Origin of the sequence: Akkermansia sp. NBRC 115031 (assembly GCF_030268505.1) — a bacterium.
In the GTDB taxonomy this organism is placed as follows: Bacteria; Verrucomicrobiota; Verrucomicrobiia; order Verrucomicrobiales; family Akkermansiaceae; genus Akkermansia; species Akkermansia massiliensis.
This window is the reverse complement of record NZ_BSQU01000001.1, coordinates 230,685-461,370: the sequence shown is the minus strand read 5'-3', so window position 1 is coordinate 461,370 and position 230,686 is coordinate 230,685. Positions and strand designations below refer to the sequence as shown.

At 58.1% G+C, this 230,686-nt stretch carries 184 protein-coding genes, 6 tRNA genes, 1 other RNA gene, 1 pseudogene and 2 CRISPR repeat arrays (1 of these 194 running past the window's edge); of the genes and pseudogenes, 93 read left to right on the top strand and 99 right to left on the bottom strand.

Features of this window, described 5'->3' with window-relative positions; all coding sequences use genetic code 11:
- Positions 1-104: 104 nt before the first annotated feature.
- The 6 genes from alr to thiM all read left to right on the top strand — a co-directional run bounded on the left by alr (position 105) and on the right by thiM (position 5,644).
- A complete protein-coding gene (alr, locus tag QSJ36_RS01830) occupies positions 105-1,211 on the top strand; it encodes an alanine racemase (protein ID WP_285466462.1) in 1,107 nt (368 codons plus the stop codon).
- A gap of 103 nt (positions 1,212-1,314) precedes the next feature.
- On the top strand, positions 1,315-1,755 hold the full coding sequence (locus QSJ36_RS01825; RefSeq protein ID WP_102722359.1) for an RrF2 family transcriptional regulator: 441 nt from the start codon (positions 1,315-1,317) through the stop codon (positions 1,753-1,755).
- A 136-nt stretch (positions 1,756-1,891) separates the two neighbouring features.
- Positions 1,892-3,178, top strand: coding sequence for an O-acetylhomoserine aminocarboxypropyltransferase/cysteine synthase family protein (locus QSJ36_RS01820; RefSeq protein WP_285466459.1), 1,287 nt, complete (start codon positions 1,892-1,894; stop codon positions 3,176-3,178).
- A gap of 36 nt (positions 3,179-3,214) precedes the next feature.
- Entirely contained in the window at positions 3,215-4,144 is a 930-nt protein-coding gene (cysK, locus tag QSJ36_RS01815) for a cysteine synthase A (RefSeq protein WP_285466458.1), read from the top strand.
- Between the two features lie 19 nt (positions 4,145-4,163).
- Complete coding sequence (thiE, locus tag QSJ36_RS01810; RefSeq protein ID WP_285466457.1) at positions 4,164-4,778, top strand: thiamine phosphate synthase; 615 nt, start codon at positions 4,164-4,166, stop codon at positions 4,776-4,778.
- A 50-nt stretch (positions 4,779-4,828) separates the two neighbouring features.
- Entirely contained in the window at positions 4,829-5,644 is an 816-nt protein-coding gene (gene thiM, locus QSJ36_RS01805) for a hydroxyethylthiazole kinase (RefSeq protein ID WP_285466456.1), read from the top strand.
- Positions 5,645-5,730: 86 nt separating this feature from the next.
- Here thiM and QSJ36_RS01800 read toward each other — a convergent pair whose 3' ends face one another.
- Positions 5,731-10,308 carry a S6 family peptidase gene (locus QSJ36_RS01800; RefSeq protein ID WP_285466455.1) on the bottom strand — a complete coding sequence of 1,526 codons (4,578 nt, stop codon included), beginning with the start codon at positions 10,306-10,308 and terminating at the stop codon, positions 5,731-5,733.
- Between the two features lie 383 nt (positions 10,309-10,691).
- On the opposite strand from QSJ36_RS01800, the gene QSJ36_RS01795 reads away from it, so the two are divergent.
- Both QSJ36_RS01795 and QSJ36_RS01790 read left to right on the top strand, forming a co-directional pair.
- Complete coding sequence (locus QSJ36_RS01795) at positions 10,692-11,156, top strand: type II toxin-antitoxin system antitoxin SocA domain-containing protein (RefSeq protein ID WP_022397185.1); 465 nt, start codon at positions 10,692-10,694, stop codon at positions 11,154-11,156.
- Positions 11,157-11,296: 140 nt separating this feature from the next.
- Positions 11,297-11,371, top strand: a tRNA-Gln gene (locus tag QSJ36_RS01790).
- A 120-nt stretch (positions 11,372-11,491) separates the two neighbouring features.
- Here QSJ36_RS01790 and QSJ36_RS01785 read toward each other — a convergent pair.
- Positions 11,492-12,907, bottom strand: coding sequence for a hypothetical protein (locus QSJ36_RS01785; RefSeq protein ID WP_285466449.1), 1,416 nt, complete (start codon positions 12,905-12,907; stop codon positions 11,492-11,494).
- A 245-nt stretch (positions 12,908-13,152) separates the two neighbouring features.
- Here QSJ36_RS01785 and QSJ36_RS01780 point away from each other — a divergent pair, with 245 nt between their 5' ends.
- From QSJ36_RS01780 to meaB, 3 genes are read left to right on the top strand one after another with little or no spacing between them, the layout of a single operon-like run.
- The gene (locus tag QSJ36_RS01780) at positions 13,153-14,634 is read left to right on the top strand and encodes a beta-N-acetylhexosaminidase (RefSeq protein WP_285466447.1); all 1,482 of its coding nucleotides are present in this window, start codon (positions 13,153-13,155) and stop codon (positions 14,632-14,634) included.
- Positions 14,635-14,668: 34 nt separating this feature from the next.
- Positions 14,669-16,183, top strand: coding sequence for a beta-N-acetylhexosaminidase (locus tag QSJ36_RS01775; protein ID WP_022397959.1), 1,515 nt, complete (start codon positions 14,669-14,671; stop codon positions 16,181-16,183).
- A gap of 16 nt (positions 16,184-16,199) precedes the next feature.
- Positions 16,200-17,219: a methylmalonyl Co-A mutase-associated GTPase MeaB gene (meaB, locus tag QSJ36_RS01770; RefSeq protein WP_022397960.1), complete on the top strand. Its 1,020-nt coding sequence runs from the start codon at positions 16,200-16,202 to the stop codon at positions 17,217-17,219.
- Here the strand turns inward: meaB and QSJ36_RS01765 are convergent.
- Both QSJ36_RS01765 and QSJ36_RS01760 read right to left on the bottom strand, forming a co-directional pair.
- Positions 17,194-17,670 (bottom strand): NUDIX domain-containing protein, encoded by a 477-nt coding sequence (locus QSJ36_RS01765; RefSeq protein ID WP_285466446.1) that lies wholly within the window; start codon positions 17,668-17,670, stop codon positions 17,194-17,196. The two genes, meaB and QSJ36_RS01765, sit on opposite strands and share 26 nt — an antisense overlap.
- Positions 17,671-17,985: 315 nt before the next feature.
- Positions 17,986-18,159 carry a hypothetical protein gene (locus tag QSJ36_RS01760; RefSeq protein ID WP_215837058.1) on the bottom strand — a complete coding sequence of 58 codons (174 nt, stop codon included), beginning with the start codon at positions 18,157-18,159 and terminating at the stop codon, positions 17,986-17,988.
- A 51-nt stretch (positions 18,160-18,210) separates the two neighbouring features.
- On the opposite strand from QSJ36_RS01760, the gene QSJ36_RS01755 reads away from it, so the two are divergent.
- Positions 18,211-20,007, top strand: a complete 1,797-nt coding sequence (locus QSJ36_RS01755; protein ID WP_285466445.1) for an alkyl sulfatase dimerization domain-containing protein — start codon at positions 18,211-18,213, stop codon at positions 20,005-20,007.
- A gap of 533 nt (positions 20,008-20,540) precedes the next feature.
- Here QSJ36_RS01755 and QSJ36_RS01750 read toward each other — a convergent pair.
- Positions 20,541-21,305, bottom strand: a complete 765-nt coding sequence (locus QSJ36_RS01750; protein WP_285466444.1) for a hypothetical protein — start codon at positions 21,303-21,305, stop codon at positions 20,541-20,543.
- Positions 21,306-21,397: 92 nt separating this feature from the next.
- Between QSJ36_RS01750 and QSJ36_RS01745 the strand changes: the two genes are divergently transcribed.
- The gene (locus QSJ36_RS01745; protein WP_285466443.1) at positions 21,398-21,919 is read left to right on the top strand and encodes a hypothetical protein; all 522 of its coding nucleotides are present in this window, start codon (positions 21,398-21,400) and stop codon (positions 21,917-21,919) included.
- 103 nt (positions 21,920-22,022) lie between these two features.
- Here the strand turns inward: QSJ36_RS01745 and ruvC are convergent, their stop codons facing one another.
- The 5 genes from ruvC to QSJ36_RS01720 all read right to left on the bottom strand — a co-directional run bounded on the left by ruvC (position 22,023) and on the right by QSJ36_RS01720 (position 25,911).
- On the bottom strand, positions 22,023-22,526 hold the full coding sequence (gene ruvC, locus QSJ36_RS01740; RefSeq protein ID WP_022397966.1) for a crossover junction endodeoxyribonuclease RuvC: 504 nt from the start codon (positions 22,524-22,526) through the stop codon (positions 22,023-22,025).
- A gap of 44 nt (positions 22,527-22,570) precedes the next feature.
- Positions 22,571-23,773: a DEAD/DEAH box helicase gene (locus QSJ36_RS01735; protein ID WP_022397967.1), complete on the bottom strand. Its 1,203-nt coding sequence runs from the start codon at positions 23,771-23,773 to the stop codon at positions 22,571-22,573.
- A 61-nt stretch (positions 23,774-23,834) separates the two neighbouring features.
- Positions 23,835-24,464 (bottom strand): MBL fold metallo-hydrolase, encoded by a 630-nt coding sequence (locus QSJ36_RS01730; protein WP_022397968.1) that lies wholly within the window; start codon positions 24,462-24,464, stop codon positions 23,835-23,837.
- A gap of 91 nt (positions 24,465-24,555) precedes the next feature.
- A complete protein-coding gene (pyrC, locus tag QSJ36_RS01725) occupies positions 24,556-25,557 on the bottom strand; it encodes a dihydroorotase (protein ID WP_102730377.1) in 1,002 nt (333 codons plus the stop codon).
- Between the two features lie 276 nt (positions 25,558-25,833).
- A tRNA-Asp gene (locus QSJ36_RS01720) sits at positions 25,834-25,911 on the bottom strand.
- Between the two features lie 235 nt (positions 25,912-26,146).
- Between QSJ36_RS01720 and QSJ36_RS01715 the strand changes: the two genes are divergently transcribed.
- From QSJ36_RS01715 to QSJ36_RS01705, 3 genes are read left to right on the top strand one after another with little or no spacing between them, the layout of a single operon-like run.
- On the top strand, positions 26,147-26,617 hold the full coding sequence (locus QSJ36_RS01715; RefSeq protein WP_022397970.1) for a MarR family transcriptional regulator: 471 nt from the start codon (positions 26,147-26,149) through the stop codon (positions 26,615-26,617).
- 6 nt (positions 26,618-26,623) lie between these two features.
- Positions 26,624-27,757 carry an efflux RND transporter periplasmic adaptor subunit gene (locus tag QSJ36_RS01710; protein ID WP_022397971.1) on the top strand — a complete coding sequence of 378 codons (1,134 nt, stop codon included), beginning with the start codon at positions 26,624-26,626 and terminating at the stop codon, positions 27,755-27,757.
- A gap of 7 nt (positions 27,758-27,764) precedes the next feature.
- Positions 27,765-30,872: an efflux RND transporter permease subunit gene (locus QSJ36_RS01705; RefSeq protein WP_102722339.1), complete on the top strand. Its 3,108-nt coding sequence runs from the start codon at positions 27,765-27,767 to the stop codon at positions 30,870-30,872.
- A 107-nt stretch (positions 30,873-30,979) separates the two neighbouring features.
- Here QSJ36_RS01705 and QSJ36_RS01700 read toward each other — a convergent pair whose 3' ends face one another.
- On the bottom strand, positions 30,980-31,450 hold the full coding sequence (locus tag QSJ36_RS01700; RefSeq protein WP_285466437.1) for a dihydrofolate reductase: 471 nt from the start codon (positions 31,448-31,450) through the stop codon (positions 30,980-30,982).
- 21 nt (positions 31,451-31,471) lie between these two features.
- On the bottom strand, positions 31,472-32,287 hold the full coding sequence (locus tag QSJ36_RS01695; protein WP_285466435.1) for a thymidylate synthase: 816 nt from the start codon (positions 32,285-32,287) through the stop codon (positions 31,472-31,474).
- 143 nt (positions 32,288-32,430) lie between these two features.
- On the opposite strand from QSJ36_RS01695, the gene cls reads away from it, so the two are divergent.
- The gene (gene cls / locus QSJ36_RS01690; RefSeq protein ID WP_102736489.1) at positions 32,431-33,885 is read left to right on the top strand and encodes a cardiolipin synthase; all 1,455 of its coding nucleotides are present in this window, start codon (positions 32,431-32,433) and stop codon (positions 33,883-33,885) included.
- 106 nt (positions 33,886-33,991) lie between these two features.
- Positions 33,992-35,515 carry a pyruvate carboxylase subunit B gene (locus QSJ36_RS01685; RefSeq protein WP_102733239.1) on the top strand — a complete coding sequence of 508 codons (1,524 nt, stop codon included), beginning with the start codon at positions 33,992-33,994 and terminating at the stop codon, positions 35,513-35,515.
- A 110-nt stretch (positions 35,516-35,625) separates the two neighbouring features.
- Here QSJ36_RS01685 and QSJ36_RS01680 read toward each other — a convergent pair whose 3' ends face one another.
- From QSJ36_RS01680 to QSJ36_RS01655, 7 genes and pseudogenes are all read right to left on the bottom strand, one after another.
- On the bottom strand, positions 35,626-36,330 hold the full coding sequence (locus tag QSJ36_RS01680) for a hypothetical protein (RefSeq protein WP_343160584.1): 705 nt from the start codon (positions 36,328-36,330) through the stop codon (positions 35,626-35,628).
- Positions 36,331-36,480: 150 nt separating this feature from the next.
- The gene (locus QSJ36_RS01675) at positions 36,481-37,761 is read right to left on the bottom strand and encodes an MFS transporter (protein WP_285466432.1); all 1,281 of its coding nucleotides are present in this window, start codon (positions 37,759-37,761) and stop codon (positions 36,481-36,483) included.
- 20 nt (positions 37,762-37,781) lie between these two features.
- A complete protein-coding gene (gene eda / locus QSJ36_RS01670; protein WP_285466431.1) occupies positions 37,782-38,426 on the bottom strand; it encodes a bifunctional 4-hydroxy-2-oxoglutarate aldolase/2-dehydro-3-deoxy-phosphogluconate aldolase in 645 nt (214 codons plus the stop codon).
- Positions 38,427-38,429: 3 nt separating this feature from the next.
- Positions 38,430-39,827, bottom strand: a complete 1,398-nt coding sequence (uxaC, locus tag QSJ36_RS01665) for a glucuronate isomerase (RefSeq protein WP_285466430.1) — start codon at positions 39,825-39,827, stop codon at positions 38,430-38,432.
- A gap of 18 nt (positions 39,828-39,845) precedes the next feature.
- Positions 39,846-40,688, bottom strand: a complete 843-nt coding sequence (locus QSJ36_RS12790; protein ID WP_345783921.1) for an SDR family oxidoreductase — start codon at positions 40,686-40,688, stop codon at positions 39,846-39,848.
- A pseudogene (gene uxuA / locus QSJ36_RS12785) lies at positions 40,677-41,846 on the bottom strand (mannonate dehydratase); the annotation flags it as partial. The gene QSJ36_RS12790 and the pseudogene uxuA, both read right to left, overlap by 12 nt.
- 19 nt (positions 41,847-41,865) lie before the next feature.
- A complete protein-coding gene (locus QSJ36_RS01655) occupies positions 41,866-42,960 on the bottom strand; it encodes a sugar kinase (protein WP_285466427.1) in 1,095 nt (364 codons plus the stop codon).
- 337 nt (positions 42,961-43,297) lie between these two features.
- Between QSJ36_RS01655 and QSJ36_RS01650 the strand changes: the two genes are divergently transcribed.
- On the top strand, positions 43,298-43,861 hold the full coding sequence (locus QSJ36_RS01650; protein ID WP_285466425.1) for a hypothetical protein: 564 nt from the start codon (positions 43,298-43,300) through the stop codon (positions 43,859-43,861).
- Positions 43,862-43,887: 26 nt separating this feature from the next.
- Here QSJ36_RS01650 and QSJ36_RS01645 read toward each other — a convergent pair whose 3' ends face one another.
- From QSJ36_RS01645 to QSJ36_RS01635, 3 genes are all read right to left on the bottom strand, one after another.
- Positions 43,888-45,264, bottom strand: a complete 1,377-nt coding sequence (locus QSJ36_RS01645) for an MATE family efflux transporter (RefSeq protein WP_180971123.1) — start codon at positions 45,262-45,264, stop codon at positions 43,888-43,890.
- A 141-nt stretch (positions 45,265-45,405) separates the two neighbouring features.
- Positions 45,406-46,482, bottom strand: coding sequence for a P-loop NTPase (locus QSJ36_RS01640; protein WP_102722351.1), 1,077 nt, complete (start codon positions 46,480-46,482; stop codon positions 45,406-45,408).
- Positions 46,483-46,728: 246 nt separating this feature from the next.
- Positions 46,729-46,941, bottom strand: coding sequence for a DNA/RNA-binding protein (locus QSJ36_RS01635; RefSeq protein WP_012421062.1), 213 nt, complete (start codon positions 46,939-46,941; stop codon positions 46,729-46,731).
- A 647-nt stretch (positions 46,942-47,588) separates the two neighbouring features.
- On the opposite strand from QSJ36_RS01635, the gene QSJ36_RS01630 reads away from it, so the two are divergent.
- The gene (locus QSJ36_RS01630; RefSeq protein ID WP_285466412.1) at positions 47,589-48,530 is read left to right on the top strand and encodes a hypothetical protein; all 942 of its coding nucleotides are present in this window, start codon (positions 47,589-47,591) and stop codon (positions 48,528-48,530) included.
- Between the two features lie 103 nt (positions 48,531-48,633).
- Entirely contained in the window at positions 48,634-49,566 is a 933-nt protein-coding gene (locus tag QSJ36_RS01625; protein WP_285466410.1) for a hypothetical protein, read from the top strand.
- 132 nt (positions 49,567-49,698) lie between these two features.
- Here QSJ36_RS01625 and cimA read toward each other — a convergent pair whose 3' ends face one another.
- Positions 49,699-51,333, bottom strand: a complete 1,635-nt coding sequence (gene cimA / locus QSJ36_RS01620; RefSeq protein WP_102736659.1) for a citramalate synthase — start codon at positions 51,331-51,333, stop codon at positions 49,699-49,701.
- A gap of 121 nt (positions 51,334-51,454) precedes the next feature.
- Between cimA and QSJ36_RS01615 the strand changes: the two genes are divergently transcribed.
- The 6 genes from QSJ36_RS01615 to QSJ36_RS01590 all read left to right on the top strand — a co-directional run bounded on the left by QSJ36_RS01615 (position 51,455) and on the right by QSJ36_RS01590 (position 64,417).
- On the top strand, positions 51,455-53,599 hold the full coding sequence (locus QSJ36_RS01615) for a M3 family metallopeptidase (RefSeq protein ID WP_285466408.1): 2,145 nt from the start codon (positions 51,455-51,457) through the stop codon (positions 53,597-53,599).
- Between the two features lie 224 nt (positions 53,600-53,823).
- On the top strand, positions 53,824-55,083 hold the full coding sequence (locus tag QSJ36_RS01610) for an efflux RND transporter periplasmic adaptor subunit (protein WP_102736657.1): 1,260 nt from the start codon (positions 53,824-53,826) through the stop codon (positions 55,081-55,083).
- Positions 55,084-55,150: 67 nt separating this feature from the next.
- The gene (locus QSJ36_RS01605; protein ID WP_285466405.1) at positions 55,151-58,366 is read left to right on the top strand and encodes an efflux RND transporter permease subunit; all 3,216 of its coding nucleotides are present in this window, start codon (positions 55,151-55,153) and stop codon (positions 58,364-58,366) included.
- 42 nt (positions 58,367-58,408) lie between these two features.
- Entirely contained in the window at positions 58,409-59,848 is a 1,440-nt protein-coding gene (locus QSJ36_RS01600; protein WP_102722256.1) for an efflux transporter outer membrane subunit, read from the top strand.
- Between the two features lie 701 nt (positions 59,849-60,549).
- Positions 60,550-61,320, top strand: coding sequence for a PEP-CTERM sorting domain-containing protein (locus QSJ36_RS01595; protein ID WP_102722255.1), 771 nt, complete (start codon positions 60,550-60,552; stop codon positions 61,318-61,320).
- Between the two features lie 91 nt (positions 61,321-61,411).
- Positions 61,412-64,417 carry a GDSL-type esterase/lipase family protein gene (locus tag QSJ36_RS01590; RefSeq protein ID WP_285466660.1) on the top strand — a complete coding sequence of 1,002 codons (3,006 nt, stop codon included), beginning with the start codon at positions 61,412-61,414 and terminating at the stop codon, positions 64,415-64,417.
- 137 nt (positions 64,418-64,554) lie between these two features.
- Here the strand turns inward: QSJ36_RS01590 and QSJ36_RS01585 are convergent, their stop codons facing one another.
- A complete protein-coding gene (locus QSJ36_RS01585; RefSeq protein ID WP_022397996.1) occupies positions 64,555-65,175 on the bottom strand; it encodes a hypothetical protein in 621 nt (206 codons plus the stop codon).
- A 98-nt stretch (positions 65,176-65,273) separates the two neighbouring features.
- Positions 65,274-65,813 (bottom strand): YcxB family protein, encoded by a 540-nt coding sequence (locus QSJ36_RS01580; protein ID WP_022397997.1) that lies wholly within the window; start codon positions 65,811-65,813, stop codon positions 65,274-65,276.
- Between the two features lie 217 nt (positions 65,814-66,030).
- On the opposite strand from QSJ36_RS01580, the gene QSJ36_RS01575 reads away from it, so the two are divergent.
- The 3 genes from QSJ36_RS01575 to QSJ36_RS01565 all read left to right on the top strand — a co-directional run bounded on the left by QSJ36_RS01575 (position 66,031) and on the right by QSJ36_RS01565 (position 69,760).
- Positions 66,031-66,474, top strand: a complete 444-nt coding sequence (locus QSJ36_RS01575; protein WP_180971054.1) for a PTS sugar transporter subunit IIA — start codon at positions 66,031-66,033, stop codon at positions 66,472-66,474.
- The gene (locus QSJ36_RS01570; protein ID WP_285466400.1) at positions 66,471-68,261 is read left to right on the top strand and encodes a chloride channel protein; all 1,791 of its coding nucleotides are present in this window, start codon (positions 66,471-66,473) and stop codon (positions 68,259-68,261) included. Before QSJ36_RS01575 ends, QSJ36_RS01570 begins: the two co-directional genes overlap by 4 nt.
- A gap of 488 nt (positions 68,262-68,749) precedes the next feature.
- Positions 68,750-69,760, top strand: coding sequence for a transposase (locus QSJ36_RS01565; protein ID WP_285466398.1), 1,011 nt, complete (start codon positions 68,750-68,752; stop codon positions 69,758-69,760).
- A 131-nt stretch (positions 69,761-69,891) separates the two neighbouring features.
- Here QSJ36_RS01565 and QSJ36_RS01560 read toward each other — a convergent pair whose 3' ends face one another.
- Entirely contained in the window at positions 69,892-70,617 is a 726-nt protein-coding gene (locus QSJ36_RS01560) for a PEP-CTERM sorting domain-containing protein (RefSeq protein WP_102722249.1), read from the bottom strand.
- A 459-nt stretch (positions 70,618-71,076) separates the two neighbouring features.
- Here QSJ36_RS01560 and gdhA point away from each other — a divergent pair, with 459 nt between their 5' ends.
- Positions 71,077-72,432, top strand: coding sequence for an NADP-specific glutamate dehydrogenase (gdhA, locus tag QSJ36_RS01555; protein ID WP_022398002.1), 1,356 nt, complete (start codon positions 71,077-71,079; stop codon positions 72,430-72,432).
- A 385-nt stretch (positions 72,433-72,817) separates the two neighbouring features.
- Here the strand turns inward: gdhA and lpxB are convergent, their stop codons facing one another.
- Positions 72,818-73,924: a lipid-A-disaccharide synthase gene (lpxB, locus tag QSJ36_RS01550; RefSeq protein ID WP_285466391.1), complete on the bottom strand. Its 1,107-nt coding sequence runs from the start codon at positions 73,922-73,924 to the stop codon at positions 72,818-72,820.
- A 122-nt stretch (positions 73,925-74,046) separates the two neighbouring features.
- On the opposite strand from lpxB, the gene QSJ36_RS01545 reads away from it, so the two are divergent.
- Positions 74,047-74,721: a DedA family protein gene (locus tag QSJ36_RS01545; protein ID WP_240454312.1), complete on the top strand. Its 675-nt coding sequence runs from the start codon at positions 74,047-74,049 to the stop codon at positions 74,719-74,721.
- Between the two features lie 17 nt (positions 74,722-74,738).
- Positions 74,739-75,215 (top strand): C-GCAxxG-C-C family protein, encoded by a 477-nt coding sequence (locus tag QSJ36_RS01540; RefSeq protein WP_102722245.1) that lies wholly within the window; start codon positions 74,739-74,741, stop codon positions 75,213-75,215.
- A 56-nt stretch (positions 75,216-75,271) separates the two neighbouring features.
- Here the strand turns inward: QSJ36_RS01540 and QSJ36_RS01535 are convergent, their stop codons facing one another.
- From QSJ36_RS01535 to QSJ36_RS01525, 3 genes are all read right to left on the bottom strand, one after another.
- On the bottom strand, positions 75,272-75,616 hold the full coding sequence (locus QSJ36_RS01535) for a ferritin family protein (RefSeq protein ID WP_102722244.1): 345 nt from the start codon (positions 75,614-75,616) through the stop codon (positions 75,272-75,274).
- A gap of 296 nt (positions 75,617-75,912) precedes the next feature.
- Positions 75,913-76,257 carry a ferritin family protein gene (locus QSJ36_RS01530; RefSeq protein WP_022398007.1) on the bottom strand — a complete coding sequence of 115 codons (345 nt, stop codon included), beginning with the start codon at positions 76,255-76,257 and terminating at the stop codon, positions 75,913-75,915.
- Between the two features lie 191 nt (positions 76,258-76,448).
- Entirely contained in the window at positions 76,449-76,952 is a 504-nt protein-coding gene (locus QSJ36_RS01525) for a thioredoxin family protein (RefSeq protein ID WP_022398008.1), read from the bottom strand.
- A gap of 172 nt (positions 76,953-77,124) precedes the next feature.
- Between QSJ36_RS01525 and QSJ36_RS01520 the strand changes: the two genes are divergently transcribed.
- Positions 77,125-77,199 (top strand) — tRNA-Val (locus tag QSJ36_RS01520).
- Between the two features lie 415 nt (positions 77,200-77,614).
- Here QSJ36_RS01520 and QSJ36_RS01515 read toward each other — a convergent pair.
- From QSJ36_RS01515 to QSJ36_RS01500, 4 genes are read right to left on the bottom strand one after another with little or no spacing between them, the layout of a single operon-like run.
- Positions 77,615-78,496 (bottom strand): hypothetical protein, encoded by an 882-nt coding sequence (locus QSJ36_RS01515; protein WP_285466383.1) that lies wholly within the window; start codon positions 78,494-78,496, stop codon positions 77,615-77,617.
- On the bottom strand, positions 78,489-78,770 hold the full coding sequence (locus tag QSJ36_RS01510) for a hypothetical protein (protein ID WP_102722242.1): 282 nt from the start codon (positions 78,768-78,770) through the stop codon (positions 78,489-78,491). Before QSJ36_RS01510 ends, QSJ36_RS01515 begins: the two co-directional genes overlap by 8 nt.
- Complete coding sequence (locus QSJ36_RS01505) at positions 78,767-80,401, bottom strand: portal protein (RefSeq protein ID WP_285466377.1); 1,635 nt, start codon at positions 80,399-80,401, stop codon at positions 78,767-78,769. The genes QSJ36_RS01510 and QSJ36_RS01505 overlap by 4 nt, the downstream gene beginning before the upstream one ends.
- Before the next feature lie 8 nt (positions 80,402-80,409).
- Positions 80,410-80,616 carry a hypothetical protein gene (locus QSJ36_RS01500; RefSeq protein ID WP_102728419.1) on the bottom strand — a complete coding sequence of 69 codons (207 nt, stop codon included), beginning with the start codon at positions 80,614-80,616 and terminating at the stop codon, positions 80,410-80,412.
- A 289-nt stretch (positions 80,617-80,905) separates the two neighbouring features.
- Here QSJ36_RS01500 and QSJ36_RS01495 point away from each other — a divergent pair, with 289 nt between their 5' ends.
- Genes QSJ36_RS01495 through QSJ36_RS01485 form a run of 3 tightly spaced genes read left to right on the top strand, consistent with a single transcriptional unit; the run spans position 80,906 to position 82,130 of the window.
- Positions 80,906-81,526 (top strand): hypothetical protein, encoded by a 621-nt coding sequence (locus QSJ36_RS01495; RefSeq protein ID WP_022398013.1) that lies wholly within the window; start codon positions 80,906-80,908, stop codon positions 81,524-81,526.
- Positions 81,527-81,576: 50 nt separating this feature from the next.
- Positions 81,577-81,870 carry a BlaI/MecI/CopY family transcriptional regulator gene (locus tag QSJ36_RS01490; RefSeq protein ID WP_022398014.1) on the top strand — a complete coding sequence of 98 codons (294 nt, stop codon included), beginning with the start codon at positions 81,577-81,579 and terminating at the stop codon, positions 81,868-81,870.
- Positions 81,867-82,130 carry a hypothetical protein gene (locus QSJ36_RS01485; protein ID WP_022398015.1) on the top strand — a complete coding sequence of 88 codons (264 nt, stop codon included), beginning with the start codon at positions 81,867-81,869 and terminating at the stop codon, positions 82,128-82,130. The genes QSJ36_RS01490 and QSJ36_RS01485 overlap by 4 nt, the downstream gene beginning before the upstream one ends.
- A 102-nt stretch (positions 82,131-82,232) precedes the next feature.
- Positions 82,233-82,935: direct repeats of the CRISPR family, unit length 33 nt; unit sequence GTTTCAATCCACGCACTCCTTGCGGAGTGCGAC.
- A 202-nt stretch (positions 82,936-83,137) separates the two neighbouring features.
- Here the strand turns inward: QSJ36_RS01485 and cas2 are convergent.
- From cas2 to cas4, 3 genes are read right to left on the bottom strand one after another with little or no spacing between them, the layout of a single operon-like run.
- Positions 83,138-83,428 (bottom strand): CRISPR-associated endonuclease Cas2, encoded by a 291-nt coding sequence (cas2, locus tag QSJ36_RS01480; RefSeq protein WP_285466370.1) that lies wholly within the window; start codon positions 83,426-83,428, stop codon positions 83,138-83,140.
- Between the two features lie 14 nt (positions 83,429-83,442).
- Positions 83,443-84,462: a type I-C CRISPR-associated endonuclease Cas1c gene (gene cas1c, locus QSJ36_RS01475; RefSeq protein ID WP_102722926.1), complete on the bottom strand. Its 1,020-nt coding sequence runs from the start codon at positions 84,460-84,462 to the stop codon at positions 83,443-83,445.
- Positions 84,459-85,127 carry a CRISPR-associated protein Cas4 gene (cas4, locus tag QSJ36_RS01470; protein ID WP_285466365.1) on the bottom strand — a complete coding sequence of 223 codons (669 nt, stop codon included), beginning with the start codon at positions 85,125-85,127 and terminating at the stop codon, positions 84,459-84,461. The genes cas1c and cas4 overlap by 4 nt, the downstream gene beginning before the upstream one ends.
- Positions 85,128-85,283: 156 nt before the next feature.
- Between cas4 and cas3 the strand changes: the two genes are divergently transcribed.
- Genes cas3 through cas7c form a run of 4 tightly spaced genes read left to right on the top strand, consistent with a single transcriptional unit; the run spans position 85,284 to position 91,288 of the window.
- On the top strand, positions 85,284-87,695 hold the full coding sequence (gene cas3, locus QSJ36_RS01465; protein ID WP_285466364.1) for a CRISPR-associated helicase Cas3': 2,412 nt from the start codon (positions 85,284-85,286) through the stop codon (positions 87,693-87,695).
- A gap of 22 nt (positions 87,696-87,717) precedes the next feature.
- Complete coding sequence (gene cas5c, locus QSJ36_RS01460; RefSeq protein WP_285466362.1) at positions 87,718-88,413, top strand: type I-C CRISPR-associated protein Cas5c; 696 nt, start codon at positions 87,718-87,720, stop codon at positions 88,411-88,413.
- Positions 88,414-88,429: 16 nt separating this feature from the next.
- Entirely contained in the window at positions 88,430-90,421 is a 1,992-nt protein-coding gene (gene cas8c, locus QSJ36_RS01455) for a type I-C CRISPR-associated protein Cas8c/Csd1 (RefSeq protein WP_285466360.1), read from the top strand.
- A gap of 42 nt (positions 90,422-90,463) precedes the next feature.
- Positions 90,464-91,288, top strand: coding sequence for a type I-C CRISPR-associated protein Cas7/Csd2 (cas7c, locus tag QSJ36_RS01450; RefSeq protein WP_102728414.1), 825 nt, complete (start codon positions 90,464-90,466; stop codon positions 91,286-91,288).
- Between the two features lie 119 nt (positions 91,289-91,407).
- A CRISPR array of direct repeats spans positions 91,408-92,865; the repeat unit is 31 nt; unit sequence GTTTCAATCCACGCACCCGTAAGGGTGCGAC.
- Positions 92,866-93,244: 379 nt separating this feature from the next.
- Here cas7c and QSJ36_RS01445 read toward each other — a convergent pair.
- From QSJ36_RS01445 to QSJ36_RS01425, 5 genes are all read right to left on the bottom strand, one after another.
- A complete protein-coding gene (locus QSJ36_RS01445) occupies positions 93,245-94,822 on the bottom strand; it encodes a glycine--tRNA ligase (protein WP_022398052.1) in 1,578 nt (525 codons plus the stop codon).
- 83 nt (positions 94,823-94,905) lie between these two features.
- A complete protein-coding gene (locus QSJ36_RS01440; protein WP_102730348.1) occupies positions 94,906-95,568 on the bottom strand; it encodes a YdcF family protein in 663 nt (220 codons plus the stop codon).
- Between the two features lie 43 nt (positions 95,569-95,611).
- A complete protein-coding gene (locus QSJ36_RS01435; RefSeq protein ID WP_285466352.1) occupies positions 95,612-96,391 on the bottom strand; it encodes a CPBP family glutamic-type intramembrane protease in 780 nt (259 codons plus the stop codon).
- 13 nt (positions 96,392-96,404) lie between these two features.
- Complete coding sequence (locus QSJ36_RS01430; protein ID WP_102727515.1) at positions 96,405-97,574, bottom strand: aminotransferase class I/II-fold pyridoxal phosphate-dependent enzyme; 1,170 nt, start codon at positions 97,572-97,574, stop codon at positions 96,405-96,407.
- 27 nt (positions 97,575-97,601) lie between these two features.
- Positions 97,602-98,087 carry an Lrp/AsnC family transcriptional regulator gene (locus QSJ36_RS01425; protein ID WP_022398056.1) on the bottom strand — a complete coding sequence of 162 codons (486 nt, stop codon included), beginning with the start codon at positions 98,085-98,087 and terminating at the stop codon, positions 97,602-97,604.
- A gap of 303 nt (positions 98,088-98,390) precedes the next feature.
- Between QSJ36_RS01425 and QSJ36_RS01420 the strand changes: the two genes are divergently transcribed.
- Entirely contained in the window at positions 98,391-101,906 is a 3,516-nt protein-coding gene (locus tag QSJ36_RS01420) for a DEAD/DEAH box helicase (protein WP_022398057.1), read from the top strand.
- A gap of 147 nt (positions 101,907-102,053) precedes the next feature.
- On the opposite strand, the gene QSJ36_RS01415 is transcribed toward QSJ36_RS01420, so the two are convergent.
- A complete protein-coding gene (locus QSJ36_RS01415) occupies positions 102,054-102,431 on the bottom strand; it encodes an ApaG domain (RefSeq protein ID WP_102727514.1) in 378 nt (125 codons plus the stop codon).
- 18 nt (positions 102,432-102,449) lie between these two features.
- Positions 102,450-103,346 (bottom strand): hypothetical protein, encoded by an 897-nt coding sequence (locus QSJ36_RS01410; protein ID WP_102749305.1) that lies wholly within the window; start codon positions 103,344-103,346, stop codon positions 102,450-102,452.
- A gap of 135 nt (positions 103,347-103,481) precedes the next feature.
- On the opposite strand from QSJ36_RS01410, the gene QSJ36_RS01405 reads away from it, so the two are divergent.
- The 5 genes from QSJ36_RS01405 (at position 103,482) to QSJ36_RS01385 (ending at position 108,997) form a co-directional block, all read left to right on the top strand.
- The gene (locus QSJ36_RS01405) at positions 103,482-104,999 is read left to right on the top strand and encodes a cellulose synthase family protein (protein WP_022398060.1); all 1,518 of its coding nucleotides are present in this window, start codon (positions 103,482-103,484) and stop codon (positions 104,997-104,999) included.
- A gap of 10 nt (positions 105,000-105,009) precedes the next feature.
- Positions 105,010-105,867 carry a L,D-transpeptidase gene (locus QSJ36_RS01400; RefSeq protein WP_102727512.1) on the top strand — a complete coding sequence of 286 codons (858 nt, stop codon included), beginning with the start codon at positions 105,010-105,012 and terminating at the stop codon, positions 105,865-105,867.
- 112 nt (positions 105,868-105,979) lie between these two features.
- The gene (locus tag QSJ36_RS01395; RefSeq protein ID WP_180971053.1) at positions 105,980-106,537 is read left to right on the top strand and encodes a YqgE/AlgH family protein; all 558 of its coding nucleotides are present in this window, start codon (positions 105,980-105,982) and stop codon (positions 106,535-106,537) included.
- A 10-nt stretch (positions 106,538-106,547) separates the two neighbouring features.
- Positions 106,548-107,243 (top strand): YggS family pyridoxal phosphate-dependent enzyme, encoded by a 696-nt coding sequence (locus QSJ36_RS01390; protein ID WP_285466341.1) that lies wholly within the window; start codon positions 106,548-106,550, stop codon positions 107,241-107,243.
- A gap of 86 nt (positions 107,244-107,329) precedes the next feature.
- Positions 107,330-108,997 carry a GTPase domain-containing protein gene (locus QSJ36_RS01385; protein ID WP_285466339.1) on the top strand — a complete coding sequence of 556 codons (1,668 nt, stop codon included), beginning with the start codon at positions 107,330-107,332 and terminating at the stop codon, positions 108,995-108,997.
- Between the two features lie 73 nt (positions 108,998-109,070).
- Here QSJ36_RS01385 and QSJ36_RS01380 read toward each other — a convergent pair whose 3' ends face one another.
- Genes QSJ36_RS01380 through QSJ36_RS01370 form a run of 3 tightly spaced genes read right to left on the bottom strand, consistent with a single transcriptional unit; the run spans position 109,071 to position 111,857 of the window.
- Positions 109,071-109,631, bottom strand: a complete 561-nt coding sequence (locus QSJ36_RS01380; protein ID WP_285466337.1) for a 5-formyltetrahydrofolate cyclo-ligase — start codon at positions 109,629-109,631, stop codon at positions 109,071-109,073.
- On the bottom strand, positions 109,628-110,506 hold the full coding sequence (locus QSJ36_RS01375) for an ABC transporter ATP-binding protein (RefSeq protein WP_102721722.1): 879 nt from the start codon (positions 110,504-110,506) through the stop codon (positions 109,628-109,630). The genes QSJ36_RS01380 and QSJ36_RS01375 overlap by 4 nt, the downstream gene beginning before the upstream one ends.
- A 10-nt stretch (positions 110,507-110,516) precedes the next feature.
- Positions 110,517-111,857 (bottom strand): dipeptidase, encoded by a 1,341-nt coding sequence (locus QSJ36_RS01370; RefSeq protein ID WP_022398067.1) that lies wholly within the window; start codon positions 111,855-111,857, stop codon positions 110,517-110,519.
- A gap of 156 nt (positions 111,858-112,013) precedes the next feature.
- Between QSJ36_RS01370 and hprK the strand changes: the two genes are divergently transcribed.
- The 7 genes from hprK to QSJ36_RS01335 all read left to right on the top strand — a co-directional run bounded on the left by hprK (position 112,014) and on the right by QSJ36_RS01335 (position 118,842).
- The gene (gene hprK / locus QSJ36_RS01365) at positions 112,014-112,982 is read left to right on the top strand and encodes an HPr(Ser) kinase/phosphatase (RefSeq protein WP_022398068.1); all 969 of its coding nucleotides are present in this window, start codon (positions 112,014-112,016) and stop codon (positions 112,980-112,982) included.
- 78 nt (positions 112,983-113,060) lie between these two features.
- On the top strand, positions 113,061-113,327 hold the full coding sequence (locus QSJ36_RS01360; RefSeq protein WP_022197994.1) for an HPr family phosphocarrier protein: 267 nt from the start codon (positions 113,061-113,063) through the stop codon (positions 113,325-113,327).
- Between the two features lie 46 nt (positions 113,328-113,373).
- Positions 113,374-115,152: a phosphoenolpyruvate--protein phosphotransferase gene (gene ptsP / locus QSJ36_RS01355; RefSeq protein WP_022398069.1), complete on the top strand. Its 1,779-nt coding sequence runs from the start codon at positions 113,374-113,376 to the stop codon at positions 115,150-115,152.
- Between the two features lie 127 nt (positions 115,153-115,279).
- The gene (locus QSJ36_RS01350) at positions 115,280-116,968 is read left to right on the top strand and encodes a sulfatase (RefSeq protein WP_285466282.1); all 1,689 of its coding nucleotides are present in this window, start codon (positions 115,280-115,282) and stop codon (positions 116,966-116,968) included.
- 115 nt (positions 116,969-117,083) lie between these two features.
- Entirely contained in the window at positions 117,084-118,001 is a 918-nt protein-coding gene (gene argF, locus QSJ36_RS01345) for an ornithine carbamoyltransferase (protein ID WP_102728409.1), read from the top strand.
- Positions 118,002-118,028: 27 nt separating this feature from the next.
- On the top strand, positions 118,029-118,448 hold the full coding sequence (locus tag QSJ36_RS01340; RefSeq protein ID WP_022398072.1) for a SufE family protein: 420 nt from the start codon (positions 118,029-118,031) through the stop codon (positions 118,446-118,448).
- Between the two features lie 10 nt (positions 118,449-118,458).
- Complete coding sequence (locus QSJ36_RS01335) at positions 118,459-118,842, top strand: PEGA domain-containing protein (protein WP_102727506.1); 384 nt, start codon at positions 118,459-118,461, stop codon at positions 118,840-118,842.
- Positions 118,843-118,971: 129 nt separating this feature from the next.
- Here QSJ36_RS01335 and QSJ36_RS01330 read toward each other — a convergent pair whose 3' ends face one another.
- Entirely contained in the window at positions 118,972-121,011 is a 2,040-nt protein-coding gene (locus QSJ36_RS01330) for an alpha amylase C-terminal domain-containing protein (protein WP_102721725.1), read from the bottom strand.
- 159 nt (positions 121,012-121,170) lie between these two features.
- Entirely contained in the window at positions 121,171-122,142 is a 972-nt protein-coding gene (locus tag QSJ36_RS01325) for a LicD family protein (RefSeq protein ID WP_275539874.1), read from the bottom strand.
- A 492-nt stretch (positions 122,143-122,634) separates the two neighbouring features.
- Here QSJ36_RS01325 and QSJ36_RS01320 point away from each other — a divergent pair, with 492 nt between their 5' ends.
- Together QSJ36_RS01320 and QSJ36_RS01315 are read left to right on the top strand one after the other, a co-directional pair.
- The gene (locus tag QSJ36_RS01320; protein ID WP_285466273.1) at positions 122,635-124,449 is read left to right on the top strand and encodes an aminotransferase class I/II-fold pyridoxal phosphate-dependent enzyme; all 1,815 of its coding nucleotides are present in this window, start codon (positions 122,635-122,637) and stop codon (positions 124,447-124,449) included.
- Between the two features lie 49 nt (positions 124,450-124,498).
- A complete protein-coding gene (locus QSJ36_RS01315; RefSeq protein ID WP_102727504.1) occupies positions 124,499-125,458 on the top strand; it encodes an ornithine cyclodeaminase in 960 nt (319 codons plus the stop codon).
- Here QSJ36_RS01315 and QSJ36_RS01310 read toward each other — a convergent pair whose 3' ends face one another.
- The 4 genes from QSJ36_RS01310 to QSJ36_RS01295 all read right to left on the bottom strand — a co-directional run bounded on the left by QSJ36_RS01310 (position 125,459) and on the right by QSJ36_RS01295 (position 129,701).
- Positions 125,459-126,814, bottom strand: coding sequence for a Gfo/Idh/MocA family oxidoreductase (locus tag QSJ36_RS01310; RefSeq protein ID WP_102721727.1), 1,356 nt, complete (start codon positions 126,812-126,814; stop codon positions 125,459-125,461).
- Complete coding sequence (locus QSJ36_RS01305; protein WP_180971802.1) at positions 126,811-127,692, bottom strand: LicD family protein; 882 nt, start codon at positions 127,690-127,692, stop codon at positions 126,811-126,813. The genes QSJ36_RS01310 and QSJ36_RS01305 overlap by 4 nt, the downstream gene beginning before the upstream one ends.
- 467 nt (positions 127,693-128,159) lie before the next feature.
- Positions 128,160-128,750, bottom strand: coding sequence for a tetratricopeptide repeat protein (locus tag QSJ36_RS01300; protein WP_102721729.1), 591 nt, complete (start codon positions 128,748-128,750; stop codon positions 128,160-128,162).
- Between the two features lie 102 nt (positions 128,751-128,852).
- A complete protein-coding gene (locus QSJ36_RS01295; RefSeq protein WP_285466269.1) occupies positions 128,853-129,701 on the bottom strand; it encodes a hypothetical protein in 849 nt (282 codons plus the stop codon).
- Positions 129,702-129,857: 156 nt separating this feature from the next.
- On the opposite strand from QSJ36_RS01295, the gene QSJ36_RS01290 reads away from it, so the two are divergent.
- The 4 genes from QSJ36_RS01290 (at position 129,858) to QSJ36_RS01275 (ending at position 132,971) form a co-directional block, all read left to right on the top strand.
- Positions 129,858-130,601, top strand: coding sequence for a methyltransferase domain-containing protein (locus QSJ36_RS01290; protein WP_285466659.1), 744 nt, complete (start codon positions 129,858-129,860; stop codon positions 130,599-130,601).
- 94 nt (positions 130,602-130,695) lie between these two features.
- A complete protein-coding gene (locus QSJ36_RS01285) occupies positions 130,696-132,081 on the top strand; it encodes a UTP--glucose-1-phosphate uridylyltransferase (protein WP_285466267.1) in 1,386 nt (461 codons plus the stop codon).
- Positions 132,068-132,622 carry a hypothetical protein gene (locus QSJ36_RS01280; RefSeq protein ID WP_102727498.1) on the top strand — a complete coding sequence of 185 codons (555 nt, stop codon included), beginning with the start codon at positions 132,068-132,070 and terminating at the stop codon, positions 132,620-132,622. The genes QSJ36_RS01285 and QSJ36_RS01280 overlap by 14 nt, the downstream gene beginning before the upstream one ends.
- On the top strand, positions 132,609-132,971 hold the full coding sequence (locus tag QSJ36_RS01275; RefSeq protein WP_102721734.1) for a peptide chain release factor-like protein: 363 nt from the start codon (positions 132,609-132,611) through the stop codon (positions 132,969-132,971). The genes QSJ36_RS01280 and QSJ36_RS01275 overlap by 14 nt, the downstream gene beginning before the upstream one ends.
- 15 nt (positions 132,972-132,986) lie before the next feature.
- On the opposite strand, the gene coaD is transcribed toward QSJ36_RS01275, so the two are convergent.
- Positions 132,987-133,496: a pantetheine-phosphate adenylyltransferase gene (gene coaD, locus QSJ36_RS01270; RefSeq protein ID WP_102721836.1), complete on the bottom strand. Its 510-nt coding sequence runs from the start codon at positions 133,494-133,496 to the stop codon at positions 132,987-132,989.
- A gap of 193 nt (positions 133,497-133,689) precedes the next feature.
- Between coaD and QSJ36_RS01265 the strand changes: the two genes are divergently transcribed.
- The 3 genes from QSJ36_RS01265 to QSJ36_RS01255 all read left to right on the top strand — a co-directional run bounded on the left by QSJ36_RS01265 (position 133,690) and on the right by QSJ36_RS01255 (position 137,786).
- Complete coding sequence (locus QSJ36_RS01265) at positions 133,690-135,294, top strand: DUF4153 domain-containing protein (protein WP_022398088.1); 1,605 nt, start codon at positions 133,690-133,692, stop codon at positions 135,292-135,294.
- An 88-nt stretch (positions 135,295-135,382) separates the two neighbouring features.
- Complete coding sequence (locus QSJ36_RS01260) at positions 135,383-136,558, top strand: 1-deoxy-D-xylulose-5-phosphate reductoisomerase (protein ID WP_102727497.1); 1,176 nt, start codon at positions 135,383-135,385, stop codon at positions 136,556-136,558.
- 4 nt (positions 136,559-136,562) lie between these two features.
- Entirely contained in the window at positions 136,563-137,786 is a 1,224-nt protein-coding gene (locus tag QSJ36_RS01255; protein ID WP_285466260.1) for a DUF418 domain-containing protein, read from the top strand.
- Between the two features lie 31 nt (positions 137,787-137,817).
- On the opposite strand, the gene QSJ36_RS01250 is transcribed toward QSJ36_RS01255, so the two are convergent.
- From QSJ36_RS01250 to QSJ36_RS01235, 4 genes are all read right to left on the bottom strand, one after another.
- A complete protein-coding gene (locus tag QSJ36_RS01250; protein WP_251827947.1) occupies positions 137,818-138,237 on the bottom strand; it encodes a GNAT family N-acetyltransferase in 420 nt (139 codons plus the stop codon).
- A 76-nt stretch (positions 138,238-138,313) separates the two neighbouring features.
- Positions 138,314-138,886, bottom strand: coding sequence for a translation initiation factor IF-3 (gene infC, locus QSJ36_RS01245; protein WP_240454308.1), 573 nt, complete (start codon positions 138,884-138,886; stop codon positions 138,314-138,316).
- A 105-nt stretch (positions 138,887-138,991) separates the two neighbouring features.
- A complete protein-coding gene (thrS, locus tag QSJ36_RS01240) occupies positions 138,992-140,884 on the bottom strand; it encodes a threonine--tRNA ligase (protein WP_102721739.1) in 1,893 nt (630 codons plus the stop codon).
- 127 nt (positions 140,885-141,011) lie between these two features.
- On the bottom strand, positions 141,012-141,365 hold the full coding sequence (locus QSJ36_RS01235) for a hypothetical protein (protein ID WP_102749234.1): 354 nt from the start codon (positions 141,363-141,365) through the stop codon (positions 141,012-141,014).
- Positions 141,366-141,489: 124 nt separating this feature from the next.
- Here QSJ36_RS01235 and QSJ36_RS01230 point away from each other — a divergent pair, with 124 nt between their 5' ends.
- From QSJ36_RS01230 to QSJ36_RS01200, 7 genes are all read left to right on the top strand, one after another.
- A complete protein-coding gene (locus QSJ36_RS01230; RefSeq protein WP_285466245.1) occupies positions 141,490-143,112 on the top strand; it encodes a hypothetical protein in 1,623 nt (540 codons plus the stop codon).
- Between the two features lie 59 nt (positions 143,113-143,171).
- A complete protein-coding gene (hemB, locus tag QSJ36_RS01225) occupies positions 143,172-144,164 on the top strand; it encodes a porphobilinogen synthase (protein ID WP_180971058.1) in 993 nt (330 codons plus the stop codon).
- Between the two features lie 56 nt (positions 144,165-144,220).
- A complete protein-coding gene (locus QSJ36_RS01220; RefSeq protein WP_022398096.1) occupies positions 144,221-144,592 on the top strand; it encodes a hypothetical protein in 372 nt (123 codons plus the stop codon).
- 123 nt (positions 144,593-144,715) lie between these two features.
- Positions 144,716-145,420 carry a response regulator transcription factor gene (locus tag QSJ36_RS01215; protein WP_285466239.1) on the top strand — a complete coding sequence of 235 codons (705 nt, stop codon included), beginning with the start codon at positions 144,716-144,718 and terminating at the stop codon, positions 145,418-145,420.
- Between the two features lie 3 nt (positions 145,421-145,423).
- Positions 145,424-147,061, top strand: a complete 1,638-nt coding sequence (locus QSJ36_RS01210; RefSeq protein ID WP_102728396.1) for a HAMP domain-containing sensor histidine kinase — start codon at positions 145,424-145,426, stop codon at positions 147,059-147,061.
- Positions 147,062-147,333: 272 nt separating this feature from the next.
- Complete coding sequence (locus QSJ36_RS01205) at positions 147,334-148,266, top strand: UDP-glucuronic acid decarboxylase family protein (RefSeq protein WP_102721743.1); 933 nt, start codon at positions 147,334-147,336, stop codon at positions 148,264-148,266.
- Between the two features lie 241 nt (positions 148,267-148,507).
- Positions 148,508-149,257: an acyl-ACP thioesterase domain-containing protein gene (locus QSJ36_RS01200; protein WP_102728395.1), complete on the top strand. Its 750-nt coding sequence runs from the start codon at positions 148,508-148,510 to the stop codon at positions 149,255-149,257.
- A gap of 333 nt (positions 149,258-149,590) precedes the next feature.
- On the opposite strand, the gene QSJ36_RS01195 is transcribed toward QSJ36_RS01200, so the two are convergent.
- On the bottom strand, positions 149,591-154,729 hold the full coding sequence (locus tag QSJ36_RS01195; RefSeq protein WP_285466233.1) for an autotransporter domain-containing protein: 5,139 nt from the start codon (positions 154,727-154,729) through the stop codon (positions 149,591-149,593).
- 1,250 nt (positions 154,730-155,979) lie between these two features.
- Positions 155,980-165,501: an autotransporter-associated beta strand repeat-containing protein gene (locus QSJ36_RS01190; RefSeq protein ID WP_285466231.1), complete on the bottom strand. Its 9,522-nt coding sequence runs from the start codon at positions 165,499-165,501 to the stop codon at positions 155,980-155,982.
- A 617-nt stretch (positions 165,502-166,118) separates the two neighbouring features.
- Here QSJ36_RS01190 and QSJ36_RS01185 point away from each other — a divergent pair.
- Entirely contained in the window at positions 166,119-168,281 is a 2,163-nt protein-coding gene (locus QSJ36_RS01185) for an AMP-binding protein (protein WP_285466229.1), read from the top strand.
- Positions 168,282-168,284: 3 nt separating this feature from the next.
- Positions 168,285-169,649 carry an exodeoxyribonuclease VII large subunit gene (xseA, locus tag QSJ36_RS01180; RefSeq protein ID WP_102728363.1) on the top strand — a complete coding sequence of 455 codons (1,365 nt, stop codon included), beginning with the start codon at positions 168,285-168,287 and terminating at the stop codon, positions 169,647-169,649.
- Positions 169,650-169,874: 225 nt separating this feature from the next.
- On the opposite strand, the gene QSJ36_RS01175 is transcribed toward xseA, so the two are convergent.
- The 6 genes from QSJ36_RS01175 to hisD all read right to left on the bottom strand — a co-directional run bounded on the left by QSJ36_RS01175 (position 169,875) and on the right by hisD (position 176,932).
- On the bottom strand, positions 169,875-170,165 hold the full coding sequence (locus QSJ36_RS01175) for a hypothetical protein (RefSeq protein ID WP_146018110.1): 291 nt from the start codon (positions 170,163-170,165) through the stop codon (positions 169,875-169,877).
- A gap of 316 nt (positions 170,166-170,481) precedes the next feature.
- Positions 170,482-172,074: a hypothetical protein gene (locus tag QSJ36_RS01170; protein WP_022395993.1), complete on the bottom strand. Its 1,593-nt coding sequence runs from the start codon at positions 172,072-172,074 to the stop codon at positions 170,482-170,484.
- 78 nt (positions 172,075-172,152) lie between these two features.
- Positions 172,153-173,820, bottom strand: a complete 1,668-nt coding sequence (locus QSJ36_RS01165) for a tetratricopeptide repeat protein (protein WP_022395992.1) — start codon at positions 173,818-173,820, stop codon at positions 172,153-172,155.
- 226 nt (positions 173,821-174,046) lie between these two features.
- Positions 174,047-174,943, bottom strand: coding sequence for a hypothetical protein (locus QSJ36_RS01160; protein WP_102727485.1), 897 nt, complete (start codon positions 174,941-174,943; stop codon positions 174,047-174,049).
- Positions 174,944-174,966: 23 nt separating this feature from the next.
- Complete coding sequence (locus QSJ36_RS01155; protein ID WP_102727484.1) at positions 174,967-175,611, bottom strand: TetR/AcrR family transcriptional regulator; 645 nt, start codon at positions 175,609-175,611, stop codon at positions 174,967-174,969.
- Between the two features lie 22 nt (positions 175,612-175,633).
- The gene (gene hisD, locus QSJ36_RS01150; protein WP_285466221.1) at positions 175,634-176,932 is read right to left on the bottom strand and encodes a histidinol dehydrogenase; all 1,299 of its coding nucleotides are present in this window, start codon (positions 176,930-176,932) and stop codon (positions 175,634-175,636) included.
- Positions 176,933-177,134: 202 nt separating this feature from the next.
- Here hisD and sucC point away from each other — a divergent pair, with 202 nt between their 5' ends.
- Together sucC and sucD are read left to right on the top strand one after the other, a co-directional pair.
- Positions 177,135-178,316: an ADP-forming succinate--CoA ligase subunit beta gene (gene sucC / locus QSJ36_RS01145; RefSeq protein ID WP_022397861.1), complete on the top strand. Its 1,182-nt coding sequence runs from the start codon at positions 177,135-177,137 to the stop codon at positions 178,314-178,316.
- A 21-nt stretch (positions 178,317-178,337) separates the two neighbouring features.
- On the top strand, positions 178,338-179,225 hold the full coding sequence (gene sucD, locus QSJ36_RS01140) for a succinate--CoA ligase subunit alpha (protein ID WP_022397860.1): 888 nt from the start codon (positions 178,338-178,340) through the stop codon (positions 179,223-179,225).
- 281 nt (positions 179,226-179,506) lie between these two features.
- On the opposite strand, the gene QSJ36_RS01135 is transcribed toward sucD, so the two are convergent.
- Positions 179,507-179,599, bottom strand: a tRNA-Ser gene (locus QSJ36_RS01135).
- 247 nt (positions 179,600-179,846) lie between these two features.
- Positions 179,847-181,997, bottom strand: a complete 2,151-nt coding sequence (locus QSJ36_RS01130; RefSeq protein WP_285466217.1) for an ATP-dependent DNA helicase RecQ — start codon at positions 181,995-181,997, stop codon at positions 179,847-179,849.
- A gap of 214 nt (positions 181,998-182,211) precedes the next feature.
- On the opposite strand from QSJ36_RS01130, the gene QSJ36_RS01125 reads away from it, so the two are divergent.
- Positions 182,212-182,288, top strand: a tRNA-Arg gene (locus QSJ36_RS01125).
- Between the two features lie 81 nt (positions 182,289-182,369).
- Positions 182,370-182,729: a transfer-messenger RNA gene (ssrA, locus tag QSJ36_RS01120) on the top strand.
- A 593-nt stretch (positions 182,730-183,322) separates the two neighbouring features.
- Here the strand turns inward: ssrA and QSJ36_RS01115 are convergent.
- The 4 genes from QSJ36_RS01115 to QSJ36_RS01100 all read right to left on the bottom strand — a co-directional run bounded on the left by QSJ36_RS01115 (position 183,323) and on the right by QSJ36_RS01100 (position 185,612).
- On the bottom strand, positions 183,323-183,478 hold the full coding sequence (locus QSJ36_RS01115) for a hypothetical protein (RefSeq protein ID WP_285466215.1): 156 nt from the start codon (positions 183,476-183,478) through the stop codon (positions 183,323-183,325).
- A 196-nt stretch (positions 183,479-183,674) separates the two neighbouring features.
- Complete coding sequence (locus tag QSJ36_RS01110; RefSeq protein WP_285466214.1) at positions 183,675-183,914, bottom strand: hypothetical protein; 240 nt, start codon at positions 183,912-183,914, stop codon at positions 183,675-183,677.
- Between the two features lie 62 nt (positions 183,915-183,976).
- Positions 183,977-184,375 (bottom strand): hypothetical protein, encoded by a 399-nt coding sequence (locus QSJ36_RS01105; protein ID WP_285466213.1) that lies wholly within the window; start codon positions 184,373-184,375, stop codon positions 183,977-183,979.
- Between the two features lies 1 nt (position 184,376).
- Entirely contained in the window at positions 184,377-185,612 is a 1,236-nt protein-coding gene (locus QSJ36_RS01100) for a hypothetical protein (RefSeq protein WP_285466211.1), read from the bottom strand.
- A gap of 2 nt (positions 185,613-185,614) precedes the next feature.
- Here QSJ36_RS01100 and QSJ36_RS01095 point away from each other — a divergent pair, with 2 nt between their 5' ends.
- Complete coding sequence (locus QSJ36_RS01095) at positions 185,615-186,067, top strand: hypothetical protein (protein WP_285466209.1); 453 nt, start codon at positions 185,615-185,617, stop codon at positions 186,065-186,067.
- Positions 186,068-186,131: 64 nt separating this feature from the next.
- On the opposite strand, the gene QSJ36_RS01090 is transcribed toward QSJ36_RS01095, so the two are convergent.
- The 22 genes from QSJ36_RS01090 to QSJ36_RS00985 form a co-directional block, all read right to left on the bottom strand.
- Positions 186,132-187,262, bottom strand: coding sequence for an acyltransferase (locus QSJ36_RS01090; RefSeq protein WP_285466207.1), 1,131 nt, complete (start codon positions 187,260-187,262; stop codon positions 186,132-186,134).
- 25 nt (positions 187,263-187,287) lie between these two features.
- Complete coding sequence (locus QSJ36_RS01085; RefSeq protein ID WP_285466205.1) at positions 187,288-188,379, bottom strand: adenylyltransferase/cytidyltransferase family protein; 1,092 nt, start codon at positions 188,377-188,379, stop codon at positions 187,288-187,290.
- A gap of 50 nt (positions 188,380-188,429) precedes the next feature.
- Positions 188,430-189,581 (bottom strand): WecB/TagA/CpsF family glycosyltransferase, encoded by a 1,152-nt coding sequence (locus QSJ36_RS01080; protein WP_285466203.1) that lies wholly within the window; start codon positions 189,579-189,581, stop codon positions 188,430-188,432.
- A gap of 2 nt (positions 189,582-189,583) precedes the next feature.
- Positions 189,584-190,822 carry a glycosyltransferase family 4 protein gene (locus QSJ36_RS01075; RefSeq protein ID WP_285466200.1) on the bottom strand — a complete coding sequence of 413 codons (1,239 nt, stop codon included), beginning with the start codon at positions 190,820-190,822 and terminating at the stop codon, positions 189,584-189,586.
- Between the two features lie 7 nt (positions 190,823-190,829).
- Positions 190,830-191,399, bottom strand: a complete 570-nt coding sequence (locus tag QSJ36_RS01070) for a CatB-related O-acetyltransferase (RefSeq protein WP_215443076.1) — start codon at positions 191,397-191,399, stop codon at positions 190,830-190,832.
- The gene (locus QSJ36_RS01065; RefSeq protein ID WP_285466196.1) at positions 191,396-192,505 is read right to left on the bottom strand and encodes a glycosyltransferase family 4 protein; all 1,110 of its coding nucleotides are present in this window, start codon (positions 192,503-192,505) and stop codon (positions 191,396-191,398) included. Before QSJ36_RS01065 ends, QSJ36_RS01070 begins: the two co-directional genes overlap by 4 nt.
- A 3-nt stretch (positions 192,506-192,508) precedes the next feature.
- Positions 192,509-193,369, bottom strand: coding sequence for a hypothetical protein (locus QSJ36_RS01060; protein ID WP_102728347.1), 861 nt, complete (start codon positions 193,367-193,369; stop codon positions 192,509-192,511).
- On the bottom strand, positions 193,351-194,199 hold the full coding sequence (locus tag QSJ36_RS01055) for a glycosyltransferase family 2 protein (protein ID WP_285466192.1): 849 nt from the start codon (positions 194,197-194,199) through the stop codon (positions 193,351-193,353). The genes QSJ36_RS01060 and QSJ36_RS01055 overlap by 19 nt, the downstream gene beginning before the upstream one ends.
- Positions 194,196-195,524 (bottom strand): hypothetical protein, encoded by a 1,329-nt coding sequence (locus tag QSJ36_RS01050; RefSeq protein ID WP_285466191.1) that lies wholly within the window; start codon positions 195,522-195,524, stop codon positions 194,196-194,198. Before QSJ36_RS01050 ends, QSJ36_RS01055 begins: the two co-directional genes overlap by 4 nt.
- A complete protein-coding gene (locus tag QSJ36_RS01045; RefSeq protein WP_285466189.1) occupies positions 195,517-196,191 on the bottom strand; it encodes an acyltransferase in 675 nt (224 codons plus the stop codon). The genes QSJ36_RS01050 and QSJ36_RS01045 overlap by 8 nt, the downstream gene beginning before the upstream one ends.
- Positions 196,179-197,510 (bottom strand): glycosyltransferase, encoded by a 1,332-nt coding sequence (locus tag QSJ36_RS01040; RefSeq protein WP_285466187.1) that lies wholly within the window; start codon positions 197,508-197,510, stop codon positions 196,179-196,181. The genes QSJ36_RS01045 and QSJ36_RS01040 overlap by 13 nt, the downstream gene beginning before the upstream one ends.
- Before the next feature lie 5 nt (positions 197,511-197,515).
- The gene (locus QSJ36_RS01035) at positions 197,516-198,502 is read right to left on the bottom strand and encodes a hypothetical protein (protein ID WP_285466186.1); all 987 of its coding nucleotides are present in this window, start codon (positions 198,500-198,502) and stop codon (positions 197,516-197,518) included.
- Positions 198,503-198,515: 13 nt separating this feature from the next.
- Positions 198,516-199,376, bottom strand: a complete 861-nt coding sequence (locus tag QSJ36_RS01030; protein ID WP_102714004.1) for a hypothetical protein — start codon at positions 199,374-199,376, stop codon at positions 198,516-198,518.
- Positions 199,377-199,380: 4 nt separating this feature from the next.
- Positions 199,381-200,922 carry a hypothetical protein gene (locus QSJ36_RS01025; RefSeq protein ID WP_285466180.1) on the bottom strand — a complete coding sequence of 514 codons (1,542 nt, stop codon included), beginning with the start codon at positions 200,920-200,922 and terminating at the stop codon, positions 199,381-199,383.
- Positions 200,923-200,982: 60 nt separating this feature from the next.
- Positions 200,983-203,319, bottom strand: coding sequence for a polysaccharide biosynthesis tyrosine autokinase (locus QSJ36_RS01020; RefSeq protein WP_285466178.1), 2,337 nt, complete (start codon positions 203,317-203,319; stop codon positions 200,983-200,985).
- 24 nt (positions 203,320-203,343) lie between these two features.
- A complete protein-coding gene (locus QSJ36_RS01015; RefSeq protein ID WP_102727461.1) occupies positions 203,344-204,141 on the bottom strand; it encodes a polysaccharide biosynthesis/export family protein in 798 nt (265 codons plus the stop codon).
- Positions 204,142-204,177: 36 nt separating this feature from the next.
- Positions 204,178-204,840, bottom strand: coding sequence for a sugar transferase (locus QSJ36_RS01010; protein ID WP_102727460.1), 663 nt, complete (start codon positions 204,838-204,840; stop codon positions 204,178-204,180).
- A gap of 717 nt (positions 204,841-205,557) precedes the next feature.
- Entirely contained in the window at positions 205,558-206,208 is a 651-nt protein-coding gene (locus QSJ36_RS01005; protein WP_250715294.1) for an NUDIX hydrolase, read from the bottom strand.
- Positions 206,209-206,448: 240 nt separating this feature from the next.
- Positions 206,449-207,090, bottom strand: coding sequence for an ElyC/SanA/YdcF family protein (locus tag QSJ36_RS01000; RefSeq protein ID WP_180972979.1), 642 nt, complete (start codon positions 207,088-207,090; stop codon positions 206,449-206,451).
- A gap of 88 nt (positions 207,091-207,178) precedes the next feature.
- Positions 207,179-208,093, bottom strand: a complete 915-nt coding sequence (locus tag QSJ36_RS00995; protein WP_285466171.1) for an ankyrin repeat domain-containing protein — start codon at positions 208,091-208,093, stop codon at positions 207,179-207,181.
- A gap of 442 nt (positions 208,094-208,535) precedes the next feature.
- Positions 208,536-208,618, bottom strand: a tRNA-Leu gene (locus QSJ36_RS00990).
- Positions 208,619-208,689: 71 nt separating this feature from the next.
- Entirely contained in the window at positions 208,690-209,151 is a 462-nt protein-coding gene (locus QSJ36_RS00985; protein WP_102721838.1) for a RidA family protein, read from the bottom strand.
- Between the two features lie 154 nt (positions 209,152-209,305).
- Between QSJ36_RS00985 and QSJ36_RS00980 the strand changes: the two genes are divergently transcribed.
- The 15 genes from QSJ36_RS00980 to QSJ36_RS00910 all read left to right on the top strand — a co-directional run bounded on the left by QSJ36_RS00980 (position 209,306) and on the right by QSJ36_RS00910 (position 225,394).
- Positions 209,306-210,970 (top strand): hypothetical protein, encoded by a 1,665-nt coding sequence (locus tag QSJ36_RS00980; RefSeq protein WP_285466170.1) that lies wholly within the window; start codon positions 209,306-209,308, stop codon positions 210,968-210,970.
- A 98-nt stretch (positions 210,971-211,068) separates the two neighbouring features.
- Entirely contained in the window at positions 211,069-211,578 is a 510-nt protein-coding gene (locus QSJ36_RS00975) for a ferritin (protein WP_180970932.1), read from the top strand.
- 99 nt (positions 211,579-211,677) lie between these two features.
- Positions 211,678-212,145, top strand: a complete 468-nt coding sequence (locus QSJ36_RS00970; protein ID WP_285466165.1) for a GNAT family N-acetyltransferase — start codon at positions 211,678-211,680, stop codon at positions 212,143-212,145.
- Between the two features lie 27 nt (positions 212,146-212,172).
- Entirely contained in the window at positions 212,173-212,676 is a 504-nt protein-coding gene (locus QSJ36_RS00965) for a hypothetical protein (RefSeq protein ID WP_253231479.1), read from the top strand.
- A 134-nt stretch (positions 212,677-212,810) separates the two neighbouring features.
- Positions 212,811-212,966 (top strand): hypothetical protein, encoded by a 156-nt coding sequence (locus QSJ36_RS00960; RefSeq protein ID WP_180971497.1) that lies wholly within the window; start codon positions 212,811-212,813, stop codon positions 212,964-212,966.
- Positions 212,967-213,345: 379 nt separating this feature from the next.
- Positions 213,346-213,780 carry a MarR family transcriptional regulator gene (locus QSJ36_RS00955; RefSeq protein ID WP_102721794.1) on the top strand — a complete coding sequence of 145 codons (435 nt, stop codon included), beginning with the start codon at positions 213,346-213,348 and terminating at the stop codon, positions 213,778-213,780.
- Positions 213,781-214,149: 369 nt separating this feature from the next.
- On the top strand, positions 214,150-215,373 hold the full coding sequence (gene trpB / locus QSJ36_RS00950; protein WP_022396763.1) for a tryptophan synthase subunit beta: 1,224 nt from the start codon (positions 214,150-214,152) through the stop codon (positions 215,371-215,373).
- A 90-nt stretch (positions 215,374-215,463) separates the two neighbouring features.
- A complete protein-coding gene (locus tag QSJ36_RS00945) occupies positions 215,464-216,402 on the top strand; it encodes a phosphotransferase (RefSeq protein WP_285466162.1) in 939 nt (312 codons plus the stop codon).
- Between the two features lie 18 nt (positions 216,403-216,420).
- A complete protein-coding gene (locus QSJ36_RS00940) occupies positions 216,421-217,890 on the top strand; it encodes a hypothetical protein (RefSeq protein ID WP_285466161.1) in 1,470 nt (489 codons plus the stop codon).
- The gene (locus QSJ36_RS00935; RefSeq protein WP_102729371.1) at positions 217,887-218,342 is read left to right on the top strand and encodes a low molecular weight protein arginine phosphatase; all 456 of its coding nucleotides are present in this window, start codon (positions 217,887-217,889) and stop codon (positions 218,340-218,342) included. Before QSJ36_RS00940 ends, QSJ36_RS00935 begins: the two co-directional genes overlap by 4 nt.
- A 15-nt stretch (positions 218,343-218,357) precedes the next feature.
- Positions 218,358-218,828 carry a L,D-transpeptidase gene (locus QSJ36_RS00930; RefSeq protein WP_102729372.1) on the top strand — a complete coding sequence of 157 codons (471 nt, stop codon included), beginning with the start codon at positions 218,358-218,360 and terminating at the stop codon, positions 218,826-218,828.
- Positions 218,829-218,980: 152 nt separating this feature from the next.
- A complete protein-coding gene (locus tag QSJ36_RS00925) occupies positions 218,981-220,360 on the top strand; it encodes a cytochrome ubiquinol oxidase subunit I (RefSeq protein ID WP_022396758.1) in 1,380 nt (459 codons plus the stop codon).
- 21 nt (positions 220,361-220,381) lie between these two features.
- On the top strand, positions 220,382-221,419 hold the full coding sequence (gene cydB, locus QSJ36_RS00920; protein ID WP_102721798.1) for a cytochrome d ubiquinol oxidase subunit II: 1,038 nt from the start codon (positions 220,382-220,384) through the stop codon (positions 221,417-221,419).
- A 66-nt stretch (positions 221,420-221,485) separates the two neighbouring features.
- A complete protein-coding gene (locus QSJ36_RS00915; protein WP_253231474.1) occupies positions 221,486-224,251 on the top strand; it encodes a 2-oxoglutarate dehydrogenase E1 component in 2,766 nt (921 codons plus the stop codon).
- Between the two features lie 15 nt (positions 224,252-224,266).
- Entirely contained in the window at positions 224,267-225,394 is a 1,128-nt protein-coding gene (locus QSJ36_RS00910) for a 2-oxo acid dehydrogenase subunit E2 (RefSeq protein ID WP_285466156.1), read from the top strand.
- An 87-nt stretch (positions 225,395-225,481) separates the two neighbouring features.
- Here QSJ36_RS00910 and QSJ36_RS00905 read toward each other — a convergent pair whose 3' ends face one another.
- From QSJ36_RS00905 to QSJ36_RS00890, 4 genes are all read right to left on the bottom strand, one after another.
- Positions 225,482-225,832 (bottom strand): nucleotidyltransferase domain-containing protein, encoded by a 351-nt coding sequence (locus QSJ36_RS00905; RefSeq protein WP_285466154.1) that lies wholly within the window; start codon positions 225,830-225,832, stop codon positions 225,482-225,484.
- A complete protein-coding gene (locus QSJ36_RS00900; protein ID WP_285466153.1) occupies positions 225,790-226,197 on the bottom strand; it encodes a nucleotidyltransferase substrate binding protein in 408 nt (135 codons plus the stop codon). Before QSJ36_RS00900 ends, QSJ36_RS00905 begins: the two co-directional genes overlap by 43 nt.
- A 53-nt stretch (positions 226,198-226,250) precedes the next feature.
- Positions 226,251-227,639, bottom strand: a complete 1,389-nt coding sequence (lpdA, locus tag QSJ36_RS00895) for a dihydrolipoyl dehydrogenase (RefSeq protein ID WP_285466152.1) — start codon at positions 227,637-227,639, stop codon at positions 226,251-226,253.
- A 160-nt stretch (positions 227,640-227,799) separates the two neighbouring features.
- Positions 227,800-229,122 carry an amidohydrolase gene (locus QSJ36_RS00890; protein ID WP_285466151.1) on the bottom strand — a complete coding sequence of 441 codons (1,323 nt, stop codon included), beginning with the start codon at positions 229,120-229,122 and terminating at the stop codon, positions 227,800-227,802.
- Positions 229,123-229,269: 147 nt separating this feature from the next.
- On the opposite strand from QSJ36_RS00890, the gene QSJ36_RS00885 reads away from it, so the two are divergent.
- The gene (locus QSJ36_RS00885) at positions 229,270-229,872 is read left to right on the top strand and encodes a porin family protein (RefSeq protein WP_285466149.1); all 603 of its coding nucleotides are present in this window, start codon (positions 229,270-229,272) and stop codon (positions 229,870-229,872) included.
- Positions 229,873-230,105: 233 nt separating this feature from the next.
- Here QSJ36_RS00885 and QSJ36_RS00880 read toward each other — a convergent pair whose 3' ends face one another.
- Positions 230,106-230,686: the 3' portion of a beta-galactosidase gene (locus tag QSJ36_RS00880; protein ID WP_253231469.1), read on the bottom strand. Its footprint extends 1,762 nt past the window's final position; only the last 581 of its 2,343 coding nucleotides appear in the window; its start codon lies beyond the right edge, outside the window; its stop codon occupies positions 230,106-230,108.

Sequence of the window (230,686 nt, the reverse complement as noted above, 5' to 3'; positions counted from 1 at the left end):
ACAAAAATCCGTCTGGCATTGCACGGGCAAAGGCGGACAATCCCTCTGTGCCGGGGCTCCCTGCCGACCCTCTCCTTTTTCCAACCTCTCCGCCTTTCTCCATCATGCCAGTTACCAGCCCCCCCCGCGCCTGGGCCGAAATCGACCTCGGGGCCATCCGCCATAACCTGAACGTCGTCAAGCAGGCGGCCAAGGGTGAATATTACATGCCCGTGGTAAAGGCGGCAGCCTACGGTCACGGGCTGGAACAGGTCTGCCGCACCCTGGATTCGGAAGGCATCGCCTTCTTCGGAGTCGCCAACGTGGGGGAAGCGCGGCGCATCAGCCAGGCGGGATGCCGCACCCGGCCCTATATCCTGGGTCCCGCCTTTCCGGAGGAACGGGAGGAAATCGTGCTGAACGGCTGGCGGTCCTTCATCTCCACCATGGAGGAAGCCGTGCACTACAATTCCCTGGCGCGGCTGTACGGGAAGACGCTTCCCATCCATATCTCCGTGGATACGGGCATGGGCCGCGGCGGATTCCTGCCGGACCAGCTTGAAGAATTGCTCTCCCGCCTGGGGGAACTGGACAGCCTGTACATGGAAGGGCTGGGCGCGCACCTGCCCTGCGCGGACGAGGACCGGGAAATCACCCTCCGGCAAATTGCCCGCTTTGAACAGATGGCCGCCCGCATCCGGGAAAAACTGCCCCTGAAGTACTGCCATCTGGCCAACAGCGCCGCTTCCCTGGATTATGAGATTCCCTCCAACAACATGTGCCGCCCCGGGCTGGTGCTGTACGGCTTTTCCCCCATTCCCTCTCCCTGGGCCGCGCAGTTGAAGCCGGCCATGGCCCTTTTCTCCCGCCTGACGGTGGCGCGCACGCTGCCGGAGGGGCACGGCATTTCCTACGGAGGCACCTTTGTAACGGACCATCCCACCAGGGTGGCTACCGTGGGAATAGGCTATGCGGACGGCTACGTGCGCTCCCTGGCCCACAAGGGCGCCCGCGTGATGGTGGACGGCATCTCCTGCCCGCTGCTGGGGCGCGTGACGATGGACCAGATCATGGTGGACGTCAGCCGGGTGCCGCACCCGGAACCGGGCATGACCGTGGAGATCATGGGGCCGAACATTCCCGTGACGGAACTGGCGGAAAAGGCCGGTACCATTTCCTGGGAAATTTTTACCGGAATAGGTCCCCGGGTGCCGCGCCACTACATCCACTGAACCCTCTGCCGGAGAAGCGGTCCGCCCGTGTTCCCTTATTCCGCGCGGTGCCTTCATTCCCGATTGACGGGCAGCCTGAAATATCGTTTATTGATCCGGTATGATGAAGGTTTCCACCAGAGGACGCTATGCACTGCGCCTGATGATTGATCTTGCCCAGCACAATGACGACGGCTACATCTCCCTGAAGGAGATTTCAGCCAGGCAGGACATCACCGTACGGTATCTGGAACAAATTATCGCCATCCTGCTGAAAGCGGGCTTCGTTCAGAGTTTCCGGGGGAAGTCCGGCGGCTACCGCCTGTCCCGGCATCCCCGGGAATACACCACGGAAGACATCCTGAAACTGACGGAAGGCTCCCTGCTGCCCCTTTCCTGCACGGCTTCCCAGAACAGCCCGTGCCCGCGGGCGTCAAGCTGCGCCACGCTGCCTTTCTGGCGGGGGCTGCAAAAGGTCATTGAGGATTACCTGGGCCGCGTCACGCTGGAGGACCTGTCCGAGCAGCAGAAGGAAATCGGCTGCGACTACGGAGCAGGCATTTAACCGGAGCACCCGGCCTGAACATTTTTTCGCCCCTTTTTTGTTTTGGCCTTATGTCCCACTTTTTTTACCCGGCACTTGACATCCCGTCCCGCTTTAACTATCTATTCCCTACTTTCCCGATAGGAATATAAAAAATATGAATAAGAACCATCGTTTTGAAACGCGCCAGATCCACGTGGGCCAGGAAAATCCGGACCCGGCCACGGATGCCCGCGCCGTGCCGATTTACGCCACCACTTCCTATGTCTTCAAGGACTCCGAACAGGCGGCCGCCCGTTTTGCCCTGGCGGAGCCGGGCAACATCTACAACCGCCTGATGAACCCCACGGCAGACGTTTTCGAAAAGCGCATCGCCGCCCTGGAAGGGGGAGCGGGCGCCCTGGCGGTAGCCACCGGAGCGGCGGCCATCGCCTATGCCGTCCAGAATATTGCGCGCGCCGGGGACCACATCGTTTCCGCCGCCAACGTGTACGGCGGCACTTACAACCTGTTTGCCCATACATTTGCCGAATCCGGCATTGAAACCACCTTCGTGGACGGCAGCGATCCGGACAATTTCGCCAAGGCCATCCGGGAAAATACGAAGGCCCTGTACGTGGAAAGCCTGGACAACCCGAACTGCAACGTTGCGGACATAGACGCGCTGGCAGAGGTGGCGCACGCCCACGGAATTCCGCTCATTGTGGACAATACCTTCGCCTCCCCCTTTCTGTTCCGCCCTCTGGAGCACGGCGCGGACGTGGTGGTGCATTCCGCCACCAAATTCATCGGCGGCCACGGAACGGCGATGGGCGGCGTGATTGTGGACGGCGGCAAGTTCGACTGGACGCAGAATGATAAATTCCCCGGCATCAGCCAGCCCAACCCGAACTGCCACGGCGCCGTGCTGGCGGAAATCTGCGGCCCTCTGGCCTACATCATGAAGATCCGGACCACCCTGCTGCGGGATACGGGAGCCACCATCAGCCCGTTCAATTCCTTCCTGCTGCTCCAGGGGCTGGAAACCCTTTCCCTGCGGGTGGAGCGCCATGTGCAGAACGCCCTGTGCGTGGTGGATTACCTGGCGGCTCATCCCCAGGTGCAGAAGGTGAACCATCCCTCCCTGCCGGACCATCCGGACCACGAACTTTACCGGAAATATTATCCGAACGGCGGCGGCTCCATCTTCACCTTTGAAATCAAGGGTGGCGCGGAAAAGGCTCGCAAGTTCTGCGAAAGCCTGGAACTATTTTCCCTGCTCGCGAACGTGGCCGACGTCAAGTCCCTGGTGATTCATCCGGCCTCCACCACCCACTCCCAGATGACGGAGGAGGAACTGAAAGCGGCAGGCATATCGCCCTCCACGGTGCGGCTTTCCATAGGCACGGAACATATCGACGACATTCTCGAAGACCTGGAACAGGGCTTCCGCGGCATTCTCTAACGATTTAACGGCTACAATGCTCTTTTCCTACAAGCCATGAGAATTTACAGAAACATTACAGAACTGATCGGCGGCACTCCTTTGCTGGAGCTGACCAATTACGAACGCAAAAACGGCCTGAACGCCGCCATCCTGGCCAAGCTGGAATACCTCAACCCCGCCGGCAGCGTGAAGGACCGCATCGCCCGGGCCATGATTGACGCCGCGGAAGCCTCCGGAGAGCTGAAGCCGGATTCCATCATCATTGAACCCACCAGCGGGAACACGGGCATCGGCCTGGCGGCGGTGGCCGCCTCCCGCGGGTACAGGATCATCCTGACCATGCCTGAAACGATGAGCGTGGAACGCCGCAACCTGCTGAAGGCCTACGGCGCGGAACTGGTGCTGACGGACGGCGCGCTGGGCATGAAGGGAGCCATTGCCAAGGCGGAGGAACTGGCCGCAGGACTCCCCAACAGCTTCATTCCCGGCCAGTTCGTCAACCCGGCCAACCCGGAAGTCCATTTCCGGACCACCGGACCGGAAATCTGGAACGACACGGACGGCAAGGTGGACATCTTCGTAGCAGGCATCGGCACCGGAGGCACGATTACGGGCGTAGGCAAGTACCTCAAATCACGCAATCCGGAAATACGGATCGTGGCCGTGGAGCCGTCCGCTTCCCCCGTGCTGACCCAGGGGACCGCCGGCCCCCACAAGATTCAGGGCATTGGCGCGGGTTTCGTGCCGGAAACGCTGGATACCTCCGTGTATGACGAAGTCATCACCGTCACCAATGAAGACGCCTTCGCCACCGGCAAGGAGCTGGCGCGCACGGACGGCGTGCTGACGGGCATTTCCTCCGGCGCAGCGCTCTGGGCCGCCACGCAGGTGGCACAGCGCCCGGAAAACGCAGGCAAGACCATCGTGGTCCTGCTGCCGGACACGGGGGACCGCTACCTCTCCACCCCCCTGTTCACGGACTAATCCTTCCCATCCTCCAGCCATGAAAGAATTCAGCCTCCATCTCTACCTGGTCACTGATGAAGCGGCCAAATGCCGCCACAGCCTTCTGGAAACCGTCCAGAGGGCGGTGGACGGCGGCGTCACCATCGTTCAGTACCGCTCCACCAATCCGGACGCGGGCACCTGCTACCGGGAAGCGCTGCCCATCCGGGACTTCCTGGCGTCCCGCGGCGTTCCCTTCATCGTCAACAACCGCATTGACCTGGCCCTGGCGCTGGACGCGGACGGCGTCCACATCGGCCAGCGTGACCTGCCGGTTCCTGCCGTCAGGGCCATGATCGGCCCGGACAGGATTCTGGGGCTTTCCGTTTCCAACGCGGACCAGCTCCGCGCCGTAGACGCCGCCCTGGCAGACTACCTTGGGATGGGGCCTGTCTTTCCCACCATCTCCAAGCTGAACGCCCCGCCCGTGCTGGGCGTGGACGGCTTCGCCGCCCTGGCCTCACAATCTCCCCTGCCCGTCGTCGCCATCGGCGGGCTGGACGTGGAGCGCGCCCGGCTGGTGCGCGCTACGGGAGCGGCCAGCGGCATTGCCGTCGTCTCCGCCATTTGCGGAGCGGAGGATCCGGAAGCCGCCGCACGGGCGCTGGCCTGACCGGCTGAATTCCGGAAACAAGCGGGCAGCAAAACATTCTTTCAAACGCCATGCCTTCACCAACTGACCTCGTCCATGCCGTCTCCACCGATCTGGAAAAAATCCGGGAGACGGCTCCGTTGGTTCTCTCTCTGACCAACTCCGTCGTCCAGCCCCTGACGGCCAACCTGCTGCTGGCCGCAGGAGCCGTTCCCGCCATGCTTAACGATGCGGAGGAAGCCGTGGAAATGCTCCGCGGCGGAACAGGCGCCCTGCTGGTCAACCTGGGCACCGTGACGCGCGAACAGGGCGCCGTCATGCAGACGGCGGTGCAGGAAGCCAACCGGCTGGACATCCCCTGGGTTCTGGACCCGGTAGCCGTTGGAGCTCTCTCCCTGCGTACGCGGCTGGCGGAACAGTTGAAGGAACGGAAGCCCCGCATCATCCGCGGGAACGCCTCTGAAATCATGGCTCTGGCCGGGTACTCCTCCGTCACGAAGGGACCGGAAAGCACCAGCTCCAGCGCAGACGCCCTGCAGGCGGCCAGGGAACTGGCCCTGCATACGGGGGCGGCTGTCCTCGTCACGGGCCGCACGGACTATTCCACGGACGGCCGCCAGGTGATTTCCACGGAAAACGGACATGCCATGATGTCCCGCGTCACGGGCGTGGGCTGTTCCATGGGCGCGCTGGCCGCCGCCTGCGCCGCCGTCTCCTCCTCCCCCTTGCAAGCGGCCGTCTCCACGGCCGTATTAATGGGCATCGCGGGGGAAATGGCCTTTGAACAGAGTCCCGCTCCGGGTTCCTTTGCCGTCTCCCTGCTGGACAGCCTGTACTCCCTTTCTCCGGAAGAAGTAGCGCGGAGAGCGCGCATTCTTCCCTTTTAAACCGTTACTCCTCCTTCCCGTAACCGCGGAAAAGCAGCGCGCCGCACTCCCTCCGGAATGCGGCGCGTTGAATTTACAGGCCTTTTTTATTCGTTCTGCGGAACGGAACGGCGCAGGAACACCGCTCCCAGCGCAGCCATCAGCAGCATGCATGAGGACGGTTCAGGAACAGGAGCAGGCGCCGTAGCCGTAAACGCCGATGCCATGGCTGAAGAAGCTTCCGGAGCCGCATTCGGCGTCCACACCATGCTCACTTCCTTGGAATCTTCGTTCTTCTGGAGGCTCCACTGGCCGTACGCCGCGTAATCTCCGGCGGAAGACGCATCCAGCGTGAAATTACCCGTCAGGGTCGCGTTCGCTCCCCCCTCAATGAAGTTCAGGATGTGGGAGGTTCCCCAGAAGTCGGTGGAATAGTCGAGGCTCAACGCCGCCAGCTTCAGCTTGGCCCCCGCGTCAATCTGGAAGACGCCGGACTGAAGCATCAGGCTGTTGTACGCCAGTTCATTCCCGGCGGAACCGCCCATGGACAAGGTCAGTTCAAAGACGGAACCGGACTGGAGCGTCGTATTCCCGGACAGGGTGGCGGAACCGGACAGAATGCCGCCATTCTTCACCAGGATGTCATTCCCTAGGGCAACGGAAGAAATATCCGTTCCAAGGCCGCCCAGCGCCAGACGCGCGCCGGAATTGACGGAGGCCGCTCCGGTTCCAAGAGCCTGGCTGGAGGCCGCCACCAGCGTCCCCCAATTGACCGTAGTACCACCGGAATAGGTATTCTTTCCGGAAAGCACCATGATCCCGGCGCCTTTCTTGATGAAGGAACCCTTAACTCCGGAAGAGTTCACGATGTTCGCGGATATTTTCAAATCCACGTCTGCGGTTCCACGGTCCACCATGAATACCGTAGGATTGGCATCCCTGAGCTGCACGTTGACGCGCTTGATTTCAGATGCCCTGTTTGCGGATTTCACATTAACGACGGCATTCGTCCAGATATCCATGCGACCGCCCGTTATGCCGTCCACAACGCCTCCGGTCAGGTTGAACACCGTATTCTGGAACGTCTGGTTCTTGTTGTCTCCAAAATACAGGGTTCCTCCATTGATGTTCACGTTCTTGACGGAGGCGTTCCCTCCGGAATAACCGAAGCTGTCACCGCCCTTCAATGTCACCTGCGCTCCCTCCCGGATGGCCAGGTTCCCGCGAATCATGCCGTTGGCGCCTCCGTAGCCCACCACAAGGACACCCTTATTCACGGTGGTTCCTCCGGTATAGGAAAGCATCTTCTGGATGGTGAGCGTGCCGGAACCGTTCTTCACGAGCGAGCCTGTTCCGGACACATTCGTGTTCAGGGCAACCGAATCAGACCTGTTGAAGGCGAGCACGCCGTTGTTGACGACTGCACCGGCGCCCAGGGAACCGCTTGTACCGCCATTCCCTATGGTGAGCGTTCCCGCCGCAATGGTGGTGGTTCCGCTGTAGGAATTGTTCCCCGTCAGCGCCAGCTCACCACTCCCTTTCTGGATCAGGCTGCCCGTACCGGAAATGGCATTCGCCGCCGTCACGCTGTCCGTCCTGTTGAACGCCAGGGTTCCTTCATTGGCAACGGCTCCCGTTCCCAGGCTGCCGGAGGTTCCTCCGTTCCCTACCATCAGGGAGGCTCCGGAGAGGATGCGCGTTTCACCGGAATACGTATTGCCAGCCGCCAGAATAACTCCTCCGCCAGTGCCCATGCTCTGGGTATCCAACGTCAGGGAATGATCACCGCCAAGCGAACTGGCTACGGTCAGCATCCCGTTTCCGCCGAACAAATATCCCTGCGTTCCGGCTGTCACGGCCCCGGACAAAACAGCCTGTCCGTCAGCCCCGATGCACACGGAATTCAGTCCCATGCCGCCCAGATTCAAATCCGCCGTACGGGTTCCCGACAGGAGCAGAACGCCTTCGGAAGCATTGGAAACATGCGCCAGGGCGGCATCCGCTTCCGCCCCAAGGGCAAAGGATGTTCCGTACTTGACGAGCACATTCTTGTTCTGCACCCCGAGGGAGCGCACGTCCGCGTAGGTGAGGTTCACTCCCCCATTCAGTTCAATAACCCCGGAGAAAGCAGCTCCACCCTCCGAATCACTGTTGTGCGCGTTGGCAAGCACTACGGTTCCGGTATTGGAACCGTTGCCGATGGACAGGGTGCCGGAGCCGCTGAGCTTCAAGTTCACCGTCAGCGTTCCGCCGCCTCCGCCCAGGGTCCAGCCCCCATCCGCGGTCCAGCCGGAAAGCAGGCCGGTCGTTCCCCGTGTTCCCAAATTCACCTCTCCCAATGCGCCGACGGACAAGTTTCTGAAGCCGTTCAGGCCGGAAATCGCCGCCTGGTCTTCCAGCAGCACGAACGTTCCGGAAGACGCCTGGTCCAGCTTTCCGGCAATAGCGGAAAAACCAGCGCCTTCCACAGCCAGGGCTCCGGCGGCATCCAGCGACCAGACAGCCTGCCCGAGAGCCCCGGCGGAAGAGGCGCGCACCAGGCCTTCTTCAACCGTGGCAGTTCCGGAAAAACTGTTGTTCCCGTTTTTCAGAAGCAGGGTTCCTTCCCCGGTTTTCACGAGGGAACCGGCTCCGGAAATCACGCCGGACTCCGTCGCGGACCCGGAATCCACCTCCGCACGGAACATGGATGCGGTTCCGGACAACACAATGTTTCCGCTGTGATTTCCCCCGGCCAGCACGCCATACGTGCCTCCGTCATCCACCTGTACGGCAGACACCACCAGGGAATGGCCGCCGGTGGTAAACCGGGCGCCGCTGTTCACCTGCACTGTTCCGGTGGAAAAGGAGGCCATCTGCCAGTCGTTCTCATCCACATAGCCGCCCGCGTGCAGGGTGTGCACTCCGGCCACCTTCACCTCTCCTCCCTGCACCGTCCACGTTCCGGTATTGAGAATATGGGCGGCCAGATTCCAGACGGCCCCTTCCGCCGTGCCGGGTGCGTACACCACATTCATCAGTCCACGGGAAGCGGCCTCCCCGTCCCGCAAAGACCCTAGGAACGTCTGTTCCCCGGAGCCCGTGAACGTAAGCGTTACGGTGGAATTGCCAAGGTAATTGGCAAAAACGGCTCCGGAATCCAGGTGAGTGATGGAGTTCAGCGTCAAATTGTGCCCATACATGTCCACCACGCCCCCGCGGTGGCCGAAGATGAACTCCCCGGATACTTGGTTTTCCCCCGCCAGGCGCACCATTACTCCGCCGCCGTTCAGCTTCACGTTGTGTGCCGCGTAGCCGTCCCGGTCCAGAATCAGCATCCCGCTTCCTCCCACGTTGATGTCCGCCGCATTGTTCCCGTGGCCGCTGACGATCAAATCACCTTCCCCGATCTTCCGCCACTCGTCTCCGGAGGTTCCGGTCAGCAGCGTCGTCACGGTTGCCCCCTTGTTCACAACGAAACCCGCCGTATTCAGACGGTAGGAGGCATTTCCTCCGTCGCTCAATACGTAATCCCGGTTGAACGTGAGGGAACCCGCCCCCGTATCCACCGAGCCCTGGAGAACAATGGTGCCGCCGGAGCCGTCAAAAATAAGATTGCTGCACACGCCTATCTGCGTGTCCGAGGCCCGCGTTCCCTGTGTGGAGGTATCTCCTCGCAGGCCGGAGGCCAGCCCGGTGTAATCCGTGCTGATATCTCCCTGAACGAAGGTTCCGTTTCCGTCGCCATCCGTCACATTCCACAGAAGATCCCCACCCCCTTCCGACACGCTGACAGTGCGGTTGAAACTGTCCACGTAATCGCTGGCCCACTGGTTGCCAGAGCGCATCTGGCTGAACTCGCCGTAGCCGCTACCGCCCTGGGATTGACCGGCCCCCACCCATTCCCATCTGCCGGACTTCTCATTAAATACATAGCTGGGACTTCCGCTGTCCCCTGCCAATATGCCTGAAGGCAGGGGATTGGATTCCGAAGGCTTCTTGAAATTGTACCAGAAACGGTAGGCCGGGTAAGTCTTGGCATTCTCAGGGTCCGGCTCTCCTGTTCCCGGAACGCTGGCCTGTCCCTCAAAAACCAGGGTTCCCCCGGTCAAATAGGAATAACCTCCGCTGACCGTGTCCTGTTTACCGTTCCCCGTGGCAATAGCCTGGGTTCCGGACCCGGCACGCAGAACCAGCCGTCCCTTCATGTTGTCCAGGTATTCCGGATCCGTCAGGTAGGGGGCGTATTCCGCTTCCGTCACGATCTTGCTCAACCGCTGCACGCGGTAGTCATACGTGTAATTCGTCTGGTCGCCCCAGGCATTCTTGATTACCACGCTCCGGTAGGCGTCATAAAACGGCGTTCCTTCCGTGGCTCCAAAACGCTTGGTAAACGTAATGGTCTGGTTATTGTAATCATGGGACACGGTGGCGATGAAGCCCGGGCCGCCTACCAAAGCGGCTTCCCCGGCATGGGCGTCCGCCAATCCGTCAAAATTCATCATTTTGGGGATGGAGCCCACGTAATTGCCTTCCTTGTCGTAAATGGCGACGTCTTTGGCATTGATTCCAAAGATGCCCCGGTTTTCCGCAAAATCACGGTAAGTCTGAACGTCGAAGGAATCAGACATCAATCCCCCATAAACGGGAGAGAGGAGACAGGCCGCCCCCAGCAAGCCGGAATGATAGAAATAATGTAAATTCATGGCAGAACGAGCTTTAGGTTAAAATAATTCAAATCATAAAAAGTACTGCTATTCAAAATGTTTTTTAAAGGACGCTCCAGGAATCGGGAACTTTATTTTATTCCCAATAATTTTAATTATTCTTCATTTTGTTAGAGTTTGAAAACACCATTTGTTTTCAACAAACGACTTTACATTCCCCCCACAACAAGAACTGGCGCGAATACCAAGCTTTGCATGACACAAATTATTTCTTCTTTTTCCTTGCTTCAAATAAATTTACCTGAAAGTTCGCCTTTTCCGGCACTCCGCCTCATCTCTTCTCCATACCGCGCAAGAATGAAACCTGTTTAGTATTGTGAAATATCCCCTGCCTTTTATAATGAAGGGCAACCCATTTCAGCATGGCAAACCACACTACCACGCAAAAGCTCTGCAACTGGTTCATTCAGCAGGCGAATGCAAAAAACCTTCCTCTCACGCCCGTTAAACTGAACCACCTGGTCATTCTGGCGGACTGGTGGCACCTGCACCATCACGGCGATTTCCTGATCAACGAACGGGCGGAAGCATGGACCTGCGGGCCGGTGCTCCCCTCCATTCATCACGAATACAAGGACCAGCCGCCCTGCTCCATCATTGAACACCCCAGCCGCCGCCAGCCCCCTCTGGAAGAGGAAACGGACATCATCCCTTTTCTGGAACACATCTGGAACGTCTATGGCAAATACACGGCCCAGCAGCTTGGCCGCATCAACACAGCGCCGGCCTCCCCCTGGCAGCAGGCGCAGGGCAGGCACGGAGAAGCGGAACACCAGCAAATTGCCCGGGAACACGTGAAAGCCTACTTCCAAACCCTGGCTGAATGACCCCGGGAGAAAAGCCGGACCGCCCTTTTTTCTCCGCATTCATTTTTTCTATTCAAAACACACATTTGAGTGAAAAAAAACTTGCAAAGAACAGCCGGTTCCGCTTTAATTCGCCCGCACCGCAAAGGTGCCCGTTACATAGCCCTATAGTGTAATCGGTAACACAGCGGATTCTGGTTCCGTATTTTGGGGTTCGAGTCCTCATAGGGCTACCATTTTAATAAAAATCCCTGCTTCTTCACGAAGCAGGGATTTTTGTTTTCAGTTACGTCTTCCCAACAGAAACGGCATTATTTACCGGATCAAAAGAAAACGACTTCCAGAAAAGCCCTCTTTTAATTCTGCTGATTGATCATGATGGTATAGGTGATACCATTATAGAGCTGAACATTGACAAGTCCGTTCCTGGAAATTCCCGTTTCATTAGGAGCTGCCACAAGCTGCCATTGTTCCGAATCACCCGCTCCATCCTCCCATGTAATCCAATCAGGACAGCTGATGCAGATATGAGTCTTATTATCGCACGTCAATTCAATATCCACAACTCCTCCCTCAGCCGGAACGTCAAAGAGACTTTGACGGATAGGCCACGGGCAATCGTCCATGGGTCGCTGGCCACCTGTCCAGGACTCCTTGATTTTTGAGAGAAGACCAAACGGATCACCCCTTTCTGCCCACCATCCGGCAACACCGGAAACACCATGTCTGGACATACTCAGAACATGATAACTAAAAGAATAACTGGATTTCACCGCCCCGATCAGCTTAATGGCACCAGCCCTGTCTTGGGAAAAAAGGTAAAGGCGTTTCCTGCCGTTCATATGAGAATGTTCCTCACGGAACACAATCAATCTTGCTGTCTGATGACTATCGTAAACAGCATATAGATAATGACTATTACTGCGTACATAACCCGCTCTCTGGGAACTCTGGAAACCGCACCTCGGCAAAAAATCGCTGCCAGTATTGCCGGGCCAGACCGAGGCCACGGGATGATCCCTTCCATTTTCCGCTTCCGAATAAATCAGGGGATCAACATAATCGTTTTGACGGTAGGGCCACTCCGCAGGTGGCCACGGAAGCCACGAAACAGAAAACCAGGGACGCAAGCAAGGTCCGAAATTCGCCCTGACTCCGAACTTGGAATTATCCGAATTCGCGACATCAACTCCGCCGGGATTAACCAACGTATTAAGTTCCAACACAAACGTGGAATGATACCAAGCATATATATTATCATCTCCCGGGCCAATCATCCGGTGTTCCGACATGATGAACGGAAAATCTTCAGACGTGCAGACAGTAACACCACCAGCTGTAAAAGCGCTTCCAAGTTTGTGGTAAAATCCCACTCCGTTTTCCTGCTGGGAAGGGAGCATGGGAAACAACGGACTGATCAAATCAACCTTGCGTACTGCGCCGACATCGGACACGGGAGGAATGGGGATAATAATGCCTCCATCAGCATGAACCGCGTCGGAGAACGTACCGCCCTGAGCAGTCAGACTACCAGGGAGAGACAAATTGTCGTCTGCATCAACCTCCAAAGACCTGTTCCATTTTTCCCTTTCCTCCTTTGTGACGTGGACCACCGTATTTATTTCATGGGCAGCGAACGAAGTTCGATCCGCCTTGTCATTCCATGCAGTCCTTTCTTCCTGTGTCACATGGACAGCAGCATTTTCAAAATGCTCATTAACATCATTTTGATTCGCCAGAAAAATCCCATTAATCGTAGTAATTTTATTCATGATTCTTGACCGTTTGAGAAAGATAGAGAATATTTCTACCAATCGCTTCCCTATTCATTCCGTAATAATAAAGATTCAACTATTGCGGATCTGGCGCATCCATTCTGAAACGTCATCAGGACTGGAGCTATTTGTTCATCAACTCCATTTCTTCGGAATATGCCCGGGCTACAACAAACGGACCATATAAGAATGATAGTGAGTTTTTTGACAGATTTTACCCTCCCTTCGCTTATATTAGAAACATGAAAAGACTTTTTCCACTCCTGGCCGGCATACTGCCATTCGCAGTATTTCAGACTGAAGCGGCACCCTCCTACAGCATCATCCCTGAACCGGCCCGGACGGAACTAAAGCAGAATACCACCAAAACGCTCAAGCTCCTTTCCGATAAAGCTTCCCCCTCCCTGGGCATAGACGCCTACCAGCTCACCGTCACCCCGCAGGGCGTTCACCTTGCCTCCGGCGGCAGGGAGGGCAGGATGTACGGCCTAGTCACCCTCCAGCAGCTCCAGGACCAGCTGGCGGCACAGCCGGAGGGCATCCCCTGCGGCGTCATCACGGACAAGCCCCGCTACCCCTGGCGCGGCATGATGGTGGACCCCGCGCGCCACTTCATCCCCATCAAGGACCTGAAGAAATTCGTGGACCTGATGGCCTACTACAAATTCAACAAGCTCCACGTGCACCTGACGGACAACCAGGGCTGGCGGCTGCCCGTGCCGGGCTATCCCAGACTGCAAAGCGTCGCCTCCAAGCGGGATGAAAGCTTCGGAGACGGCATCCCCCACGAAGGCATGTACACCAGGCAGGAGCTGAAAGACCTGGTGGCCTACTGTGCGGCGCGCGGCATTGAAGTCATCCCGGAGATAGACGTGCCGGGCCACAACCAGGCCCTGCATGCCGCCTACCCCGAATTCTTCTGCTTCCCCAAACCGGACATGAAGGTACGGACAGTGGCCGGCAACAGCAAGGAACTGGTATGCCCCCAGAAGCCGGAGGTCTGGAAATTCTACGCCGCCGTCTTCAAGGAACTCAAGGACATCTTCCCGTCCAATACCGTTCACCTGGGCGGCGACGAAGCCCCCACGGAACTCTGGAAAAAATGCCCCCTGTGCCGGGAAGCCCGGACCAAGGCAGGCATGAAAGACGAACAGGAACAAATGAGGGCTTTCTTCGCCAAAATGACAGCCCTGCTCGACAAAAACGGGCAAACGCCGCAATTCTGGTATGAAGGGAACGCCGGCATCTACCACCCGGGCGAAACAGTTTACGCGTGGCGACAGGACCAGGCGCGCCAGGCCATTGAGAAAACAAAAAAGGCCGGGCTGAACCTGATTATGGCGTCCAATGAATATTGTTATCTGGATTTCCCTCAATTCCCGGGACAATACAACTGGGGATGGATGCAAACCACGACCTTGCAGAAATGTTATGAACTGGATCCGGCCTTCGGCAAATCCACCGCGGAAGCAGGCCACATCCGGGGCGTGCACGCTCCCGTGTGGGCGGAACACCTTCCGGACCTGAACCACCTGCTTTACCGCGTCTATCCCCGCGCCATGGCCCTGGCGGAAGCGGGATGGTCTCCCATGGAGGTGCGTTCCTGGGAAAACTTCCAGAGGAAAGTGGCCGACCACCGCCCCTTTGTCCTCAAGCGCTTTAATTACGACTTGAAACGCACGAAGGATAATGAGCCGCCCTTCCGGTGGGAAAACAAAAAGTAATTCCGCCGTTTTTCCTTATCACTCCTGATTCTCCATGATAGAATCTCTTCTGAAAAAGCCCTCCGTCATGTTTAAACTGATCTACCTCCTGGCCTGCACAGCTTTCTCTGCATCCATGGCGTGTGCCGCACCAGCAGAAAAATACAGTATTATTCCGGAGCCGGAGAAAACGGAGCTGAAGCGGAACGCCACCAGGACCTTGAAGCTTCTCTCCGACAAAACTTCTCCTTCCCTGGGCAAGGACGCCTACCAGCTCACCGTCACCCCGCAGGGAGTGCACCTCTCTTCCGGCGGGAAAGAGGGCCGTATCTACGGACTGGTCACCCTCCAGCAGCTCCAGGACCAGCTGGCGGCGCATCCGGAAGGCATTCCCTGCGGAGTCATCAAGGACAAGCCGCGCTACCCGTGGCGCGGCATGATGGTGGACCCCGCCCGCCACTTCATCCCCATCAAGGACCTGAAGAAATTCGTGGACCTGATGGCCTACTATAAATTCAACAAGCTCCAGCTCCACCTGACGGACGACCAGGGCTGGCGCCTGCCTGTGCCGGGCTATCCCAAACTGAAAAGCATCTCTTCCAAACGGGCGGAAAGCTTCGGCAACGGCACTCCCCACGAAGGAATGTACACCAGGCAGGAACTGAAAGACCTGGTGGCGTACTGCGCCGCGCGCGGCATTGAGGTCATCCCGGAAATAGACATGCCGGGCCACAACCAGGCGTTGGCCGCCGCCTATCCGGAATTCTTCTGCTTTCCAGACCACAACACGAAAGTCAGCACGACCGGCGGTGTGGGCTTGTACCTGGTATGCCCCCACAAGCCGGAAATATGGAAATTCTATGCCGCCGTCTTTGACGAGCTCAGGGACATCTTTCCGTCCACCATGGTTCACCTGGGCGGCGACGAAGCCCCGCTGGAAAAAACCTGGGAAAAATGCCCTCTCAGCGTCAAATACCGCCAGCAGAAGGGAATGAAGGACGTCCACGAGGAACTGAAGGAATTTGAAGCGAAAATGGCCTCCATGCTCGCCGCGCGCGGCAAAAAGCCCATCTTCTGGTATGAAAAGCCGTGGGCCCAGGCCAGCGTTTACCGCAAGGGAGACACCGTCTTCACCTGGCGCATGGGCTTGACGCCCTCCACCATCACGGAAACGAAAAAGCAGGGCCTTCCCCTCATCATCGCCGCCGGGGAACACTGCTATCTGGACTATCCCCAGATTCCCGGCCAGGACAACCGGGGCTGGATGCCCACCACTACGCTGGAGCAAAGCTACAAGCTGAACCCCGCCTACGGCAGGCCGGAGCAGGAAACAGACCATATCATCGGCGTTCAGGCTACCATGTGGGCGGAACAGCTCCCCACCCTGAACCACCTGCTTTACCGCACCTACCCCCGGGCCTGCGCCATTGCGGAAGCGGGCTGGTCACCAATGAACGTGCGTTCCTGGGAAAACTTCCAGCGCAAGCTGGCCGATCAGCGCCAATTTGTCCTCAAGCGTTTCAACTACGATATGGAGCGCACCAAGGAAAACGAACCCCCTTTCAAATAATCCGCATTCTCTATCCATGAGCAGCACTAAATTTGCACGTCCGCACCGCCCCTCCGTAGAAGAACTGGCCCAGGGAGTCCTGGCCGGGAACCGCGCCCTGCTGGGAAGGGCCATCACCCTGGTAGAAAGCAACGCCGCTAAAGACCAGGAAGCCTCACGGGCGCTCATCTCCAAGCTCCTGCCCCATTCGGGCAATGCCGTCCGCATCGGCATCACGGGCGTTCCCGGCGCGGGCAAATCCTCCTTCATTGAAGCCTTCGGCACCTACCTGTGCAAAAAAGGCTTCAAGGTGGCCGTGCTGGCCATTGACCCGTCCTCTTCCGTTTCCCGCGGTTCCATCATGGGGGACAAAACCCGCATGGAAGAACTCTCCGGGGAGGAAAACGCCTTCATCCGCCCTTCCCCCTCCGGCGGCTCCCTGGGCGGCGTAGCCAGAAAAACGCGTGAAACCATGATCGCGTGCGAAGCCGCGGGCTTTGACATCATCCTCATTGAAACCGTCGGCGTCGGCCAGTCGGAAACCACCGTCCGTTCCATGGTGGACATCTTCATGCTCCTGCTCATCACCGGCGCCGGAGACGACCTCCAGGGCATCAAGCGCGGCATCATGGAGCTGGCGGACATCCTGGTAGTCACCAAGGACGACGGCGACAACCGCCAGCGGGCGGCGGCCCACTGCCAGGAACTGAAAATGGTGCTCCACTACCTGCAAAGCCCCACCCCCGGCTGGACGCCCTCCGTCCTCACCTGCTCCTCCCTGGAAGGGCGCGGACTGGACACCATTGAAGAAACGCTCTTCCGCTTCCGGGACAGCATGAAGGAATCCGGCTTCTGGTACAACCGCCGCCGGAACCAGTCCCTCTCATGGGTTCAGGCCCTGGTGCATGAAGCCCTGCTCACCGCCTTTGAACAGCATCCCGCCGTGGCGTCCCGCATGCCCGTCCTGGAAAACATGGTGGCCGGGGACAAGATGGACCCCGTCTCCGCCGCGCACGACCTGCTGAGCCACTTCACTTATCCCGTGCCCGGACATTGAAGAAATCCGCCAGCACCCTGGCGTACACCTCCTTCTTGAACTCCGGCAGCCACTCCAGCCTGAACCGGGCCGGGGCTATCCACCTGTAGGCGCAGAACTCCCGGTGGTCCAGGCTGGGCTCCGGAGCGTCCGCACGCAGCCGGCACAGGAAATACTCCTGCTCCTGCCCCACAAAAGGCTGCTGCCGCTTTTCGCGGACATACTCCAGCACCTCCGGCGGATAATCGTAACGATAGCCGCCCCGGGATTCCACAACATCATACTGGGACGGCAGGAACCCCACTTCCTCCCGGATTTCCCGCTTCACTGCCTCCGTGGCAGTTTCCCCCGGATCAATCCCCCCCTGAGGGAACTGCCAGGCCCCTTTCTGCCTGGAACGTTCGCAAACCAGCAGCTTTCCGTCCTCCCGGACCAACAGCCCCGCCACATTGGGACGATACAATCTTTCCATGCCTTCTTACCTAGCACAACATTCCCTGCATTTCCAGCCATGTTCTTCCACAAATTTGCTACAGGCATGTAAAAATGACTCGGATACAGACACTTTATTCTCCCCGCCAAACAACTCCGGATATAAATCACAACCCATCAGCAGGATAAGTAATATAAAAAAACAAAAGACACCCTCCCTGGTTGTGGAATTTCCTGTTAAATATCCAGAAAACTCTGGTAGTCAAACATTAACATACTGCCATTTTCCGAACATTGTTCTTTAACGGCAAGTCTATTTTCCTGCAAGGTGAAAACTGGCTGACTGGCCGCTCTTTTACTTTTCACGTCCCGTTAATAAAAACTGATCATGAAAATAAAAATCAATTATTTCGCTGCCATGTTGCTGGCAATGTTCGCAGGAGGAGGCATAGGCGCCCAGGGCGCAGAGCAGCCTAAAAAGGCGACAAGCCATACTATTGAATACAACCAAAAATTTCTCGGCGCTCATGGCCTGGACGAGAACGACAAACAAGACTTTCAGGATGCTGAAAAGGGATTCATGGCAACCCTCAAGGACCCGAACATTAAAAACAAGGAGGGGAGGACGGTCTTTGACATCTCTGCCTTTGACTTTACCAAGGACAAACCGGCCCCTGATACGGTGAACCCGAGTTTATGGCGCGTTTCCCAGCTCAATGCCAAAAGCGGGCTGTTCAAGGTCATGGACGGCATCTACCAGATTCGCGGGTTTGATCTTTCTAACATGACCATCATCGAAGGAAAGGAAGGCCTCATCATCATTGACCCCCTCATCTCGGAAGAAACCGCAAAAGCGGGGCTTGACCTCTACTATCGGGAAGTGGAACAGCCGGAGACTGGGAAACGTCCGGTCAAGGCAGTTGTATACACGCACTCCCATGTCGACCACTTTGGAGGGGTCAAGGGAGTAGCATCGGAGCAAGACGTCAAATCCGGTAAAACGCAGATACTGGCGCCGGAGGGATTCCTGAAAGAAGCCGTTTCCGAAAACGTCTATGCCGGCAACGCCATGGGGAGACGCTCCACGTACATGTATGCGGCGCCCTTTAACAAGGGGCCGGAGGGTACCGTAGGCTCCGGCCTGGGAACCGCCAGCTCCAGCGGAACCATTACAGTCATTCCGCCTACCGATACAATCACCAAAACGGGTGAAACAAGAACGATAGACGGAGTGGAAATGGAATTCATGATGGCTCCCGGAACGGAAGCCCCTTCTGAAATGCTGATGTATTTCCCCCAATTCAAGGCGCTTTGCAGTGCGGAGGACGCGACCCATACCATGCATAACCTTTATACCCTGAGAGGAGCCAAGGTTCGGGACGCAAGCAATTGGTGGAAAGCGCTTGATGAAGCCATCCAGCGTTATGGAGACAAAACGGAAGTCTTATTCGCACAGCACCACTGGCCGAGATGGGGGAAAGAACGCATCAGCCAATTCCTGGCCAAGGAACGCAACGGCTACAAATACATGCACGACCAGACGCTGAACCTGATTAACAAAGGGTATACGCCTGTAGAAATTGCGGAAATGATCAAGCTGCCGCCGGAAATAGACAAGCAATGGTACTTCCGGGGCTATTACGGCACGCTGAACCACAACGCCAAAGCCATCTATCAACGGTACATGGGCTGGTATGACGGCAACCCGGCCAACCTGTATGCCCTGCCGCCTGTGGAAGCGGCCAAGCGCTATGTGGAACTGGCGGGAGGTGCCGATAAAATGATAGACAATGCCCAAAAGGCCTTTGACCAAGGAGACTACCGCTGGACGGCCGAGGTATTAAAACACGTGGTTTTTGCCGATCCCCAAAACAGCAAGGCAAGAAATCTGGCGGCGGACGCTCTGGAACAACTCGGCTACCAGGCTGAATCGGGGCCCTGGCGCAACGAATTTCTCGTCGGAGCCTACGAACTGAGAAACGGTCTGCTTAAAAACCCCCTGGACCTTGTATCAACGGATATTCTGTCCAACCTCACGCCGGAAATGCTGTTTGACTACATGGGCATCAGTCTCAATGCCGAGAAATCCAAAGGGAAAAAGCTCGCTTTCAACTGGATAGACCAAAACGGAAAGCCATACGGCTTCTGGGTTGAGGATGAAGTACTGATGTACCGAGAAGGAAAACCGGTCGATCATCCTGATGCAGTAATTACCGGAGACAAGCTCAACTTCACCCTTATTGCCATGCAGGCTGTACCCTTGAAGGAAGCCCTGGACAAGAGCATGATCAAGATCGAAGGCAATACGGACAAATTCAAGGAACTGATCGGATGCATGGACAAGTTCAATGGGAACTTCAACATCATAGAACCCTGATTTTTCATTGTCCTTTAAAAAAACCGCTTTTCCTAGAATTAGGGAAAAGCGGTTTTTTACATATGAGCCAACGCAGCAAGAAACACCATCTTTTCTTCTCCCAGCGTTTAACTCAGATCATTGAAAAAATCCCTGTCAATATCCCCGTATTCACTTCTTTCTTGAACTCTCTTGGATTTATCCACCTATAGGTGCAAAACTCTCGGTGTGGTCCAGTCAGAATCCTGGAATATCAAATCCAGCCAACTCCTGCACCTCATCAATAAAATCCTCACCGACGTATTCCAGTACCTTCAAAGCATAAATTTACAACGACATTTTGCCCCAGAACTTTACAACATCATTCTAGCATGATAGCAAACCCATCTCTTCCCATAATTGCAACTTCACCATCATCGTATTCTGTCAACAATATAATGATGGTATAATAAGTAAATATACAAGTAATCGGTAATATTATAGCACCCAACAAATATGGATTTACATTGCATTGTAAAAAATTAACATATCCCTTGAAATATACATTTAGTAATTTACAAAATAAAAAAATAAACCAATATATAAAAGATTGATGTTAGAAAAAATGTCAAAATACTAGATGCAATCATATAATTATCATGTAAAAATCTCCGAAAAACATTTTTAATAAACCATTTACATCGATAAAAAACATTCCTTAATATAATTTTAGTGTGTACATCAATCGGTTTTAAAATCCATCGTTTTAATACTTCATTCCATTCCGCCTGATATTCCATTACAGTACGCCATGGATGTTTTTTTATTATCTCAATTATTTGAGAAAATTCCAACCAAATATTTTCGAAATGATCCTCACTTGGATTTGGTATCTCTATCAATATTTTTTTATTATGATAGGAGAATATTATACATCCATCACCTTTTTTATTCTTTTTAAAAACAGGTTTAAGATATTCTTTGCTCCATTCATATAAATCTTTTCCTAATTCGTTTAGGTAGGCTTTTGCAGTTGTTGCAATGCAAAAACCTACACCAGTCAATATAATCTCTAAAAACCAGCTTCCGGGTCCGCTATGAGAAGATCTAAATTCTTTTTCACATTTATAATAATACTTATCTTGTATCTTCCCATCTGGATCCATTAGATCTATATCCTTCCCTGAAAATGCAGCACTATTTACATTTAAAGTGATTGATGTCTCCATATTATTCATAATATTTTCTAAATAAGCATACCATGTGCAAATCAAATTACAATAATCAATCAATATAAATTCTAACCTATTTTTTATTTTTACAACAATGATTAGCAACATATTCCTCCCTCGTCAGCATTACCGCGCCAGAAAGTATTCTTACTTCGAGAATTTTCCTTCACACGAGCTAACGATTGATATTATATAGAGATATGAAACGCTTTTTTCTTTCTACCTTGGCGGTCTGCGTGTGTGCAGTAGCTCCTCTTTCCGCCCAGTCCAAAACGGGGGCTCCTGCCCAGTCTACGGATGATTACAACCAGAGCCAGTTCTGGATAGGTAATTTTCCGGAGGGGCAGTATGTGGTGCATCTCAGCCGGATTGTAGCGGTGGCCCAGCACAAATATATTCTGGATAATGCGTGCATGGTGTATGAAGTGACATTGGTCACCATGGGGAATACGCCCACCAAGTTTTATTATCTGGAGACGCTGGGGCAGAATTCCGGCATCAATGCCATCAAGAATGTGACCGACCGGGCGAAGGAACTCGGTTCCGGCGCCGTCAACCGGACGACGGGAGGAAGCATCGATCCGGATACTACCGTCGCCAAGGCTTACCCGAATACAAATACCGTCGAGTTTCGCGTAGCCACTCTGGAACAACTCAACAAGATGTACGCCTCCCTGCTCAAGGCATGGCAGGACGGGAAAGGGAGGACCTTCAAGCCTTGAAGGTAGTGATGCGAGTTTAGAGAGTAGTGATTAGATTTTAAATTCGCGGACTGCAAGTCCGGATTTTTTACACTAAACTCTCATCCCTAATCTCTAATCACTGTTAAATGTATTTCCTCTCCATCATGTGGGCCTTCAAGGGGTCCGCGGCGAAGAGGTGCGTGAGGCCGATCGCCAGGGCGTCCGCGGCATCGGATTCCGGCGTTTCCCGGAGTTCCAGCAGGGCTCGCACCATGAAGGCAACCTGCGCTTTTTGAGCGGCCCCCCGCCCCACGACGGAGAGTTTCACGCTTTTAGGAGAGTATTCCATGATCCGCAGTCCGGCTTCCGCCGCGGCAATGACCACGGCCGCCTTGGCCGCTCCCATGGTGATGGCGGTCTGGTGGGATTGGACGTAGATGATGCGTTCCACCGCCATTTCATCCGGCTCCCATTTGTCAATGAGGTTGCCCAGATGCTGCTTGATGGCAAGCAGGCAACCGGACTGGGACACGCTGCGCGGAATGGAGAGCGTGCCGTAGTCCAGCGCGCACGCCCGGCGGTGGTCGCCCTCCACCACGGCATAGCCCGTGTTGCGAATGGCCGGGTCTATGGCAAGGATGCGCATGGGATGATATTCATTCCCGCAGAGAGAACCTTGTCAGCTCCCCTTTAGCGTCTGCGGCGCTTGGGGCCGGCGGGTTTGACCTTGCGGACGGACTTGACGGGCTTGTCTTCCAGCAGGGCGGTGTACGTGTAGTCGAAGCCGTCCAGCTTTTTGCGTTCAATGGGCTTTCCGATGAAGTTTTCCACAGCCGTGGCAAAGTCCACTTCATCCGCCGTCATGATCGTGAAGGCGTCTCCGGAGGCTTCGGCACGGCCGGTACGGCCGATGCGGTGCACGTAGTCTTCCGCATTTTCCGGCACCCGGTAGTTGATGACGTGGGTCACGCCGCTGATGTCAATGCCGCGCGCCGCCACGTCCGTAGCCACCAGAATATCATATTTGCCGCTTTTGAAGCCCTTGAGCGCTTCCATGCGTTCCTTCTGGGGAATGTCGGAGTGCATGACGGCCACTTCCCCGCGGTAGCCATGCTGCTTGAGCATGCCGCACACGGCGTCCGCCTCCTTGCGGGTACGGGTGAAGATCATGACGGAATGGAAGTCCGTCCCCTTGAGCAAGGCCAGCAGCAGTTCGTCCCGCTGGTCCAGCGCCACCGGGTAAAAGGCATGGCTGATGGTGGCGGCCACTTCGCGCCGGGCGATGGTGACTTCCGCCGGGTCCGTCAGGCACCATTTGGCAAATCCGGCGATGACCGGGGGCATGGTGGCGGAGAAGAAGAGGGTCTGCCTGCCTTCCCACGGGCAGAGGTTGACGATTTTACGGACGATGGGGAGAAAGCCCATGTCCAGCATGCGGTCCACCTCATCCAGCACCAGGGCCTTGACTTCTCCGAAGCGCATGGTGCCGCGGTAGAAGTGGTCCACCAGGCGGCCGGGCGTTGCCACCACGATGTCCGCTCCGTTTTTCAGGTCTTCCGTCTGCTTCCCGTAGCCCACGCCGCCGTACAGCAGGGCCACTTTCAGCCCGGTGAATTCGCCGTATTCGGCAAAGGCTTCCGCCACCTGGTCCGCCAGTTCGCGGGTGGGTTCCAGCACCAGTATCTGGGGCTTGCCGATGGGCTGAAGCTTTGTCAGCAGGGGGAGGGCAAAAGCGGCGGTTTTTCCCGTTCCCGTCTGGGAAGCCCCAATGAGGTCCCGGCCCTCCAGAATGATGGGAATGGCCTGCTCCTGAATGGGGGTGGGATGTTCATAACCGCATTTTTCCACCGCCTTCAAGACGGGTTCCGATAAACCTAATTCTGAAAATAACATTGATCTTGTATGCTTGCTAGAGAGTAGAGCACGTCCCCGCGCAGCGGCGCGGGAAGCGTGGTCAGGAGATGAACGGATTGGTCAGCAGTTCATTCTTCACGGTGGTGTACGGTCCGTGCCCCGGGAAAATCATGGTCGTGGCGGGCTGGTTGAGCACTTTCTTTTCTATGCCCTGTTTCAGCAGGCGCAGGTTCCCTCCCGGAAGGTCCGTCCGTCCGATGGAACCGGCAAAGATAACGTCTCCCGTGAACATGATTCCCTCGTCCGGCAGGTCGTAAACGATGCTGTCCGGAGAGTGTCCCGGCACCTGGTGCAGATGCCACAGCAGGCCGCCCCAGTTTGCCGTGTGGATGTCCGGCGTGAGTATTTCATCCACCACAAACGGCTGTACGTTGAGGGGAAGCCCCCAGGCGTCGCGCGCCATTTTTTCCAGCGTCAAGTCTTCAGTGTAAGGCTGTCCGGCATGAATGCGGCAGCCGAAGATCTGGCGCATGCGGCAGGCGTCCTCCACGTGGTCAAAGTGCTGGTGCGTGATGAGAAGGTCCGTGATGATGATATCGGGCTTTTTGGAGTATATCCAGTCCGCGAAGCCGGACGGAGCGTCCACCGCCACGTAAGAGTTATCCTTCGTCTTGAAGAGATAACCATTACAGGAAGCTACTCCACCCGTATAAACGCGAATCCGATCCATGAGCAGGGATTGTAGTGAGATCGTCCGGAATATCCAGTATAAAGACGGTTTCCTTCAATTGCTTTCTGTCATCTTCCCGCGGGGGTGGCCGTCACACCAAGCTCCAGGGAATGACGCTTCCGGCCTCCATCGGCACCACTTTCTGTCCATGCCCCTCGTAGGCGTCCGGCACCAGCATTTCCCGCCGCTGCAGGCGCACCGTCCTGGCAGGAGGCTTCAGTCCGTACAGGGAACAGGCATGGCCGGAAACGAAGCCCTGCAACCGGTCCAGGGCGCCGTGTCCGTCAAACAGGGCCGCCAGGCGCGGCAGGGCGATGGGAGCGGTGAATACGCCGGCGGCGCAACCGCACGCTTCCTTGGCGTGGACGGGATGGGGGGCGGAGTCACTGCCGAACATGAGACGCGGATGTCCGGATAGGGCAGCTTTCAACAGCGCTTCCCGGTCTTCCGGCCTTTTGGCGATCGGCTTGCAGAAGAGGTGGGGGCGCAGCATGCCCCCGGCCACGTCGTCCAGCGTGATAAGAAGGTGCTGGAGGGTTACGGTAGCCGCCAGGTTTTCAAATTCATCCAGCAGCCGTACGGCGGAGGCCGTGGTGATGTGTTCCATGCAGATGGTCAGCCGGGGGAAGCGGGTGGCCAGATCACGGTAAACGTCCAGGAATTCGGCTTCCCGGTCCATCACGAATCCGTGGCTTTCACCGTGCACCAGCAGCGGAATGCCCATTTCCTGCATGAGGGACATGGTGCCCTCCGCATCCTTCATGGCCCTTACGCCTCCTTCGCTGTTCGTGGTTGCTCCCGCCGGGTACAGCTTGATGCCGAATACCAGTTCCTTGAGCGTAGCCAGTTCCTTTTCGGAATAGGAGCGGAAGAACGCCGTCATGTACGGCTGGAAGACGTCTCCCCCGCAAGCGTCCAGCACCCGCTGCCGGTAGGCCTGCACCGCCTCCGCATCCGCCACAGGGGGCACCAGGTTGGGCATGATGACCGCCCCGGCAAAGGAGGCGGAACTCAGGGGTGCGACCAGTTTCAGCATGTCGCCGTCCCTCAGGTGAAGATGCATGTCCAGCGGGGAGTGCAGTTCCAGAATCATGCGGGTATCATGGGGGAAGATTGTGGCGAAATCAAGCATGGTCCCCTGCTCCGCGGAAAGGAGGGGTTTGGCGGAGAGAAGGAGAAGGGGGAATAAGAGCCTCCGCTCCCGGTTGGATGCCTTTCATTCAAACCGTGGGGATTTATGCAAAGGCTCCACTCCCTGCCGGGATGCGTCTTGGGAAAAAACAGGCAAACGAACAGGTGCCGGAGAACCGGACAATCCCAGGGCACAAAAAAGCCGCCCGGAGGCGGCCGTTTCTTCTTTGAAACAAGGTGGCGAAGCGGACGGGGCTCGAACCCGCGACCTCCAGCGTGACAGGCTGGCGCTCTAACCGAACTGAGCTACCGCTCCATGACCTTGAATGTTGTTCCTGCCTTGCGGCGAGGACGTGGAGGCTTATACACGCCTTTATACCCCAGTGACAAGAAAAAAAGACTTTTTTTGAAACTTCCGCAACCTCCGGCGGTTTGTATGGTGAAGGAGCCGTGATTTTTCATTTTTCCGATTTATTTCGACACGGCAACAAATTCTCAACTTTATTTGTTTTAGTTTGACAACAATTAACCGGTTTTGACATAACAGCCCCATGCTTCAACCTGCCGTGGATATCACTACCTCCGTTCACAAGTTCGAGACCATCCTTTACCAGTTTAAAAGAGATAACTTGAATGAAGTGGACCAGAGCCACTATCAGAAGATCATGGGGCTCTCCGTCCGGCAGATGAATGCCCTGGGCGCCCTGAACCGGTTGATGACCAACCGCCATGAAGGCATTCCCCTGAAGACGCTCGCCCACCATCTCCGCATGAGCATTCCCTCCACGTCCCTGCTGGTGGACAGCATGGTGAAGAAGGGCCTGTTTGACCGCAAGGAGAACCCGCGCGACAGGCGTTCCCTGTGCATCCGCCTTTCCGAGGAAGGGGAGTCCAGGTTCCAGCTGCTTTACAACGGCATGAAGCAACGGCTGGACACCCTGTTCAGCACCCTGGCGGAGGAGGACAAGGAGAATTTCTGCCGCATTGTGGATACCCTTTACAACCACGTTTACAGTAAATAATACCATATGAAAAAACATACGCACCAACGGAAGGTTCCCCTCCGCCTGCTGGCCGGATCCGGACTGCTTTTCTCTCTGCTTGTTCCGGGTTATTCCCAGGGAGCGCCGGGAGGGGCCGCCAAGCCCAGTACCGTACTCGTCGAGAAAGCGACCGCCATCGACAGCGCGGTGAACAAGAAATACATCGGCCAGGTGGAAGCCATTGACCGGGTAACCGTACAGCCCCGCGTTTCCGGCAACATCGTGGCCACCCGCTTCCGGGAAGGCAAGGTGGTGAAGAAGGGAGACCTCCTTTTCGAGATAGAAGACACGCGCTACAAGGCGGCCGTGGAGGAAGCGGTGGCCAAGAAGGCCCAGCTTGAAGCCAAGCTGCTTTACGCGAAGAACAGCTTTGAACGCTATAACAGGCTGCTGGCCTCCAAGTCCGTCTCCATGGATACGGTGGAAAACGCCAAGAGCACCATGCACGCCCTGGAAGCGGAGATCCAGTCCGCAGACGCCGCCATCACGGTAGCGAAGGATGACCTCAATTACACCAAACTGACGGCCCCCATCACGGGACGCACGGGACGCGTCACTTTTTCCACGGGCAATTACATCACGCCCACCTCCGGTTCCCTGGTGACCATCACGGGCATTGACGAGGTGTACGTGAAGTTCCCCATCAGCGAACGCGATTTCCTTTCCCTGTTCGGCACCCAGGAGAAGATGAAGAAGGATGCCCTGGTGTCCGTCAACCTCGCCAACGGCAAGGCATACGACCAGCCGGGCAAAATTTTCATGACGGACAATACCGTCCAGCCGACTACGGACACCCTGAACGTCTGGGCCAGGTTCCCCAATCCGGAAGACGTGCTGACGCCCGGCGGCGTGGTGACGGTGAATCTTTCCAAGAAGAACGTGGACCGCTTCCCGGCTGCCAACATTTCCTCCGTGATGCACGACGCCTACAAGAGCTACGTTTACGTGGTGAATGACCAGGGCGTGGTGGAGCGCCGCGACGTCACGCTGGGCAACACGGTCAATAATGAACAGTGCTTCAGCTCCGGCGTGAAGGAAGGGGAAGTCATCATCATCGACGGCATGCACAAGGTGCGTCCCGGCGCCAAGGTGAATCCGGTGTATTCCGCTCAAAACTGATCCTCCCATGATTGCGGACCTGTTTATCAAACGCCCCAAATTCGCCATCGTCATCGCCATCCTGATGATTCTGGCGGGCGGCATCTGCCTGAAGCAGCTGCCCATTGCGGAGTATCCGGAAATCGCCCCCACCAGCATCAACGTGCAGGCCACTTACACGGGCGCGAGCGCCCAGGTGGTGATGGAGACGCTGGCCTCCCCCATTGAGGAGGAATTGAACGGGCTGGAAAACCTGCTTTATTTCTCCTCCAAGTCTGACAACACCGGCGGTTATTCCCTTTCCCTGACGTTCAAGAGCGGCACGGATTCGGACATCAACATGGTGAACGTCCAGAACGCCTTGAAGCGCGTGGAGTACAAGCTGCCCAAGGAAGTGACGGACCAGGGCATCAAGATACGTAAGCGCTCCTCGGACATCCTGGGGTTCTTCGCCTTCCGGTCCACCAGCATGAGTTCCCTGGAGCTGAACAACTTCGTCAAGTCCAGGGTGAAGGATGAGATCGCCCGCGTGCCGGGCATCTCCGCCGTCAACCTGATGCCGGAAAAGAATTACAGCATGCGCATTTGGCTGGACGCCCTGCGCATGTCCGCCCTGAATATCACTCCGGATGACGTTTCCAACGCCATCAAGGCGCAGAACGTGCAGGCCGCCGCCGGGTCCATCGGTTCGGAAGGGGAAAACAATTTCATCCAGTACAAGGTGAACGTCACCGGGCGGCTTCAAACCGTGGAGGAGTTCAGCAAGATTATCGTCCGCACCGGACAGGACGGCCACGTCACCCGTCTGGACGACATCGCCCGCATTGAGCTGGGCGCGGAAACCTACACGGGCAGCAGCCGCAACAACGGGGAGGATTCCGTGAACATGGCCGTGTACCGCCTGGACGACGCCAATGCCCTGGAAGCCATGAACGGCGTGAAGGATACGCTGGTCAAATTGCAGGAACGCTTTCCGGACGGCGTAAGCTATGTCGTCAGTTACGACCCCACGCAATATATTTCCGCCACCATGGCGGAAATCGTGGAAACGCTGATCATCGCCCTGATTCTGGTGGTGGGCATCACGTACGTGTTCCTTCAGGACTGGCGCGCCACCCTCATTCCGGCGCTGGCCATTCCCGTTTCCCTGATCGGCACCTTCGCCATCCTGCTGCCGCTGGGCTTTTCCATCAACGTGCTGACCATGTTCGGCCTGATTCTGGTGATCGGCTCCCTGGTGGACGACGGCATCATCGTGGTGGAGAATACCATGCGCATTCTGGAAACGGAAGACCTGACCCCGGAAGAAGCCACCAAGAAGAGCATGCACCAGATTACGGGGGCCATCATCGCCACCACGCTGGTGACGGTGGCCATTTACGTGCCCATCGCCTTTTTCGGCGGCATGGTGGGGAACATTTACATGCAGTTCTCCGTGACCATGTGCGTGGCCCTCTGCCTTTCCGCCATCAATTCCTTGACGCTCAGCCCCGCCCTGTGCGTGCTGCTGCTGAAGAAGAAGAAAAGGAAGCAGAGCAGGTTCAGCCCCTTCCGCCCCTTCAACGCCACGCTGGAATGGGCGCGCAAGAGCTATATCAAGTGCGCCGGCATCATGGTGCGCCGCGCCTGGCTCACGCTGATTCTGCTGGCCGCCGTGCTGCTCGGCAACTGGAAGCTGTTTGAAACCGTTCCCAAGTCCTTCCTTCCCCCGGAAGACAAGGGCACCGTCTTCTGCGACATCCAGCTGGCTCCGGGCGCTACGCTGGGCCGTACGGAACAGGCCATGCGCAGCGCGGAGCAGAAGCTCATGAGCATTCCCGGCGTGCGCCAGGTTTCCTCCACCTCCGGGTTCAGCTTCATGGGCGGCAACGGGGAAAACCTGGGCATGTGCATCGCCCAGCTTGACTCCTGGGACAAGCGCAAGACTCCGGAGCTTTCCCTGGATTCCATCATGCAGAAGGCTTCCATCCTGTGCGACGAGATTCCGGCGGCCAAGGCCACCGTGTTCAGCCCACCCGCCATCATGGGCCTGGGCCTGACGGGCGGCGTCTCCTTCATGCTCCAGGCCAGTGGCGAGGAAACTCCCAAGGACCTGGAACGCGTGACGAACGAACTGCTGGACAAGATCAACAAGCTGCCGGGGGCCATGTACGCCCGCAGCGCGTATGAGGCGAACACGCCCCAGCTTTTCCTGAACATCGACCGTGAAAAGGCGCAGAGCATGCACGTGCCCGTAAACCGCATTTTCACGACGCTCCAGAGCAAGCTGGCCTCCATGTACATCAATGATTTCAACCTGATCGGCTACACGTTCAAGGTGAAGATGCAGTCCGCGGCGGAAGACCGCACCAGCATCAACGACATCATGAACACCTACATCCAGAACGACCAGGGCCAGATGGTGCCGCTCAGCTCCGTAGCCACTCTGTCCTACATGGTCGGACCGCGGCAGATATCCCGCTTCAACCAGCTCATGTCCGCGGAAGTGACCGCCCAGGCCAAGCCAGGCGTCAGCAGCGGAGAGCTGATGAACCAGATTGAGGCCCTGCCGCTGCCGGAAAATTATTCCATCACCTGGACGGACATGAGCTACCAGGAACGGCAGAATGACGGCAAGATCGTGCTGCTGATGGGCATGGCCCTGCTCTTCGGCTACCTGTTCCTGGTGGCGCAGTATGAGAGCTGGACGGTGCCTATTTCCGTCATCGTCTCCGTCTCCGTGGCCCTGCTGGGCGCCCTGCTGGGCCTGATCATCTGCAACACTCCCCTGAGCATTTACGCCCAGCTCGGGCTGGTGATGCTGGTGGGCCTGGCCGGGAAGAACGCCATTCTGATGGTGGAGTTCTCCAAGATGGAGCGGGAACGCGGCGTGCCTATCCAGGAGGCGGCTCTGGAAGGAGCCCGGCAGCGTTTCCGCGCCGTGATGATGACGGCCATTTCCTTCATCATCGGGGTGTTCCCCATGGTGATCGCCTCCGGCGCAGGCGCGGCAAGCCGCAAGGCCATCGGCATCTCCACCTTCTACGGCATGATTCTTGCCACCGTGGTGGGCATCCTGTTCATTCCGGCGCTGTACGCCATGTTCCAGCGCTACCGTGAATGGGTGAAGGCCCTGTTCACCGGAAAGGCGCAATAACGGGAGAAAAAATCCCTATTTGGAAGACGGGGCGGCTTTGCCGCTCCGTCTTTTTTGCGCTTCATCCCATATCCGGGGAGAATGCGGAAAAGAAGCCGTCCCTTCCCCTACTCGTACAAGTACAGGTCAAAGCCTTCAAACCGTTCCTTCAGGGATGCATGGCCAAGCTTGTCCTCAAACGGCGGGAGGAAAGTATCCGCCGGATATTCCCCCTTTACTTTGGAGACCCACATGCGGGACATGAACGGCATCATGAGTGAAAAAATTTCCGCCCCGCCGATGACCATGACTTCCGGGTTCATCAGCTCCAGCCGTTCCAGTTCCTCCACGGAATGGATCACCTGAACCCCTTTCGCCGTCCAGGCCGGATCACGGGTCAGCACGATGTTCTGCCTGCCGGGGAGCGGCCTGCCGATGCTCTCATATGTCTTACGGCCCATCAGCACGGGATGTCCCGTCGTAATGCGCTTGAAGGTCTTGAGGTCGTCCGGCAGTCGCCAGGGCAAGGTTCCCCGGTAGCCTATGCCGCGGCCGGAGGCCATGGCGACTACTCCTGTATAAGTAACGGGCTGTGACATGATGGATCAAGGGGTGGAATTCTAGACGGAAATGGGCGCCTTGATGTGCGGCAGGGGATCGTACCCCACGAGTTCAAAATCTTCATACCGGAACCCGTCAATGGTTTTCACCTCCGGGTTGAGCTTCATGACCGGCAGAGGGCGCGGCGTGCGGGAGAGCTGTTCCCTCGCCTGGTCCAGATGATTCCGGTACAGGTGCAGGTCTCCGAAGGTGTGGATGAATTCCCGCGCCTCATACCCGCATACCTGCGCCACCATGAGCAAAAGCAAAGCGTAGGAGGCTATGTTGAAGGGAACTCCCAGGAACAGGTCCGCGCTGCGTTGGTAAAGCTGGAGGGAAAGCCCGTGCTTCTCCTCTCCCGGCTGGGCCGGAATCACGCAGAACTGGAACAGGGAATGACACGGAGGAAGCGCCATGTCATCCACCAGGGCCACGTTCCACGCGCTGACGATGTGCCGGCGGGACCACGGATTGTTTTTAAGGCCGTCAATCAGTCTGGCAATCTGGTCAATGGGCTTCCCGTCGTTCCCCGGCCAGCAGCGCCACTGCGCGCCGTACACGGGCCCCAGCTCCCCATTCTCGTCAGCCCATTCATCCCAGATACTGACTCCATTGTCTTTCAGGAACTTGACATTAGTTTCCCCTTTCAGGAACCAGAGCAGTTCGTAAATGATGGAGCGCAGATGGAGCTTTTTGGTGGTCAGGCACGGAAAACCGTCGCGCAGGTCATACCTGCTCTGCCGCCCGAACACGCCGATGGTGCCCGTTCCGGTACGGTCTTCCCTCCCCTCCCCGTTGGTCAGGACATCCTCCAAAAGTGCCAAATACTGTTTCATTCCCTTAATTTACGCTTTTCTAATCCCTAGACCCGTGATAATACGAGCATGCGCCACTTTAGTACCATCTCCAGCCTCAAAAGCCAGCCTTTTCACCGCTTCCCGCCGTTTTCCCCCTCAGCATCTTTTCCGGTTTCCGTTCCATGATCATCCCTGAAGAGCCATATTTGGGATTTGCCGCCCTCTGCCACATAGCAGGCGCATTCTGCCTGATTCCGGCCCTGCTCCACACGCGCACGCCGCAGGGAACCATCGCGTGGCTCATCTCCCTGCTGGCCTTTCCGTACATTGCGGTGCCTTTTTACCTGATTCTGGGGCGGCGCAGGTTCAGCGGATATGTGGAAACGCGCCGCCGCCAGACGGATCCGGAATCCTCCTGGGGGGAACTGACGGATAAAATCACGAACTGCATGGCCCCGTATGCCGTCCAGTCCTCCGATACGGTGGGAAAGATCATGCACACGCTTTCCAACATCGTGCGCCTGCCCGTCTGCCGCGGCAATTCCTGCCGCCTGCTCATTGACGCGGACCACGCCTTCCCGCGCATTTACGACGCCATCAAGAACGCGGAGCACTATATTCTGATTGAATTCTTCATCATTAAGAACGATTCCGTGGGGCAGAACCTGAAAGACCTGCTGATTGAACGCGCCAGGGCCGGCATCCGCATCTACATGCTGTATGATGAAATCGGCTCCCACAAGCTTCCCCCCGGCTACATCTCCGCCCTGCGGAAGGAGGGCGTGAACATTGAGCCTTTCAACGGAAAACGCCACTTCCTGAGCAACATCCTGCGGCTGAACTTCCGCAACCACCGGAAACTGGTGGTTGTGGACGGGGCCACTGCCTTCATCGGCGGCATGAACATCGGGCGGGAGTACCTGGGCAAGGGAGCCCTGGGCTACTGGCGGGACACGTTTGTGCAGCTGGAAGGCCCCTCCGTCCAGCAGACGCAAATCAGCTTCCTGGAAGACTGGAACTGGGCCATGCTGAAATCCGGTCCCTCCTCCCTGCCCTGCCTGTGCTGGGAAATTACGCCCCAGCGGGAGGATGAAACCGTGCTGATGCTTCCTTCCGGCCCGGCGGACGTCATCCCCGCCTGGAAAACCGCGATCATTGCCCTGGCGAACAGAGCCCGGGAAAGGCTCTGGATAGCCACCCCCTACTTCGTCCCGGACGAAGGGGTGATGGCCGCCCTCCAGGCCGCGGCCCTGCGGAACGTGGATGTGCGCATCCTGCGTCCGGAACGGGCGGACCACATTCTGGTGAAGCTGTCCTCCTTCACCTTCCTCCGTGACCTGGACACGTACGGCATCCAGGTCTGGGCCTATCAGAAAGGGTTCCTGCACCAGAAGGTGATCCTGATGGACGACGACATCGCCACCGTGGGCACCGCCAACCTGGACAACCGTTCCCTGGCCCTGAATTTTGAAATCACCGCCGTCATCCACTCACCCGCCGTCTGCGCGGAGGTGAAAGCCATGCTGGAGAAGGATTTTGCTTCCTCCAAAAAGGAATCCCTGGAGGATTACAACAACAAATCCCTGGGGTTCAAGATGCTCTGCAACCTGGCGCGGCTGATGGCTCCCGTGCAGTAGTTCTTACGGTGAATCCGCTGTTGTACGCTTGACCTGAAAGAGAGGCTGTGAGAAAATCATCCTCAAGAAGCCACCTCTTCAATTTTTAACAATAGTTAACTAAATAATGAATCCTGTTACATTCAATTGTACCGTTTTGCGCGACGGGCACCAGTCCCTGGCAGCTACCCGCATGAAGACGGAAGACATGCTGCCCATCGCCCCCATTCTGGACTCCATGGGCTTCAGCGCCCTGGAAACCTGGGGCGGCGCCACCATCGACGCCGGACTGCGCTTTTTGAAGGAGTGGCCCTTTGACCGCCTGGACGCCCTGAAGAAGGCCGCCCCCAAGACGCCGCACATGATGCTCCTGCGCGGCCAGAACATCGTGGGCTACACCAACTACGCGGACGACGTGGTGGAAGCCTTCGTCGCCATGAGCGCCAAGCACGGCATGAACATTTTCCGCATTTTCGACTGCGTGAACGATCCGCGCAACATGGAGACCTCCATTCGCGCCGCCAAGAAGGCCGGAGCCCAGGCCCACGGCACCATCTGCTACACCACTTCCCCCGTGCACACCACGCAGAGCTTCGTGGACATGGGCCGAGAGCTGGCGGACATGGGGGCGGACGCCATCGTCATCAAGGACATGGCCGGCCTCATCCCCCCTTATGTGACCCATGAACTGGTCAGCGCCCTGAAGAAGGACCTGAATATCCCCGTCTGGATCCACACGCATGACACCGCGGGCCTCGGCGCCTCCACCTACCTCAGCGCCATTGACGCCGGGGTGGACGCGTGCGACGTCTCCATCTCCCCCTTCGCCAACGGTACGGGCCAGCCGGACTGCCTGCGCATGCTCGCCCTGCTGAACGGCAATCCCCGCAAGCCGGATTACGATGCGGACAAACTCATTGAGGTCTCCGAAATGCTCAAGCCCGTTTATGAAAGCCTGGGCAAGTTCACCTCCCACCGCAACGAAGTGGTGGACTCCGACACGCTCCGCTACCAGGTGCCCGGCGGCATGCTCTCCAACTTCCGCACCCAGCTCAAGGAACAGGGCATGGAAGACAAGTTTGAAGAAGTGTTCGCGGAAATCCCCGTGGTCCGCAAGGCCCTGGGCTGGATTCCGCTGGTGACCCCCACCTCCCAGATTGTGGGCGTGCAGTCCATGCTGAACGTGAAGTTCGGCCGCTGGAAGAACATTACTCCCCAGGCGGCGGACATCGCCCTGGGCTACTACGGCCGCACCCCGGCCCCCGTGGACCCGGAAGTGCAGAAGCTCTGCGCAGAAAAGATGGGCAAGGAACCGATCACCTGCCGTCCGGCAGACCTGATCAAGCCCGGCATGGAAGACCTGCGCAAGAAGCTTGCGGAAAAGGGACTCCCCACAGACGACGAACACTGTGTGATTTACGCCATGTTCCCGCAGCAGGTGGAAGACTTCTACAAGAAGCCGGAACCGAAGGAAGAAGCTCCCGTGCAGGTGAACACCGCTCCTGCCGCAGCTCCCGCGGCTGCTGCGCCGTCCATGACCGTCATCGACAACGGCATCACCGCCCAGGTGAGCGGCCCCTCCGGTTCCCGTGACCTGACCATCGTCATCAACGGGCAGTCCCACTCCGTGAAGGTGGAACGCGTCGGCTAAAAATCTCCGGCATACCGGATAAAACCACTTGCGGGCGGTCCCCTCCATGAAAGGGACCGCCCGCTTTGCCATTTACGGATTCCTGAAAATCCATCCTCCGCGGCGCTAACCTACTTGGTAAAAACCAGCATCTTTCCAGCCAATTTCTGGCTGAGGGCAGTTGCCGGAATTTTTTTGACGGAACCGGGCTTGAGCTGATGGGTTGCCCCCAGGGAATCAACCGCCGTCGTGCTCTGTTCCGAGTCACAGGAATAATACTCCAGGGCAGTACTGTCCTTGTCTTTACCCCACCAGGATTCCAGCACGTCCTGAATGGCGTTATTGCTAGTCCGTAAAACATCCAGGTCAAATAGGAATTTTGCGCCCCAATGGTAGGTGTCCGCCAATTTCCTGGACGCATGGGCCACATTCTTCTGCACAACGCACCAATGAGCGCGAATTCCTGAATTATCGGGTTTGCCAGAGGCGTCCACGCAGAAAGGAACCATGCAGAGGCCTCCGCCATTCAGCGTTTCAATGATGGCAGTGACGTCACAGGCAACAGACTGACACTTGATTTTGGTGGACTCCAGACCCTTGATATAATCGGCCATGGAGGGAGTAGCGTCATATAATTCTCCAATAACGGTTTTCCCGTCCTTTTTGAATTTGTTCCTCAGGGATTCCCTGGTTTTGTCCCCGTCTGCCGTGGCGGGGATTTTAATATCATAAAGATATTCCAAGACAAAGGAGAGGGCATAAAGACCACAGGTCGGTCCCCTCTGAGACTTGAATTCAACGTTCCGGCCTTCCGGATTGGTAACTGTAATAGACATAATTCAATAATGATGGCGTGGGGGATTCATTTCCCTCACGCCGCCATCACATCACCGGAACGCGTCTGGTGCACGCTCCGCCATGCCTCTGGGCATCTTTACTTTCCGGAATGCCGTATCAATCCCGTGGAAAGGAAATGCTCTGGAAGATCACCTTTCCCGGGGAGCCACCATGTTGATGTTGGGAATGATCAGGCTGAAGATGACGAATGCCGCCAGATAGGCGCTTCCGCAGACCATGAAGATGATGTCGTACCCATGGGAGGCATTTCCCTGGGCGGCGAACCAGGACAGGGTAAAGCCCACTGCCGTCTGGAACAGCACGCTGCCGATCTGCCCCGCCATGCCGGAAAGGCCGGTGATGGATGCCACGTCCGACTTCGGGAACATGTCGGAACCCAGCGTGTACACGCTGGCGGACCACGCCTGGTGCGCGCCTCCCGCCAGCCCCAGCACCGCCACGATGGTCCACATGTCAAAGTACTGGACGAAGATCATCGGAACCACGCAGCAGGCAAAGACGAGCATGGAGATTTTCCTGACCTTGTTTAGGCTCCATCCACGGTTTGCCAGGAATTTGGTCAGGGTGCCCCCCAAAATGCTCAGTACGGTCACCAGGGCGTAAATGACGATCAGCGGCAGGGCGGATTCCTTGATGTTATAGCCAAAGTGCTTGCTGAAGAAATCCGGCAGCCAGAAGAGGAAGAACCACCAGATGGGGTCCGTCAGGAAGCGCACGAGGATGAGGCTCCAGGACTGCCTGTAAGCCAGCAATTTCCTCCACGGAATAGAAGCCCTGGCTTCCTCCTTTTCCGCCTGCGCCAGGGCGGCGGATTCCTCCGCCAGCTTCATGCGCGGGTTCTTCGGCATCCGGAGCCAGAATATCACCCAGATAAAGCCGAGAACGCCGGCTGCAATGAAGGCGGACTGCCAGCCCCACGCGGCGGCAATGAACGGGATGGTGGCCGGAGCCACCAGCGCCCCCACGTTCGCGCCGGAATTGAACAGGGTGGTGGCGAACACGCGTTCCCCGGAGGAGAACCAGTTGGTCACCGTCTTGATGCTCGCCGGGAAGTTGCCGCCTTCCCCCAGGCCCAGGATAACGCGGCTGAGGCCCATGGATTTGGCGCCTACGGCAAAAGCATGGGAAAGCGCGCCCACGCTCCACCAGATGATGGAAATGGCAAAGCCCATCCGCGCGCCGTATTTGTCGATAATCCACCCGAACATGGTCAGGCCCACCGCGTAGGAAGCCTGGAAGATGGACATGATCATGCCGTACTGGGCGTCCGTCCAGCCCAGTTCTTGGTCCAGAATGGGTTTCAGGATGGAGAGAATCTGGCGGTCAAGGTAGTTGATCGTCGTCGCCGCAAAGAGCATGAAGAGAATCATCCACCGGAAGGAGTCCTGCCTTGGTTGTTCCTGGAGCATGGGTAAAATGCAGTTGGTTGTTAAAGGGCGTCTGCCTTCAAGGCTTTCAGGGCTTCCCGCGTGCGCCTGCCTATTTCCTCCCAGTCTCCGGCCTCAATGAGAGGAGATTCGCAAATCCAGGAACCGCCGCAGGCGGCCACTTCCGGGATTTTCAGCCAGGAGCCGATGTTGCCCGCATTGATGCCGCCCGTGGGCATGATGCGCACGCCCGTATGGCGGAACGCGGCCAGCAGGGATTTAAGCATCCTGACGCCGCCCGCGGCCTCCGCCGGGAAAAACTTCTGGAACAGGCAGCCCAGGGAAAGGGCCTGGCTCATTTCCGAGGCGGTGGAGACGCCCGGCACAAACAGGAAATCCATCCCCGCGGCGGCTTTCACCACCTGCGGGTCAAAGCCGGGAGCCACGCCGAAAGAGGCTCCCGCCCGGCAGGCGGCCTGCGCCTGTTCCGGCGTCAGGAGGGTTCCCGCGCCCACCAGCATTCCGGGGACTTCCCGGGAAATGCGGGCAATGGCTTCCGCGGCGGCAGACGTTCTGAACGTGATTTCCATGCAGGCGCAGCCGTTGTCCAGCAGCGCTTTGGCAAGGGGTACGGCCTTGTCCGCGTCATGGATGACGACGACGGGGACAAGCCTGATGGCGGATAATTTTTCCAGCAGCGTCTTCATGGTTTAAAAGTTGAAATATTGTTTGGCGTTCCTGTAGGAGATGTCCGCCGCCATGGAGCCTACCATCTCCATGTCGTCCGGAACCAGGCCCTGCGCCATGTCACGCCCCAGGACGCGGCACAGGATGCGGCGGAAGTATTCATGCCGCGTGTAGCTCAGCAGGCTGCGGCTGTCCGTCAGCATGCCCACGAAGCGGGAGAGCATGCCGAGCTGGCTGAGGGTTTCCAGATGGCGGGTCATGCCGTCCATCTGGTCCAGGAACCACCAGGCGGCCCCGTACTGCATTTTTCCGGCCGTGACGCCGTCCTGGAAACTGCCGCAGAGCACGGCCAGGGCGGCGTTGTCCCGCGGATTGAGGTTGTACAGGATGGTGCGCGGCAATGTTCCCTGTTGAGCGGAACGGTCCAGCAGACGGCCCAGCGGGGCCATGTACGTGAAATCCGCTATGGCGTCAAAGCCCGTATCCGGCCCCAGGTCCCGCAGGGCGGCTCCGTTCGGGTTCCTGAGCGCGCCCACATGAAGCTGGCGCACCCAGTTTTTCGCGGAATCCAGCTCCGCGAAGTAGTCCATCAGGTAGTTGGAGAAACGGACCGCATCCCCGGAGGCGATGTCACCGCCCCGGAGAGCGGAGGCGAACAGGGCGGCGGCTTCCTCTCCGGACAGGCTTTCCCCGTCAAACGCTTCAAGTGAGTGGTCCGAGAGCTTGCAGCCGTGAAGGGCAAAAAAGTCATGCCGGGAGGCGAGCGCTTCCCTGAAAGCGGCCAAATCACGGATTTCCATGCCGGATGCCTGTTCCAGGCGCGCCACCCACTCCCGCCACGCTCTGCCCTGATGGACGGCGCGCGCCTTGTCCGGACGGAAGGTGGGGAGCAGTTTGACGGAATCCCCGGAAGAGGCGTGCCTCCGGTGGGCGGACAGGTCATCGCAGGGGTCATCCGTGGTGCAGACGGTCTCCACGTTCATCCTTTTCAGGATATCCAGCGCGCCCATTCCTCCGGACTGAAGCATGGAGAAGGTTTTTTCCCAGACCTCGTCCGCCGTTTCCGGACTGAACAGAATGCCGGAAATGCCGAAGGGGCGGCGCAGTTCCAGATGCGTCCAGTGGTACAGCGGATTGCGCAGCAGGCGCGGCACCGTAGCCGCCCAGGCGTCATACTTTTCCCGGTCCGGAGCGTCTCCGGAACAGAGGCGTTCCGGAATGCCGTTCGTCCTCATGGCGCGCCATTTGTAATGGTCCCCGTCCAGCCAGAGCTGGGCGATGTTGGAGAACTGGCGGTTGTCCGCAATGGCGGCGGGGTCCAAGTGGGAATGGTAGTCGATGATCGGCTGTCCTTCCGCGTACTTATGGAAAAGAGTCTTCGCCTGGGGAGTGTCCAGCAGGAAATCGTCGTTGATAAACATGGCGGCAAACGTTGGCGGTTATACTCCGGAATAGGCCAGAAAGCCCCCGTCCACGGGAATGATGACGCCCGTGACGAAGGAGGCGGAGGGAGAGACCAGGAAGCGGAGCGCCCCGCAGAGGTCCTCCGGCTCACCGAAACGGTGCATGGGAGTCTTGGCAAGCACTTTGCGGCCGCGCGGCGTGGGGGTTGCCCCGTCCTTTTCCATCATCAGGAAGCGGTTCTGCTCCGTGATGAAGAACCCGGGGGCTATCGCGTTCACGCGGACGCCCAGCGGGGCCAGATGCGTGGCGAGCCACTTGGTAAAATTGTCCACCGCGGCCTTGGCGGCTCCGTACGCGCCCACCTTGGTCAGGGGCTGGAAGGCCGCCATGGAGGAGATGTTGACGATGCACCCGCCGGAGGCGGCCAGCAGCTTCCCGAACACCTGGGAAGGCAGGATGGTGCCGATCATGTTGAGGCGGTTCACGTACTCAAAGCCCTCCATGTCCATGCCGAAGAAGCCTTGATCCGCCGGAGTGTCCGGCATGCATTGCTCCGCCGGGCTGGTTCCGCGCGGGTCATTGCCGCCCGCGCCGTTCACCAGGATGTCCAGCCTTCCCCATTCTTCTTTCACGCGGGAACAGGCCTGTTCCAGAGCGGCCTTGTCCAGCACGTCCGCAGCCAGCACCAGCGTCCGGCCCAGACCTTCCTCCGCCAGCTTCCGCTGGAGGTCTTCCAGCTTGGAGCGGGTACGGCCCAGGAGGGCCACACTGGCCCCGGCCTTCAGCAGGTCACGGGCCATCACGGAACAGAGCACGCCCGCGGCCCCGGTCACGACAGCGGTTTTTCCCGCCAGCGGACGGAAGGACTGGAGCCCCATCGCCAGGCCGCGCAGTTCCGCCAGGCCGATCACGCGGCCGCCGTAGGAATACCCGGCATAGCAGTGTTTCTCCAGGTCAATGTCCATCAGCTTCCCGTGGTCCGGGCGCACCGGAATGCGCCAGTCCGGCCATCCCGCGGCCTTGCGGCGGGCTTCCTCGTCCAGCAGGCACTGCATGGCATAGGCCATGTCCGTATGGCCGCAAAGGTGGGAACTGGATTCCCGGAAGCTTTCATGGTCCGCGTCAAACACCGTATTGCGGAAGTGGGCGAAATACACCCTGTCAGCAAACTCCTCCATCAGCAGGTGCGGCGCATTGGAATAAAGGCCGCCCAGGGAGCCGGTGCAGAGCGTGAAGCCGGAATGCATGGAGGGAACCTCCCGCACCAGCCGGCGCATGTCCTCTTCATCACTCATGATGCGGGGAAGGCCGAAGATGGGGCGCGGCGGGTCATCCGGATGAATGGCCATGCGGATGCCCGTTTCCTCGCACACGGGCATGATTTCATTCAGAAAGTCATACAGGTTCCGGCGCAATTGCGCATCGTCAATGCCCTCGTAGCGTTTGAGCATCTCCCTGAACTGCTCCGGCGTCAGGTCATCCACCGTGCCGGGCAGGCCCAGCAGGATGGAATCCGCCAGCGCCTTGCGGGCGTCTCCGTCCATGGACTGGAAAAGTTCACGGGCGCGCGCAACCGTTTCCGGCGCGTAATCATCCGCAGCCCCCGCCCTCTCCAGAATAAACAGGTCAAACGCGGCCACGCGGACGGCGTCATACTTTAAAACGCTGCTGCCGTCCTCCAGCGGAAAAGCCAGGTCGGAACGCGTCCAGTCCAGCACCGGCATGAAATTGTAGCACACCACTTTCACGCCTCCTGCGGCCAGGTTGCGGAGGCTCTGCTTGTAAACCTCCAGATAATGCTTCCAGTTCCCCGAACGCGTCTTGATGTCTTCATGGACGGCAATGCTTTCCGCCACCACCCATTTCATCCCGGCTTCTTCAACCATCCGCGCGCGTTCGGCCACGGCCTCCCGCGTCCAGAGTTCCCCGCACTTCACTTCATGCAGGGCCGTCACAATGCCCGCGGCTCCGGCCTGGCGGATGTCCCTCAACGTCACAGGATCACTTGGACCGTACCATCTCCAGCTTTCAATCATGTCAGGAAGAATTAAAGGGTTAACGGTCCACGCGGGCGGTTCCGCCTTTCATCACTTTTTCCACTTCCGCCAGCGTGGCCGTGGAGGTATCCCCCGGAGTGGTCATGGCCAGCGCGCCGTGGGCACAGCCGCAGTTCACGGCGTACTGAGGCCCCTTGCCGGACAGCAGGCCGTAAATCAGGCCGGAGGCAAAGGAATCCCCGCCGCCCACGCGGTCCAGGATTTCCAGGTTCGGGAAGGAAATGGAATCATAAAATTCGCCATCGTAATACAGCATGGCCGCCCAGTTGTTCAGCGTGGCCGTTCGGGCCACGCGCAGCGTGGTGGCCGCGGCCTTGAAGCCGAACTCCTTGACAGCACGGCGGATCATCCGGCGGTAGGAGTCATGGTCAATGCGGGAAAAATCTTCCGTGCTCCCTTCAATGGAAAGTCCCAGGGACGCCTGGAAATCCTCTTCATTGCCGATCATCACGTCCACAAAGGGGGCGATAGCCCGGTTCACCTCCTGCGCACGGGCCTGCCCCCCGATGCTCTTCCAGAGGGAGGGGCGGTAATTCAAGTCATAGGAAACGATGCTCCCGTGCCTGCGGGCGGCCTGCACGGCTTCCTGCACCACGGCGCTGGTCGTTTCCGAAAGGCCCGCGTAAATGCCGCCTGTATGGAACCAGCGTACGCCGTCCCTGCCGAACAGGGCATCCCAGTCCACCTCCCCGGGTTTCATCTGGCAGGCGGCGCTCAGGCCGCGGTCTGAGCAGCCCACGGCGGCGCGCACACCATAGCCGCGCTCCGTAAAGTTCAACCCCACGCGGCAATCGCGGCCAATGCCGTCAAACGGCTTCCACGCCACGTAATCCATGTCCAGGCCGCCCTGGAGCATGCAGTCTTCCAGCAAACGCCCTACCGGGTTGTCGCAAATGGCGGTAACGATAACGCCGCGCATCCTGAAGCAGCGCCTTAGCCCGCGGGCTACGTTGTATTCCCCTCCGCCCTCGCACACGCGGAAAGAACGGGTGGTATGGATGCGCCCTTCTCCGGGGTCCAGCCTCAGCATCACTTCACCCAGGGAGGCAATGTCCCAGCGGCATTCCTGTTCTGATTTAATAGTTAACGACATATAAAAGCATCAAATGGTACGGTTCTGCTTAGTATAAAAGAACTGTTTTTCTCCACAAGGGAAAACGGCAGAAAAAGACCAGACATGCGGCAGAATATTGCTATTGAAAATGTTCCACCCTGCGGAAAATGTCTTTGCCGAATACCTTGGAGAATATTCTTCATCCCGTCCAACGCCTGGCAACCTTCTACGATCTCCACGTTTCCAAGCCTTCAACCTTTAAAAAATGGGAATCATTTTTTCTCTTCCATCCTCCGGCAATTCCTTCCACCCATGAATCAATGCCTTAATTAACAGTCCGTTTGACGGTTTATCTTCTTTCCTATACCATCCTGCCGTGAGCCGCCATCCCCGCCCCATCCGTTCCCCGGAAAAAATTCTGTCCGCAAAGCTTCAGGCGGGAGAGGAAATCTTGTGGACGGCACATCTGGAAGAACGCCTCTGGACCTGGACCGTCGTAAAACGGCTGCTGCAAGGGTGCATGCTGCTGGCCGTGCTCATGACGGGAACAAGATGGGTATGGTCACACTCAGGCCTGGCGTTCCTGCTTCTGCTCCTGGCCTCACTTCCCGTTTCCTATATTCTCCTGATTTTCTTAATTAACTTTCTGGCGGCCCCGTGGCTGGAACGCCCGCGCAGACGGAACAGCCTTTATGCCGTGACGAACCGGAGGCTGATCACCATCATCAAGCCCAACACGCTGTTCATCACGGAGACAGTCCGGACCTATCCTATCCGTAAATTGAAATACGTGCACCAGAAATTGCACAAAAACGGCACGGGCCATCTCATTCTGGGATACGGCAGGCGCAGGCAATTCATTATTGAGGACGTACCGCAATCCGAAGAGGTTGCGGACCTGCTGAAAAACAGAATCAGGAAGGGAAATCCTCCCTCCTGATTGAACACTGTTTTTTCCTCCCCTGCCTATTCTCCTTCCTGCCTCATCAGGGCGAACTCCCGCCTGGTGGTCCGCCTTACCCGCCAGAGCAGGAGCACGGCCGCCACGGACAAGCCGATGATAAACCCTATCCAGATGCCGCGCGCGCCCATGGCCGGAACAATCCAGTTGGTACGGGCCAAGATGTAGCACACCGGGAACCCGACGATCCAGTAGGAAAAGAAGGTGATGACGGTGATGGAAGCGGTGTCCCGGAAGCCTCTCAGCACCCCGACGGAGAGCACCTGCAGGCAGTCCGGAAGCTGGTAGGCCGCCGCCAGAATCAGCAGGACGGAAGCCGTGCTGACAATCATCTCCGAGTCATTGTACAAGTGCACGATCTGCTCCCGGAACAGGGTGATGCCGCCAAAGGTGCACAGGCAGATGGTGAGCACCAGCACATAGGAGGACAGGACGGCGGACTTGGTGCCCGCCAGGTCCTTCCTGCCGTGGTGGTACGCCACGCGGATGGAGGCCGCCAGACCTACGGAGAGCGGAAGCATGAAGACCAGGCCGCCCACGTTCCCGGCAATCTGGTGGCTGGCCACCTGCGTTTCTCCCAGCGGGGCCAGCACCAGCGCGGCCGCGCAGAAGAGCATCACCTCGCACAACTGGGAAACGCCGATCGGCACGCCGAGCCGCATGAGGTGAGTGATGACGGAAGGCGTGGGACGCCGCCAGGAAACGATGTGCCTGCGGTACGGCCTGTGCTTGGGATTGAGGTAGACCAGCAAGAACATCAGCAGGAATTCAATGTAGAAAATGACCGCCGTGGCCGCGCCGCACCCCGCTCCGCCCATGCGGGGAAAACCGTACAGGCCGAAGACGAAGATGTAGTTCAGCGGGATGTTGAGCAGCAGGCCGCACAGCCCCACGTACATGGCGGGCCGGGTCATGTTGGACCCCTCGTTCAGGCTCTTGAGGGCCACGAATCCCAGGTTGGCGGGCAGTCCCCACATGATGGCGAACATGTAGGCGGAAGCCATCTGGCACATGGCGACGTCATCGGAAATCCAGCCGAATACGTTTCTCAGCACATAAATGACCGGCATGGAAACCAGGCTGAGCATCAGCGCCAGCCACAGGCCGTGGTTGGTCATGTAACCCACGCGGCTTTCATGGCTTTTCCCCCGCATGTTGGCAATCACGGGGCCGATGATCATCAGCACGCCGCAGGCGAACAGCGCTACAGGCAGATACACGGAAGACCCCAGCGCCACGGCGGCCATGTCCGTCACTCCGGCGCGCCCGGCCACAATGGCGTCCACCGCTCCCATGCCCACAATGGAGAGGTTGACCACCAGCACCGGGAGGGCCAGCGGTATCAGTTTTTTCATCTCCTTCAAATTCCACGTCTTATTCATTTCTTTCTTTCCTTCCATGCATTCCTCCTTCAGGGAGCCGGAACATGCCGGCAAACAAGCCGGACCGGAGCGGCAAGCTCCAACCCGGCTTCAAGGTTAAGGGTATCAACCGGACCGGGGCCTCCTGCCCCGTCCGGACATTCAGCGGTCAAGCACCACACGGGCGCATTGTTCAGCCACCTGGCGGAACGCGGCGGAAACCGGGTTCTGCTCAGGGTCTTCCAGAGCTACAGGACGGCCTTCGTCCCCGCCGGAGCGGGTGGCGATGTCCAGCGGAATCTTGCCGAGGAGGGGCACGCCCAGCTTGGCAGCTTCCCGCTCGCCGCCGCCTTCGCCAAAGATGTGGTAAATCTTGCCGTCGGAAGGGCATTGGAAATAACTCATGTTTTCAATCACGCCCAGAATGGGGGTTTCCACCCGTTCAAAGAGGCCGATTGCCTTGCGGGCGTCAATCAACGCAACCTCCTGCGGGGTGGTGACCACCACTACGCCATCCAGTTCAGCCGTCTGCACAATGGTCAGCTGAATGTCCCCCGTGCCGGGAGGCAGGTCCAGAATCAGGAAATCCACGTCCCCCCACGCCACGTTGCGCAGGAACTGCTGCACGTAGCGCGTCGCCAGGGGGCCGCGCACCGCCACAGGATCGGATTCGTTAATCAGCAGCCCCATGGAAAGGAGCTTCACGCCATGGGCCGTTACCGGAAGAAATTCGTCATTCTCATTGGCGCCGGGACGTTCCTTGGTGCCGAACATCAGGGACATGGAGGGGCCGTAAATGTCCAGGTCCACCAGACCCACGGAATAGCCCAGCTTGCTCAAAGCCACTGCCAGGTTGGCGGAAACGGTGGATTTGCCCACCCCGCCCTTGCCGGAGGCCACGGCAATCACATGCTTGGCGCCGGGAACGGAAGATTTCCAGGTGGAGGGGTCATCGTTGATTCCCTTCTTGGCTTCCGGGGCCTTGTGCTCAATGTTGACGTCGCAATGCTTCACGCCGGGCAAATGCTTCATCACGCCGTGGACGCCTTCAAAAATGTAACGGGGAATATCCGCATTCTTGCTCTCGATCACCAAATCAATCGTAACGTTGTTTTCAGCGTCAATGTCGATCTTCTTCACCAGCCCGAAGGATACGATGTCGCGGCTGAAACCCGGGAATTTAACCGTGGTCAGCGCGGCCCGTATCAGCTCCGGAGTCAATTCCTGTTGTGTCGTCATATATCTGAAATACTAATGGTTGCATAAACATTCCGCCCCTTTGCCTCCGGAGCGCAGCATGCGCCGGAATACAGAGATAGGGGACGGCAAAACCGGGAAGCAAAAATACTCCCTTTTTTATTTTTGACAACGCCTAATTCAGACAAAACGACTTTTTGCCGGCCGGATATTCACCTATCCGGATACCTGAAAATGCGGGACAGCCACAGCCCCGCTATCGTTAAAAAGAAGAAAAAACAGGGGGATTTATTCCCCCTGCTGCTTCAGTGTTTCCCGGATATCCTGGAGAGCGGCGATGAAATCATCCAGAATTTCTGCGGGAACCATGATCCGGTCCCGATTGGAACTCACCTTTTCCGTAATACGCACCACTTTGCCGCGCGCATTCTGTTTGAGATCAAGAAAGAACGTCTTGCGTTCCGCAATGATTTTTTCTGTGCAAATAATATCGTCCTCCACGGCTGTAATCTTCCTCCGGTTGAATGAGGCTTTCAGGATAGAGTTTCCCTCCCGGTGGGTCAATGTTTTATTTGCAGAAGTACCGCTTAGAAACCCTCCCCACAAAAATGGGAAAAGTAATATCCCCTTCCCGTCCGCCCCTTCTCTTCTAATCCCGTAAAAATTCTAAAGAAAATTGAATGATTTTTATTCCAAAACACCATAGAGCTGCTCCTGCAACGGTTCGGACTGGGAACGAAACATCTATACATTATTTAAAGCCACAAGAAATCTCATCATTGACAAAAACTTCATTATTGTCTGAAGTAAAGGATAACATGAATAGTTTTCAGCTTCAAAGATGGTCCGGTCTTCCGTTAAGCACGAAATATTTGCAGAATATTTTCTAAACGAACACCCCCGAATAGCAGCCGAAGGAAACAATCATACCTTTTTCTAGATGCTCTCATTTTGAAATCATCAATATTCTGAAACAATTTGAAATTTCATATTGACATTATTAGTACTTTTAAATATTTCAAAAAATATCAACACCCATATCATTTATGAATAGAAAATCATCTATAGTTACTTTATATTGCATTACTCTCATACATTGGTCTGTTTTTCCGCTTGTTGCAGATGATCCTGAACCGTCGGAGAAGATCATGGAAATTATCTCAAAAACAAAAAACTATTCAGCCAAAATTGCTCGTAATAAAAATGCGACAGAAACAGAGAAAGAAAAAGATCTGACACGTAAAAAGATCGGTATAGGAGAACAAGTGACCATTACTCTTACGAGCAAAAAACCTGCACTTTTAGAGCCGAAAGATCAAATTGAATGGAAAGTAACAAAAGGCGAAGAACTGCTTTTAGGAGGGTTAACTAGTAATAAGGATAAACCTGAATCAGCATCTTTCTGGGTAAGTCCATTTGCGAGTAAAGAACAAATTGAGGGGAGTGGAGGTCTTGTCATCGAAGTTAGTACTCAGCAAGAAACTGCTCTTCCCGAACCAATTAGATTCGAAGTTATTTTCCCAGAACAGCTTACTGCGGAACATGATAAAACTTGGAGTGAAGGTGGTGTCGCAATGCCAGAATATCCGGAGGATGAAAGTGACATCCCGGGAGTTTCTGCTATGCTTCATGTATCCGTTCATCCTCTTGATGTATGTTATGCAGGAATTCGTATTATAGAAAAAGATGAAGGATACGAAGGTCCGGCAGGAAGTCTTGCTGGCCCGCACGAAGCAGATAGTATATGGAATATCGACACAGAAAACCGTTTTGGAGCTTATGATAATATTGGCGCTTCTTTTTCAAGAAGAAAATTAAATGAAACGCAAGGTGTCGATGAAAAGGGAAATCCTATTTATAAACATCAATATCCGAATGAATGGACATGGGATTGCCTTTTTAGAACTTGTAATTATTCTGATACGGAAGGAATCTCAGATATCACTCATGTTTACCAACGTTTTCATATTAATCGAGAACCACAGGATCAATTCTATATGAGAATAAAAAAATTCCTCGTTGAGCCAACAAAAATTGATGAGTGTTCTGTTGAACGAACAACAGGCGGAAAACACATTTTCAAACCCTAATCCACCATTATCATATATGCATACTATGACACATTCTATTTCTATTATTGGGATAACGATCTTGGGGACCGTATTAAGCATCCAGGCAAATGCGACGCCAATCATGAAGAACATCCCGGACAGTGAACAATCCCGCAAATTTCATAATGACCCTTTTCTGCAAAAGCTCAGAATACTTTTAGAACAAGGAGAATTAGAAAAATTCTATGAGACAGTGAAGCCTATTATTGATAAGCGCGAGCTGCCAACGTCTGCTGGAACATTAAGTGGAGATGAACTGGATAAACAATTATTGATTGATCGATATATTATCTCAGCTCCTCTTTTTGAACTGAAGGCAAATACCGCTATTCATAAGGATTATTTCTTGGGAAGCGATATTAAACTCAAAGAAAAAGTGATGGATGATTTATATGTCATTTCAAAAACAAATCTCGAACAAAACAGGCCGCCATCCCAAAAAAAGGAAACGGCACGATTATGCTCCATTTATGCAGCAACCGTGGTACGTATGCTGCGCGATTATTATCGTCCCAACATAGAAGAAGAAAATCGCAATTATCAAAAAAACAGGGAAGCCGCTTGGCAAACAGCCTTCACGGATAAATGGGGGAAATTCATTAAAGAAGATGAATTGTACGAGAAGAATTGGAAACAACCTGAAAGTGAAGAAGAAAAAGCCAGAGACCGTGAAATGGAGGAAAAGAGAAAAGCCTATGAAAAAGCTGTACGAGAAAAATGCGATCAACAAAGAGAGATGGCCAATAAAATGGTAATCTCAGAAAACAGAAATTCTTCAATCGAATGGTATTTTAAACGCCGGGAAGGAACCCTAGTCAATATACTTCTCCTCAATTACCCCGGCAAGTCCACAGAAGTATTCAATCATCTCAAGATGGCGGGTTACGAAGAAAAAGAAATGATGCCGCTGGTTGACCGGACAATCGGTAGAAACAAAAAAACCGAGTTTCTGTATCAAAGCAATTTAGGACGGAAATTTCTCAAAGAACAAGAGAAGGAATCCCATCAAAATTAGTAGGGATCCGCAATCCTGCTTTTACAGTTGAGCCAACTACGCCTGGTTCACCATAAAAACGGCTTAACCAAGCGGATGTTGTTGTTACCCCTCCGGGAGGATTTCCTCCCGGGAGGAAGCGGTTCTGCCGCATCAGCATTCCGCGCGCCATCTGGCCTGCTCCGTCTTGTAGAGCTTATACGTGACGGCGTCCGCCAAGGCTTCCAGGCTGGCCTCAATGATGTTGTAGGAGACGCCCACTGTGGTCCAGGTGGCGACGCCGTCCGAGGATTCAATAAGCACGCGCACATTGGAGCCGGTGCCGTTTTCCTCCGCCGCGTCCGGAATGTTCGTCCGGGTGGGGGAGAGCACGCGCACCTTGTAGTCAATCAGGTGCATTTGTTCCAGTTCCGGGTACCAGCGCGTCAGGGCGCGGCGCAGGGCGCGGTCCAGCGCATGCACGGGGCCGAAGCCTCCGGCGGCGGTGTGCTCCACGTTGCCGTGGACGTCCAGCTTGAGAGAGGCTTCCACCATCATGTCCGGATCCATTTCATGGCGGGAGGTAAGCACCACGGTGCGCAGGATGTTGAAGTACGGCTTCAGCGCGCTGTCCGGCATGTGCCGCAGGAAGAGCAGTTCCGCGCTGGCCGGGGCGGCCACGTAGTCATACCCCAGCGCAGCGTTTTTTTTCACGGCGGCGGAGAGCACGTCCAGAAGCGGGTCCCCTTTCTCCAGTTCAAAGCCCAGGGTACGGGACAGGGAAAGGATGTTGCTTTTGCCTCCCTGCTCCGTCATCAGCACGCGCTGGGCGTTCCCCACCAGGGAGGGGTCAATGTGCTCGTACAGGGCGGAGTCCTTCATGATGGCGCTCACATGCACGCCCCCCTTGTGGGCGAAGGCGGCGTTCCCCACAAAGGGCTGCCGCCGGAAGGGGGCCAGGTTGGACACTTCCGAAACGAAGGCGGCGGTGGATTTGAGGCGCGTCAGGGAGGCGTCACTGAGGCAGGAAAAGCCCTCCATCTTCAACTGAAGGTTGGGAATGACGGAGCACAAGTTGGCGTTTCCGCAGCGTTCCCCAATGCCGTTCACGGTGCCCTGCACCTGGACGGCCCCGCTGTTCACGGCGGCCAGGCTGTTGGCGACGGCCAGCTCGCAGTCATTGTGGGCGTGGATGCCCAGGGCGGCATGCGGAAGGCGTTCCCTGACCGTCCGGATAATGGAACCGATTTCCTCCGGCATGGTGCCTCCGTTGGTATCGCACAGGACCAGGCAGTCCGCGCCGTGCTCATGGGCGGCGCGGAGCACGGCCAGGGCGTATTCCGGGTCCCGCTTGAAGCCGTCAAAAAAGTGTTCCGCGTCAAAAAAAGCTTCTTCCAAATTCTTTTTAAGGAAGGAGATGGAGTTGCCGATGATTTCCAGATTGCGTTCCCGGGAGATGCCCAGCGCCACTTCCACATGGCGGGGGCAGGATTTCCCGAAGATGGCGGCCACCCGCGCGCCGCTGGAAACCAGGGCGTTCAGCGTGGGGTCCGTCTCCGGCGTGCTGGACGGATGGTGCGTGCTGCCGAAGGCGGCCAGCTTCGCATTCCTGAGCTCCACGTCCTTCATGGCCTTGAAAAATTCCGTCTCCACCGGGTTGGCGCCGGGCCAGCCGCCCTCAATGTAGTCCATGCCCAGATAATCCAGCTGCCGGGCGATGCGGACCTTGTCCGTCGCGCTCAAGTTGACGTCTTCACTCTGCGCTCCATCGCGCAGCGTGGTATCATAGAGGAAAATTTTGGTGGACATCGCCTTTGTTCATACATGCAAACGCGGTTCCGTTCAAGACCGGGGCCCGGTTTTTCCCCGGATGCAGACACGAAAAGCACAAGGCTTGAAGGGGGAGAGGGCTTCCGGTAGGATAGCCGCCATGCGGTTACCCAGGCAGTTTTTCCATCTCCTTCTCCTTTTTCTTTCCGCGGCCCTTCCCTCTCCGGCGGATTCTTCCACCCACCCTTTTCTGGACAAGAGCCGCCCCATTTGCTGGAACCGCCTGACCCCGGACAGGCTGGAACCGGACATCCGGGAAGCGATGCGCCTCACCCGGTCCGCCGTGGAAGAGATCAGCCGTCTCCAACCGGAGGAAATGACGTATGAAAACACGTTCGGCGCCCTGGAATGCAGCAATGACCTCCTCATGGAAGGCATGCGCAAGGCCTATGTCCTGAAAAGCCTGTGCGACAGCGCGGAACTGCGCAAGGCCATGGATTCGGTTGCGCCCCGCGTGTCCGCCTTCCTTTCCTCCGTCACGAAGGACCAGGCCCTGTGGAACGTCCTGAAAATCGCTGAGGAACGCCTGCGGCAGACCAATCCGGGCCCGGAACAGAAACGGTACATGGAGCTGACCATGCAGAGCTTCCGGGACAACGGGGCGGACCTGCCGCCGGACAAGCGCGCGCGGCTTGAGGTAATTGACAGGGAATTGACTCTCGCCTCACAGCGTTTCAACAATTTGTACATGGACGCGCGGAAGTCCTGGACCTGGACGGTGCGGGACGCCGCCTTTCTGGAAGGGATAGACAACAACGCTCTTCAACAGGCGCGGGAGGAGTTCCAGTCACGCAGCCCAGGCCATTCCGGCCCGGGCTGGACGTTTACGCTGGATTCCGCGGCTTCCGCCCGGGTGATGGAGAAGGCGCACCGCGAAGAATGCCGGAAGGATTTATGGGAACATCTCCAGACCGTCGCCACGGGAGCATGCGATACGGAACCCGTCATCCGGGAGATTCTTTCCCTGCGCCGTGAAAAGGCGCATTTGTGCGGGTATGGAACGTATCCGGATTACGCCCTGCGGGAGAGCATGGCGGGAAACGGGGAAAACGCCATGAAGTTCGTGAATGAGCTGCTGGACAAGGTAAAAGCCCCCTTTTTCCGTGAAATGGAAGCGCTGCGCCGACTCAAGGCCCGTCTCACGAGACAGGAAAACGCCCGTCTGAATCCCTGGGACGTGGCGTATTACACCAGCCTCCAGGCAAAGGAACAGTTCCGGCTGGACCAGGAGGAACTGCGCCGTTACTTCCCCCTTCCCCGCGTGCTGGACGGCCTGTTTTCCCTGGCGGAGCAGTTATACGGCATCCGCGTGGCGGAGGTTCCGGCAGGGGAAGGCGCAGGAGCCGTGGGGACCTGGCATCCGGACGTGCGCTTTTTCACCATTGAGGACGTCAGGGGCAACCGCCTGGGATCCTTTTACCTGGACCTCTTTTCCCGCAAAAGCAAAAGGGCCGGAGCATGGATGAACGCGCTGGACACGGGGAGCCCGGCCACGCGGGAAAACCCGGGCAAGCCCCGCCTGGGCATGGTCTGCCTGAACCTTCATCCCTCCGCAGAAGGAGCCGCGGTGCTTCTTTCACATCAGGAGACCAGGATTCTGTTCCATGAATTCGGCCATTTGCTGCACCTGATGTTTACCCGAGTTTCCATCCCCTCCCTGGCGGGGACCAGCGTGCCGCGGGATTTTGTGGAGGTTCCCTCCCAGTTCATGGAAAACTGGTGCTGGCATCCGGACGTGCTGAAAAGCTTCGCGCGCCATGAAAAAACGGGGCTCCCCATTCCGGAGGAAATGCTGCGCTCCCTGGACGCTTCCCGCGACAATACGCCCGCCCTCGCCCTGGCCGGGCAGCTCCTGTACGCAAAAATGGACCTGGCCGTGCACACGGACCCGGAACGGTTCGCCGCCGGCCCCCTGGACGAGGTGGACGCCGCCGTAGCCGGAGACATGGATTATTTCAAGGATTTCAAACGAACCGGCAAGCTGCGCACGGCGCGCCATTTGTTTTCCTCCCCGGCGGGTTATGCCTCCTTTTACTTCGCCTACCGCTGGGCGGAAGTTCTGGACAAGGACATTTTCGAAGCTTTTGAACGGGCCGGAGGACCGAACAGGGAAACCGCCCGGAAATTCCGTAAGGCCATTCTGGAAAAGGGATATACAGTCCCGCCCATGCAGCAGTTCATGGATTTCATGGGCAGAAAACCACGCATGGACGCCATGCTCCGCAAGAGGCGGCTGGCCTCCTGAACGAAGGCGCGGAGAGGATCGCCGTTCCGCCTCTGCAGAGGAGCATGGAGGAGTCAACATATTATACATTTGTTTAATTAAATTATCCCTTCAATATGCAAAGGTTACGGATATTTCACAAGAATCAGAACACATCTTTGCGTTGACTTTATGAGAAAAAGAAGCAAAATTTGCTCGCTCTGCCGCATCTTCCGGCACCAGCTTGCAACCAACCGCATCCATTTATGTACAACAAGCCTTTGACGATTGCCGCCACAACTCTGCTCCTGTGCTCTCCGGTGATGATTTTAACTTCCTGTGAAGGGAAAAAGGATTCAGCAGGCCAGATGCCGGCGCTCGTTCCCGAAGTGCAGGTGACCAAGCTGGTAACCAGGGACGTTCCCATCAGGCAGGAGTGGGTGGGCACCCTGCGCGGTACGGAAGATGCTGAAATCCGCTCCCAGGTGACGGGATACCTTCTTTCCAAGGATTACAAGGACGGCGCCTACGTCAAGAAAGGCCAGGTGCTTTTCCAGATTGACCCCCGCCCGTTCCAGGCAACGCTGGACCAGGCCCAGGGGCGCCTGGAACAGTATGAAGCCACGCTGAAGAAGTACAAGCTGGACGTGGAACGCTACACGCCGCTGGTAAAGACCGGCTCCGTCAGCCGCAAGCAGCTGGATGACGCCCTGCAGCAGGTCCAGGAAACGGAAGCCGCCATCGCCACGGCAAAGGCCCAGGTGGATGAAGCGAAAATCAATCTTAAATTCACCACCATCACGGCCCCCATTTCCGGTCTGGCGGGCCTGGCAACTCCTTCCATCGGCAACCTGCTGACGCCCTCCAGCCCCAATCCGCTGACCACCATTTCCGCCATTGACCCCATCCGCGTGGACTTCTCCGTGAGTGAACAGGACTTCCTGAACTCCATGGACAGCAACCTGACCAAGGAGAAGCATCTCAAGTTTGACGTGATCCTGGCCAACGGCACGGAATTCCCCATGCAGGGCGAGCCCGTAGCCATTGACAGAAACGTGGACGCCCAGACCGGCACGATCAACATCGTGGGCCACATCCCCAACCCGAACCTGACGTTGCGGCCCGGCATGTTCGTCCGCGTCCGCGCCACGGTGAAGACTTTGGAAAACGCCACGCTGGTTCCCCCGCGCGCCATCCTCTCCGCCCAGAGCGCCAAATTCATCATTTATCTGGATGACAAGAACGTTCCCCACATGCAGGTGGTGAACCTCGGGCCCGTGGTGGACGGCATGCAGGTGATCAACATCGTTCCCATGCCGCACTCCTCCTTCACGAAGGACAGCCCCATCGTAGTGGAAGGAATCATGCAGGCGGCCAAGCTCCAGGGACAGTCCCCTGTGAAGCCCCTGCCCTACAAGCCTGTCGTTTCCCAGCCCGTCATGCCTTCCGTAGGAGCGCAGTCCTTTGAAAAGGCCAAGACGCCCGAAGGCATGAAGCACGACGAAGCCCAGCCCGCCGCCAAATAATCCCCCCTCTCCTGGGAAGCCCCTCTCCCCTCCCCGCCTTTCCCGCGCACTCTCATGATTTAACGCCATGTCCAGCTTTTTCATCAAACACCCGACCATCGCCATCGTCATCTCGATCGTGATGATCCTGCTCGGCGGCCTGTCCCTGATGGGGCTCCCCATTGAGCAGTACCCGAACATCGTCCCGCCCACCATCAAGATGCAGGCGACCTATCCGGGCGCCAATGCGGAGACGGTTGCCAACTCCGTGGCCTCCCCCATTGAGCAATCCATTTCCGGCGTCGTGGGGATGGACTACATGACTTCCACCAACGCCAACAACGGCATCTGCTCCCTGAGCATCGTCTTTGAAGTGGGCACGGACCCCAACATGGACCAGACGCTGGCCTACATGCGCTACGGGCAGGCCACCGCCCAGATCCCTGCGGAAGTCTCCCAGATGGGCATCACCATCACCCAGTCCACGGGCAGCCCGCTGGCCGTAATCAACCTGTATTCCCCGGATGACAGCCTGAACGCCATCTTCCTGAGCAACTACGCGTACGTGAGCCTGGTGGACCCCGTGAAGCGCGTTCCCGGCGTGGGCGACGTGCAGGTGTTCGGCGCAGGACGCTATGCCATGCGCATCTGGCTGGACACCACCAAGATGGCCGCCCAGAACATCTCCGTGGGAGAAGTCCAGTCCGCCATCCGGGCGCAGAACACCGTGATTCCCGGCGGCCAGATCGGCGCGGAACCGGCCCCTCCCGGAACGGAATTCACGTACAGCATCCAGACCAAGGGACGCCTCCAGACTGCTGAGGAATTCGGCAACATCATCATCCGTGCGGATGGGAACAAGCTCCTTTACCTGAAAGACATCGCCAAGGTGGAACTGGGCTCCCAGACCTACAACGTATCCAGTAAATACAACGGCAGGGATTCCGGCGCCATCGCCGTGTATGCCGCCCCCGGCTCCAACGCCATCAATACGGTGGACGCCCTGGTCAAGCTTTTTGAAGACCGCGCCCGCAGCTTCCCCGCCGGGATGGAATACAACCTGACGCTGGATACCACGCTGGCCGTGCGCGCCTCCATTGAGGAAATTGAGCACACGCTGGTGGAAGCCCTCCTGCTGGTGGTGCTGGTGGTGTTCGTCTTCCTCCAGGGCTGGCGCGCCACGCTGATTCCGGCCATTGCCGTGCCGGTCTCCATCATCGCCACCTTCGCGCTGTTCCCGCTCCTGGGCTTCACCCTGAACACCATCTGCCTCATGGGCATGGTGCTGGCCATCGGCCTGGTGGTGGACGACGCCATCGTGGTGGTGGAAGCCGTGGAATCCCACATGGAGCGCGGCCTCACGCCACGCCAGGCGGCCTTCGCCGCCATGGAGGAAGTGTCCGGCCCGGTAATCGCCATCGCCCTGGTGCTGGCGGCGGTGTTCCTGCCCTCCCTGCTGCTGCCGGGCATTACGGGCACGCTGTTCCAGCAGTTCGCCGTGACCATCGCCATTTCCATGCTCATCTCCGCGTTCAATGCGCTCACGCTGTCCCCGGCCCTCTCCGCCATCCTGCTCAAGCCCAAGGACCCGAACAAGGGCGGTCCGCTGAAATTCTTCTACCGCGTTTTCAACCGCGGTTATGACGCCACGGCCAGCGGCTACACCAAGGTGTGCCACTTCCTGACCCGCAAGCTCATCATCTCCATTCCGCTGCTGGCCCTGATCGCCTACGCCATCTTCCCCGTAGCCAAACAAATCCCCAACGGCTTCCTGCCGGACGAAGACCAGGGCTACCTGTTCTCCGCCCTGATCATGCCGGAAGCCCGCTCCCTCCAGTTGACGACGGCCGCCGCGGACAAGGTTTCAGACCTCATCCGCCAGAACCCGAACGTGAAGGACGTGATCGCCATCTCCGGCTTCAGCCTGCTGACCGGGGTGCAGAGCACGAACAACGCCTTCTTCTTCGTCATGCTGAAGCCCTGGGAGGAACGCCCCAATCCGGACCAGAGCGCCAAGGCGGTCACCGCCCAGCTCAACGCCCTGCTGAGCACCAAGGTTCCGGAAGGCATCCCCATGTGCTTCCAGCCCCCGGCCATTGCAGGGGTGGGCTCCGCCAACGGCGTCACCTTCATGCTGGAAGACCGCGACGGCAAGGGCACGGAATACCTGGCGGAACAAACGGACATCTTTGTCAAGGAAGCCAGCAAGCTCCCGATATTCGACCCGCAGAAGAACGGCGGCGTGCGCAGCGTGATGTCCTTTGCCGTGGAACAGAAGGACGTGCGGCTGGATGAAGAAAAATGCGCCACGCTGGGCGTCAGCATCAGTGAGGCCAACAGCCTGCTCCAGGCCTACATGGGCTCCCTGTTCATCAACTACATCACCCTGTACGGCCAGCAATGGCAGGTGTACATCCAGGCGCAGGGCAGCGACCGCACCGGAACGGACATGCTCAAGAACTTCTATGTGAAGAATGACTCGGGCAGTTCCGTCCCCCTCTCTACCCTGGTGAAGATTACGGACATCAAGGGACCGGAATTCCTGCTGCGCCAGAACCTGTACAATTCCTCCAAACTCATGGTCACGCCCGCCCAGGGCTACTCCAACTCCCAGGCCATGGAGGCGCTGGAACAGACCTTTGAGGCCAGCATGCCCACGGACATGGGCTATAGCTATGCGGACATGAGCTATCAGGAACAAAAGATCCAGAACGGCATCGGCATCGTGCAGATCTTCCTGCTCTCCTCCGTCTTCGTCTTCCTGATCCTGGCGGCCCTGTATGAACGGTGGTCCCTGCCGCTCAGCATCTTCATGACGGTGCCCATCGCGGCCCTGGGCGCTTTCCTGGGCCTGTACTGGTTCGGGTATGAACTGAACCTGTACGCGCAGATCGGCCTGGTGATGCTCATCGGCCTGGCGGCCAAGAACGCCATCCTGATCGTGGAATTCGCCGTCATTGAAATGGAACGCGGCAAGACGCTGATGGAAGCCACGCTCTCCGCGGCCAGAATCCGCCTGCGCCCCATCCTGATGACCTCCTTCGCCTTCATCCTGGGCTGCGTTCCGCTGGCCCTGGCCTCCGGTTCCGGCGCCTACTCCCGCAACATCATCGGTATTGTGGTGATTGCCGGGATGACGATGGCGACGGTAGTGGGCGTCTTCCTGATCCCGTGCTCCTTCTACTTCATCATGAAGCTTTTCCGCGTCCGCATCGCCCGGAAGACGGTGGAAACGGAGGATCCGGATGAAATCATCGCCCGGAAGCACCTCTTCCATGAAGCCCATGAATCACTGAAAGGGTAAAAACCGCCCTTGAAACCATTTAAAAACAGACAAAACGCCATTATGCGACCGAACCAATACATCACACGCGCCATCCTGCTGGGCACGGCCATCACGGCTTCCTCCTGCATGATGGGTCCCGACTTCAAGCCGGTGGACATGCCCATGCCCACGGCGTTCAGAGGAGCCTCCGCGGCCACGGAGTCCATTGCGGACCTGCCCTGGTGGAAAGTTTTCAAGAACAAGGATCTCCAGGACCTCCTGACGGATACCTACCAAAACAACCGTGACCTGAAGGCCACCATGGCGCGCGTGGAAAAGGCCCGCCAGTACATCACCATCACGGAAGCCCCGCTCTTCCCGTGGGCGGATTATTCCGGCTCCCTCAGCAAAGGCTCCAACTACACCAGCGGCAACGTGGTCCAAACCTCCGCCGTTGGCAATACCTTGACGCCCGGATCCATTGACGCCGGCATCTCCTGGGAGCTGGACATCTGGGGCAAGACGCGCCGGATGACGGAAGCGGCCCGCGCAGACTACCTCGCTTCCGAAGAAGGCCAGCGCGCGCTCATGCTCTCCCTGCTCCGCCAGGTGGCTGACTCCTACCTCCAGCTCCTCCAGCTGGACGAACAGCTTGCCATTGTGCAGAAATCCGTGGAATCCTATTCCGAAAGCCTCCGCCTGTTCGACGAACAGCTTGAAGGCCAGGTGGGCGACAGGCTCCAGGTAGCCTCCGCCAAGGCCGCCCTGGCTTCCTCCCAGGCACAGATTCCCGCCATCCAGGTGCAGATCGCCAATCTGGAAAACGCGGTCTCCGTCCTGGCCGGACGCGCTCCCGGCCGCATCCGCCGTTCCGGCAGCACCCGTGACATCGCCTACAACGTGAAGGTTCCCGCCGGCATTCCGGCCTACATCCTTTCCAGAAGGCCCGACGTCCGCCAGAGCGAATACCAGTTGCGCGCGGCCAACGCGGAAGTGGGCGTAGCCATTGCCAACTATTTCCCGACCATCTCCCTGACGGCGGCCGGCGGCCTGGCCTCCGCGGACCTGCGCCACGTGCAGGGCCGCCGCGGCGGCTGGGGCTTTGGAACCAACCTGACCGGCCCCCTCTTCCAGGCGGGCAAGCTGACGGCTTCCGAAAAGGCTGCCAAGGCCGAATTCCTGGCAGCCAGCAACGACTATGAACAGACGGTGCTGAACGCCCTGGCGGAAGTCTCCAGCACGCTCATCCAGCGGGCCAAGCTGCGCAATATCACCTCCATCCAGTCAGAGGCCGTGGAAGCCTACCAAACAGCGGTGAAGCTCTCCTTTGAGCGCTACCGCACGGGCCTTTCCAACTACATTGAAGTGCTGTACGCCCAGCAGAACCTGTACCCTGCGCAGATTCAGCTTTCCCAGTACTACTATCAGCACGCCAGCACGCTGGTTTCCCTGTACACGGCCCTGGGCGGCGGCTGGAACATGAGCCACAAGGCTATCATGGATGGCCCGCCCAAGCGATAAAAAACGCTCCTCCCTTAAAATCGGGAGTTTCCTTGACTGTTTTTTTCATTCCCCGGCAAGTACAAGCTTGCCGGGGAATTTGCTCTCCGGAGGAGCGGAAAACAGGCGCGCCGCCTTCCCAGTCCCTGGCAGGCCGGGCATCCGCGGTCTTCCCGCTTCCGGCAGAAGGGATTGATGAGTCCGGAGCGGGACGGTCAATGGATTATCCACTGTTTGCGCCGCTTCACGGATTGCCGGGCATCGCATCTCCTGCCCACCTCCTTTTTCCCTTTCCCCGGCTCGGGTTCCGCGGGGGACGGAAGCAGTTTTGGAATTGATTTGGAACCAATTCATTTACAATCAAGATAGCGTAAAAGAATTGCATCGTGTTTTTCAGGAATTAATTATCCACGATTTTTCTATTCCATAATTACGGGCAACTCCATACTGCTCCTGCTCTTACAGCTGATTTCAAGCGCCTGGGCGGATTCCTAATCCGCTTGTGGACCCATCCAATGCAAGCATGGATAAAGGCTAGAGAATCATGGGAAAAGGAATTGTCCTGAAAAGACCAGATCTTTTAAATTATGATGAATATCAATATTTTATGATAAACAATACATTTACCGTTAATATTTTTAATTGTTGACGGATTAGGAATTCGATAAAAAACGGACGTTCTCTTGCGCGGGAACATTTCTCCAATCCGTACAGCAATCAATATGAAGACCACATACCTGACCCTCCTGGCCGCCGTTCTGGGAGGCAGTCTATCCTTCGCCGCTTCCATCAATGGAATGGATTCCTCTTATTCAAAGGGTTACACCATTTATGACGGAAGCAACGGAGACACCCTGAATGTTTCCTCTCCCTCCGTGCCCGTGCATACCGGCTCCGGAGCCACTCCATGGACCATGGCCCTGACCATTTCCGACCTGGGCACCACCTCGGGGACGGATGTAGGCCTGCTGTTTACCTATAATACCACCTCCAATTACAAGAACCTGGAGGGGATGGGCTACCGGCTGACGGAGTCGGGAGACCTCACTCTATGCGCAGGCGGCTTTAACTACAACGGAGGCACGGCAGGCACCTCCCCCTGGAAAACGCAAACGCTTTCCGGCTATTCCGCAGGACAGGCCCTTACCCTGTTTTACACATACAATGACGGGAATGTCACTATTTCCGCCATGCTGGGGGACGATACGTCCACCCTGACCACTCTGGCCTCCCTGAACGGCTCCGGGGTCAAATTCGGCAGCGTCACCATGAACCAGCTCAATTTTTCCGCCAAGGACGGTTCCGGAAACACCTGGACTCCTCCGGACGGCGTCACCGGGGAATATACCCTGAACAATTTTGACCTGTACCTGGGAGCACTGACAGAAGACCAGATGAAGGAATACGCCTTGAGCGCCGTTCCGGAGCCGGCCGCGGCCTCCCTCGGCCTGCTGGGCCTGGGCATGCTGCTGGTACGCCGCCGGAGAGCCTAGCCTTTTCCAGCCACGGCCATCCCTGTCCATTCAGGGATGGCCGTTTTATTCACTTTTTTCAAACATCCGTTTCATTCCCCTGCTCCCCTTGATGAAAACCAAGCTCCCTCTCTCCCTCCTGGCCGCCCTGCTGGCGGTTTTCCCCTCCGCCATCGCCGCCCCTGCGGGCACGGACCTGGGCAACGTCATGTACGTAGGCGATTCCATCACCCACGGCATGAACAGCGGCACTTACCGCTGGGCCCTCCATAAAATATTTGCGGACAACGGCATTTCCTACCATGCGGAAGGCGTGAAAACCGGCAACTATTCCGGAGGCGTCACCGCGGGAACCTCCTACGGCGGCCAGGTTTTCAACAACGAACATTCCTCCCAGGCAAGCGCAAGGGCCTGGGAAATATCCGGCAGGAAAACCGGAAGCAGGTTTGACGGCTCCAACATCTCCAACTGGCTGGGGCTTTCCGATGCCAAAGCAAACGGAGCAGCCTACCAGGGCCCGACCTTCACGGGAACGGACACGCCGGATACCTTTTTCGTGATGATCGGCACCAACGACCTTCTCTCCGACGGCGACAATTCCACCCTGGACAGCCGTCTTGATTCAGTCACCCGGGATCTTCTGGCGGACATGGACGCCATCGTAGACACCATGCACGCCGCCAACGGCAGCGCGAACGTCATCGTTCTCACCATTCCCTGCTGGACCCAGCATTCCAACGGCAATTCGGACGCCACCCACCAGGCGGTGGAAACCTATAACGCCTCCCTGAATTCCTGGGGGCAGTCCAGGCAGGGCGTCACGGTCATCGACGTCAACAGAGGGATCATTGACGTGGCTTCCTCCAAGCCGTTTTACGGGGTGCGGTCCATGTTCAACAATCCCGCGGCGGACGGACTCCACCCCAACACCCAGGGAGACCTGCTCATGGCTGGCAACATCGCCAAAGCCATGGGCTATGCGGGCCGCTCTGCCGGACAACTGCGCCGGGACGCCGGGGAAATGGCCGTCAACTTCCACCAGGGCGCAGGAGCGCCCGCATGGACCGGAGTGCAGAACCTGGCGGATGCGGGCTTTTCCGTATCCAACATTGGCGTGAACGCGGAAGGAATCAGCCTGGGACAGGCGGGGACAAGTTCCATTTCCCGGACATGGACGGAGGGAACGGCCCTGAAAAACGGCTTTACCTTTGATTTCAACCTGGTCCTGGGAGACGGGGCGGCAAACGGCTGGAATCTCTCGGACCAGTTCAGCGTCAGCCTTGGGAACGGCTCTTTTTACGGCACGCTCAACATTAACGAGGCCTATATCAAATGGGGGGATACCATCCTGTATTCCCTGGACATGTCCGCCAATACGGAAAACCTGCGCATGGCCTACGTCACGGGCAATGAGCAGGAAGGGCTGAAAGGCGGCTATTACGTCTGGCTGGGGGACATGCTGATCGGGGAAGCGCTTTCCGTCACCTCCGGTTCCGGCTGCAACGGCGTCATCATCCAGTATGACGGCAGCGGAAACGCCATCCTGAAAGACCTGTCCATGGACGGCACAGGATCGTATGCCCCACCCACTTCCGGGCTGGTCAATGAAGGGGACTCCTTTATTTCCGCCGGAGCGGACTCCGGGGGCTCGTCAGGCACTCCGGAGGGCAACATCGCGTGGCCGGAAACTGGCTTCACGCATTCCGCCGCCAACCAGAATTGCTCCGGCGTCTTCGATGCCCGCGCCCAGGCGGACGCCTCCTCCGGGAGGCTGGGAAACTCCGTGAACGTCACCATCACTTCCGGAAACGCCACGCATGTGTATGCCAGCACCGGCAATTATACGGGGGACGTCTGGCTGACCATCGCCAAGGAAGGGCAGGCCTCCGCCTGGTACGGGGCCCATGGAAATTCCGGAACGCTGAACGGGAATGCCGCCCTGCGCTTTACGGACGCCGCCACGGGCGGAAGCACCGTCTTCGGCGCCGTGAACGCCTCCGGCGTGACCGGAAACGTTTATCTGGAATTCTCCGCGGAAAACGCCTCCTTCGGCACCTTCACCAGCAATAGCGCCTCCTCCGTGGTCGGATCCTATGCTACGGATATCAAGGGGAACGTGAACATCGTGATTAACTCCGGCTCCTTCTCCAGCCAAATCATGGGCGGCATTTACGCGAATGCCAACAACGGCACAACCACCATCGGGGGAGCCACGCACGTTTACGTCAACGGAGGCTCCATTAACGGAGACGTGATGGGGGGAGGCCTGACAGGCTGCATTTCCGGCGGTTCCAACGCCACCGTCACGGGCGGAGTCATCGCCGGCTCCGTTTACGGCGCAGGCAAGGGAGGCTCCATCCGGGAGGGAAGCGCGGTACGCGTTACAGGGGGCACCATCAAGGGGGATGTGTATGCGGGAGGCTCCGGCGGCACCGTTCAGGGAAATACGTCCGTCACCGTGGCCGGAAACTCCGCCACGCTTCACAACGGGAAGTCCTGGAGCAGTATCTCCGGGGGCGGTTCCGGCGGCGCCGTCAACGGCAGCTCCATCGTGCGCATCCAGGATCTTTCCTCCGGGACGGCGGCCTACGGTTTTGACAAGTATGCCGGAACCATCAGCGGCGGCACGAATGTGAGCGGCGGCAGAAGCCTGGTGCTGGACCATGTGACCGTGGAGCATTTCCAGGCTTCCCTGAGCGACTTCACCCATGTTTCCGCCGTCAACCAGACCCGCACCACGCTGGATTCCCTGGGAGGAGCGCTCACCGTGACCATTGAAGCCGGAAGCGGACTCGTCCTGAACGGAGTTTCAGACATGACCACGCTCATTCTTGGGGAACACGCCTCCCTGACTCTTCAGGGACTTACCGCGGACAAGGTCATCGTGGACATTACGGGCACCAGCCACTACACGCTTTCCCTGACGGAGATTCCCGCCAGTCTGGACAACATCAAATTCCTGAACAACGGCGTCCTGTACGATGCGGCCATGTCCACGGACCCCCAGGCCAATTCCGCCATGGTCTTCGCCCAGGCGCCGGAGCCGGGGAGCGCTTCCCTGGGTCTGGCCGGACTGGCCGCCCTGCTGTGGCGCAGGCGCAGAAAAATCTTCCATTAACGGCCCTTTGTTTTCTTCAGGCCCTGATGGACGAAAGAAGCCCCCGCAGGCGTATGCCGCGGGGGCTTCCCATGGAAGGAAACGAAAGAGGAGGCGCATTGCTACGCCCGCCGGGCGCTTCATGGAAGCGCAAGGCTTCAGGCTCCCCTGTTTTTAAACAGCTCCAGCGCAAGCTGGGACCAGGTTTCCAGCTTCTCAAACATCTCCCCGGACAGTTCCTCCGGGGCCACGAAACGGAGATTGGCCAGCGCGGCTTCATTCGCGCGCACCCGGTCCGTATCCAGCTCAAACAGATGGACGATGCCCAGATGCACGGCTCCCACGTCATTGGAATCGTCATTGATCACGCCTAGCACCCGCTGGGTGCAGCTCCCGTCAATAACCAGTTCCTCGCGGATTTCACGCTCCACCCCGGCCAGATAGGTGGAAACATCGTCATGGCCGGACTGGCGGTCCACCGGATTGATATGGCCGCCGATGCCGATGGAGCCCTTGTCATGCAGCCGGGCCTCACCGCCGGAGCCGCCGCGCGTGTAATGCAGGATGCGGCCCTGGTGGCAGAAAATGGCATAGGCGATGATCTGCTTGTGGGAGGGGTCGTTTTCCGCCGCCTCCCGGTCCATGAAGGAGGAGACCCCCGGCTTCATGAACGCATTCAGATAATGATCCCCGCCTTCCCGGTGTCCCTGGAAATAACCCGCTTCTTCAAACGTGGCGCGGGGAACCACCAGAACCTGTTCTCCATTGTAACGTGACATGGAGACACCCTACCCGTTTTGACCCCGCGCTCAACAAAAAAGGCGCGGAAACGGCAAATTTGAGCCCCTTCCGGAACGGCCCCGAACGGCTTTCCGCCTCAGGAAATATCCCGGACTTCCACGCCGTGGTTCCGGAACCGGCGCATGATGCTTTCCAATTGATCCGTGCTCATGAGCTTGAGCGGCAGCCACAGCACCAGCTTCTTGCCGAACAGGAACAGCAGGGCGTGGCGCGTCTTGCACAGGGTAGTGAAGCGGTCGTAGGGGATATTCATGGGCTCGACGTCCTTGCTGGAGAAAGTCATGTAATCCTCATGGAAGACGTAATCCTTTTCCTGATGGTACATGGGCACCTTCTTGTTCGCGGCCAGGGCGGCCTTCGCCAGAAAGGGAACGTAGAACCAGGACAGGATGATCGCCATCAGCGCCCCGGCCAGGGACAGCCACGCGAATATGGGCAGCGGGCGCAGGGAGAAGGAGTACAGCGTCATCAGCACAAAAAAGGCGGTGATGGCCAGATCCAGCGGTTTCTTCCACTTGGGGCGCACCGTATTGTACCACATCACCAGCACCTGGGTCGCCAGGCGGTCGGAAGGCACGGGCTTGACGAGTTTGATGACCTCTGAATCCTGCATCATGGCGGCAGGGTAGCTTCATTCCCGCGGAAGAGAAAGCCTAAAAACAGGCCGTTCCGCCGCGTTTGTGTCAAAAAAGCCGCGCCGGAAAGGCGCGGGGGTCCTTTTTGTCCGCCCCAATTCACAGGGAAAGCCTCCTTCCCCGTACGCAGGCCAGAATTTCCTTGATAATCATGGTTCCCTTCATAGAATTAAAAGCCAAAAGCCTTTAGCAGACCCGGTGGCAGACAATCTTCAAATTCACGTACGCACGTTCCAGCCCGCAACCACTCAGGAACAGGCTCTGGAAACCTTGACGGATTCCATGGCGGAAGTCCTTGACGAACGTCAGCTAAGGCACATCAAGAATGCGGTCCTTCTGCGCGAGGAAACGCAAACCACCTATCTGGACCACGGCCTGGCCGTCCCCCACGGGCGCACCAGCGCGCTGGACTCCATGCAAGTCACCGTAGGCATCAGTCCGGAAGGCGTCCTCTGGCCGGATGACGCACGCAATGCCCACCTCATCGTGATGCTGGGCGTTCCCACCGCCATGGTGACCGGCTACCTGACCACCATGCAGAAGCTGCTGCGGTGGCATAAAAACGCTCCCCTGGGCCCCAACGGGGAATGGACGGGAGACGAAGCCAGCCTGCTGGCGTCCCTTCAACACGCCCTGCAATGACGGACAAGAAGAACCAGCCTGCGGCGAAGACGCGCATTTCATGGTCATGGCTGCGCATGGCGCTGAGCCTGCGTGAAAAGGTCAAGCTGGGTGACAAGCAAGTCATCTTCATCTGGGCAGTCGTCGTCGGCGCGCTGGGCGCCCTGACGGCCCTTGTTTTTGAAATGGGGGTGGAACTGGTGCAGGACGTCCTGACGGGACGCACCAGCTACAAGCAAATCCAGGTCTTTCAGGAAATGGCCAGCCAGGACTGGACCTGGTGCATCTTCGTTCCGGCGGCGGGCGGCCTGCTGGCCGGCCTCACCCTTCTCTTCACCCACCGCTTTGTCCCGGCCAAGGCCACGGAATACATGGAAGCCGTGGCGCTGGGCAACGGCTATGTGCCGCCCAAGCCCAGCCTGCTGCGCTCCCTGTCCGCCGTTTTCTCCGTAGGTTCCGGCGCCTCCATCGGCCGTGAAGGCCCGCTGGTGCAGGCCGCCGCCGTGGTGGGGTCCGCCCTGGGCCGCTTCTTCCATCTCTCCGCCCCGCGCCTGCGCCTGGTGGTTGCCTGCGCCGCCGCCTCCGGCATGTCCTCCGCCTTCCATACGCCCCTGGCCGGCGGCCTGTTCGTGAGTGAAATCGTGCTGGGCGCGCTGACCATTGACTTTCTCGCCCCCCTGCTGGTGGCGAGCTGCGCCGGATACTTCACCATGGGCCTGTTCCATGAACCGGCCCCCATCTACCAGCTCCAGCAGGAAGTGTCCCTGACGGGCAACCAGCATGTGCTCTGGTGCGTTCTGCTGGGCGCGCTGGCCTCCCTGGTCGCCAGCTTCTGGCTCCTGATCCTCAAAAAATCGCGCCAGTACCTGAACGGGAAGCGCCAGTGGCTTCCCGTGCGCCTGATGGCCGCAGGGATGCTGGTGGGCGTCATCGCCATCTTTTACCCGGAAATCGTGGGGAACGGCAAAAACATCATCACTTCCCTCATTCATTATGAATTTGACGCCACGAGGGCCGGCATCCTGCTATTCCTGAAAATCTTCACCGTCGCCATCGTCTTCGGCGTGGGTACGGTGGGGGGGGCCCTGACGCCCAGCCTGACCATCGGGAGCGTCTGCGGCTTCCTGTTCAGCGCGGCGCTCACCCAGCTCGGAGTTCCGGGGGACCATGCCATCGCCTATTCCCTGGTGGGCATGGCCGCCTTCTTCACCACGGCGGCCAACGCCCCCATCACCTCCCTGGTGCTGGTAGTGGAATTCACCATGGCCGGGCACATGATGTTCCCCCTGATCATCGGCGTTCTGGTCTCCTACGGCATGGCGAGGCTCACCAAGGCCCAGTCCATGTACCATGATTCCCTGGCCTTCGGACCCAGAAGCACCTTTGACAAGCCCCTGGCCCAGGTGCAGCTCCAGGACGTGGCGCGCAAGGACCCGCCCGTGGTCCACCCGCTGGATAAATTCGGCACGATTGCCTCCATGCTCATCAAGAACCCGGCGCAGCCCATCTTCGTCACCTCCCCGGCGGGCAAATACCTGGGCAGCGTGGTAGCGGAAGATGTGGCGGCCTTCGCCCGCAACAAGGAACTGGCCCAGGCCGTCCTGGCCATGGACGTGCTGCGCAGCGACATGCCCACGCTTCCCGCGGACATGCACCTTCCGGAAGCTCTGGGCATCTTCTCGCGCCCCCACTGCTCGGAATCCCTGGCGCTGGTGAACCCGAACAACGATCTGCTGCTGGGAGTGGTCAACAAGACGGACCTTTACCTGGTGCTCTCCGAAATCATGCGGCGGGAAAAGCTGCAATAGGAGAGGCGTTTTCCGGGCCGCGCCCTGGTTCCGGGAAGACCCGCGGGAAGCGCACCAGGCCCCAGGGGCTCTTAAAAAATACACGGACAAAGGCAACCCTCTCCGTTAATTCAAAGGAAGCCTTCTCTTTTCTCTTCGTCCGCTGGCTCCCTTTTTCTTTTCCGTCGCCGCATTGGCATGCGGCGCTCCCGACGGAATTCAGGGAATAAAACACCGCGGCCTTCTCCGGCGCCTCATTCCTCCGCAAACCTTTCATGAAAAAAGACGGGGAAACGCCGGCATGGCTGCGCCGCTGCCATCCGGGCAAAGGGCTTCCCGGTCTTTCCCGGCAGCATCCTGTCCGGCGTTCACCGGAGGCGGGCTCCCCCTTTCCGGAAACACGGACCCGCTTAAAAACGCATTTTTTCCACCCTCTTTTTTCGCAATAGGGGTCAGGTTAAAAATAACAACAAACTTGCATTTTTGACCTCATCCGGTACGCTTCCGGCATGAGCCGTACCCTGAGAATAGAATACCCTGGAGCGGTCTATCACGTGCAGAGCGAGGGCAACCGCGGAGACGCCATTTACCTGGACGACGAAGACAGGGAGACCTTTCTGCGCACTTTCCAGGAGGCGGCCCGCAGAAGCGGCTGGACCGTGTACGCCTATGCCCTGATGGCCAACCACTACCACATTCTCTTCCAGACCGCGCGCGCGAACCTGGTGGACGGCATGAAATGGCTCCAGACTGCCTACACCCAGCGTTTCAACGCGCGCCACCGCATGCGGGGCCACCTGTTTGCGGGCAGGTACCACGCCATGGTGGTGGAAGCGGAAAACGCCCACTATTTTTCCACCATCATCGACTATATCCATCTGAATCCGGCGCGGTCCGGCCTGGCACGCCGCCACACGTTCCTTTCCGGCTGCAAATGGACCAGCCTGCCCGCATGGCTGGACGCGCCCGCCAAAAGGCCCAAGTGGATTCATCCGGAGCGCGGCCTCGTCTGCTTTGGCTGCGACGACACGGACGACGGCCGCCAGAAGTACCTTAACCACCTGATGGGCCGCTTTGAAGCGGAACGCATGGACGAACGCTCCCTGCTCCCCGCCGACCATGTGGGCCCCGGCACCGTCCAGCGGGGCTGGTGCTACGGCTCCAGCGCCTTTCGCGCCAGGCTGGTGGGCGAACTTCCCCGGCTGGCGCGCAGAAAGCCCGTCACGACGGGCATGCGCGCCTCGGAAATAGGGGAATACCAGGCGGAGATCATTGTGAAAAACGGCCTGAAAGCGTTCGGGCTCTCGGAGGAGGACTTGCTCGTCACGCCCTACAGCCATCCGTCCAAGCTCATCATTGCCCTGGCCGTCCGGCAAAGCACGCTGGTTCCGTACGCCTGGATCAGCAACCGCCTGCACATGGGCATTCCCAAATCCATGGGCACCCTGCTCCACCGGGCCAAGAAGATGGCGGAAACGGACTTGAAGACGCGGGCATGGATCGAACGCCTGACCGCCTGATTTTTCCCTGCGGGAGCGTCCAAAAGAAGCTTCTCCCGGCCCGTCACATGGAAAAATCCGGAGGGAGGGAACCATGCCGTCCCTCCGGACATCACCCCGTGACAGGATAAAGAACGCCGGAGCGAACGATGTTATGCCCTGCGCCGGCGCACCAGCATAGCGGCCAGCCCAAGCAATCCCATGGATGCCGAAGCCGGTTCCGGAACAACTGAAAACGCCATGGCCGCAACCCCGGCTTTCTGCCCTCCGATACGGAAATCAAGAGTATCCGCCGTCGCCTCCCCTGTCCATTTGACCAGGGTCAGCTTGCCGTTGGCGAAGGAAGGCGTGGACGAAAAACCGGTCCCGTCCGTTGCCGCGTATTCAAAGGTGCCGGTTCCCCCGGTCACGGTAGTGGCCCCCGGAGCGGCCACGATACTGGAAATGAACATGTAAAATGTCACCGTGTCTCCCACCGTCAGCCCCCCCAATTGAATGGAGGATGTGGTGGAGCCTCCGGCGCCGGGAGCCATGTAGGAGGACAGCGCACCGTAATCAAAAGAACCGAGGGTATTGACCAGATCCGTCATCGCCGCCTTGTTCTGGTAATAGGCGTAATAGGCAGGGTCACCCTCCCCGGGAGTTACGGCGGAAAGCTCCGTGTTAAAGAAATTCCCGGCGCTTTTAACGATTTTAAGCGTGTAGGGAGTATCGCTTCCGGAAGCGTCCGCCAAGGGGAGAACAGCCGCAGCATTGGAAGTGTACTGGTTCATGCCGTCTCTGCCTGGGCCATCCCTGTACACGTCCACAAAAACGGAAGCCGCCTGGGCGATGGAAAAAGCCCCTCCGGAAATAAGCAGGAATAATGTTTTCTTCATGGTTTTTGACTATTCTGACAATGGAGGCCAGTTTAAGGATTTTGAATCCGGACAATCACGCAAGACGCAGAAAACCGCCTGTTTATAAAAAATGTCCCGTCCATTCATCACAGGCGAATTCCGTCTGTGGCACAGCGGCGTTTCCTGATAACTTTTTCTTTTTCATTCATTCCTTATTGACACCGGATTCAAAATCCGCCTCCGGGGAAAAAGAAGCCGGATTACCAGGTATGTCCTCCGGTTTCCACCCCCCGGAATATGCCGTATGAACGAATATCCATCGTCCATAGGGGTCAGTTTACAAATTACAACATGAAAAGATATTTTCTATTTTCCTGCTGACCCTTTACACTTTCCGGGGAAAAAAATGATTGCCAGTCCGCGCCGCGGAATGATAAACGAAAAGCGCGTGCGAAAAACCGCGCGTGAAGCGTCAACCCAAATACAACAACAGAGAAGATGGCACAGACATATTCCCAGCGCGTGCTCGACTTGGTGAAAACCAGGAACAGCCACGAAAAAGAATTCATCCAGGCCGTTCAGGAAGTGCTCAACACGATTGAGCCGGTTCTGGCCGCGAATTCCAAGTATGAAGACCACGCGATTCTGGAACGGATCGTGGAACCGGAAAGAACCATCCTGTTCCGCGTGCCGTGGATCGACGACCGGGGCAAGGTTCAGGTGAACCGCGGGTACCGTGTGGAATTCAACAGCGCCATCGGGCCGTACAAGGGCGGCCTCCGCTTCCACCCCAGCGTGAACCTCGGCATTCTGAAGTTCCTGGGCTTTGAACAGGTTTTCAAGAACTCCCTCACCACCCTGCCCATGGGCGGCGGCAAGGGAGGCTCCGACTTCGACCCCAAGGGCAAGAGCGATAATGAAGTGATGCGCTTCTGCCAGAGCTTCATGACGGAACTCCAGCGCCACATCGGCGCGGATACGGACGTTCCCGCCGGGGACATCGGCGTGGGCGGCCGCGAGATCGGCTACCTCTTCGGCCAGTACAAGAGAATCCGCAATGAATTCACCGGCGTTCTCACCGGCAAGAGCCTGAACTGGGGCGGTTCCCTCATCCGTCCGGAAGCCACCGGCTACGGCTGCGTGTACTTCGCCCAGAACATGCTCGCCACCCGCAACGACGATTTGCAGGGCAAGGTTTGCCTGGTGTCCGGCTCCGGCAACGTGGCCCAGTACACGGTGGAAAAACTCAACGAACTGGGCGCGAAGCCCGTCACGATGTCCGATTCCAACGGCTACATTTACGATCCGGACGGCATTTCCCCGGAAAAACTGGCCTGGGTCATGGAACTCAAGAACAATCGCCGCGGCCGCATTGCGGAATACGTGAAGCAGTTCCCGAAGGCGCAGTACTTTGAAGGCCAGCGTCCCTGGAGCGTCCCGTGCGACTGCGCCTTCCCCTCCGCCACGCAGAACGAAATCAACGGAGAAGACGCCCGCACCCTCATCAAGAACGGCTGTACCCTGGTGGCGGAAGGCGCCAACATGCCCACGGACCTGGAAGGCATTGAAACCTACCTGGCCGCCAAAATCCTGTACGGCCCGGCCAAGGCCGCCAACGCCGGCGGCGTGGCCACCTCCGGTCTGGAAATGTCCCAGAACAGCCAGCGCCTCTCCTGGACGCGGGAGGAAGTGGACCACAAGCTGAAGAGCATCATGGCCAACATCCACGCGAACGCCCTGGCCCACGCCCAGGAATACTCTTCCGACAAATCCTTCACCAACTACGTCACCGGCGCCAACATTGCCGGCTTCGTGAAGGTGGCGGATTCCATGATCGACCAGGGAGTGGTTTGAGTCCCGGTTGTGACACACTTGCTGCCAACGTAAAACACAACAGAAGCGCCGGGTTCGCCCGGCGCTTTTCTTTTATTCCTTTCAAGGGGCCTCTCCGGCCCGGAAATAGCTTTAAATGCTGCGCCCGGCAGAACGAGCAGGAACATTCCACAGAAGGATTTTTCCGCCTGAAAAACTACTCCCGATTCCAAAAGGAACGTTCACCGGGAATTCACGGCAACAAATCCCCTGGTCCGGACCGGGAGACAGAATGGAAAAACGGAACCGGCATTTCACCGGACAACGGCCACGGATGTATTTTCCCCATTCCGGTTGCGAACCCGTTTCCATCAATAAAACGGCCGGCGCAATTCTTCCCGGTTCAAATCGTCAAAAAACCGGAGCATTACTCCTTCAGCAGACGGCAGACGGCCTGGGCCGCGTGTTCCGCCGCTCCGCCCTGCCCCAGCTTGTCGGAGGCCTGCTTCATGTCCGCCAGCAGGGCATCCCTGTTTTCCGGAACCAGCAGGCGTTCTATTTCCTCAATCACCTTGTCCGGCGTAAAATCAAACTGGATCAGCTCCTTGACTACGGATTTCTGCGCCAGAATGTTCACCATGCCGATGAAGCGTATTTTAATAAGCATGCGCGCCATCCAGTACGTGAGCAGGGGAACCTTGTACACCAGCATGTACGGAAGCCGGTGCAAGGCGGCCTCCATCGTGGCGGTGCCGGAAGCCACCACCCCCACGGCGGCGCGGTCCATCAGTTCATGATATCCCCCCACCGTAATGTGGAACAGCTCCGGCGGCATGCCGGCCTTCTGCGCCATGCCGCGCATTCTTTCTGCAAGCGCCTCCGTGGAAGCTGCGGTTTCAAAAGACAGCTCCGGCCGTTCCCCGGAAAGGCGGCGGACCACCTCTATCAACACCGGGAAATGCCTGTCAATCTCACGGTTCCGGCTGCCGGGAAAGAGACCGACCAGGGACGCCTCCCGGACGTCATCCTTCCGGATGGAAGCAATCTCGTCCACCAGGGGGTGCCCTACGAACTCCGTTTTCAGCCCGGCTTCCTGGAACAAGGGAGCCTCAAAGGGGAAGATGCACATCATCAGGTCCAGCATGCGCACCATCTTGGGAATGCGGCCGCGGTGCCATGCCCATACCTGCGGGGAAATAAAATAAATGATTTTGGTATGCGGGCAGCACTTGCGCACCTTTTCCGCCAGACGCAGGTTGAATCCCGGGTAGTCGATCAGAATGAGGCAGTCCGGCTGGTCCTGCCGTATCCGCTCCAGAATGGAGAGAAAACGCTTCCGGAACCACCCGTATTTCTTGAGCACCTCCACCACGCCGATGACGGCGGCTTCATCCGCCCAATCCTCCACGCCGGGGCATAACGCATGCATGCCGTGGCCGCCCAGTCCCCTGACCTCCATGCCGGGCATCAGGCGCAGCAGATTCTTCAACAGCAGGGCTCCGTGAATGTCCCCGCTCTTCTCGCCTGCTATCATGTAAAGCTTCATCACTCTCTGCAACGGCGCGCGCCGTATGCCTTCCAACCTTACCAGCCTCTTTTCCAAGGTGCAATAAAAGACTTTTCTTTCAAGGATTTTAATGCAAGATACGCGCCGTTATGCATGAGTTGATCTCACTTTGGATGTCCTGGGTGCAGGACTGGGGATATGCGGGCGTCATCGTCCTGATGGCCATGGAAAGCTCCATTTTCCCCGTCCCCAGTGAGGTAGTCATCCCGCCTGCGGCCATTCTGTCCGCCCAGGATGGAGCATCCATGAGCTTCTGGGGGGTGGTGGTTGCCGGAACGTTCGGCTCCTGGCTGGGATCCGCCATTACCTACGCCGTAGCCCGTATTGTGGGGCGCCCGGTCATCATGCGCTGGGGCAAATTCTTTTTCATGCCGCCCAACAAGGTGGAGAAGGCGGAAGTCTTCCTCCAGCGGTATGAGGTGTCAGGCGTTTTCTTCGCCCGCCTTCTGCCCGTCATCCGGCACCTGATCTCCATTCCCGCAGGCATTGTCCGCATGGGCTTCGGCGTCTTTTCCCTGGTCACCGTGCTCGGCGCGTTTGTCTGGTGCACGGTGCTCGCCTGGTACGGCCACCGCATCGGGGAACGGCATCCGGAACTGCTCAAGTCCCCGGAGGAGCTGATTTCCACCGTCAAGAGCGAAAGCCTTCCCCTTATTCTGGCCGTGCTGGTGCTGGCCGTCTGCTACATCCTCATGCTGCGCCTGACGGACCGCAAAAAACCGGAAGACGCCGCAGCGGACGCTCCCGCTGAAAAGGAGCAGTAAAAGAAAACCTTTTTCCCATGAACGGTTCCAAGGAAGACCGGGCAGTCCGGGCGCTGGATTACTTCCACCAGGGATACAACTGTTCCCAGTCCGTCTTTGCGGCTTTTGCAGACGTCTGCGGCCTGACGGAGGAAACGGCCCTGAAGCTCTCCTCCCCCCTGGGAGCGGGCATCGGACGCATGCGGGAGGTATGCGGCGCTTTTTGCGGACTGAGCATGCTGGCGGGGAGCCTGTATGGAAACAGCTCTCCGGAAACCGGAGAAAAGGAAAAAATCTTTTCCCTGGTCCAATCACTGGCCGCCTCCTTCAAGCAGGAATTCGGCACGCTTTACTGCAGGGAACTGCTGGGATTGTCTCCGGAACGCCTGGCTGCGGAGACGGCGCGCCCCGGAGAAAGAACCGCCGCCTACTACGCCTCCCGCCCCTGTGAACGCTGCATTGCCTTCTGCGCCCGCCACGGGGCCGAGCTGGAAGCAAAAGCCCGGCATCATTAAAATGCCCGGTCACCCATGGAGGGAAACCGGGCATTTTAATCAGACGGAAGATTCCGTCAATGAGCGGCCTGGGAACTGCATTTGCCGTCCGGGCAGGACGCCTTCAATTTGTCAATTTTTTCATTGGTTTCACCCATCCCTTCATCGTAGAAGCCCTGTTCATCCGGGGCCAGCACTTGAAGGAGGCGGAGGAATTCGCCCGCGTGTTCCTTTTCTTCATTGGAAATGTCCAAAAGGACTTCCTGCGCAAGCTTGTTATCGATGGATTCCGCAAGCTGGGTATAAAGCTGGATGGCCTCATATTCCGCAGCAATCATGAACCGGATGGCCCTTACCAATTCGTCATGGGTAAGCATCCGGTCTTCTTTTTGTCCACTAAATGCATTTGTAAATTCAGGCATGCAGGTATGACTCAAATCACCACTAATGTATTCAAAATGTTTTTGTCATATATTTTTCGCGACATTCTTTGAACTTTTTCCATTGAAAACGGTCTAAGGAATCCAGCATCGCATTCCGGCTTTTTTCCATATGAGGAAACGGCAGTTTTTCCCTCCTCAATTTTCCCGCTGCGGGACTTTCCCCACTGTCGGCATGAAATGAAAGAGGCGAGCCGGGACACATGCGCGGCATGAGAAAACGCCCGGATTTTTCGCGGAGAAAACCGGGCGTCTTGCAGTGGCGGCTGGAAAGCCCTTTAATGGGCGGCTTGGGAACTGCATTTGCCGTCCGGGCAGGACGCCTTCAATTTGTCGATCTTTTCATTGGTTTCCCCCATCCCTTCATCGTAGAAGCCCTGTTCGTCCGGGGCCAGCACTTGAAGAAGGCGGAGGAATTCGCCCGCGTGTTCCTTTTCTTCATTGGAAATATCCCAAAGAACTTCCTGGGCCAATTTGTGATCAATGGATGCGGCAAGCTGGGTATAAATCTGAATAGATTCATATTCCGCAGCAATCATGAACCGGATAGCCCTTACCAATTCATCATGGGTAAGCATCCGGCCTTCCTTCAATCCGCTAAATGCGTTTGTAAATTCAGGCATGCAGGTAGGACCGGATGGGCAAATCCTTCATTCAATATGCGTTTGTCATAATATCATGGAGCTTCTTTTGAACTTGCGCCATCAAAAACAGTGTAGGGGAAATTTCTCATCTTTCTTCCCAAAACACGGCAGGAGCGACGGTTGTTCTGCCGCCGCTCCTGCTGAAAACGTTCCGATCCGGAACAAATACGTTACTTGGCCTCCGCAGTCTTGGGCGCGTACTTCTTGAAAAATTCAACGTACTGGACAGGAGTCTGGCCGGGAATATAACCCGTGCGGCCCAGTTCCTTGCCCTCCGCGTCCACCACGACCATGGCCGGAACACCGGTGATTCTATACGTCTTGGCTTCCTTGGACTTGCTGAAATCAGAACTGCCGAACTCGAACTTGACGCCGATAGCCACGCCGTCCATGCCCTGTTTGAATTCCTTCTTGGAAAGGATTTCCTTCTCCAGCTTAATGCAGTAGCCGCACCAGGACGTTCCCGTGAAAAGAAGGACGATGGGAAGGCCGGTTTCCTCCGCCTGCTTCTGGGCGCTCTTCAGGCTCTTGCCCCAGCGGAATTTCACCTTCGCCGCCTTGGCGGCCTTGGCGGCGGCTTCCTTGTCCGCGGGAGTGCTCTGGGCCATGGAAACGCCGGAAACGCTGAATCCCAAGACGGCGCACAACGCAAAAATAAAATGTCTGTTCATCATACTTGTGAAATGTTCTTCCCAAATTAGCAAAAATACACCGCATAGGAAGAAAAATCAGCGTCTTCCTCCCGGCAGGAATGCTTCCTCCCCCTTTCACAAAATGGACCGCTTTCAAAAAAAGTATTGCTCTTTCCGCCTTAATCGGGTAATAATCTGCCCGCACTTCCAAAACGCGCGGTTAGCTCAGTGGTAGAGCAACACCTTGACATGGTGGAGGTCGTAGGTTCAAATCCTATACCGCGTACCATCTTCCTAAAATCCCGTCCCTTTCCGGACGGGATTTTTTATTGCCCCTCCCTGATGAATGGGATGATGCGGTCTGGCTCCTGTTGAAAAATGCCAGCATCAACGGACGGTTTGTGTAAAAATTGATGGAAGCTGCCTGAATAAGAATAAGTGTGGAAATACTATCCATACCTACTTACGGTAAAAGGTATAAGTCATATCTTCCTCCCTCCTCCATCCATACGGAAAAAAATATTTTTCCAACTTTTTTTGAACGCAAGCCCTGTTTCGGGACGCTAAAGGTATGAAGGCAGATGAAGGCCCCAGCCCTTGACCCTCCTTCCCTGATGAAATAATGACCATTAAAAGCCCGGCGGAAGAATTCTCCCGCCGGGCTTGCTTTTCAACCAATTCCGTTGCTGAAACGGCCCGGACGGCTACCGGGAAGTCAAACGGTCGTATAACTCATTGGCGTATCTGTGATTGGGATGGTTCACATTCATATACGCCTCATAAAGCGGATGGGAGGGATCCGACTCCATGCGCATGGCTTCCTCTGCCGGGGAGGGCGTTGCGGCCCCCGAATGATGAAGAGGAGCTTCATCAAGCAGGCGTGAGGCCTGGTACAGCAGGCGGATGACGTCCGGATTGGACCCTAGCCCCGGATTGTCAAGCAGGGCATCCGCATCCACTCCCGTCTCGGACGCAAGCCGCTGGAGTGCGGCGGTAGCCCTGCCCATGTTGCGCTCATAATTGGCGCCCCATTCCTGCTGCAGGGACTGTTCCGCCTGCGTTTCCATCTCCATCCGGGAATCCGCCATCTGTTCCCGGGCCTCCTCATATGCCTGGGCCATCGTTTCCTGGAGAGCGTTCATGGCTTCCGGCGGTACGCCGTAACGGTAGGCCGTGCGGGCCATGCGTTCTGCGAGCCCTGCATTCCACTCGCTTTCCGGCGTGGACTCCGGACGTTCCAGGCGGTAATCTTCCTCCGATTCCGGCAGGCCGGCCATCCGGCGGAACCGAGCCATCTGCTCCTCATTCTCCACGCCGGGATAATGCCGCAGGCGCTCCAGCTCCGCATAACTCTTCGCCAGCGCTTCCGGCGTCTTGAACTTGGAAAGGGACTTCTCCATCCCCTTCAACTCATCAAACCGGGCATACCAATCCGGAACAAAACCGCCGTCCTCCCCCAGAAGGGAAGGAAGAGGCACGGCTTGAGCCGCGGCTTCTGTCAACGCTTCCGCCTCCGGGGAAACTGCCCCGGAAAAATCCGCCTCCCCGGAGGGAGGGGCCATACTATTATCAATGGAATCAATCATTCTTTTCTTCTGCTGTGGATTCTTTAATGGCTAACTGAACTTGACGGCGGATGTACAGGAAAACCTCCCTGTAGGCATCGCGCCTCATGGCGTCCAGGGGGTCATAACTCCCCGGGCTGCCTTGAAAAACGGGCAAATCAGTCTGGAAGCGGGCTTCCAGAAAGGTCAGCGCCTCCCGCCCGTCCGGAGTGTCAAACACCCGGAAAAGCTGGCGCCTTCTGAGACGGGCCTCCCGGACGGAGGCCTCCTGCTGCAATGTCGTATCCTGGTTCATTCCTGAATCGTGGTTAACTGGTCAAGCAAGGGATTGAGGGAAGCGTACGGATCCTCTTCCGCCGGAGCCTGTGCGGCCCCCTGCTGGCGGTCCGCCCGTTCCTTCCGCATGGCCTGGACATCGGCCCAGGGCCTCAGCATGCTCTCCGGAGCGCCGTCCACACGGGTGGACAGGCGGAAGCAATGGTCCCAGTCCACATGATCCGCCAAATCCGGAGCGGCCTGCATCATCATATTCAGGCGCTGAAGGCTGCGGTCCATCCCCTCGCTCTGCAAGCGCCTGAGCACCAGCGCAATCTTTGACTGGTACACCACCCTGGGCTCTCCGACGGCAATGGAGCCGTCCCTCCCCTCCCGCAGAACGGCGCGGGGAGGCCTGGGAAACTTGCCCATGCGGAACAGCAGGGAGAAAATGCGCGTCATGGTGGAATACAGATCACTCACAAACAGCGTGAAGGACGGGGAAAACATCAGCACGCGCTCGTTCTCCCGGGCCATCACCTCCGTGGCGGTCATGCTGCCGCGGTGGCCGCTCCAAAGCTCCAGCATGGGCAGGTAATAGGCGCGCCGGATGGCGTCCTGCTTCTGCGCCAGACGGTCCATCCCGACGTCATACCTGCCCTGCGTGGCCCACTCCCGCGGAAGGTGGAGGGAGGCGGCCTCCGGGGTAATGACGGTTCTGCCGCCGGCACGCAGGTCCACCTCCCCAATCTGGTTGGCGAGCTCCAGAATGCGTGGGAAGGCGGCCACCTCCCCCAGCGTGTCCAGAATGCGGTTCAGGAACTGAACCTGCTGGATGGCGGGAAACACCAGCCTGCCGGGCGCGAGGCCGTACGGACCGCTGCCCCACTTCAAAAACCGGGTTACCAGGTAGGGAAACTCCATATATCCCCCCTCCTCCACGATCACTTGGTCGTCCAGGGACAGATACACGCTTTCAAACGGCATGTGGGCGGCCTGCTCCCTGCGGCGGCTCCGGCGGGTGCGCGGACGCACCACGTGCAGAAACCTCAGGGACGTGGCGTACGGATTGCCGCCGCGTTCCAGCACCTCCCGCGCCCTGGGCCCCAGGGCCTTCATGCCGAACATGGAACGCGCCTGGTGGGCGGTATAGGTAAACTCCCTGACGTAGGTATCCACCCGGCCTTCCGCATTCTCCGCACAGGCGAACTGACCGCACGGAATATTGGTGAACAGCAGCCTTCCGTCCGAGGAAGTTCCCGTAAACAAACTGCCGGTCCCCAAAGCCACGCGGTCCAGAAAACACTCATGGATCTCCGTATAGAAATTGGAAACGGACAGCTCCTTCAGGGCAATCTCCGAACACTGATTGTACCAGGCCTCCGCCTCGTCCCCTCCCCGGTCGTCCGGAGCCGACCACTTGAACCACACGTCATGGCTGGGCGTAATGTAGGACATATGGCCGCTGGCCAGCTTCTGGCACGCCTCCACGGCAGTGGTATCCGTCATGCGGTCCATGGCGTCCCTGTTGGGGAGGGAAACCTCCCCTTCCCGGTTCAGGCGGCGGGGCAGCACGTAATCCCTCAGGCAGTCCCACCACGTCTCCCACGGCGCGCGCTGGGCGGCCAGGGACTTGTACACGGAATTCAGCTCCGCAACTCTCTCTTCCATGGCGGTGCCTATCCCAGGGTTTTCCTAAGCAGGGTCCGGGGATTGACCTCCCCCTGCCCGACGGAAGAATTGCGGCGCGCCAGAATGGTGGAAATCATCCCCTGCCTCTGCCGCTCCCGGGCCTGATAATCTTCTCCCACTTCCTCTCCCACGCTCTCCGCCTTAACCGGGATGGCCTGCTCCGGAGCTGGAGTGGAAGGAGTGGACGGTTTCATGAATCCCATAATCTCTTTTACTTTCTATGCATGGTTTATACTGATGGCCCCTTCCGCCTGCCGCACGGACGATCCATGCGGCGGGAACGTTCGCTCCCCGCGGAGGAAAAGGGCGGTCTCCTCACCTGCCCGGAATTGCCCGGGAAGGTGCATGCATTTATCAAATAGATGAATTGGAGGAAAATGCATCCGGGGAAAAACCGGGCGCATACGTGCCACCGGTGGCATCAAAGAGGGTGTTCCCAAACGTGATGCATTCCGCATCCGTTTCCGCCAAACATGTGGCGTTATGATCAATGAATCCTTACTTCAGCCGGACACTCCCTCCGCGCTGGACATCTGCAACGCGGCGCTCTCCAAAATAGGGGAGGCTCCGCTGGACGCGCTGATTGCCAATGAATCCACGGCATCCCGTCTCTGCGTTCTTCATTACCACCCGGCACGGAGGGAAACCCTCTGCATGGCGCGCTGGACCTTCGCCACCACGCAAACCACGCTGGACTCCGTCTCCGCTCAGGCGCCCAACTCCCTGACACCCTATCAATTCACCCTGCCTGCGGACTGCCTGCGCGTGCTGGATGTGGAATGCACGGAATGGAAAATGCAGGGAAGGCGCATCCACGCCTCCCGCGCGCCGCTGCCCATGAGCTACATAGCCGACATTGAAGACGCCGAACAATTCGATCCCCTCTTCATGGACGCGCTGGCTACCCGCCTGGCAGAAAAGCTGGCCATGCCCCTGACGGGCAACCAAAGCCTTCGCCAGAATCTTCACCAGGAATTCCATAAAATCATTCTCCCGCAGGCGGCAACCGTCAATGCGGTGCAGAGCTTCTCCAACGACTCCCACCCCCTGCTGGACCTGCTGAGGAAAATCAAGTCGCCCGCCTGCCCGGAGGAATGTGAATAACAGGAGAATAACAAGGCAGCAACATAATAACAACTTGTGAATACAAGCTCATGAAAGCCCTGGACTTCATACAGATATTCGCCTCCAACGTCCGCAGGCTGGACTTCCGCCTCAGCAGCGCCCAGGTCATCCTGGCCGTCATTGCCGGATACAGGCGCCACAGTACCATTACGGAAGCCACGCGCTTGCATCCCAATACCGTTACCAACATCCTGCAGGACCTCATTGCACAGGGATACATCAACCGCTTCGGGGACAGCCGCCCTTACGTCTACCGCCCCACCGCGGATGGGGAACAGCTTGCAGGAAACCTGCTGGATAAAAACACCCTACCCAGCCCATGAAAGAGCCCCTGCTCAGCACGGAAGAAAAACGCCGCTGGCTGGCCCGCGTCTTCCGGGATACGGATGGAGAATACTCCCAGGCGGACAAATTCAAGGCGCTGGTGGAAGATACCAAACTGGCGGCCCTCCAGCAGGAAGAGGAGGAATTCAAACGCCAGCGGGAAGCGGGCGCCGCACCGCAGGACCCCATTCTGACCCTGCTCCAGTCCCTCCCTCCCGCAGAACTCGATCTGAACCGGCAGCCCCCGGCTGAAAAATAAACAACGAAACCCGAAAAAAAGCTCTCCAGACCAAACAAGCCTGGAGAGCTTTTCATTTTTAGGAAGAGTTATGCAAATCCGGACATAGCAAGCCTTTCCGATGTTTCAATCCACGCACTCCTTGCGGAGTGCGACCCAGCATGGAAAGCCACCCTTGCGTGCCAGCCCAGTTTCAATCCACGCACTCCTTGCGGAGTGCGACCCGGTATTCCGGCTGCTTGTGCCAGGGAAAAAAGGTTTCAATCCACGCACTCCTTGCGGAGTGCGACCAGCCATGGATCACCTCCCGGCCGGCCAGTTGCTCGTTTCAATCCACGCACTCCTTGCGGAGTGCGACGCTGCCAGGCCACATGCGTGAACCCTCTACTGGCGTTTCAATCCACGCACTCCTTGCGGAGTGCGACATTGCTCTATGGAGCGCGTGCAGCGCAGTCGGATGTTTCAATCCACGCACTCCTTGCGGAGTGCGACGGGAAGGTAATGCAGGGGCCTATGATAGACCCTGTTTCAATCCACGCACTCCTTGCGGAGTGCGACGCCGTCTTGGCAGCCAATATTCGGACATCCGTCGTTTCAATCCACGCACTCCTTGCGGAGTGCGACCCGCGCTACGGTATGAGGCTATATAGTCTCCATCTGTTTCAATCCACGCACTCCTTGCGGAGTGCGACTTTCACAGGTACAGGGATGAACGTTTCCCCTTCCGTTTCAATCCACGCACTCCTTGCGGAGTGCGACCTAACTTTGTTGCTCATTATAAGCTTGCTTTATTGTTTCAATCCACGCACTCCTTGCGGAGTGCGACTGCGCCTGACCATATACATTGTTATTCAACAGCGCAAACGATACTTTGCGCCAACCTCCCGAAGAAGGCCATCATCACCTAGCCTTCTCTTCTAAGTATTCATCTGTCAATCTTCCATTCCCAATGTATTACGCCAATCGCCGATCTCCCGGGAAATTGGTGTGAGCTTGGGGTTGGCGCAAAGGCCGTGCTCAGACAGCTTTTAAATGATCAAAGGGCCGGAAATGTCGAAACTCTTCTCCTTGCCCAATTGCTCTATTTTATGATGCCAATTGGACCCCATGTGATAAATTCTCAGGCTGTCGCTCTCGTTATCAATAATCTTAAGCAGCTTGTTCCTGATGTCAACCAATTGGGCCGGAGCCAGCTCACATTCAAACACGGAATTCTGCACTCTCTGACCGATATTTTCACAGGCGCGGACAACTTGACGCAACCGCCGCTGCCCGGCCTTGTCATCCGTAGCTACATCATAAGTAATGAGAATATACATGGCTAAGGAGCGTTTTACTTGCCAATAAACGGAGGATAGCAGTCCAGGTCTCCGCGCAAATGACGTGCTAGCAAAAGGGCCTGGATGTGAATCAGCAATCCCTGTGTCGTCTTTTCCTGAAGGAAGGGGTGCACCAAAACGGTCTTCTTGCGCTCCTGCCAGGCATTCAATACTTTCTTACGGGAATCTTCCTTCAAAAAGACGGCGCCGGATTCCTCCTTGTCGAAATCATCTGCGGAAATTTGCTTGCGGTTGATTAGCGTAAGAGCCAGGCGATCAGCCAGCGGCGCCCGGAATTCTTCCATCAGGTCCAAGGCCATTCCGGGACGCCCCGGACGGTCGCGATGCAGAAAACCGGCGGCCGCATCAATGCCGGCGCTTTCAAGAGCGGACCTGGCATCATGGCACAACAGACTATATAGAAAAGATAGAAGGGCGTTAAAACAATCCTTGGGAGGACGCCTGTTGCGGCCTTCAAACACTAACTCCGGCTCTTCCGTCCTCTGGCAATGGGACACGCAGGAAAAATATGTTTCCGCAGCGGAACCTTCAATGCCCCGCAGCATATCGCCGGAACTGCACCCGCGGGCCATGCGGCAAAAAGCAGCCAGACGGTCCACCGCTTCCGACAAATCTTTCCCGTAAGTTCTCTGCGCTCTTAAAAGCAAACTGCGGCAATTGGCAATTTTGGCTCCTATCATTTCCCGGGCAACGCCAACCCATCTTGCCTCATCATCAGCCCAGCGGTATTGCTCCCGGCGCAGCAGGATATTTCCCTTCATGAAGCCCTGGACGCCAGCCAGGAATTTACCGTAAGGATTGCAGAAGGAAAGCGTGATGCCGCGCTCCGCACAGGCCCCCATCAAATAAGGGGAAACTCCTATGTCCCATCCCAGCGTCACAATACCCTCCAAATTATGGAGGGGAACCCGCAGCAAACATGTTCCTTCCGAATTGACTTTCACGGTATCGCCATCCTTGGACAGCCAGCATCCCTCCAGCGTCACAAACAAGGTATTTAAATGTTTCTTCATAAATCATCAGCTTCACTTGCACCCAGACTATCTTCAAACACACTATCCACCCGGGCTTTCATGGTCTGCCTGTGCTCTCGGCAAACGTCAGGAAGACAATCATTGACCAGGGAACAGGACTTGCAGGCTTTGGAATACATGGGCAACGGCGTCACTCCCCCGGTTAACACCTCCCTGGCATTCCTGATAACCCCGGCTGTCAGAGTACGCAGCTCTTCATCAAATACCACCTCCATCCTTTTCTGGGTCTTTCCATAAAATAGAAAACCGGAAGGAATGTCCACCCCGAACATTTCTTCCAGGCACAAGGCCTGGGCGCACACCTGCACTTCATCCGCACGGTGCGGTTTGGGCTTGCCCACCTTGTACTCCACGGGCGTCATGGATACGGGAATGCCGCCTTTCTCTGCATAAACAGCCTCCACGACATCCGCAATGCCATGAATTCCCCATTGGAGGGAGGAAATATGAAGAGAACGCAGAATCCTCTTTCGCCCGCGGTTTTCCGTCATGCCGGAATCCGCCCGTTCATGAAATACATTCCCCTCCGCCGTAAATTGGTTCTCTTCCCATATACACTCCAGATAAATCAGCGCGCATTGCCTGGGACAATACAGGTAATGCTGTAATGCCGCCAGGGGCACTGAAAAAAAGGAAGAAGGCATCTTGGAAATTCTGTTCAGGGTGAAACACTAAATAAAATACTAAATTAATCAATTCATATATTGCAAATGATCATATGGAACCTATGATAGTTTCTCATGTATCAGGCTCGCCCCCATCAGTCTCTTTCCACTCACGAACAAGAATGTGCCCGTACGATGTCCACCCTGCTTGCTCCCTTAGGACTATCACAATTTGGGGCCTTGATCGGCGGCATGCACGACTTCGGCAAAATGAGTGCAGACTTTCAGCAATACATGGATGCTCTCTCTCAAAATATCAGTCCTCCAATTCCAAAAGGCGGCATAGACCATTCCACTGCAGGAGCCCAGTTTGTCTGGAATTATTTTCCCATCCCGGCGGACTCTGAAGAATTTTTTATCTTCCGGCAAATCATTGCTTTATGTATTGCCTCCCATCACAACTCTGCTCTCATTGACTGCTTCCGTGGCACGATGTCCGGAGATGACGTATTCTCCAAGCGCATGGAAAAATCCGGAGAGAAAACCCATCTTGATGAAATCCTGTCCAAATTGACGTTTCAGGAGAAAGATCATTACTACTCTCTCCTGAAAAAAACGGAACTGTCCACGGAATTCAAGAATGTTTACACCCTCCTTACCACCCTGTTTGGCCACTCTCCAAAAAAACAAGCATTCCATGCCGGACTAATCGCACGGTTCTGTTTGAGCAGCCTTATCGAAGCGGATTACACCAGTGCTTCCGGAAGAGGAAGCTACGAAAGCATTCCGGAACCGGATTGGGAAGGAATGTTAAAAAACTTGAATGAACATCTCGAACAATTCAAGGCTGATACACCCATCAATCAAAGCCGGGCAGCTATGTCACAGGAGTGCCTTCAAGCTGCGCCAGGACAAGTTGGCAAGTGGAACCTTACCCTTCCCACCGGTGCAGGCAAAACCCTCTCAAGCCTCAGATTTGCCCTGGAACATGCACGGCGGCACCATTTGTCACGCATCATCTACATCATTCCCTATACCTCCATTCTTGACCAAACGGCCAATGCCATCCGGAAAGTGCTCGGAGATGAATATAAAGGCTGCATCCTGGAGCATCATTCCAATCTGGTGAAGGAAACCCTTAACAAGGAGGGAAAAATGGAACCATGGTCACCGGAAAGAAAAACCTGGTACATGGAAGCCACTCAAACATGGAACGTTCCCATTGTACTCACTACATCCGTCCAATACTTGAATGCCTTATATGCATCCGGCAAACAGCATGTGCGGCGCATGCACTCCCTGGCAAATGCCGTTGTTATTTTTGACGAAGTGCAAGCTATTCCCCCAACCTCACTACGGCTTTTTGAACATTCGCTGGATTTTCTCTCCGGCATCTGCCACAGCAGCGCCATCCGCTGTACGGCTACTCCTGCGGAAACTGCCACGGAAGACGGAACGCATGCTCATCTCATCGAAACACCTATTATTCCGGACAGCCAAGCTTACTTCGATCAATTTAGCCAATTCCGTCAATGCGAGGTTGTCTGTGAACGGAAACCCTCCAATTACTGGACTGTAGAAAAAATGAGGGACTCCATCATGGAGCAAGCTTCCTCCAACGGTCCCACCCTCGTCATCGTAAACACCAAAAACCTGGCCTCCAAACTGGCCTGCGCCTGCCGGGACCTGAATACAGAGACGGACATTTTCCACCTCAGCACCAACATGTGCCCTGCCCACAGGAAAGAAATCATCACGAACCGTATTGACAAAGCATCTCTGGAAAAGGCCAGAAGGACGGGAAAAGCCGTTGTGTGCATCAGTACCGGCCTCATTGAGGCCGGAGTGGACGTAGATTTTGACGTCATCATACGGAGCGTGGCCGGCCTGGATTCCTGCACTCAGGCAGCAGGCCGATGCAACAGGGACGCCAACCGCCCCGGAGGAAGAGTTATCCTGATTAATCCTGCAGGCAATCTGGAAAAACTGGATTTTCTACCGGAACTTGAAATCGGAAGAGAAATTGCGATGGGAATGCTCTGTGATCCTGAAGAAGGAGGAATTCTGGGAAACAAATCTGTTTCGCTTTATTTTAAGGAATTCTATGGCAAACTCACCCGCTCGCATAATCATGACCATCTGTCCTACCCGTTTACATGCTCCGGCGTCGCCACCAACATGGAGGATGCGCTATCTCAAAATTTCAAACTGCTGACAGTTTCCCGTCAGCAGCCCAAATATGCTCCCCTCCGTCTTTTCCAGGCCTTTGACTCGGCAGCACGCCACTATCATCCGATCCAGGTTGATACAATAGCTGTTATCACCCCTTATGGAAGAGGAGAAGAATGCAGGGAAAAGCTCTGGAACATGAATCCTCATACGGATGAAGAATGGAAACAATGGAATGAATGGCTCCAAAAAGCCAGAGCCTATTCCGTCGCGATTTCCAACCGACTTCTTGGAAAATACTTGAATGCGGGAGACATCATGCGTATACAGGAAGGAGTGGATATTTATACAACAGTCACTAATAAATATGATCCATTTCTGGGCTTTCTCACAGACCCCGGAGAGACTTCCGGTGCGCTGACTATTTCCCGGATTTAAAAATTTCAACAGCTTCATATTCATGCTTAATCAAATCGAATTTAAGGTCTACGGGAAATATGCGCTTTTCTCCGACCCTCTCACCCGGATAGGCGGAGAAAAATGTTCTTATCAAATCCCCACTTATGAAGCCCTGAAAGGAATTGTAAAGGCGGTCTACTGGAAACCCACCCTGATCTGGTTAATTGACGAGGTGAGAATAATGCGCCCTATCCGTCTGGTTCCCAAAAATATGAAACTGATCAAATATCATGAAGCCGGGGCGGATTTATCCGTATATACCTACCTTCAAGACGTGGAATATCAAGTCAAGGCTCATTTTGAATGGAACATGTACCGTCCGGATATGTCCAAGGACCGGATCGACGGCAAGCATTATGAAATTGCCCGTCGCATGATTGACCGCGGAGGACGTAGGGACATCGCGTTGGGAACCAGGGAATGCCAGGGATACGTAGAACCATGCCGGTTTGGAGAAGAAAAGGGATTCTATGACCAATATGGAAACACGTCCTTCGGACTCATGTTCCATGGTTTCAATTATCCAGATGAAACGGGAAAAGAGGAGCTTTCCATACGCTTTTGGCGTCCGGTCATGGAAAATGGAACGATCCGCTTCATGCGCCCTGAAGAATGCGAAATTGTCAAGCATGTACGCCCCATGGCGGCATGCCCGCCAAGATCCAGCGGACTGAATGATCTGAGCCTGGGAGAATGAAAGGAAAAAGAAAAAGATGAACTGGATGCACGCCTTATACGCCACCTATGAACAAAACCGTGATTATGTGGGTCGTATTGACAAAGAACCGGCCCACGGCAACAGGAAAGAACGCCTCATTACCCCTCTTCTCCCGCTGTACCACAGCATGCAGAATGCTCACATCACCATCACACTGAACAAACAGGGAGAGCTAATTAATGCATCCCTCAACAATCAGAATAGTCAACCCACCATCATCCCCGTTACGGAAGCCTCAGGAGGCCGCACCAGCGGAGCCTGTGCCCACCCTTTGTGTGACAAGCTCCAATATGTGGCAGGTGATAACGCTGACTATTTCCCTCCGGAAGAATCCCCGGCCAAACGGACCAAACAACTCAAAACCCTTCAGGAATCCTACGAACAATATGAACAGCAATTATCGGAATGGGCGGCGTTTGATCCCGATAATGTCAAACTGAATGCCGTTCTGGCCTATATTCGTAAAAAATCCCTGATCACGGACTTGATCAACGGGGGAATCCTATATGCGGAAGATTCCACCAACACTCTGCTTCCTGTATGGAAAGGGGATAAACAGGAAATGCCCGCCATCTTTGAAATTCTGGGAGCGTCCACCCAGGAAAATGCGTTCATAAGATGGAAGATCAACAACAAGGATGGAAGCCCTCCGGAAGTGTATGAAGACCCCGCCATGTACGAATCCTGGCGAATTTATACGGAATCCAAGGCCAACAAAGAAGGGATGTGCTATGTCCTGGGAAAAACAGCACCTTTGGCAACCACTCACCCGGCCCGCATCAGAAACGCCGGAGACAAGGCTAAACTCATTTCTTCCAATGACAGTTCCGGCTATACCTACCGCGGCAGATTCATTGAAGCGGATGAAGCGTGCGGAGTAAGTACGGAAGTCACCCAAAAAGCCCACAGCGCGCTTCGCTGGCTTATCTCCCGCCAAGGCTGGTATGATGGAGATCTTGTCGTTCTCGCCTGGTCTCCCGGTCTGTTGAAAGTTCCGTCTCCCTGCGGCAATGTGCAGGAATGGGAACACTACACGCCCGACCAGCCAACACCGAATGACCAGGTCACCCAATTGGTTAAGCAATTTAAAAAAGAACTCTCCGGAGGAGGAAAAGAGTTGCTGCGGACATCATTGAATGAAAACGATATTAAAAACCGTGTTCTTGTTCTCAGCTTGAATTCTGCGTCGCCGGGGCGCATGTCCCTCTCCAGCTTTCAGGAATTTACCGTCTCCGAATACCTTAACAACCTGCTTTCCTGGCATTCCAAAGCCAGTTGGAAACAACGCCTTCCTAAAGACAAGGAAGGAAACGACCGATCTTATATTGGCGCGCCGTCTATCTCCATGATTGTCAAAGCAGCGTATGGAATAAAGGTAGACGATAAACTACGCAAACACGCCCTCTCCAGACTACTACCTTGTATTCTTCACAATCTTCCCATCCCTCCGGACTTGGAAAAGCAATGCGTCATCCAGGCATCCAAACGGCATGCCATGGAATGGTGGGAATGGGAAATGACCTTGGGAGTATCCTGTTCCGTTTATCTTTATAACCATCCACAAACAAATACTTCGTCCTCAGATACCATGAGCCTTGATCCAAAAATCACAGATCGCAGTTACCTCTTCGGCCGTCTTTTAGCCGTTGCAGAAGCCATCGAAACATCAGCGTTAAATATCACGAAAACCTCCCGCCCCACTAATGCGGAAAAACTTATGCAGCGGTTCCAGCAAAGACCGTCAGAAACATGGCCCATGCTGGAAAAAAGCATTCAGCCCTATCGTAACATTTTGAAAAAAAATGAAAACACCGTTTCTTTCTTGAGAAGCTATGATGCTTACATAGACAATATCATGGAAACATTCCTCATGGGACAGTTCATGGATAACGGACCATTAACCGGCGCCTACCTCCTCGGTTACCACTGCCAGAGAGCCTTCATTTACAAAACTAAAGAAGAAAAAAATGCTGAACTGGCAAAATAAATCTTAGAATAAAACATTAATTCAACACTATAAAACCACATCATGAGCCTTAATCATAAAATCGACTTTGCCGTCATCTTTACCGTTACAAACGCTAACCCCAACGGAGACCCCCTCGATGGCAACCGGCCCAGAACCACTTTGGAAGGACTCGGAGAAATCTCCGATGTCTGTCTTAAAAGAAAAATCCGCAATAAGCTGATGGACATGGGACAAAACATCTTTGTCCAGTCAGACGACAGACGTGTAGACGACTATAAAACATTGAAAGAACGTGCTACTCCCATCCTGAAACAAAAAGGTACGTCTGCTGAACTGGCACAAAAAGCCTGTCAGGAATGGTATGATGTGAGAGCTTTTGGACAGGTCTTTGCCTTAAAAGACAAAGATGCGGCAAAAGGCACCGGCGTCTCCATAGGAATCAGAGGCCCAGTCACTATTCAACCTGCCTTCAGCAGAGATACGGTGAATATCACTAGTACACAAATCACGAAAAGCGTCAGCAATGACGGAGACGGCAGTAAAAAATCTTCCGACACCATGGGCATGAAGCACCGGGTAGACAAGGGCACCTATGTCTTCTTTGGAGCAATCAATCCGCAGCTGGCAGAACTCACAGGCTTCTCGGATGAAGATGCATCCATTTTCAAACAAGCGCTTCCTCAGATGTTTGAAGGAGATGCCTCCTCTGCACGACCGGAAGGTAGCATGTCTATTCAAAAAGTCATTTGGTGGGAACATAACTGTAAAAGCGGTCAATACTCTTCTGCCAAGGTTCACCATTCCATTGAAGTCTCCGAGGATGGAAATATTGTAAAGAAATATGATCTACCGGGGTTAACCCCGGAAATGATTGAAGGCTTCTGATCTGTTTCTTTTCACAAATATCAAAACACCCTTCACTAAAAATGAAGGGTGTTTTTAATGAGTGTTATAGCCAACTGCTCCTTCTCATTCCAGGGATAGTAGGCCGTTCAGTCTGCGACATCTAAATCCACGCACCCGTGTGGGTGCGACGAGCCAGAAGGACTTTGTGGAATTTCTGGAGGAGTTTCAATCCACGCACCCGTAAGGGTGCGACCGGAGCCGGCTGAGTAGGCAGTCAGGACATCGGTGTTTCAATCCACGCACCCGTAAGGGTGCGACCTGCGCTTCCCGCGCGCGCTGAATGAGTTTACAGTTTCAATCCACGCACCCGTAAGGGTGCGACGGATCCTTTTTCTTGCTGGCTCCCGTAAGGCCAAGTTTCAATCCACGCACCCGTAAGGGTGCGACAGTTACATCAGACATGACGACAAGAAACGGTTAGTTTCAATCCACGCACCCGTAAGGGTGCGACCCTGCAACATTATCGACGAAACCTACATTAAGAAGTTTCAATCCACGCACCCGTAAGGGTGCGACTAACGCCAGTATGTCCGGGGTGGACTATTTCGGCGTTTCAATCCACGCACCCGTAAGGGTGCGACGCTATGAGTGAACAAGTTAGAGATTCTTACGAAAGTTTCAATCCACGCACCCGTAAGGGTGCGACACATGGGTTCGACTAGTTCGCTTAGGTCGTTTCGGTTTCAATCCACGCACCCGTAAGGGTGCGACTTCACGGCCCAATCCCTTCCCGGCCTCATCCAGCGTTTCAATCCACGCACCCGTAAGGGTGCGACCGGAGGGTTTGCCGGGGGAAGAGAGGTAGATGCAGTTTCAATCCACGCACCCGTAAGGGTGCGACCACAAAGGTTGGAATGGTCCTAGGCTTGACCTTGGTTTCAATCCACGCACCCGTAAGGGTGCGACCTTCTGATGTGGTCCATGCGATTTATCGTAAATGTTTCAATCCACGCACCCGTAAGGGTGCGACGATATGCTTCCTGTCCAGCGGCCCCCATGAGGGAGTTTCAATCCACGCACCCGTAAGGGTGCGACTTCCACCCATTCAAGATTTTCCGCACGGTTATCTGTTTCAATCCACGCACCCGTAAGGGTGCGACGTTTCCCGGGTATAATCACCCTACCTACCCTCCAGTTTCAATCCACGCACCCGTAAGGGTGCGACATGGCTAACCCCATAGCGGGGTATACGACTTTTGTTTCAATCCACGCACCCGTAAGGGTGCGACATGACATAGCCAGAATATGTGTCACTATCCTCTACGTTTCAATCCACGCACCCGTAAGGGTGCGACTAGGAAGTTGAGCCGGAAAGACACGGTATACCGGGTTTCAATCCACGCACCCGTAAGGGTGCGACTTGAGCCCCCGGCTGTCTGACGTAACGCGCCCGGAGTTTCAATCCACGCACCCGTAAGGGTGCGACGTTGTTATTGGTTAGGGGTAGTGAAGTACTTGAAGTTTCAATCCACGCACCCGTAAGGGTGCGACCTAACTTTGTTGCTCATTATAAGCTTGCTTTATTGTTTCAATCCACGCACCCGTAAGGGTGCGACGGCGGAAGGGGATATGCGTTGAAAGTTAGTGGTACAAATCGCTTTTTGCGCCAACCTCTTTCAGGATGCATATTCCTTACGCCTTATATTTTATTGGAGGGAATGTCAATCTGCTGATTTCAAGGACTTACAGGAATCGCCGATCTACCGGGGAATTCCTGTGAGCTTGGGGTTGGCGCAAACAGATCAGCGGTTCAGCATTCATTTTGGAATTGCTGATTCCCATCTGGTTCACCAACCTGTTTTTAATGCTAGATGGTCAGCGGCCTATCGTCCAGCAACTTTTTCCTTCTCTGCCATTCCAAAAACAAAAGGCCGCTCCATATTAATGGAGCGGCCTTGAAGTGTTTTCCGGCATCGGCGGCTGTCAAAGGCGCTGTTAACGCACACGGGCAATAAGCCAGTGCAACAGGTCCTTGATGGCGACGCGTTCCTGTTCCATGGAGTCGCGGTGGCGAATAGTTACCGTGTCCTTGAGGGAGGCATCGTTTTCCCCAAGGGTTTCAAAGTCCACCGTGATACAGAAAGGTGTACCCACTTCATCCTGGCGGCGGTAGCGGCGGCCGACGGCTCCCGTTTCATCATAGAAGACGGGCATCCACGGCTGGAGCGTTTTTTCAATTTCCCGGGCGATGCGCACCTGTTCCTCGTTTTTCTTGAGCAGCGGGAAAATAGCGGCCTTGATGGGAGCCATCCGGGGCACAAAGCGGAGCACGGTACGGACGTCTTTCTTGCCTTTGTCATCCACCAGTTCTTCTTCATCATAAGCTTCACAGATGATGGCCAGAATGGTGCGGTCACACCCGGCGGAGGGTTCCACCACATGGGGAATGAATTTTTCCCGCGTTTCTTCGTCAAAGTATTCCAACGGGCGTCCGGAACCTTTCTGGTGACAGCTCAGGTCATAGTCCGTGCGGTAGGCAATGCCTTCCAGTTCCTGGATGCCAAACGGGAATTCGTATTCCAGGTCATAGGTTTTCTTGGAGTAGAAGGCTCGTTCGCCGTCCGGAACGTCCAGAATATGGATGTGTTCGCGCGGCACGCCCACTTCGTCATAGAAGCAGAGGCGGTGTTCCAGCCATTCATCCACCAGGCGCAGACCGTCTTCCGGCCGGCAGAAGTATTCGATTTCCATTTGTTCGAATTCGCGGGAACGGAAGGTGAAGTTGCGCGGGTTGATTTCGTTGCGGAAGGATTTGCCGATCTGGGCGATCCCGAAGGGGAGCTTCACGCGGGAGCTGTCCAGGATGTTCTTGTATTGGCAGAAGATGGACTGGGCCGTTTCCGGGCGCAGCCAGCCAGTGGCATTGGGATCGTTTTCATCGGAGGTGGCTCCGATGGTCGTCTTGAACATGAGGTTGAATTCACGGGCTTCCGTCAGCAGGGAACCATTGGCGGGGTTGTACATGGTGGAGTCCGTTATGGCCTCCATTCGCTCGCCTTTCAGTTCCATTTCCTTGTGGGAGACGTCCTTGCCTGCTAGCTGGGCATAGTACTGGGCCGCGGTCTTGCGGGCCTTGTCCGCCTGTTTTTCAGAGTCCACCAGCACGGAGTATTCCTTTTCCATGCTCCAGGAGCCATCCTTTTTAGCGGCTCCGGTGTAGAAAAATCCCATGCCGCTCTGGGCCGGCACCTGGTCGGCGCGCAGGCGTTCCTTGGTCAGCAGACAGTCGCACATCGGGTCGGAGAATCCGCCCACATGGCCGGATGCCACCAGTACGGAGTTATGCGTCAGGATGGAACCGTCCATGCCGACCACATCGTCGCGCTCCTGCACGTTTTTGCGCCACCAGTATTCCTTGAGGTTGCGCTTGAGTTCCACCCCCATGGGACCGTAGTCCCAGCAACCATTCAGACCGCCATATATTTCAGCTGCCTGGAAGATGAAACCCCGCCTTTTGCAGAGGCTCACGATTTTCTCCATTCGGGCGGGATCTGTATTGGTTCTGTCTGCCATGATAATATCTATAATTGGGTTGGCTATGCGGGTTGTATTGATGACCGCAATCAGCGGCCAGTGAAAGCAAAAAGCGTGTCTTCTCAAGAATTCCAGGGGAGAGGCACATCCTTGAGCAGCTGGGAGTCATATCCAGCTTCCACCAGCGTGCGGAAGGCTTCCATCGCCTCCGGAGTCACAGGTTGTTCCGTGGAAAAACCGCGCCTGGGGTATTCCAGTATCCGCTGGAAGTCCCCCACCATGGCGGAGACAACCAGCTCCCGCGGCAGTTCCGGGGTCAAGTATTCCCGGAAAGTGACGGGAGGGGAGCTGACCGCCACCTGCGCTTCCGGCCACTGGGCCTGGAGCGTAGCCAGCGTACGCCGCTCCATGTACGGTTTTTGCAGGGCAATGAGGCTGGCAGGGTCCGGGATGCCGGCCTTTTTCAGGATTGTACGGGAAAAGCGGACGTTTTCCCCGGTGTTGGTAGATTTATTTTCAATGAGGATACGGTCTTCCGGCACTCCCTTTTTCATGGCCGCCTCAGCAAAGAGTTCCGCTTCCGGCACGGCCCATTCCCCTGTAAAACGCCCCATCCCGCCGGAAAAGAGCAAGAGGGGAGCCAGCTTCCGAGCATAGAGTTCCGCCGCATATTCCGCCACCCGCACGTCATTGCTGCCAAGGATGAAGATGAGGTCCGCCGGGCGCAGCTCCTGCTTCACATGATGGTATTCCCACAAAATTTCTATCGATTCTTCCGGAGTCATCGGCCCTATGTACCCAAGAAGTTCCTTTCTGTAAACGCCGGATTCACCACAGTCCGTATTTGCCCCATTCCAGCGCGGCCCATCCCAGCAGCGCATTCGCCACCGCATGCATGACGATGACGGCGCACAGGTTTTTCTGCCACACGGCAAGAAGGTACGCCAAGGAACCGTAAATGAAGGCGCCGCAGTAGTCCACAGGCTGGTGCACGGCCATGAAACAGAGAGTGGTCACCCAGTACGCTTTCCAGCTATGCGTGCCGAAGGGGATTTTCCAGGGATGCTCCAGGTTCACCATCAGGCGCATCAGATAACCGCGCCAGAAGAGTTCCTCCACCAGCGCCACCACCACCACGGCACGGAAGAAGCGCAGGACCAGCGCCGCCAGCCAGCTCCAGGAATCCGGGGCAAAGACGACGCCGGGATCAAAGCCTTCCGGGCGCATGTCAATTCCCAGCAGGTACCGGTACCATGGCCAGGAGGGGTGGCCAAACCATGCATCCGGACCGCCCGGCAGACGGTCCGCCGCCATCGTAGGGGCCAGCCAGCACAGGATGCCCAGCACGCCGAAGAGGATTCCCCATGCGGCGGGTTTCCATTTCCAGTCCCAGTCAATGGCTTTTCTCCACCACAGGAGCAGGACAAAGCAGACGATGGCCTGCACAGGGTACAGCCATTGCTCCGGCGCCCTTCTCCACCAGGCGGCGGCGGGGTGGTTCCATTCCAGGAACGGCCCGCCAAACTGCCACAGCAGGGTAAAGCCCATGAACACCGCAAACGGCGCTACGTACGCCCTTGTTTTCAGGGCCTCCGGGACGGAGTTCATGGACGCGGAGGGGTCAGGAAAGAGTTTTCACGAAACGCTCCATGCGGTTGCAGGCTTCCTTGATCTGGTCAAAGGCAGTCGCATAGCAGCAGCGCAGGAAGCCTTCCCCGCTTGCACCAAAAGCGGTACCGGGCACGGCGGCCACCTGCTCTTCCATCAGCAGGCGCGTAGCGAATTCCTTGCTGGTGAGTCCGAATTTGGAGACGTCCGGGAAGACATAGAATGCGCCGCCGGGCAAATGGCAGTCCAAGCCTATTTCGTTGAAGCGCTTCACCAGGAAGTCGCGCCGCTGGCGGTAGCTTTCCCTCATTTTCATCATGGCGGAGGTTCCGTTTTGCAATGCTTCAATGGCCGCTTCCTGGGAGGTGATAGGAGCGCAGAGCATGGAGTACTGGTGAATTTTCATCATGGCGGAGATGAGCGGCTCCGGTCCGCAGGCATAACCCAGGCGGAAGCCCGTCATGGCAAACGCCTTGGAAAAGCCGTGCAGCAGCAGGGTGCGTTCCCTCATCCCAGGCAGCGAGGCTATCGAAACGTGCGGCTTGCCGTCGTAGCGCAACTCGCTGTAGATTTCATCCGTCAGCACGATGAGATCGTGCTTGATGCAGATGCGGGCAATTTCCTGAAGGGTTTCCACAGGGGCCACGGCCCCGGTCGGATTGGTGGGGAAATTGAGCATCAGCACCTTGGTCCGCGGTGTAATGGCGGCTTCCAGCACCGCCGGGTTAAGGGCGAAAAGGTCCTGCTTGCTTGTGGGCACGGCAGTAGCCACGCCATAGGCCATGTTCACGCTGGGAGCATAGGAGACATAGCAGGGTTCATGGTAAAGAACTTCGTCCCCCGGGTTCAGAATGGCACGGAGCGCCAGGTCAATGGCTTCGCTCACGCCCACGGTCACCAGCACTTCATGCAGGGGATCGTATTTCACATGGAAGAAGCCGTCCACGTATTTGACGATGGAACGGCGCAGGGATTCCAGTCCATAGTTGGAGGTATAGGAGGTGTGCCCCTTTTCCAGGGAGTAAATGGCCGCTTCCCGGATGTTCCAGGGGGTAACGAAGTCCGGTTCCCCTACGCCCAGGGAGATGATGTCCGTCCGTCCCGTGACTAGGTCAAAGAATTCCCGGATGCCGGAACGGGGGATGGAGCTTACCTGCTCCGCAATTTTGTTCTGCCAGTTCATGATGATTTCTTTCGTGTCGGCAGGGACTTACGGAGCAACAGCCAGGCGTTCATTCTGCGCGGGGGCCTCGAACACACAGCCGTTTTTCTTGTAGGTTTTCAGATGGAAGTGCGTGGAAGTGGACAGCACCCCTTCCAGCGTAGACAGTTTTTCCGCCACAAACCGGGCAATGTCACGCATGCTTTTTCCTTCCACCAGCACCAGCAGGTCAAAGCCGCCGCTCGCCAGATAGCAGGAGGAGACTTCGTCAAAACGGGAGATGCGCATCGCCAGGCGGTCAAAGCCGCCATCGCGTTCGGGCGTCATTTTTACTTCAATGAAGGCCGCTACCCTGCTGTCGTGTTCGTATTCCTCATTTACCACCGCCTGGTAGCCCAGAATCACGCCTTCCTTTTCCCACTGCTCCCGCTGGGCTCGAACGGCTTCTTCAGTCATGTCAAGACGTTCGGCCAATTCGCCATCGCTCAAGCGGGCTTGAGTCGCCAGTAACTGTAGAAGTGATGCAGTGGACATAAAATTTCAGGCATAAAAGACCCTTTTATAGCGAACGTGTCAAGAACACATGTTACGCAAGGCTGACATCCGTTCTTTCCAACATAATAAAATACGTTCTTTTTCTTCAAAAAACAGCCGCCGTTCCGAGAATATAATGCTATTGCCTTCAATAAGATAACCATTATTTCAAACATCCGTTGGAATTATTTTCAGAGAATAGTTGCTCTAATCCGCCTTTTGTGCCATAGTAAAGTGCATAGACCTGTAGCGTCCCTTTACAAGGAATGCTTGTTTCCAATTTTTATATGACAGTCTGATATTATGAGCATGGCACTTAACCCGGATAGGGCTACCCTGAACTTTCTCAATGCCTTTCCGGAAGAAATCCGTCTGCGCGGCGAGAAGCTCCAGAAAGACGGAGCGGTTACGCAAATCTTTGGCAATCATTTGTATATTCAGGGCCGTGTGGAAGATGCGCACGGCGTACACCGCGTGAACCTCCGCCTCCAGGGCAACAGGTGGTTCGGGGCATGCTCCACGGAAGACGAGGATCTGGCCGGAGCGGCCATGTACGCCGCCATGCTGGAACGCATGTACCGCGGCCAGGATCTTCCGGAGTCCCCGAACGAACTTAACGACGTTCCCCTGCTGGATATTCTGGAAGAGAAGCTGGGCCGCGAACTGGATGACAAGGAAGCGGATTACGTCAGCAAGCTGGAGAAGCGCTACCGCCGTTTCGCCATTGAGCAGGAAATCCATGACCATGACATGGTGCGCCTGAATCCCCGCTGGGAAATCGTCAGCTATGACCCGCTGGAGCTGTGGCCCGTGCCTCCCACGAACATCCTTGAATTCTGGAATTACATCGCCTATGCCTTCAACAAGAGGCGCCTGCCCTACCCGGAATTCATGGAATCCATCACGGACCTGGAAAAAGTTCAGCGCAAGATTCACGAATGGGAGCGTTCCCGTGAAGTAGGCACCTGGTATGACCGCATCCAGTCCGTGAATGAACGGCCCCCGCAGCCGCCCCGCGGAGAGCTGTTCATGAGGCTCGTTTCCACCATCAACGAGGGCCATTTCGAATACCGCCATTCCCTGAAGCAGGACTGGATTCCCGTCCGGGAAAAGCAGGATTTGGAACATCTGGAAAACCTGCATGAACGCGCTGCCGTGCGCATGGATGCCCAGACGGAAATCCTCCTTGTGTCCCTGTCCGATTACGCCCGTGCAGAAGACGCCCTGACGCTGGACCTGGACCAGGAAGCCGCGTGCGCCCTGATGAACAAGCTTTTCCACCAGCCCGCCCTGAAAGGCTACCTGGTGAACCTGGATGAAAATTATTTCAAGGTGGTGGACGAACCGCTCAAGTGGATTTGCCAGGACGACCCCATTGAGCCGGACTGCTACGCCCTCCAGCTCGCCACGTCCACCGGCATCAACGTCTCCCACTCCGTCCGCCAGCTTCCCGGCCAGCAGGAGCTGTACCAGTCTGACGAAACCGTGTTTCCGGGTCCCCCCCGCTGGCTGGAGAGCACGGAAGTGGAACCCCGCTATTCCATTCCCAAGCAGGTCATCGACAGCCTTGAAGGGGTGGAGTTCCTCCGTAAGATCGGCGCTTCCCTGCCCCCCAGCATGGAGGACCGCGTGGTGGACATCGACCTGCGCGGCACCTTTGACATGAAGATCGTCCGCGGCCTCACCTCCGCGGAAACGGAACACGTGCTTTGTGAAGTAAGCGCCAGGGACGCTTCCGGCTACCGCACGGAAAAACTCGGCAAGGACGGCTGGGACGTCGCTCACCAGGAGCCCATGAAAAACAAAGCCCTGCTGCGCTTCATCCGGGAGCACCTCTATCCCATTCCCGGCCTGCTGGAAGAAATGGGCTTCTCCTATGATCCCCAGGTAGGCGCCTTCAAGGCCCGCGTTACCCGGCAGTTCCCTGAAAAATTTGCGGAGTGGGCCAAGCAGCTCCCGGAAGAGCTGACCGTCAACATGGATGACAAGCTCAAGACGCTGCTGGCGGACCCGGTGGCCGCCGCCGTGCGGTTTGAAGTAGTTAACCAGGAGATTGACTGGTTTGACCTCCGCATCGTCATTGACGTGGAAGGCGTCCAGCTTTCCAAGGAACAAATCCGCGCCCTGGTCGCCGCCAGAGGCGGCTACGTCCGTATGGACGACGGAGGCTGGATGCGCCTGGAAATCAAGCTGGACAACGACCAGCGCGACGCCGTCACCCGCCTGGGCCTGGACCCCTTCGACCTTTCCGGGGAAACCCACCGCATGCACGCCATGCAGCTTGCGGACCCGAAGGCCGCGGAAGTGTTCGACCCGAAGGCCTGGAAACGCATCAAGGACCGCACCGCGGAAATCAAGATCGATGTCAAGCCGGACGTTCCCTCCCAGCTTCAGGCCACCCTGCGCCCGTACCAGGTGGACGGCTTCCACTTCCTGGCCTATCTGGCCACGAACGGCTTCGGCGGCATTCTGGCGGACGACATGGGTTTGGGCAAAACCATCCAATCCATCACTTACGTGCTCTGGCTGCGTGAGGAATTCGCGCGCAAAAACAAATCCAAGAAGAAAATCGCCGTTCCTCCGGTACTCATCGTCTGCCCCAAGTCCGTGCTGGATGTCTGGGCCGGGGAAACGGAGAAATTCGCTCCCGGCGTGCGCGTACTCGTCATCCGCAGCAAGGATCAGGCCAATCTGGACGACATCCGGAAGAATTACGATATGGTCGTGGTCAACTACGCCCAGCTCCGCGTCTGCGGAGAAACCCTCAACCAGATCAAGTGGCTCACGGTCATCCTGGACGAAGGCCAGCAGATCAAGAACCCGGACTCCAAGGCGGCCAAGGCCGCCCGTGAAATCGTCTCCTACAACCGCTTGGTCCTTTCCGGCACGCCCATTGAAAACCGCCTGCTGGACATGTGGTCCCTCATGGCCTTCTCCATGCCCGGCGTTCTCGGTTCCCGTTCCTACTTCAAGAAGCGCTTTGACAAGCGCAAGGACCCGCAGAGCCAGAACCGCCTGGCCGCGCGCCTGAAACCCTTCCTGCTGCGCCGCACCAAATCACAGGTGGCGAAGGACCTGCCCCCCAGGACGGAAGAAGAAGTGTACGCCAAGATGGAAGGCATCCAGAGCCAGCTGTACAAGGCGGAACTCCGCCGCATCCAGCAGGCCCTGCTCGGCCTGGATTCAGACGAATCCGTCAAGAAAAACAGCTTCGCCATCCTGCAGGGCCTCATGCGCCTGCGCCAGATCTGCTGCCACCCCGGCTTGGTGGACCCCAAGTACGCCAAGGAAGACAGCGCCAAGATGACCGCCCTGTTCTACCTGCTGGACCAGCTCCGGGAGGAAGGGCACAAGGTGCTCGTCTTCTCCCAGTTCGTCTCCATGCTGGAAATTATCAAGAACCGGCTGGAAGCGGAAAACAGGCCGCTTAACTACCTTACCGGCCAGACCAAGGACCGCCGCGGGGAAATTGAAAAATTCCAGACTACCAAGGACCCGTCCGTCTTCCTGCTTTCCCTGAAAGCCGGGGGCGCCGGCCTCAACCTTACTTCCGCCTCCTACGTGGTCCTGTATGATCCGTGGTGGAACCCGGCTGTGGAAAGCCAGGCCATTGACCGTACGCACCGCATCGGCCAGAAGAACAAGGTGATCGCCTACCGCCTGCTGACGAAGGACTCCGTGGAAGAAAAAATCCGCATCCTCCAGCATCAGAAGAACCAGCTCGTCGCCAACGTGCTGGGTGACGAGGGCTTCACCTCCAGCCTGGGCATTGACGACCTGAACTTCATCCTCAACCACGGGGATGACGAAGAAGGCTAAGCCGATGGCGGTGAGTAGAGAGTAGTGAGTAGAGATTAATTATTTCAACTTCCGGACATTGGTCCGCTCATTCTTTCCCTACTCTCTGATCTCTCATCATTAATCGCTATAAAAAAGCCCTGCAATTTTATGCAGGGCTTTTTTATTTCACCATTTAAGGCTGACAGGGTCCGTATGATAAAGAATCCCGGCCTCGTCACGCACAAGAAGAGTTAACTGGATGCGCGCAGGAAGGCGCAGCATCTGGAGGCCGTTGAACGCAAATATCTGCCCCTGGCACAACAGGGGGCGGGAACCGAACAATTCATCCCCTTCAATCACCTGCGTGCCGTCTTCATGGGAACGGACGGTCCACTTTTTACCGATGATGCGCACGGCGCCTTCCCCCGTATTGCGGATGCTCACATTGTAGGGCACGGGAATGCGCCCGTCGTCACGGACCAGCCGCTCCAGCTTTTCATCCCGTGAATACAGGCTGCGCGGCGTGAGCCGCACTTCCAGGCTGGTCAGGAGGGGGAGAACCATACGGGAACCGGAGAGGAATTATGATTCCACGGGAGCCAGGGCCGCCTTCATCAGCTCCAGCGTCGTCTTGCGGATGGCTTCCACGCCCGCCTTGGTGGGCTTGGCGTCCGGAGCCAGCGTCATCTGCTCCTGCAAGGTCGTCAGAAGGTTCATGATTTTTGCAATGTCCCGGCGTTCCTTCATTTCCGGCTCCACCCCGTCCAGGATGTAATGGAAGTATTCCGGCACGTCCGGCTGGAAGATGACCTTCGCCTTGTCCTCCGCAAACTTGTTATCCAGCGCCGCGGTAGCGGCATCCAGGGCGCGTATCCATCCTCCCAGGCCAATCAGGTTCGCCATGTCGGAATCCCGCAGGGAGGCAAGCTCCTGTTCCACGTCGGACTGAATCAGGGCCAGATTATTCTTGAAACTGCTCAAATCCCCGTCTTCCGCATTTTTCAGCAGGCTGGCGGCATGGCGGTTCACCCGTTCCCCGGCTCCGATGGCCTTCGCATAGCTGGAGAGGTCCAGCGCAATGGGCTTCACTTCGTTCATCTTGCCGCACTGCACGATCACAAAGCCGTCCGCCATCATGCCGCCAAGCTGGAGAGCCAGGGAGCAGCGGTCCATGGGGGGGCGTTCGGGACGCGCGCGCAGCGCCACGTTCTCCGGAATTTCCGGCAGCCCTTCCAGGTCTTCAAAAATCTTGCGGATGGACGGCGCGGTAAATTCGTTGATGCCCAGCTCCTCATTCATGTGGGAGTCGTCCAGCAGGCGTTCCGGAATGGCCGGCTGACCCTGCCTGTCCTGCTTGCCGGGCGGCGTCTGCACATCCAGTACGGCTTCCTCCTTCTCCGGGGCATTTTCCTTCGGGGCGGCAAACGCCATTCCCCCCGTGACGGATACAGCCGCTGCCAGCACATACAATCTCTTCATAACAACACTCAAAAAGGTTAAGCAAAACGGAATATGTCTTGACTCTCGCCCTATGGTGTCTTATACGGGCGTCACGTCAAGGAAATCCCCCGCGCCTGACGCAAAAAGATACCAAACACCCTTTGCAAGCCCCGCATGTCTTTAAATTACAATTTTATCTGGCTCCTGTGCTATCTTCTGGTTCTCGTCGGCCTAGCCGGATACGGCTTTCACCGCCTGAGCATCGTTTACCTGTACTGGAAGAACCGCAACAACAAGCCCCAGCCCAAGTCCCGCTTCCAGGAACTGCCCGTCGTTACGGTCCAGCTCCCCATGTTCAATGAGAAGTTCGTCGTGGACCGCCTTCTGGAATCCGTAGCCGCTCTGGATTATCCTCAGGACAAGCTGGAAATCCAGATTCTGGACGATTCCACAGACGACACCACGGAACAGTGCTACCGCAAGGTGGAGGAACTGAAGGCCCGCGGCTTTGACGCCGTCTGCATCCACCGCACGGACCGCACGGGCTTCAAGGCCGGCGCGCTGGAAGCGGCCACCAAGGTGGCCAAGGGCGAATTCCTGCTGATTCTGGACGCCGACTTCGTTCCGGAACCGGACCTTCTGCAAAAAACCATCCATTTCTTCACGGATGAAGGCGTGGGCCTCGTCCAGACCCGCTGGGGCCATATCAACCGGGAATACAACCTTCTCACCCGCGTGCAGGGCATGTACCTGGACGGCCACTTCGCCATGGAGCAGACGGCGCGCAACCGTTCCGGGCGTTTCTTCACCTTCAACGGCACCGCCGGCATGTGGCGCAAGTGCGTGATCGGGGATGCGGGCGGCTGGTCCCATGACACCCTGACGGAAGACATGGACCTTTCCTACCGCGTCCAGCTCAAGGGCTGGCGCTTCATTTACCTGAACGATGTCGTCACCCCGGCGGAACTCCCCGTGGACATGGACGGGTTCAAGTCCCAGCAGCACCGCTGGACCAAGGGCTCCATCCAGGTCTGCCAGAAAATCCTGCTGGACATCTGGCGCTCCAAGGCTCCCCTCAAGGCCAAGGTGGAGGCCACCACGCACCTTACCTGCAATTATTCCTACCTGCTCCTGGCCCTGCTCTGCTTCCTGGTGTACCCCATCTGCACCCAGCGCATTCCGGAAAATGAAACGGTCTTCATGTGGTTCGTGAACGTGGCCCTGTTCTTCATGACCAGCGTGGCCGTCTGCATCTTCTACATGAGCGCCCAGATCGTGGTGCGCCCCAAATCCTGGTGGAAGGAGCTGCCCTACCTGCCGCTTCTCCTCACGCTGAGCGTGGGCATGGCGGTGAACAACGCCAAGGCCGTTCTGGAAGCCATCTTCGGCCATCAGTCCGCCTTCGTCCGCACGCCCAAGTACGGGGTGGACCAGAAGGAAAACAGGCAGCATGTCTCCCAGCTCAAGCGCAACGGATACAGGGCCATCAAGTCCGTCGTCATCCCCGTCCTGGAAATCGCCTGCGGCACCTTCTTCCTGAACCTGATCATCATCATGATCCGCCAGGGCCATTACCTTTCCCCCATCCTGATGATTCCCTTCCTGGGATTCTACTACACGGGGTTCTGCTCCCTGGGCCGCATGATCTCCAACCTGCTGCCCGCCAAACAAACTGCCAAAGCCAAGAACTGACACCTTTCCCATGCCTGCGCCTCTCTCGCAAGCAGTACGCCTGATTCAACTCGCCGGCGCCGCCTTCGCGGTGTTCGGCGCCTTGGTATCCTGCTCCCGTCCGGACTACCAGCCCACCGCCATCGTCAAGGATGGCGCCGTCGTTAGCGTCAGGGACCAGAAAATGGCCGTCATGCGCAACGGACACGTCGTAAAAACCTACCCCATCAGCACTTCCAAATTCGGTCTGGGCGACAGGAAGGGGAGTTGCCGCACTCCGCTGGGCGCCCACCGCATCGCCTCCAAGATCGGCACCGGACAGCCCAAGGGCATGGTGTTTAAAAGCCGCAAGCCCACCGGGGAATGCGTGGCCCCCAATTCTCCGGGCCGCGACCCCATCGTCACCCGCATCATGTGGCTGGAAGGGCTGGAAGGCCGCAACCGGAACGCCCACTCCCGCCTGATTTACATCCACGGAACGGCAGAGGAACGCACCATCGGCACGCCCGCCTCCTACGGCTGCGTGCGGATGAAAAGCAATGACGTGTACGAAGCCTTCAACCTGCTCCGGACCGGGGATCCCGTCGTGATCGAACGCTGCTCCATAGACGCTTCCCTGAAAGCTCTGGCCCAGGCGGAAAAAACGCAGGATTCCTCCCTGCTGGTCATGGCTTCCGCACCGTCTTTCATGGAGAATGCCAACACGGCTTCCATCATTTCCCACCGCCGCCGGGCATCCCGTCCTCCCGCCGTAGCCCTTTCCCGCAAGCAGACCGCGGCCGCCGGGAAGAAAGCCTCTCCCCACAAGCGGACGGCAGTCCGCAAGACAGTGAAGAGCTCCAAAGCCGCCGCCCGTTCCGCCAGGGGGACCCGTTACACCCTCGGCTGAACCGACCTTCCCCGCCATTCTTCCGGCATTCCCGTTCCTCCGCCTCCTGACATGGCTGTTTGAACGCATGGTTGCCTGCGTCCGTCACATTTGTTAACGTAGACTTATGGCCATGATGGAACATGAAGATATCAGCAATGAAAACCTGGCGGGCCACCTTCTGGTTTCCGCCCCCTATCTGGACGGCGGCGGCTTTTACCACTCCGTGATTTTTCTGAGCCGGGTGGAGGAGGAATTCGTCATAGGCCACATCCTGAACCATCCGGCCGGCATGAACGTGGGAGAAGTGGCGCGCCATACGGACATTCCGGAATCCCTTTACCCCGTTCCCATCTTCAAGGGAGGCCCCGTGGAGCGCAACCAGCTCATTTTCGCCGCCTTCGTCCGTACGGAGGACAAATTGCGCGTCCAGTTCCATCTACAGGAGGAACAGGCCCTGGAATACATTGAGGATCCCCACGCCATCCTGCGCGCCTACGTGGGCCACAGCGCCTGGACGCCCTCCCAGTTGCGCCGGGAGCTGAACGACCGCGCCTGGTACGTCTCCCCCACCGTGCCGGACATCTGCCTGGAGCCGGACTCCTCCAAGGTATGGGCCATGGCCATGCGGCGCCTCTCCCCCCTGCACCACATCATGAGCCACGCGCCCGCACAGCCTTCCCTGAATTGAACCATCCATCATGAGCATCCAACAGAATCTGGAACACATTCTCTCCCGCATCCGCTCCGCGGAACTCCGTGCCGGGCGTCCGGCGGGGTCCGCCCGCCTCGTCGCCGTCAGCAAAACCTTTCCTGCGGATGACGTGAAGGCGTGCTACGATGCGGGCCAGCGCATTTTCGGAGAAAACAGGGTTCAGGAGGCCCTGGGAAAAATCCCCGCACTTCCTCCGGATACGGAATGGCACCTCATCGGCCCCCTGCAGCGCAACAAGGTGCGCAAGGCCCTGGAACATTTCACGCTGATCCACGCTGTGGACTCCCTGCGCCTGGCGCAGTTCATGGACGCCGTAGCGCAGGAGACGGGCAAACGCCCCCGCATCCTGCTGGAAGTGAACGTAGGGGATGAAGACAGCAAATTCGGCTTTTCCCCGGAGACTCTGGAACGGGAATGGCCGGAGCTGGCCGCGCTGGACCACCTTGAAATAGCCGGCCTCATGTGCATCCCTCCCCCGGTGGAAAATCCGGACGAAGCGCGCCCTTATTTCCGCCGCCTCCGGGAGCTGAAGGAAACCCTGTCCGGCAAGGGGAGAGCCCCGCTGAGGGAGCTTTCCATGGGCATGAGCCATGACTTTGAAACGGCTGTGGAGGAGGGCGCCACCCTCGTCCGCGTGGGCACCGCCATTTTCGGCGGCCGCTCCTATGCTCCGGCCCCGTGATTTTAGTTGGACAGAAGGAAAAGCGGCGTGTACGTTTGTTCCGGAATAACGGAACGGCCCGGACGGAGCCTTGATTTCAACACCCCATGCTGACAGGAGGAAAAAACGTGATTCCGCATGCGGTGCGGGACGTAGCGGATGCCGCCGCGGCATTTTCCGCCCGCATTGGTCCGGACCGTCATTTTGACTCCCAGGAAAACGTGGAGGAAGCCCTGGCGGAATGCTGCTCTCCGCAGAACGTCACCGTGATCGGCATGACGGGTTCCGGCAAGTCTTCCACGCTGGATGCCCTGGCCGGAGAACGGTTCTGTTCCCGCGTTTCCAGTGAAGCCACACTGGTCCGCTGGCAGTACAGGCCCCACCCCGCGCCCCACACCCATGAATGGGTGCTGGACCTTTTTTACCCGTCGGACGCCCTGCTGAACCTTGAGTTCTGGGACACCATCGGCCTGGAACAAGAGGACGCCCCCCGGAAGCTGAAGCACATCGTCCCCAAATCAGACGCCATTCTTGTGGTCATTTCCGCCAGGGACGGCAACCAGCTCCCTTTATGGGACTACCTCCGGACGCTGGAGGAACGGCTCCATTCCCGCATGGTGCTCGTCATCACCCACGCGGAGCTGCTATCCTTTGACCAGCTCCAGTCCCTGAAAGAGGAATTGCGCTCCACCTCCCGCGAACGCCTGGGCGTGCAGCTTCCCCTGTACCCCGTCACGACCGCCGGGGAGCAGGCTGGGGAAGGCGTGGAAGCGCTGAGAGCATGCGTGCAGGAGGTGCTGAAACGCAGCCCGCTGACGGACAAGCGCGTGGAACGCCTGCTGCTGGCTACGGACCGCCTGCTGGAAGAACAGGGAAAGGTGCTCAATGAACTGCACCGCCTTTCCAAGATGGATTCCGGCTTCCTGACCTCCATTGACCGGGAGATAGACCGCATCCAGCTCCAGATGGAGGATGAAATGCCCGCACGGCTCAAGGCGTACGCCCAGTACGTGCAGGACTGCGTGCCGCGGCTGGGGAAAAAATCGGCCCGGCAGATGGGGCGCTTCCTTTCCATCCGGCGCACGATGATCCTGCACAAGCTTCCTCCCGTCATTGACGAATGGTTTTATGAGCTGGTCAAGTCCGGCATTGAGGAACGGCACGCGTATTACAACAAGGAATTCCTGAACATCTGCCAGACGCACTGGAACCATGTGCGCCCCCGCGTGAAGGAACAGTGGGACTGCGACATAGGCGATTTTCCCGCCGCGCGGCTCCAGGCGGACCTGGAGGTGTACAAGGAGCGCCTGGGCCGTTCCATTTACATGCCCCTGAAGGATTTCGGCATCAAGCCGTGCCTCAGCAAGCTGTTTCTGGACCAGGAGGACGTGATGAGAACGGAAATCAAGCTGATGCTCATCCTGGTGATTCTGGGAGCCCTGCTGGGGTGCTTCGGAGAACATGCGGCGGGGTTTGCCTGCGTAGCCGCGGCCCTGGCCGTCTGGGTGGGCGGCAACCTGGGGCTGGCCTGGATGCAGTTCCGGCTGTCGCGCCAGATTGTAGCCGCGGCGGCGGAAATGCACATTGCCGTGGAATGCGGCCTGCGGACGCCCCTGTATGAAGCCATGGTCAGCGGCCTTTCCGATTACCGCAAACTGTACGCGGACATCCGCGGCCAGGTGGCCGGCGGCGTGGAACATCTCCAGCCCCTGCTGAATGCCCGCTACGACCTGTTCTATAAACTGACCGTGCAGAAACACCGGTTCCGCATCTAGCCCCTTTCCTTTTCGTCCGGAGACGCGGCTTCCTGTTCCCTGCCGCAGAAACGCACCCGCTTTCCATCAAGCATCACTCCGCGTCCGGCGTAATCACCATGTCCACATGCCTGTCATGGGCTTCCATGGGCACGTCGTCCAGAAGCTGGCAGGGGAAGCAGACTCCCGCCAGGGAAACTCCCGCAGCCGGACCGGCCAGCAGGGTATCATAAAATCCGCCGCCGTACCCCAGCCGCTTGCCGTCCCGCGTAAACGCGGCTCCCGGCAGAACAATCAATTCCATTTCTCCCGCATGCAGTTCCGGGCAACCCGGGCCGGGTTCGCGAATGTCCCAGCAGCCCGTCACAAACTCCCCGTGATGGCATACACGGTGGAAGCTCAGCGTCCTTCCCTCATGCACCAGCGGGAAGTACCATTCCCGGTCCGGCAGCATGTCCAGCAGGGGCAGCAAATCCACTTCCCCCGGCCTGGCGGCAAAAACAGCCACGCGCCGGAAATTCTTTTCCCGTACCAGCGCCGCCACACGGCGGCAGATGGAACGGGACATGGCTTCCCGGGAGGCGGCGTCCAATCCGCCTATCCTTTCACGTATCATGCGGCGCACTTCCCGCTTGGAAGCCGCCGGACCGCTCACGGTTCCGGATTGGGGTGCTTTTCCTTCCATTCCAACAGGCTCTTTAAAAATACGCTTTCCAATGAGTTGCGCGGGTGTCCGGCTTCCAGCCATGCGGCGCGGCCGTCTTCCCGCACCAGCTCCTTCAACTGTTCCAGCAGCTCCGGGGAGGCGTGCTCCAGCAGGATTTCCTGCTTGTCGGAATCCCGTGTCAGCTCGTTCACGGAACCCTCCGCAATGAGCAGCCCTTTAAAGATGACGCCCACCCGGTCGCAAACCTCCTGAACCTGTTCCAGCAGGTGGGAGCACAGGAAAACGGTTAGGCCGCGCGCCTTCAGGTTCTCAATAATGTTCCGGATGTCGCGGGAACCGAGGGGGTCTACGCCGGCGGTCGGTTCGTCCAGCACCAGCAGGCGGGGGGACTGAACCAGGGCCTGCGCCATGCCGACGCGCTGGAGCATTCCCTTGGAATAACCGCCCAGCCGCCTGTCCGCCGCGTCGGCCAGCCCCACCAGGTCCAGCAGTTCACGGACTTTCTCTTTCAGGGATTTGCCGCTCAGGCCGCACAGCTTGCCGTAAAAGGAGACGGTTTCCGCCCCCGTCAGGAATTTGTAGAAGTAGGGGTTTTCCGGCAGGAAGCCCACCTCCTCCTTGCTGTCCGGGGACAGGCTGGATTTGCCGAAGATGGCGCATGAACCCTCCGTGGGCCTCACCAGCCCCAGCAGGGCCTTCATCAGGGTGGACTTGCCGGAGCCGTTCGGGCCAATGAGGCCGTATACCTCTCCCTGCCGGATGCTCATGTCTATCCCCCGCACGGCATGCACCACGGGCTTGCCAAGACCTGTCTTGAAGGTCTTGTGCAGGTTGACGATTTCAGCGGCGGCAGGCTGGTCCATAAGAACTCGGTCAATGCTTGATCTGCCCCAGGCGGCGCAGAAGAATCTGGCTCATGTCTATTCCCTTGGAGAACAAGTCCACCGGGAAGTTTTCATTGGGGGAGTGGATGCGCGCATCCGGCAGGCACATGCCCAGCATCAGGGCGTCCGCTCCCAGCACGCGCTTCATTTCCTCAATGATCGGGATGCTGCCGCCCTCCCTCACCAGCACGGGCTTGCGGCCAAAGGCCTCTTCCAGCGCCTGCTGGGCAGCCAGGCCGAACTCGGAATTCGGGTCGCACACGTAGGCGTTTCCGCCGTGGCCCCGCTTAAATTCCACCGTGACGCCCCTGGGGACATGGCTCTTCACATGTTCTTCCAGCAGCGTTTCAATCTTTTCCGGCTGCTGGCCGGGAACCAGGCGGCAGGAAATCTTGGCAAAGGCATGGCTGGGAATGATCGTCTTGCTTCCCTCTCCCTGGTAGCCGCCTCCGATGCCGTTGATTTCCAGCGTAGGACGGGCGAAAATGCATTCCGCCCCGGTGAAGCCCGATTCCGTCACCACGGTTTCCACGCCCGTCAGCTTCGCCAGCTCTTCATTGCTCATGCCGGGCACGGTGGCCCACATGCTGCGCTCCCACGTGGCGATGGGTTCCACGCCATCGTAAAAACCTCTCACGGCCACGCGGCCGTCCTCGTCATGGAAGGAAGTGATTATTTCCGCCAGGGCCGCAATGGGGTTGGCTACCGCGCCGCCGAACACGCCGGAATGAAGGTCCGCGGAAGGGCCCTTCACGATAATTTCCGCCCCGGCCAGGCCGCGCAGGCCATAGGAAAACGTCGGTGTGTCCGGAGCGGCCATCCCGGTATCGGAAACCACAATCACGTCGCAGGCCAGTTCGTCCCTGTGGTCCTTGATGAATTGGGAAAGACTGCCGCTGCCCACTTCCTCCTCCCCTTCCAGCAGGAAGATCACGTTCACCGGAAGGTGGCCGCCGTTCTGGCGGAGCAATTCCTCCACGCCCAGAATATGGGCGAACAACTGCCCCTTGTTATCCGTGGCGCCGCGGGCGTAAATCTTCCCGTCCCGCACTTCCGGTTCAAACGGGTCGGACTCCCACAGCTCAACCGGGTCCACGGGCTGCACATCATAATGGCCGTAAATCAGCACGGTTGGCTTGCCTTCCTCCCGCGGGCTGCGGGCCATCACAATGGGATGGAGGCGCGTCTTGTGGGCCGCGGCTTCCAGCCCCATGCCGGACAGCTTGTCCACCAGCCAGTCCGCGCAGTCGCTCACGTCCTGGGCGTGCTCCTTCTGGGCGGAAATGCTGGGGAATCTCAACAAGGTTGCCAATTGATCCAGTCTGTTCATGGCGCCATCAGACCACGCCTGAGGCTTCAAATCAACCGGTAAAGTGTGGCATTCCGCGCCGGAACGGGCCTTTTTTCAAAAAAATGAGGCTTGCCCGCGGGTCTGGGAACAATATTTGATTGCCCTCGCGCGAGATTTGTTCCTTTATATAGGATTATGTTCAGCAAATCCAAAGTGAAGAAAGTGGATTTCGTCACCCTGTCCAAATTTTACGGCAAATACAAGGAAGCCCTCCAACTGGAGCTCATCAACAGCCCCGCCGGCCTCAGCCGCCACATTTGCGAACCCGCCCTCAACCGCCCCGGGCTGGCGATCGCCGGCTTTTACTCCTACTTTGCCAACAAGCGCATCCAGGTCTTCGGCTCCGCGGAGCTGGCCTACCTTCAAAAACTGCCGGAGGGCATGCGCAAATCCCGCATCCAGCGCATGTTCCGGTGCGAGGTCCCGGGCATCGTCTTCTCCCGTGACCAGGACCCGCCCCAGGAAATCGTGGAGCTGGCGGATGAGGCCGGCGTCTGCGTCTTCCGCACGAGCCTGGTGACCATGAAATTCGTCAACTCCGCCACCATCATTCTGGAAAACGAATTCGCGGAAAGCCTCACCCTGCACGGCTGCATGGTGGACGTGCGCGGCGTGGGCGTCCTCATCCGCGGCAAGAGCGGCGTGGGCAAGAGTGAAACGGCCCTGGGCCTGATTGAACGCGGGGCGGCCCTAGTGGCGGACGACATGGTGTACGTGCGCAACGTGGGCGGAGAACTGGTGGCCAGCGCGCCGGAGATGAGCCGCGGCTTCATGGAAGTGCGCGGGCTGGGCATCGTCAACATCACCACCCTCTTCGGCCTCAAATCCATCCGCCACAACAAGCGGCTGGACCTCATCGTCACCCTCATTCCCGCCAAGGACCAGGAAGCGCTGGACAGGCTGGGGCTGGAAAGGGAGGGCCTGGACGTTCTCGGGGAAAAAGTGCTCCACGTGCAGCTCTCCGTAGCCCCCGGCAGGGACATCGCCCGCCTGGTGGAAGTGGCCGCCATGGACTACCATCTCAAGGACATGGGCATCGACATGGCCGGGGAGTTCAACCGCCGCCTCATGTCAAACTTCCAGCCCCCTGAAAACCAGGACTGACAAAAAACTCTTGGAAAAAAACTTCAATTAGTGTACTTACCGTTCTAGCAACCGTTATCACCCCTTACTTCAAATTCCATGGTTACCAAGGAACTCACCATCATCAACAAACTCGGCATTCACGCGCGTCCGGCTGCTCAATTCGTCAAACTGGCCAGTAAATTTGATGCAGACATTGTCGTGGAGAAGGATGGCGAGGAAGTTGATGGAAAGAGTATTCTGGGCTTGATGATGCTGGCGGTAGGCCACGGCTCCAAGATCACCATCACGGCGGAAGGAAAGGATGAGCAGGAAGCGTTGAACGCGCTGGAAGACCTGATTTCCCGCAAGTTTGAAGAAGATTGAACACTCCGGCTCACGGCCATATGAGACCGGGCCATCAAGCCCGCAGATGATTCAGGAACCCATTTCCACGGAAGAAACCTGGCTTCAGGGCATTCCCGTTTCCCCCGGCATCGCCCTGGGCAAGATCAAAATTCAGATCAGCGGTTCCAAGGAACCCGTGGCGTATGAAATTTCCCCGGAGGAGGTGGATGCCGAATTGGTGCGCTTCCACCAGGCGCTGCAAACCACCGCGGATCAGATCCGGACGCTGCGTGAGCGCATGATCCAGATATCCGGGGAAAAGGACGCCTCCATCTTTGACGCCCACATCCTTCTTCTTCAGGACAAGGTCATCCTCCAGCAGGTTCAGACGGAGCTGCTCAAGCGCCTCCAGAACGTGGAGCACATCTTTTATGTGGTCATGCAGAACTACATGGAAGTCCTGCGCCGCGTGGACGACCCCTACCTGCGCGCCAAGACCGCGGACATGGAGGACGTCATGCAGCGGGTCATCAACAACCTCCGCAGCACGGAACCCCTGGAAGACGAGGAAGAGGCGGAGGAAGCCCAGGTGCTGGTGGCCTATGACCTGACCCCTTCCGACACGGCGGCCATGGACGCCAGCCTGATTCACGGCTTTGCCACGGAAATAGGCTCCTCCGTTTCCCACACCGCCATCCTCGCCCGCTCCATGGGCATTCCCGCCGTCGTTGGACTGGACCAGGCCCTCCTGCGGGTGGAAAGCCACGCCCCCGCCATCCTGGACGGCTACAAGGGAGTGCTCATCCTGAAGCCCACGCAGGAGACGGTGGAGTACTACAACCGCCTCCAGGTGGAAAAGGAAAAGGCCTACAAGGCGCTGGAAGCGCTGCGGGACCTGCCTACCATCACCAGGGACGGCCGCAACATCCGCCTTTCCGTCAACGTGGAATTCCCCCATGAATACTCCGGCATCAAGGAGGTGGGGGCGGAAGGCGTGGGACTCTTCCGCACGGAATTCTTCCTGCTGGGCAATCCAGCCGGCATGCCGGACGAGGAGGAACAGACACGCTACTACAAGAAGCTGGCGGAAGGCTGCGCGCCCCACGGCGTCATCTTCCGCACGCTGGACTCCGGCGGCGACAAGCTGCCGTGCGAACGGCTCTGTACGCCGGAACCTAATCCCTTCCTGGGCTGGCGCGGCATCCGCGTCTCCCTCAGCCGTCCGGAGCTTTTCAAGCAGCAGCTCCGCGCCATTCTCCGCGCCTGCGCGGACACGCCCGGCTGCGGCATCATGTTCCCGATGATCTCCGGCTATACGGAGGTGGTCACCGCCAAGCACATCCTTCAGGAATGCCGGGAGGAACTGGAAAAGAAAAACGTTCCCTACGCGCGGGACCTGAAGGTGGGCATCATGATTGAAGTGCCCAGCGCCGCCATCATGACGGACGTGCTCGCCCGGGAGGTGGACTTCTTCTCCGTAGGCACGAACGACCTCACGCAGTACACCATCGCCGTGGACAGGGTCAACAACCGCGTCGCCAACATGTTCCGCCCCACGCACCCCGCCGTGGTGCGCATCATCGGCATGACGATCACCGCCGGAGAACGGGAAAACGTCCCCACGGCCATCTGCGGGGAAATGGCGGGGGACATCACCCTGCTTCCCCTGCTGATCGGGCTGGGCGCCACCTCCATGTCCGTGGGCGTGCATCTGGTCCCCATCATCCGGTACGCCATCCGCAACCTGGACTACGGCCAGTGCCGGGACATGGCGCAGAAGGCGCTTCAGGCGCCCAACAGCAGGACCATCGTGGACCTGAGCACGGCTCTGGCACGGAAATCCTATCCGGCCCTGTTTGAATAAGGCCTTCCCTTCCGGCGCATGCCGTACCGGAAAAAACGGCTCTTATCCCCGGCAAACTGCCGCGGGAACACGAATCCTTGACAGAATAGCCCGTTTCATGCGTTATATGAGTACTGGTCTTTTTATCATGAAAACTTTCCGCATTGCATTTTCTCTCATCCCGTTCCTGCTGGGAAGCGCCCTGCCCGCTTCCGCAGCACCCTCAAACGCGCCCCGCGCGGAAGCCCAGAAGCGCCCCAACATCATCCTTTTCCTGGTGGACGACATGGGCTGGCAGGATACATCCCTGCCCTTCTGGAGGGAAGCGGACGGCACGCCCAAGCCCACCTTCCTGAACAAGCGCTACCGCACGCCCAACATGGAGGCCCTGGGCAAGCAGGGCATGGTCTTCACGAACGCCTATGCGCAGCCCATCTGTTCCCCCAGCCGGTGCAGCCTCATCTCCGGCATGAACTCCGCCCGGCACCGCGTCACCAACTGGACGCTCCTGCGGGACCAGACCACCGATGCCGGCCACAAGGCGCTCAAAGCTCCTGCGGACTGGAGCATCAACGGCGTGCAGCCGCTGGGCACCAAATCTTCCGGCACCACCCTTCTCCCCCTGACGGAAGAGAAAATCCAGTACAAGATGGAAAAGCCCTTTACCCCGGTGCTGGGGCTGCCCGCCCTGCTCAAAAAACAGGGCTATACCACCATCCACTGCGGGAAGGCCCACTTTGGCTCCAAAAATACCCCGGGGGCCAATCCCAAACTCTTCGGCTTTGACTACAACATCGCCGGCACGGAAATCGGCGGCCCGGCGGACTACCGGGGCTCCCAGAAATACGGCACGGGTAACTTCCACGTCCGCGGCCTGGATGAGAACAACTATTATGAAAACGACGTCTTCCTGACAGAGGCCCTGACGCAGGAGGTGCTGAAACGCCTGGACGCCATCAGGAACAACCCCAAGGAGGCGGACAAGCCCTTCTACCTGTACATGTCCCATTACGCCATCCACGCCCCCTTCGACATGCGCGGCTATGACAAGCGCTTTGCGGAAGACTACTCCAACCCGAACGACGGCCACAACTGGTCCGATAACGAAAAACGCTACTCCGCCCTGATCCAGGGGATGGACAAGAGCCTGGGCGACATCCGGCAGTACCTGGAAAAGAACAATCTGGATAAAAACACCGTCATCATCTTCATGGCGGACAACGGCGGCCTCGCCATCAGCGGGCGCATGGGCAACAAGGAATCCAACTACCCGCTGAGCTTCGGCAAGGGCTCCAACCGGGAAGGCGGCATCCGGGAGCCGATGATCGTTTACTGGCCCGGAGTCACCAAGCCGGAAAGCGTCTGCACCACTCCCGTCATCATTGAAGACTTCTTCCCGACCATTCTGGAAATGGCGGGAGCCAAAAAAATCCAGGCTCCGCAGGTCGTGGATGGCAAAAGCTTCGTCACCCTGCTGAAGGGCGGCAAAATGAACCCCAACCGCCCCCTGCTCTTCCATACGCCCAACGTCTGGGGAGAGGGGAACGGCAACAACTCGCTTTATTCCCCCAGCACGGCCATGCGCCAGGGGGACTGGAAGCTGATTTACTGGCACCCCACCCAGAAGTTTGAACTCTTCAACATCAAGGAAGACATCAGCGAGGAGCACAACCTGGCGGAACGGCATCCGGACCGCGTGAAAGCCATGGCAAAAACCATGACCGCCCTGCTCAAGGACCGCAAGGCCCAGATGCCCACCTACAAGAAAGACAACCCCGCCGGAGCCCGGGAAGGCTCCCCCGTGCCGTGGCCGGACCAGGCGGCGGCCAGGCTGTAAAGGCATCTCCACCCCTCCCCGGAAAGCCGCATTATTCCCTTTTCTTTTAAGGAAACAGGGAGTATGGTGCGGCTTTCCTGTTTTTATTCCCTTTCTCCATTCTCTTTACAATATCATGAAAAACCTTCTTTCCATCGAACAGCTTACCGGAGACGAAATCAAGGACCTGCTCGCGCTGGGCCACAAGCTCAAGGCGGAACGCGGCCATCACGAACGCCTGCCCCTGAAAGGCCAGACCTGGGCGCTTATTTTCTCCAAATCCTCCACCCGCACCCGCGTTTCCTTTGAAGTGGGCATCAGCGAACTGGGCGGACGCCCCATGTTCCTTTCCGTCCATGACATCCAGCTCGGGCGCGGAGAACCCATCAAGGACACGGCCCGCGTGCTGGGCCGCATGATCCACGGGGCCGCCATCCGGACTTACGGCCAGCAGGAAGTGGAGGAATTCGCCGGCTTCTCCGGCATTCCCACCATCAATGCCCTGACGGACGAGGAACACCCCTGCCAGATCCTGGCGGACCTGCTCACCATTGAGGAAATTTACGGCCCCGGCTCCTGGAAGGACATGAAGATCGCCTTCGTAGGGGACGGGGACAACAACATGTCCCGCTCCTGGATGTGGGCGGCCAAGCGGCTGGGCTTCACGCTCGCCATCGGCGCGCCGACCAACTACCTGCCGCTGGAAGACTTCCGCAAGCATCTGGACTGCGAGAACGTCATCTTCACCACGGACCCCGTGGAAGCCGTGAAGGGAGCCTCCGTCATCAACACGGACGTCTGGCTCTCCATGGGCCAGGAAGCGGAAGGCCTGTCCAAGGAAAAACACTTCTACCCCTACCAGGTGAACAGGGAGCTGCTGGAACACGCCGCCCCCAACCACTCCGCCTTCCACTGCCTGCCCGCCTACCGCGGCAAGGAAATCACGGAAGACGTGCTGGAACACTTCGCCCCCGTCATCTTCCGTGAAGCGGAAAACAGGGTCCACGCCCAGAAAGCCGTTCTCGCCACGCTGGCGGACGCCAACCGGGCATAACCGGCCTTTCCCACCAAAATCCGAGCCATGAACTACGAAGAACGCCTGCAAGACCTGCTGGATGAACTGGACCTGTTCCAGGACTGGACGGAACGCTACGAATACATCATCAGCCTGGGCAAGAAGCTTCCAAAGCTGGACGAAGCCCACAAGACGGAGGACTCCCTCATCAAGGGCTGCCAGTCCCGCGTGTGGCTGTACACGGAGCCGGACAAGGGCGTGCTGAAGCTCTACGCGGACAGCGACTCCCTCATCACCAAGGGCCTCATTGCCGTCTTCATCCGGCTGCTCTCCGGCCTTCCCCCGGAAGAAATCCTGAAAGCGGACATGTCCAAGCTGGACAGGACCGGCCTGAAGGACCATCTGGCGCCCACCAGGGCGAACGCCCTCAACTCCATGGCCGCCCAGATCAAGCAGGCCGCCATGAACATGGTGGAACACCATTGATTTTTCCGGTATGATGACCCACGGCCTTCTCCCGCATCTCTTCCTTCTCTCCGCGGCCTGTTGCGCGTGCCTCTCATGCAGCAGCTCTTCCAGGGACATCACTATCCGCAGCGTCCCTTCCGGGGCCAGCCTGCGCGTGAACGGAGACTATGCGGGGCAGGCACCCGTCACGCTCTCCCTGAACAGGCACAAGTCCGTGCACGTGGCGGCGGACAAGCCCGGCTTCCTTTCCACGGAAAAAACCTTTTATCCGGAGATGACCACGCAGGGGGCCATCCTGTGGGGCCGCAACAACGAAAAGTCAAAAGACTTCAAGACGGACACCCTGACCATTCGCCTGAAAAAGGCGGACTCCGGAGCGCCGCCCCTGAGAGAACTGCCCGCACAGTGGTAACGGCCTCCCGGCCATGCCTCTCCCCGGGCACGGCTCCATTCCTTCCCTGACGCGCGCGGCACGTGCCGCGCGCCCCCTTTGGGTCCTCTCCGCATCCGGCCTTGATACGCCGGTTTTTCGCGGTAATGGCTATCCTTCCTCCTGCCCCAGGTGCCGGGCCATGACGGCGGAACCCACCCTTTTCAGGACCAGGGCCGTACGCGGCAGCAGGTACAGGGAAAGATTCCCGTCTTCATCCGTAAAATGCGGCATGGAATCGTCCTGCCTTCCAAAGCCGCCGAAGCGGGCGCCGTCCGTATCCAGCACGACCCTCCATTCCCCCTTCTGGGGAGCGGGCAGCACGTAATCCATGATCGCCCTGTCTCCGGACCAGTTGAACACAAACAGCAGGCCACCGCGGTGGAACGCCATGACCTGGTTGTTTTCGTCAATATTCAGCGGGAACGGCGGCGGATTGTTCAGCAGCCGTGCGTCCAGGGCCAGGCGGACCATGGCCTGGTCAAAGGCATTCAGGAACTTGAACCTGAGGGACGGATTATCCACCAGGGACCACTGGCGGCGGCAGTGCTCGTAAGACCAGCCGTTGCCTTCACGCGGAAAATCAATCCATTCCGGATGCCCGAACTCGTTGCCCATGAAATTCAGCCAGCCTTCCCCCCCGGTAGCCAGCGTCACCAGGCGGATCATCTTGTGCAGCGCCATGCCGCGGTCAACAACAAGGCTCTGCTGGTCCACGGCCATCTTCCAGTACATCTCCGCATCCATCAGGCGGAACGCCAGGGTCTTGTCCCCCACCAGGGCCTGGTCATGGCTCTCGCAGTAAGCCACGTGCGGCTCGCCGTAACGCCTGTTGGTCAGCGTATGCCACATGTCGCCCATGCTCCATTCCTCGTCCTTCTTCTCCTTGAGCAGCTTGATCCAGTAATCGGGAATGCCCATGGCCAGCCGATGGGAAAAGCCCAGGCCCCCTTCATCCACCGGGCGGCACAGCCCCGGCATGCCGGACATGTCCTCCGCAATCGCGACGGCGCCCGGTCTTACCCGCTGGATCAGCGTGGAGGCCAGCTGCAAATAAGCCACGGCGTCCAGGTCCACGGACGGCCCGAAGTACGCGCCCAAATCCCCGAACGGCTCGTGGCCCCGGTGGAAATACAGCATGGACGTCACGCCGTCAAAGCGGAACCCGTCAAAGCGGAACTCCTCCAGCCACCAGCGGACATTGGACAGCAGGAACTCAATCACCTCGTCCCGCCCATAGTCAAAGCAGCAGGAATCCCAGTCCGGATGATGGCCGCGCTCCCCGGGCAGGAAATACATGCCTCCGGAACCGTCAAAATTATTCAGACCTTCCGCCTCATTCTTCACGGCATGGGAATGCACCACATCCAGCAGCACGGCGATGTTCAGGCCGTGCGCCTGGTCAATCAGGTACTTCAGATCCTCCGGCGTGCCGAAACGGGAGGAAGGAGCGAAAAAGGAGGAAACGTGATAGCCGAAGGAGCCATAATAGGGATGCTCCTGGACGGCCATCAACTGGACGGTATTGTAGCCCAGTTTGGAAATGCGGGGGAGAACTTCATCCGCAAACTCCCGGTACGTATGCACGCGCTGCTCTTCCCCGCCCATGCCCACATGCGCCTCGTAAACGAACGGCACCTCTATCCGGGAAGGGTCAAAGCCGTTGTTCCTCCATTCATAGGGGTGCTCCGGCATCCATATCTCCCCAGCAAAATCATAAGTGGCGGGGTCCTGCACGGCCCTGGTGATCCACGCGGGAATACGGTCCTTGCCCGTGCCGTCCGCGCCGATCACGTGCACCTTCACCTTCTGCCCGTGGGCCAGCGCGTCAGGCGGCAGCGTTATCTCCCACACGCCGCGCTCATTCCGCACCAGCGGGTGGCTCTCCCGGTCCCAGCCGTTGAAATCCCCCGCCAGGAACAGTCCGCGGGCGGCGGGCGCCCATTCCCGGTACGTCCATGCCCCCGTCTCCGGATCACGGTTGAAGCCGTAATAGCGGTACCCCTGCGCATACCCCTCCAGAGAGCCGGAACGCTGGCTGATCCTTTTCATTTTCAGGTCAAACAAACGCTGGCGGTCGCGTATCTGGCGGGAATACGGCTGGAGCCAGCCGTCCGCCATCACCAAACCGGGAATCGGGGGTCTTCTCATTATCCGATGATACTCCGCCCCAATCAGCAGGGTCAAGGAGAAAGACGTTCTTCCGGGCCTCCCCGCGCATGTCCTGCGCCCGCAGCGTCAGGAACACCTCCTTTCCGGAGAATACGCCACGGCGGAACGCCGGAACCACGCAGCTCCTCCCATGCGCCCCTAGTCACATTCCGGCAAACGCCCGGTATCCCGCATGTACAGCATCCTGAGCAGCACTTCCTTGGAAATCCGGTTCAGGTCAAAATGCACAGGCGGCGAATCAGGAAGGACACCCCAGTCTCCATATTGCCCGTATAAAACCATTTCAGGCACCCGGGGCCCGGGAAAAGTCTTTCCTTCAAACAGGACGCTGGACAGGGGAAACATCCATTCATGACGGAAGGAATGGCGGCACGGTCCGGCAAAGGGAATTTCAAAACCCAGACAGACGTTTCCATCCTCCACAGGCTCCTTCCCTTCCATCACCAACTCATCCCTGATCTTCATTTTATCCTCATAAGAACACAGCGTTTGGTAACGGCGCGACGTGTTAGCTTCATAATCAATCAGCTTAGAAGCCTTGTAATTACGCAGCATCCATTCCCGCTCCTCCGGATCATCCGGAGACCAAGAGCCGGGAGCAACATCGTACGGGAAAATGTCCACATTGCACAAGGTGCCCGGCAGCCCAATCTGGATAAACGGCTCCAGGCTGACGGAAAAGCCGCGGGAACCAAACAACTCGGCAGCGCCCGCCCTCAGTCGTTCATAGTCGCTTCGCAGCATGGAAATATCCAGATCATCATCCCAGGGAATAAACCCCTTATGCCTGACCGCCCCCAGAAGGGTCCCGAAATCCAGCCAGTACTGGTAGCCGTTTTCTTCAAGAATACTGCCCACCTCCTTCAAAAAAAATGCCATGGCCTGCTGCACAACCCTCAGCACGCCGGACGCCGCCGGAACTTCCTCCGCCCGGACGGTGGACTTCACCAGCTTTCTCATCTGTGCATGCTCATTTTCCTTCCCCACCCTGAACCGGGCGCAGGGAATGCCGAACAACCTGATGGTACGCTTCTTTCTATCCGTGATTGAAGAAAGCACCGTCAGGCCGCAGCAGCGTACTTCCGTCACCCACAGATGTTTATTTTTCATTAGCTTTCCGGTTCTTCCGGCAGTGATGAACGAAGGCAATCTCATGGTGGGCAAATCTAGGCAGTGAATACGGGAAAATATCAATCTTTCCGTAAGCGAACAACGGGGGGGTCCTGAAACGGACCTTATCCACCGGATACCATAAGTCAATGAAAAACAATGCGGCTTTTTAATGAAAAACAACCATTTCCGTATATTAAAACCATTTTCTCCAAGATGCAGCTTTTGAAAAAAACCCTCAATTCTCTTTTCCCCAACTTCCATAGCATGCGGATTGATCATCCGTTAAACGGATCGCCATCTCCATTTGAAGTTAAATCAATGAAAAGCGGGAAAATAGGGAAGGAAAATGAATTACGTACTTTTCCTTTTTCACCAATGTACTTTCCATTAACATGTTTTTGCAGAAATTTTTACTTTGACGGCGGATGATCAATCCGTTAAACATTGTTCTTGGTTCTTTTTAAGTTCTGAAGACAAATTAGAGTATTTATGCAGGCGATCATTTTAGCGGCCGGAATGGGAAAAAGACTGGGGCATCTCACCCAGGACAACACCAAATGCATGATTCAAGTGAACGGGGTAACGCTGATTGAGCGAATGCTGAGGCAACTGGACAACCTTTCCCCTTCCCTGGAGAAAATCGTCGTCGTCACGGGATACAAGGGAGCAAAACTTAAATCCTTCATCTCTCTTCTGGACATTTCCACGCCCGTGGAATACGTGGACAATCCCCTTTATGCCGCCACCAATAACATTTATTCCCTTTACCTGGCCAAGGAGCACCTGCTTCAGGACGATACGCTGCTCTTTGAATCCGACCTGATTTTTGAAGACTCCGTCATTGACGCCCTGCTCCACCATCCCTACCCCAGCCTGGCCCTCGTCGCCAAATTTGAAAGCTGGATGGACGGCACCGTCGTCACGCTGGATGAAGACGACAACATCAAGCAATTCATTCCCGGCAGCAAATTCTCCTATAAGAAAAAAACGGAATACTTCAAGACCGTCAACATTTACAAATTCAACAGGGATTTCTCCCGTACCCACTACGTCCCCTTCCTCACCGCTTACAGCAAAGCCCTGGGCAACAACGAATATTACGAGCAGGTGCTGCGGGTCATCGCCCTGCTGGACAAACCGGAAATCAAGGCCCTGCGTCTCGGCAGCGAAGCATGGTATGAAATAGACGACATCCAGGATCTGGACATAGCGGCTTCCATGTTCACACCAGACCGGGAGGAACACCTGCGCCTGATGGAGTCCCGGTACGGCGGCTACTGGCGCTACCCACGCATCAGGGATTTCTGCTACCTGGTCAATCCATACTTCCCCAACAAGCGCCTCATGTCCGAACTCAAGGCGAACTTCGAGCACCTGGTGCGGGAATACCCGTCCGGCATGAGGGTCAACAGCCTGCTGGCCGCAAAATACTTCGGCGTCAGCCAGGAATACATCTGCATCGGCAATGGCGCGGCGGAACTCATCAAGGCGCTCATGTCCCGCATGGAAGGGAAAATGGGCGTCGTCTACCCCACCTTTGAGGAATATCCCAACCGGGCGGCCCCGGATATGGTGGTGCCCTTCCATCCCGCTTCCTGGAATTTCAGCTACACGGCGGACGACCTGATGGAATTCTTCTCCGGCAAGGACATCAGCACCCTGCTCCTTGTCAATCCGGGCAATCCTTCCGGCTTCTTCCTCCCGAAGGCCGACGTGCTGCGCCTCTGCCTGTGGACGAAGGAGCGCGGCATTCGCCTGATCGTGGATGAATCCTTTGTGGATTTCTCTGAAGGCATGCCGGACAACACGTTGCTCCGGGACACCCTCCTTGAGGAGTACCCCCATTTGGCGGTGGTTAAAAGCATTTCAAAGTCCTACGGCGTTCCAGGCCTCCGCCTGGGGGTTCTGGCCTCTGCAGACAAAAAGCTGATTGCATGGATAAAAAAGGACGTTTCCATCTGGAACATTAATTCCATTGCCGAATTTTACATGCAGATCTTCGGGAAATATGAACAATCCTACGTGCGCGCATGCCGCCGCTTCATGCAGGAACTCTCCCGCGTTCCCTTCCTGAACGTCCTCCCCTCCCAGGCCAACTACTTCATGTGCGAGGTAATGCCGCCCATGAAAGCCCGTACCCTCACGGGCCTCCTGTTGAAAAACCACTCCATCCTGATCAAGGATTGCAGCCGGAAAAAGGGCTTTGAGGGTAGGGAATTCATCCGCATCGCCGTCAGGAACAAGGCAGATAACGACGCCCTGGTACGCGCCATGCACGAGATATGTTCAATGCGTTCAAACTAGTCATTAACACCCTTTTCCCAAACGCCGCTTTTACCTTACTCCTCCTACTATGCTGACAATTCCTCACGAAATTATTTCCTCCCTCAATATTTCTCCTCGGCAGGCACTCCAATGGGTAAAAGAGTCCTTCCGTATCAAGGATGAAGAATCTGTCTTCCTTCCCCATAAAATAAGCATCGCCTTTGAAGAAGGAAAATTCATGAATACGATGCCCTGCATCGTCCCCGGCCTGAACGCCATGGGGGTAAAAATTGTAACACGTTATCCGGAACGTACCAAAACCATTAATGGGGAAATACTCCTTTATGATTATCATACCGGAGAGCTTCTGGCTCTTATGGACGCCTTTTGGGTCACGAACGCCCGTACCGGAGCAGTGGCCGCCCTCGCCCTTCAAACATTCGCCAGACAGGATTTCCAGACAATTTCCCTGATGGGGTTGGGAAATACGGCCCGCGCCACCATGGCATGTATTCTGGCATTATATCCTGAGAAAAACTTTACGGTGCGTCTTCTTTCCTACAAAACGCATGTTTCCCAATTCATTGAAGAATTCCAATGCCATAGCAACGTCCGTTTTGAAGAAGTGGAAAACATCAATAGTCTCATTGATGGAACAGACGCCGTTATTTCCTGCATTACTAATGCGGAGGGCCTCCTTGCCGAAAATAGCTGTTTCAAACCAGGCATTACTGTTATCCCCGTACATACAAAGGGGTTCCAGAATTGTGATTTGTTTTTCGACAAGGTATTTGCCGATGATCGTGACCATGTTAAGAATTTCCGGCACTTTGAGTGCTTTCGTCAATTTGGGGAAATAGCTCCGGTGCTGGCCGGAAAAGCAGCGGGAAGAACTTCCCCGGAAGAACGCATCCTCAGCTATAATATCGGGCTGGGACTCCACGATATCGTCTTCGCCAAGCACATTTATGACCGCCTGATCAATATTGAGGAGCAGAAGGAAAAATCCCCCTCCTTTCACTTCCGGCAAACGGCATGCCTGCCCTGATCAGCTGATTTCATCAACATATTCCCCTCGCCTGAAGCGGGAGGTAACGTCAGCCATGAAGATGGAATCCCCACGGGTCAAAAGACGGTTGTCATGAAGACAGCCGTGAATCAGGCGCAAAAACGCGGCCAGCTCATAGCGAAGGCCGTCGCCCTCAAACCTGATAAAATATTTCCTGTTCTGCCGGGGGTCTTCAAAACGCACCTCAAACATCTCCGTCTTCCACCACGGGGAGGGCACGTAAATATAGCCGCGCGTTCCCGTGACGCACAGGTCCCCCTCCCGCTTGGCTCCGATGGCGACCGTGGCGGAGGCTGCCGCATTGGGATAAAGGAAATCCGCCCGCGTAAAAAGGTCCACGCCCGTTTCCGGCTTCCTGCAAGTCGTGAAGCGGATGCGGCGGCTTTCCGTCCCCAGCAGCTTTCCGATGACGAAAACGGGATAAGCCCCCAGCTCCGTCCACGCCCCCCCGGCCTGCATGGGATCGAACTCCCTGCTTGAATCATCCTCAATCAATTTGGTGAACGCGGCGTCCACCGCCTTGATGGAACCGATAACTCCGCTTTCCGCCACGCCTATCAACTGCTGGAAAGCCGGGAAAAAGGCCGTTTTCAGCGCTTCCAGTAAAACGCATCCCCTCTCCGCGGCCAGCAGGAACAGCTCTTCCACCTCTTCCCGGGAAAGGGCAAGCGGCTTTTCGCACAGCACATGCTTTCCTTTCAGGAGGGCTCTTTTGACCAGTTCATAATGCAGATGATGCGGAACGGCCACGTAAACGGCATGGACCTTGTCCAGGAACCGTTCATACTCCGTGTAATATTCCAGCAGTTCATACGATTCCGCAAACCGGCGCACCTTCTCCTCGTCGCGTCCGTAAACGGCCGTTATTTCAATGCCGCTGACGTACTTGGACTCCTGGAGAAAACGGCCCGCTATGCGCCCGTGGCCGGCAATTCCCATGTGGACAATGAAATTCCGGGCGGAACGGAGGTCGGTTGAAGAAACGCCCTTCGTGCGCTCCAGGTAAACCACCTCGCAATGTTCGCGCAGATAATCGAACTTGCCCGTCCAGTCGGAACCGATCACGAAAATATCCGCCCCATACTTCTGGATGTCGTGCAGCTTCTGCCCTTCCAGCTCCTCCGTGATAATAAGGTCCGCCAATCCGGTTTTCCGGACATTTTCCACGCGTTCCTCCAGGCTTTCCAGCACATTCAGCTTGCCCCGGCTCTGGTCGTAGCTGTCTGTGGTCACGCCGACGATGAGGCGGTCCCCCAGCGCCCGGGCTCTTTTCAGAAGATTGACGTGCCCCGTATGAAGCAGGTCGAAAGTGCCGTAGGTGATAACCGTTTTCATGACTGGGACATGTCAATCTGCTTTCCGTAGACGTCAATGAAACGGTTCACCGCCGTCTCAAAGGGGACATGTTCCATCATGTGCTTTACGGAAGGGTGCTTGAACTGGATGCGGTCTGGATAGGACAGGTAATCGCCATAAAAAAATTGCAGGTACTGGCGCGCATGGTTGGGCACGGAGAATTTCATCCCCTCAAACTCCATGGATCCCAGGGGAAAGAACGTCTCATAGGGCAGATGAGTGTTTTTCGTAAATGTGATGGCCGGGGAAAGGAAAATTCCGGGGGTGTCCTCCTCCGCCGCCGGGTCCTTGCCTTCCAGAATCTCCCGGCGGATTTTCTGCTGGATCTGGTCATCGGTCATGTTCATCCGGCCATCCACCAGAACCACGTCTTTTTTAAACGCAGTAAGCCGCCTGTCCAGGCTGCCGTGCTGTTCCGGGGACACGAGGCTTTCCGAATAAAAATGATAAGGGTATACGTCAATGTTGAGAGGAGTGCCCTCATACCCTATTTGCAGGAAGGCATGCCTTTTCCAGGTAAAACCTTCCTCCCGCGGAAAGAGGGAGGGCAGCAGTTCCAGAAGGCGGTCGTACTCCGGCCTCATCATGCTTGCGTCCAGATCATCGTCCCACGGAATAAAGCCCCTGTGCCGCACCGCGCCCAGCAACGTTCCGTAATCCAGCCAGTACCGGAGGCCGTTTTCCCGGCACTTCCGCGCAAAAAGAGCCAGCAAAACGGTATTGCCTTCCTGAAGCAGCCTCAGTTTGCCCGTAGCCGGAGGAACCTGGGAAACGGGATGGTTGTAAATGAGAAGATTGCGGATATCTTCCAGCTTTGACGCCAAAGATTCGTTTCTTCTTCTCCTGAAACCATTCATAAACCGATTGATGATTTTCCGCCCATAATAAGGGAGCTTACAGAGAACCATATATTTTATATGGTTTAATTCCATCATATTCAATCAGTTTTAAAAAATTCAAACCATCTGCCGAAATCGAACGGCCTTTAATCATTGAAGAGGAATCAGTATAATGCAACCTTTCAGCTATGCAACGTTTATTATATTGATTTTCATCAATAAAAAGCTTCTTTCACTCTGGCTAGAAGCTTGAAAATACAACTTTTACCTGAAAAGAAAAAAAGAGGGAAGCTTTCCTGAAATTCTTTTTTCCTTTTTCTGGAACGCATTAAAAAATACTGGAGCAACCGCTCCGTGAAAAATAACAGGCCGCATGAACAAAGACACTCCGCCAGCCGGGAAAAACCATGCGCTGCCGGTCAGCTACACAGCCCTAACCAGGCAAACTTTCCATAGCAAATGCCGCTACTTCAGTACGGGGTTATTTACAGCTTGTCCAGGGCGGAACGGCCGTAAGCCGTGTTGGGATACCTGTCCGCGGCTTCCTCCCAGTATTTCCGGGCCTTGTCCGGATTGTTGAGCTGGGAATCGTAAATCACTCCTATCTTGTACAGGAACAGGGCCCGGTCCTCCTTGCGCCATCTTCTGGATTCCAGGCCTTCCTGAAGGACTTCAACGGAATCCGCATACCGGCGCATATCGTTCAGCAGGCTGGATTCCATGAGCCAGGAACGCACCAGCCCCGAATTTTCCTTCCGGTAGCGTTCCAGCAGTTCCAGGGCTCCCTGCGGATCCCCGGAATTCAGCATGCGCCGGGCGGCGTCCACCAGCACTTCCTCATCCGTGGTGATGTTGGAGGAATACAGCGTCTTGGTCACCAGATCGCCCATCACGGGCAGCAGGTACTTGACCACGAGCCACACTTCAAAGGCAATCACCGGAATCAGGACGACCAGGGATTGCAGCGGGGAAAGGGGAATAGCCTGCGCCAGGAACGCAAAGAGGCCCAGGGGAAGCAGCACCAGCAGCAGCCGTATAAACGTGCGCCGGGCCAGCAGCAGAATCATTTTCAACATGACGGGATTGTTCAAGGGAGTTAGAGGCAGTCCGGGCGGCTCCGGAAAAAAAGGAACGCCTCCGCGGCCCCGCCCGGAGGAAAGGGCCGCGGAGGCTTCCGTTTAAAAGCGGTAAACGGCTTCCACGCCCACGCGGATGCGGAAGTCCTCAATCGTGCTCATGCCGGTGTAGCGGCGGATTTCGGAACGGGTGTTTCCGGCCCAGTCCAGCTGGATGAAGGGAATGACGCGGAACCCGCGGCTGGCATCCACGCCCGTTACGCGCACGGGAGCCGCCAGCTTGATGTTCACCTGGTCAAATCCGGCCACGCCGGAGCCCCAGTAGCTGGAAGAATAGCCGGTTCCGGCGCTCAATTCCAGGTCCACCTTCTCATGAATCAGGCCGCTCCAGCGCTTGCCCGCGTTCAGGTCGATGCGCCAGCCAATCATGCCGTAAAAGCCGTACTGCACGTCCAGGGAGCCAAAATAGCCGTGGCCCGGATCGTCATACGCCAGGCCTGCCGTCACGGACTGGGCCACGGAATGGGGGGCCTTTCCCATGTACTTGCTCAAATAGCCCGGCAGGCCGCCGTAATTGAATTCGTACCCCCCCCGGAAAGACAGGTTGGGGAACAGCTCCTTGACGGCCTTCCAGTTGGCGTCAAAGGCATCCTTGTCGCTCAGCAGGCCGTCGCAGAAGGCCATGTATTCCGCGCCGATTTCCTGCTTCCAGTCCCGGGCCAGGTTAAGATTCAGCTCACCGCCGATGTTGAACACGCCGCTGCGGTTCAGCAGGGAGGATGCCACCACGTCCTTGTAGGCATACCGGGAATCATAACCGATGTGGGCCGCGCCGCTGATCGTATCATTGTAGGAACTTGCGGGACGGGGGTCATAACCGTATCCGTCATAGGCGCCGGCGGAAACCGCGGCCAGGGCTGAGGCCGCCATGAACAGGGCTGTTGCTTTCATAGTAAGCTTATCTTAATCATTTCAACCCCGCCAACGCAAGCAGAATCCCGGAACGGCCCGGAGAAACGGACCTTGGCGGCAACAGCGGGAAAATCCCTTGAAAAAAGACAGGGTCTTTCTTGTAAAGAATCCCTTTCCTCCTATGATGGGGCAGTGATGGACTGGAACGCTGATTTGTATGAAAACAAGCATGATTTTGTCGCGGAATATGGCAGGGACCTGCTCTCCCACGTGCCGGAAAACCCCGGCCAGGCCATTCTGGACCTGGGCTGCGGAACCGGCACGCTGACGCACGCCCTGCTGGAAAAATCGACCTCCGTCGTCGGGCTGGACGCCTCCCCGGAAATGATTGGAAAGGCACGGCAGCTTTATCCCGGCATGGACTTCCGCGTGCTGGACGCCTGCCTCATGCCCTGGAACAACTGGTTTGACGTCATTTTTTCCAATGCCGCCTTCCATTGGATACCGGACCACGGGGCTCTTTTGAAAGCCGTCTCCCGCGCCTTGAAACCGCAGGGAAAACTGATCTGCGAATTTGGGGCCCACCGCAACATCCTCCGCATCAGGGAGGCCTTCCGGCCCAGCCTGGAGCGGATGAACCTCCCGTACAAGACACGTTTTTACTTCCCCACCGTGGAAGAATACCGCAGCATGCTGGAACAGTCGGGACTGCGCCCGGAAGTGGTGATGGACTTTGACCGCCCCACGCCGCTGAAAGACGGGCCGGACGGCTTGCGCAACTGGGCGCGCCAGTTCTTCTGGGCGGACCTGAAGTGCCTCCACGAAAAACGGCGCGTCCGGATTTTCGAGGAAATGGAAAAGGCCCTGCGGGACGAGCTGTGGGACGGCACCCAATGGGTGGCGGACTACCGGCGCATCCGGGTGATCGCTTCCAAATAAGCCGAAGGCCCCCACAGGGGAAAAGGCGCGCGGGCGTGCCGGATACGCTGATAATGCTTGAGCCTCCAACGGGCATTTTGTACAAAAGCCGCCAATGAGTATGTTCACTCCTTTTGAAGAAAAGATGGAGTCCGCCGGCGTTCCGGCCGCAGCCGTCAAAGCTTTCTCCCGCTGTTACGAAGCTCTCGTCTCCAACCACTCCGGCATGATTCCGGAAACGGACATCCAGCCCGCCGACCAGGTGGTGGACTGGCAGGACATCACGGCCTCCACCCCCGCGGCGGACAAGGACCTGATCTCCCAGTGCGTGTGCATCAAGCTCAACGGCGGCCTCGGCACGAGCATGGGCCTCCAGAAGGCGAAAAGCCTGCTGAAGGTAAAGGGTGAAGACACGTTCCTGGACTTGATCGTCCGGCAGGTGAAGCACCTGCGCTCCATCTCCGGCACGCCCGTGCGCCTTCTGCTGATGAACTCCTTCTCCACCAGCGCGGATACGCTGGCCTACCTGGAAAAATACGCGTCTGACGGCTTTGCGGACCCCGCCCAGGTGGAGCTGATGCAGAACCGCGTTCCCAAAATCCTGGCGGACGGGCTCGCCCCGGCCAGTTGCCCGGAACAGCCGGAACTGGAATGGTGCCCGCCCGGCCACGGTGACCTGTACCCGGCCCTGCTGGGTTCCGGCTGGCTGGACCGCCTGCTGGCGGACGGCGTCAAATACGCCTTCGTCTCCAACTCCGACAATCTGGGCGCACAGCTTGACATGAACTTCCTGCGCTGGTTTGCGGAGAGCGGCGCCCCCTTCGTCATGGAAGTCACCCGCCGCACGGAGGCGGACAAGAAAGGCGGCCACCTGGCCGTCAGGAAGGCGGACGGCCACTTGATCCTGCGGGAAGTTGCCCAGTGCCCGGATGCGGACATTCCCGAATTCCAGGACATCTCCAAGCACCGCTATTTCAATACCAACACGCTCTGGATACGCCTGGACGCCCTCAAGGAAATCCTGGACGCCAACGGCGGCGTGCTCCCTCTGCCCATGATCCGGAACAGCAAGACGCTCAACCCCCGCGACCCGGAATCCGCCCCGGTGTACCAGCTGGAAACGGCCATGGGCGCGGGCATCGAGTGCTTTCCCGGCGCAAGGGCCGTCAACGTTCCGCGTTCCCGGTTCTTCCCCGTCAAGACCACGTCCGACCTGCTCCTGCTGCGTTCGGACGCCATCGCCGTGGATGAAGACGGCAAGGTGGCCCTGGCTCCGGAACGGGAAGGAAAAACTCCCGTTGTGGACCTGGACTCCAAGCTGTACAAGCTGGTGGACTCCCTGGACAGCCTGGGCCTGCCTTCCCTGATCGGGCTGGACAAGCTGACCCTGCGCGGCCGCTTCCACTTCCAGGACGGAGCCGTTCTCCAGGGCACGCTGCTGATGGAAAACGATTCCGAAGAAACGAAGGAAATCCTCCCGGGCGTTTATGCCGGAGCCTGAACTCCATTCTTCCGCCTCCGCCCCCCGCCCGGTCAAAGCCGGGCTGGGCGTGGAGGACATCCGGCACATTCCCGCCCGGGAAAGGGAGCTGCGCTTCACCCGCAACCGCGCGGGCTCCGTCCTGCTGGCAGCGGGATTCCTGCTGATCGCCATCGCCGCCTTCCTCCAGCTCACGGGTTACGATACGATCACCCCGTACCTGCCCGCCCCCCTGTGGGCCATGCAGGCTGCGGCGCTTGTTCCCTCCGTCCTCTGCCTGATTGCGGGGAGCCGCTGCCTGAAGCACGCGGCCGTCATCGTCACCCCGGTAGGCGTGGAAATCCTGCCCTTCCTGCGGGCGCGCCGCGCCATGCAATGGTGCTTCTGGCAGCAGATACGTTCTGCGGACCGGAAAGGCGGACGCCTGAACCTCCGCCTGACGGACGGCTCAACCGTCGCGGTCAGCCTGCGCTCCATGACAGCCGCCAGCCGGGAAATGCTGGTCCATGCGGTCCGGCAGCGCGTCAACACCCTGCAATGCTCCGGTTATGGTAAGGCCTGAAAAACTGGCCGCTCTCCAGGAGCGGATGGAAGCCCTGGGCATCCGTGAACAGGATCTGGAGGAAAGCTTTGTCCGCGGAAGCGGGCGCGGCGGCCAGAAGGTGAATAAAACCAACAACTGCGTTTATCTCAAGCACATCCCCACGGGAATCGCCGTCAAATGCCACGTGGACAGGTCCCGCGAGCTCAACCGCTTTCTGGCGCGCAGGGAACTGTGCGACGCGGTGGAACAAATGCAAACGGGCCGATGCGCCGCGAGAGCCCGCGTCATCCAGCGCATGCGCCGGCAGAGGGACCGTAGAAGACGCAGGCGTTCCAGTCCTCCGGCTCCCTCTCCGGACAACGAATAACGGCTCCAAAAGCCGCTAGGAACGCGGGAAAACCTCCCGGTACTTCTCCTTCAGCATGGCGAATACATTGTGGGGGACATAGCGGCTCACCTGGCTTTCCCAGCCTTCCGGGCCAATCAGCCCCTTGATCATGCTGGAGGACAGTTCCGCCGTATCCCGCGGAGGCATCAGGAACACCGTGCAGACCTTGGGAGCCATGTCCGCATTAATATGGCGCATCACGCGTTCATATTCATAATCCTGCGTGGAACGGATGCCGCGCAGCATGAACGTGGCCCCGTGTTCGTTGGCAAAATCCACCAGAAAGCGGTTGTGGAACTCGGCAATGCGCACGTCCGGCATGTCGGAAAGCGCCACCCGCAGCATGGTCATGCGTTCCTCATGGGAAAACGTGTAGTGCTTGTCCGGATTGTCGCCTATGGCCACAATCAGCTCATCAAACATCCTCGCCCCCTGCTTGATCATCCATAAGTGACCATTGGTCAGAGGGTCAAAACTACCGGCATACACGGCGATGCGCTTCATTCGTGCCATGCTATACCCCCTCCTGCGGAAAATACAATCCTTTTCCATGCGGCGGACCCGCCCTCTCCGTTCAGGCCCGCTCTTTTCCGGACATCCCTGCTTGACACTCCTGCAATAACGGCTAAACATTAACGGACAGCGCCTCACTTCCCGCGTGCGGGCGGCTGTTCCGCAACTATCCGACCTTTCTCCCATGACAGAACCTTCCTCTTCCTTTCCGGAGCGTCCATCCCTTCCGCCTTCCTGCCCCACCTCCGTCCGCAGAGATCCGCAGTCCCTGCTTTCCCCTTCCTGGTGGAGGCATGGGCACATCCCGCTGCTTGTCCTGATTGCCAGCGGCTTTGCCGCGGATTTCATGTTCGGTACATTGGAGGGCCTGGGCATCGGTACTGCGCTGGGCCTTCTGCTGTACACGGCGGCCTTTCTGGCACTGAGAACGGACCTCAGCCGGAAGGAGCAGGTGTTCCTCGTTTTCATGGCCGTGCTGAACGCTGCTGCGGCAGGCGCCAACCTGACTTCCTTTACCCAGTTCAATCTGCTCATCGGCCTGGGGCTTCCCGTGGTGATAACGTTCCTGCCGCGGAAAGAGGGCAACAGCTTTGACCCTGCCAAACGGTACGTCACCTGGTGGGGCTATAAATTTTTCCGGGTGACCCAGGCAAAAGAGGCGGCCGCAAACGTCCTGGGGAAAATTCCGCTTGCAGGCAGCGTCGCCATCGGAGTCATTCTGTTCCTGGTCTTCCTGTCCATCTTTGCGGACGGGAACCCTGTGGTCGCCGCCGTCAGAACAGCCATGAACAAATGGTTCTGGAGCTATTGCTCCTGGCTGGTTCCGGATATGGGAACGGTAGCGGACATCCTCCTGTGGTGCCTGGGAGCCCTGGCATTCGGCATTGCAGCCATGCCGCGCTCCCGCTCTTCCTTCCCGGAACAACACCCCGTGCGTCCGGGCAGCCCCTGGCTCCCGCACCTCCCCGCCGTTTCCCTGCTGTTCATCAACCTGGCTTTTCTGGTCAACAACGGCACGGACGTGGCGTTTTTATGGCGGGGAAGCGTTCCTGACGGCATCTCCCAGACCGCCTATCTGCACGACGGGGCGGACTCCATCATGCTGGCGGCCTTTCTTTCCGCCCTGGTGCTGCTGGTCCTGTTCCGTCCGGAAGGCTCCGTGCGGGCGTCAAAAACGGGAATCGTCCTGGGCTTCATCCTGGCGGCGCAGACGGGACTGCTCGCCGCCAGTGTGGGCATGAGGCTGTATTTCCAGATAAAAGATTTCGGCTTCTCTCCCAACCGCGTCACGGCCGGCATCTATTTGCTGATGGGAGCCTGCTTCCTGTACCTTCTCTTCCGCTACATGGCCGGCCATGGAAACTGGCTGCGTTATGGAAAACTCTGCGGCGCCATAGCCCTTGTTTTCCTGGCCCTGACCGGGCTCCGCAGTCCGTCCCAACTGAGCGGCGACCTGAACCTGATGACGATGGACAGACAGTCGGACTGGTATTTCAGCGATGGAGACCTGCCGCGCTTTGAACTCCGGGACAACATCCCCTTCGCCATGGCCGTCTACCGCCGGCTGGGAGGGGATACGGAAGCCGGAGCCAACGTTTACGCCATGACCCGGGAAGCTCTCCATGCCGAAAGCCGCATTTGGAACTGGCGTTCCCGCAACCTGCGGAAATGGAGACGGGACCGGCAGAGGATGCAGTTCCGGCAGCTTCCCGAACCCACGGCACAAGCCACCTACGGCACGGATGCGTGGCGTCCTTCCTCCCGGCCCACTGGAATGAGGCCTAACTGACGGAGGGGCCGGTTCCTGCGGCGCGGGGAAGATTTTCATCCCCCCGGCTTGTCAAGGAGCCGTATTTTTTGCATCATGCTTCTCCGTTATGCAGAAACGACGCGTCGTCATCCTGGGTTCCACCGGTTCCATCGGAACCAGCGCCCTGAAAGTCGCCCGGGACATTCCGGACAGAATGGAAATCGTGGGGCTGGCCGCCGGAACCAGCGTGGAGGCGCTGGCCCGCCAGGCGAGCGAATTCAACGTCCGCAACGTATGCATTTTTGACCCGTCCGGGGCGGACAAGCTGGCGCGCGCCCTTCCCGGCGCCCAGGTGGAAACGGGCGAGGAAGGCCTGTGCCGCCTGGCGCGGCTTCCGGAGGCGGACATGGTGCTGATCTCCATCGTGGGGACTGCCGGCCTCAAGCCCGCACTGGCCGCCATTGAAGCAGGCAAGGACCTCGCCATCGCCAGCAAGGAAATTCTGGTCATGGCCGGCCAGATTGTCATGGAAAAGGCGCGCCAAGCAGGTGTGCAGGTGCTTCCGGTGGACAGCGAACATAACGCCATCTTCCAGTGCCTGAACGGCAGCCACGGCGGACCGGATGCCGTTTCCCGCCTGATTCTGACGGCGTCCGGCGGCCCCTTCCGCACCTGGAAGAAGGAAGACCTGGAGCACGTCACGCTGGAACAGGCCCTCAAGCACCCCACCTGGAGCATGGGCCGGAAAATCACCATAGACTCCGCCACCCTGTTCAACAAGGGGCTGGAAATGATTGAGGCCCGCTGGCTGTTTGATGTTCCCATGGAAAAGGTGGACGTCATCGTTCACCCGCAGAGCATCGTGCATTCCATGGTGGAATACCGGGACGGCACGGTGCTGGCCCAGATGAGCAGCTCGGACATGTGCTTCCCCATCCAGTACGCCGTCACGTGGCCGGACCGCGTTCCCAACTCCCTCAGGCAGCTCAACTTTGCGGAGATAGGCCAGCTGGTGTTCGAGGCGCCCCGTCCGGACGCCTTCCCCGCCCTGGACCTGGCGCGCAGGGCCGGCGCCAGCAGCAGCACCCTGGCCGCCGTCTACAACGCCGCCAATGAAGTGGCGGTGGACGCCTTCATTCAGGGAAAACTCACCTTCCCCGGCATCTGGAGACTGGTGGAAGCCGTCATGAACGACCATTCCCCGGCAGATCCCCGCGGAGAGCTGGCCCCCATCCTGGAAGCGGACCAGTGGGCCAGGCGGCGCGCGGCGGAACTGATTCCTTCCCTTTCCCGCCCTTCCTGACGCCATGACCGCCCGGATTCCCGCCGGAGCGCCCCCCCGGGCGGCGCGCATCACCATCCTGGACATCCTCCGGGCGCTGGCCCTGCTGGGCATCGTCATCGTCCACGCGCACGACCACTTCAACCTGTACCTCCCCATGCCCCCTGCGGAGGGATGGCAGGCCGCGGCCAACAGCGCGGCGGACTGGGCCTACGAACACCTTTTCGTCAGCAAATCCTTCCTTCTCTTCTCCTTCCTGTTTGGCCTCAGCTTCTTCATCCAGCTGGACAGGCAGGAACAGAAAGGCGTCGACTTCCGGAAGCGCTTCATGTGGCGGCTGGCGCTCCTGTTCCTGCTTGGGCTGGCGCACACCCTTTTTTATGACGGGGACATCCTCACCATCTTCGGCGTGCTGGGCTTTGCCCTGGTGGCCCTGTACAAACGCGGCACGCCTCTTCTTGTCATCCTCTGCCTGCTGTGCCTGATGCAGCCCGTCGCCTTCATGGACACGCTGTCCCGCGCCGGACTGGCGGACCTGTGGCCGCATTCCTCCGGCTGGTTCCACCCGGCCTCCCCGGCGGCAGGCCCTTCGCGTGAATTCCTGTACGCCCACGGCAGCTGGGGGGAAGCGGCCCTGTGGAACCTGACGCAGGGCCAGGCGGGCAAATGGCAGTTCTTCCTGCTCAGCGGCCGCATCTGGCAGACGCTGGGCCTCTTCATCCTGGGCATGCTGGCGGGGAGATGGCAGGTCTTTGTGGACGCTCCGAACAAGCGCCGCCTGTTTCTGCGGATGCTTGGAATCTCCGGAACCCTGTTTCTGGCTCTGCTGGCAGCGCGCCTGCTCCTCACCTCCCGGCTGGACTCCGCGCTGGGAACGGACGCTGGACACCTTCTGCACCAATGGGAAAACCTCGCCTATACCGCGGCCTTCGTCTCCGCCGCCGTCCTGCTGTTCACCCATCCCGGCCTTCCCCTGCCATCCAGGCTGCTCAGCAGCGCCGGAAAATGCACGCTGACGTGCTACGTCTCCCAAACGCTGGTGTTCACCTTCCTGTTCTTCGGGTGGGGCCTGGGGCTGGCGCAAGGCATGGGGCCGTGGGCGTGCCTCTGTGCGGCGGTAGCCGTCTTCCTGCTTCAAGCCTGGGCGTGCCGCCTCTGGCTAGCCCTCTTCCTGTACGGCCCCCTGGAATGGCTGTGGCGCACCGCCACCATGTGCCGCATGCAGCCGTTCCGCAAGCGCATGCCATAGGAAGGGCGGCCCTTCTTCCTCCCTGCGTCTGTTAAAGCCCGGTTTCCCCGGAAGAAGGAGGAATGAAGCGCATGGCCTCCTGCGTCCGGTCCGTGATAAAGCCGTTCCTTTCGTAAAAAGGCACTCCTTCGCGGTAGGAGGTGAGCACCACGTTCAAATACCCGGCATAGCGCCTTTTGCACAGCTCCAGCAGGCGGGAACCGACGCCGCACCCCTGGTACAGCGGATGCACCAGCAGGTAATGGACATACGCCGTCATGGTTCCGTCATCCATGGCGGCGATCAGTCCCGCCAGCCTGCCGCCGTCCCAGGCGGAAAACACGGCCCCGTAATGGAGCAATGCTTTCGCCAGGCGTTCCGGATGCCGCCCGGATTCCCATTGGACGGAAAGGAACAATTCCTCCAGCGCCGCCGGGGAAAATTCTTTGGTGTCAGTGTAGGAAAGAACCATGGAAAAAGGCATTTGTCCGTAAAAAAGGCTTTCCGCCCTACAGGGCGGAAAGCCTGAAAAAAGAGGGAAAAGCGCTTCACTCGTCGTCTTCCGCGTCAAAGGCGGAATCTTCCGAATCAAAGTCCTCATCCAGGTGGGCAGTGAATTTCTTCACGCGCTGCTGGACGGGAAGCGGAGAGAGCACCATGTGCATGGTGTTGCCGGCCAGGCGGGGAGCCTGGTCCACCTGCGCCATGGTCTTCAAGTCCGCAATGACCTTGTTGAACATGTCATAGCCAAGTTCCTGGTGGGCGTTCTCACGGCCGCGGAAGCGGAGCTGGAAACGGACCTTGTGGCCATGGTCCAGGAAGCTTTCCGCACGGGCCAGCTTCACGTTGTAGTCGTTCGTGTCCGTCCCGATGCGGAGCTTGACTTCCTTAAGCTTGATCGTGCGGCTCTTGTTGTTTTTCTGGAGCTTGGACTGCTGGTACTTGTACCGTCCATAGTCCACCACGCGGCACACGGGCGGATCGGCATTGCCCGCCACTTCCACCAGGTCCAGGCCCAGGGCCTTGGCCTTTTCCAGCGCGTCGCGCGTATTCATGACGCCGAGCTGGTCGCCGTTGGCAGTCACCACGCGCACGCGGGGGGCGCGGATGCGTTCATTCACACGGGTTTGATCACCGCGCTCACGGCGGCGATTACCATCATTATTCTTCGTTGGCTTGATTGGCACGTCCGGATACTACTAAACTAAATAAAATAACTTGGCAACTCAAATCATGGGGGAAATATGACGCTCCGCAATTTCCCTGACCACAACGTCCGCAAACTGTTCAAAGGGCATCGCCCCCAGGTCTCCCTTGTCCCGGTGGCGGACGGAAACGGTGCCTTCCTCCGCCTCACGCTGGCCGAGCACCAGCATGTAGGGAACGCGGTCCAGGCGGGCGTTGCGGATCTTCGCGCCGATCTTGTCCGGCGTTTCATCCACCGTCACGCGCACTCCCCTGGCGGCCAGGGCGGCGCGGTGCGCGGCGGCCACGTCCATCACCTTGTCGGAGATGGGGAGCACGCGCACCTGTTCCGGTGAAAGCCAGGTGGGGAATTTCCCTTCAAAATGCTCAATCAGCAGGCCCGTGAAACGCTCCATGGAACCGAACGGCGCGCGGTGCACCATCACGGGGCGGTGCGGCTTGTTGTCCGCTCCGGTGTAATGTAGGTCAAAGCGTTCCGGCAGGTTGTAGTCCACCTGCACGGTGCCCAGCTGCCATTCGCGCCCGATGGCGTCGCGCACGATGAAGTCGATCTTGGGGCCGTAAAAGGCGGCTTCCCCGGCTTCCTCGCTGTAATCCGCACCCAGCCATTCCGCGGCTTCCCGCAGGGCCTGTTCCGCCTTGTCCCAGTTTTCCGGAGAGCCCACGTACTTGTCGCTTTCCGGGTCGCGCATGGAAAGGCGCACGCGGTAGTCCGTCATGCCCAGCGTGCCGAAGATGGTCTTCACGATGCCGAGGCACTGGCGGATTTCCCCGGCAAGCTGGTCAGGCGTGCAGAAAATGTGGGCGTCGTCCTGCGTAAAGCCGCGCACGCGGGTCATGCCGCCCAGCTCACCGCTCTGTTCCCAGCGGTACACGGTTCCGAATTCCGCCAGCCTCACGGGCAGGTCCCGGTAGGAATGGGCGTCATTCGCGTAAATCTTGATGTGGTGCGGGCAGTTCATCGGCTTGAGCATGTAGCCCTCAATGGTGCCGTCAGCCAGCCCGTTGAACAGTTCCGCGCAGGAAGCTCCTTCCTGGCTCAGCTTTTCCATGGCGTCCCGTTCCGGGATGGGCGCGTACTGGCTTTCCTGGTAATACGGGAAGTGGCCGGACGTGCGGTACAGGTCCAGCTTGCCGATGTTGGGGGTGTACACCTGGGAATAGCCCAGCTTGTCCAGCTCCTGCGTGATGAAATCCTGAAGGGAGCGGCGGATGAGAGCCCCTTTGGGCTTCCAGAGGATCAGGCCCTGGCCCACGGCCTCGTCAATGCAGAAGAGCCCCAGTTCACGGCCCAGCTTGCGGTGGTCGCGGCGGCGCGCTTCCTCCAGCCGTTCCAGGTGCTCGTCAAGCTGGGTGCGGTTCGGGAAGCAGGTGCCGTAAATGCGCTGGAGCATGGGGCGGTTCTTGTCCCCCTTGTAAAAGGCGCTCGCCACGCTCATGACCTTGAACGCCTTGCAGTTCCCCGTGCGGCCCACGTGCGGGCCGGCGCACAGGTCCGTAAAATCACCGTTGCGGAACAGGGAAATCTCCTCGTCTTCCGGAATGTCGTTCAGCAGGTCGATCTTGAAGCGGGAAGGCTCGCTGCGGGGCCCCAGGGCGCCCAATTCCCCGGATTCCGCCATCTTCATGGCCTCCGCGCGGGAAATAACTTCCTTCTGGAAAGGCTGGTTTTCCTTCACCACCTTCTTCATCTCCTCCTCAATGCGCTCAAAATCCTCTGTGCTGATGCGGTGGTCCAGCTCCACGTCGTAATAAAAACCGTTATCCACGGCGGGGCCGCCGGCCAGCTGGGCGTCCGGCCAGAGGCGGCAAATGGCCGTAGCCAGAACGTGTGCGCAGGAGTGGCGCAGCCGTTCCAGATCAGACATCTGATGGCGTTCTTCAAGAGTCTTTCTTTCCTTGTGTTCGGACATACGCGCATTAGTTAACCTCCCCTAGGCACTGTTGGCAAATGCAAAAAACCCTCCTCTCCAAAAATTCAAGGCATGAACGCCGCGGAGACTTTCCGGAAGAGAACGAACACTCTCCCCTTTTTCTTCTTTACGGTTGCCGCACTGGAAAATCCGGTATAACAAGAAATTCATGCTGAATGTCATCTGCCATACCTTGGGAGCCGCTCTTCTTCTGCTTGGCATATGGATCATTCTGCTGGACTGGTACGTTTTCATCTCCCTTCATTTCACCAAGTCTGAACGATGGAACAGCTTTTCCTTCACACCATTCGCAGGAGGAATCCTCAGTTGCGCCGCTCTCCGGCTTCTTCCTCCTACCCGAGAAATGGGCATCCGATGGCTTCCCATCCTTCCGGATTCCGGTGTCATCCTGTACAGCGTCCATCTGGTTAAACAATTCTTCAAGTTTCTTTTTCGTCGTTCCCCATAAGCATTTTCTCATTTTGCACCATCGCGGGGAGAACTGGAAAAAACAGAATGCAACCATTTACCTTCCATCCGCTATCCCTCCCTCAACGAGTGATTTACACCTGCGGCCGTTTATGCCATAGTGGCGGCCAGCGGTTATGAAAATCCTCCCCCTCTCCCTTCTCTGCCTCTGCCTGCCCTGCGGCCTCTCCCGGGGCGACCAGCCGCCGGACGGCTCCCCCGTCCGCTTCCAGATCAGCATGGACCAGGCCGCGGAACACAAGGCTCCGGAACCGGACCCTGTTCCGGACCAGAGCACGCCGTTCAATGCGGCCAGGCTGCTGCTCCGCGCCCTTCAGGAAAAAACTGACTGGAAAAACGAACCGTACAAATCCCTGCCCGCCACCTCCCCCTTTGTAGGCCAGCTCAAGCTGAAAAGCATCCTTTCCCGCATGGAGGCGGTCCAGGCGTATGTAACCGGAGCGGCCCCGGAACGCCCCCCTTTTGTGGATGAAGCCTCCATCATTACCCAGGGAGACCTGGCGATGGCCTACATCCTGCTGCCGGACAAGACAAACCCGTACGTCTATGCAGCCACTGCGGTGGCCCTGGTGAAAAAGGGCGGCCAGTGGAAGGCCTCCCTGACCCCAGGGAGCTTTGACAATACGTTCCTTCCCTTTGACGACCAAATCCGGGAGGAAGCGAAAAAAATATCAGCGGAAGCCAAGAAGAAAATCTTCGGCCTCGCCCACCAGTACTCCGTGGCCGCCGTCAAAGCCGCCCTGGAGCACATCAAGCGGTTCCGTGTGGAAGCCGTAAAGGGGAAATCGGACGACGAACTCAAGACCCTGCTCATCCGCACCGTGAAAGGGGATGACCCGGCACGCATTGCCGCCCTGCTCGTTTCCCCGTACTACATGGAATCCGCCATCACCCAGAGCGCCCGGCTCACCCCCGTGGTCAAGGCCATGCGCCTTCAGGACAGGAGGGAGGAAAGCCGATACATCCAGCCCACCAACCTCAGCTTCATGACCTTTCCGAACACCATCCTGGTTCCCCTGCGCCCCCATCCGGATGACCAGACAGACCCGAACAAACGGGATGAGGACCAGCAGGAGGAGGCCAATAAGAACAATGCGAAGAAGAGCGGCAAGGACATTCACAGCATTGCGGCCATGACCATCCTGCCCCCGCGCATGAGCATGCCGGACACGGACAAGCCCGCTCTCATTTACCGCTATGCGCTGGAGAAAATCAAGGACCCCACGGATGGCTTCCCCGTTTTCAAAATGTATCTGACGGACGCCTTCACTTCATGGAACCTGAAAGCGGACGAATCCACCACCGCCCGCATCATGGCGGATTTCCACCGGACCTACCCCCCCCTGGCCTTTCCCACGCCGGAAGAGGCCGTGACCGCCGCCGGGCGCGCCCTGGCGAACCGGGACAGCCTGGCCATGATACGCATGCTGGCTCCGGCCAAATTCGCCTCCGTGAAGGAATTTGAAGACGCGCTCTCCCAGTTGAAAACGGTCATGGGCAGGATTCCCGCCCCCCGGACCGAGGTGAAGGAAAAAGGCGCTCCCGTCGTCAAGGCTGCCTACGTTCCCGTCACCAGGGACGGCGCCCCCGGCATCAAGGCCACCATCGGCGTGCGGCCCGCTTCCAGAAACGGATTCTCCGTCAACAACCTGTACCTTACCAAAACAGACAGCGGCTGGATGATCACCGGAGCTGATGTGGAGAACCCGCTGGCGCTGGACGAACAAAAAAAACCCTGAAAACCGCCCGGGGAACGCCCGCCCCTCTATCACACAACCTTTTCCATTATCACACCATGATGAATCTACCGATACGGCCGCGCCGCAACAGAAAATCCGCCAACATCCGGGGTCTCATCCGGGAAACCTCCCTCTCCCCGGAACACCTCATTTACCCGGTCTTCGTCCATGAAGGAACCGGGAACCAGCCCATTTCCTCCCTGCCCGGCTGCACGCGCTGGAGCGTCAAGGGCCTGGTGGAGGAAGCCAAGCGCCTGATGGACCTGGGCATCCGCACGCTGGACCTTTTCCCGGCCATCCCGGACGGGAAGAAAACCCCGGACGCCTGTGAGGCCTGCAACCCTGACGGCCTCATTCCGCGCACCATTTACGCGCTCAAGAGCGAGGTGCCCGGCATCACCGTCATGACGGACGTGGCGCTGGACCCCTACAATTCAGACGGTCACGACGGCCTGGTGGAATTCCGCTCCGACGGCACGATGGAAATCCTCAATGACGACTCCGTGGAGGTCCTCTGCCGCCAGGCTTTGTGCCACGCGGACGCCGGGGCGGACATCGTCTCCCCCAGCGACATGATGGACGGCCGCGTGGCCGCCATCCGCGCCACCCTGGATTCCGAGGCCTTGGACGACGTCTCCATCATGGCCTATACCGCCAAGTACGCCAGCGCCCTGTACGGGCCGTTCCGCGGCGCGCTGGAAAGCGCGCCGAAGGAGGGGGACAAGAAAACGTACCAGATGGACCCCGGCAACATCCGGGAAGCCCTCAGGGAAGCGCAGCTGGATGAAGCGGAAGGCGCGGACATCCTGATGGTGAAACCCGCCACGCTGTATCTGGACGTAATGGCCGCCATGCGGAAGCACGTGACGCTGCCGATAGCCGCCTACCACGTCAGCGGGGAGTACCTGATGATCAAATCCGCCGTGGCTTCCGGCTGGCTGGATGAACGGGAAACCGTTCTGGAGACTCTAACCTCCATCCGGCGCGCCGGGGCGGACATGATCCTCACGTATTACGCCCCCCAGGCCGCCGAATGGCTTAAACAACGCTGACGCCGCACGGCCTCCGCACAGGAGGTGGACGTACGGTCCAGAATACCGCTCTCCGCATGTCTACCTCCACAAAAATATTTGTCGGCATCGTGATCGTCGTCGTCATGGCGCTCACCTCCCTCTGGGGCGTCTATGCCCCCACCTTCTCGGAAGCCTACGTACTGCCCGTACAGATGACGACGGCGGACGGCGCCCCGCTGGGCAACTTCCAGTGCCGCCCGGTGGCCGCGGAAAACGGGAAGACGCTCCTGGTCTTCCGGGATACGGACTTCCTGCGCCAGACCACGGGGAACATGGTCCATTCCAAGATCATCCTTTCCTACAAGGGCACGCCGTTCTTTGAAGGCATCGTCCCCGGCCCCATGGAGGCCATAGAAATTCCCTCCGGGAACCTTCCGCCCCAGTTCCAGGCGCTCCAGCAGAACTGACCTGGGCTGCTCCGGAAAAGAAAACCTCCGGACCGGGAACCGCCCTGTTATGGCATTGTTACTGAAAGGGCGCAGGTTTCTCTATACAAACAGGGAAACATTGTGGTTTTATAGAATCAAACGATGAGTGATTCAGCCTATACCATTCTGATTGCGGAGGATGACGACAGCATCAGGCACGCCCTGACGGACGTGCTGACCGCATCCGGCTACGAGGTGCTGGCGCTGGAAGAGGGCCTGACCGCCATCCGCGCCGTGCGGGAACGCAACTTTGACCTGGCCCTGCTGGACGTAGCCATGCCGGGAGCTGACGGCTTCCAGGTGCTCCAGGTCATGTCTGCGGAGCGCCCCGGCACGCCCGTCATCATGCTCACGGCGCGCGGGGAGGAGGAGGACCGCGTGCAGGGTCTCAAGCTGGGGGCGGACGACTACATCGTCAAGCCGTTCAGCATCCGGGAGCTGCTCGCCCGCATCGAGGCCGTGCTGCGCAGATCCCCGGAACGGCCGCGCCAGCTCCGGGAAATCCGGATCCCAGGCGCATCCCTGGACAGCGCCAACCGCCTGCTCACCTTTGAGGACGGAAAGGAAACCTCCCTGACCGCACGGGAATTCGAATTCCTCACGTACATGGCCACCCACCCCAACCGCGTCATCACGCGGGACGAACTGCTCCGGCGCGTGTGGGACGTGGACCCGCGCCTGACGGATACGCGCTCCGTGGAAATGACCGTCATGCGCCTCCGGGACAAGCTGGGGACCGTCGCGGCCGCCCCGCTGGAAACGCTCAGAAGCCAGGGCTACCGCTGGAACTCATCCTTCGTCTCCTGACCCGTGAACCGGCGCATACGCATCACTCTGCTGGCAATCAGCCTGCTGCTGGTCATCGGCACGCTCGGATGGCTCACCCACGTTCTGCTGGTGCAGGCGGAGGAAACGGGCCGCTCCGAACAGCGCATCAGGGTGGAGGCCCTGGCTCATGAAGCCAAGCTGGAAATGGACCGCCTCCTGACCTCCTTCATCACCTTTGAACAGGCCCGCGGCTACTTTGAATACCAGCCCTTTTACGCCTACAAGCGCCCTTATGACCAGCGCATGGGCTCCCCGGAACCCGGAGAGGCCGCCCGCGGCTCCAACCTCTCCTCCTACCTGCCGGACTACGTCACGGCCTATATCCAGATCTCCCCCTCCGGCCATGTAACCGGACCCGCGCTGGACCCGCAGCTTGCCGAACATCTGAATGAGCAGAAGGACCTCTACCAGCGGCTGAACGGCAAGGTCTCCGCCCTCACCTCCGTGCCGTCCAGCGGCAACCTCTGGACGGACATTCGGAATGAAATCCTGCATGAAGCCCCGGAACCTGAGCCGACGGCATCCGGCACGCCGGCCCAGGTGGAAACCGTCACCTCCTTCGTCCCAGTGGAAGACGGGGGGAACCTCTATATCCTGCGCCAGGTGCACACCAGCCGCGGCGTCTATTTGCAGGGGGCCCTGATGAACATGGACAACTTGAACCGGCGGCTGCCCGGCCAGGTAAAGCTGTTGCTTCCCCACAGCCGCCTGGCTACCTTCGATCCCTCCGCCCCGCCTCCCGCAGAAGCGCGGCAGACGGGCACGCTCCCCTTTGCCAACGCCCCCCTGGTCTTTCTGCCGGGAGACACCGGAGCCGTCCCCCTCCAGGACCACAAGAAAATGCTGACCTGGACGCTCACGCTCATCTGGAGCATGGTACTGCTGGGCGCGGCAGGCGTCATCTGGCTCATGCTGGGCACCTTCCGCCTGGAGCAGCGCCGCGGGGACTTCGTCTCCGCCGTCACCCATGAACTCAGGACGCCGCTCACCTCCTTCTCCCTGTATACGGAAATGCTGGAGGACGGCATGGTGCCGGAGCAGAAAAAGCCGGAATACTACGCCAACATGCAGCGGGAATGCCGCCGCCTGGAACACCTGATTGAAAACGTGCTCTCCTACTCCCGGCTCCAGCGGAACGCCATCCGCCGCACGCGGGATACGCTCACCTGCCAGGAACTCTTTGAACCCATTGCGGAAAAAATAGACCGCCGGCTCCGGGAGGCGGGCATCAGCTTCTCCTTTGCCCTGGCGCAGCCCATCCGCATCCTGCCCATTCATACGGATGCCGTCTCCGTGGAGCAGATCATGGACAACCTGACCTCCAACGCCATTAAATACGCCAAGGGGGAAAACGCCAAAGTCCAGCTCACCGTCCAGGCGGACCGCCACAACATCGTCATCCGCTTCCGGGACAACGGCCCGGGCATCTCCCCGAAAAACCGCAAGCTGGTGTTCAAGCCCTTCCGGCGCACGAAGGACGCCTCCGACAGCCGCAAGCCCGGCGTAGGCCTGGGGCTGGCGCTGGCCAAGGATACGGCACGCTCCCTGGGGGGGGACCTGAAACTGGAATTCGGCACCTTGGGGGGAGCCAGCTTCCTGCTGACACTTCCCAAATCCTGACCCCGCCAAGGGGCCTGCACGCCTCCATCTGCTTCCCGGCCCGCACGGAACCATCTTTCCTCTTCCATCGCATCCCCTTCCCTTGCCCGGCCGTTCCACAAAACATCCCGCCCGGGAAAATCCCGTCCGGCATGCTATGCGCTTGCCTTCACGTGACGGATATGTGACATTGAACCGCAACGCACGGCGGGACGAAAAATTCCCGTTCCACGCAGGAAATATCCGCCTTCCCTTCCGGCGCGGCGGAGCGCAAAACGCATGGACATGCTATCATGAGTAAAAGGATTTTGATCACCGGAGGAGCCGGCTTCATCGGCTCCCACCTCAGCGAACGGCTTCTGAAAGAAGGCCATGAAGTCATCTGCATGGACAACTTCTTCACGGGCAGCAAGCAAAACCTCCTTCACCTGGCGGACTATCCCGGATTTGAAATAATCCGCCATGACGTCACCGTTCCCTGCGTGATGGAAGTGGACCAAATCTACAACCTGGCCTGCCCCGCCTCCCCTCCCCATTACCAGTTTGACCCCATCCACACGGTTAAAACCTCCGTGCTGGGCGCGCTGAACATGCTGGGCCTCGCCAAACGGTGCAAGGCCAGAATCCTCCAGGCTTCCACCAGCGAGGTATACGGCGACCCCATGGTCCATCCCCAGCCGGAAACCTACTGGGGCAACGTCAATCCCGTGGGCGTCCGCTCCTGTTACGATGAAGGCAAAAGATGCGCGGAAACCCTGTTCATGGACTACCGCCGCATGAACGGGGTGGACATCCGCATCATCCGCATCTTCAACACCTACGGACCGCGCATGAACCCGAACGACGGCCGCGTGGTCTCCAACTTCATCGTGCAGGCGCTGAAAGGGGAAGACATCACCATTTACGGAACGGGCAGGCAGACCCGCAGTTTCCAGTACGTGGACGACCTGGTGGAAGGCATGGTCCGCATGATGAACACGGAAGGCTTTTCAGGCCCTGTGAACCTGGGAAATCCCGTGGAATTCACCATGCTGGAACTGGCGGAAAAAGTCATTGAAATGACGGGTTCTTCTTCCAAAACGGTCTTCCGTCCCCTGCCCCTGGACGACCCGGCCCAGCGCAAGCCGGACATCCGGCTGGCGGGAGAAAAGCTGGGTTGGAAGCCCAATATTCCGCTGGAAAAAGGCCTTGAAAAAACCATCGCCTACTTCCGGAGCATTCTGTAGCGTTTCCGAGGCGCCGCATGCTTATGCGGCAACTTAATCATTATTGGCGAACTGATTTCATTAAAAGGCGTGGCTTACAGCCGCGTTCCTTTCGGTTGCCGCATAGGCAATCGGCGCTCCAAGGAAGCAATCCGGAAATTCCGGGAAGCTTCCCATGCGGTCCATGAACTCCGGCATGCCGAGCGGCTCATTACCCGTTTTTGGCTGGTGCGGTAAAACGGTTCGGCTAAAATGAATTGTTATGAAACATGCCGACGCCCACGGAATCTATTCCACTCAAGCCACTGTCCGCACTTATGAAAGCGGTGCGGACGGCCTCATGAAACCGGAAACGGTTCTGCACTGGTTTCAGGAAATAGCGGAGGCCCACGCCTCCTCCCTCGGCTTCGGCTATGACTTTGTGATGTCCCGCGGCCTGGCCTGGGTGGAAGTGCGCCTGAACACGGCCATCAGCCGCCTCCCCCGGTGGAAGGAAACGGTGGAACTCCGCACCTGGACCGCGCAGGAAACGCCGCTGCTGGCGCGCCGCAATCTGGAAATAAGGGACGCCCTGGGAAACCAAATCGTCACGGCAAGCTGCCTGTGGGCCGTCATTGACGTACGCCGCAGACGCCCGGTGCCGTTGAACAGGCACATTGATGCCTTCCCGGATACTCCGTGTGAAGAAACGGTGGCTCCGGCAGCCATGGATACCTCGGGCCTTCTGCCGACCATCCGGGAATGGATGGCGGAACGCCGCGATACGGACTTCAACCGCCACATCAACAATGCCGCCTACCTGGTCTGGGCGCTGGAATCCCTGCCGGATTCCTGGCTGGAGAACCATGAATTGACGGGAATCCACCTGCATTTCAAGAAGGAAACCCATGCGGGAGAATCCATGAAATCCCTGCTGTTCCGCCAGGACTCCCTCACCTCCCACCACATCATGCACGGAGACGAACTGCGGGCGGAAGCAGTGCTGGAATGGAAAGCCGCCGCAATCGCATAAAAAGGCCCTATTCCTCGCCTTCCGGATTTTTCTGACATCAGACAGCGGACGAGGGCGCGCAGGAGTATTCTGCGCCGTTTTATAGAATCGGAAGGGGTGTTCCGTGTGGAGGGCGGAGAGCGGCGCGGGGAGAGTAGTGGACAAAATGGACTTGATGGACAGGATGGACACCATTTTCTTTTTTCTACTTTGTCCTTTCAGCCCACACGGCCTATTACTCCGGAGGACGCTATTTCCTTACACAAGCAGGGCCGCCCCGGCTCTTGTCCGGAACGGCCCTGGCGGTGCGGAGAGCGGATGATCTCCACTCTCCTCTCTTAACTCCCAACTCTCTTAGAAGTCATACCGGTAGCCCACGCTCCCGTTCACCGAGTTGGCTCCGTCACGGAAGTCCGCGTTCCCGTTGATGAAGACCGTTCCCTGCGTTCCTACCGGCACGCTCAGCCCCGCTCCTATTTGCAGAGCCGTCGTTCCAACCTTGGCCCCACGCACGCTCTGCATGAAGCCGGGGTTGCCCAGCAGCGCCACATTGGTTTCTCCGCGGCGGTCGCCCATGTCCTGGGCCGCGTTCACCCGGAACTCAGCCAGCGCTTCTCGCCCGAAGATGTTGCTGCCGATGAGCCCCATCCACCGGCCGCCCAGCGCAACCGTTCCCGTCGTCCATTCCTGCTTGCCTACGTTCAGACCCGCGTTCCCCGCTCCCGTTTCCGTGTAGCCGTCCATTCTCGTGGTTACTACCGAGGCGTTGGCCAGGGGCTGCAGGATGCTGCTCCTGTCTTCGTTGAGGTACACGTCGTAGGTCAGTTCATACATCGCTCCAAAGCCCCACCCGTTGGTGTTGCCCTGCGTGCTGTAGCTGCCTTCCCCGTAGTTGACCGTGCGGTTGAGCTTCGCGTCGTTCCAGCCTCCCGTCAGAATCAATGTGTGCGCCCAGCGCTTGCTCTGGTAGCGGCCGAAGAGGTTGGCGTAGTAGCTGTCCAGGTGGCCGTCCGCGCTGTCCGCCGCGCTGGCCGTCAGGTCGCCGTAGTTGGCCGTGAAGGCCGCTCCCATGGTAAAATGGTCGCTGAGGTCCACGTCCATGCCCACGGTGCCGCCCCAGGTGGTGAGCTGGTAGCCGCTTTCATCCCCCTTGGTGTCCAGTTTGGCGTAGGAGCCCGTGCCTTCCATCCACATGTGGAAGTAGGGGAGGTCTTCGTTGACGTAGGCGGGGTTGACGCCCATGAGGGTGGTGCGGTTGCGGATCCATCCCATCTGGTCGCGCAGGGCGTCCTTTTGGGCCGTTCCCAGCGCGTTGACCGTGCTGCCCGCTACGGCTGCCAATGCCCTGGATGCTCCCGCCAAATCAGGATTGCTCCCCGTAACCATGGTGCTGATGGCATTCATGACCTGCCCGAGCCGGGAAGTGGCGTCCAGGTTGTTCCTGGCTCCCCACAGAAGTTCGGAACCTGCTCCGGAATTATGGGAATTCACCGCAGGCTTAAAAATATTATCCTGCTGTACCGTGGCGTTCAGCACAATATTGTTTCCTTCCCGGACCATGGTCGCATCCTTGTAATACACGGCAAAGAGTCCGGAAGTACCCACGGACATGGATTCCCCTTCCGCCATGCCGTCAATCGCGTCCGCGGTCATCAGCACCACTCCGTCCAGGTTGTCATACGTTCCCAGGCCCGTGTTGCCGGTCATGTTGGCAAGCGTAAAGCCGGCACCGTTCCCGATGGTAATGGAATCCGCCGTCAGCATGGCGGAGCCGAAAGGATCGGCCGCGCTCAGGTTATACACGAATTCCGTCATGGAACCGCTCTGGAAGTCAACGCTGCCGACGTTCAAGGTGGTATTGGGGTCCCCTGCTCCATTCCCGATGGCCTCAATGCGCAGGGTGCCGGAAGCGCCTACCGTAACGTTGCGGTAGTCAAGCGCGGGAGCGGCGGACGTGCCTTTCAGCACCAGGGTGCCCCCTCCGCGCACGCCCAGGTCATACGTGGAGCTTCCGGTCTGCATCACCTGGGTTACCTTGCCGGAGACGTCAATGCTCCCTTCCCCGTCCAGTGTGCCGGAGAAAGAGCCGTTCACGGCGGATGCGGAGGTGACGGACAGTGCATTGCCATTCAGGGCCAGCGTTCCAGCGCCGGAGAGGGCCAGAATGGACTTCTCCCCGGTCCCGGACAGGCTCAGCGTTCCGTTCAGCGTCACGGAGGTTCCGAACAGGCCGGCTTCCCCTGCCAGGGTGAGGGAAGAACCTTCCTGAACGTTCAGGCGGCCTGCTCCGGAAATGGTGGTCGCCTGGTCCAGGGTGGAATCCCCGGCAGTCTTGAGCGTTCCGCCCGCAGAGATTTGCAGGGAGCCGCCCTCCGCGTCATCTGCCAGGGTGGCCGTCGTGGTCCCTCCGATCACGACGCGGACGGGTTCATCCGCAGAGGCGGAGGACAAAGTCAGCGTGCCGATATTATTGGCGCTCCCGTTCAGGGCCAGCGTGCCTTCCCTGGCAACCACCGCATTGGAGGTATTGACATTGCCATTCAGCACCAGGGTCTTTTCTCCCGTCTTGATCAGGTCCGCGCCGTCACCGTTCACGGTAAGATTGCCGTTGAACACGGAGTCGTCCAGATCGTTCGCAAGTTCGATATCCAGCGAACCGTCCCCGGCGGCATTCACCACCAGGTTGCCCGTGCTGCCGGTGCCGGAGGAAAGATGCCGGATGATGGTCTTGTCCGTATTGGCCGCAGGCACGTCAAAATTCAGGGTGAGGTTTGTGTCCACAATCACCTGCGCATAGGAATTAAGGGCCGGAATTTCCGTCACCGTGGAACCGTCCACGGACGAAATGTAAATCTGGTCCGTTCTGCCGGAAATGATGATGCTGCCGCCTTCCACCCCCTTGATGCCGAATCCCAGGCTTTCCAGCGTGGCATTGAACGTAAGGTGCTGGTTGAGCCACGCCACCAGGTCGCTGGAAGGCAGGCCGGTGATCGTTCCGTCGGTCAGCAGAATGCCTACGGATTCCAGTTCGCGCATGGCGATCAGGATATCCGTATCAATGTCCATGTGCAGCGTGAGGTCGGAAGCGTCCCCGCCGAAGGAAACGGTGCCCGTGGCCGTGTCATTGAACTGGAGCAGGCTCTTCTGGTCCCCGGCAGCGGCATACGTGGTATTGTTCGCACCCACATGCAGGGAATTATTCCCCGTCAGCGTCAGATTTCCCGTCAGGCCGGTAATGGCCGTTCCCGCCGTGGCGGTATTGATGCCGCCCACCTTGTCCCCGGACAGGCCGCCCAGGTCAATATCCCCGGAATTGGCCTCCGCATTCACGGTTACGCCGCCGGCAGTGGCGTAGGCTCCTGCATGTTGCAGCCCTCCCTTGGTAATGGTGATGTTGTTGGCAATCGCCTGGTTGTTCATGTCCAGAACGGAACCGCCGTTAACGGAAACATTCCCGGTCCCCAGGGAACCGGCGCCCAGCGCCTTCACCGTGCCGCCGTTCAGGGTGGTTCCTCCCTGGTAATTGTTAGCGGCGTTCAGTTCCAGGACCGGAGACCCGCCGGCCCTGTTCACGATCAGAGCTCCTGCCCCGGTAATCTGCCCGACCCAGGAGCCTGTGCCCTCTCCATTGCCCAGCTGAACCGTGCCGCTGGTAATGGTGAGCGTCCCCGTAGCGGTATTGTCCTGCGTCAGCACCAGCGTTCCGGTTCCGGCCTGTTCCACCCTGGCGTTCAGGGCGCCTTCCGCTCCTACGGTGGCGTTCATCAGAACGAGGTCATTGGTGTAGGAGAATTTGAACAAGCTTGTTCCGCCGTCAGCCTTTAACACCACACCATCCCCGAAAAGCTTGCCATCATTCAGGGTCGCCGCCGTATTGTTGCCGAATGCCCAGGTAAACAGGGCATTGCCAGTGCGGGTGAACGCCCCGTGGAACCCGGTCATGTCTCCCGTCAAGTAGGCGAAGGCATCCCCCAGTGCGGTGGTCACCGTACCTGAACCGGTGAATGCCCCGCCAAAGTAATAGGACTTGCCGCTCCCTCCGTTCAGGTAGGTTCCTTTCTCCAGCACATTGATCGTTGCCATGACGGCGGTATCCGCCGTGTTGACGGCATCCATCCAGAAACCGCGTCCATTCAGGGTTAACGTCCCCCTCCCCATGCTGGCGGCGGTGGCAAACTGGAGGTCGCGGGCATCATTTGTACTGCCCGGATTATTATTCAACCCGGATGCGACCAGTTCCCCGGTAAAGGATGAATTGTCTCCTGAAATGTAAAAACGGGATTTGGCCGCCTGGTTGTCCAGCTCAATCCGGCCCGCTCCGCTCATGCCGTTGATGACGATGTTGGCGCTGTTTCCGGAAGGCATTCCATCGATGGCGCTGGAAATGGCGAGGGTTCCTCCCGCATTCACCGTGACTCCCGCGGAAAACCTCGTTTGAACATTTCCGGAGGCAATGGACACGGAACCTCCGTCCACCGTCAGAGCGCCCGCATACACGGCGGCGCCAAGATTCAAGGTGCCGTCTCCGGATTTTTCCATGGCCATCGCCTTGTAATTATCCACGGAAGCCCACGTTACGGCGTTCCCGTTGGTATCCACTTTAATGGAGTTCTTGCTCGTGGAGGAAATCTGTCCGGAAATATCCGCCGTCACGCCAGCGCCATACTGGAGGATACCGCCGTCAAACGACAGACTGCCGGCGCCGAGGGCGGCGTCATCTCCCATTTCAAGCGTGCCGCCGCCCAGGATCACCTTTCCGGTATAGTTGGTATTGGCCGTATTGATGGTCAGCTTGGCGTTGCCGGTCTTTTCCAGATTACCGTTGCCTTCCAGAGAGCCGCCCCCTGCCGCGGCATCCCATACATAATCCGTCGTATCCGCCTGCACCATGATAATCGTGGGAGAGACGGCGCCATCAATGGTCACCGTCTGCGGGGCGCTGCCGCCAATGTCTCCCATGACGACTCCGGAATTATCATTGTAAACGCCGTCGTCCTTCCACGGGGAAGCGGCGGGAGCAGTGGCGGACCAGATTCCGTCGCCCCCCTTCCATTCAAGCAAAGCCACCTGCGCCACCACCAGGGTAAGCTTGCCGTTCCCCGTGCTCCAGGAACCCAGAAGATTGTCGCCCAGGACAAAGGAACTGGCAGGAACTCCGGTGACGGTGCCCGCGCTGATCAGGTCATAGGAACCCTCCGTCCAGGCCACGCCGTCTATCGTTCCCTGCCCCAGAAGCAGTTCGCTGTTCACGGTCAGCGTTCCGGTCACATTAAGCAGAGACGCGCCGGAAGCCGGAAGAGCGGAGAAATTCAGGAGGGACGAGTTTCCCAGCGTCAGGTTTCCCGTAATCGTGCCGGACGCGCCCAGCGTCAGACTGCCAGCAGCGGCAATACCAAGAGTTCCACCATTCATGTTCAGGGAACCCGCGGCGGCAAGAGTCACATTGGAAAACTGCGTGGCGGCGTTTACCGTCAGGCCAGATGAACCACTCACGGTCAGCGTATTATTGTAGGTAGCATCATGCTGCGCTTTCAAATTGCCTCCATTTAGGTTCACCATTCCCGAACCCAGAGCAGTAGCATTATTTAACTGCAATGTTGCCCCTCCCGTAACCATCCAGTTCGCTGTCATGGCTTGACGGTTCCTGTTGACGGATTGATCAGTTACATTCGTCGTCTGTGCGGCCGAATTCAAAATCAGCGTACCAGAATACCCCACACCTCCCACAGTAATTGTGGGGGGATCAGTAATCCCTTCCCCAACCGCAAGCGCTCCATAAACGTTCATGGTCTTGCCTGCAGCGATCTGGAACAAGGTATTCGCATAAAATGAAACGCCCTCCCAGGCCGTACCCGTTGATCCTAACGAAAAATCCTCCCCGATGTTGAAAACCGTCGCCTGCCCTTCTCCCGGAGCACGGAAATTGACGACGCGGGAACCGCCGTCGCTGGAGGATACACTGAATCCTGAAGCACCCGCCGCCACATTAATGCCACCCAGCGACAAGCTATTGAACTGGGCCTTGACGGCCTTTTGAACATTATCTCCATATGGTCCGCTGAATTGCATAATATTGGCACTGGTTCCGGCCCACACGTTTGCATAATTGGTCGGCGCCGGATTCCAGTTGGCATTTGTATGGATCCAGCCATCCGTTCCGCCAAGCCATGTATAGGTTTCCGCCAAGGCATGCGGTGAGGAAACGGCGGCCATGCAGGCAATCAGAGAGGACAGGAGACCCAAGGGAAGGTGCAGCTTCATAATTTTTAATGAAAATGAACGTGAAAATACCTCCTGAACCTAACAGGAGGCTTTTTATCATCATTAACGGATTAAAAATCCTCCTACAAGCTTAAACGTTGATTCCGTAGGCGTTGCAACTCTCCTGGAAGACCGTTTTCATGCTATATCTGGTCCGCAATCAGATATGTTCGTGGTGGTATCCTTATCAGTATAAACATGCAAGCAGGTTCATTCTGGTATATTGGCGGCTTTTCCGTTCCCTAGCGGATTTTTAATCCGCCTTGCGAATCATTCCGGATGGAATCAATAATCCATTTTAACATCATTTATTCCACTATATGATATCAACTGCGCTACTGCACCATGCCGGCAGAAGCGCCGCACAGCATGCAATGTTCCGTGACGCAGCAGGGCCGTTCCGGACAATGCCGGAACGGCCCTGGAAGTCCGGAGAGCAGAGCGTCTCCGCTCAACTCTCCACTCTCAAACTTCAACTCTCCTTAGAAGTCATAACGGTAGCCCACGCTCCCGTTCACCGAGTTGGCTCCGTCACGGAAGTCCGCGTTCCCGTTGATGAAGACCGTTCCCTGCGTTCCTACCGGCACGCTCAGCCCCGCTCCGATTTGCAGAGCCGTCGTTCCAACCTTCGCTCCTCTGACCGTCTGCGTATAGCCGGGATTGGCCAGGAAGCCTACGCCCGTCTTGCCGCGGTAGTCGCCCATGTCCTGGGCCGCGTTCACCCGGAACTCAGCCAGCGCTTCTCGCCCGAAGATGTTGCTGCCAATGAGCCCCATCCACCGGCCGCCCAGCGCAACCGTTCCCGTCGTCCATTCCTGCTTGCCTACGTTCAGGCCCGCGTTCCCCGCTCCCGTTTCCGTGTAGCCGTCCATTCTCGTGGTTACTACCGAGGCGTTGGCCAGGGGCTGCAGGATGCTGCTCTTGTCTTCATTGAGGTACACGTCGTAGGTCAGTTCATACATCGCTCCAAAGCCCCACCCGTTGGTGTTGCCCTGCGTCCTGTAGCTGCCTTCCCCGTAGTTGACCGTGCGGTTGAGCTTCGCGTCGTTCCACCCACCCGTCAGGATCAATGTGTGCGCCCAGCGCTTGCTCTGGTAGCGGCCGAAGAGGTTGGCGTAGTAGCTGTCCAGGTGGCCGTCCGCAGAGTCCGCCGCGCTGGCCGTCAGGTCGCCGTAGTTGGCCGTGAAGGCCGCTCCCATCGTGAAGTGGTCGCTGAGGTCCACGTCCATGCCCACGGTGCCGCCCCAGGTGGTGAGCTGGTAGCCGCTTTCATCTCCCTTGGTGTCCAGTTTGGCGTAGGAGCCCGTGCCTTCCATCCACATGTGGAAGTAGGGGAGGTCTTCGTTGACGTAGGCGGGGTTGACGCCCATGAGGGTGGTGCGGTTGCGGATCCATCCCATCTGGTCGCGCAGGGCGTCCTTCTGGGCCGTTCCCAGCGCGTTGACCGTGCTGCCTGCCGCGGCTGCCATGGAACGTGCCGCCCGGGAGGTGTTGCCGGACTGGATGTCGTTTCTGACGGCTTCCCTCAGGTCACCGAGCTGCGTGCCTTTCGGCGCGTTGCCGCGGTTGTTCCAGAGCAGGTTGGCCCCCGCTTCCGAGTTGGCCGTGTTGGCCGCGTCCATAAAGGCGTTCTCCGTCTTGACCATGCCCGTCACCACAATCTTGCCGCCTTCCGTCCGGATGCCGAATTCCTGGTAGTAGAAGTCAAAGTAGCCGGAGGCGTCCACCGTGGCTCCGTTGGCCGAAACCGTTCCGGCTCCCGTCGCGTCCACCAGCGTGAAGTTGAGGTTGGCCGTCGGGTCCGCCGGATCGTCGTAGTCCCCCAGGCTTCCCAGGGAAACGGTAGTTCCGTCCAGATTGACGTCTCCGGCCTGCACGGTGATGACCGGGCTGGAGAAGAGGTCGTCACGGTTGGTGTTGATGACCAGGTCCAGATGGGAGTTTTGCAGGTTGAGTCCGTTGGCGACGGTGAGCGTCGTGTTGACCGCTCCGGTTCCCTCCCCTACCGGACTCAGGCGCACATGGGCGCCGCTTGCCGCCGTGAGGCTCTTGTAGGTAACGGAGCCGTTGCCGCCTTCCGCTCCCGTCAGTTCCAGCGTGCCCTTGGTGACGCTGAGGGCCTGCCCGATCGCGCCGTTCCCCTTCAGAACCTGCGTGCCGGTGCCGTTCATGGTGATGCTGCCTTCCCCGCTGAGGGTGCCTTCATACAAGGCATTCCCGGCGGTGGTGATTTCCAGGGCAGACCCGTTGTTCAGCGCGCCGGTTCCCGTCAGGCCGGAGATGGTGTTGGCCGCGTTGCCGAGTTCCAGCATTCCGCTGCCGTCCAGGTCCACCTGCACGCCGTCAAGCTTGGAGGTGCCGTTGAGCGCGAGGGAGGCGGTGTCCGCCACATGGAGCACGCCGGTTCCGGAAACGGTGCTGTTGGAAAGTTCGGAGCCGGCTCCCGTAAGCGTGAGCGTGCCGTTTTTACCGATGGCGAGGTTGCCGCCGTTGCCTTCATCCGTGAGCGTTCCCGCTTGCGTTTTTCCAGTGATGTCCAGGGAGGAAAGGTCTCCGGAGTTGGTGGAGTTGAGCCTGATGGAGCCCAGGTCCGCCGTGCCGGAGAGGATAAGGCTGCCGTCCTGCATGTCCAGCGTGCCACTGGTGTTCAGGGTTCCGGCGAGTTCCAGGGAGCCTTCTCCCGTTTTGGTAATGTTGGCCGTGCCGCCGTTGATGGTTCCGGAGTACTTCGTATCGGGACCGGACGTATTCGGATCTGTTCCCAGCAGCTCGTTGTTCAGGATGACGGATGCCGTCTTGTCGTTCGTGCTGGTGATGTTGATGACGCCGGAGGCCGCGCCGGAGAGGTTGTTAATCGTCAGGCCGTCAGCCGTATCGTCCACGCCCGGGAGGTTGAGTGCGAGGTTGCCGTCCACGATGACCGCGCGGTACGGGTCGAGTTCGGAGTTGCTGGAGACGGTTTTGTCTTCACTGCCTACCGCGTAGATTTGCGTGGCGTCACCGGTGATGCCGATGGAGCCGCCGTTGATGCCCGTGACGGCAAAGCCGAGGGTTTCCAGCAGCGGGTTGAAGACGGCCGTGCCGTAGCCCAGCGCTCCGTTCGTGAGGTTGAGCCACGCGGTGCGGTCGCCCGCTCCCCAGCCCTGCATGGCATTGATGAGGTCGGCGGAGAGGGTGAGGGTGAGGGTTTCAATTTCCAGCTGGGTGCCGTCCGCGTCAAATTGGATCATGGAGGTGCTTCCGGCCAGGTCCTGTGTTTTGGAGACGTTGCCCGTTCCCACCACCAAGCTGGCACTGTCCAGGCTGGCGGCGCCATTGATGCCGCTGATGACCGTTCCGGCGTCCGTCATGCCGATGGTTTTAAGCGAGGAGCCGGAGAGGCCGCCCAGCGAGATGGAAGTGACGCCGGAGGCCGCGTTGACGGTAACGTTTTTGGTTCCTTTGTGGTTGTTTCCTCCCGTGAGGGTGCCTCCGGTGATGTTGAGCGCTCCCTTGTAGCCGTCCGCCGTGAGGGCGAGCGTGCCGGAGGTGAGCGTGACCGTACCCGTGTAGCCTGCGCTGGCGTTGCCGAGCGTGAGTGTGCCCGTGCCGGTTTTCAGGAGGCTGCCAGTGCCGCTGAGCGCGCCGTTGAGGGTGATGCTGCCGCCCGTAGTGTCCACGGTGGCGGTTTTGCCGGAGGCGGCGTTGAGGAGGACGCTGAGGGAGGCGCTCCAGTCCGCCGTGGAGTTGAGCGTGCCTTCTCCCAGGGTGAGAGTGCCGGAGGCGCCGGTGATGTCACCGCCCAGCGTGAGGGTTCCGTTGCCGGCCAGCGTGATGCCGGAGTTGGAGTCGTTTTCCAGGTTGATGCCGCCCAGGACGGCCGTGCCGCCGTTGATGTTGAGGTTGCCGGCCAGGGCTCCCTGGCCGTTGGCCCCGCCCAGCTTGACGCTGGTGCTGGTGAGGGTGACGCCCGTGTTGACGTTGACCGCGGAGGCTTGCGTGTTGCTTCCCATGGTGCCGCCGCCGATTTGAAGCGTGGCGATATCAAGGTCTTTCTTCAAGTCCAGCGTCACGCCGTACGTGACGTCAATGAGGTCGGCATTCAGCGTGCCGTTCACCGTGACGGTGCGGTTGGCCGTGGCCGCTCCGTAGCCGGAGAGGACGATGCTGCCTCCGGCATTGGAGAGCGTGCCGTTGAGCGCGTCATGGCCGTTGGCCGCCTTGACGAGCAGGGAGCCCCCGTCCGTCTTGGCGAGCGTGCCGCTGATGTTTTTGAGTACGCCGGAGAGGGCGATTTCATTGCCTCCGGAGAGCTTGAGGGTGGAGCCGCTGGCCACCGTCACGGTTCCGGAGAGAATCTTGGTATTGGCGATGTTCCCCAGCGCCACGGCTCCATTCCCGGAGATGTTCCAGTTGAGGGACAGGAAGCTGTCCTGCCCGGCCGTGTCCACCGTCAGCGTGGTGCCGGTTCCGGAGGCAGCCAGCTTGACCGCGTCCCCGGCGTTTTTCTGCACCATGGTCTGCGTCAGCGTCACGTTCCCGGAGGCCTGCAGGGTGCCGCCGCCGAAGATGATGGAACCCGTTCCCAGCGCTCCGTCTCCGTTGATGTCCACAAAGCCCCCTTCCAGGGACGTGGAGCCTCCGTAGGTGTTCGTGTTGCGGATTTGCAGGGTGCCGTCCCCCCTCTTGGTCAGGATGGTCGTGGCGCCCGTGATGTGCCCGTCTCCCTGGAAGGTGTAGGTGTTGTCCGCGCCGCTGTTGCTGACGACGATGGAGGAGGGAGCCACGTCTCCCGTAATCGTCACGGTTTTGTTGGCTGCCGTGTTGTCAAAGAGCAGGGGCTGCCCGTCCGTGGTCGCCGGCGCGGAGCCGCTTCCGCCGTAGGTCCAGTTGCTCACGTCGCCCGCGCTCCATGTTCCGGCGTCCGCCGTTCCGTTCCAGGTGAGCATGTTCGCGGAGGACTCAATCTTGAGCTGAAGCGTTTTGCCGTCCGCGGAAAGTCCCAGCGTGTAGGTCAGTTCCGGATGGGCGTCATTGATGAGATCTCCGATGTTGAAGGAGCCGAGCGTGAGCGTTCCGCTTCCCACCGTCAGCAGGGAATAGTCTCCCGCGTCGGTGAGCGTGTCGTAGTTGTTGAGGGTGACGTTGTGCGTTCCGGTGAGCGTCAGTCCGCCGGTGAGCGTCACCAGGGCGTTTCCTCCCGCCGTCAGTCCCGTCATGTCAAAGGTGAAGGAGGAGCCCGCAGCCATGGCCATGTCTCCGGTGACGTTGAGGCGCGAGTAGCTGCCCAGCGTCAGGCTGCCGATGGAGCCGCCGTTGCTGGTGATGGCGCCCGTGGAGAGCGCATCCGCCGTGCCGGCTTTCACGTTGACCGCGTTATTCACCGCATAATTGCCGATGTCCAGCGTCGCTCCGGAGGAGATGGAGACCGTGCTGGTCCCGAACGCCGTAGCGCTTCCCGCCGCCAGCGTTCCGGCTTCCGCATTGGTCGTGCCGGCATAGGTATTGGCGCCGCTGAGCGTCACCTTGCCCGGACCCTTCTGGGTGATGGAACCCGTTCCGCCGATGGCGTTGGCCACCGTCTGGTCCGCATCCACCGCATAGGTCAGGAAGGCGTCTCCATTGCCGCCGAGCGTCACCGCTCCGGAACCCAGGGAGCCGGCTCCCGTCAGCAGGATGGTCCCTTCCTTGATTAGGGTCTGGTTGGTATAATCGCTGGCCTTGGTCAATTGAAGCACGCCGTTCCCCTGCTTTACGAGGTTGGCGCCGTTGCCTTCCTTGGCTACGATTACATCCAGCTTCAAATCTGCCGTATTAGTATCGTCCAGCGCAAAATTCCCGCGCGCTATGTCAAAGATGACCGTGCCGCCGCGGAGGGTCAGGGCATTCGCCTGACCGGTGGAGGGGGCTCCCTCCGCCACAGAGAAGACGCTCATTCCGGTAGCGGACTGCTGCGTCACAATGGTATTGGTGCCGCTGAACAAGTCGAAGCCGTTTAATCCCCCACCGGGTATATTCAGAATGACCCGGCTGTTGTTGAACACCATTCTGGTATTGGCCATGGTCGTATTGCCGCCGCCGACATTCCAGGTGCCGTTGTTCAGGGTCAGCGTGCCGAAGTTCCCGCTATTATTGTAGCCGAACGGATCGCCCGCCGTAGTATTCAGCGTGCCGCCGTTCACCATCAGGTTGCCGTAAAGGATGGACTCTCCTCCGTCTCCATTCTTGCCGAGGTTCAGGACCGCGCCCTCGCCCACCGTGGTCAGCGCGGTTTTCGTCTGGGCGGTGGAAACCGTCAGGGCCGTTCCGGCGCCCGACACTTCCAGATTGATGCCGGAGCCGTTGGCCAGATTGGTTCCAAGCGTATTGGCGCCTCCGGAAGCAAAGGCGATCGTGCCTCCGTTAATCGTCGGCATCGTGGCTCCCAGAATATCCGCAATTCCGCCCGTTACGCCGATTTCCAGCCGTCCCGTCCTGTCCACGGTCACCGTTCCGGTCCCCAGGGCCATGTTCGCCTTCACGGCAACGGTTCCTTCCTTGATGTTGACCGCGCCGGAATAATCGTTATTGGAGCTGTTGAAGGTCACTTTTCCTTCACCCAGCTTGGTCATGGCGCCGTTTCCGGAAAGCTTGCCTCCGTTGTTGGTCAGCTCCAGGTCCTGCCCTGCCCCGTTGTTGAAATAAATGGCCTTGGCATTCACGTCCCCCGTCAGGGACGCCACTCCCGTGTGCGTACCGTCAAACAGGTAGGTTGTGGTGTTGTCCACGGCGCCGATCGGGTTGCCGTCCCAGACTACCACGCCGTCCGCCATGCTGACGGAAACGGTCACCGTCTTGTCCCCGGTGTTTACGTTGAAGGTTCCCTGGTACAGGCTGGCCAGCGCCCCAGTCAGGGTCATCGTCCCCGCATCCGCGAAGTTGCCGGCCGTCAGGTTGTCCCAGGAAACCAGCGTATAAGTCCCCGCGGTGATATTCCCGTTAATGTCCAGGCTGACGCCCGCATCCGCGCCCAGCGCCAGGTTGCTCACCGTCAGCGTCGCTCCGTCCGCGCTCAGGGCGCTTCCGTCAACCGCCAGTGAAGCGGCGTTCAGCGTTCCGGTCACGTTCTGCTTCCGCAGCGCCGTCACCTTGGCGGTGGAGGCGTTCAGCGTTCCGGCCAGCGCCGTATCCGCATTCAGGTAAAGGTTGGCTCCGGAAAGGTTCAGCGTTCCGGAAAAACCGGAGACGTCCCCGCCCAGCGTCAGGGCTCCCGCATTGTTGCGGGTATTGACAGCCAGCGTGCCCGTTCCGCCCAGGCCGCCGAGCATCTGGAGGCTGTCCCCGCTCGCGATGGCCGCCGTTCCCGTGCCGGACGTTTCCACGGATACCTTGCCGTTGAGGTTCACGTTCACGGTGGCTCCGTTAAAAATGCTCAGCGCCGTGGCCGCATTCGTCCCTTTCAGGGTGATGTCCCCGGCCAGGGAAACTCCCCCCGTGACGGTATTGGAATTCAAGTTGCTGAACGTCACGGTGACGTTTTTCTCACTGCCGCCCAGCGTTACGTTGCCCTGCCCCCACGGGGTCAGGGTCTGGCCGGAGACGATGGAGGCGTCCCCGATATTGTACGTCAGATTGACCAGGTTGCCCGTTCCGGCTATTTCCGTATCCCCGTCATAGGAATTCTTCACCCAGCCCGTTTTAAAACCCCACCCGTTCCCCCCGGCATCGGAAATGATTTTAAGGCCGCCCGTTCCGGTGATGGTGGATGAAACCGCGGTGGCATTTCCATAAATGGCTCCATTCAGGAAAGCAAATCCTCCTGCGGCATCCAGGACGATTTTCATGTCGAAATTCGCGCCGGCGGCATTTCCGTTCCTCAGATGCAGGGTGGAGCCATTCCCCATGGTAAGAGTACCCGTCCCCGTCACCTTGGTTCTGGCGCCCGCTACGTCCATCACGGTATTTTCCCCCAGCGTAATGTTCAGGTTGGAGCTCCATGTTCCGGTTTCGTCCGCAAGCATCACGGTGCCCTGTTCCACAACCAGCGTTCCTCCTCCTGAAGCGTTGAAGGAATTAAGGCCCAGCGTTAACGTTCCCGTACCCGTCTTGGTGATGGTGCCGTTGATTCCCCCGTTCAGGGTGGAGTCCCCCGCGCCAATGACCAGGGAACCGGGGCCGCTGTTGGTCAATTTGCCTCCATAAGTGCCGGCCCCCAGCAGGAGGCTGCCGCTTCCCGTACGGGTGACGGTCCCCGTCCAGCCGGCCAGTGAAGCCCACGTTACGGCATTCCCGTTCGTGTCCACCAGAATGGAGTTGGAAGCCAGCGCATCCGTCTTGATCTGGCCGGAGACGTCTGCCGTAATGCCCGTGCCGTACTTGAGCGCGCCTCCATTAAAGATGATGCTGCCGGTGCCCAGCGCGGAGGCATGCTGCATTTCCACCGTGCCGCCGCCCAGCAGGACTTCTCCGGAAAAACCGGCGTTGTCCGTGGCGATGAACAAGGTTCCGCTGCCGGTCTTCTGCAGCTTGGAGCTTCCCACCAGGGAACCGGACCCCGTCCACGTGTAACCGGTTGCCTCAGCATTGACGACGATCAGGCCTGGATTCACCTGTCCGGCGATGTTCACGGTCTGCGGCGCATTGCCTGCTACGTCACCGAAGATGACTCCGTTGCCGTTGGCAAAAGACAATCCCGCATTCCAGGGGGAATTCCCCGTTCCTCCCACCGTCCACGTATTGTCTCCGCCGCCCGTCCAGGTCAGCGACGTGACCTGCGCCACGACGAATTTCAGGGTATTGTCCGTCGTGCTCCAGTTGCCGATGTATTCGGTCCCCAGCAGAATGGTATTGGCCAGATCCCCGGTGATGCCGCCCGTGGCATTAATCAGATTGTACGTGCCCGCGCTCCAGCTCACGCTGTCGCTGTTCTCCAGCAGCAGGCTGCCGTTCACCGTCAGGGCGCCGTTCAGGGCCAGCAGGGGATTGCCGTTCACCGTCATGTGAGTGGCGTCAATCCGCACCGCCGCTCCCAGGTTCAGGTTGCCGGTCATCGTATTCTGCCCCCCAAGGGACAGGACGCCGCCGGCCATGGACAGGCCGGCATTGCTGTCCACGGCGGAGACGTCCAGGCCCGCTCCCGCGGACAGGGAAAGCCCGCCGTACCCCGCGGAAATGCCGCCGATGGCCGCATTCCCCGTTACGGAAAGGTTCTTGTTCGTTCCCATTCCGGAGGCATGGCTGACAATGAGGGTGCCCCCTTTCAGTTCCACGCCGCCCGTGAAGGAAGAGGAATTGGCCAGGGTCAGCGTTCCGGAGCCGTCCTTGATCAAACGCCCGGTTCCACGGAATGCATTGTCACTGCCCGTGATCATGTTCCCTGCTCCGGTAATGGTCAGGGCGCCGTTCAGCTGGATATTATGAGTGTCGTCAGCAGTGATGGACATGGTGCTGCCGGCATTCACCACCTCCACGGCGCCGCCGCCCGCGGCGACTGTCAGGCCGTTCCCGAAGGTTCCGTCGCTTTCCTTGGTAATCTCCAGGCGCCCGTTGTTCAAGGTCCAGTACCCCGTATTGACGGCCATGGAACCCAGCCCCGCGCCGTCATAGGCATATTCTCCCACGCGCAGCACGCCGCCGTTGGTGACGGTTACCTTGTAGCGCGTATAATTATCCCCTTTCATGCTGAGGCTGGCTCCCGGAGAGCTCAAATCCAGCGTGGCGTTGTCAATGGTCAGGGTCCTGGTTCCGGAGCCATTCCCCGCTTTCACGGTAGCCGCCGTTTCAATCTTGAACACGCCGCCGCCGGTAATGGTAAGGCTGTTGTCCCCGACGTTGAACGCTCCCTCCGCCTGGGTAAGCGTCTTTCCGGCCTCAATGGTCAGCGTCAGGTCGTTGGCGCCGATGGTCGTAGCCTCATTCCAGGTAACGTCCGTATCAAACGTCTGGTTGGTCGTAATGGTGAGGGGATCAGCCTGAACAGAGGCGGACAACGCAGCGCAGCAGGCAAGAAGAGCGGACAACAAATTGAGGGGCAAATGCAGCTTCATAAAGAAAACAATTAATTATAAATATATTGAGAAAGACGTGGTCTTTTAGCAGAAATGAGACATGCTATTAGGTAGATGAAATATCGGATTTGAAATCCGGTGTCAATCTGGAAGTGCCGTTTCCAAAGCTTTAAATTATTTCCGTTATCTCCATTCTATTCCATGCCCTCATTCAAATTAGCCACATTATTCAAAAAACAAAACCAACAGAATTTAAAATAAACATCTGATCATAAACAAATTATTTCATTTCCACCACTCTCACGACTTCCCTGACGCCCTTCTTGTCCGGATTTCAAATCCGTTCATTTTCTTTCCCTGCATGCAGGGCCTTCAGGCAGCCGGGAAGCCATCCATGAAGGGCACAGTAAAAAACCTCCTAAGGATTTCATCATGAAACCGCTTGTTTCCGGAAATTCCGCCGCGGGAGCAGAAGCGTGAAATCCAGTCAGTCCCATGAAAAACAACATCCTTCCCATAAAAGGCATGCCGGAGCCAGGGACAAATTCCGGGACCGGTCCGGAGGGAGCAAAAGCAGCGCGGGATGTATTCTTTCCTCCTTGCTCCCCGCCCGGCAAGTTGCTAGAATACGTCAAGCAAGTTTTTCCCCTTTTCCCATGGCCATTTTTGGTTCCTCCAATCTATCCGACTCCGGCGACCTGCTGATTTTCAACAAAGTATCTCATAAAACCCTGCTGATGTTCGAAAAGGAACTGGGCAGGGACCGCATGACGTACCTGGTGGAAGAAAGCCTCCCCCCGGATGCGGCCACCGCCGCCCATCTGGAATCCACCAAGGCGGACGGCATCCTGTTCCAGGCCGGCGGCAGCGATCCCATTGCCCTGCGTTCCGCCATCATGGAACGCATCAACGAGGGCAGAAGGGTAGTATTCCTGCCCGGTCCCGTAGCCCACGTGAAAGGCTCCATCAGCCACATTCCCCCACGGGTGATCAAGGCCCTGGAAGCACTCCATATTTCCCCCGTGCCGGTATGCACGGGCTTTTACACCAGCTCCGTGCTGGACGCGGAGGCGGATACGGACGCCCAGGCGGATATCCAGGTGCACATTCTCCCCAAGCTGGCTCCCGGGGCGGAAATGGCGGCGCGCCTCACCTCCGCGTGGCTGGAATGCTCCGCCCAGGCCTATGCCACGCTGCCGCAGTTGCACGGCTCCCTGTCCGCCCTGCTGTTCCGCAGCCTAAAGCTTCATTCCGACTGCCGGGTGATCGACGGCATTGACGATACCACGCTGACCTACGGCCAGCTTCTGGCCATCTCCGTGGCCTTTGCCAAACGGCTGAAAAAGATCACCACGAACCGCCGCGTAGGCATCGTTCTGCCGCCCGGCAAGGGAGCGGCAATCGCCAACCTGGGCTGCCTGTTCGCCGGAAAAACGCCGGTGAATTTCAATTATTCCGCCTCGGAGGGGGCCTTTGCCAGCTCCGTGAAGCAATCCGGCGTGGACTGGTTCATCACGGCGGATACCTTCATGCGCAAGCTCCAGAACTTCCCGTGGCCCCCCCAGCGGGACCTGATCCTCATGGAGCGGGAGATTCCGCTGCTCAAGGGCTCCGCCAAACGCTGGGGCGTGGCCATCAAATTCCTTACAGCGGGGTTCATGATTAAAAAGCTGGGGCTGGATGCGCCCACGGGCGCGGATGAAGCCGTGCTGATGTTCACCTCCGGCTCCTCCGGAGAACCGAAAGGCGTGCCGCTGACCCACCACAACATCCTTTCCAACATCTCCCAGTGTTCCTCCCGCATCACGCTGGCGCCGCAAAGCAGATTCCTGGGCAGCCTCCCCGTATTCCACTGCTTCGGCATCACGATCGGGCTGTGGTACCCGATGATCGGCGGGTACGACATGGTCACCTACCCCTCCCCGCTGGAGGCCAAGCGCCTGGGCGCCCTCATCAAGCAGTACGGCATCAGCCTGGTGGTCACCACCCCCACCTTCCTGCGCGGCTTCATGAAGCGCTGCGAGCCGGACACCTTCAAAACCGTGCGCTACCTGATCGTAGGAGCGGAAAAATTGCCGGACGAGCTCTCCGCCGCCTTCCGGGAAAAGTTCGGCACCGTTCCGTGCGAAGGCTACGGCCTGACGGAAGCCTCCCCGGTCTGCTCCGTCAACTTCATTGACCCGGCCCCGTCCAACGCCGCCGGAGACTTCATTCCCGGCATGAAAAAGGGCTCCGTGGGCGCTCTGCTTCCCGGCATCGCCGTACGCATCACCAGCCCGCATACGGGCCGCGTGGTACCCGTGACGACCTCCGGCATGATCTGGCTGAAGGGGCCGAATATCTTCCCCGGCTACCTGGGCGGTCCGGAAGCCGACCGCGACATTTTCGTGGACGGCTGGCTGAAAACCGGAGACATCGGTTCTGCGGACGAATTCGGCTTCCTGAAAATTGAAGGCCGCATCTCCCGCTTCTCCAAGATAGGCGGGGAAATGGTGCCCCATGAAGCCCTGGAAGCCGCTATCATGAACATCTGGAACCTGGACCCGGCGGACGAGGAACGGCGGATAGCCGTCGTCACCATTCCGGACCCCGTGAAGGGGGAGGCCGTGGCCCTGCTCACCACCCTGGTGACGGACTACGTGCACCAGGCGCGCACCCTCATCAGGCACGGCCTGATTGACCAGGGGCTCCCGGCCCTGTGGTGCCCCAAGGAAATCATTCCCGTGGAGCACATTCCGGTGCTGCCCTCCGGCAAGCTGGACATCAAGCAATGCAGGATGCTGGCTTATGAAGCGCTGAACATTCCCTTTGAACCATAACCCATGGAATTCCCGGAGGAAACGCCTGCCGCTCCCAGGCCTATCACGGTCAAACAGCTCGTTTACCGCCTGAGGGATACGGTCAGCATTGCCGTGGGGACCCAGTGGGTGGTGGGAGAGCTCAGCAACGTCAAGCACCATACCAGCGGCCACGTTTACTTCACCCTGAAGGAACAGGGCGCGGAAATCTTCTGCGCCTTTTTCAAGGCTGCGGCTTCCAAATGCCCCGTACGGCTCCAGGAAGGGATGAAGGTCCATGTGCTGGGCAGCGCCACCGTGTACCCGGACCGGGGCCAGCTTCAACTGGTCATCAGGCAGGTGAAAGCCGCCGGCCAGGGAGACCTGCAGGCGCGCTTTCTGGAACTGAAGGAAAAACTCCAGCGGGAGGGGTTGTTTGACGCTGAACGCAAAAAGGGCATCCCCGCCTTTCCCCGCGCCATCGGCATCGTCACCTCCCCTACCGGCGCCGTCATCCAGGATATACGCCATGTGCTGGAACGCCGCGCCCCGTGGGTGAAAGCCTACCTGCTGCCCGTGCGCGTCCAGGGGGCGGGAGCGGAGCATGAAATAGCCGCTGCCGTGCGCGCCTGGTCCGCAGCCCCTCTCAACGGCCTGCCGCCCGTGGACGTGCTCATTGTGGGCCGCGGGGGCGGCTCCATAGAAGACCTGTGGAACTTCAATGAGGAAACGGTAGCGCGCGCGATTTACGAATGCACCGTTCCCGTGATTTCCGCGGTAGGCCACGATACGGACTTCACCATTGCGGACTTTGTGGCGGACCTGCGCGCGCCCACCCCGACCGCGGCCGCGGAGCTGGCTACGCCGGACGGTCCGGAATGGCTCCGCAAACTGGCTAGAATGGAACAGGCCCTGCACGCCTCCGCACGGCATTCCCTGTTGCGTTCCAAGCTGAAACTGGATGTTTACCTGCGGGGAAAACTGTTGGATGCGGATTCCCTGCTCTCCCCTTACGCCCAGCGCCTGGACGACATGGAAGAAACCCTGCTGAATGTCGCGGCCACGCGCATTTTTCAAAACACGCTCCATATCAACAAACTGGAACATCAATTACAAATGCGCCATCCCACCCACCGCAACAGGGAGCGCGCGCAGCTTCTGGCCTCCCTCCAGGCCGGACTGGCCCATGCGGCCGCCGTGCGCATGGCGGACTTCTCTTCACAACTGGCTCTTATTCAAGCCCGGCTGGAAGCTCACAGCCCGGAGCAAACGCTGCGCCGCGGATACGCCCTGGTGGAAAACCAGAATAAGCAGCTCATACGGCAAACGAACCAGGTACATGCAGGAGAAAAATTGAAAGTCCGTGTCTCCGACGGCTGTTTTTATGTCAGGGATGACACACCGCAATAGGCTGTCCACAAGAGCCTAGCATTGCATTTTTTGCACTCAATCTAACAAATTGTGTTTTTTCTGGATTTTACAGGAAGTGGAACCTATCCTAATAGAAGCCTGTCACTGCTCCTATTACCCGGTCCCATAACTTCTGTACATATGCCTTGTAAAAACATCACCCGCTACACTTACGAAACGACAGCCTTTCAAGGCTATCGGTTGGCGATCTGTAAGAACAAGCGCTTATTCACTCGTTATTTCTCCGATTCTCAATACGGGGGCGCTGATGCGGCGCTTCAGGAAGCGATGAGAGTGAGAGATAACATTTTCACACTTTTTGAACAGGGGAACCTTACGGTTAGCCAAATTTTCGCAAAATATACCGTGCGTTCCCGCCGTCAGTCCGCCGCTGACCGCCGTGAAAAAATGATCCACGGAAAAAGGGCTCTCGGCCACGTGCGGCAGAAAGCCAAAGTCCGCAGCTGAGGAATCTGCGGAAGCTGTTTTTTCAGCTTCCCCGGAGCCTTGAATCATACCGGAAACGTTGCATCCGGTACAGGTGGCGTATACTCCTATCACATCAAAAAGCCGTTCTCCGTCCGGAAAGCGGGAATACCGCAGCATGCGCGGCGGAGAAAGCGGCAATCTGTACCAAAACGCCCCCTTTCCGCCATCCGCGCCCGGGAAAGCCAAGAGCGGCCCGGCAAAGCAATTCCGGCACTAATGCGGCTGTGCCGGATAAGCCGATCAAAGGCCTGCGGCACGCTGCCAAGGCATTCTTCCGCCGTCTGTCGCCCGCGGCGCTTCCCGCGGAGGGGGGCGCGGGTCAGCCTGCTGAAAAGGGCTTCAATTATCTGCGGCGGCGGCGCGAAGCAGGCTTTTCCGGTTCTTCCGCCGGGGCTTCCCCTATCTTCGCCAGCACCCGCCGGGCCTCTGTGGTCCGGTTCTGCTTGAGACACACGTCAGCCCAGCTCCGGTGAATTTTGTTGTAAAGGTCTCCGGACTGGATGGAGGCCAGATTATTCTGGAGCTTCGCCTTGTCTTCCGGACTCAGCGCATCCCATTCTTCAACCAGCTTTCCATACTGGGCTTCCGACAGGGGCCACTGTTCTCTGCCCGCGCTTATCTCAGCCTGAAGATTCAGAATGACCGGCTGGAGGGCCTGGACAAACGTGGTGTTCTCACGGGCCACCTTCATCGCCTGGTCCAGATATTTCATCGCCTGGTCATAATCCCGCGCTTTCAGGAAGGCGGCGGCGATGTTCACGTCCTCATAAGCCCGTTTCACCAGAGCCTCCGCCTGGCCGTACTTCTCAAGCTGGGAACGCAGAGCCTCAATGTCCTGGCTCAGGCTGGAACCGCTCAGAATGCGCGGGGCATCCACGCCCAGGGTCATCGCTGTCCCTTCCGCACGGGACAGCAGGCGGGAAGCCTCCTTCAAATCCCCCATCTGCATCCTTACCCGCGCCAGGGCAAGCATCGTTTCCGGCGTGCAGTCCATCTCCGTTTCCGCGGCGCGAAAGCAGATCAGGGCGGCTTCCAACTGGTCAGCCATGGCTTTCAGCTCCGCCTGGGAATACTTACGGCGCGCATTGAGCGGCATATTCAGCTCGTTCAGGATGATTCGGCCCATATCCGGACTGGCGGTCAGGCGGAATTTGGTGAGCAGTTCCCGGGCAATGGCGCTTCCTGTGCCGCCGGGCTGCCCCGTAGTCTTGTCCGGCAGAGTATCCTGAAGCAGCAGAATCTTCACCATGCTCTTCACGTCCTCCGGCTTTTTCAGCATGCTCCTCATGACAGGGGAGGCGGCCTGCTTGCACAACGCGGAAAAACGCTCAAACCTGGCCTGGTCATACGCATAGTGGGCCAGCGGTTCCAGGCATGCCAGACGGATGGATACCTGCTCCTCCGGCGTATTTTTCAAAATCACTTCATAAAGCTTCTCCGCCGTGGCGTCATGCTTGCGGCCTGCAAACTCCCGCGCCCAGTTCAGGCTGACGCCCAGCAGGCGGTTCCTGTCCTCCGCCGGCATGGAGGCGGAATCGGCCAGCTTCTTTTCCAGCAGGGCCGCCAGCATCGGTTCGGATTCCTTCAGCATGCCGCGCCTGTCCATTTCCACCGCCAGCAGCCACGCAAAGGAATCCCGCGCTTCCGGGGAATTCATCCATTCCACCTGCTTGTCCACGGAGGAAGCCATCTGCGCCAGCTCCGCGTCGGAACCGTTCCAGGAGGCCAGCATGCCCTGCAAATGGCCCATGGCCTGCGTCTGGCTGTGCACCTCGTGAATGGTCGGCTTGAACCACCCTTCAATCGTGGGCCAGTACTGAATGTAGCCGAACCAGAGCCCCCCCAGCAGCACCAGAAAGAGAACCGGCTTCCAATAAGACTTCTTCTTGCGTGAGGGGCGGTAGGGCTTGTTGGAAAAATGGCGCTCGGAACTCATGCAGGCATTGAGCCAAAAAGGCGGCACAAATCAAGCAAAATAAACACCTCGCAACGTCTTACGAGGACCGCCCGAAGCCTACCGCCGGGAGGATCTGGCGTTCCCGGACGGCCTGCGCCCGGGAGAGGCCATGCGCACGCGGGGAAAACCGGATTCCTTCCAGCAGGCATCCGCCTTCTCCTTCATTCCCAGTTCATCGTAACAGCGGCCAAGCTGCTTGTAATTCTCCGACCGCTGTTCCCCCTCCAGCATGGGGAGCACCGCTTCAAAAGTTTCCACGGCCTCCTTCCACTGCTCTCCGTCGCACAGGGCGTATGCCTTGCACAAATAGGACTGCACCAGCAGGCTTCTGCGCTCCGGCCCCTCCCCGCATTTCAGCAGGGAATCCACTGCTCCGGCATAGGCGTGCAGGGCGCTTTCCCGGTCCCCCGCCATATCGCTGGCGAGCCCCAGGGAATAATAAACCCGGCCCAGGGACAGGACGTCCGAGGCAAAATGGGATTCCCGCAGTTGAAGGGCTTTTTGCAGGTTTTCTCTGGCCTTGTCCCCCTCCCCGGCATCCAGCCACGCTTTGCCTAGCCCTTCCAGGGACTGGGCGGAAATGACGGGGGAAGCCGCGCTGTTGGCAATCGCCTTCAGGAAATCCGCGCGGGCTTCCGGAGCGGCCTTGCGCATGATGTTCACCCACCCCCTCTGATCGTACAGCCCGGCCCAGAACGCATGGTCCGCCGGCAGCACGCCGCGGGCGGCGCCCTCCGCCTGGTAAAGATAAGCCAGGGCTTCCTCATAATTCCCCTGCTCCGTGGAAATGCGCGCCAGCCCGCGCAGGGCGTTAAGGCAGTCATTCAACAAGTAGGAGGCGTTCTCCGAACCGGTAAGGCCCTTTAAAAACAATTCCCGCGCCTCATCCTTCCTGCCGGCCTCCAGCATGGCTTCTCCCATGCTGATGCTCGCCAGGGCCAGGTCACCGGTCGTCTTGTCCGGCTGGGGGCACAGGGCCAGGGCCTTCTTGAAATAGGCGCGCGATTCCGGAATGCGCCCCGTGGCGCGCGCCAGCCGGCCCTGGGCGGCCATAAGCCTGGACCTGACCGGGAGGGCGTCCGTCCCCAGATGGGCGGCGGCGTCCACCGCGCGCTGGAGCAGCACGTTCGCCTCCTCATTCCTGTTCAGCATCTGGTCAATGGAACTCATGGTCTGGAGGGCCCGCACCAGCGGCTCGGCCATTCCCTCCTTCTCATACCCCTCCACGGCGGTTTTCAAATAACCGTAGGCCGGGGAATACTGGTGCTCCGCCAGAAGGGCCTTGGCCACGGCGTCCGCGCGGGGGGCCCACACCCGGTAGCGCCCGGAGGCATATCCGGCGTCAATCAATTCCCTGGCCGCAGGAAGGGCGCGGTCCACGCCGTCCCGGCTGATCAGCTCACGGGTGAGGCCCCAGGCCGTCTCCGTCCGCAACTCCGGATCCCTGATCCATGCCAGGCGTTCCTCCCGGTTGTCCAGAATGCCGGCCAAGCTCTCGCGTGAAGCGAAAACATCCGCCATGAAGCGGGATAAATTCTGCATGGCCTTTTCATCGCTCTTCTGCACCACCACCGGCGGTGTGGTCAGCATCCCTTCATCATAACCGATGCGGTACGCCATATGGTACGTCAGGAACTCCAGCAGCATCACGAGCGCGCACAAGCACAGGGCAATCAGCCACTTGGTGCGCGGAGACAGGGGTTTCAAAGGAGAAGGGGCCTGCATAACAAGTGCATAACGTTACCCGGCGCTCCCTGAATTTCAAGCTTTTTGCATGGGGAGGAAATCTCCGCTGCACCTGAAGGCGAACAAACCAGCCGACGACAACCGTTTCCCCGCCAGTCCCCGGGACCGGCCCGGGAAAGCTTTTTCCTGCCTTTTTCCCACTTTCCGGCCCTTCTCTCCGCCTTCCGCCGGGCGCTTTTCTCCGGGCCATGCGCGGCAATTTACGTCAGCCGTTCCTGCGCTTCCGTTCGGACGCCCGGTACAACTGCCAGGCATTCCATAAATTATGCCACAGCACGTAAAACGTAGGCCCCAGCGCGGCGATGGGGCTGGCATACGTCAGCGCCAGGTAAATGGACAGCGTGGTATTCTTCTGCCCCAGGGCCTGGCTGCACTCCGCGGCACGGGTACGCCCCCCCAGCAAATGCCCCAGTCCAAAATTGATCCCGCACACCAGCAGGGAAACTGCGCCGATCTGTTCCAGCACGCGCTCCGAAATGCCGTCACGGGAGGAAATATCATAAGAGGCGTTCGCCGCGATCAAAACCAGAATCACCACCCAGATGCCGAAGGTGACGTCCTTCAGCTTCCGCGGCCACGCAATGGCCCGCGGATAAAAACGCCGCGCCGCCAGGGCCAGGACCAGCGGCAGCAGCATCACCAGGGAAATATTCTGGGCCACGTTCAGGTAAATCTCAAAGCCGCCCTGCCCCACGACCGCCGGCAGAATGAAAGGCAGCAGAGCGCAAATAATGCCGTTAAGCAGCAGGAGGGCCGTCAGCATGAACTCCACGCTGCCGCCCAGCAGCCCCATCACCACGGGAGCCGCCGTGGCCGTGGGCATGATGCCCACGAAGAAAGCGGCCTCCGCCAGGTATCCGTCTCCGAAAACGAGGCGGCACGCGCCCCACGCGGCCAGGGCGATCAGCAGGTTGGCCCCTACCAGGAGCCAGTGCGCGCGCTCCGGCTTCATCCGCTTGAAGCGGATGCCCAGGAACGTCACAAACAGCATCACGATCAGCATCCACTTGAACGTCCAGCTATACACGTGCAGGCCGGGCATCATGTACCCCGCAATAAAAGCCGCCACGATGGCAAACGTGCGGATGAGGGATTTGAACATGGGGTACGGAGGCAGTAAAACGGTTATGAGGGCTGCCCGCACAAATGGATCAGCCCGTCCACCTGGCGGACAATCAGCTCAAACAAATCCTGCACGCTGCCCTTGGGAACCCGGTTGTTCTCCATCAGCTCCACAATCATCCGCAAACGGGTCAGCAGGCCGATCATGATGCTTTCAATAGCCAGCACCGTCCAGAAAACCTGGTAAGTGGAAGCGCCCGGAAACATGGTGCGGATGCAGTCATGCAGCCGGCGGCGGATGGGGGAATACACCTCCTTGATATACTCCACCGCTATCTCCGGAGTCTGCACGTGGCAGATGCCCAGCAGGCGCAGGTAATGGGGGAAATTGCCCAGTTCTTCCAGCTTCACATGCAGGAGGCCGTGGAAGGAAGGGTAAACATAGGCGTGGGCCAGCGCCCGCACCGTGCCTTTCTCCATGGCCTCATTCATCATGGAAATCCGGAAATCCCGCGCCTGCGGCGCATACTTCATCATGACCGCCTTCCAAAGCCCTTCCTTGCCGCCAAAATAATAATTGGCGGAGGCGATGTTGACGGATGCCTGCTGGGAAATCATGCGCATGGAAGTGCCTGTATAGCCGTGCTCGGCAAACAGGCACTCCGCCGCGTCCAGCAATCGTTCCTTGGTTCCTTGCTGTCGTTTCATGGGGGGTGGGGGAAGTTTGGAATTATCGGTCAACGCGGGCGGCGCGGACCTGGATGGAATGGTTGTGGGCGTCCAGCCCCTCCACTCTGGCGAACTCCGCCACGTACGGAGCGGACTTGAGCACGGCCTCCCGGTTCATCCGCACCACGCTGGTGCGCCGCTGGAACTGGCCCGCCCGCAGGCCGGAAAACGACTTGCCGGCCCCGCCGGTCGGCAGGGTGTGGCTGGGGCCTGCCAGGAAATCCCCGCAGGCCACCGTGGAAAAAGCGCCGGCATAAATGGCGCCCGCCGTCCGGATGCCGTCCAGCACGGCGTCTTCATCCCGCGTGACGAGCACCAGATGCTCCGGAGCGAAGGCGTTCACCAGGTCCACCCCCTCCTGGATGGAGGAAACCAGAAAACCGTAAGCGTGCTTGTCCAGCACCTCCCGGATGATGGAACCGCGGCTCAGCAGGGCGGCCTGGCGTTCCACCTCCGCTTCCACTTGTTCCAATAACGCCTCCGACGTGGTAACGAACACCACCACGCTGTCCGGACCGTGTTCCCCCTGCGCCAGCAGGTCGGCGGCCAGGAACTCCGCGTCTGCGGTCTCATCCGCCAGCACCATCACCTCACTGGGTCCGGGGAGCAGGTCGATGGCGACGGCTCCCACCAGCTGGCGCTTGGCCTCCACCACAAAACGGTTGCCGGGGCCGAAAATCTTCTCAACCGGCTTCACGCTCTCCGTTCCCACCGCAAGGGCGGCAATCGCCTGCGCTCCGCCTATCTTGACAATCTCCGTAGCGCCGGAAGCCTTCAATGCATATAAAAGAGCGGGATTCACCCGCCCGTCCGGCCCGCAGGGCGTAGCGGCCACAATCTCCCGCACGCCGGCGGCCTGGGCAAAACCGCCCGTCATGATGGACGTGGACACCAGGGGAGCCTTCCCGCCTGGAATATAAATGCCCACGCGGTCATACGGAAGGAAGCGTTCCGCCACCTCCACACCCTGGGCGTTCACGCCGGACCAGTCCTGCCTGCGGCTGCGGTCTGAAAAATAATGGATGTTGGCCAGGGAGGCGGCAATGGCCTCTTTCACGGAATCCTCCACGGCGGCTTCCGCCCCCGCCAGCTCCGCCTCCGTCACGAACAGGGAGGAAGGATCCAGATGCACCCTATCAAACCTGGCGGCATAATCAAAAAGGGCCTCGTCCCCGCGCGCGGAAACGTCCTGGATAATAGCGTTAACGGTATCCCTTACGGAATCCTCCGGGAGAGCGCGGCGGTTCATCCGGCTCTTCATTTCGTCAAAGCAGGTGTCGGAAGGACGGTAAATTTTCATAAAAGATATAATACGGAAAAATGAGAAGGAAGTTTCACAATCTTTAAGCATGCAGTCAAGCCTTCTGTCCTCTTTGATTTCCAAAGGCACTCCATGAATCTCCCGGACAAAAAATCAAAAGACCAAACCATTCTCCCTTGACCGGCACAAAAAACAGGCATAGCCTTTCTTTCGCAAACATTTGGCCGAACGGCCCACTGTCATGAACATTCACGAATATCAAGCAAAACAACTCTTTGAGCGCTTTGGCGTGGCTACCCCCAGGGGCATTGCCGCCGCCACTGCTCAGGAAGCAGCACAAATAGCCCGGAACATGGGCGTTTCCCAATACGTAGTTAAGGCACAGGTACACGCTGGCGGCCGTGGCAAAGGCACCTTCAAAAACGGCTTCAAGGGCGGCGTGCATGTCGTTGACTCCGTGGAGGAAGTGGAAGACGTAGCCGGCAAGATGCTCAACCAGGTTCTGGTCACCAAGCAAACCGGGGAAACCGGCAAGCTGGTCAGCAAGATCATGGTGGCGGAAGCCGTGGACCTGAAAAAGGAATGCTACTTCGCCATTCTCCAGGACCGCGCCCGTGAATGCCCCGTCATCGTAGCCAGCACGGAAGGCGGCATGGACATTGAAGAAGTGGCCGCCACCCGTCCGGAAGCCATCATCCGCGAACACATTGACCCGGCCCTGGGCATCCTCCCCTTCCAGGCGCTCAAGATCGCCGTGGCCCTGGGCCTGACCGGTCCCCTGCTGCGCCAGGCCACCAAGCTCATCACCAACGTTTACAAGCTCTTCACCGCGCTGGACTGCTCCTTGGTGGAAATCAACCCCCTCGTCGTCACCACGGACGACCGCGTGTGCGCCCTGGACGCCAAATTCAACTTTGACGACAACGCCCTGTACCGCCACCCGGAAATCATGGAAATGCGGGATGAAACGGAAGAAGACCCCCGTGAAGTGGAAGCCGGCAAATATGACCTGAACTACATCGGCCTGGACGGCAACATCGGCTGCATGGTAAACGGCGCCGGGCTGGCCATGGCCACGATGGACATCATCAAATACTACGGCGGCGAACCCGCCAACTTCCTGGACGTGGGCGGCTCCGCCACAGAGGAAATGGTAACCAACGCGTTCCGCATCCTCACCAGCGACAAGAATGTGAAGGCACTTCTGGTCAACATCTTCGGCGGCATCATGCGCTGCGACGTCATCGCCCAGGGCATTGTGGCCGCGGCGAAAAACATTGACATGAAAATCCCGCTCGTCGTCCGCCTGGAAGGCACCAACGTGGAAATCGGCAAGAAAATCCTCGCAGACAGCGGCATTGCCATCATCCCTGCCGACAACCTGGACGAAGCCGCCCAGAAGGCGGTTGCAGCAGTCAAATAACCCTCACTATTTATTACGACAATGACATCTCTCATTGACAAAAACACCCGTCTGGTTGTGCAAGGCATCACCGGCAGCGCCGGCGCGTTCCACGCCAAAAACTGCATGGACTTCGGCACCAACGTGGTCGCCGGCGTGACCCCCGGCAAGGGCGGCCAGCTCTTTGAAGGCAAGGTCCCCGTCTTCGACACCGTGGCGGAAGCCAAAAAAGCCACGGACTGCAACGCCTCCATGATCTTTGTGCCGCCGCCCTTCGCCGCGGACGCCATTATGGAAGCCGCTGACGCTGGCGTAAAGCTCATCGTCTGCATCACGGAAGGCATCCCGGTGCAGGACATGCAGAAGGTGAAAGCCTTCCTGAAGGACAAGGACGTGACCCTCATCGGCCCGAACTGCCCCGGCATCGTCAACCCGGCCGCCAACTGCAAGATCGGCATCATGCCGGCCTACATCTTCAAGCCCGGCAGAATCGGCATCGTCTCCCGTTCCGGCACGCTCACCTATGAAGCCGTCTGGCAGGTCACCAACATGGGCCTGGGCCAGAGCATGTGCATCGGCATCGGCGGCGACCCCGTCCACGGCATGACCCAGCAGCAGGCCGTTCAATTCTTCACGGAAGACCCCAACACGGACGCCTTCATCATGATCGGTGAAATCGGCGGTTCGGAAGAAGAAGAAGCCGCCGAATGGATCAAGAACAACTGCAAAAAGCCCGTCGCCGCGTTCATCGCAGGCGCCACGGCTCCCAAGGGACGCCGCATGGGCCACGCAGGCGCCATCGTGGCCGGAGGCAAAGGCACCGCCGCCGCCAAGCAGGAAGCCCTGAAGGAAGCCGGCATCGTGGTCGCCAAGACGCCCGCCCAGATGGGCGCCGCCCTGGCGGAAGCCATGAAAAACAAAGGCATGTAAGCCCCCTTCTTCATCAATTCGCTTTCAGGCGCCTTCCCTTACCGGAAGGCGCTTTTTTTATGGAAAAACGAAGTTGATTCCGTAACGCAGATTTTGCCCGAACTACAGTTGGATCATTCTCACTACTTAGACCTAATCTAAAAAAATAACCGGTAAACATAAAATATCAAATCAAAGCCTCCCATACGGAATCTGCTGGCTTTGCCACTCAAAAATGCACCACCGGAGAAACAAAAGAGCCCGCAACATTGAAGTGCAGGCTCTTAAAAAATGAAAGATTTTGGCGGAGCGGGAGGGATTCGAACCCTCGGTACCGGTTTTGCCAGTACGTTCCTTTAGCAAAGGAGTGCTTTCAGCCTCTCAGCCACCGCTCCGTCTTGGGTAATGTGTGGAGAAGAAACTACACACTTCCCCAAATGAAGTCAATACATAAATAATACAGGCAGGAATTACTCCCGGCAGATATCTTGGCGGGCCGGTTGCTTTTCCTCACTGGGGTTTAACTCAATCCTCCCCTGGAATTTCCTTCCGGCTCCAGGCAACGGCCAGACCAGAAGAAAACAAGGGTCATTATTCCCCTCAAGGCAGTATAGAAACGAAACAAGCGGTTCAGAAAACCTTTTAAACTTCGCAATGCTCTGCAATCACCTCCAGAAAATCATCCAGATACTTCGCAGCCTTCTGCTCCCCGATGCCGTGAACATTCATGGCGCCTCGGCGGGTGGTGGGTTTCAGACGCGCCAGCCCTTCCAGAGTGGAATTGTGGAATACGGCATAAGCCGGAATCCCGGCTTCACGGGCCAGTTCATTCCTCAGCTCCTTCAATTTCAAAAACAAGTCTTCATCAAACTCGCCCAGGGCCGTCAAATCCCCCGTGGAGCGCACCCTGGTCTGTCCCGAGGGGGCAGAAGCTTTTCCTCTGCGGGCAAGAGGCCAAATCATGGAGGCTTCCTTCCGCCCCATCATCACTTCATTACCTTTCGGGCTCAGGGTAATCAGGGGGCGGTCCGCTTCTCCGCTCATTTTGGTCAGGCCCGCCATCTGCATGGCGCGGAACAACTGGCGGATGTCGTCCTCGCTCCACCGGGAAAGGATGCCATACGTACTCAACCGAGCCAGGGAAGTTTTTAAAATCTCCTGATTCTTCGCCCCCTTGAGCATCTGGATGATCTTCGTCTTCCCCCATCTTCCCTGCCAGGAACCGTCCCCCATGCGCACGGACGCGCGGGCAATTCCGCTTAATGCCTGGCGCACTATCTTGTTTTCCTCCTCACCCAGGGACTGGCCTTCCTCCACACCCAGCGTCATGCACTGGTCACACCGGCCGCAGGGGGCGCTGTCCTCCTCCCCGAAGTAATTCAATATCCACTGCTGGCGGCAGCCGGAGGAATAAGCGAATTCCGTCACCGCCTTCAATTTTTCCCGGTCCCTTACCTCTTTTTCCCGCAGGGCCTGTTCGTCCAGAGGAATCTTCAAGCCGCTTACGGCGGGGTCCGTCACTCTGGTTAGCTTCACGCGCTGCCCCGGAACGTCATGGCGGCTGATCGCGCCATTACGCATGAGAACGGACAGGGCGGCCCCCACCTGCATGGCATTCCGGCATTTGAGGCGTTCCCCCATTTCCTCCATGGACCACGCCACATCGTGGGTTTCCGCACTGCAATGCTTCCTTAACAACTCGTACAGCTCCACAATCAGCGGAACGCCCGGATTCACCCCCTCAATAAAAAACTCCTGGGTCCGCAAATCCGCGTGGTTGAACAAAAGCTCGCAATAGGCTTCATCCCCGTCGCGGCCGGCACGGCCAGCTTCCTGGTAATAGGCCTCCACACTGCCGGGAACCTCAAAATGGGCCACAAACCTGACGTCGGCACGGTCAATGCCCATGCCAAACGCATTCGTGGCAATGACGATGTCCGCATGGCGGTTCATGAAGGCGTTCTGGGCCTCTTCCCGCTGCTCATCCGTCATGCCCGCGTGGTAAGCCGTCACGTTCAGGCCAAGTTCGGAAAGAGCTTCATAGACCTGCTCCACCTTTTTGCGGGTGGAGCAATAGATAATACCCGTCTTATGGCGCTTCACCAGCTCGTACAGCCTCTTGTACTTGTCCTTGTGCGTATCGCAAGCCGTAATGCGGAAATGCAGGTTTTCCCGCGCAAACCCCCGTACAATCGTCACCGGGTCATCCAGCCTCAGATGTTCCAGAATATCCTCCCGCACGCGGGGAGTGGCCGTGGCGGTCAGAGCCGCTACCTGCGGGCACCCCATCGTTTCAATAGCCCTGCCCAGCTTCAAATAATCCGGACGGAAATCATGCCCCCACTGGCTCAGGCAGTGAGCCTCATCCACGGCAACCATATTCACGTCCACCTCCGCCAGAGCACGCATGAACCCCTCATGGCCGAAACGCTCCGGAGCCACATACACCAGCTTGAACGCCCCGTCCTTCATGCCGGCCAGGCGTTCCCTTTGTTCAGGAAAGCTCAGGGAGCTGTTGATCATGGTGGCGGGAATCCCTCTGGCGGCAAGGGCGTCCACCTGGTCTTTCATCAGGGCGATCAACGGGCTGACCACCAGGCAGACCCCGTCCCGGCACAAGGCGGGAAGCTGGTAGCACAGGGATTTCCCTCCCCCGGTGGGCATCACCACCAGCACGTTGCGGCCTTCCATGATGGAAGCCACCACGCGGTCCTGCCCCTCCCTCAAACTGGAAAAGCCGAAGTACTCCTTCAATGCCTCCATCGGCGACCTGATCACCTTGAACTCGCTCATTTTCTCCGTTCAGTGTGCCACAGCCCATTCCGTGACGCAACGCCTTTCCCCTCTTTCTGCGCTCCGGAATCAACGGCCTGTCTTTGAAGGACTCCTCTCCCGGGAAGAGAAAAAATGAGATTTTTTTCTCAAATCATCTTACAAACATCTTGACTTTCCCGAAGAAAAACCTATATTCCTCTCACCGCTTACGCGGTACACGACGCAAGTCAAAGCGCCCGTAGCTCAATTGGATAGAGCGTCTGACTACGGATCAGAAGGTTTGGGGTTCGAATCCCTACGGGCGTGCCACTTGCATCACCACCGGTAAATAAAATAATTCCTGCCTGAACGCCATGGCGGGATTTTTTGTCTCTACCGGTAAATACATATGGGGGCGCCATGGTTTCGACTGGAAGTCTGAGGTGCTGGCTGCATGTGAAGGTTAATCGGCTGGCCTTCTAAAAAGCCGATTAAAAAAATAAATGCAGAGTCTAACGACCTTGCTCTGGCTGCCTAATTAGTTCAGCCGCGTCAGAACCTCAACGCCTGCTAGAGGGGACGACGAACATTCAGCAGGCTGGTGCAATGCGGGGTTGCCGCGCAACGCACGAGACTTCCACAGGCAACTAGCGAGCCTGCCTAGTTGGCGCATGACGAAGCGGCCGCGAAAGCAGCAATATGCGTCTGAACATGGAGATGCCGGCATCAACGGCCTTCAGGACACGGGTTCGACTCCCGTCGCCTCCACCATCTCAAAACAACCGCAAGCGTTTGAAAAAGAATGCTTGCGGTTTTTGTTTTTATAAAACTGCAAGACAAACTGCAAGACATTGAAATTCGTTTTGGAAACAATGTCTTGCAGTCGGAGGTGTGTTTTGCAGGCATGAAGAAGCCCTCCCCGGTGGTGGGCGGGAGAGGGCTTCGGGGGGACTGTTCCCTGATTCGGAACAGGGGCATTTGCATGGTTGCTGGAAGATCAGGAGAGGCCGACGAGTCGGTTGTATTTGCGGTTGGCTCTCCGGGATTGGAAAAGAAGCCGCATTCCACCAGCATGGCGGGCGGTACCGTTTCACGGAGGGCGCAGAGGCTGGATTTGCTGAACCAGCAGGAGCTGTCAGGGAGACCCCGCAGGAGCTTGCAGAGCGGCTCAGCGATAGGGATGAGGCCAAGGCTTTTACTCTCAGCGAATCCGTATAGGCGCCGTCATCATGGTAGCTACGGCAGTAGCAGATGCGATCCCCTTGGGCTGTAGGGGGAGCCCGAAGAGTCAGAGCGAACGGAGGGTATATGCCGTAGTTCCCCGCATTGATGGCCTTCACGGTGGCGGACAAGGTCGTCGCCGCTCAAACGGGGGAGTCGATGACGGTGACGGCGCGCCCCTGGACCCGCAGCATGGGGGCCAGATGACCGGCAATGGTCTTGGCCACAGCGTATTCTTCACGCCCGTTTCCACGGGCGCCCGTGTTGTTGGCGTGTCCGATGTCTAAAGCGATATTCATTTTCCGATATGCCGTTCAAGTTGCAAGAGCCTCATGTTGATTTGTGTGAGGGCCTTCGTCCGCGCATCCATGCAGGCGCGCATGCCGTGGTACGGGAAGCCACGGGCAATAAAGCCCACGAACATGACCAATTCGGGCTTATACCCCCTTAAAAGGTTCAGGCAGCGTGGGCTTTAGTGCACATGGTCTTACTTTTTCAGGATATTGAACGACGGGCAGCGTGAGCCTGGGAGCGGGAGATATGCCCCTGCTTAATGACCAGGCAGGAGCCGCCTTTGCAAACCTCCGTGCGGTCCTGGGTAAAGTCCACATTATGTCCGCAACCGCCCAGCAGGGCGGAGGCTGCATAGGCCGCTCCTGCCAGGGTCACCCACAGAAGGCGTTCCCACCATTTCAGGCCGGTTTTAGCCTTGCTTTTTCCGTAGGCATTTTTCATGCCCTGCTTCCCCGCCGTCAAGGACGGCCCTTTTTTGCTCGCCATTTAACTTGCGCATGATTTTACTCTACGAAGTATTTGAAGAACGCCACGGCAGCAGGGTCCTGGATGGCGAATTCCGGGTAGTCACAAGAGGTAAATGTCCGGCGTCCTCCCTGGTCATTAATAACCTCCACGGTCAGGCAGACGCTCCCACCAGATGCAGGCTCATCAGGATGCCGGACAAGATTGACGTATTCATCCAGACGCGCCCACACCTGGACGGCTTTCCATGGTTCCGCCAGCCCTACCAGCGCGGTCACGACGGCCTCCATTGCCGGGGCTTGGTCAGCGGGCAGGTCCTCCTGCTTGTAGTGGTCAGTACGGGTATAGCCGTCCGCGTCCCGGTAAATAGCCGTCAGGGTGAAGTCCCCCCATTGTCCAGGCTGGGGGAATTGTATCTGTATTTCTGCGTTATTCATATTATGCTAAGGGGGTATTAATATCTACAAAGTCTTCAGTTACTTCAGAAACAATGGTGTTCGCAGCTATTGCACCGAGAGCCATTGCAACCGGGTTGATGTTATTTGGCTGATAAAGCGTGCGCTCTGTAGAGCCAATTTCTACAACCGCAGTCCCACTATCGACTTTCGCTAAATCCACATAGCAAGAATTGAATCCAAACGAAGTTTCAAAGGACCGAAGCCCACGAACGGCAGCGATTTTGCACAGGGAGGCTTGCTGACTGCCGCCCAGCATCAGATAGAGAGAGCCAACGCCATCATAATCTTTGGAATAAGAAGCCGGTTGGCTTTGCTGATAGATGATTTTATTAAGCGTAGCTGGGATCAGCTCATTATGGCTTGCTGGAACAAAGCTGGTAGTGGTTTTAACTTTCCATTTTTGTGTCGTTATTTCCGCATAAATTTCCCGCACTATAATAGTGTAACCATTGCGAACGGTATCCCTGACTGCATCGAACGTAATATCCAGAATTTCTCCATTTGCATAAGCGAGGTCATTGCCGGGAATGAGAGCATAGGAGTCCAGAGTTAAATCGCTTCTGTAGGTTTTGGCTCCAGCCCCCAGCCCAATAGTCAATTTAAGAGCAGTGTAGCTATGCAGGGATATAGAAAACCCCGCAAAGTTGCTGTAGTTCCACCCGCCGTAGAGCCCCAGAAAGGGAAACTTGATGGAGCTGGTTTTATTTGCAGGCACCGTAACGCGCGCATAATGGTAAGGAACATATATGGCCGTGACTGCTGAGCCAGTAGTCACAATTTTTGAAGTGTCAGGAAAATAAGGCATCGTGTAGACATTCGTAGCCCCGGCCAGCCCTGCTGCATATAAGCGGTTCACGGCTGCCGTGCCTGTTTGCGCTCCCACGGTAAGCGGAATATTGATGCCCCCGTTGGCGTTGATCGTCCCCTCCGCAGTCAAGCCGCCGTCCAGCGTCATGTTGCCCGCTTCGTCTGTCAGCTTGTCCTGCTTGCCATTCCACGTTTCGCGTTCTTTAACCGTTATGTGGGCTGCGGCATCTTCCTTGTGCGCATTGAAGGAAGACGCGTCGGCTTTTGTAGAAAGAGCGGCGGCATCCGCCTTGGCGTTCCATGCGGTGCGCTCTTCCTCTGTAACATGCGCAGTTTCATTCTCCACATGCTCACTCCATTCATTCAGAGGAGTCAGGAGAATCCCATTGATAGAAGTAATTTTATTCATGCTTGTTATTCTTTGTTATTGCTTGTCGTGAAGTGGTTGAACAACGCCACTGCCATCCCGTCCACCATCGTGAACTCCGAAAATTCTGGCTGGTGAAAAACCCGCGCCCTTCCTGGGCGGTGGCTGCTTCCACGGTCAGAGCAACCGCATCCCTGGATTCCAGGAATGATTTCCCTTCCTCTACAGGTGAGCTGATGGCCTGGTCCAGCCACACCCAGCTTTGGAGCACTTTCCGTTCATCGGATAAGACGGCAACGCGTGCTGCCCACTTCGTTGAAAGTTTCTACCCATTCCTGAAAAATATCATCCTGCGTGAAACGTCGGGACTGGATGAAACCGTTATTGCCCAGAAATATGGCCGTCAAGAAAGGCTTGTCCGTGGAAGAATGGATATTGAGCGCGGTGGAGGAGAAATTGGAAAAAGAGCATCAATAAAGGCTCATCTGAAAAGATGATGGCTTCTCAAGCATGCAGGTTCCCAATTCCCCGATCAGAAGGCACAGGAAAAAAAGAAGACCGCTAAAGACGGGGTTCATTCATGGAGGCGGAGCGGAGGGTGCCGGCGGCAAACCTCTCTTTTTCCTTTCCGTCAATCGGCGGCTTTTTCCGCTTTTGGGCAAAGATCAGGTATTCCCAGCCGGGGTAATGCCGGACCACCTGCCGATGAAGAAAGAATGCTCCCGCAAATACCAGGACCGCCGCAATCATGGGAGAAGGAAGTTCTTCAGGAAGGATTCTCGAGAGGAGCGGCATCAACCAGGGAAGGATCAGGCAATGGACGGCATAAATGAAGAAAAAGAGGGGAGCGCATGCCTGAGCGATTTTACGAAAGAACGTCTTTTCCGCCAGCAGAACGCACAGGGAGCCCAGTCCCAGAATCCCCGGAATCCAGCAGGGGATGGTGTGCAGGGTTTCCGTGGAGATGACGCCGCCATGGTTCATCCACGCTATTGCCGCCCACGCGGGAAGGGAAAAGTAACTTATTTTTTTCAGGAACAGCTTAATCTCGCCCAGCGTCAGGGAGGAAAGGCAGAACCCCAGCATGAAAAAAGCCAGGGAGTCCGCCCACGGAACCCGGGGAGGGTCGGAAAACAGCGCGTTGATCTCCGGAAACAGCACTACGGAGAAGAGAACGGCTATCGTCGCGGGAATCAGCAGCTTCCTTTTTCCCAGGGCAAATAAAAGCGGAGAGAGCAGGCTCAGCGCCATCACGTATTTCAGGAACCACAGGGGGCCGTCGTAGGGGAAGGTGGTTCCCACTCCCGTCAGTTTCCAGGGCAGGCTGCTCCAGTCCCACGTGCTTGAATGGCCCAGGCTTAAATAAATCCAATGCCTGAAGAACGCTTCCAGAAAAGCCGCGCCGTTCCATGCCAGATAAAATAAAACGTACCTGCACGGGGAATGACGCCAGTCGAACATTTTCCTGCGTCCCACAAAGTAGGCCGCCGCCATGAACAGAAAAGGCACCCGCTGGAAGAAGAGAGGGAATTCCGCCCCGCTTCCCCCAGCATGAAAAAGGACGATGAAGAACAGGCCAACCACCCTGCCCAGGTCAAGCCAGCATTCCCTCGGCGGCGTCCCGGGAACGGCCCCCGGACGGGTAGCCTGCGCCTTTTCCGGCTCCGTGTCCGGAGAGTATTCTTCAACCATGGACATTTTCATTCCGGCAAAAGAATCAGAAGGGGCTTTTGCAATACGGCTCCACAGCCCTCATGCCGTCATGAAGACGCACCGCCCCGTCCCTGTCCTCCCGGGAAGCGAACAGGTACAGGGCATATCCGCCGAACCCGCCTCCCAGGTATTTCTTCGCCAGCTCCTCCCCCAGCGCTGGAAGGGGGGCCATCCCCTCCTGGAGCTGCACGCTATGGTACAGCGCCACTCCGGCAGCCAGTTCATGAATGCTGCGCTCCATCACTCCGGCGCGGGCAATCAGGGAAGACTGGGCGATGCGGGCATAGTCCCTGCACCCGTCAGCCATTCCCGGCGTATCATGGTCGTGCCCGGTGTGGAAGACCGCCATTTTCCCGGCCAGAAAGTCACCGGTGCTCTTGATGTCCAGCACGGGAACGGAGCCGGAACGCCAGACGCACAGCCCCGTTTCCGCAATCACGGCCGGATCCTGCCAGCCAACCCCCAGGGCAAGTTCCGACTGGACGGAGTCCCTGCCCTGCAGCATGGCCCAGGCTCCGCTGCCTCCCAGTCCGGACCGGAGTTCATAGGGCCAGTAGTCCAGGGATACAAACGGACTGATGGCGCAGTTGACAATGTACGCGCCCTGCCGCGCATGCCTGGGAACGTCCAGCCAGCCCCCCGCAAAGTCCACGCGCAGGGGAACGCTAAGCGGGGCCTTGATTCTGTTCACCAGCTGGGTGGTGGAAATCTGTTCGGAACAGGGAGGCGTTTTGGGAAGCACCACATACCGCGCTCCAATCCTTGCGCACAGTTCCCTTTTAAGGTCGCCGTAACAGTCATCTTCCGTAACAGCCAGGATATCGGGCCGTTCTTTCAGGAAAACGTGTTCAAAATCCATTCCCGGCTTCAGATGTTCTCCGCAGACCACCTTGTCCACCATGCACAGGCTTTCCAGAATCACTTTTTTATGGCCTTCCGGGATGGATGGTTTTCTATGCTTGCTTTTCCAGAGCACCTGCTCGGAGGCGAAGGAGACGATGAGGAAATCCCCCAGCGAACGCGCTTCACGGAAGAACTGGATATGCCCGGCATGAATGATATCGTAAAAACCGGAGACGAATATTTTGGTAGCCATCGTTGAAATGTATTAAGGTGTGGATGTTGCTGTATGGAGAGGGGTAAAGATTAAACCGGAGCGGCGGGAACCGGTGCATGGGAGGAACCGGCCTCCCATTCCAGAGCTATTGTTTCCAATTCCCGGTTCCCTTCCACATAGTCCTCAAAGAGAACCGGATATTGCGGCAGAAGCAGCGGGAGGTCCTCCGGAACGTTAATTTGATGCCGTCTTCCCAGTTTTTTCCTTGCCAGGGACTGGAGTTCGCAAAAAGCCATCGGCACCAGGCTGGCGTTGAAGGGCAGGTTCCAGAACCTCGCATCGTCGCTGACAATGATGAATTTCCTGCCTTCTTCCCTGCCCCAGTCAGCCAGCAGGTCATCCATGTTGCCGGGAAGCCGGCCGAAACATGAAACCAGCGTACAGGGAAGAGGGGGCGCTTTTCTTTCCCTTCCGGAGGCGGCAGCCGGCCTGGCCGCCTTTTGCCGTTGTTTTTCACGGATAAAAATCCAGGGCAGGACAGAGATTATTTTCCAGCAGCGTTTTATTTGCTTGCGGGGTTCATTAAAAATGCGGTAGAGAAATTCCAGCCTGCAGTCCACCATCCAGGCAGGGGCTCTTCTGATATGCCGCCCGGAGGCGAAGTTAAAGACGGCGCCCACGGCCACCATAACCCCCCGTTGAAGATGGGGGCACAGCCTGTTCATGAATATTTCCTGCTTGGGAGCGCCCAGGGAAACCCAGACGATGTCCGGCAGGTATTCATTGATTCTCCCGGCAATAGCCGCGTAGTCAAATTCATCCACAGGGCAGAACGGCAATTCCTCAAAAGGCATGTGCTTCACGCGGGGATCTTCCCGTTCCAGGGTCCGGCGAAGGGCATCCAGCGTCTCGCGGCTGCCTCCCAGGAACATCATTCTGTATTTTTTCATGCCGATGGCGTCGCTGAAAATCTGGGCGCCGCAGTATTGGGGCCTGTCCGCATGCAGCAGCCATTTCAGGTAGACGGGCACCCAGCCGCTGTCGCAAATGGTCAGGAGCGCTCCATTCAGCACATTCCTGTATTCCCGGTTGCGCTGTACCTCGGAAAGCACATGTCCGTCCGCCACGCAGATGTATCCGGCGCCCCCGGAACGGAGCACTTCGTCCATGCGCCGGAAAACGCGTTCACGGTCAAATTCGTATCTGATGTTGAAGTAGGTCTCCATACGGTTTTCACTCATGGTCAATGTTGACGGGCCTTCAAAACTTCGCGGTAAATGCCGGCCATCCTTTCCGCCTTGCGGTTCCAGTCCAGTTCCCTCTGCCTGGCGTAAAACGCTTCATCCATATCCCGCAGGACCTCCCTGTGATGGAAAAAGAAACGGATGCGTTCCGCAAAGTCCCGGGCGGACCGTCCGGGACGGGTCAGGGGTATCTTGCATCCCACGGTTTCATCCACGATGGTTCCCATGCCGCAGGTATCAAAGCAGAGCACGGGCAGGCGGTTCATCAGGGCTTCCACAAGCACGGTTGAGGTTGCTTCCATGATGCTGGTAAAGAAAAAGAGATCGCTTTCCCGCATGAGTGATTGAACCTTTTCATTGGAGACTGTGCCGTGCCATACGCATTGCCCCGCCACGCCCAGCCGTTCCGCAAGGTTCCGGTAGCCCCGCCCCCTCTCCCCTCCCCCGCAAATATGCAGCTTCAGCTCCGGCAAATCCCGGAGATAGGTGAGGGTTTGTAATGCCAGGGCCAACTGCTTGCTGGGTATCATGCGGCCTGCCCACAGCAGCCTGAATTGTCCGCCGTCCGTTGCCCTGCGCACTTTCTCCTTCCGCGCGGCACAGCCGGTTTCGCTCATCAGCAGCGCTTCCCGGCGATGGTACCGTTCCATTTTCTCCCGCACTCCCTGAACGGAAGCCAGCACGGCGTCAGCGCGCTTCATGGCTTTCCGCACCCTGGGCTGGAACCTGGCCTGCACGGTATTGATCACGTTTTTCAATGCCGTCTTCCCCACCTGCCCCCAGCCGCTTTCCCGCAAGTAGGCCACCGGCGTATTTTCCATTCCCCCCACCGGTCCCCATATGTAGGGAATTCCCCCGATTTTCCACAGCATCCCCGGCTCCCGGAAGCCTATCATGTTCAACTGGTGAATGACGTCTATGCGGTTTTCCGCCATGATGCGCCGCGCCAGCGCAAGCGCCCGTTCCTGCCATTTTTTGTAATGGCGGTAAAAACGCCAGTCCCCCTGGTCCCAGCACATCCGGCGAATTTTTTCCGGTACGGGAAGATAATGGAACACGATGTTGCCGGCCTGGGGAAGGCGGGCGAGCTCCCGTTCTATGTTTTCCCTCCATTCCCCCTCCGTAATCACATGCACCTTGCAGTGCATGGCCAGGTGGATGACCCAGTTCCACCCCATGCCGGGTTCGCTGCCCCAGTCCGGGTTGACGGCATAAGCGTTAATCAGGATTTGCATCATGGCTTGTCTATTTGATGGAATTAAGGTAGTTCCGGTGCCTTTCCTCCTCTTCCGGGGCGGCAAAGCGGCGGCGGATGACCCGGGCAGGATTGCCGCCCACCACGGTCATGGGCGGCACGTCTCCGGTCACGACGGCGCCTGCCGCGACAATGGCCCCGTCCCCTACGCAAACGCCTCCCAGGATGACGGCGCCGTGCCCAATCCACACGTCGCTGCCGATGACCGTCATGCCGTCCTCCCAGTTCCGGGGGGAATCCCAGATGGCGCAACCGGGCCTGTTAAAGGAATGGTCCCTTCTTCCGATGAATGAAACGCGGGCGGCGCACAACACGCTGTTCCCAAAACGTATATCGCAGGAGACATGGCAGTATGGCCCCAACTGCACCCTGTTCCCGAAAATGATCCGTTTGTGAGGGGAATTCAGATGCACATGCCTTCCTATCCTGGTCATTCCCTCCACGGTGACCCAGCGTTGAAGAAGGCGGAACCGTATGAAACTGCGCACTCCGTTAGCCAGGGAACGCAGAAACAGGATGGGCCGGGACCTGCCCGGGGCGGCATTGGCGGAAGCATTCATCGTACAATATGTTCCATGAGATGGTTGACGTATTCCCGGAATCCCGCAGGCATCAGGCATTCTTTCAGGCGCGGAGGGGACGGACTGCCGCCGCGGTCCAGGCAGGTTTTCCGGAGAAGAGAGGCCAGCCCCTTTTCATCTTCCGGATCGAACAATTCCCCGTTCCAGCCCCGGCGGATCAGGCAGGCGGAGCCGCAGCGCCCGGAAACCAGGCAGAAACACCCGGCAGCCAGGGCATCATTGACAACCGCCCCAAACGGTTCCACCAGGCTGGGAAGAACAAAGACGTCGGCCAGATTGTACCAGGCCGCCAGGCGTTCGCCTTCCAGCCAGCCGGTAAAAATGGCGCTGACTTTCAGCCGGACGGCCAGATCCTGCAAGGCCGTGCCCAGGCTTCCCGACCCCGCAATCACCAGAACGGCGTCCTCCGGAAGGGCCGCGGCCGCCCTGACCAGGCATTCCAGATTCTTCTCCGGGGCCAGGCGCCCCACATACAGGACCACCCGTTTTCCGTGCAGGCCGTATTCCCGCTGCATGGAATGGCTCATGGAAAGCGCTTCCCGGCATTGTTCCCGGAATGCCCGTTCATCCCTGACAATCGGAAAAAAGACGCCCTTTCCATAATGTTCCCGGTACCAGCGGCATGCCTCCCTGTCCGGGAGAATCACATCGTCCATCACCGGCATCGCCGCCTTCCGCGCCAGCGCATGCATGCGGGACAATTCATTTCCGCGGATCATGTCCATGCTGTCATCGCAAATGCTGACGATTTTGAATTTCCAGCGGCAAACCGCGCGCAGCAGGCATACCTCCAGAGCCAGAATGGAAAACTCCGGAACGATCACCAGATCGGGCCGTCCCTGCCGTAGAATGCGCGCAAGGCCGGAGGGAACGCGCCGCCCGGCCACGCGGACATGGTTCAGGTATTGGGGGCGGAACGCGCAGCGGGCTTCCATTTCCGGCCTGTTGTAGTGGTGGTCCGGAGAATTTTCATATTCAAAAAATACCTCCATCTCTCCAATCCGGGCCAGCGCATTGAAAAAATCAATGCGGTAAGGCGCCAGGTATTGATGAAAGACCATCAGTTTCCGTTTGTTGCCGTTCATGGTTCAGTGCCTTTTCCTGTAATATTGCCACGCTTGCCTGAAGAAGCCGGAAACCGTCTTCCGGACGCCCGCATACCGCAGGGAAAACCGCAAGGGCCGTTGAATTGAGCCGCACAGCTCCAGCAGCTCCTCATCGGTACTCCGAAAAAGGCGGCTTAAACAGCATTTGAGGAAGGGGATTCCGTGGCGGCGGGAATGAAAGGGGATGACGTGCACTCCCCGGCAGCCGCCCAGAAGCTCCCTTTGCCTGCGGTCAATGGGAGAAAACAGGGAGTGGAAATAATAAACGGGGGTCTCCGCATGCAGAAAGGGGGCCAGGCGGTAAAAAGGCGCCCGTTCCGGGTCGTTCCCGTACCGTACCAGCAGGGGATTGATTCTGGCGGCGTCTTCCATTTCCGTTTCCGGCGCAAGGTCAAAATAGCCGTTGAAGGAGAAAACGCGCTCCGCATGCAGCAGGGAGCCGAAGAGAACGGCGGCATAGCCTCCCGAGGAACTGCCCACCATCGTTACCCGGCAGCCTTTCGTCTCGTTTTCAAGCCACTTCAGCACCTTTTCCGGAGAGTTCAGGCGGCTGTTGATGCCGCCTAGGTACCATTGCTTGAAAACGTCCCGAATGAAGATGTGCCTTCCGCAGCCCGGAACCCTGGTTCCGAACCATTCAAACGTATTCCGCAGGGTGACCCGTTCATGGAACCGGGCGCGGTTGTTGGGAAAATACAGGTCGTTGCTGCTGAAATAAACGGCGCACCGCGAATCATCCCCCTCCGGAGTGCGCTCCATGAGGTAATTGTCACGGGTCCTGTACGTCTCCAGCACCTCTTCGTCATCCGTCTGGAAAACCCAGTCTATTTCGTTGCTGTCCATAAGAAGGGGAAAAAAACTCGTACATGCATGCAGATCATGGCCTTGCACGCGGCCAGCAGGCCGTCGTGCCTGCGGACGTAATGGAAATAGTACCTGGGCTGGGCATTCCCCAGCGGGGAATACAAATTGCGGAGCCTGCCTGCCAGGGGCACCTTCCGGTCCGTCCAGGCAACGACCTTGTCATGCCGTTCGCAGGTTCCCAGGCAGGCGGGAGCCACCCGCAGCTTTATTCCGCGTTCGCGCGCCGTCCGGGAATAATCGTAATCCCCCAGCGCGTGCAGGTAGAACCCGTCCAGAATGCCTATGCGCTCCACCACCCGCCGCGGCACCCACAGAATGTTCCCGTGGCATAATTCGCACTCCCTCAGGGTTCCATCCGGAATAACGGGCTTCCCGCCCGCCGTGCCTCCATAAGTCCACTCATCCGTGCCGGGATGGCAGGTGGAGCCGCAGATGACGGCGGCGTGTTCCATCCGGAGGGAGGCTTCCAATAGATGGCTTACGGCAAACGGATGCAGCATGGTATCATCATTCAGCCACAGGTAGAAATCCGCATCCTTCTTCAGGGCGTCCTCCCATGCCGTCCTCATTCCCCGGTTCCAGAACAGGGTTCCGTCACCTCTGATGACGGATACGGAGGGGTAAGCCTGCCGCACGGCGTCTCCGGTGCCGTCTGTGGAACCGTCATCCACCAAATGCACGGAGACGTCCAGCCCCGCTTCCGGCAGGGCGGAGAACAGGGCGGCAAGGGAGCGGAGCGTTTTTTCCCTGCGGTTGTGGCACGTCATCAGGACCGCAAGTTTTTTTCCGGAGGTTTCGTCAGTTTTCATGGAATGCGTATGGAAGGGAGAGGGTTGGAGGAACGGCGGCGGAAGATGCTTTCCACCCATTCATGAAGCTCGCCGTCCGTCATGGCCCGGAAACGGCTGGAATAGCACATGGCGATCATCATCCACAGGGAGATGTTCATGATATCCAGATTGAAGTTGGTATCCTCCAGCCATCCCCAGAGCCAGCGGAAGGCCACGAACACTCCCAGCAGCTTCATCCAGCGGTTGTTGGAACGGTAAATGGCCAGATAGGAGGCCTGCCAGTAAAATCCCGTGTAAAGGAAGAGCCCCGCCACCCCCGTCCAGGCGAAAATATTGAGGAGGACGGGTTCGCACCAGGCGCGGCGCTTCTGGTCATGGTAGGACTGGCGCTCATCACTGGACATCTGGAAACTGGTTTCATACCCCTGCGCCGGGGTGCGCCCCAGCAAAATGCAGCCGTCCTTCAGGGAGGAAGAAGCCACCTCTTCAAAGACGATGCTGCGGGAATCCGCCAGCAGGTCGTCCTCCACGGAACTTCCCGGCGCTCCGGCGTAGGAGCCGACGTCCAGGACATTGAAGACGCCGCCCAGCCCGAGGGCGAGAAAGAGGGAGGGAATTAAAAACAGGGCGTGCCGCGTCATCCTGTAAAAGCAGTCCTTGAACAAATCCCTGCCGCAATAGACGGCCAGCAGGGACAGAGCCACCAGCGCCTTTAGAATCTGGCTCCTGGCTCCCATGCTGACGCACACCATCAGGCATGCCATGACCAGCACCACCAGCTTCCATTTCCGGGGCAGCAGGGGCAGCCACGGCACCAGCATCAGCAGGGGATTCAGCAGGGAGGCGTAAAAGTCCGGATTAAGGGTGAACATGAACAGGAAAAAAACGGGGATGAACACCTTGAACCAGACGGACAGGACCTGCCGCGTCACCTCCGGCAGGCTGAACACGTAAACCAGCACGGGAATGAAAAGCGTGGGGGCATTCGTCACCAGGGCCCGCGCGGACCAGTAGCCGTCCACGGCGAAGACGCCCCGCAGGCAGCAAATGAATACCCACAGGAAATAAATGGAAAAGAGGGGATAAACGGGGGCGTGCCCCCTCCTGAAATACTTCCGCATGATGACGAAGGACACCGCCAGCAGGAGGGCGGAGGAAAGGGAAATGGCCTGTTCCGTACAAATCGGGTGAAGGACGGCGGCGGACGAGTACATGGACAACATGATCATGGCCTTCACCAGGATGATGAAGGGGAGCACGACCCGGATGCTTGAAGGAAGGCGGGATTTCCCATCAAGGGGCGGCCTTTCATTCGCCTGGCATGAAAGGGCCGTATTACGCATGCGCGCTCCTTTCCATCACCGGAGAAGCTTTCCCCTCCTCCGCCCGGCGGATGCGGCGCGCCGGATTTCCGGCCCATACCTCATTGGAAGGGATGGAACGCGTTACCACGGAACGTGCTCCCACGACGGCGTTGTCCCCGATGGAAACGCCTTTCAAAATGAAGGTTCCGGCACCCAGGAAGACGTTGTTCCCAATCCTGACGGGAGCGGACCGGCGCAGAAGCCTGTCCTCCGCTCCCCGCCTGGCTTCCGGGTCCAATGCGTGGAAATCCGTATCCATGATGTGGACGCCGAATCCGGCCTTTACATCGTCTCCGATCGTCACCGACTGCGTGCAGATAATCACGGTATTGCTGATGCCCACCCGGTTGCCGATGCGCAGCACGCCGTCCCGGTCCACGGAAATCAGGCAGCGCTGGGAGGAACGGGAGACGCCGTGGGGGCCGTTCCGCATGGTAAATTCCCTTCCTATGCGGCACGGAACGGATTGGCGGCGACTTCCCCTGGATATCCTGACGTCCGGAATTCCGAACGAACAGAGGCCGGGGCCGTAAACCGCGTTGCCGGCATACAGGAGCCACCTGGCATACCAATTGTGAAGGGGATGCAGGCAGACGGCCCAGCAGCGGAGCACGGCTTTCCTGGCAAGATAAATCAATTGTTGCATGCGGCCCCCTCCCTTCCCTTTCCTTCATGTTCCTCCGTCCCGTTCCCTGCGTCTCCGGCAATGCTCCCGTAGATGCGCTTCAGTTGTTCCGCATTCGCGGAACGGTCATGGCCCGCCAGGGAGGCCTGCCTTCCGCGGAAGGAAATACGCCTGCACAAATCCATGTCCCCGAACAGGCGGCACACCAGCATGGCCAGCATTTCCGTCTCTTCAAACCGGTACAGGAAACCCGTTTCCCCGTCGGACACGGAATCCATCATCCCCCCGGCATAGGCCGCGATGCAGGGAGTGCCCACCATCTGGGCTTCCCCCAGTGAGTTGGACTCATTTTCAATCATGGAGGGGCAAACGAACACATGCGCCTTCCGGAATTGGCTGCACATCTGCTCCGCGTCCAGGCGTCCCAGCCAGCGGAAGCGGTCCCGGACTCCAAGCCGTTCCATCAGGTTTCCCAAATAACGGGCGTAGCCGTTCCTGCGCCACGCAGGGACTGACAGGATGTCCGGTCCGACCACCTTCACCCTGGCGTCAGGATAATGCCGCAGGACCAGGGGAAGAGCCTCCACCACCTTGTGGAATCCTTTCAGGGGGTAGTGGGACTGGCCGAGAAAAATCGTATGCTTTTCGCACGCTCCGGCATCCCATTCATGACGGTAAAAGGGTTCCCTGAGCGTGGGCTGGAGAACATGGTACCGCGCCGCGGGGTTCATGGCCCATGCGTGGGAACGGTCCCAGGCGGTACATCCGATTACATGGCGCACCTTGCCGAACAGCTCCCGTTCGTATTTTCCGCGCGCCTTGATCTTCCGCTGCTGGGCAAAAAGCGTGTCGCGGCGCAACAGATCGCGGAAAGTAACGGATTTCACGAGTTCCCGAGCAGGAATGCCGCCCATATAGAACCCGGCGCAGACGGAAGACAGCCCCTGGATGGAAACGGCCGTGCGTTCCGCCCCGCAGGCCTGCACCCAGGCCAGGGAGTGCGGGTATTCGGAACCGCGGATATGGACCACGTCCGGGCTGAATATATCCCTGATTTCCCGGAAACAGGGTTCCAGTTCCTTCCTGTAAACCCCCATGTCCGCAGGGGCGGGAACCAGGTAATAGGTCATGGCCTCCCCGTCCAGGCGGCGCAGGGTGCGCCCCGGGTAAAACATGACGGCGGCCAGCTTTAAATCCGGGGCGGCTTTCATCAGCTCCTGCGCTCCCGCGTACATCCAGCCTCCCAGAACCGGTTCCGGAAGCCCAAGCATCCGGCACGGTTCGGGAAACAGGATATTGGACAGCCAGAGCACATTCATCCCTTTTTCCGGAGCGTTCATGTTTTTCACCAGTAGCACCCCCCCTCCACACGGCTGGCGTGGCCTACCGTCTCCTCTCTTCCCGGCCTCGCCCACGCGTCATTGAAAAGCCGGGAATAATCATGTTTGGGAGCGCCGGGATCGGCCCCGTAGGCCGGGTCTTCCCAGCGCCTGCCCCGCAGGCCGAACAGCAGTTGAAGAGCCCCGCCGAGATGCACGGCCTGCCTGCCCCTCCTCTTGGCATGGGCCGCCAGATGAAAGCCGTAAGCCCCGCATCCGATGAGGCACACATCGTAATCCCGGCGGTCCATCTCCCCCTCCATCCATGCCAGGGCTTCAAACCAGTCGGCAAAACGGTCCGGCCCCGCTCCCATGCTCTGGACGGCGGCCAGCGTCTCCAGGGAAAAGGAAGGAAGAACCTCCGGGTTTTCAAAAATCCTTTCCCGGTTCCGTTCGTATTGGCGCGTTATGCTTTCCGCGAAAGGATGGACCACCAGCACCTTCCTTCCCTCCAGGGCCCTGCTCCATGGCCGGGAAGACCAGTAAGGCTCCAGATTCAGCAGGCGCACGCGGGGAACGTCCCGGATCATGGGCATCACCTCCCATTCGTACGGAAGCCAGCTTCCCAGAATATCCAGTTCCATCATGTCACACAGCATCAGCTCGCAGAAACGGGCCAGATACTCCGGCGCGGCCGGGAAAAAGCCGGACCACTCCCTCATCTGCCTCATGATGTTTTTATTCCACCACCACTGGTCCCTCCGGCCCGTGATGTAGTCCAGCGGATTCCTGCCCGCCTTCCCAATTTCCAGATAATTATGCAGGCAGGACATTTCCGTGCAGCCAAACCGTCCCACCATGGCGGGACGGCCGGAGCGGAGAAGGTCCTCAATCATCGCGGAAGCCGCGTCCGCGTCCAGTTCACAGGAAGGGGGGCCCAGTTCCTCCCTGCCGGAACAGCGCTCAAACATGCGGCGCAGCAAATGCAAACCCTGGTGCGTCAGTGAAATCATGGCATGGACAAGTTTAATTACCTCCGCAGGCATTCTCCTCCCGAAGGAAGCGGCGCTTCATGGAGCGGAGCTCCAGCCGGCTGCGCCACGTCTTCCAGTTCCTGGCGGCATTCCTGATTCTTGCGGAGAAAGGGGGCTTTTCCTCCGGATCAAAAAAACCCCTCCTGGAAAAATCCATGGAGATGCCGTGCCGTTCAAACAGCTCCGCCACCGGCCCGTACCATTTGCCGTGGATGATGCCCGTGAAAATGTAGGGAATGATCTGGTACCCCTCCCGGGAAAACAGGGAGGGGTCCACCGTCAAAAACTCCATGCGGGAATACTTAGCCCTCCGGCTGCCGAAGCATTCGAACTTCCAGGCTGATTCTTCCTTCCTCAACAGGGAAAGCAGCGCCTCCCTGCGCCACAGGGAGCCCTGGCAGCACGCGTACCAGGGATAATCCGGGTCACTGGTGAAAAGGCCTTCATACCGCGAAGGCTCGCGGGCCGGGATTCCCTCCGGCGTCAACTGGATGCAGGGAATTTCCGGATGGGCGCGCATCTGCGCCGCGTATCTTTCCACCGCCCCGCCGTCCACCGGCGCCGTCAGGAAGTAATCCTCCTGCATGTACAGCACCGTATCCGTTTCCATGGCCTCCAGGGCCCATTTCAGGCATTCGCTCCACGTGGCCCTCCTGCGCCCCGGAATGATGCGGCCTGCGCAGCTCCTCAGGGAAACGACGTTTTTCTCCGGACCGGAATAGGTCTTGTACTCCGTATTCAGGTACACGCGGGCGGGGCAATCGGGCCAATAAAGGGACCAGAGCCTGAAAAAAGGCTCCCAGCAGTCTTCAAAGGAATCACAGGTATTGACGAGAATGGAATAGGATTTCATGGAATTATTTGGAAAACTGAATTTTCCTCCAGGCGCTTTTCAGGAAAAAAACAAGGGTGCCGCGCTCCCTCCCGTCCAGAGAAAAAAACCAGAGGAAAAGGAGGAAGACAACCAGGAGCGAGCAGGTGCGAAATAATACCGGAACGGGAGAAAGCGACGCATCAATCCGGCACAGGAGGATGCCCGCGGCAAACGTAGCCGCGCTGGGAACAAGGCACGGCGCCAGCACCTGGAAAGAAAAATCCCGCAAGCTGAGGCCAAGGCGCCGCACGCAGATGGAAAGCGCCAGCAGCCCCCCCGGCAGGGTTACGAAAAGAATGGCGGCCACATACATCATGCAGGGAGACCATCCCATGCGGTAGAATCCCCAGGTAGCGCCCAGGAAAAGAATTCCGGACCCCGTTTTCACCAGCGTGTACAGGCGGATGTTCCCCTCCGCGTAAATGGCGGACCCCAGGCTGAGGAAAAGCTGTTCCAGCAAGGTTCTGGCAAGCTGGAGCCTGCAGAACAGGACCGCCCAGGCGGGGACGGAATGAAGCCAGAGACCCAGGAGCCCCGGAGCCTCCAGAATCAGCGGAATGGCGAAAACCGCCATGAGCAGGTAGGCGAATTTGCAGCCGGACAGGGAGGCACGCAGCATGAGGCCGCGGTTGCCCGCCCCTTCGCTTTTTGAAATGACCGGATTCAGGGCCTTCAGCATGGTCCCGGAAAAAGCCATGGTTTGCCCGTTGATCTGCTGGGCGACGGCCTGCGCCGCATTGAGGGCGACGCCGAAAAAGTGGTTCAGGACGATGCCGACGCCGTATTCCGACAGCATGCTGCTGGCGGAAACCGTGAAATTCCAGCCCGCAAAGCTTCCCATTTCCCGGAAAACGCCGCGTTTCCAATAACGCCGCGGCGCAATCACGCACTCCGCATAGTTCCTGCGGCAATAAACAAGCATGGCCGTCATGGCAAGGATGGAAATCCCGGCCATCAACACCCCGTACAGAATCAGCTTGTCCGCCAGCACATGAACGACAAGCAGGGCCGCTCCCAGCTTCAGGAAAGATTCCAGAACGCCTATGACGGCGAAATACAGCATATTTTCATGGGCGTTCAGCACGGCTTCATAAGGAACGCCCAGAATGCCGAACACGGTGCTGGCGATCATGGCCCAGTAAACGCACCTGGCGGCAAAAACCCGGTCCTCCGGAATATTGAGAACATGCCCGAACAGGATGGGGGCCGCGGCATACAGCAGGATTCCGACCATCACGGCAATGGCAAGATGGAGCACCACGCTGATATTAAACACGATTTTCTGTTTCTCCGGGTCCCCTTCCCCCTCCGCGTAGCTCATGAAGCGCTGGGTAGCCGCCGCCATGCTGGCGTTGAGAAAAGCCAGCATGGCAATCACGCCCGCCACCATGTTGAAAATGCCGAAGTCGTCCACTCCCAGGGCATTCAGGACCAGGCGCGTCGCGTACAGGGAAATGAACATGGTGACGCCCATTTTCATATACAGGAATCCTGTGTTCCTTATCACTCTGGAGACGGTGTTCATGAAACGGTGGAAGAAAAAGACTGAAGGGCGAATGCTGGAAAAAGGGGCGGTTCAACGGCTCTATCCGTCTGCTTCGGAATACTCGCTGTAATAATGAAAACGGGAATTTTTGAAATTCTCCGCATTGAGGATAAGGGCGACGGCACGGAATTCGCCCTTGTCCGCCAGCCCCTGGATGGCGGGAACGTACTGCTTCTCGATCATGCCGCACCTGATGACATAAAGAACCAGGTCCGCATGGCGCGCCATGAGGGAAGCGTCCACCACGGCCTCATACGGGCAGCCGTCCAGGATGATGCGGTCATACCGGGCGCGCCAGTACCGGAGCAGCTCTTCAAAACGGTCCTGGGTCAGCAACGCGACGGGGTTGGGGGGAACGGGGCCTGCCGTCACCAGGTCAAACCCCGAGAACTTCCTGCCGGACTGCAGGACGGAATCCGGAGACGCCTGCGGGTTCATCAGCAGGTGCACGAGGCCCCTGCTATTCTTCCCTCCGTAAAAGGCGGAAAGGCTGGCCTTGCGCAAGTCCCCGTCAATGAGGAGGACTTTTTTTCCGGTCTGGGCATACGCGGCGGCCAGGTTCAGGGCCGTAAACGTCTTCCCCTCTCCCGCCCGTGTGGATGTCATGAACAGCACGCGGGAGGCTTCCTCCGGATTGGGCAGCAGCATAAGTTCCGCATTGTTGCGGAGAATGTGAAAGCATTCTTCCATGAGGGAGCGGCCATTCATGACGACCAGGGGCAGCTTCGCCCGCTCTTTTCCGGAAAGCAGGGGCAGCGCTCCTGCCAGCGGCAGGTCCGTCAGTCCGGCGAGGTCCTTCTTGTCCCGCACCTTCGTATTCAGGGCGTTTCCAGCCAGCAGGGCCAACAGGCTCACCAAAGCTCCTCCGGTCATGCCGCCCACCGTCATCAGGAACAATTTGGGCGCTACGGGGGCATTGGAGCCGAACGCAGGTTCCAGAATGCGGGCGCTTGGTTCCGTCGTGGCCAGGGCCAGGGCGTTTTCCTCCCTCTTTTTCAGCAGCATCAGGTAAAGCTCCTCCATAACCTTCTGTTCCCGCAGAAGGGGGACCAGGCCTTCATCCTTGGAGGCCATGTCCGACAAAAGCCGGTTGAGTTCATTCCGCTCCTTTTCCAGTTCACTCATCCTCACTTCCAGCGCGTTGCAGTAATTGGCAATGGAACGGCCAATGGATTCGCGCATCTCCTTCATGTTCTCCGCAAGGGAGGAGACCATGGGATTCTGTCTTCCCGCGCTGGCGAACAATTTTTTATGCTGGAGGAAATTGTCGTTGAAAAGTTCAATCTGCTTGGCAATTCCCGCATCCTGAATGCCTATATTGGCGGGGATCATGTCCTGCTGGCGGCTCCGGTCCGCCAGCAGCCTGGCGAGCACCTTCACCTGGATCAACTCCGTCCTGGTGGAGAAAAGTTCCGTCCCTATTTCCTGCACTCTGTTGAACGTGGCATCCAGCGTCGTATCCATGTCCTTGACGATCCGGCTGTTGCGCTTGTAGTCAATCACCTGCTTGTCCACGCCGCCGAGCTGGCCGCCAAGCTTTCCAATGCGCTTGACGATGAACTCCTCCGCCCGCGAGGCGGCCATTTGCTTCTCCCGCCTGGAATGGTCATTGTAAACCTCAATAAGATAATTCAGGGCGTCTTCCGCCTTTTGCGGATGGGAAAGCCTCAACGTCAGCTCCAGCAGGCTGCTTTCCTTGGAATCGGGCCGCGTTACGCTCAGCCGGCCCAGCATTCCGTCGGTGGCCTCCTTCACGGAAACGCGCTCCACGAAAATGGTCCTTCCCATGCTGCCTGAAGAAAAATAAGAAGTAGGGCATACATTCACCGTGGCGAAGGGAAGCTTCAGCGGAACGCCGAACTTTCCGTGCAGAACGTTTTCCCCGCTCTCCTTCGCCCGGTAAGACAGGGAAAATTCCCGGCCATTCAGCGGAGTAACCGCCAGGGAACAAGGCTGAAACGCCACCTCTTCACTGAACTCCGCCTTCAGGGGAGTCGTATGGTAAAGATCCACTTCCCGGATATTCCGCTTTTCCCAGTAGGAGACGTCGAGCCCCAGCCCCTTCACCACACGGCCCATCACCTCCGAGGACTTGACCACATAGCTCTCGTTCGCCAGGTTGGCCTCCCCCGGCTTGAACCCCAGATCGGAAAGAATGATTTCCGAGACCTGGGCATTCTTCTGCTTGTCATCCCTCAGCATGATGCGGGCGGTCTTCTGGTACAGATACCCCTGCCGGGCGCAGATGAAATAAGCCAGCCCCCCGCCCAGCAGGGCGCACGCCAGAATCCAGGGCCAATACCTCCTGGCCGTGGAAAAAATGAACCGGAAGGAAAAAATATCGTTGTCCTCAGGCTGTATCACTGAAACGGGCATGGAAGGAAAACAGGATGAAGCGTCTTACAGGCTAATGGCGATGACGGCGATAAGCAGGGACAGGCCCGAAAGGCCCCAGGCGTAGTACTGGGCGCTTTCGCTCCTCATGTTGATCTTGCGGTCCGACGGAGTGACATAAATAATATCATTCTGCCGGATGTAGTAATAAGGAGAGGAGAAAATGGACTTGCTGCGCAGGTCCAGCTTGACGATCTTCCGGTCACGCTCCATTTCCCGGATCAGCACGATGTCCCGGTTGCCGTCGATATTCAAATCTCCCGCCCGGCTGATGGCGTCAAAAATGGTGACGCGCTGGCCGTCCACCTGGTAGGAGCCGGGATTATTCACCTCTCCCAGAACGGAAAATTTGAAGTTCATGATCTGGACGTTGACGGAGGCGTCCTTGATGTAATCACTGTTGCGGAGCTTTGCGGAAATGTCGTGGGCAAGCTGGGAACACGTCTTCCGGGCGGCCTTCATCTTCCCGATGACCGGCAGGACAATATATCCCTCGTCGTCCACCAGGTACCCTTTGGGCCGCGAATTGCCGGTGTTGTTGGAGATGGAATTGCCCATTTCCGCCATGATGAAGGGGGTAGTCAGTTCCGGCTGCTTGCTGCTGACGGAAATATAAAGCTGATCGTCTTTTTGAATAGTCGTCTGGTATTTGGTGACTATATCCTGCCGGGTCTCACCCGTAATGTCCTGGATATAGAGAACCTCTTTCGGATTGACGCAGGAGGCCAGCAGCAGGGAGCAGACAGCCAGGGAGGCCAGCCGGAAAATTCCGGGAGAAAAAAGAGAGGGGCGGTTTATCATCATTAAGGTATAAGGTTATGGTTTTAAATGGATAAATAATCAGGATTCTTCCTGCTTGGACGGAAAAGGCACAGGCACGGAAAGATCGTTCCTGATGAGCATGCTGCCCGAGATATTCCTGAAAGCGTCCTCGCACTGCCGGACGTCCTTATGGGCCAGCAACCGGACAACGGTTTGGAAAACGATCCTGGCGTCCATGAACAGGGACACATTCCGGGCGTAAACGATGTCGTAGCACAACCGCCTGTAGAACGGGATTCCGTTCCTTCCGTATACCTGGGCCATGCCGGTCAATCCGGGCCGGACGGAACAGCGCGCCATGCGGCAGCGGCCGGGAAAAACATCCAGCTGATCCGGAATCCATGGCCGGGGGCCTACAATGGACATGTCTCCCTTGATAATGTTGACCAGCTGGGGCAGTTCATCCAGGGAATAGCGGCGTAAAAAAGTTCCAAGCGGAAAAGACCTCAAGTCATCCGGAAGCAGGAGCCCCTCCGAATCACGGGCATCCGTCAGGGTCTTGAATTTAAAAACCCTGAACAATTTCCCGCGGTACCCCACACGCGTCTGGAAAAAAAACGGAGACTTCCGCGTATGAACCAGGAGTATTATGGATATAACGGCCAGAAGAGGCGATACGATTATCAATGTCCATAAGGATATGGCAATATCCAATACGCGTTTTCCAAAAAACTTATACATGGCTCCGCACGCAAACTACCGGATTTCAAATCCGGCATCTGACTTTCCGGAGAAAAACGCTCATCATCAATGATGATAAATAACTTGCATGATTCTAAAATTTCCTTTCACGCCGCCTTGCGGAAGCGCTGCCATTTATATATTCAACCACAAGTATCTGATCCGCATGAAAAAATATTAATTCGTCATTGACGACGGATTTGAAATCCGCACTTTTCATGAATGCAACAACAACAAAATGGAAAGGCGAAAAACGCCGCCATTCCTGAAAAATGAAACCGCTTTCCAAGCTCACAGGAACAACCAGAATATTCCGGGTTCAAAATGCCGCAATTGAAGAGGACCGCAATGGTAAAACAGGAAAATTAAGGAAAAAGAAACCTGAATTTCCGAGGGCTGGAAAATTCTTTCGGAAAAGGACGGCATTCCGAAGAAATGCGCCTGGGGCATGCGCCAAAAAGCGCACATCTTCACGGACAATGAATTGCCGGCAACAGGCATCAAGACAAAAAACCGGTTCCTATGATGCCATAGGGCGGATGGCATTCCCTGCCGGAGTTGAACCGAGCCTTTGCCGTTGGAGAGACGGCCTTCCTGACCGCTAGAAGAAGGGAACGTTACAGCCGGAATAAAACAGCCCGCTTTTCGCAAGCCGCTGGAACTGGCATAGCACTTTCCCGGAAAGAGTCAATGATTTTGCCGTATATGTTCCCTTTTTTAATCAAACACGGGATTCCAGCAGGGATCGTCCGCCGCATCAAAGCACAGCAGCGCCTGTTCCGGCGTGTTCTTTTCCAAAGCCATGGGAGGCAGTTCATCCCGTCCGAACCAGCGGCTTTCAGACGTTTCCGGATTGGGCTGGAAGGAGCCGCCCTTTTCTTCACATAATACAAAGACCTTGCAAACCCCGTACGCATAGGGGGGAGGGTTGTGCCTGTTGCGGTCATGCAGGGCTATCAGCCGTACCGCTTCCACTTCCAGTCCGGCTTCTTCCCGCACTTCCTTGATCGTGTTATCCCGCACGGACTGGTTCACATCCACCCAGCCGCCCGGCATGGACCACAAGCCGGAACCTTTTTCTTTCACCAGCAATATTTTACCTTCCCGGAAAATAGCCGCGCGGGTATCCATTTTCGGCGTTTGAAATCCGGTCTCACTGCAAAACAGCCCCCGGACCGTATCCATATCCAGCCCGGATTTGGCGCTCATGATTTCCGCGGCGATTTCCCTCAACCGCTGGAAACGCTCCAGATCATAGGGGTCTTTCGCATACGTTATCCCCGCCTGGGCCATAAACTGAAGTTCCACCGCCCATTCCAGCCATTGCGGAGGCAGCGCATTACGGACCGTTTCACCAGCGTCATCCATGCGTCCACGTTACCACAAGGAGCTATCCCGGCGAACCTTATTTTCCATCCGGCCGCCTTCCGTGGCGGATTGTTCACTCAGGCCTTCTGGACCATTCCCCATCCCCATGGCAGATTTCCCCGCGTAACCGGCACGATTGATTCATCCAGTCTTAATGGACCAAGGTACGGGCACTCCCCAGGTTTGCCGTTCCGCATGAAAAAGACGCCTCATGACGCTCCATGCCGCATGAGGCGTTGATCATTTTTCCCCTTTTACTTCCGGCACCGCCACGGGTTCCCCCAGGAACCGGGGTTCACGCCCCCACAGCCACAAGTCCAGCATCATCCATACGCGCGCCGCGCGCTCCCTGAACCAGCTTCTAATGCGTGAACTGCGGTTGGGAACATCCGGGGCGCTGACGGCCCACGCGTCCATTTCCTCATGTGCAGCGATCGCCAGGGCGCGTTCATTGTGAAAGGCCTGGGAAACGACGATCATGGTTGAAACGCCAAAGACCTCCTTCATCCTCACGACGGAATCCAGCGTCCGCAGCCCCGCAAAGTCACACACAATCCGGTCCTCCGGAACGCCGCGCTCCACCAGGGCCTGCTTCATCCATTCCGGTTCATTGTAGGCGTGGGAGCTATTGTCCCCGGAAACGACAAAAACCGTCGCCTTCCCGGCCCTCCAAAGTTCCGCCGCCGTATCCATTCTATTATAGAAATACCCGTTGGGGCCTCCCATGAACGCAGGGGAGCACCCCAGCACCAGGGCAGGCGCGCGAACGGGAACATCCGCGGAATGCTCAAAAACCCTGCCTCCGGAAGCGGAAGCTATGTACCACTCCGCTCCCGCCGACAACAAGGCCAGCGCCAGAAAGGCGCCTCCCGCCGCTTTCAAAATGAAAACGGTTATCCTGCCCTTCCTGTTCCAGCCACGATCCAAATGCTTTCCCATCCAATAAACGGCTCCTGCCAGCATAGACGCTCTATTTCACTTTAAGCTTTGAATGTAAATAGTTCTTAACCGCAGGATCCACCGTTTTGATATCCAGCACCGTATCACCCCATTTATTTTTCGCCTTAATGTCCGCTCCGTGATCCACCAGAAATCCCGCCACATCCAGATAACCGCCCTCCGCGGCATAGATCAGCGCGGTTTTTCCATGCCTGGTCTTTCCCTTTACCTTGGCTCCCTTTTTGACGAGGTACTTGACCATATCCAGGCATCCCCGCTCGGAAGCCTTCATCAAAATGGAGTGGCCTTCCTTGTCCGTGCCATTCAAATCCGCTCCTTTAGCCACCAGCATTTCCATTCCATCCATATTCCGGCCATCAGCGGCATACGCCAGCACATTCCGGCCTCCCTTGTCCCTGGCTTTCACGCTGGCTTTCCTGTCAATCAAGTAGGCAAGAATGTCATTGCGCCTGCACGTTGCGGCTCTCATCAGGGCGGTCGTGCCGAATTCCCGGTCCTTTTCATTGGCGTCATATTTGCATTCTTCCATCAAATACTTGACAATGTCCATATTGCCCCCTTCCACGGCTCTCATGAAAATGGAAATGCCGTACTGGTCCACAGCCTTGGGGTTGGCGCCTTTGGACAGCAGGTAATCAAAAATCTCCTTATCTCCCACATACGCCGCCCAGGCGAGAGGAGACCAGGTCATCGCGTCCCTGCCATTCACGTCGCTTCCCTTTTTCAAGCCTTCCAGCTGCAACCCGAGATTCACCCAGTTCTTCAGCCTGTTTTTTGACTTTAAGGGGTCGAGGGCCTCCTTCACTTCCTTTACCTTCTTTAAAGCGGCATCGTAAGAGTCAATTCCAGCGGCAGCGGCGTGAGAAATGGAAGCCGCACACAGGCAGGAGCCCACCGCCCAAACGGAGAGTTTGTTCAAATTCATGGTCATCATAGGGTGTGGGGATGGATACCGGAAAGCCGGCAGGCCCCCCCCGGAATGGGTTCCAATATAAAATGGAAAAACCTTTTGGTCAATAAGAGAAGGAATGGGCCAACACCGGACCTCTAACAAAAAATGGCTCCTACCCAAAATTCCATGTGCCCGGCTGTCCGGGACCCCGGACAGCGTCACTACGCAATCCTGCAAGGGACGCTTGAACATAAATGCCCCAGGTCCTTTTACGGAAAACCAGATGATTTCATCGCAAAACAGGGAGAATACCCCACCCGGCAGTACTGGGGGAGGCTCCTTTCAACACATTCTTCAGGTAACTATTGTTGACCGGAGATACAAATAAAAGCGGTAATTTCCGTATGCTTGAAGACGGAAAAGGCCCGCCAGAAGCGAGCCTTTTATCTACATAATTTATTGTTATTCAGCGAAGTACCCCCGACCGGACTCGAACCGGTACGTCCTTGCGGACAACAGATTTTAAGTCTGCAGCGTCTACCATTCCGCCACGAGGGCATTGACCGGACGGCACTCTACAGGAATGCCGCGGGGATTCAAGCACGAATCCCCTTCCGGTTTTTAAATCCCTAGCCGCAGACTTCCACAACCATGCTTATTTCCACCGCCACGTTGAGCGGCAGGGCGGACACGCCCACGGCCGTGCGGCTGTGGCGGCCGATTTCGCCAAAGGCTTCCACCAGCAGGTCGGACGCGCCGTTCAGCACCTTGGGATGGTCGTAGAAATCCGGGCCGGCATTCACAAATCCGTTCACGGCCACAATGCGGGAAACCTTTTCCAGGGAGCCCACGGCCTGCACGATGACGGCCAGGCGGTTCAGAACGGCGGCTCGCGCGGCGGCCTGCCCTTCTTCCACCGTCAAGTCCTGCCCTACCTTGCCGAAGTATTTGTCCTCCCCGTTCACGGAGATGCCGCCGGAGAGGTGAAGCAGGTTGCCCGTACGCACGCATTGCACGTAGGAACCTACGGGCGCGGGCGCATCGTAAATGGCGTAACCAAGATCGGAAAGGCGTTGACGTATTTTATCCATAATAGAGAATTTGACAAAGGTTGGATTGGAAGAATGCACCGGAAATATTTGCGTTTCCAGATGCATTTCATGACATTTTGAACAATTTTCGGCCTGTTTGCACGTAAAATGATTGCCATCTACCTCATTTAGTTGCTATTGAAACAACCCGTACATGATGACCGAAGAAACTCCTTCCACAGACCCCAAGCAGCAAATTCCGGACCTTTCCGGCTTGGCCGACTTCCAATTCGGTCCGGCCTGGGCGAGACCGGGAGCCCGTCAGGAACGTTCCGCGTCCTATCCGGAACGCAGGTCCGGCGACAGGCAGGGAGGCGACCGCCGTCCGCGGCGCGACAGCCGCGAAGGACGCCAGCCCCGGGGGGAACGCCGTTTTGACGGTCAGAATGGTGAAAGAAGATTCAACCGGGAAGACCGCACCCGCGGTTCCTTCCGCCCGCGCCGCGACGGAGACCGCCGCGAACAGGCGCCCCGCCCGCCCATGGTGGAACCGGCCGAAGGCCTGCGCGTGGAGCTGCGCCCCGTGGATTCCGGCCTGGCCGCCCTGCACCAGGAGGTGCAGAAGCACCGCCGCACCATTTCCCTGCTGGACCTTGCCAAGGTGGTCATGGGTTCCTACGACCGTTATGACCTGGTGTTCATGAAGCAGGAGAACGGCCCGGACCTCTACCACTGCAAGCACGGCGACGGAGCCTGCTTCATTTCCCGCCAGGAGGCCGTCAAGCATCTCTGGCAGTCTTCCTGGATGCCCAAGTATTACGAGTCCGTGGAACAGGAAGTGGAAGCGCCCAAGGGCGATTTCAAGGCGATTGCCAAGTGTTCCCTGAACAATGAACTGGTGGGCCCCGTCAACTGGCACGGCTACCAGTCCGCCCTGATGAACCTGCACCGCACCAAGTTTGCCAGCATGCCCTTTGAGGCATTCCGTTCCAAGATCGTGACGGACAAGAGCGAGGAAGCCGTGCAGGCATGGCAGGAAGCCGTTTCCAAGCGCACCGCCTGGAAGCCCGTCCGCGAAGGCGCCTCCGAGGTTCTTCTGGAATCCCCCGCCGCCGTGGAACAGGATTTCGAGTCCAACCACTTTGAAGAGTGCTATGACGTCACGGACAAGGTGTTCGTCAACGGAGCCGTGAAGAAAAACCATCTTTCCCCCGGCCTGTGGGCGCACCTGATCCAGTTGTCCGGCACCACGCGCCGCCATCCCAGCATGCTGATTCCGAACCTCTGCCACGGGCTGGCGCGCCACCACATGCCCATTTTCAAGTGGAAGGGCAACCATTACACCGGCCCGGCACGCCCCAAGGCCATGGAAGAAGGCACCGTTCTTTCGGATTCCCTGATGTCCATCGCCACCTGGGCGGCCAACAATCCGGGCAAGGGCGTGGACGCCATGCTCAGGGAGCTGGCCCCCGTGCCGGACCCGGAAAAGGCCACGGAAGAGGAAGTGGCCCAGGCTACGGAAAAACAGCAGAATCTGGTCCGCGACCTGTTCTGGCTGTCCGAACAGGGCTACATTCTGGTTTTCTCCAACAACACCGTCAGCCGTCCGAAGGCCGTTCCGGCCCAGGCCCCCTCTCCCAAAAAGGCTTCCAAGGAGAAGCAGAAACCGGAAGAGAAGGCGCCGGACATGCCGGTGGCGGAAGCCGCCGCGCCCCAGGAGCAGAAGGAGGACACCCCTTCTTCCGAAGCCCCGGCAGCCCGGGAGGAACCCGCTGAAGAAACTGACACGGCAGCCGAGCCTGCGGAAGCAGCCGCCCCTCCCGTGGAGGAAGAGCTTCCTGCGGAAAATGTTCCGGAGACGGTTGCCGCAAAAGCCTGACGCCTTTCCCGAATTCCCCCGTCATACAGTCCGCAGGATTATCTTGATTCTGCGGACTTTGTTTTGTAGAAGAAAAGGAAATCAACAGGATTTTACATATGATCAGTACAACAATGGCAACCGCTCTTAATGAGCAAATCAAATGGGAAATGTATTCAGCCAACCTTTACCTGGCCATGTCCGCCTACCTGCAGGACGCCGGCCTGACGGGGTTCGCCCACTGGATGCGCGTCCAGTACCAGGAAGAAACCGCCCATGCCTTGAAATTTTACGATTTCCTTCTGGCGCGCGGAGGCCAGTTTACCATGTTGTCCATCGATGCCCCGGCCGCGAGCTGGTCCAACATTCTGGAAATGTTTGAAGAAACGCTGTCCCACGAACAGGAGGTCACGCGCCGCATCAATGACCTGGTCCGCCTCTCCAAGGAGGAAAAGGACTTCGCTACGGATATTTTCCTGCACTGGTTTGTCAGTGAACAGGTGGAAGAGGAAGAAACCGTCAAGGACATCATCAGCAAACTGCGCATGATCAAGGGAGAAGGCCAGGGAATGCTGCTCATGGACAAGGAGCTGGCGGCCCGCACCTTTACCCCTCCCCCCGCCAATTAACTCATTCAGCCGCTTTTCCGGCCATTCTCCGGCACGTTTTCCCCATGAAAACGCTTTTCCGGAGAATGGCCGGCAGAACAGTTCGGCTATCAGGAGCGCATGAACATCAAGATAAGGCCGGCTGCAAGGGAGGATGTCCAAAAAACAAGCGCTCTATACGATGATTTTTTTGCCTGTAATGCTGCCCAGCTACCGGAAAATTGCGTTGCGGCAACTGAAACGGGAGATTGCCCGAATCCTGTGATTGAAAGCGGCAGCGGCGATATCATGATCGCGGAAAGAGACGATGCCGTTATCGGATTCGTGCATGTTGAAGAAAACGCGCCACCTCCCTATCCTTCCGTAGTTCCTCATAAATATGCCTGCATCATAGACTTTTTCGTCATGCGGGAATACAGGAGGAATGGAGCAGGACGCCTGCTTTTGGATAAAGTCAAACGCTGGGCAAAATCACGAAACCAGGAATACCTGGAACTCATGGTATGGGAGAATAACGGCAGCGGCAGAAGATTTTACAAGCGTGAACATTTTACAACAGCATCCCGGACAATGCGCCTGGACGTGTAACCGACTTTTTAAATGGAATTATTAAAGATGAATGATTTTGAAACAGCCTTGGTGAGCCCGGGGAAAAACAGCCTCATTCCGGAGGAGGACAACTGGTTCGGCCCCCTCGTCGGAACCTGGGATATTGAATGGGTTGACGGGCACGGCACGGAGCATGAACGCCACGTGAAAGGGGAATGGATTTTTTCATGGGTTCTGGAAGGCATGGCCGTCCAGGATGTGTTCATCTGCCCTTCCCGGGAGGCCCGGAAGATCAAAACCTGGCCGGACGCCGCCTACGGCACGACGATCAGAATTTACAATCCCCAGCAACGGACATGGGACATTTTTTACGGTGTGGCCGGAGAAGCCACGCGGCTGGAAGCGAGAAAGGAAGGCAGCCGGATTGTCCTGACGGAAATTACCGGGCAAAAGATGAAATGGATTTTTTCCGAACTTACGGAAAATACGTTCCATTGGAGAAACATGGCCACGGAGGACGGGACGCACTGGTTCCTCCAGGGGGAAGCGTTCGCCGCCAGACGTATCTAGAACACGCTTGTTCATCGGCATGGCTGAACCCCGCCGTCTTTCCCTTTCTGCCCCCTTCCAGGCCCGTTTAAAGGGGTTTTCCCTGCCTTCACTCCTGTCCGGCAAATAAAGCAGCCCGGACTCAACAAGGAGCCATGCCTGCCGATGCCCGCCAGGCATCCATAAGAATTTCCGGGGGTAGAACCGGCTTTTTTCTCTTCTCCGGCAGTCCAGAACTGATGACGGGACCTGCCTCCAAAGGCGGCAGCATCCTGTTTTTCCTGGCGCGCACCCGTATAAAACTTTTCTGAAACAGGCCTCCCTTTCCCATGGAGAGCCCTTGCATGAGGCCTCTTTCCGGTCCGGGCTTGTCATGCTGATGCGCCCTTTTATGCCAGATTTATGCCGGTTTCCCGGCAGTTCCGGAAAAAACTTTCATTCATCAACAGCTTACGACTATTTTTAACATGTTATTCACATTCTATCCTCAAAATACAATCATTCTATTAACATTCAACATATTGTATCCGGAATACCATCAAAAGGCTTATTATCTGCAAATGTAAAATTTTAATAAAAATTTATATTTTTGACTTGCTCGCGGAAGGCGGCGGCGGTAGGTTGGCTGAACCGCCGCCAAGCCTCCGGACGGCACCGTTACCAAACCTACCCCAGACATTCACCACGACCATGAGCTCCATTTCCGAAGAAGCAAACAAGCTGGCGGATTTCATCCTGTTCACGCAACGTTCCTGCATTCTGAATCTTTCTTCAGAATTGAATGAGGGCAAGGTTTCCTATCCCCAGTTTTTCCTGCTGACCTACCTGGCCAGCGAGGACTTCCTGAGCATGTCCAGCATTGCCCTGAAGATGGGGCATTCCACGGCGGCGGCCACCGGCATGGTGGACAAACTTCAGGAGATGGGCTATCTGAAACGCATGAGCGCGGCCAAGGACCGCCGCAAAATCATGGTCGCCATCACCCAGGAAGGGCGCGACCTGGTGGACCGCATGCGCCAGAATATCGTCCGGGACCTGGCCGCCCTGATGGCCGGAGCGGACCCCGACGCACGGCAGACGCTTGCCGATACCGGAAAATCCATCAGGAAGCGCCGCCTGGCCTGATTTCCGGCCTTCTTCCCTCCGTTCCTTTCCGGGTAAAAAAGTCCGGAAGCCGGATCTCCGGCAACGCCTGCCCTTTCTTTTACTATTATATTCAGGAGCATGGTGAACAGGGAGGAGCTTCCTTCCCTTGCAGCAGGGGCAGGCCGCGTTCTTCACGGCCTCAAAACGGAGATTCCCCATGAACCGGCCATCCTTGGCATCCCTGTCCGGTCCCATCCCGATTTCCGGCCTTCCGGACTGGTCCGTTCCGCTCCCCCCTGCGGATGATTTTTCCCTTCCCCGCTTTTTTAAAAGGGCTTCCTGCGGAGATTGTTTTTGCCTGAACTGGGGCATCGTGCTAAATACTGGCAGTCACGAATGCAACAGACCATGGATCTCCATACCTATTTACGCAATTTTCCGGACGCCCAGGGCCGTTTTGGCGAATACGGCGGCGTTTACCTGCCGGACGAGCTTGTTCCCGCCTTTGAAGAAATTACGGAAGCCTACCAGACGATAGCCCACTCCGCCCAGTTCATCAATGAACTGCGCCGCATCCGCAAGCAGTTCCAGGGACGCCCCACCCCGGTTTACCACTGCGAACGCCTTTCCCGCCACCTGGGCACTTCCCAGATTTACCTGAAACGGGAAGACCTGAACCATACGGGCGCCCACAAGCTCAACCACTGCATGGGTGAAGGCCTTCTCGCCAAATACATGGGCAAGAAACGCATCATTGCGGAAACGGGCGCCGGGCAGCATGGCGTGGCCCTGGCTACGGCTGCCGCCTTCTTCGGCCTGGAGTGTGAAATTCACATGGGAGCGGTGGACATTGCCAAGCAGGCCCCCAACGTCACCCGCATGAAAATCCTGGGCGCCAAGGTGGTGCCCGTCACGCACGGCCTCCAGAGCCTGAAGGAAGCCGTGGATTCCGCCTTTGATTCCTACCTGAACAGTTATCAGGATTCCATTTACTGCATCGGTTCCGTGGTAGGCCCCCACCCCTTCCCGCAGATGGTGCGCGATTTCCAGATGTGCATCGGCGTGGAAGCCCGGGAGCAGTTCATGGAAATGACGGGGCTTCTTCCGGACGCGGTGTGCGCCTGCGTGGGCGGCGGCAGCAATTCCATGGGCATGTTCACCGCCTTCCTGGGAGACCCGCTGGATATTTACGGCGTGGAACCGCTCGGCAAGGGGCCCAGGCTCGGGGATCATTCCGCCTCCATCTCCTACGGGAGCAAGGGCGTCCTGCACGGGTTCGAGAGCATCATGCTCCAGGACGAGGACGGCAATCCGGGACCGGTCCATTCCGTGGCCAGCGGGCTGGATTATCCTTCCGTGGGTCCGGAACACGCCTACCTGCACGACATCGGCCGCGTGAATTACGTTACCGCCACGGATGAGGAAGCCGTAGACGCCTTCTTCAAGCTTTCCCGCTATGAAGGAATTATTCCCGCCCTGGAAAGCTCCCACGCCATCGCCTACGCCATGAAGTGGGCCCGGGAAAACAGAGGAGGCGCTATCCTGGTCAACTGCTCCGGCCGCGGAGACAAGGATGTGGATTACGTCGTGGAGCATTACGGCTACGGGGAAGACCGCCAGTTCCCCTCCTGATTTCATCCCCTTCATCGTTTCCGGCGGAGGGAGGATTTCCCTGCCCTCCGTCCGCCCCCTTTCCGCAAGGCCCTTCCGCCACGCCCCTCCATGAAAGAATTGTCCAGCCTGGTTCAACGGAGTTTCCACGTCGTTCCGCGGGAAGAGGATTTCCATACCCTGGCTTTGGGAGCGTCCGGCCGCACCATCGTCCGCATCCGCCTCGGCTCCCGCACATGCATCGGCATCCGGTGGGGCAATGACCGCGCGGATAATGATTCCTTCATCCCCGCGGACCGGCACCTGCACGCCCACGGCGTGAACGTGCCGGAGATTTACGACTACGAACCGCTCGGCGCCGGCTGCGGGGCCGCGCTGGTGGAAGACCTGGGAGACGCCAGCCTGCTGGCCTTCCGGGGAGAGTCCTGGCCCTCCCTGCGCCTGCGCTACATCCGGGCCATGGAACAGCTCCATCTGCTTCACTCCTGCCCGTTTCCGGAGGAGTTCCCCCTCCAGCCCGCCTTTGACGAAGCCCTGTACCGCTGGGAGCAGTCCTATTTTGCGGAACACCTGCTGGGGGCCCACCTGGGGCTGGAAACGGATTCCTTCCTGAACCATCCGGCCCTGGAAGAGCTGGCGCAATTCCTGGCCTCCCTTCCGGAATGCCCCGTGCACCGGGACAGCCAGTCCCAGAACGTGCACATCCACGCGGGTAAGACCTGGCTGATCGATTTCCAGGGCATGCGCGGCGGACGCCCGGAGTATGACCTGGCCTCCCTGGTTTATGACGGCTATGCCCGTCTGGAACCGGAGCAGACGAAGGAATTGCTCAGGGAGTGGGAAAAGATTTCAGGGCAGCCCCTGGATGACCGCATCTTCCGCGCCTGCGCCCTGCAACGGCTCATGCAGATGCTGGGCGCCTACGCCAACATCGGCCACAACCAGGGAAAAACCTGGTATCTGGCCCAGATTCCCGCCGGGCTGGAACACCTGCGGAAGCTTCTGCCCGGCTCCACGCTTGCAGAACCGCTGGCGGCCATGCTAGCATGATCTTTCTCCCTGCTCCTGATGACGCTGACCCCCAGATTCCTGCTTGTGCTGTCCCTGTTCCAGATTTCCCTGGGGCTGGGCTGGATTCTGGGGTACGTGTTTCTTCCGCCCACCATTTTCTGTTATGAGCGGGCGGCGGAACGTTCCCTGGCAGGAGAGTACCGGACCGTGCGCCCGGAAGGTCTGAATGCGGAAAGCAGCATCGTCCTCCAGCCTTACGATTATTTCAACAAGGGGCAGACGGCCCAGCTTCCCGTGGTTTCCCTGCACCGGGAATCCTCCCTGAACAGCTTTGCCGCCTATCCTCCCAATCCCATGGATTACACGGTGCTGTTCCGCCACCTGTACGAGCAGGGGGCCAGGAATGTCTACGTGATGGCTCCCATGGCCTGGGAGGAAGAGCCGGACAGCATCGTCAAAGCCGCCGTGGGGTATGAGCTGGACCGCTTCCGCCACAAGGCGCTGGGACGGCAGATGAGCGAGTCCTCCCGCCACGCCCCCCTCCCGCCGGACTGGAAAGGCCTGGTTATTCCCGCTGCCAACATCGTGGGAAAGACGGACCTGTTCCCTCGCGCGGACAGGCTGGTGGGGGAAGCTCCGCAACTGACCACGGCAGCCCCCGCCCTGGGAACCGTCGTGGAAAACAACGAACTGTTTTCCCCCTCCCCGGAGAACAGGGTTTCTCCGCCGCTTTTCATCCGCTGGGGTGAGGAGATCATCCCCACCCTTCCGCTGGCCGCCGCCCTGAACGCGCTGGACCTGAAACCCGACGACGTGAGAATCATTCCGGGCGACACCCTTTTCCTGGGCGGCAAGCGTTCCGTTCCGCTGGACAAATACGGCCGCATTCTCCTGGCGGAACACAGCAGCCCCACCATGCTGGACACCAAGGAGGTGATCGTCCCCGTCATGTCCGGCCTGCGGCCGCCGGATACCACCGCCGTCAGAAAACTGCTTTCCTCCGCGGACGCGGTTCTCGTTTCCGAACCGTCCGCCCTTTCCGACACGCCGGACGCACAGGCCCTCCTGGCGGCGCAAACCATCCGCACCCTCATGGGGGCGCTGGCTCCAGCCCCGGCCGTCCTGATTCCGGTAGCCCCCGTATGGGTGCAGTGGGTCATCGTGCTGGACGTCCTGCTCCTGGCAGTCTGGGCCCTCCGTTTCCAGCGCCGGGGGCGTTTCATCATCTGGGGGCTCTGCATCCTGGCGGCCCCGGTCATCGCGTGGTACCTGTTTTCCGTCCATGACACCTGGTTCCCCGTCATGACGCCCGTGGCGGCGGTGCTGTGCGTAGTGCTGGCGGGCTGCCTGTTCCCCTGGCTTTCTCCCCCCTCCCGCGATGCGGATGAAGAGGAGGAGGAAGACGCCGGAGCCCCCCCGCCGGAAGGTAATGGAGCCGGGCACGTGCTCCCCCCGGACAACCTGTACCAGGAACCCAACGAGGTGCCTATCCCCCACCATTCCAAAAGAGAACATCCCGACTCATGACACAGCGCAAGCACATCCTTTTCATCTGCACCGGCAACACCTGCCGCAGCCCCATGGCGGAAGGCCTGTTCCGGAAGCTTTCAGCGCATCATCCGGAATGGCGCGCCGGTTCCGCGGGAACTTCCGCATGGCACGGGCAGAAGGCCAGCCCGGAAACGCTCCACGTCCTCCAGGCGCACGGCGTCAACCTCTCCTGCCATGAAAGCCGCCCCGTCACGGAAGAACTGATGGAAAACGCCACGGACGTCTATGCCATGACGGAAAGCCACCTGGCCGCCCTGCTTGCCAATTTCCCCGAGCATGCGGACAAGATCAGGCTGGTCACCTGCTACACGGACAACCGCAGCATTGCGGACCCCATCGGCTGCGGTCAGGCCGCCTACAACAGCGTGGCGCGGCAGTTGACAGCCGCCATCCAGGCCATCATCGCCCGGATGGAACAGCAAGCGTGACAACTCTTTCCCCCCATGGCCGTCCCTTCCATACGCATTGACCTGTCCCGCCAGGAGCTGGTGCTGGAAGAATCCGGAAACATCCTGCTCCGGTGCCCCGTTTCCAGCGGAAAAGCTGGCACGGGCCATGAAGAGGGCTCCGGAAAAACGCCCACCGGACATTTCCGCGTCTGCCAAAAAATCGGGGACGGAGAGCCGGAGGACACCATTTTCATCTCACGCCTTCCGGCGGGCCGCTACCCCGCCGCCATCCCGGAAAGCCTGGATGAACATTCGGACTTTATCCTGGCGCGCATCCTGTGGCTGGACGGCCTGGAACCGCACAACGCCAACACGCGGAGCCGCTACATCTACATCCACGGCACCAATGATACGGACCTGCTGGGCGCCCCGGCCTCCCATGGCTGCATCCGCCTTTCCCCCCGCGACATGCTGGATCTTTTTGCCCTGGCGGAAGAGGGGATGGACGTGTTCATCCAGTGCTAAACCGTTCTTTTTTAGATACAATCTAAAAAAGTTATTCAGGGAAAAGGAAAATAATTGAACAAAGGTCCTCTTGGGATGTATAAAGTATGAAGGTACCGGTATTTGGCTGCCGGCCTCCTGTTCCATAAACATCCACTCATCCCCAAGAAATCATGGACGATCCGGTCTTATTATCCCGTCTTCAATTCGCCGTTACGATCATGTTCCACTACATCTTCCCGCCGATGACCATCGGCCTGGGGGTGGTTCTGGTCGCGCTGGAAGGCCTCTGGCTGAAAACGAAGAACGAACTCTACCACAAGCAGGCCAAATTCTGGACCAAGATATTCGGCATCATCTTCGCCCTGGGCGTGGCCTCCGGCATCGTGATGGAATTCCAGTTCGGCACCAACTGGGCTGACTATTCCCGCTGCGTGGGCGACATCTTCGGCAGCCCTCTGGCGGCGGAAGGCATCTTCGCCTTCTTCCTGGAATCCGGCTTCCTGGCCATCCTGCTCTTCGGCTGGGACAAGGTGGGACCCAAAATGCACTTCTTCTCCTCCTGCATGGTCGCCCTGGGCGCCCATTTCAGCGCCATCTGGATCATTGTGGCGAACTCCTGGATGCAGACGCCCGCCGGGTACAAGCTGGTGGAAGTGAACGGGAAAATCCAGGCCCATATCACCAGCTTCTATGACGTGGTGTTCAACCCGTCCACCGTGGACCGCCTGACGCACGCGCTGGCCGGCTGCTGGCTGGCGGGGGCCACGCTCGTCCTCAGCGTCTCCGCCTGGTACATCCTGAAAAAACGCTTCACCGGAGGAGCTGAAAAAAGCTTCAAGGTGGCCCTGGTCATCGGCCTCATCGGCGTGGTGGGCATGGGCATCACGGGGGACTCCAGCGCACGTGAAGTCTCCATCCACCAGCCCGCCAAATTCGCCGCCATGGAAGGCGTGATGGAAACCGGCGCTCCGCTGGCCCTCCACCTCGTCGGCTGGATGAACCCGTCCACCCATGAAGTGACGGGCATCTCCATCCCGTACATGCTCACCTTCCTGACCCATCATGACCTGGATACGACCATCACCGGCATGAACGACATCCCGCAGGACGAACGCCCCCCCATCCTGCCCGTCTTCTACTCCTTCCACATCATGATCCTGATCGGTTGCGCCCTGGGGGCCCTGTTCCTGGTGGGCCTGTGGGGCTGGAAAAAAGGCTGGCTCTTCCAGAAGCGCTGGCTGCTCTGGTGCTTCGTCTTCTCCGTGCTGGGCCCCCAAATAGCCAACCAGGTGGGCTGGGCCGTGGCGGAAATGGGGCGCCAGCCATGGATCGTGTACGGCATCCTGAGAACGGAACATGCCGTATCCCCCACCCTCACCGCGGCGGAAGCCCTTTCCTCCCTGGGCATGTTCTTCGTCATTTATGCCCTGCTGCTGGCCCTCTTCCTCTATCAGATCACCCATAAAATCCACAAGGGTCCGGACCAGGAAGCAAACGAAGACGACGGCACCGGGGAAGGCAAGCTCCAGGTCCCCTTCGTCAAAGACTAACCTTCAGCCCCTCTTAAAACCATGTTGGACAATCTTACTCTTACAGACCTGCAAATCATCTGGTTCATCCTCGTCGGCGTGCTCTTCTCCGGATACGCCATTCTGGACGGCTTTGACCTGGGCACCGGAGCCCTTCAGCTTTTCATCAAGGGTGATGAAAACAGAAGGCTCACGCTAAACGCCGTGGGCCCTGTATGGGACGGAAACGAAGTCTGGCTCATCACGGGGGGCGGCGCCCTCTTCGCCGCCTTCCCGTACGTGTACGCCTCCGTCTTCTCCGGGTTTTACCTGGCCTTCATGCTCCTGCTGCTCACCCTCATCTTCCGCGCCGTCTCCATCGAATTCCGGAGCAAGCAGCCCATGAAATGGTGGCGCAGGGGGTGGGACACCACCTTCTCCATCAGCAGCCTCCTGGCCGCCCTGCTCATCGGCGTAGCCATGGGGAACGTCACCAAGGGCATTCCGCTGGACGACCAGGGCAACTTCACCGGAACCTTCCTCAGCCTGCTGAACCCCTACTCCGTTCTTCTGGGGCTGACGACGGTGGCCCTGTTCGCCATGCACGGAGGCATCTACCTCCTGATGAAAACCCAGGGAAGCCTGCAGGAACAGATCAAAAAACTGCTCAGGCCCTGCGTCATCATCTTCACCGTCCTGATCATCCTTCACGGAGCGGCCACCCTGCTGTACGTGCCGCACGTAGCGGCGGCCCTGCACCGCTCCCCCTGGATTTACGGCATCGCGGTGCTGGCGGTCATTTCCATCACCGCCATCTGGATCTTCATCCACAGGAACCGTCCGGGCTGGGCCTTCGTCGCCTCCTGCTCCACCATGGGCTGCATGATGGCCCTCTTCGGGGCGGCCATGTTCCCCAACCTGCTCTATTCCATGCCCAACCCGGAGAACTCCCTGACGCTCGTCAACGGCTCCTCCACGCGTGAAAGCCTGGTCGTGATGACGTACATCGCCATCCTGGGCGTGCCGCTCGTCCTGGCCTACTCCGCCGCCATCTACTGGGTCTTCCGCGGGAAGGTCCAGCTCAACGAACACAGCTATTGACGCCCTGCGGGCAGAGAATAGCGATTAGTGAACATGGAATAGACCCGTATCAACCCATCTTTCGGCATGAATGCCTCCATCTTCTCCAGACTGCCGCCTGAGGAAATCACGGCGCTCCACCAATCATGGAAAAACGATCCCCTGTCCGTAGACCCTCTCTGGGCCGCCTGGTTTGAAGGCTATGAACTGGGGAGCGGCAACGCTCCGCAGGAAAAAGGAAACGCAGGGAACTACACGGACGCCTCCCCCTACACCGTCCCGCCGGAAAGCGCGGAATGCCGGGGGCGCGTCAACCAGCTCATCCGGGCCTACCGGGTCATGGGCCACCAGTGCGCGCGCTTCAATCCCCTGGCGTCTCCGGACAAGACCTGCACCCCGGTCAATCTTGAAGAAATGGGCTTCCGTCCGGAAGACCTGGACCAGCCCGCCAACATCGGCACCTTCATGGACGGCGGCACGTTCACCCTCCGTGAAATCATCAGCCACCTGCAAAAAATCTATTGCGGCCCCATCGGGTTTGAATACCACCACATAGACAATCTGGAAATCCGCTCCTGGATTGAAGAAAAAATCAAGCTCCGGGCGAACGGCGTGGACTACGGCCCGGAGGTCCGGCGGGACGCCTTCTTCCATCTCTGCAAGGCGGAATTGTTCGAGGAATTCCTGGGCAAGCGCTTCATTGGGGAAAAACGCTTCTCCCTGGAAGGGGGGGAGGGCGCCATCGTCCTGCTGGACGCCATCGTCAAGCGCTGCCCCGCCGCCGGCGTCTCCCACATTGAAATGGGCATGGCCCACCGCGGGAGGCTGAACGTGCTCGCCAACATCCTCCACAAGCCGCTGAAAACCATCTTCCGAGAATTCACGCCGGACTACCTGCCGGAATCCCCCATTGGCAGGAGCGACGTCAAATACCACCTCGGCTACGCCACCACGCGCCATGTGGACGGCCGCGACCTTCACGTCCGCCTCTCCTCCAACCCCAGCCATCTGGAAGCCGTGTATCCCGTGGTGGAAGGCAGGGCCAGGGCCATGCAGCACAACCTGGAAGACGCGGAACGCAAGCATGTGCTGCCGCTCGTCCTCCACGGGGACGCCGCCTTCGCAGGACAGGGGCTCGTGGCGGAAGTGCTCAATCTTTCCCTGCTGAAAGGCTACCGCACGGGAGGCACCGTGCACCTCATTATCAACAACCAGATCGGCTTCACCACCGGACCGGACGAGGCCCGTTCCTCCCGCTACGCCACGGATGTGGCGCAGATGCTCCAGTCCCCCATCCTGCACATCAACGGGGAAAGCCCGGAGGATCTGGTGTGGGCGGCGGAATTCGCGCTCCAGTTCCGCCAGAAGTTCGGGCGGGACATCATTCTGGACATGTACTGCTACCGCCGCCTGGGCCACAATGAAACGGACCAGGCCGCCTTCACCGCACCCATGCAGACCAAGCGGATTGAGGCGCGCCCCACCGCCGCAGCCCTGTACGGAACGGCGCTCAGGGAGCGCGGGGAATTGACGGAACAGCAGGAGCAGGACATCCGGAAAGACCTTTGGGAAGGCATGGAACAGGCCTACCTGCAAATGAAGGAAAACCCCGCGGACTACATCCTGCCCGCCACCGCGCAGGATGCGGATGAAACGCCCATCCCGCGTACCAGCGTACGGACGGGAATCAGCCCGGAGCTGTTCCAGCGCATCGGAGATATCCTTACGGAACTGCCGGACGGCTTCACGCCCCACCCCACGCTGGAAAAACGCTTCCTGGCCCGCCGCCGGGAGGCCTTCCGGGAAGGCGGACTGCTGGACTGGGCCATGGCGGAATCCCTGGCCTGGGGCAGCCTGCTCGCGGAAAACCACACCGTGCGCCTGTCCGGCCAGGACTGCCAGCGCGGCACCTTCTCCCAGCGGCACGCCGTCCTGCATGACTTCAATGACGGCTCCCTGTACACTCCTCTGGAAAAGCTGAACCACGGCACTACCGCGTTCCGCATTTACAACTCCTCCCTGTCGGAAGCCTCCGTGCTGGGCTTTGAATACGGCTATGCTCTGGAAAGCCCGGACGCGCTGGTCATGTGGGAAGCCCAGTTCGGGGACTTCGCCAACGGAGCCCAGGTCATCGTGGACCAGTTCATTGCGGCCGCGGAGGCCAAATGGCACCAGAAAAACCGCATTGTGCTGCTGCTGCCCCACGGCTATGAAGGGGCGGGCTCGGAACACTCCAGCGCCCGCATGGAACGCTATCTCCAGCTCTGCGCGGACGACAACATGCAGGTCATCAACCCCACCACCCCGGCGCAGTACTTCCACGCCCTGCGCCGCCAGGTGCACCAGAACGTGCACAAGCCGCTGATCGTCTTCACGCCCAAAAGCCTGCTCTCCCGTCCGGAGGCCGTCTCCCCGCACCGGGAATTCCTGGCCCCCTCCCGTTTCCACGAAGTGCTGCCGGACCCGGACGCTCCCGCGCCGGACCAGGTAACGCGCGCCGTCTTCTGCACCGGGAAAGTTTACTATGACCTGGCCGCCTACCGGAAGGAACGGAACATTTCAGACACAATCATTATCCGCCTGGAACAAATCTACCCGCTGGCCCAGGAACAGCTCACCTACCTGCTGGCCCCCTACCAGAAAGTGCGCGACTTCGTCTGGTGCCAGGAGGAACCCTCCAACATGGGGGCCTGGGGCCACCTGCGGAACAGGCTGGGGCGCCTCTTCGCCACCTCCTTCCGCTATGCGGGGCGGCCGCCCATGGCCTGCCCTGCGGAGGGCGCCAAGGCCCTGCACGCCGCCGCGCAAAAAAGACTCATCGCCACCGCCTTCGGGCCGCGGGCGCAATCCTGAACCCATCTTCCTCCCATGAGCGACATCCTGATCCCCAACTTCGGAGAATCCATCACCACCGCCACCGTAGCCGCGTGGCACAAGAATGCCGGTGACACGGTAGCCAAAGGCGACACCCTGGTGACGCTGGAAACGGACAAGGTTTCCACGGACCTGGAGGCGGACGAAAGCGGCGTGCTGGAAATCCTCGTCCCGGAAGGAGCGGAAGCTCCTATCGGGGCTGTCCTGGGCCATATCTCCTCCGCTGTCGGAACCGTAGCCGCACCGGAAAAGGAAGAGGCTCCCGTACCGCCGGAACCGGAGAAAACCACAGCGCCGGAAACACGGGAGGAACCCGCTTCCACTCCCCCTCCTCCTGCGGCCGAATCCCCGGAACAAAAGCCGGAAAAGGAAACGTCCGCCCCAGAACAGCCTCCCGCCAGGAAAAACGGGAAGTCTGACAAGAAAACCGCCCCGCGTTTCATCAGGAAACCCATGAGCCCCCTGCGCCGCACCATCGCGGCCCGGCTGGTGGAGGCCCAGCATCAGGCGGCCATCCTCACCACTTTTAACGAGTGCGACATGTCCGCCGTGATGGAGCTCCGCAAACAATTCAATGCGGCGTACCGGGAACGGTACGGCACCAAGCTCGGTTTCATGAGCTTCTTCATCAAGGCGGTGGTCAAGGCCCTTCAGGAAGTGCCCCAGGTCAACGCCAGAATTGACGACACGGACATTGTGGAAAACCTGTATTACGATATTTCCGTAGCCATCGGCACGGACAAGGGCCTCGTGGTCCCCGTGCTGCGGGACTGCGACCGGAAAACGCTGCCGGAGCTGGAACTGGAACTCGCCGCCCTGGCGGAAAAAGTGCGCGGCGGAAGCTTGTCCATGCAGGACCTGCAAGGGGGTTGCTTCACCATCTCCAACGGGGGAACCTACGGTTCCCTGCTCTCCACCCCCATTCTGAACCCGCCCCAGAGCGGCATTCTGGGCATGCATGCCATTCAGGAACGCCCCATGGTCCGGGACGGCCAGATCGTCGCCCGGCCCATGATGTACCTGGCCCTTTCCTATGACCACCGCCTGGTGGACGGCAAGCAGGCCGTGCAGTTCCTTATTGCGGTGAAAAACGCCGTGGAGAATCCGGTGTTTGAGCTATGAGGACCGGGGAGAAAAAGACTAAATACTAAAGAGGAAAGACTGAATGTCTTTCCTGTTTTACAGGGGTTCTCCGGGATCAAAATCCCTTCATTCCATGGAACGGGAAAACCACTCCTTACCATAAGCATGGATATGATGTTCCAAATCAGGATTGGTGATTCTGTTACGAATAATCAAGTCCACCTCCACAGGCAGGTTCAACTCCGTGAAACGCGCTTGGAGAGTCAAAAGGACGGACAAATCCAGCTCCTCGCCCTCCAGGGCAAGATCAATATCGGACGCAGGCCTCCACGTGCCCAGGGCGCGGGAACCGAATAAAACGGCTTTCCTAATCTGCGGAGTCTGTGAAAGAATTTCCCGGATGCCTGAGCGCACCTTGGCCGTCAGGCCATCGTTCAGTCCTCTTTCTCCGCCATCATGTTCAGATTTTCCACACATGGGGCCAGCATGGGAAAGAATTTTCCCTTAATCAGGGAAACCGCCTCTTCCGCGCTGGAATCATCATAAGTATGTACAAACAAATTGCGGCTTTCCAACGCCAGAAACCAGCAATCAATATGGCCTATCAAGCCTGCGCCAAACGCCTGCCTGATGGCTTCGCGGGGGCTGTTAACGCTGTAGCCGTCATAGACCAGTTTATCTTTCAACGTTTTCCAGCACAGCTCAAACGTAAATTCATAAGTCTGCACCAGTCCGGCCATTTCCAATTCATTGTATTCCGGCAACGCGCAAGCATGGCGCAACCGGGAAAAAGCCTTATTCAGGTTTTGAAGCCTTTGTTTCCAGCGCAGGTTACCGTTCATCTTTTTTAACGGAGAAAAAGAGCCCCGTTCCGGGGCTCTTCCCGTGAAAACCGTTACATGTGGATGGCGATTCCCTCGGAAGCCAGCATGGATTCATGGATGGCCTCCGACAGCGTGGGATGGGCAAAGATGGTGGCGTGAATATCCTCGTCCGTCAGTTCCGCCTGAATGCCGACGCCCAGCGTGGCAATGAGTTCCGTGGCTTCCGGCCCCACGATGTGGGCGCCCAGCAGTTCGCCGTGTTTGGCGCCGTACAGGGTTTTCACGAAGCCGTCCGTTTCTCCGGCGGCCACAGCCTTGCCAATGGCCTGGAAGGGGAATTTGCCCACCTTGTACTCCACGCCCGCTTCCTTGAGGGCGCGTTCCGTTTTACCTACGGAAGCCACCTGCGGGTAGCAGTACGTGCAGCTTGGGAAGAAGCCGACCTGCCTGGGCTGGTAGTCCGGATTAAACATGCCTTCCACGGCCTGCACGGCTTCAAAGGTGGCCGTATGCGCCAGCAGCACGCCGCCGATCACGTCGCCCGCCGCGTAAACGCCGGGAATGGATGTGGCGTAACGGTCATTCACCTTGATGAATCCCTTTTCCGTCAGCTCCAGGCCGGGAGCGGCGGGAACGACCGGCTTCACGCCGATAGCCACCAGGCAGACGTCCGCCGTGATTTCCTCTTCCTGTCCCTTGCTGTTTTTCACGCTGGCCTTGACCTTGCCGTCGCAGGTTTCCGTGACGGATTCCACGGAGGCTCCCGTCATGACCTTGATGCCCTGCTTCTTGAACGCGCGTTCCAGCGTCTGGCAGGAGTCGTCGTCTTCATTGGGAAGCATGCGCGGGAGCGCTTCAATGAGCGTTACCTTGGTGCCGAAGGAGTTGTAAATGTAGGCGAATTCCGTGCCAATGGCGCCGGAACCGATGATGATCATGCTTTCAGGCTGCTTTTCCAGCACCATGGCTTCCCTGGAGCCGATGATGGTGGCGCCGTTGAGGGGCAGGCTGGGCACCGTGCGGGTGACGCAGCCGGTACTGATGAGGATGTTTTTTCCTTCCAGAACGCTCGTCGTTCCGTCGGCGGCCTTCACTTCCACCTTGCCGGGGGCAATGATGGAGGCTTCCCCCGTGACGGAGTCCACCTTGTTTTTCTTAAACAGGAAACCCACGCCGCCAGCCAGGCGGTCGCTGACCTTCCGGGAACGGCCGATCACCTCGCTCCAGTCCACGCTGACGCCTTCCACCGTCATGCCGAATTCCTTGGCACGGGCCGTCACGGTCAGGTAGGCCTCCGCATTTTTCAGAAGCGCCTTGGTGGGGATGCAACCCCAGTTCAAACAGGTGCCCCCTACCCGGTCGCGTTCCACGCACACCACGGATTTTCCCAGCTGGGCGGCGCGGATGGCGCCCACATAGCCGGCAGGGCCTCCACCAATGACGATGAGATCATATTGCATGAAAATACTATAAAGGCATCTCCCCTTGCGGGTAAAGAAGGAATATGAGCATGCGCCGCCTGAACGGCGCCCCAATGACAAAAGATGAAAGACTAAAGATTAAATAGAGGAGAAATGCCTGTTAAAGACTATTTTCTCTTTTGTATTTAGTCTTCCGTCTTTATTCCTTCCCCTTCACCCACTCCACCAGGTCCCGCATTTCCGCGGCGGTGTCTGCGTACAGGCCGTCCGTGTAGGTTCCGTGGTCGTACAGGATGTTCCCTTCCACCATGGTGAACACGCAGTCCTTGCCGGAAGCGGCATAAACGGCATGGGACGCTTCGTTGAAAATCGGGCACAGGTTCGGTTCATCCAGGTCCAGGGCAATCATGTCCGCGGGAGCTCCCGGAGCCAGCGTTCCCAGCCCCGGCGTCCGGAAGATGCGGGCGCCCTCCGCCGTGGCCATGTTCAGCGCCTGCGTGGCGGGCACCGCGGTGGCGTCCCCGCTGCATCCCTTGGCAAGAATGGCGGCCAGCTTCATCGTTTCAAACATGTCCAGGCTGTTGTTGCTGCACGCTCCGTCCGTTCCCAGGGAGACGGAAATGCCGGCCCGCGCCATGTCCCGCACGCGGGCGAAGCCGGAAGCCAGTTTCAAATTGCTGACCGGGTTGTGGGCGATTGCCGCTCCGGAAGAGGCTACCAGTTCCAGTTCATCATCCGTCACATCCACCATGTGGGCCAGCACGGTGCGTTCATTCAGCAGCCCCATGTCCTGGGCATAAGCCACCGGGCGCCTGTCCCCGTGCAGGGAGCGGCACTGCTCCACTTCTCCGGCGGATTCGGACAGATGGATATGCAGCATCAGGTCCAGTTCCTCCGCCAGCTTCATGGAACGCCGGAGCACGTCGTCACTGGTGGTGTACACGCTGTGCGGCATCAGGGCCACCTGCACCCTGCCGCGGCCCGCAAAGCGCGCCGCCTGCTCCCGGTACAGGGCTTCCGCCGCATCCCATCCGCCGTATGCCGGGGAAGGAAACGCAAAAAGCGCCTCCCCGCCCACACAGCGCATTCCCATGCGCTCCGCCTCCCGGAGCACGTTGATTTCCAGCAAATAGGAGTCCACAAAAGCCGTCGTGCCCGTCCGCATCATTTCATACATGCCCAGCCGCGCCCCCAGGGAGACAATTCTGTCCGTCAGTCGGGCTTCCACCGGGAAAATATGCCCGGTCAGCCATTCCATCAGAGGCAGGTCATCCGCAAAGCCGCGCAAGAAGGTCATCGGAACGTGCGTATGGGCATTGACCAGCCCCGGCATCAGCAGAACGTTTCCCAGGTCCCTGCGGGCGGCGGGCTTCCACCTGGCTTCCAGTTCCGCGGCGCTCCCCGTTTCCAGAATTTTCCCGTCCCGGATGGCGACGGCCGCATTTCCGGCGGCGCCGGCCTGTTCCGCGCCCGCCAGCATGCGGGAAGCGGTCACCAGCAAATCACACGCTTGTTGTTCCATGGCGCAGAATGTACCCCACCGGGCCCGTTCTGGCAACTTCATCTCCCGGAGCCCGGGGATTTCATGCAAATTTGACATTTCATGTTTGACTTCAAAAGAGAAAACTGCCAAGAATGAACCACAGTTAAATTCACCATTTATCCCCATATGAACAAGACTATACTGCTAGGTTTGGCCCTCGTGGCCTCCGTGTCCGCCGCCAATGCCTACCACGCCGACAAATACGACGGCCAGTTCGGCATGTCCCTGGAAGGAGCTTACGGCATCGCCACCAAGGACGCCATGCCCAACGTGGCCGGCGGCAATCTGAGCATTTTCAATTACATTGAAACCGGCAGCATTGTTCATCAGATTTCCCTGAACGGCGGCATTCTGGCAGGCTCCCACCATCCCAGCGTGCATGACCTGGGCATCAGCGGCCCCTATACCGCCAGCGTCCGCTCCACCTACGTTCCGATGATGGCCGGCTATACGCTGAACCTCCCCATCGGCGATTACACGATGTTCTATCTGGGCGGCAAGGCGGGCGCCACGTACGGAGACATTAAAACCACCATCCACGGGCTGGAAGACGGGAGCCGTTCCCACACCATCTCCACCACCAAGTTTTCCTGGGCAGCCCAGGTCGGGTTCAAGTTCAGCATCTCCAAGAGCGCTGACTTCCTGATCGGCTACGAATATTACCAGATTCAGGGCTACAGTGATCCCGGCTACCACACCATCAAGCTGGGCTTCTCCTGGAACTTCTAACAATCATTGAGTTCATTACTGCCTCACGGCGGCTCCGTTCACCACGGAGCCGCCTTTTTTATGCCGGGCCCCGCATGCGCCCCATACGGCAACTGAATTTCCACCTGGACGGCAGGGCTCCATGTTTTTAAGATTTTGGTTGCCGCAGGAACATGCGGCTCTCCGGACGCAAAAAGGCCGCTCCATCCTCTGGGATGGAGCGGCCCTGGAAAGATCAGGATTTCCGGGAGTCCCTATTTGGCAGGCTTGAACGGCTTGGGAGACGCGTAGACTTCATAGTCCTTGATGCGGCCGTTTTCCCGGTTCTGGCGCGGCAGGTAGCGGAAGCCGGAGAGCTTCTGCACCTTGCCCAGGTCCAGCACGATCATGTGCGGGTGCGTGGGGTTGTCTCCCTGCCACTTGGTGTGCCAGTAGGTGGTGGGCTGGTTGTCCATCACCAGGCCCGCCTGGGCGGCTTCCCCCGCCGTTTCATGGGAGTCCGCATAGACCACGGACCACTGTTCGCGGGGAAGCAGGTTGCCGGAGGCATCCAGGAAGTTCAGCTCCGCAATGGCAGCGTGCGGACCGTTGTCATGGGCGTTCTTGCTGACGAGGGCGATGTAGCGGGCCTGGACGGGAGCGCGGAATTTGATTTCCTGCTGGTCCGCCCCCTTGGCGAAGGTTCCCTTGTGCACGAGCTGGCTGGCGGCGGGAGCCACGGGCTTGCCCACGCGGAAGACATCCGCCATGGCGGGATCCCTGTTGACTTCGTAAATGGCTTCCTTCACGCCTTTCACCGTGCCGGAGCCGCCGTCCACGTCCAGCACCACGATTT

What these genes read in the sequence shown, in the direction of transcription:
- alr (WP_285466462.1), top strand. Translation starts at nt 105, where the DNA reads ATGCCAGTTACCAGCCCCCCCCGCGCCTGGGCCGAAATCGACCTCGGG.
- QSJ36_RS01825 (WP_102722359.1), top strand. Translation starts at nt 1,315, where the DNA reads ATGAAGGTTTCCACCAGAGGACGCTATGCACTGCGCCTGATGATTGAT.
- QSJ36_RS01820 (WP_285466459.1), top strand. Translation starts at nt 1,892, where the DNA reads ATGAATAAGAACCATCGTTTTGAAACGCGCCAGATCCACGTGGGCCAG.
- cysK (WP_285466458.1), top strand. Translation starts at nt 3,215, where the DNA reads ATGAGAATTTACAGAAACATTACAGAACTGATCGGCGGCACTCCTTTG.
- thiE (WP_285466457.1), top strand. Translation starts at nt 4,164, where the DNA reads ATGAAAGAATTCAGCCTCCATCTCTACCTGGTCACTGATGAAGCGGCC.
- thiM (WP_285466456.1), top strand. Translation starts at nt 4,829, where the DNA reads ATGCCTTCACCAACTGACCTCGTCCATGCCGTCTCCACCGATCTGGAA.
- QSJ36_RS01800 (WP_285466455.1), bottom strand. Translation starts at nt 10,308, where the DNA reads ATGAATTTACATTATTTCTATCATTCCGGCTTGCTGGGGGCGGCCTGT.
- QSJ36_RS01795 (WP_022397185.1), top strand. Translation starts at nt 10,692, where the DNA reads ATGGCAAACCACACTACCACGCAAAAGCTCTGCAACTGGTTCATTCAG.
- QSJ36_RS01785 (WP_285466449.1), bottom strand. Translation starts at nt 12,907, where the DNA reads ATGAATAAAATTACTACGATTAATGGGATTTTTCTGGCGAATCAAAAT.
- QSJ36_RS01780 (WP_285466447.1), top strand. Translation starts at nt 13,153, where the DNA reads ATGAAAAGACTTTTTCCACTCCTGGCCGGCATACTGCCATTCGCAGTA.
- QSJ36_RS01775 (WP_022397959.1), top strand. Translation starts at nt 14,669, where the DNA reads ATGATAGAATCTCTTCTGAAAAAGCCCTCCGTCATGTTTAAACTGATC.
- meaB (WP_022397960.1), top strand. Translation starts at nt 16,200, where the DNA reads ATGAGCAGCACTAAATTTGCACGTCCGCACCGCCCCTCCGTAGAAGAA.
- QSJ36_RS01765 (WP_285466446.1), bottom strand. Translation starts at nt 17,670, where the DNA reads ATGGAAAGATTGTATCGTCCCAATGTGGCGGGGCTGTTGGTCCGGGAG.
- QSJ36_RS01760 (WP_215837058.1), bottom strand. Translation starts at nt 18,159, where the DNA reads ATGAGCGCCGAGAAATTTTTGGTTGTATTCAATAGTATGGCTTGTCGC.
- QSJ36_RS01755 (WP_285466445.1), top strand. Translation starts at nt 18,211, where the DNA reads ATGGCAACCCTCAAGGACCCGAACATTAAAAACAAGGAGGGGAGGACG.
- QSJ36_RS01750 (WP_285466444.1), bottom strand. Translation starts at nt 21,305, where the DNA reads ATGTTGCTAATCATTGTTGTAAAAATAAAAAATAGGTTAGAATTTATA.
- QSJ36_RS01745 (WP_285466443.1), top strand. Translation starts at nt 21,398, where the DNA reads ATGAAACGCTTTTTTCTTTCTACCTTGGCGGTCTGCGTGTGTGCAGTA.
- ruvC (WP_022397966.1), bottom strand. Translation starts at nt 22,526, where the DNA reads ATGCGCATCCTTGCCATAGACCCGGCCATTCGCAACACGGGCTATGCC.
- QSJ36_RS01735 (WP_022397967.1), bottom strand. Translation starts at nt 23,773, where the DNA reads ATGTTATTTTCAGAATTAGGTTTATCGGAACCCGTCTTGAAGGCGGTG.
- QSJ36_RS01730 (WP_022397968.1), bottom strand. Translation starts at nt 24,464, where the DNA reads ATGGATCGGATTCGCGTTTATACGGGTGGAGTAGCTTCCTGTAATGGT.
- pyrC (WP_102730377.1), bottom strand. Translation starts at nt 25,557, where the DNA reads ATGATTCTGGAACTGCACTCCCCGCTGGACATGCATCTTCACCTGAGG.
- QSJ36_RS01715 (WP_022397970.1), top strand. Translation starts at nt 26,147, where the DNA reads ATGCTTCAACCTGCCGTGGATATCACTACCTCCGTTCACAAGTTCGAG.
- QSJ36_RS01710 (WP_022397971.1), top strand. Translation starts at nt 26,624, where the DNA reads ATGAAAAAACATACGCACCAACGGAAGGTTCCCCTCCGCCTGCTGGCC.
- QSJ36_RS01705 (WP_102722339.1), top strand. Translation starts at nt 27,765, where the DNA reads ATGATTGCGGACCTGTTTATCAAACGCCCCAAATTCGCCATCGTCATC.
- QSJ36_RS01700 (WP_285466437.1), bottom strand. Translation starts at nt 31,450, where the DNA reads ATGTCACAGCCCGTTACTTATACAGGAGTAGTCGCCATGGCCTCCGGC.
- QSJ36_RS01695 (WP_285466435.1), bottom strand. Translation starts at nt 32,287, where the DNA reads ATGAAACAGTATTTGGCACTTTTGGAGGATGTCCTGACCAACGGGGAG.
- cls (WP_102736489.1), top strand. Translation starts at nt 32,431, where the DNA reads ATGATCATCCCTGAAGAGCCATATTTGGGATTTGCCGCCCTCTGCCAC.
- QSJ36_RS01685 (WP_102733239.1), top strand. Translation starts at nt 33,992, where the DNA reads ATGAATCCTGTTACATTCAATTGTACCGTTTTGCGCGACGGGCACCAG.
- QSJ36_RS01680 (WP_343160584.1), bottom strand. Translation starts at nt 36,330, where the DNA reads ATGTCTATTACAGTTACCAATCCGGAAGGCCGGAACGTTGAATTCAAG.
- QSJ36_RS01675 (WP_285466432.1), bottom strand. Translation starts at nt 37,761, where the DNA reads ATGCTCCAGGAACAACCAAGGCAGGACTCCTTCCGGTGGATGATTCTC.
- eda (WP_285466431.1), bottom strand. Translation starts at nt 38,426, where the DNA reads ATGAAGACGCTGCTGGAAAAATTATCCGCCATCAGGCTTGTCCCCGTC.
- uxaC (WP_285466430.1), bottom strand. Translation starts at nt 39,827, where the DNA reads ATGTTTATCAACGACGATTTCCTGCTGGACACTCCCCAGGCGAAGACT.
- QSJ36_RS12790 (WP_345783921.1), bottom strand. Translation starts at nt 40,688, where the DNA reads ATGGGGCTCCAGTCCTTCCGTCCGCTGGCGGGAAAAACCGCTGTCGTG.
- QSJ36_RS01655 (WP_285466427.1), bottom strand. Translation starts at nt 42,960, where the DNA reads ATGTCGTTAACTATTAAATCAGAACAGGAATGCCGCTGGGACATTGCC.
- QSJ36_RS01645 (WP_180971123.1), bottom strand. Translation starts at nt 45,264, where the DNA reads ATGAATAAGACGTGGAATTTGAAGGAGATGAAAAAACTGATACCGCTG.
- QSJ36_RS01640 (WP_102722351.1), bottom strand. Translation starts at nt 46,482, where the DNA reads ATGACGACACAACAGGAATTGACTCCGGAGCTGATACGGGCCGCGCTG.
- QSJ36_RS01630 (WP_285466412.1), top strand. Translation starts at nt 47,589, where the DNA reads ATGGAAATTATCTCAAAAACAAAAAACTATTCAGCCAAAATTGCTCGT.
- QSJ36_RS01625 (WP_285466410.1), top strand. Translation starts at nt 48,634, where the DNA reads ATGAAGAACATCCCGGACAGTGAACAATCCCGCAAATTTCATAATGAC.
- cimA (WP_102736659.1), bottom strand. Translation starts at nt 51,333, where the DNA reads ATGTCCACCAAAATTTTCCTCTATGATACCACGCTGCGCGATGGAGCG.
- QSJ36_RS01615 (WP_285466408.1), top strand. Translation starts at nt 51,455, where the DNA reads ATGCGGTTACCCAGGCAGTTTTTCCATCTCCTTCTCCTTTTTCTTTCC.
- QSJ36_RS01610 (WP_102736657.1), top strand. Translation starts at nt 53,824, where the DNA reads ATGTACAACAAGCCTTTGACGATTGCCGCCACAACTCTGCTCCTGTGC.
- QSJ36_RS01605 (WP_285466405.1), top strand. Translation starts at nt 55,151, where the DNA reads ATGTCCAGCTTTTTCATCAAACACCCGACCATCGCCATCGTCATCTCG.
- QSJ36_RS01600 (WP_102722256.1), top strand. Translation starts at nt 58,409, where the DNA reads ATGCGACCGAACCAATACATCACACGCGCCATCCTGCTGGGCACGGCC.
- QSJ36_RS01595 (WP_102722255.1), top strand. Translation starts at nt 60,550, where the DNA reads ATGAAGACCACATACCTGACCCTCCTGGCCGCCGTTCTGGGAGGCAGT.
- QSJ36_RS01590 (WP_285466660.1), top strand. Translation starts at nt 61,412, where the DNA reads ATGAAAACCAAGCTCCCTCTCTCCCTCCTGGCCGCCCTGCTGGCGGTT.
- QSJ36_RS01585 (WP_022397996.1), bottom strand. Translation starts at nt 65,175, where the DNA reads ATGTCACGTTACAATGGAGAACAGGTTCTGGTGGTTCCCCGCGCCACG.
- QSJ36_RS01580 (WP_022397997.1), bottom strand. Translation starts at nt 65,813, where the DNA reads ATGATGCAGGATTCAGAGGTCATCAAACTCGTCAAGCCCGTGCCTTCC.
- QSJ36_RS01570 (WP_285466400.1), top strand. Translation starts at nt 66,471, where the DNA reads ATGACGGACAAGAAGAACCAGCCTGCGGCGAAGACGCGCATTTCATGG.
- QSJ36_RS01565 (WP_285466398.1), top strand. Translation starts at nt 68,750, where the DNA reads ATGAGCCGTACCCTGAGAATAGAATACCCTGGAGCGGTCTATCACGTG.
- QSJ36_RS01560 (WP_102722249.1), bottom strand. Translation starts at nt 70,617, where the DNA reads ATGAAGAAAACATTATTCCTGCTTATTTCCGGAGGGGCTTTTTCCATC.
- gdhA (WP_022398002.1), top strand. Translation starts at nt 71,077, where the DNA reads ATGGCACAGACATATTCCCAGCGCGTGCTCGACTTGGTGAAAACCAGG.
- lpxB (WP_285466391.1), bottom strand. Translation starts at nt 73,924, where the DNA reads ATGATAGCAGGCGAGAAGAGCGGGGACATTCACGGAGCCCTGCTGTTG.
- QSJ36_RS01545 (WP_240454312.1), top strand. Translation starts at nt 74,047, where the DNA reads ATGCATGAGTTGATCTCACTTTGGATGTCCTGGGTGCAGGACTGGGGA.
- QSJ36_RS01540 (WP_102722245.1), top strand. Translation starts at nt 74,739, where the DNA reads ATGAACGGTTCCAAGGAAGACCGGGCAGTCCGGGCGCTGGATTACTTC.
- QSJ36_RS01535 (WP_102722244.1), bottom strand. Translation starts at nt 75,616, where the DNA reads ATGCCTGAATTTACAAATGCATTTAGTGGACAAAAAGAAGACCGGATG.
- QSJ36_RS01530 (WP_022398007.1), bottom strand. Translation starts at nt 76,257, where the DNA reads ATGCCTGAATTTACAAACGCATTTAGCGGATTGAAGGAAGGCCGGATG.
- QSJ36_RS01525 (WP_022398008.1), bottom strand. Translation starts at nt 76,952, where the DNA reads ATGATGAACAGACATTTTATTTTTGCGTTGTGCGCCGTCTTGGGATTC.
- QSJ36_RS01515 (WP_285466383.1), bottom strand. Translation starts at nt 78,496, where the DNA reads ATGATTGATTCCATTGATAATAGTATGGCCCCTCCCTCCGGGGAGGCG.
- QSJ36_RS01510 (WP_102722242.1), bottom strand. Translation starts at nt 78,770, where the DNA reads ATGAACCAGGATACGACATTGCAGCAGGAGGCCTCCGTCCGGGAGGCC.
- QSJ36_RS01505 (WP_285466377.1), bottom strand. Translation starts at nt 80,401, where the DNA reads ATGGAAGAGAGAGTTGCGGAGCTGAATTCCGTGTACAAGTCCCTGGCC.
- QSJ36_RS01500 (WP_102728419.1), bottom strand. Translation starts at nt 80,616, where the DNA reads ATGAAACCGTCCACTCCTTCCACTCCAGCTCCGGAGCAGGCCATCCCG.
- QSJ36_RS01495 (WP_022398013.1), top strand. Translation starts at nt 80,906, where the DNA reads ATGATCAATGAATCCTTACTTCAGCCGGACACTCCCTCCGCGCTGGAC.
- QSJ36_RS01490 (WP_022398014.1), top strand. Translation starts at nt 81,577, where the DNA reads ATGAAAGCCCTGGACTTCATACAGATATTCGCCTCCAACGTCCGCAGG.
- QSJ36_RS01485 (WP_022398015.1), top strand. Translation starts at nt 81,867, where the DNA reads ATGAAAGAGCCCCTGCTCAGCACGGAAGAAAAACGCCGCTGGCTGGCC.
- cas2 (WP_285466370.1), bottom strand. Translation starts at nt 83,428, where the DNA reads ATGTATATTCTCATTACTTATGATGTAGCTACGGATGACAAGGCCGGG.
- cas1c (WP_102722926.1), bottom strand. Translation starts at nt 84,462, where the DNA reads ATGAAGAAACATTTAAATACCTTGTTTGTGACGCTGGAGGGATGCTGG.
- cas4 (WP_285466365.1), bottom strand. Translation starts at nt 85,127, where the DNA reads ATGCCTTCTTCCTTTTTTTCAGTGCCCCTGGCGGCATTACAGCATTAC.
- cas3 (WP_285466364.1), top strand. Translation starts at nt 85,284, where the DNA reads ATGTCCACCCTGCTTGCTCCCTTAGGACTATCACAATTTGGGGCCTTG.
- cas5c (WP_285466362.1), top strand. Translation starts at nt 87,718, where the DNA reads ATGCTTAATCAAATCGAATTTAAGGTCTACGGGAAATATGCGCTTTTC.
- cas8c (WP_285466360.1), top strand. Translation starts at nt 88,430, where the DNA reads ATGAACTGGATGCACGCCTTATACGCCACCTATGAACAAAACCGTGAT.
- cas7c (WP_102728414.1), top strand. Translation starts at nt 90,464, where the DNA reads ATGAGCCTTAATCATAAAATCGACTTTGCCGTCATCTTTACCGTTACA.
- QSJ36_RS01445 (WP_022398052.1), bottom strand. Translation starts at nt 94,822, where the DNA reads ATGGCAGACAGAACCAATACAGATCCCGCCCGAATGGAGAAAATCGTG.
- QSJ36_RS01440 (WP_102730348.1), bottom strand. Translation starts at nt 95,568, where the DNA reads ATGACTCCGGAAGAATCGATAGAAATTTTGTGGGAATACCATCATGTG.
- QSJ36_RS01435 (WP_285466352.1), bottom strand. Translation starts at nt 96,391, where the DNA reads ATGAACTCCGTCCCGGAGGCCCTGAAAACAAGGGCGTACGTAGCGCCG.
- QSJ36_RS01430 (WP_102727515.1), bottom strand. Translation starts at nt 97,574, where the DNA reads ATGAACTGGCAGAACAAAATTGCGGAGCAGGTAAGCTCCATCCCCCGT.
- QSJ36_RS01425 (WP_022398056.1), bottom strand. Translation starts at nt 98,087, where the DNA reads ATGTCCACTGCATCACTTCTACAGTTACTGGCGACTCAAGCCCGCTTG.
- QSJ36_RS01420 (WP_022398057.1), top strand. Translation starts at nt 98,391, where the DNA reads ATGAGCATGGCACTTAACCCGGATAGGGCTACCCTGAACTTTCTCAAT.
- QSJ36_RS01415 (WP_102727514.1), bottom strand. Translation starts at nt 102,431, where the DNA reads ATGGTTCTCCCCCTCCTGACCAGCCTGGAAGTGCGGCTCACGCCGCGC.
- QSJ36_RS01410 (WP_102749305.1), bottom strand. Translation starts at nt 103,346, where the DNA reads ATGAAGAGATTGTATGTGCTGGCAGCGGCTGTATCCGTCACGGGGGGA.
- QSJ36_RS01405 (WP_022398060.1), top strand. Translation starts at nt 103,482, where the DNA reads ATGTCTTTAAATTACAATTTTATCTGGCTCCTGTGCTATCTTCTGGTT.
- QSJ36_RS01400 (WP_102727512.1), top strand. Translation starts at nt 105,010, where the DNA reads ATGCCTGCGCCTCTCTCGCAAGCAGTACGCCTGATTCAACTCGCCGGC.
- QSJ36_RS01395 (WP_180971053.1), top strand. Translation starts at nt 105,980, where the DNA reads ATGATGGAACATGAAGATATCAGCAATGAAAACCTGGCGGGCCACCTT.
- QSJ36_RS01390 (WP_285466341.1), top strand. Translation starts at nt 106,548, where the DNA reads ATGAGCATCCAACAGAATCTGGAACACATTCTCTCCCGCATCCGCTCC.
- QSJ36_RS01385 (WP_285466339.1), top strand. Translation starts at nt 107,330, where the DNA reads ATGCTGACAGGAGGAAAAAACGTGATTCCGCATGCGGTGCGGGACGTA.
- QSJ36_RS01375 (WP_102721722.1), bottom strand. Translation starts at nt 110,506, where the DNA reads ATGGACCAGCCTGCCGCCGCTGAAATCGTCAACCTGCACAAGACCTTC.
- QSJ36_RS01370 (WP_022398067.1), bottom strand. Translation starts at nt 111,857, where the DNA reads ATGAACAGACTGGATCAATTGGCAACCTTGTTGAGATTCCCCAGCATT.
- hprK (WP_022398068.1), top strand. Translation starts at nt 112,014, where the DNA reads ATGTTCAGCAAATCCAAAGTGAAGAAAGTGGATTTCGTCACCCTGTCC.
- QSJ36_RS01360 (WP_022197994.1), top strand. Translation starts at nt 113,061, where the DNA reads ATGGTTACCAAGGAACTCACCATCATCAACAAACTCGGCATTCACGCG.
- ptsP (WP_022398069.1), top strand. Translation starts at nt 113,374, where the DNA reads ATGATTCAGGAACCCATTTCCACGGAAGAAACCTGGCTTCAGGGCATT.
- QSJ36_RS01350 (WP_285466282.1), top strand. Translation starts at nt 115,280, where the DNA reads ATGAAAACTTTCCGCATTGCATTTTCTCTCATCCCGTTCCTGCTGGGA.
- argF (WP_102728409.1), top strand. Translation starts at nt 117,084, where the DNA reads ATGAAAAACCTTCTTTCCATCGAACAGCTTACCGGAGACGAAATCAAG.
- QSJ36_RS01340 (WP_022398072.1), top strand. Translation starts at nt 118,029, where the DNA reads ATGAACTACGAAGAACGCCTGCAAGACCTGCTGGATGAACTGGACCTG.
- QSJ36_RS01335 (WP_102727506.1), top strand. Translation starts at nt 118,459, where the DNA reads ATGATGACCCACGGCCTTCTCCCGCATCTCTTCCTTCTCTCCGCGGCC.
- QSJ36_RS01330 (WP_102721725.1), bottom strand. Translation starts at nt 121,011, where the DNA reads ATGAGAAGACCCCCGATTCCCGGTTTGGTGATGGCGGACGGCTGGCTC.
- QSJ36_RS01325 (WP_275539874.1), bottom strand. Translation starts at nt 122,142, where the DNA reads ATGAAAAATAAACATCTGTGGGTGACGGAAGTACGCTGCTGCGGCCTG.
- QSJ36_RS01320 (WP_285466273.1), top strand. Translation starts at nt 122,635, where the DNA reads ATGCAGGCGATCATTTTAGCGGCCGGAATGGGAAAAAGACTGGGGCAT.
- QSJ36_RS01315 (WP_102727504.1), top strand. Translation starts at nt 124,499, where the DNA reads ATGCTGACAATTCCTCACGAAATTATTTCCTCCCTCAATATTTCTCCT.
- QSJ36_RS01310 (WP_102721727.1), bottom strand. Translation starts at nt 126,814, where the DNA reads ATGAAAACGGTTATCACCTACGGCACTTTCGACCTGCTTCATACGGGG.
- QSJ36_RS01305 (WP_180971802.1), bottom strand. Translation starts at nt 127,692, where the DNA reads ATGAATGGTTTCAGGAGAAGAAGAAACGAATCTTTGGCGTCAAAGCTG.
- QSJ36_RS01300 (WP_102721729.1), bottom strand. Translation starts at nt 128,750, where the DNA reads ATGTTGAAAATGATTCTGCTGCTGGCCCGGCGCACGTTTATACGGCTG.
- QSJ36_RS01295 (WP_285466269.1), bottom strand. Translation starts at nt 129,701, where the DNA reads ATGAAAGCAACAGCCCTGTTCATGGCGGCCTCAGCCCTGGCCGCGGTT.
- QSJ36_RS01290 (WP_285466659.1), top strand. Translation starts at nt 129,858, where the DNA reads ATGGACTGGAACGCTGATTTGTATGAAAACAAGCATGATTTTGTCGCG.
- QSJ36_RS01285 (WP_285466267.1), top strand. Translation starts at nt 130,696, where the DNA reads ATGAGTATGTTCACTCCTTTTGAAGAAAAGATGGAGTCCGCCGGCGTT.
- QSJ36_RS01280 (WP_102727498.1), top strand. Translation starts at nt 132,068, where the DNA reads ATGCCGGAGCCTGAACTCCATTCTTCCGCCTCCGCCCCCCGCCCGGTC.
- QSJ36_RS01275 (WP_102721734.1), top strand. Translation starts at nt 132,609, where the DNA reads ATGGTAAGGCCTGAAAAACTGGCCGCTCTCCAGGAGCGGATGGAAGCC.
- coaD (WP_102721836.1), bottom strand. Translation starts at nt 133,496, where the DNA reads ATGAAGCGCATCGCCGTGTATGCCGGTAGTTTTGACCCTCTGACCAAT.
- QSJ36_RS01265 (WP_022398088.1), top strand. Translation starts at nt 133,690, where the DNA reads ATGACAGAACCTTCCTCTTCCTTTCCGGAGCGTCCATCCCTTCCGCCT.
- QSJ36_RS01260 (WP_102727497.1), top strand. Translation starts at nt 135,383, where the DNA reads ATGCAGAAACGACGCGTCGTCATCCTGGGTTCCACCGGTTCCATCGGA.
- QSJ36_RS01255 (WP_285466260.1), top strand. Translation starts at nt 136,563, where the DNA reads ATGACCGCCCGGATTCCCGCCGGAGCGCCCCCCCGGGCGGCGCGCATC.
- QSJ36_RS01250 (WP_251827947.1), bottom strand. Translation starts at nt 138,237, where the DNA reads ATGGTTCTTTCCTACACTGACACCAAAGAATTTTCCCCGGCGGCGCTG.
- thrS (WP_102721739.1), bottom strand. Translation starts at nt 140,884, where the DNA reads ATGTCCGAACACAAGGAAAGAAAGACTCTTGAAGAACGCCATCAGATG.
- QSJ36_RS01235 (WP_102749234.1), bottom strand. Translation starts at nt 141,365, where the DNA reads ATGAGAAAATGCTTATGGGGAACGACGAAAAAGAAACTTGAAGAATTG.
- QSJ36_RS01230 (WP_285466245.1), top strand. Translation starts at nt 141,490, where the DNA reads ATGAAAATCCTCCCCCTCTCCCTTCTCTGCCTCTGCCTGCCCTGCGGC.
- hemB (WP_180971058.1), top strand. Translation starts at nt 143,172, where the DNA reads ATGAATCTACCGATACGGCCGCGCCGCAACAGAAAATCCGCCAACATC.
- QSJ36_RS01220 (WP_022398096.1), top strand. Translation starts at nt 144,221, where the DNA reads ATGTCTACCTCCACAAAAATATTTGTCGGCATCGTGATCGTCGTCGTC.
- QSJ36_RS01215 (WP_285466239.1), top strand. Translation starts at nt 144,716, where the DNA reads ATGAGTGATTCAGCCTATACCATTCTGATTGCGGAGGATGACGACAGC.
- QSJ36_RS01205 (WP_102721743.1), top strand. Translation starts at nt 147,334, where the DNA reads ATGAGTAAAAGGATTTTGATCACCGGAGGAGCCGGCTTCATCGGCTCC.
- QSJ36_RS01200 (WP_102728395.1), top strand. Translation starts at nt 148,508, where the DNA reads ATGAAACATGCCGACGCCCACGGAATCTATTCCACTCAAGCCACTGTC.
- QSJ36_RS01190 (WP_285466231.1), bottom strand. Translation starts at nt 165,501, where the DNA reads ATGAAGCTGCATTTGCCCCTCAATTTGTTGTCCGCTCTTCTTGCCTGC.
- QSJ36_RS01185 (WP_285466229.1), top strand. Translation starts at nt 166,119, where the DNA reads ATGGCCATTTTTGGTTCCTCCAATCTATCCGACTCCGGCGACCTGCTG.
- xseA (WP_102728363.1), top strand. Translation starts at nt 168,285, where the DNA reads ATGGAATTCCCGGAGGAAACGCCTGCCGCTCCCAGGCCTATCACGGTC.
- QSJ36_RS01175 (WP_146018110.1), bottom strand. Translation starts at nt 170,165, where the DNA reads ATGATTCAAGGCTCCGGGGAAGCTGAAAAAACAGCTTCCGCAGATTCC.
- QSJ36_RS01170 (WP_022395993.1), bottom strand. Translation starts at nt 172,074, where the DNA reads ATGAGTTCCGAGCGCCATTTTTCCAACAAGCCCTACCGCCCCTCACGC.
- QSJ36_RS01165 (WP_022395992.1), bottom strand. Translation starts at nt 173,820, where the DNA reads ATGCAGGCCCCTTCTCCTTTGAAACCCCTGTCTCCGCGCACCAAGTGG.
- QSJ36_RS01160 (WP_102727485.1), bottom strand. Translation starts at nt 174,943, where the DNA reads ATGTTCAAATCCCTCATCCGCACGTTTGCCATCGTGGCGGCTTTTATT.
- QSJ36_RS01155 (WP_102727484.1), bottom strand. Translation starts at nt 175,611, where the DNA reads ATGAAACGACAGCAAGGAACCAAGGAACGATTGCTGGACGCGGCGGAG.
- hisD (WP_285466221.1), bottom strand. Translation starts at nt 176,932, where the DNA reads ATGAAAATTTACCGTCCTTCCGACACCTGCTTTGACGAAATGAAGAGC.
- sucC (WP_022397861.1), top strand. Translation starts at nt 177,135, where the DNA reads ATGAACATTCACGAATATCAAGCAAAACAACTCTTTGAGCGCTTTGGC.
- sucD (WP_022397860.1), top strand. Translation starts at nt 178,338, where the DNA reads ATGACATCTCTCATTGACAAAAACACCCGTCTGGTTGTGCAAGGCATC.
- QSJ36_RS01130 (WP_285466217.1), bottom strand. Translation starts at nt 181,997, where the DNA reads ATGAGCGAGTTCAAGGTGATCAGGTCGCCGATGGAGGCATTGAAGGAG.
- QSJ36_RS01115 (WP_285466215.1), bottom strand. Translation starts at nt 183,478, where the DNA reads ATGAATATCGCTTTAGACATCGGACACGCCAACAACACGGGCGCCCGT.
- QSJ36_RS01110 (WP_285466214.1), bottom strand. Translation starts at nt 183,914, where the DNA reads ATGAAAAATGCCTACGGAAAAAGCAAGGCTAAAACCGGCCTGAAATGG.
- QSJ36_RS01105 (WP_285466213.1), bottom strand. Translation starts at nt 184,375, where the DNA reads ATGAATAACGCAGAAATACAGATACAATTCCCCCAGCCTGGACAATGG.
- QSJ36_RS01100 (WP_285466211.1), bottom strand. Translation starts at nt 185,612, where the DNA reads ATGAATAAAATTACTTCTATCAATGGGATTCTCCTGACTCCTCTGAAT.
- QSJ36_RS01090 (WP_285466207.1), bottom strand. Translation starts at nt 187,262, where the DNA reads ATGGTTGAAGAATACTCTCCGGACACGGAGCCGGAAAAGGCGCAGGCT.
- QSJ36_RS01085 (WP_285466205.1), bottom strand. Translation starts at nt 188,379, where the DNA reads ATGGCTACCAAAATATTCGTCTCCGGTTTTTACGATATCATTCATGCC.
- QSJ36_RS01080 (WP_285466203.1), bottom strand. Translation starts at nt 189,581, where the DNA reads ATGAGTGAAAACCGTATGGAGACCTACTTCAACATCAGATACGAATTT.
- QSJ36_RS01075 (WP_285466200.1), bottom strand. Translation starts at nt 190,822, where the DNA reads ATGATGCAAATCCTGATTAACGCTTATGCCGTCAACCCGGACTGGGGC.
- QSJ36_RS01070 (WP_215443076.1), bottom strand. Translation starts at nt 191,399, where the DNA reads ATGAATGCTTCCGCCAATGCCGCCCCGGGCAGGTCCCGGCCCATCCTG.
- QSJ36_RS01065 (WP_285466196.1), bottom strand. Translation starts at nt 192,505, where the DNA reads ATGAACGGCAACAAACGGAAACTGATGGTCTTTCATCAATACCTGGCG.
- QSJ36_RS01060 (WP_102728347.1), bottom strand. Translation starts at nt 193,369, where the DNA reads ATGGACAGCAACGAAATAGACTGGGTTTTCCAGACGGATGACGAAGAG.
- QSJ36_RS01055 (WP_285466192.1), bottom strand. Translation starts at nt 194,199, where the DNA reads ATGAAAACTGACGAAACCTCCGGAAAAAAACTTGCGGTCCTGATGACG.
- QSJ36_RS01050 (WP_285466191.1), bottom strand. Translation starts at nt 195,524, where the DNA reads ATGCGTAATACGGCCCTTTCATGCCAGGCGAATGAAAGGCCGCCCCTT.
- QSJ36_RS01045 (WP_285466189.1), bottom strand. Translation starts at nt 196,191, where the DNA reads ATGCAACAATTGATTTATCTTGCCAGGAAAGCCGTGCTCCGCTGCTGG.
- QSJ36_RS01040 (WP_285466187.1), bottom strand. Translation starts at nt 197,510, where the DNA reads ATGAACGCTCCGGAAAAAGGGATGAATGTGCTCTGGCTGTCCAATATC.
- QSJ36_RS01035 (WP_285466186.1), bottom strand. Translation starts at nt 198,502, where the DNA reads ATGATTTCACTGACGCACCAGGGTTTGCATTTGCTGCGCCGCATGTTT.
- QSJ36_RS01030 (WP_102714004.1), bottom strand. Translation starts at nt 199,376, where the DNA reads ATGAAATCCTATTCCATTCTCGTCAATACCTGTGATTCCTTTGAAGAC.
- QSJ36_RS01025 (WP_285466180.1), bottom strand. Translation starts at nt 200,922, where the DNA reads ATGAACACCGTCTCCAGAGTGATAAGGAACACAGGATTCCTGTATATG.
- QSJ36_RS01020 (WP_285466178.1), bottom strand. Translation starts at nt 203,319, where the DNA reads ATGCCCGTTTCAGTGATACAGCCTGAGGACAACGATATTTTTTCCTTC.
- QSJ36_RS01015 (WP_102727461.1), bottom strand. Translation starts at nt 204,141, where the DNA reads ATGATGATAAACCGCCCCTCTCTTTTTTCTCCCGGAATTTTCCGGCTG.
- QSJ36_RS01010 (WP_102727460.1), bottom strand. Translation starts at nt 204,840, where the DNA reads ATGTATAAGTTTTTTGGAAAACGCGTATTGGATATTGCCATATCCTTA.
- QSJ36_RS01005 (WP_250715294.1), bottom strand. Translation starts at nt 206,208, where the DNA reads ATGGATGACGCTGGTGAAACGGTCCGTAATGCGCTGCCTCCGCAATGG.
- QSJ36_RS00995 (WP_285466171.1), bottom strand. Translation starts at nt 208,093, where the DNA reads ATGAATTTGAACAAACTCTCCGTTTGGGCGGTGGGCTCCTGCCTGTGT.
- QSJ36_RS00985 (WP_102721838.1), bottom strand. Translation starts at nt 209,151, where the DNA reads ATGGATAAAATACGTCAACGCCTTTCCGATCTTGGTTACGCCATTTAC.
- QSJ36_RS00980 (WP_285466170.1), top strand. Translation starts at nt 209,306, where the DNA reads ATGATGACCGAAGAAACTCCTTCCACAGACCCCAAGCAGCAAATTCCG.
- QSJ36_RS00975 (WP_180970932.1), top strand. Translation starts at nt 211,069, where the DNA reads ATGATCAGTACAACAATGGCAACCGCTCTTAATGAGCAAATCAAATGG.
- QSJ36_RS00970 (WP_285466165.1), top strand. Translation starts at nt 211,678, where the DNA reads ATGAACATCAAGATAAGGCCGGCTGCAAGGGAGGATGTCCAAAAAACA.
- QSJ36_RS00965 (WP_253231479.1), top strand. Translation starts at nt 212,173, where the DNA reads ATGAATGATTTTGAAACAGCCTTGGTGAGCCCGGGGAAAAACAGCCTC.
- QSJ36_RS00960 (WP_180971497.1), top strand. Translation starts at nt 212,811, where the DNA reads ATGCCTGCCGATGCCCGCCAGGCATCCATAAGAATTTCCGGGGGTAGA.
- QSJ36_RS00955 (WP_102721794.1), top strand. Translation starts at nt 213,346, where the DNA reads ATGAGCTCCATTTCCGAAGAAGCAAACAAGCTGGCGGATTTCATCCTG.
- trpB (WP_022396763.1), top strand. Translation starts at nt 214,150, where the DNA reads ATGGATCTCCATACCTATTTACGCAATTTTCCGGACGCCCAGGGCCGT.
- QSJ36_RS00945 (WP_285466162.1), top strand. Translation starts at nt 215,464, where the DNA reads ATGAAAGAATTGTCCAGCCTGGTTCAACGGAGTTTCCACGTCGTTCCG.
- QSJ36_RS00940 (WP_285466161.1), top strand. Translation starts at nt 216,421, where the DNA reads ATGACGCTGACCCCCAGATTCCTGCTTGTGCTGTCCCTGTTCCAGATT.
- QSJ36_RS00935 (WP_102729371.1), top strand. Translation starts at nt 217,887, where the DNA reads ATGACACAGCGCAAGCACATCCTTTTCATCTGCACCGGCAACACCTGC.
- QSJ36_RS00930 (WP_102729372.1), top strand. Translation starts at nt 218,358, where the DNA reads ATGGCCGTCCCTTCCATACGCATTGACCTGTCCCGCCAGGAGCTGGTG.
- QSJ36_RS00925 (WP_022396758.1), top strand. Translation starts at nt 218,981, where the DNA reads ATGGACGATCCGGTCTTATTATCCCGTCTTCAATTCGCCGTTACGATC.
- cydB (WP_102721798.1), top strand. Translation starts at nt 220,382, where the DNA reads ATGTTGGACAATCTTACTCTTACAGACCTGCAAATCATCTGGTTCATC.
- QSJ36_RS00915 (WP_253231474.1), top strand. Translation starts at nt 221,486, where the DNA reads ATGAATGCCTCCATCTTCTCCAGACTGCCGCCTGAGGAAATCACGGCG.
- QSJ36_RS00910 (WP_285466156.1), top strand. Translation starts at nt 224,267, where the DNA reads ATGAGCGACATCCTGATCCCCAACTTCGGAGAATCCATCACCACCGCC.
- QSJ36_RS00905 (WP_285466154.1), bottom strand. Translation starts at nt 225,832, where the DNA reads ATGTGTGGAAAATCTGAACATGATGGCGGAGAAAGAGGACTGAACGAT.
- QSJ36_RS00900 (WP_285466153.1), bottom strand. Translation starts at nt 226,197, where the DNA reads ATGAACGGTAACCTGCGCTGGAAACAAAGGCTTCAAAACCTGAATAAG.
- lpdA (WP_285466152.1), bottom strand. Translation starts at nt 227,639, where the DNA reads ATGCAATATGATCTCATCGTCATTGGTGGAGGCCCTGCCGGCTATGTG.
- QSJ36_RS00890 (WP_285466151.1), bottom strand. Translation starts at nt 229,122, where the DNA reads ATGGAACAACAAGCGTGTGATTTGCTGGTGACCGCTTCCCGCATGCTG.
- QSJ36_RS00885 (WP_285466149.1), top strand. Translation starts at nt 229,270, where the DNA reads ATGAACAAGACTATACTGCTAGGTTTGGCCCTCGTGGCCTCCGTGTCC.